The organism is Microbacterium aquimaris, assembly GCF_039531285.1.
GTDB classification, from domain to species: domain Bacteria; phylum Actinomycetota; class Actinomycetes; order Actinomycetales; family Microbacteriaceae; genus Microbacterium; species Microbacterium aquimaris.
The window spans coordinates 1,367,574-1,598,259 of sequence record NZ_BAAAPT010000001.1 but is presented as its reverse complement, the minus strand read 5'-3'; the positions used below and the strand labels follow the sequence as shown (position 1 = coordinate 1,598,259).

The following is a 230,686-nucleotide window of genomic DNA, read 5'->3' as shown; positions in this document are numbered from 1 at the left end:
GGCGGATCTGCGGGGTGAGTCCGAGCGAGGCGGCCTCGCCGACGCCGGCTTCGAAGGCGGCGAGGGCGGCACGATCGTCCTCGGGCGAGGCGTTGGAGAGATGGCTGAAGATCCCGACGACCCGAAGTCTGCCGATCCGTTCGAGGCGAGCTGCTTCGGCGAACACGACGCGGTAGTCCGCGGGGGCCAGGCCGTTGCGGGCCAGGCCCGTCTCGAGCTTCAGGTGCACGGCGGTGGGCCGACCGGCCGCGGCCGCATCCGCCGCCGCGACGAGCTGATCCATGCTCGAGACACCGATCTCGACTCCGGCCGAAGCCGCCTCGGCGAAGGACGCGCCGGGGGCGTGCAGCCAGGCCAACAGTGGCGCATCGACTCCGGCGCGCCGCAGCGCGAGGGCCTCGTCGATGTCGGCGACCGCGAGCCGCGACGCACCACCCTCGAGCGCGGCCGCCGCCACGCGCGGGGCGCCGTGACCGTACCCGTCGGCCTTGACGACCGCGATCACGGGGACACCGGTCAGGGCGCGCAGATGCCGGACGTTCTCGGTGATCGCGTCGAGGTCGATGGTGGCCTCGCGCATGTCGCCGTGGTGGATGCCTCTCACGGGATCTCCTCTCCGGAGGGTGGTGGCGCCGCGCCGTCGGCGACGACGTAGGCGATGGCGAATCCGGCGTCGTGCGACATCGTCAGATGCAGGGTCGCGATGCCCCGCGCGGCCACGACGTCGGCGGTCGTGCCGGACAGGGCGAACCAGGGCCGGCCGGACACTTCACTGGCGACCTCGATGTCGGTCCAGTGCACGCCGTCCGAGCCGCCCAGGGCCTTGATCAGGGCCTCCTTCGCGGCATACCGCGCCGCGAGCGAGCGGGGCTTGAGTTGCCGTTCAGCCGGCGAGAACAGACGCTCGAGCAACCGGGGGGTGCGGTCGATGGTGCGTTCGAAGCGCGCGATGTCGACCAGGTCGACGCCGATTCCGACGATCATCCCGCTCCCCTCCGTCGTCCGCCGTGGCGTCCGACGACGCCCCGCCAGCCTATCGCGGCGGCTCCGGAGGGTCGGGAGCCGCCGACCGGCGCGACGAGTCTCCGGAGCCGCCGGTGAACATCACAGGAAGATCGGACGCGCCGTGCCGGGAACCGGCCTTACCGCGCTCGTTCCCGCCCAGATCTCCTGCGTTGTGCACCGGCTTCGGAGACGGCATGCCGACCGGCTGCGGCGCGTGGCGCGAACGGTCGGTCACCGCGCGTTGCGCGCGCTCACTCCACCGTGACGGACTTGGCGAGGTTGCGGGGCTGGTCGACGTCGAGCCCCTTCGCCGTGGACAGTCCCATGGCGAAGATGTGCAGCGGGACCACCGACAGCAGCGGCTCGAACAGCGGGCCCGCGAGCGGGATGCGCAACACCTCGTCGGCCTTGGGCAACACCGCCGCGTCGCCTTCCTCGGCGACGGCGATCACGCGCGCGCCGCGGGCACGGATCTCCTCGATGTTCGAGACGACCTTGGCGTGCAGCAACGCCGAGTGCCGGGGCGAGGGGACGAGCACGAACACCGGCTGCCCGGGTTCGATGAGCGCGATCGGGCCGTGCTTGAGCTCACCGGCGGCGAAACCCTCGGCGTGGATGTAGGCCAGCTCCTTGAGCTTGAGCGCCCCCTCGAGCGCGATCGGGTAGCCGACGTGGCGGCCGAGGAACAGCACCGACCGGGTGTCGGCCATCCAGTACGCGAACTGTTCGATGCGCTCCTGTTCGGTCTCCAAGATGCGGCGGATCTTGCCGGGCACGGCTTCGAACTCCTCGATCTGGGCGGCGACCTCGTCGGGGGCGATCGCGCCCCGCACCTGACCGATGTGCAGGGCCAGCAGGTACAGCGCGGTGATCTGGGCGACGAACGCCTTCGTCGAGGCGACCGCGACCTCGGGGCCCGCGTGGGTGTAGACGATCGCGTCGGACTCGCGCGGGATCGTCGCGCCCTGGGTGTTGCAGATCGACAGGGTCTTCGCGCCGCGCTCACGGGCGTACTTGACGGCCATGAGGGTGTCCATGGTCTCGCCGGACTGGCTGATCGAGACGACGAGGGTGTCCGGGCCGATGACCGGGTCGCGGTACCGGAATTCGTGTGCGAGCTCGACGTCCACCGGTACCCGCGCCCACTGCTCGACGGCGTACTTGGCGACCATGCCCGCATACGCCGCGGTGCCGCAGGCCACCACGATGACCCGCGAGATGTCGCGGAAGAGGTCATCGAGGCCCTCGAGCTCGGGAATCGCCACCGCGCCGTCCCGGATCCGACCGCGCAGCGTGTTCGCGACGGCTTCGGGCTCCTCCGAGACCTCTTTGGCCATGAACGAAGACCACCCGCCCTTGTCGGCGGCGTCCGCGTCCCACGTCACCTCGAACGGTTCGACCTCGACCGGTGCGCCGAAGAAGTCGGTGACCTCGACGCCGGCGGGGGTGATCGCGACGATCTGGTCCTGTCCGATCGCGAGGGCGTTCCGGGTGTGTTCGACGAACGCCGCGACGTCGGAGCCGAGGAAGTTCTCGCCCTCGCCGAGCCCGATCACCAGCGGCGAGTTGCGTCGTGCGCCGACGACGAGGCCCGGATGGTCCTGGTGCATCGCCAGGAGCGTGAACGCTCCCTCGAGTCGCGCGACGACGGCCCGGAAGGCGGCGACGAGGTCTCCGCCGTTGCCCGCGTACTCCCGGCCGAGCAGGACCGCCGCCACCTCGGTGTCGGTCTCGCTCGTGAACGGGTGCCCATCGAGCTCGGCGCGCAGCTCCCCGAAATTCTCGATGATGCCGTTGTGGATGACGGCGAGCTTGTCGTCATCGGCGAGGTGGGGATGCGCGTTCGCGTCGGTGGGGCCGCCGTGGGTCGCCCAGCGGGTGTGGCCGATGCCGGTGGTCCCGTCGGTCATCGGGTGCCCGACCAGGTCGTCGCGCAGCACCTGCAGCTTTCCGGCGCGCTTACGCATGTCGAGCGATCCGTCACCGTCGATCACGGCGATGCCGGCCGAATCGTAGCCGCGGTACTCGAGGCGCGACAGCCCTGCCAGAAGAATGGCCTGGCTCTGCCGAGGTCCGACGTATCCGACGATTCCACACATGGCGTCAATCGTAATCGGCCGCATCTGATCGACCGGTGTGCGGCGCGATCTGCTCCGCCCGCGCGGCGGTCAGAGCTTGCGGAGGAGGACGCTGGAGACGGCGTGGTCGGCGGCCTTCTTCAGCACCAGGCTCGCCCGGTGGCGGGTGGGGAGGACGTTCTCGACGAGGTTGGGGAGGTTGATGTCGCGCCAATAGCCGAGGGCGCGCGGGACGGCCTCTTCGTCGGGGATCTGCGCGAACCGGTTGAAGAACGAGTTCGGGTTGCTGAAGGCCGCCTGCCGCAGCGCGAGGAAGCGGTTGACGAACCACTGCTCGATGTCGCCGGGGTCGGCGTCGACGTAGATGGAGAAGTCGAACAGGTCGCTGACGGCGACGTCGTTGGGCGCCGGCGGTGGCTGCAGCACGTTGAGCCCCTCGACGATGACCACGTCGGGGCGGCGGACGGTGACGTGCGCGTCCGGGACGATGTCGTAGCGCATGTGCGAGTAGAACGGCGCCCGCACCTCATCGGCGCCCGATTTGACCTCCGTGAGGAAGCTCACCAGCGCCCGCCGGTCGTAGGACTCGGGAAAGCCCTTGCGGTCCATGAGCCCGCGCCGCTCGAGCTCGGCGTTGGGATAGAGGAAGCCGTCGGTGGTCACCAGTTCCACCCGGGGAGTGCCCGGCCACCGACTCATGAGCTCGCGCAGCAGACGGGCGATGGTCGACTTGCCGACGGCCACGGAACCGGCGACACCGACGACGAACGGGGTCGTGGTGTCCTCCTCGCCGAGGAACGCACTGGTGTGGGCGCCCAGCGCCTTGGTGGAGCTGGCGTAGAGCGAGAGCAACCGGCTCAGCGGCAGGTAGACCTGCTCGACCTCGTCGAGGCTGAGTCGGTCGCCGAGTCCGCGGATCTGCACGACCTCGGTCTCGCTCAGCGGCTGCGCGAGCCCGCCGGCCATGCGCGCCCAGTCCGCGCGTTCGATCTCGCTGTAGAGCGAGAGCGCCGGAGCCTGAGGTGTCACCTGGTCGTCGATCGACATCCGCCCCATCGTAACGGCCCGCGCGACACGCCCCGGGAACCGCACCACCCGACCGGGTACTACGCTTGCGGCGTGCGCCTGGGAGTCCTCGACATCGGTTCGAACACCGTCCATCTGCTCGTGGCGGATGTGAGCCCGGGCGGCCGACCACTCGCGACCACCTCCAAACGCACGGTGCTGCGCCTCATGCGCTATCTCGACGCCGACGGCGCGATCAGCCCCGAGGGCGTCGACGCGCTCGTGACGGCGGTCCGTGAGGCGCGGAAGGTCGCCGCGGCCGAGAACGTCGCCGAGCTGCTGGCCACCGCGACCTCCGCGGTGCGGGAGGCGGCCAACGGACCCGCCGTGATCGAGGCGATCGAAGAGGCGCTCGACCAGCCGCTGCAGGTCCTCGGCGGCGAGACCGAGGCACGCTACACGTTCTTGGCGGTGCGTCGTTGGTTCGGGTGGTCGGCCGGGCAGATCCTGCTGTTCGACATCGGGGGCGGTTCGCTCGAGCTCGCCGCAGGTGCCGACGAGCTTCCGGATGCCGCCGCATCCGTCCCCCTGGGTGCCGGGCGCATGACGCTGCGGTACATGCCCGACGATCCTCCCGGCGAAGACGCCGTGGACAAGCTCCGCAAACACGCCAAGAAGAAGCTCGAGCCGCTCGTCGACACGTTCACCGCCCTCCCCCGCCCCGACCATGTCGTCGGGTCGTCGAAGGCGATCCGGTCGTTGGCCAAGCTCGCCGGGTATCCGATGGCGGGATGGTCGGGCACCGAACGCATGGTGCTCCCGCGGCAGTCGCTCAAGGCCTGGATCCCGCGGTTGGCGCGCATCCCCGCCGACGCGCGACAGGAACTGCCCGGGATCACGGCCGACCGCACCCTGCAGATCGTCGCGGCCGCGGTGGTGCTCCACCAGGCCATGAAGATCATGGATGTGGACGAGCTCGAGGTGTCGCCGTGGGCCCTGCGCGAGGGCGTGCTGCTGCGCTACATCGAGTCGTTGTCGTGGAGCGCCCCCGCGGTGTGAGCCGCGCTCAGGCGGGACCGGCGATCAGGGTGACCGTCGCCGAGAGCGCCTGACCGGAGGCGGTCGTCCACGAGATCGTGACGCTGTCGCCCGGGTCGTACGCGGTGAGGGCGTCGGTCAGGTCCGCGGTGTCGGTCACGACGAGGCCGTCGACGGCGGTGATGGTGTCTCCGGCGGTCAGGCCCGCGTCGGCGGCGGGGGTCCCGTCGATCACGCCGGCGATCGTCGCCCCGGATGCGGTCGCCCGTGTGCGGGAGGCCCCGGGTCCGACGCCGGCGGTCGAGGTGGAGGAGGCGGTGGTCACCCCGAGGAAGGCCCCGTAGCCCACGGTGACGCCGTCGGATTCGTCCCCCGCCAGGATCTGCTCGACGATCGCGAGCGCGTCGTCGATCGGCACGGCGTACCCGATGGTCGTGACGCCACCGACCGACGCGGCGGTGGTCATCCCGATGACCTCGCCCTCCGCGTCGAGCAGGGCCCCGCCGGAGTCGCCGGAGACCACATCGGCGAGCACCTCGATCATCCCGTAGAGGGTCGCGCCCGTGGTCGCGGCCGTGGACGAGGTCGTCACCGATGCCTCGAGCGCCGTGATCTCCCCGTCCGCGGCCATCAGCACACCGCCACCCTCGGCGTTTCCGACCGCGGTGACGGCGTCGCCGACCATCTCGTCGTCGTCGTCGATCTGCGCGACCTCCAGGCCGATGGCCCCCTCGAGCCGCAGGAGTGCGACGTCGGAGTCCTCCGAGGTCCCGACGAGGGTCGCGGCGTACGTCTCGCCGGTGGTGGCGATCGTGACGGATATCTCGGTGGCGCCGTCGATCACATGGTTGTTGGTGAGGATGAGGCCGTCCTCGGTCAACACGATCCCGCTGCCGGCGGCGGCGGACTCGCTGTAGCCGAGCACCGTCTCGATGATGACGACGCCCGTCGATTCGTCGTCGTCGGCCTCGGTCGCCGGCTCGACGATCGATGCGGTGTTCGCCTCGGCCGATGACGCGCGCGGGTCGCCGTCCCGGTCGGGCGGCACCAGGAGGGTCGGGGTGACGGCGGACTGCGCGGTCACCTCCTCGGCCCACGGCGCGGCGACGGCGACGCCGCCGACGGCCACCGTGGCAGCGAGCGCGGAGGCCGCGAGGCCGGCGCACACCGCCGCCGCGGGGCGCCGATACCACGGGCGCGGTGCGGCGGTGTCAGCGGGAACGGGGGTGCTCTTGTCCATGTCTCCTGTCCTCTCGAACGGTCGACACCAGAACACCAACCTCGCTCATGCGAAACCTCTCCGCCGGTTCAGGACCGGCTATGAGGACCGCTCACCCCGCCGTCGGGCGGCGTCGCGACCGCGTCACGAACAGCACTCCCGTGCCGAGCAACAGCAGCGCCGGCCATGCGACCCACCACGCGACCGTGCCGCCGGTGGTCGGCAGCGGCGGCACCTCGTCGAAGGTGTTGGTCACGACGATCTCGACGTCGCCTCGCGGCAGGGTCACGGTCGTCGAGGTTCCGGGCTGCTCGATGCCGTCCACCGTCATGGTGGTGGCGTCGGCCCCGCCGGTGTCGGTCTCGGTGACGGTGCACTCGGCGCCCGTGGGGAGGTCCTCGACGACCGCGGTGAGCTCGTCCGGACCACCGATCGGGAACGAGTCGTCGAAGACGACGAGCCCGGGATCGGGATGCGAGTCGTCGAAGACGACGAGCCCGGGATCGGGATGCGAGTCGTCGACGAGGACGCAGACGACATCGACCGGGAACGCCCCGTCCGCACCGTCGGCGTCGGTGCCGTCGACGACCTTCCGGATCGTCAGGTCGCTCGTGGCGAAGGCGTTGACCATGACGATCAGAGCCTCGCTGTCGGCCGCATCCGCAAGCGGGTCCAGGACCACGCTCGTGTCGGCTGTCGCCCCCGCGACCTCGCCGTCCTCGACGACGACCGCGACGGTGAGCGGAGCACTGCCGGTCTCGGTCTCGGTCACCGTGCAGTCGGCCCCCTCGGGAAGCCCGGTCCAGGTGACCGTCTGCCCGTCGACGATCGTCTGCGTCATGTCTTCGGCGGCGCTCACCGGCCCGCCGTCGTACGTGCAGGACAGCTCGACCTCGAACGGGCCCCGGTCCACGGGGTTTCCCGCGCCGTCGACGGCGAAGCTCACCACGAACTTGCGCACCGAGACCTGACCGAGGCGGAAGGTGTTGCGCACCTCGAGTCCCGGCTGCGGCTGGTCGTCCACGCTCAGGATCGTGGGATCGGTCCGGACGGTGAAGGTGTACCCGTCCTCCGCGTCGGAGACGAGCAGGACGCCGTCGGCGTCGTAGATGCCGGTCTCGGTCGCGCCCCCGTCGCCTCGCTCCGCGAGCGTGCACTCACTCCCGGTCGGCAGGTTCTCCCACACGGCGCTGGGCGATCCCTGATCGACGATGCGAATGCCGGCGCCGGGGATGTCGACCCGTTCCCCGTCGCGCACGCACGAGAGGGTGAGGGCGAATTGTCCGGTGCCGTAGACCGGCACGCCGTCGCCCTCGAAGGTCTTGGTGACCTCGAGCGACCCGGTCAGGTACCAGTTGGTGACGGTGATCTCCGCGGCGGCGTCGTCGGCGGCGGGCACCGTGACGACGCCGACCCGGTCGTCACCTGCGTTCGGGGTGACCACAACGGCGTCTGCCCCTTCCAGCGCCTGCTCGGAGACGGTGCACTCGGACCCGGCGACCAGCGGCGCATACCGGACCGTCCAGTCGTCGGCGGCGCTGAGCTCGGCCTGCGTGTCGAGCACGGAGTACCCGTCATACGCGCAGACGACGTCGACCGTGAACCGCTGCCCGGTGCCGTACTGCTCCGCCCCCGCCCCGGCGAGCTCCTTGGTGATCTCCAGCGCACCGGGCTCGTAGCTGTTGGTGAACGACACCATCACCACGGTGTCGGTCGTCCCCGCGGCGTAGGGCTCGACGGTCAGTTCCGCCTCGGCGCCGTCGACCTGGTCACCGGTGTCGCCGTCGACGATCACGCGGCTCCAGGTGGCATCCGCGCCCCGGTCGTCGGTCTCGGTCACCGTGCACGCCGCACCCACGGGCAGCCCGGTGAACTCCTCCGCCTCGCCCGAGGCGAGCGAGAACGTCGCGTCGAGGACCGTCGAGCCGAGGAACGTGCACTCCGCGTCGAAGCTGTACTCGACCTCGTCGTAGGCGTACGGATCTCCCGGGGCGGGATCGTCTCCGATGACGACGTCCTTTCGGACCGCGAATCCGCCTTCGAGGTAGGTGTTGACCGCCGAGATCGTCGCCTGCGCCGGGTCCGAGGTCTCGGCCGGGTTGACGACACCGTCGCCGAACGAGAACCGGAGCGCCTCCACCTCACCCGAGGTCTGCGGATCCGATCCGGCCGGGTCGTAGGTCACCGCGGCCCCCTGGGACGACGGGTCGCCGGCGTTCTCGGTCAAGGTGCACTCCGCGTAGAGCGGCAGGGTCACGACCCCCCATTGGCCGGTGCCGTCGTTGTACGACGACGGGGTGCCGTCGGCGGCGATGCGCACCTGGCTCATGTCCGCCCCGTCCGGACCGACGAGCGGTACGTCCTCCCCTCCTGACGTGCACGCGAGGGTGAACACGTACCCGTCCGGGAAGGTCACCCCCCAGTCCGGGTCGGCGTCTTCGACGGTCTTGACGAACGCGAGCTGGCCGGACGCGAGGGCGACGCCGACCTTGCGGGGCTCCACCACGCGACTCTGTACGGTGCCGCCGTCGTAGACGCCGGCCGAACCCGCCGCGAGGCTGTTCCACGCGATCGGGTCCTCGCCGGTGGCGGGGTTCGCGGTCGCCTCGGAGTACCACGGCGTCTGCGTCTGGAAGGTGAGGTTCACCGTCTCGTTCGGCAGGAGCGCATCCCCCTCGCCGAAGGTTCCGACGATCTTCAGAGCGACGACCTCGGAGAGCTCGTCGGGGGTGAGGTCGTCGGTGTACGGCTGCCACAGGTCGCTGTCGCGCGCGGCCACCTCGGCAGCGCAGTCCGCGTTCTCCGGCGCGATGACGCCGGTCAGCGACTCGATCTCCGCGGCGTTGCAGGCCTCGTTCGGAATCTCGGTGGCGAACCACATCTGCCTCGTCGCGTTGCGCTCGGCGAAGTTGCTCGTGAGGTTGCCGAGGTAGACCGGGCTCCAACGGGAGTCGCGCTCCCCCGACAGAATGACGCCCGTGTCGCCGACGTGCGGGAGGACGTCGATGCTGGCGATGGTGGTGACGGGCACGTTGCCGGCGTTGGTGAAGTCCAGACGCCATTCCTCGATGCCGCCGGGTCGCGTGATGGGCACGCAGGGCGTGGCGTAGAAATCCGCGCCCGCGTTGGGGCCCGCGCAGAACGCGTCGGGATCGGCGACGCCCACCGCGATCACGCCGAGGTCGTCGACGTTCGCCTCGCCCGGGGAGGCACCTTCGACGCCGGCGCCCACTCCCCTGACGGCTTTCGACGTCGCGATCGGTCCGACCGCCTGCGGCTCGGCGATCGTGTTCGACGAGCACGTCTCCACGCCCTCCGTGGCGTCCTGCCACGCTGCCTGCACGGTGTACTCGCACGTGTCGAACCAGCGGTCGGAGGACACCGAGGCGATGTTGTCGACGTCCGTGCCGGGATCGATCGTCACCGGTTCCTGCCGGAACATCAGCGCGGCCGTGACGACGAGCTCCGCACCGGGCTCCAGCACGAAGTCATCCGGGAAGGTGAAGGTGATCACTCCGGTGCGGGTGTCGAGCGCGCCGCTGAAGGGGTCGATCGGGTCGCCGTCGACCGTCCCGGTATAGATGGGGGTGTCGTCGTCGTACTCGCGCGGCATCTCGACGAGCATCGCTCCGGCGTTGTCGGTCTGCACCTGGTCGACGAGGGTGAACCCCTCGATGGGCCAGTCGCCGGTGTTCACGACCGTGATGGCGTACGGAATCTGCTCACCCGGGTAGAAGGTGTCCTGGTTGGTCGTGGCGTTCTCGCGTCCGTGCACCTTCGTCACCGACACGCCGTTCTCCACGTGCGTGAGGGTCGTGGTGTCTTCCGCGGAGTCCGTGGCGGTCCAGAGCCCGCCGGAGGGCCCCTGCTGCCAAGATCCGGTGGCGTCGACGACGACCGTGTCGGTGAAGACCCCCGCGACGGCTTCGCCGGGTGCCGGGTCGAGGCCGGGCCGGGTCGACGGGACGGTAGTGTCATCGGCGCCGGCGATGCCGTAGACGAGGACCTCGCGCCGGTCGACGGAGAACTCGACATCGACGAGCGGGTTGGACGGACGCTCCCAGTTGATGCCGTCGAGCCGGCGCACGGTGTAGCGGATTCCCTGCACCTCGGTGAGGTCGACACCGGTGACGCTGTCCTCGAGCTGGGCGGCGGTGACGACTCCGCCGTCGGCCGCGGTCAGCCAGACGCCTTCGGTCCAGCAGGCATCGAGGTCCGCCGACCCGCCGCACGTCTGCACCAGGTCGTCGGCACCGTCGACGGCGTACGCGACGCCGGTCAGGAGGTCGACGCGAACCTGCTCGACGGGTTGCGGCAGGGTGAGGCTGTCGAAGCCGGCGAAGGCGAACGCGTTCCAAAAGGTCGGGGTGTCGTCGGTGAGTGTCAGTTCCGTGGTGCGCACCGTCCCGGTCGGCTGGCCGGTCAGGCGCACGGTGTAGCCCTCGCGGGACTCCAGCTCGGTCCGGGAGGCAGGGGTGATGTTCTTCGCCGACTCGACGCCGTAGGTCGGTTCGGAGATGGTCAGGTCGTCCTGCGCGGCGGCCGTGGCCTCCTCGGTCACCGGGCCGCTCGCGTCGGCACCGGGACGGGTCTGGTCGACGACGGCGTGGTTCACCACGGGCGTGCCGCCCGTCGTCGCGAGCGGCTGCCCGGTCGTCCGATTCGTGGCCCGCAGCTGGTACTCCAGCCGCATGCGCGCGTGGGCGCCCGGCTCGATCATGCTCGTGTAGGTGCCGTCGGCGGCGACCTCGCCGGTGTGGAAGACCGAGATCCCGACCACGTCTCGGAGGTCTTCCGGAGCGAGCGCCTCGGCTTCGGCGATGGTGTACTCGGCGCTGCCGCCCCCGTCGAAGAAGACGGTGACGACCGAGGCGGAGTGGTCAGAACCCACCGGGAAGGTGAGGTCCGCGATCCGGTACAGATCGAACTCGTCGGTGATCGTCTCGGCGATGTCGGGATCGGGGTCGGTGATGGTCATCGTGGCGACCTTGGTCACCGAATCGTTGTTGCCCTGGATGAGGGCGGTCACGCCGGGGTACTCTCCGTCGGGCGTGCCGGCCTGCGGGAGCCCGACGGTGGTGACGTCGGGGCTGTCGCGCCACGGGTTGTCGAGGTTCGGATCCCAATCGACGAAACGCTTGGTGAGGCGCACGTCCATCACCTGATCGACGATCGTGATGTCGTCGGAGTCGGTCGAGCGGTAGGTCTCATCGCCCTCGACGCCGACCGCCTCGACCGTGTTCACGACCAGGCCGGGTGTGCCGGTGTTGTAGGAGTAATCATGGTTGGTTCCGAGGACCGGCTGGGTGGGTGTCGAGCGCAGGTAGTCGCGCAGGCCGAAACGCAGGGTGAGGTCGCGGTCCTGCCCGGCCGTCGCGGCGACGCCCGAGCCGACGGCCGGGTCGGTCGAGGGATTGGTGATCGCCGAGGCCCGATCGGGGCTCTCGGCGTACACCGCCCGCAGGCCCACCGTATCGGCCCGCTCCGCCTCGGTCAGCGAGTACCCCGGGTATCCGCCGATCGACGGGTTCGCGGCGGTGAAGCCGTCTCCGAGCGTCACCCAGTCGCCCGCGGCGGTGAGCCGCTCGAAGTACACCTGGTCGAACGGGATGCCCGGGTCGGTGTCGGCGGTGATGGCCGCGATCCCGGTGAGGTCGAACGCGTCGAACACCGAGTCCTCGATCGGCAGCCCCTGCGCGCCCGAGGGGTCGGTGAGGGTCATCGTGTCCATCGGGATGCCGCGTGTGCCCCACGACAGGGTCACATCGGTCGAGGTACCCGAGAGGGCGGTGACCTGATCGGGCGACCAGTTCTTGTCGACGAGGTCCGGTCCGTCGCCGTCGATCGGCAGCAGCTCGATGTCGTCGAGGTCGTCGTCGGTGACCACGCCCTGCCCGGTGTCGGGGTTCTCCACCTGGGACTGCGCGTCGTTGACGAGGGTCCCGGTGACGTCGTTGCCCGAGGCAGGCCCGGATCCGTCGCGCAGCTCGTCGCGCAGGCCGACCTGCATGTAGGTGAGCACCGTGAACCCGGGCTCCAGGACCGCGCCGGGTTCAGAGGGCTCGAAGGTGTATCGGACGCCGGAGATGTCGTCGCGCATGTCGGCGGGGACGCTGTAGCTCCACGTCTCGCCGGGCGGAATCGACATGCCCGGGAATGCGACCCACTCCTCGGCGTCGGCATCCCAGTACTCGACGGTCATCGTGGCGTTCTGCGGCACGTCGACCGGTCCGACGGCGATGAGGTCGAAGCGGTTCCAGAACGCCGACGGTGTGCCTGACGGGTCCACCGGGTCCTGAATCACCAGATACTCCGACCCCACCGACGAGTCGGGGCGCACGCTCCCCTCGATCTGCACCGTCGAGGAGGCGCCGGGGCGCGAGTAGACATCGTCCTGGACGATCTCCTTGTCGACCTCGGTCCACACCCGGACCGGTCGACGGGTGAGGTCGGCCTCGGCGTCGGCGACCGCGTCTTCGCCGTTCGGGTCGACGACGGTGGTGTCGACCGTGTTCGTCGTGATGACGTCGTCGTCGCCGGTGACCGGATCGGCGGTGACCGCATACGGCACAGTCGCGTAGGCGGACGAGCGGATGTCGCCGGTGTAGGTGATCTCGAACCCGACGACCTGCGACGGGTCCGCGGCGGCCGGGAGGCTGTCGACCTGGTCGCCGGTCAGGGTCTCGGTGGTGCCGTCGGCGTAGGTGTACGTGATCTCGGCCGAGGTGGCGTCGCGGGGCCACTCGAGGTCGTCGGTGAATCCGCCGAAGACGATGCCCTGAGCGGCGAAGTCCGGCTGGCCCGCGGTCGGGTCGGTGATCGTCATGGACTCCACCGGCGGACCGGTGTTGTCCACGCGCACCGTCGCCGTGGTCGACTCCCCACCGATGAGCACGTTCTTGTCGTACCCCTTGGTCACCTCCACGCTCGGCGGCGTGCTGGTGACCGTGGCGGTGGCATCGGCGGTGTCGGTGGCGGAGCGGTCCTCGACGGCGACGTCGGCTTCGACGACGTTGGTGATCCGCACCGTCTCGTCCGGCTCGAGGTCGTCGACGAGGGCGTTCGTCTCGGTCGTGACACCGATCGACGCGTGGTCGGAGACCTCGGTCGCGGGGGGAAGCTGATCGCCGCCGGAGTCGGTGAAGGTGAAGGAGATGGCGGTGACGGTGTCGGGGTCCACACCCGCGGCGGCGGGGATCTCGTCGGTGGGCGCCGGGTACGGTCCCGCCGTGTGGGCGCCGGTGTCGTCGGTCCAGCTGACGGTGAACTGGTCGGCACCCGCGGGCTGCACGATCGGACCGAACCCCGTGATGTCGAGGTAGTCCATGTTCGAGGTGCCCGGGCCCGGCTCGGTGATCGTGATCGAGTCCACCGGTCGGTTCGAGGTGTTCCCGCCACCGACGGCGAACTCCACCGGCAGCCCCGCCACGGCGGGGACGGTGTCGGTGGGGTCGACGGACTTCGTCGCGGTCGCCGCGAGTTCCTCGGGCACCTCCACACGGATGCCGGCCGCGCCATCGGCCTCGAGGTCCCCGGAGACGAGTGTGGCGGTGTTGACGATCTCGTCGAGGTTCTGCGCCTGCTGCCACGTGATGTCGTCGGGGACCCGTGCGTTGACGGTGATGGTCACCGTCGACGGAAGCAGGCCCTCTCCGGCGATTCCAGGCTGGGTCTGGGTGAAGACGATGTCGACCAGACCGGCGGCGATATCGCTGTGGTCTCGTGAGATGCCGCCGGGCGAGACCGTCACGCTCTCCAGTTCCAGTGGCGCGGGAACCGGGTCGGTCAGCTGCGCGCCCAGGCAGATTCCGAGGCTCAGCGATGAGCACTCGAGGTCGATCTCGTACGTGACGGGGTCCCCGGGCGCCAGTGTGGGCGTGGTTCCCGCGGCGCCGGCGACCGTCTTGTCGACACCGATCGTGTTCTGCCCGTCGGTGTCGGTGTCGGCGTGGGCGGGGAGCGGCGCGATGGTCACTGCGAGCAGGAACGCCAGCACGGCGGCGAGCCACCCGTGGCGCCGGCCGAGCCACCGGGGTCGGTGGCTCGTCGATGCGGACATGCGGTGTGCAGGCGTTCGGCGCGACACGTACTCTCCCCCGGCGTCAGTCGGACGCATTCAGCGTACGCACAGGCCCCCGCATCCACCACCCCAAACCGACCATCCACACGGTCAGCACCCGGATCACTCCAGAGGTGGCCCGACGAAAGCACCCGATCACGACGAAACCACCCCTTCCTGCCGCCCATTCGGGATGGGTTCGGCAGAAAGGGGTGGTTTCGTCTGTGCCGCCGGGGCCGAGGCCCCGGCGGGGGGTCAGACCTCCGCGCGACGGCGGAACGCGCCGACCACGATCAGCCCGAGGCCGATCAGGGCGATACCGCCGAAGAGCAGTCCCAGCGGGGCGTCACCACCGGTGCGCGGGAGGGACCCGAGCGTCGGGGTGGCCGGCTCCGGCGCGGCGGGCAGCTCGATCACACCGGCGTCCCACGTCGGGTCGATGCCCTCGGTGGCGCTGACGACCGCGTACGGGTAGTCGGACGTCAGGGCGGTGTTGCCCTCGCCGAGCGTGATCGTGGCGGTCAGGCCCGTGGTCACGTCGGCGTCGGAGTCGCCTGCGACGTCGTCGCCCGAGAGGGACGAGGTGAACTCGTACGTCTCCTGCTGCGCGTCGGTCAGCTCGAACTGCACCGTGTAGTCGCCGGCCCGCAGGTCGTCGAACAGGTACAGCCCGTTCTCATCGGTGGTCGTGTAGTCCACCAGCATGCCGTCGCCGTCGAACAGGCGCACGATCACGCCGTCGAGGGTGTGCTCACTGTCGTCCTGCACGCCGTCCTTGTCGCTGTCGATCCACACGACGTCACCGACCGCGTAGGTGCGGTGGATGAAACCGAAGTCGAGCGTCGCGTCACGGGCGTCGTTGTCGACCAGGTCACCGCTGACGGCGACCCACTCGCTCGAGTCGAGCGCGGCGTCGCCACCGGCATTCACGAGCGTCGGGCGCAGTTCGGTCAGGGCCTCGATGGTCGAGGCGTCGTCCTGATCGATCGTGACGGTGTAGCTCTCGCCGTCGGCCAGCGCGGGCAGGCGGGTGAACTCGTAGAACCCGTTCTCGTCGGTGTACACCGGCTCCACCGCTTCGCCGTCGATGTCGGTGACGGCTTCGCCGTCAGGCCCGGTCAGCACCAGCTTGACGCCGGCGATCGGGGTCTCGGCGTCGGAGGTGCCCTGCACACCGTCGCCGTCTTCGTCGAGCCACACGTAGTCACCCACCGACACCTGCTTGCGGATGACGCCGGCGTCCCACGTCGGGTCGACACCCTCGGTCGCCTCGAATGCCTGGTCGGCGTAGTCGAGGTCGAGCTCGGTGTTGTCCTCGCCGAGCACGATGACACCGGTGGTGCCCGTCTCGACGGCCGCGTCGGAATCGGCGCCGAGTGCGCCGGCCGCGGTGTCGGCCGTGGTGAAGGTGTAGAGGTGCTGCTGCTCCTCGGTGAGGGTGAACCGCACGCGGTACTCCCCCGGCGCGAGGACGTCGAACAGGTAGCGACCGTCCGCGTCGGTGACGACCGGGTCGACACCGTCGAGCGGCTCGCCGTCGGCGTCGAGCAGGGTGACGGTGACGCCTTCCAACGGCAGCTCGGTGTCGCCCTGCACACCGTCGCGGTTCTCGTCGATCCACACCACGTCGCCGATCGCGTAGGTGCGCGGCATGAACCCGAAGTCCAGCGTCGGGTCGATCGCACCGTCCTCGACCAGGTCGCCGCTCTCGGCACTCCAGTCGTTGGAGTCGCGGGTCGGGTCGTCCCCTTCGCCGGCGGGCGTCGGGCGCAGTTCGGACAGCGCCTCGACGGTCGAGGGGTCGTCGCGGTCGATCGTGACGGTGTAGGACTCGCCCTCCGGCAGCGCCGGCAGGTTGTCGAACAGGTACAGGCCGTCCTCGTCGGTGGTCTGCGGCCCGACGGTCTCACCGTCGAGGTCGGTCACGGGCTGGCCGTCCGGCCCGGTGATCACCAGCACGACACCGGGGAGGGGCTTCTCGTCGGGCGAGGACCCTTGGATCCCGTCGCCGTCGATGTCGAGCCACACGTAGTCGCTGACGGCGACCTTCTTGCGGACGACGCCGGCGTCCCACGTCGGGTCGATGCCCTCGGTGGCGGTGAACGCCTGGTCGGTGTACGAGGAGGTCAGTTCGGTGTTGTCGGCATCCAGTGAGATCACGCCGGTCACGCCGGTCGCGACCGCCGCATCGGAGTCGGCGCCGGCGGCCCCGGCATCGACGTCGGCTGCGGTGAAGCCGTAGATGAGCGACTGCTCCTCGGTGAGGGTGAACTGCACGCGGTACTCGCCGGCGACCAGCTCGTCGAAGACGTAGCGACCCTCCGCGTCGGTGACGACCGGGTCCACGCCGTCGAGCGGCTCGCCGTCCGCGTCGAGCAGGGCGACGGTGACGCCTTCCAGCGGCAGCTCGGTGTCGCCCTGCACACCGTCGCGGTTCTCGTCGATCCACACCACATCACCGATCGCGTAGGTGAGGTCGACGAACCCGAAGTCGAGCGTCGGGTCACGGTCGCCGGGCTCGGTGAGCTCGGTCGACTCGGCGATCCAGTCGCTGGAGTCGGCGGCGGTGTCCTCGCCCGCTCCCGGCGTGGTGGGCATGAGGCCCTCGAGCGCGGCGATCGTCCCGGCATCGTCCCGGTCGATGGAGACCGTGTAGGACTGACCGGTCTCCAGGATCGGCAGGTCGGTGAACTCGTAGAAGCCGTTCTCATCGGTCACGGTGGTGAGGGGCTCGCCCGCACCGTCGACGACGGGCTCGCCGTCCGGACCGGTGATGGTGAGGGTCACACCCTCGATCGGCTCCTCGTCGGCGGAGGTGCCCTGCACCCCGTCGCCGTCGGCGTCGTACCAGACGTAGTCCCCCACCGACACGACGGTCGGGACATCGGAGGGCTCGTTGTAGAACCGCACGGTCTCGACCGCGCCGTCCGCTTCCACGGTGATACGCACCGGCTCGTCGTCGCGCAGGTATCCGAAGGGTGCGCGCATCTCGACGAGGGTGTACGTGCCGGGCTCGGGAACGGTCACGGCCTTGTCGCCGCCGTCTTCACCGGGCACCATGAGGCGTCCGTCGACGACGTAGGCGTCATCGATCACCGCGGCACCGTCGGCGTCGAGGATCTCGAACCGCGCGTCGCGGTCGGTGATCGCGACGGTCTGGTCGTCGGTGTCGATCTTCAGGATGCTGAGCGGGTATGCGTTGGTCGGGGTGATGGTGGCGCTGGTGCCGCCGATCTCGTTGATGATCCCCACGTCCTCGGTGAAGGAGTCGACCGACACCTTCACGTACAGGTCGATCGCGTCGCTGGTGTTCAGCACCGTGCCGTCGCGGTTCGCGATGGTGACGACGTCGCGACCGTCGACCTCGCTCTGGGTGGCGACGAGGTTCCCCGGGAGCGTGAAGCTGTCCCCGGCGGTGACGGTTGCGCTGTCCACGTCGTCGGCTTCGACGAATCCGTCGAAGCTGACCTCGGCGGGCAGCACGTCCAGGATCTCGGCGATCGACACACCGGCGGTGCCGTACGAGCCGTGCGGGATGACGCGGATGCGGTAGATGAAGCTGTCCACGGCCAGCTGGCCGTCGTCCACGCCGACGCGGAGGTTCTGCGTCCACGTGTCGGTGTCGGCGTTGTAGACCGTCTTGGCCACTTCGAGCTCGTCGCCGTAGCTGGTGGCCTCGATGACCTGCTCCGAGGTGTAGACGAGCCCGTTGGATGCACCGATCAGCTGGGCGTTGTTGGTGATCTCCAGCGACTGCTTGCCGACGACCGGCTTCGTGGTCAGCGGGATGTACACCTCCAGCTTGCGGTCATCGGCCAGGCCGGCCGCCGAGATGGCAGCGGCGAAGGCGTCCGTGAAGGCGAATTCGAGCGCGCCGTCGTCATCTCGCGTGAGGTTCCAGAACGTCGCGTCCAGCGTCGTGGAGCCGATCGTGTTGACGGCGCCGTTGTTGTAGATGACCTCGATGTCCGCCTCGATCGCGTCCAGATCGCTCAGGTCGAACACGTTCGTGTCGGCGAAGTCGACGATGCGGCTCTCGGCGGCGATCGCCTGACCCTGCGCGACGGTGAAGATGTACGGGATGGTGATGGTCTCACCGGGTGCGACCGTCAGGTCGTCGTCACCGGTGCGCTTGGTGAACACGTCATCGGACGTACGGGGGTCCGACGGGTCGCCGAGATCGACGAAGGTCGTGTTCGCGCGGTTGGTGTGCGTGCGTGTCTGTGTGTCATCGGACCAGATGAACTGCGCGGTGTTGCGCACGGTGTAGGAGGTGAGCCCCTCGGAGTCGGTGCTCGGATTGGTGCCCTGCAGGTCCACGATGCGGGCCCGAACGGAGAGGTTGTAGTACGTGCCGGTGTCCTTGCCGACGTTGACGTAGAGGATCTGGCCGTCCACGACGTACTCGCCGACGTGAGCGTCGCCGGCGATGGCGGTCGCCAGGTCTCCGGACAGGCCCGTGGCCTCGGTGAACACGACCGGCGTGCCGTCGCTGGTGGCTGCGGTGAAGAAGTCGGCCTCACCGGTGAGCCACTCGGCCTGGTTCGGCAGGGTGTCCTTGACCACGACGTTGCTCGTGAGCCCGAACCGTTCGCCGGCGAAATCGGCGAATCGGGTCAGGTCGGTGCGGATCGTGTAGGTCACGTCCTGCGGCGCGGCGAGGTCTGCGCCGGTGTCGGTCGGGTCGACCGGGGTGAACGGCTTGACCTGGGTGACATCGACATCCTTGCGGAACGCGGCGCTGCGGTTCGGCTGCGCCGGTGCGGCGACGGATTTCTGAACCGTGGTCGACGCGGCGGAGGTGGCTCCGGTGTCGGAGTAGGTCACGGTGTTGGTGAAGGTGGTCTTGTAGGTTCCCCCGTCGAGCTCGACGGCGTCGTAGCCCTCCTGCAGGGTGTCGCGGATGCTCGCGAGCGCGGCGGCGTCGGCGATGCGTGCCGTGTAGGTCAGGCGCAGTTCGGAGTTCGCGGGCAGGTCGACGACGGCCGAGAAACCTGCGGCGGTGACGTCGGGGCTGATCGCGAAGGGGGTGGTGGTCTTGTTGAGCCCGTTGTCGTCCCACGTGGTCAGCTCGGCGGCGAACGAACCGGCCTCGATGGCCAGGCGCGGGTCGATGGCGTCGCTGATGGTGAGGCCGTCGACGGCCTCGGTGGTGTCGATGGAGACGGTGTAGGGGATGTCGCTCTGCAGCGCCGCGTCGCTGATGGCGACCGTCCCGTCGGAGACCGAGACGAGTCCGTTGAGGTTGTGCGCACCCACGCTCTTGTCGCGCGCGTCGACGACGTCCTCGAATTCGTCACCGGGCTGCTTGACGATGACGGTGAGATCGGTCGTTTCGGCGTCGACGGTCCAGGTCAGCTGTTCGATGCTGGAGGTCTGCACCTCGTCGAGCCGGAACGTCAGGCCCCACAGCCCCTGGTTGATGCTGGGGTCGCGCGGGTCGTCGACGGTCAGCTGGAGGCTGCCGTCCGGGAGGCGTGTGATCGAATCGAGCACCGTGTTCCCGGCCGGGATGACCAGGGCCGAGTCCGGGATCGTCACGCCGTCGGGGACACCGATGACGATCTGCTGCCCGTCGGTGAGCTTGGTGCTGTCGTACTGGATGTTGAGGGTGTAGTCGACACCGGTGGTGACGACGGTGTTCTCGCCGTACTGGTCGGTTCCCCCCGGGTTCAGCGTGACCTTGATCGCGCCGGCCTCGGCCGCCGTGGCGGGGATGACCCCGGTCATGGCGAGCAGCGCGGCCAACAGCGCTGCGATGACGGACATGAAGGTGGCGCGGCGCGTCCGGTCGCGTGACACGGCCCTTCGCTGCTCGGACCTCGATGACTGCATGACGTGGATTCCCCTCGGGTGTGATGGCGTCCGACATCGCACGGAGGCGGGATTCGCAGCGCGTGCCAGATGGTGGGACGCTCGAAACTTAACTACATAAAGTCCTTATAAGCCAATGCAAATGACCGATTCATGCGTGTATCGCGGGATAAATCGCCCACCACTCGGGCGCTCTTGCGATACAGACTGCTCAATGATTTATCTTCGGTAGATCTTGCGATTACCCTGCGGGTCGGGGACCTCTCCGTCGAGCCGGGGGTTCGCGGCCCCGATAGTCTGGCCAGGCAACGTCGGGAGGGGAGCCGGACTTTGTGGGACTCGATCGAGGGCTCGGGGCGCGAAGCGACCCGGGCCCGTGTGTTACGCGCCGCGTACGAGGTGTTCGCCGAGGTGGGGCTGGATCGCGCCACCGTCGAGGTCATCTGTGCGCGTGCCAGCTTCAGCCGAGGTGCGTTCTATTCGAACTTCCGGTCCAAGGATGAGCTGTTCCTCGACCTGATCGACCATGTGTCGGGCGCACAGATGAACAAGGCCGAGGTACTGCTCCGGCACTGGCGGGCGACCGCGTCGGAGCCTGCCCTGGCTGCCACCGCGGAGGGGAGCCTCGCCGAGGTGATCCGGCGGATCGCCGTCGATGCGACCCAGGACCGGACCGGGGTGATGCTCATGGCGGAGGTCCGCATCCGCGCGATGCGCGACCCCGAGACCGCCGAAGCGTACCGCGCCCTGCGCACAAGGATGCTCGGCCAGGTCGCCGAGATCATCGCCGTCTCGGTAGACGTCCCCGGTGACGGCGCACGCGTGACGGTTGCCGAGCTCGCACGGATGGCGATGGAGGCGTGGGAGGCCGCCGCCGCGGAAGCGGTGATCGCCGGGCTCGATGAAGCCGGCATCGCGCGGGCTGTGAGTGACCGTGTCGAGGCGGTCGCGCGTCTGACCCTCGACGCGTGGCCCTCGCCGCCTGCCCGAGGGCACGGGTCCGTGCGGACCCCGCTGCCGACCGCAGCAGGTCGCTGAGGTCGCGGTGCCGCCCGGGGGTCAGAGCGCCAGGCGGGTGGCGACCACCGAGGCGAGCGCGTCGGCGTGGGCGCGGGCGTCGTCTTCGGACGCCGCCTCGACCATGACCCGCACCAAGGCCTCGGTGCCGGATGCGCGCAGGAGCACGCGTCCGGAATCCCCGAGCACGCGCTCGGCGTCCACGACGGCCTGTGAGACCACCGGGTCGCCCACACGCGAGCGATCCACGTCGGTCACGTTGACCAGGACCTGCGGGTACACCGTCATGATCGACGCCAGTTCGGCGAGCGACTTGCCTTGGCGCGCCATCTCGGCGGCCAGGTGCAGTCCGGTCAGCAGCCCGTCGCCGGTCGTGGCGAACTCGCTCATGATCACGTGACCGGACTGCTCCCCACCGAGGGAGTATCCACCCTCGTTCATGCGCTCGAGCACGTAGCGGTCGCCGACCGCGGTCTGCTCGACGCGGATACCGTGCTCGGTCATGGCCCGATGCAGACCCAGGTTGCTCATGACGGTCGCCACCAGCGTGTCGTTCGCGAGATGACCGCGGTCCTTCATCGCCACCGCGAGGATCGCCATGATCTGGTCGCCGTCGACGACGGCTCCGTTCGCATCCACGGCCAGGCAGCGGTCGGCATCGCCGTCGTGCGCGATGCCGAGGTCGGCTCCGAGTCGGACGACCTCCGCCTGGAGAGCACCGAGGTGGGTGGATCCGACGCCCTCGTTGATGTTGAGTCCGTCGGGATCGGCGCCGATCACCGTGACCGTCGCCCCCGCATCGGCGAAGGTCTCGGGCGAGACCCCCGAGGCGGCGCCGTGAGCGCAGTCGAGCACGACGTGGAGCCCGTCGAGGCGGTTCGGCAGCGAACCGAGCAGGTGGACGACGTAGCGGTCTTCGGCATCGGCGAAACGTCTGATGCGGCCGACCGCGCCGCCGGTGGGTTGGAGTTTGGGTGCGTCGATCGCCGCTTCGATGCGTTGCTCGACCACGTCCGGGAGCTTGACGCCCCCACGCGCGAAGATCTTGATGCCGTTGTCGGGCGCGGGATTGTGCGAGGCGGAGACCATCACGCCGAATGCGGCATCGATGTCGGCGATGAGGAACGCCGTGGCGGGCGTGGGCAGCACACCGGCATCGAACACGTCGACGCCCGATGAGGCCAGGCCTGCCGACACGGCGGCGGTCAGAAACTCCCCCGACACACGCGGGTCTCGAGCGACCACGGCGGTGAGTCGCTTACCGGCGGCGCGACGCGCATCCGCCGTACGACCCTGGCCCAGGACGACGGCGGTCGCCTGGGCCAGGGAGAGAGCGAGATCGGCGGTGAGGGAGCCGTTGGCCAGCCCCCGCACCCCGTCCGTACCGAAGATCGGCATGGAGGACGGTTGCTCGATCAGCGCTTCGAGTACTGCGGCGCCTTGCGGGCCTTCTTGAGTCCGGCCTTCTTGCGCTCCTTGACGCGGGCGTCACGGGAGAGGAAGCCGGCCTTCTTCAGCGCCGGGCGGTTGTTCTCGAGGTCGATCTCGTTCAGCGCACGGGCGATGCCGAGGCGGAGCGCACCGGCCTGGCCCGAGGGGCCGCCACCGTGGATGCGGGCGATGACGTCGTAGCCGCCCTCGAGCCCGAGCAGGGTGAACGGGTCGGTGATCAGCTGCTGGTGCAGCTTGTTCGGGAAGTAGTCCTCGAACGACCGACCGTTGATGGTGATCGTGCCCGAGCCGGGGATCAGTCGCACGCGCGCGATGGCCTGCTTGCGACGACCGACGGCGGCGCCGGGGACCGAGAGCACGGGGCGCTCGGCGGCGGCCTCGGTCTCGTCGGCCGGGGTCTCGGTCGAGAAGTTGGAAAGGTCTGCGGAGTCCTGGATGTTCGCCACGAGTGTGTCCTTGTCTGAGGCGGCGCTTACTGGGCGACCTGGTCGAGCGTGTACGTCTGGGGCTGCTGAGCGGCGTGCGGGTGCTCGGCACCGGCGTAGACCTTCAGCTTCGACAGCTGCTGGCGTCCCAGGCTGTTCTTGGGGAGCATTCCGCGCACGGCCTTCTCGACGGCGCGGACGGGGTTCTTCTCGAGGAGCTCCGCGTAGGAGACCGACTTCAGACCACCCGGGTAGCCCGAGTGGCGGTAGGCCATCTTCTTCTGGAGCTTCTGACCGGTGAGGGCCACCTTGTCCGCATTGACGATGACGACGAAGTCGCCCATGTCCATGTGCGGCGCGAAGGTCGGCTTGTGCTTGCCGCGGAGAAGGGCGGCGGCGTGCGAGGCGAGGCGGCCGAGAACGACGTCGGTGGCGTCGATGACCAGCCACTCGCGCTGGGCTTCGCCAGCCTTGGGGGTGTACGTGCGCGTCACAGTGGTGCTGCTTTCTTGATCGAACGGAGAGGTTCGTGAATCCCGCTCCGGTGGTCGTTCCGAGGCGTACGCCGCGGGGAACAGGCCGGGTGGAGGGCTCACGTTCGTGGTACCGCACCAGCAGGGCGCAGGCACCAAAGAGCAAGAATACGCCACACGGACGCGATCGGCAACACCGGACCCTCGGTCGAGGTCGGCAGGGTTGCGGTTGGGCGCAACCCTGCCGCCATCGACCCCCGATGACCGGGCGACTCGGCGCGCCTTACGGCGCCCCCGAGCCGCTGTTCCCCGTCAACAGCGATGGGGTGTCGTCAGAAGTTGCAACCTTCCCCAGCAGCAATCCGACGTTGTCATTCAACGCCGCCGCCGGAGGGTTCTCAAGACGGGTTCCGCAAGGCGTCCGCAAGATTGCGGCATGACTCACACCAACAGGAAGATGACACCGCTCCCATTGAACCCGACGTGCGCGACGACGGCGCCGGTGAGTCGCCCGCCGGCCGCGACCAGTGCCCCACAGCCCACACCGACGACGAGGGACGCGACCACGACGGGCCAGCCGGATGTCACACCGAGGGGTCCGACGTGCACGAAGACGAACAACGCCGTGCTCACCGCGATGGCGGCGAGCCGTGCCGGCCAGGATCCGCCGCCGACCTGGGCGAGAGCCCGCTGCACGAGACCGCGGAAGAAGACCTCTTCCACGATCGGAGACACGAGGACGTACCCCAGGATGAGGACGGCCAGAGCCAATGCCGCCTGCGCGGCGTCGGCGTCGAGTACCGATCCTCCGAGGCCGCCCCCGGTCGGTGCGACGACTTCCACGAGTCCGCGCATCATCACGGCGAGCGAGAAGCCGAGCAGCACGTCGAACCCGCACGCCTCGAGACGGGCGCGACGATCGACCGGAACGCGGGTGCCACCGGTCAGCCGGTGTGCGGCGAAGGCGGCGAGGAGCATCGGCAGGTTGATGAGCACGATGTCCACGAGCGAGGCGGTCCATGCGGGAACGCCCCCCAGCGCGAGTCGCCACGAGGGCGCGAGACCGATCATCAGGACCGTGGCGAGCAAGCCCGCCGTCGCGACGACGAGTGCGGCCACCGGCCGCCGGTACGGGAACGACGCAGGCCCCGGGGGTGAACCCGGGGCCTGCGTCATGAAACTGTGGTGTCGCTCGAGAACAGCGTCAGCTGTTCTGCGAAGCGCGGCGGCGAGCAGCCGCGGCGGTGACGGCGATGCCGCCGAGTCCGACGGCTCCGACGCCGAGCCAGATGGCCCCCATCGGAACGTCGCCACCGGTGGCCGGCAGCTCACCGGAGCCGCCGTCGCTGGTCACCGAGATCGAGGTCGAGGCGATGACGTTGCCGTCGGTGTCGGTCAGCACCACGTCGTAGGTGCCGGCGCCCCCCGCGGTGAAGTTCGCGGAGGCCGACCCGCTGACGACATCCTTGGTGACCGAGTAGACGGTGTCACCCGACGCGGCGTACGCGATCGAGGTGAGCGTGGCGCCGCTCGGGCCGGTGATGGTGAACACGACCTGGTCGTATGCGCCGAGACCGGTGAAGGTGATGACCGTCGACTCACCCGGCGCGAGGACCGGGTCGGAGACGGCGCCGCCCGAAGGCGTGTAGGCGGTGGCGGCGGTCGAACCACCGAGGACGAGCGCGCCGGCGATAGCGAGCGCGGCGAAAGACTTCTTGAACACGGGACTCCCAACAGTTCCGAGTAGCGGCAATATTCTCGAGAGCAATCGGACAGCGCCCACCCTGTGGTGGAAGTGACCTGTGTGACTGCTGTGTGTACGAGAGGCTACCCCCCTCACGTCCTCCAAGGCTAGAGCCTCGGGCGGCGCGGACAAAACCCGCGACGTAAACGTCGTGTAAACGCTCGCCCCACGAGATCGCCGACCGCGGGGCGGACTTCAGCTCAGGGCGGTGCCCACCGCCGCGAGAGCGACCCAGACGGCGTTGAAGGTGATGTGGGTCAACACGGCACCCCAGATGCGCCCGGTGAGGATCACGAGCGCACCGCAGACCAGCCCCAGCACGCCGATCGAGACCACCTGGTCGACCGCGAGGTCGCCGACCAGACCGTGCACCAGGACGAACAGTCCGCTCGAGAACAGCACCGCCGCCACCCCCGCGATCACGGCACCACACGGGCGCCGCAGCACGGTGTACAGCGCGACGAGGATCACTCCGCGGAAGAACAGCTCCTCCACCGTCGGAGCGACCAGCACCGGGGCCAGCACGTCGGTGAACAGCCAGCCATCCGGCAGCTGCCCTCCGATCCGGGTGAACTGCGGGAACGCCGAGGCTCCTCCGGCCGACTCCAGCCACCCCTGCACCATCCGCAGCATCGCTCCGAGCGTCACGCCGAAAAGCAGATCGACCGGGCGCAAGCGCATCAGCCCGATCGGGCGCGAACGGGTGAAGGCGAACACGACCGGCGCGAGCATCCCGAGCCACAGCACCCCCGACGCGACCGCGGGTGCCGCCGCGCTCGGCCAGAGCACCGTGACGGCGGTCGCCCCGAGCACGCCGACACCGAGCCCGGCGAGCGCTGCCGCCAGGGTCCACTCGCGCCATCGCCGGACGCTGCGACCCCCCAGACGCCAGTCGGTGCGGCGGGCGCGTCGCCGCGAGCGGTCGCGGCGAGCGGAAGCGCCCTCAGGAGCCGGGATGGACTCGAGGAACTCGGTGGAGGACGCGGCGGCGTCGCTAGAGTGGGCGGACACGCGAACACGCTACCGGGGCCGCCCGAACCCCCTGCACGCGAGGAGTCCACGGTTGGTCGAGCTCATCACCGTCTGCACCGGCAACATCTGCCGTTCGCCCCTCGCCGCGCAGCTGTTGCAGACGCGTCTGGGCGACCTGGACCCACGCGTGACCAGCGCCGGCACCCGCGGCCTACGTTCAGCCCGCATGACCCGGGAGTCGGCCTACCTCGCGCAGCACCTCGGCGTGCCCGCGGAGGTCTCCTCGGCCCATCGCTCGCGCTTCCTCCAGGAGAGTGACCTCGCGACCCCCGATCTGATCATCGCGATGACCCGGGAGCATCGGCGCGACATCGCCGAGCTGGCCCCGGCGCGACTGCGACACACCTTCACCGTGCGCGAATTCGCGCGCCTGGCCGCCACGACCTCGGATGCCGATCTGGTGTCGTCGGCGGCGGCCGCCGGGCCCGACGGCGGCGCGCGGCTCCGAGCCGCCGCCGAGGTCCTCGCCGCACGCCGCGGTCTCACCCCTCCGCCTGCCGACCCGGACGACGATGACGTCGTCGACCCGTTCCGCCAGGAGTGGAGCGTGTACCAGCGCTCAGCCGCCCAGCTCGTGCCCGCGCTCGACGAGGTGGTCCGGGTCGTCCGACTCGTCGCCGCACCCCGCTGAGTCCCGGCGACGGCACACGCCCGAGGACCTCGCACGCCGCGTCATCGTCTGTAACAAGTGCTGTGGCAGGATTGGCGCCAGTATGGAGCTCACCGACTACATCCGCATCCTGCGCAAGAACTGGCTGATCATCGTGATCGCGACGCTTGTGGGCGTCGGCAGCGCCGCCGCGTACTCCTTGACCCGCGTTCCGCAGTACGAGGCCTCCAGCACCGTCTTCGTGTCGACACAGGCAGGCTCGACCGTCTCGGAGCTGCAGCAGGGATCGAACTTCACCCAATCGCGCATGACGACCTACGCGGAGCTGGTGACCAAACCGATCGTCACCAACCCGGTCATCGCCGAGCTCGGCCTCGGGGTCACCTCCGACGCCCTGTCGACGAAGGTCTCCGCCTCCAACCCGCTGAACACCCAGCTCGTCACGATCACCGTGACCGACCCCGACCCGGTGCAGGCGGCGAACGTCGCCAACGCTCTCGGGGCGAGTCTGTCCTCGGCCGTCGAGGCCATCGAGAACACCACCGGTGCCGAGACGAGCCCGGTGCGCCTCACCCGTGTCGAGGACGCGATCCCACCCTTGAGCCCATCGAGCCCCAATGTGCCGTTGAACCTCGCGCTGGGCGCCCTGGTGGGGTTGGCGATCGGGGTGGGCGTGGCGGTGCTGCGGTCGGTCGTCGACACCCGCATCCGGACCCCGCGTGACATCGAGCTCGTGACCGACACCCCCCTCATCGGCGCGATCGCCTTCGACCCGAAGGCCAAGGAACGCCCCCTCATCGTGCACGCGGATCCCCTGAGCCCCCGCGCCGAATCATTCCGCACGATGCGCACGAACCTCCAGTTCCTCGACATGGAGGGTCGGTCGAGCTTCGTCGTGACCTCCAGCGTGCCCAGTGAGGGCAAGTCGACCACGACGATCAACCTGGCCATCGCGCTCGCGGACGCCGGGAAGCGCGTCGCCCTTCTGGACACCGACCTGCGCAAGCCCAAGGTCGCCGAGTACCTCGGGATCGAGGGCGGCGCGGGTCTGACGGACGTGCTCATCGGACGCGCCCGCGTGGGCGATGTCATGCTCCCGTGGGGGCACCGCAGCCTCTATGTGCTCCCGGCGGGGAAGATCCCCCCGAACCCGAGCGAGTTGCTCGGGTCGAAGCAGATGGAGACGCTGCTGAGCGTGCTCGAGCGCGACTTCGATGTCGTGCTGTGCGACGCGCCGCCACTGTTGCCGGTGACCGACGGGGCGATCTTGGCCAAGTCGACCTCCGGTGCGATCGTCGTCATCGCCGCGGGCCGGACCAACCGTCACCAGCTCACCGGGGCGATCGACGCCCTCGACACCGTCGGTGCGAAGATCGCCGGTGTCGCCCTGACGATGGTTCCCACCCGCGGCCCCGACTCCTACTACGCCTACGGGGCGGGCTACGGCTACGGCTACGGCTACCGCGAGGAGCCCCAGAAGAAGCGCGGGGCGCGCCGCACGAGCGCCCCCGCCCCCGTCGAGCCCGAGACCGAGGCGGCACCGATGGACGAGAGCTTCTTCGGTCTCGCCGGCCCCGACTCCGCGACCGACGAGGCGCCCGCGACGGAGACGCCCTCGCGTCGTCGTTCGACGGCGACCGCCGAGACCCCACCGGTCCCCGCCACCCGCGCCGAAGCGGCCGGCGCACCCCCGGAGCAGGCTCCGGAGGGTGACTCCGCCTGGCGCCCGACCACACCGTAATCATCGATGGCCGGGGGAAGAACGGGCACGCCGACGGCGGCCCAGTGGGGCGCTGTCGCGCTCGTCGTCGTGCTCGCGATCGCGGTCGGTGCAGTCGCCTATCTGGCGTACGACCGCGCGAACCCCACCGTCGACGGCCAGAGCGCCGCGCCGGTACCGACCTTCTCGCTCGGCGTGGAGACCTCTTCTCCCACGCCGAACGTGACCGCCCCGGAGGTCGACACCCTCGCGCGGGCGGATGAGCGGTTCCTCTCGGTCGGCGCCGCCGCCTGGTGGCGGGCCACGGCGGGCGCATGCGGGGGCGCCGAGCCCCTGGTGGAGCGCTCGGACGACGCCGGTCAGACGTGGGTGGACGTGACCGGCCGCTATCGCGACATCGCCGCGGTCGCCTCGCTCGACGCGTTCGCCGACTCGGAGGCCGAGATGGTGGTCGGCGTCGGCGAGGACTGCGGGACACAGGGATGGCGGACCTTCACCCAGGGGGCCTTCTGGGAGCCCTACGACGACCTGGTCCTGTCGGCCGCGCGGTACATCTCCCCCACCGACCCTGCGGTCGTGGAGCAGCCCGCCGGACCGATCGACGCACCGTGCGCCGACGCGCGCGGACTGCGCGCCTCGGGCGAGACCGTCGCGCTGGTGTGTGACGCGCAGGCATGGGTCCTCGACTCCGCAGGCACGAGTTGGACACCCTTCTCCGACGCCGGCGTCGGAGCGGTCGCGATCGACGGCGCCGATGTCGTGGTCGCCGGCGCCGCACCCGACTGCGAGGGTGTCGCTCTCACGCGCTACGCCGACGCCGATCCGGAGCGGTCGACCCCCGCGGGTTGCGCGCCCGCGGCCGACCCCACCGGGGCACTGGCGATCACGCCCAGCGCGGACGGGATCGTCCTGTGGTCCGGCGACACGCTCACGACCGTCACCGGGTGAGGCCCCCGCGCGCGGTGTTCGCTTCGGGTCAGGGCATCGACTCGTGCAACTCCCGGGCCCGGAGAGTGCGGTAGGTGGTCACCGGATGCGTGGCGAGCACGATCTTGCCCCGCGAGTGGAGTCTCTCGAGATCTTGATACGCCTCGATGATGTCCTCGAGGGGGTACAGGCCCGACACGAGCAGGCGGAAGCCACCGATTCCGGCCAGCTGCGTGACCTGTCGGAGCCGTTCGGTGCCGTGCGCGACCGCCTCGGGGTCCTCGCGCAGCAGCGCCAGCTCGATGTCGCGGCGGTCCTCGCTCGAACGGTACTTCTCCTCCGGGACCCCCAACGCCTCCGCCACGTTCTCGGTGTCCTTGCCGAAGTTGTCGATGTAGGCGGTGACCCGCGCACCGCGCGCGGCCTTCTCGATACGTTCGACGATGCCCGGCCCGTATTCGACCGGCGTGATCCCGATCTGACGGAGGTAGTCGAAGTTCCGCGCGCCGCACGTGCCGATGACCCGGGCGCCGCGCCGCGCGGCCAGCTGCACCTGGATGCTGCCCACGCCGCCGGCGGCCGCGGTCACCACGACGGTGTCGTCGGGTCCGATGCGGAGGTCTTCGAGCACCTCCAGGGCGGTGGCCCCGGCCAGGTAGAGTCCGCCCGCGGTCTCCCAGTCGACGCCGGCGGGCTTCGGGACGACGTGGGTGACGGGCACGTTCAGGTGGCTCGCATGCGCGCCGGTGCGCACGTGCCCGATGACGTCGGCGCCGACACGGATCGACGACACGTGCGCGCCGGTGGCGATGACGATGCCGGCGAAGTCGCTGCCGGAACCGCGGGGCCACGGGTCCTCTGCCCAGGTCTCCTCCCGACCGTTGCGCAGAAACGCCTCCATGTGGTTGATGCCGGCGGCGATCACTTCGACGCTCACCTCGTCCGGCCCCGGCGGGGGGAGCGGGAACGAGTGCTTGGCGAGCACCTCGGCGTCTCCGTCGTGGGTGTAGCGGTAGGCGTGGGCGGTTGGGGACTTCTTCGTCTTCATGGCGACCTCCGGAAGGGTATTCCTGGCGAGACCCTCCCCCGGATGCACCCGTATGATGGTCGGACGCAAGGGGAGTACTCCCGTCTGCGGTGGATGCGTCATGACGGACGCGACGGTGTGTCCCGCATCCATCGGGTCCGCAGGACCGGAAGAGACCTTGGCCCGTCAGCCATCGTCCCCCCTTGGAGAATGTGATGCCCGTCACCCCCCTGGTCTGGATCCTCACCCTCGCGGTGACCGTTGCGTTCTTCGTGTACGAGTTCTTCGCCCACGTGCGTCGTCCGCACGAGCCGTCCCTCGGCGAGGCGGCGCGTTGGTCGGCGTTCTACATCGGTCTGGCGCTGCTGTTCGGCGTCGGTCTGGGCGCGGTGGCCGGTTGGACCTACGGCGGGGAGTATTTCGCCGGCTACCTCACCGAGAAGGCTCTGTCGGTGGACAACCTGTTCGTCTTCCTGCTGCTGATGACCGGCTTCGCCGTGCCGAAGATCTATCAGCAGAAGGTCTTGATGATCGGCATCGTGATCGCACTGGTACTGCGCGGCGCGTTCATCGCGATCGGTGCGGGGCTGATCGCGAACTTCTCGTGGGTGTTCTACATGTTCGGGGCGCTGCTCCTGGTGCTCGCGTACCGCCAGGCGTTCACGAGCGGCGACCACGACCCCGCCCACGGACGCTTCATGACCTTCGTCCGTCGGCACCTGCCGGTCAGCGACGACTACGACGGGGATCGCCTCACGACGGTCAAGGCGGGCCGCCGCTTGTTCACCCCGATGTTCCTGACGATCGTGGCGATCGGGTTCATCGACCTGATCTTCGCCGTGGACTCCATCCCGGCCGTGTACGGCCTGACCGAGCAGGCCTACATCGTGTTCACGGCGAATGCGTTCGCGCTCATGGGACTGCGGCAGCTGTATTTCCTCATCGGTGGGCTTCTGGAGCGCCTGGTCTACCTCGCCCAGGGACTCGCGGTGATCCTGGGCTTCATCGGGGTCAAGCTCGTGCTCCATGCACTGCACGTGAACGAGGTGCCCTTCGTCAACGGCGGCGAGAACGTCGCGTGGGCCCCGGAGATCCCGATCTGGTTCTCGTTGCTGTTCATCGCGACGACCATCACCGTGGCGACGGTGGCGAGCCTGATGAAGACCCGTTCGGCCCGTGGCGCGGGGGTTCCCCCCGAGTGACCGAGCCGTTCCCGCCGCACACGCGGTCAGTCGTGCACGACGCGCAGGCGCGCGCGGTCGGTGGGCAACCACACGGCGCGGACCATCTCGAACCCGTCGATCGCGTCGTACGGCGACGCCGGCCGCTCGGAGGAGTCCGGGCGGTAGCCGAGGGGGATGTCATCGACGTACTGCCCGTCACGCGGGCCCCCGACGAGCACATAGATCACGGCGCCTCCACCGCCACGGCGTCCACGGCGCGAGACATCCGGGTGAGGAAGGAGACCACGGCCTCGGCTTCGGAGGCGCTCATCCCCTCGACCGCGTCGTACATCCGCTCATGCATCGCCCCCAGGGTGGCCCTGACCTCCTCCTCGGTCAAGGGGGTCGCGCGCACGAAGATGCTGCGCCGGTCGTCCGGGTTGGCGATGCGGGTGATGTGGCCGGACTTCTCCAGCCTGTCCAGCAGGGCCGTCATGGATGCGGTCGAGACGCCGAGGTAGGCGGCCAGCTCCACGGGCCGGACGAGGGCCTCGCCTCGACGGATGAGGTAGCGCAGCACGAGGAGTTCGTTCTCCCCCATTGCCATGGACTCCCGGGTACGCCGCCGCATCGCCATCTCCGCGGCGCGGTAGAGCCGGAGCGCCTCGAGGACCGCGCGCGACCTCGAACGGGTGTCGGTGAGGTCGGCCTCGTACCAATACCCGGCGAAGTCGACGGCCACGGTTGCCGGCTCAGGCGGGCGCGGCCGGTCAGCGGCGGCATTCCGCCGAGTAGATGGTGCCGTCTTCACCGCGTCCTCCTGTCCGTCCGACCGATGGGCCTTGCCTTTCGTGGAAGATAACTAGACAAGCTAGTAAAAATACGTAAGAGTTACTTGCATCGTAATCCACAAGAGCGTGAAGGGGAATCTGATGGGGCGCTTGTACTACGCGAACGACGTCGAGCCGATCGAGTTGCCTGATCGACTTCTGGCGCATGTGAAGGTGGTCGTCGGAACGAAGCTGCGACGAGGCGAGAGCTTCACGCTCTCGTGGAAACACGGGAAGGACCAGCAGCCGGGCCGCACGACCCTCTGGCTGCAGCCGGCCATCCCGATGCGCTTCGTCTTCGAGTCGGCCGAGCCGGAGAAGCTCGACCAGACGACGCTCAAACACATGGCCGAGATGGCGAACTCGTCGGCCGGACTGACCGTCGACATCGACGCGGAGATCCCCGAAGCGACCGTGACGCCCGCGCCGGCTCGCATGCGGCCCGCAGCGCGCCGCGCGCCGGTGCGTGCTCGGTCGACGGTCGCCGCCTGATCGTCGACCGGACGACGGAGCGCCCGCCCCCAGCGCGGAGCGCTCCCTTACGGGCCGGCGCGGCAGAGTCCCCCACTCCCCGCGCCGGCCGCCCTCCGCGGACGTACGAAGGCGGCCCCGCGCCCCATCAGGGCTGCGGGGCCGCCTGACGCGGACCTCAGCTGCAGCAGGTCCCGCCGCCGATGTCCGTCGAGCAGACACCGGTGGCGGGGAGATCCAGCTGTACGGCCGTCGCCGCCCGCATGTCTCCATCGAGCCACGCGGCGACCGATCGAACCTGTTCGTACCCTGTAGCCAGCAGGAAGGTCGGAGCACGACCGTAGGACTTCATCCCGACGATGAAGAAGCCCTTGTCCGGGTGGGTCAGCTCGTCGAATCCATGCGGCTCGACCGTGCCGCACGAGTGCAGGTTCGGGTCGATCAGCGGCGCGAGTCGGCGGGGAGCCTCGACGACCTCGTCGAGATCGAGACGGATCTCGCGGAGCATGTCGAGATCGGGCCGGAAACCGGTCGCGTTGACGACCAGCTCGCTGTCATGGGTGGCCGGCTCGCCGCGCCGCGTGCCGACGAGACGAACACCCTCATCGCATTCGTCGACACCGGAGATCTCGAACGAGTCGACCTTGGTCACGCGCCCCTGGGCGACGAGCCGCTCCAGCTTCGATCCGAGCGCGGCCCGGTGCGCGAGCTCGTCATCGTCGGACGAGGTCACCCGTGCGGCGGAGGCGTTGCGGATCAGCCAGCTGACACGGGTACCGGGTGCGTCGACGGCGAGGTCGGCGAGTGCGAGCAGGGTGTTGGCGGCGGAGTGGCCGGCGCCGACGACGGTCGTGTGACGACCGGCGAACAGGGCACGGTCGGCACCGAGGACATCGGGCAGAGCGTGCAGCACACGGTCTGCGCCCCCGGATCCGAGCGGCGGAAGACCGGAGGAGGCCAACGGGTTCGGGGAGGTGTACGTTCCGGACGCGTCGATCACCGCGCGGGCGGAGATCTCCCGCACCTGCCCGTCGCGTTCGGTCAGGCGCAGGACGAACGGGGTGTCGTCGCGGCCGGCGCTCCGGGTGCGGTCCATGCCGCGACGGGACACAGCGGTGACCGTGACCCCGAAACGGATGCGACCGGCCATCTCCGGGGTCTGTGCGAGCGGCTCGAGGTACGACGCGACCAGGTCCGCCCCGGTGGGCACGCGGCCCGGCGCCGGCGCTTCCCACCCTGCGGCGTCGAGGAGCCGCTCGGCCGCGGGGTCGATCAGATAGCGCCACGGCGAGAACAGGCGCGTGTGCCCCCAACGACGGATCGCGGCACCGACGTCGTCCCCGGCCTCGAGGACCTCGAAGGGGATGCCCCGCTCGGCCAGATGCGCGGCGGCGGCAAGGCCCACGGGGCCCGCACCGATGACGGCGACCGGCAGAGCGGTGAGCGCGTCGCTGACGGCGACGCGAGGGGTCAGGTCGAGCAGGGTCACGAGAACCTCCGGCTATATCGAGATCGATCGATATAGTGTCCCGCGCCATATCGAGATTTGTCAATATCTACTACCATCGATGCATGGCCACCGCGCTCCCGCTCCTGAACGCCGAGCCTGACGCAGCCGCCTGCGGGCGCCCCGTGCCGGCCGAGGCGTTGTCCGACACACGGGCGGCCGAGCTCGCGACGGCGCTCAAAGCCCTCGCCGACCCGACGCGCCTCCGGCTGATGTCCATCGTCGCGGCGTCCCCCGACGGCGAAGCGTGCGCGTGCGATCTCACCGAACCGGTCGGCCTGTCACAACCGACGGTGTCGCATCATCTCAAGGTGCTCACCGCCGCCGGGTTCCTCACCCGCACCAAGCGGGGCACGTGGGCGTATTTCCGCGTCACCCCGGGTGCGGTGGACCGCATCGCCGCACTCCTCCCCCGTTGACCGACACGGGACACGCCGCAACCTGAAAGATCGGGTGCGATGTCGTATTGATGCTCGGCCCCGATCTCGCTACATTGGCGATTGCCCGAACCTCGCGCTTTGGGTGGTGGTCCCCTCGGCGACGTCGCCACCTCCCCCTCCCCCGTTGCAACGCCGCCGAGGGGGCCACCTCTCGCGTTCCCCTTCAGCGGGGCGCGGGATCTCGCCATGACCGTCATCGGGTCCGAGGATCACTCGCGAAGCACCGAACCCCCTGTGAACGCACGAAGGGGCCCCTCGCCTACCCGATGACGAGGAGCCCGGAATCCGTGGTGTTCGCGTACCTTCCCCAAGGTCGCCGCCACGTCCTCCCGCAGGCGGCAGATCGTCGCGGTCATCCGAGCACTGGGAGGAATCCGGATGGACCGACGACGTCCCGAACTGCCGTGTGGATCGCCCTGCATGTTCGATCATCCTCCGACGCCGCCTCCGCGAAGAGGCCCTTGACGGATGCGGTCGAACCCGGTAATGCGCACGTCGGATAGGCGTACGTCTATCTGACGTAGGCTGGGCACGTGTTGCCCTCCCCCACCGATGCTCCCGGCGCAGGCGGGTCCTGGCTCGACCGCGGTTCCGCCGAGGACCTCGCCCGCACGCTGCGTGCGGTCGCCGATCCCACGCGCCTGCAGGTGCTGAGCGTGATCTTGTCGTCGGAGGATGGACGGGCGACGGTGTCGCACCTGACGGAAGCCCTCGGTCTGACCCAGCCCACGGTGACCCACCACGTGCGGATCCTCGTGGAGGACGGCATGCTCCGACGCGAGCGGGAGGGCAAGTTCATCTGGCTCTCGATCGAGCCGGCGCGCCGCGCCGCCGTGGCGGACGTGCTGCGATGACAGGACCCACCCACCGCATCGGTCGCCCTCTCGACGCGGACTCGGCGCGCACGCGCGCGCAACAGGCTGCCGTGCTCGGGGAATCCGCCGCACTCCGCGTGCTGAGCGCCCTGGCGGCGGGTGTTCCGGCGCGGGAGCTGCCGGAGGTCCTGTTCGTGTCGCCGGAACGCGCCGAGGCGGCGTTGCTGGCGCTGGCATCGGTGGATCTGATCCACCCCGACGGGACCGACGGGTACGCCCTGAACGGTGAGACGTGGGTGCGGTTCGGACGTCTCCTGGTCGAGCCGCCCCGCCGCAGGCCCGCCGAGGACACCGCGTCGCGCCGCCCCGCCGCCCTGCCGGTGGCGATCGAGAGCGTCGCCCGCAACCTGTCCTACCGGTTCAGCTCGACGTTCAGCCCGGCGACCGTCTCCCGGTACGTCGCGGAGAGCTATCTGCTGCTCAGCGAACGGGCGCGCGTGCGCACGCACCTGGCGGCCCTCACCGCACGGTATGCCGCGGACCGCCTCGACGCGCTCGCCTCCGCCCAGGGCCTGGTGCTGCGCGACACTCCGGAAGTGCTCTTCGTGTGCGTGCAGAACGCCGGCCGATCCCAACTGGCGGCCGCTTTCCTCCGGCATCTCGCCGGCGACCGCGTGCACGTGCGCACGGCGGGATCGGCACCGGCGACCCAGGTGCATCCACGCATCATCGCCGCTCTCGACGAGGTGGGGGTGCCCGTCAGCGACGAGTACCCGAAACCGTTGACGGACGAGGTCGTGCAGGCAGCCGACTACGTCGTGACGATGGGATGCGGGGACGCGTGCCCGGTGTATCCGGGGCGCCGGTACAGCGACTGGGACCTGCCGGACCCGCTCGATCTCGACGACGACGGGATGCGGCAGGTGCGGGACGAGATCCGCGCCCGCATCGACGCACTCCTGACCGAGCTCGGCCTCGACCGCTAGATCGGCGTGGCGCTCACAGCGCGATACGGTATCCGACGCCGCGCACGGTCTCGATCGTGGCCGACCCGCGGGACGCGGCCGCCTCGAGCCGACGTCGCACGCCCGCCACGCCGACCCGCACGGTCGCGAACGGGTCCGCGGTGCCCCCGGCGTGGGCCTGCGCGAGCTCTCCGAGGGGAGCAACACGGGGATGGCACCGCACCAGGTCCCACAGCAGATCGAACTCGCGCGGCGTGACCTCGACCGTTCGCCCCGCCAGCTCGACACGGTGGCGACCCGCATCGACGGTGAGATCACCGATGCGGACGGCGGCGAGCGGGTCGGCGGCGATCGGCAACGCGCTGAGTTCGCGCGCCAGTCGCTCCGGCGACAACGGGAGCGACACCACGCCACGGACGCCGGCATCGAGGGCCGGCGCCGCCAGCGAGGGAGCCGCCCCGACCGGCATCCCCAACAGCACTCCGGCACCGCCGGTGGCGACGGCCACCTCGAGGGTGCCGACGAAGTCGTCGCAGGCGAAGTCGGCGGCGACCACCAGGATCGCGTGTCGGTCGTGGACCAGGTCGGTCAGCGCCGGGAGGATCTCGTCGCGGGTGTGGACGGCGATCCCGGCGCGGCGATACTCGGCCGGGGTGCCGCGCACCAGGCGCGGCCCCCGACCCAGCACGACGACCTTGGCCGCCCCCGCGATGGGGTCGTCTCCCGCTCGCGACGACGGTGGCGCGAGGAGGGTCATCCGAATCGCCCGCTGATGTAGTCCTCGGTGCGCTGATCCCGCGGGTTCTCGAAGATCTGCGAGGTCTGCCCGTACTCCACCAGCACGCCGGTGCGATCGCCCGAGGTCTCGTCCGCCAGGGCGGTGAAGAACGCGGTGCGATCGGCCACGCGCGCCGCCTGCTGCATGTTGTGCGTCACGATGACGATGGTGTAGTCGTCGCGCAGCTCGCGCATGAGGTCTTCGATGCGCATGGTGGCGATCGGGTCCAGCGCCGAGCACGGTTCGTCCATCAGGATCACGTCGGGTTCGACGGCGATGGTGCGCGCGATGCACAGGCGCTGCTGCTGCCCGCCGGACAGGCCGAAGGCGGACTGCTTGAGCTTGTCCTTGACCTCGCCCCACAGCGCCGCACGGGTCAGCGCCTCCTCGACGAGGTCGTCCATCGAGTCGACCTTCATGCCGGTGACCCGCGGGCCGTAGGCGATGTTGTCGTAGATCGACTTGGGGAAGGGGTTCGGCTTTTGGAAGACCATGCCGATGCGGCGTCGGACCTCGATCGGATCCACACCCTTGGCGTAGATGTCCTGGTCGAGGAACATGACCTTGCCCTCGACGCGGGCACCCTCGACCAGATCGTTCATGCGGTTCAGCGACCGCAGCAGGGTCGACTTGCCGCATCCGGACGGGCCGATCAGTGCCGTGATCTCGTTCTTGCCGAAGTCGAGGTCCACCCCCGTGACGGCCCGGAACTCGCCGTAGTAGATGTCGACGTCCTGGGCGCTGATGAGCGTGCTGGGCTTGTCGGGCAGGGGGGTCAGACCACCGGCGGCATGGAAGTGCGGGTGCGGCTGGTCCTGGGTCGTGGAAGTGTCGCTCACGGTTACCACCGTTTCTGGTACTTGTTGCGGATGAAGATGGCCAGGGCGTTCATGAGGAGGAGCACACCGAGCAGCAGCACGCTGGTCGCGGCGGCGAGCTGGTGGAAGCCCTCCTGCGGGCGCCCGGTCCAGTTGAAGATCTGGATCGGGAGGGTCGTGTACCCGCTCATGAGGCCGTTCGGGTCGAAGGTGATGTAGACGAGCGCTCCGAGCACGAGCAACGGCGCGGCCTCGCCGAGCGCCCGCGACAGGGCGAGGATCGAACCGGTCGCGATGCTGGGCACGGAGGCCGGGAGAACCTGCCGCCACACCGTCTGCCACCGCGTCGCCCCCAGCGCGAGCGAGCCGTCGCGGATCTCGCCCGGCACGGCACGGAGACCTTCCCGGGTGGAGATGATGATCACCGGCAGGATCAGCAGCGACAGCGCGAGGGCTCCGCCGATGACGATGTTCTTGTTCGACACCTGCAGCAGCGCGAGGAACCCGAGGGCCAGCAGACCGTAGATGATCGAGGGCACCGCGGCGAGGTTCTGCACGTTGAGCTCGATGAGCCGGTTGAACCAGTTCTTGGTGTCGGCGAACTCCTCCATGTGGATGGCTGCGGCGATGCCGAGGGGGAGGGTCATCACAGCGGTGGTGGCGATGACCCACAGCGATCCGAGGATCGCCGGGCGCGCGCCCGCCTCGTCGGGGTCGGCGGCCGGGTAGTTCGTGAACAGCGTCGGGGTGAGCTTGGTCCACCCGTCGAGGAGGATCGTCACGAGCAGGGTCGCCAGCACCGCGAAGGCGATGAGCAGTGACAGCCACAGGGCGATGTAGAACAGGAGCGGACCGGGTTTGCGCTCACCGCTGCGCCCGCTGGTGTTCAGCTTGTCGGTGATGCGCACCTCACGGGTGCGGTCCTTCGTCGCGAGGGACATCAGTAGGCCTCCCGGAAGCGGCGGACGAGTCGGATGCTGATGAAGTTGATCAGCAGGGTGATGAGGAACAGCAGCAGGCCGACGGCGAAGAGGGTGTTGTACTCCAGGCTTCCCACACGCGAGTCGCCGAGGGCGGCGTTGGCGATGAAGCCGGTCATGGTCTGCCCCTGTTCGAGGGGGTTGGTCACGATCTGCGCCTGGTTGCCGGCGGCGATCGCGACGATCATCGTCTCGCCCACGGCTCGCGAGACGCCGAGCACGACGGCGGCGACGATGCCCGACAGGGCCGCGGGGAAGACCACGCGCAACGAGGTCTGCATGCGGTTGGCACCCAGGGCGGCGCTTCCCTGGCGCATCGCGGTGGGAACGGCCGACATGGCGTCTTCGGAGATCGACGCGATGGTCGGGATGATCATGACGCCCATCACGAGCCCGGCGGCGAGGACGCTGAACGCACCCGTCGGCAGGTTCAGCCAGTCCTTCAGCACCACGTTCTGCACGAACTGCAGGGCGAAGAACCCGTAGACGACGGTGGGGACGCCGGCGAGGATCTCCAGCAGCGGCTTGAGGACCTTCCGCGCGCGTGGGCTGGCGTACTCGGCGAGCATGATGGCCGCACCGAGGCCGAACGGCACCGCGACGACCAGTGCGATGACGGTGGTCCACAGCGTGGCCGTGACCAGCGGCAGCACCCCGAAGGAGGCGTCGGCGAAACGCGGCGCCCAGCGGGTTCCGAACAGGAAGTCCCACACGGGGACTTCGAGGAAGAAGCTGATCGAGGGCACGAGCAGCGCGATCAGGATGCCGATGGTGGTGACGATCGTCAGACCGGCCGCGAGGCGCAGCACGGCCCGGATGATCGCCTCGCCGGGCCGCGCGCGTCCGGCGAAGGCGGGCAGGACCCGGGGGTCCGAGCCGATGCTCGAACCCCCGGGCTTGTCGGTGACTGTTGTCATCGAAGTGATCTCTCAGACGAAGCCGCCAGGCTCAGCCGAGGGAAGCGAGCTCCTCCTGCGCGACGGTGATCTGGTCATCCGTCAGCGGGACGAACAGGGCCAGGTCGGCGACCTCGAGCGAGCTCGCGACGTAGAAGTCGACGAACGACTTCACGGCCTCGTTGTCGGTGTAGGAGGCGTTGTTGACGTAGATGAACAGCGGGCGCCCGAGCGGGGTGTAGGTACCGTCCTGCACGGTCTCCACCGAGGGGTACACGCCGTCGACGGAGGCGGCGATGATGACGCCCTCGTTCTCTTCGACGTAGGACAGGCCGAGGAAGCCGATGCCACCCTCGTCGCCGGCGACACCCTGGATGGTGATGTTGTCGTCTTCGGACGGGCTGTAGTCGGTGCGGATCGCGCCGCTTTCACCGTTGATCGCCTCGGTGAAGTAGTCGAAGGTTCCCGAGTCGGTGCCGGCGCCGAACAGCGCGAGCGGCACGTCGGGGAAGCTCGGGTCGACGTCGGCCCAGCTGGTGACGACGCCCTCGGACTCCGGCGCCCAGATGGTCTGCAGCTGCTCGACGGTCAGGTCGGTCGCCCAGTCGTTCTCGGGGTTGAGGATGACCGAGAGGCCGTCGTTGGCGGCGATGATCTCGGTGTACTCGACGCCGTTGGCGGCGCATTCCTCGGCTTCTTCGTCCTTGATCGGACGCGAGGCGTTGGAGATGTCGGTCTCGTCGGCGCAGAACGCCTTGAATCCGCCACCGGTGCCCGAGGTGGCGACCGAGACGTTCACGCTCGGCTCCTCGTCGCGGTACAGGTCGGCGGCGGCTTCGGTGAGCGGCGCGACGGTCGACGAGCCATCGGTGGTGACCGAGCCCGACAGTCCGCCGTCGGCCGATGTCGTGGTGCCGGTCTCCTGGCCTCCACATGCGCTCAGGGAGAGAGCGGCCATGGTCAGTGTCGCGAGAGCGGCGCTTGCTGTGGTCTTCTTCACGGTGATGTTTCCTCCGGCCGGGGTGGGCCTCTCGGCGGTCGACTGTCAGGGACAACAGTCAGATAGAAGCTCATCTATCCGAAACAGATAGAAGCCCTTCTATGTGAACGCGAGGTGAACGTGGCTCCTCGGGGAAACGAAGAACGCCCCCGCCGGATCGGCGGGGGCGTGGCGTGATCGGTCGGTGACCGCTTACTGCGGGTTCCGGGTGTCGTAGATGGTGCGGGTCACGCGTGCGCGGTACCCGTCACGCAGCGTCTCGCGCACCGTCACGACACCGAGCGCGGCGACCGCGGCGATCACCACGGCGGCTTCCCAAGCGAATTCCATCTCCGTACACCTTCCTTCGAATCGGTTGGTCACAGCATACCCGTCCAACCTGAGCAGATCGTCAGCAGAAGATGGTCATCCACTGGGCACGATGCTCACCGTGCACGCGGAGATCAGCGGGGACACCTCCCCTGTGGGAAGGTGAGGAAGAACCGCGCACCCCCGCCCCGGATCGCCCGGAGAGCAGGACGGAGACCTCCCGATGGACATCGACCGCGTCGACCCCGACCTCCGTGCCACGACGCGGCGGATGCCCCGATTCCGTCTCGAGAACGCGCTGTTCCGCCGGGCGGTCGTCGGGGCGACCCGCCTTGCCCCGGGGGCGCGCGTGTCCGGAGTCGAGCGCCGCACCGCGCGCGCCGGCGGGGTGCGACTGCGGGTGTACGTCCCGGAGCGCGCGTCCGGTGCGGCGTTGCTGTGGATCCACGGTGGCGGGTTGGTGATGGGCTCCCCGCGGATGGACGACCGGCTGTGCGGCGAGACCGCGGCGCGAACCGGCGCGATCGTGGTGTCGGTGGATTACCGTGTGGCGCCGAAGCATCCGTTCCCCGCCGCGCTGGAGGACGTCGCGGCGGGTTTCGCCTGGCTGGTCGCGCACGCCGCCGGGTACGCCGTCGATCCCTCTCGCATCGCCGTGGGCGGCCAGAGCGCGGGCGGTGGACTCGCCGCCGCGCTGGTCCAGCGTCTCCACGACGAAGGCACGCCGGTGGCGGCACAGTGGCTGTGGTGCCCGATGCTCGACGACCGCACGGCCGCCGATCGTTTCCGCGACGCCGAGGACCACTTCGTGTGGAACAACCGGTCGAACCTCGTCGGGTGGCGCGCGTATCTGGGCGACGCGTTCGCCGTGGCCGAGGTGCCCCGATACGCCGTTCCCGCACGCCGCGGGGATCTGTCCGGCCTCCCTCCGGCATGGGTCTACACCTCCGCCATCGAGCTGTTCCACGACGAGGACGTCGCCTACGCCGAGCGGATGCGGCACGACGGCGTGGAGGTGACCCTCGACGTCGTCGAGGGCGCACCGCACGGCTTCGAGTCGTGGGCCCCCGACAGTGACCTGGCGAGGTCGCTCATCGACCGCGCGATCGCGTGGCTGGACGCCCGGCTCACACCGGCGCCGACGCCCCGGTGACGCCACCGCGGCCGCTCGGGGTGGCCGCGGTGCGAGGACGGATCGTCAGGAGCATCCGGACTGCTCGGTGCACACCGCCTCCGCGGCACGTGAGCCGCGACCGACGCCGGTGAGCGTCCACGCGAGGCTCCACCCCGCGGCCCCGAGCGCGAGGAGCGTCCAGGTGGCCATCGCGAACGGAAAGGAAAACCCCGGCCGATTCGATTCGACCACCGCCATGACGATCGCACCGATTCCGCCCAACAGCGCCCCGACACCGCCGATCGCCGTGGCGGATGCCGCGGCCCGCTGCGCCGCGAACCAGGCGAGGTCGCACTCCATGGTCAGCCGCGTGCGCACCCCCACGGCGCTGTTGGGGCGCAGGCGGTCTCGGCGACTGGCCCAGGCCACCCACAGCATGACCAGCCCCGCCGGTACGAGCACGATCCCGGTGATCAGCAGCATGCGTCATCCATCCCCCCGAATGTCCAACGTGCTGACCATATCGGCCTGGACGCCGATCGACCAAGCGCGCGGGCCCTGACATGAGAACGCTCTCACCCCACGGGACCGCTCGCGCTCACGCAGACAGGCACTCGTCGAGCACGCGAACCACCGCCTCGACGTCGTGGGCGGCCCGCCCGAGGAACAGCCCGTCCGCCGCGCCGCGGAGCGCCGGGAGCATCCCGGGCCGCGCACTTCCGCCGTAGATCACGCGGGCCAGGTCCGGATCGATCCGGGTGCGCAGACGCGTGCAGACGTGCCGAACATGTGTGATCGACGCCGGGCGGGCCGCCCCGATCGCCCAGACCGGCTCATAGGCGACCACCATCGGCGGACCCGGCGCGGTCGTGCCGACGATGGCATCCAGCTGCCGAAGACACTCCTCGGCAGCGACCTCCGGATCCCCGGGCGCGGCTTCGCCCACACAGACGACCGGCACGAGCCCGTTGCGCCGCGCGGCGTCGTACTTGCGTGCGATCAGCGCATCGTCTTCGCCGAAGAGGGTGCGGCGTTCGGCGTGTGCGATCTCGACGAACTCACACCCGACTTCACGAAGCTCCACACCGCTGACTTCTCCGGTGAAAGCTCCGCTGTCCTCCGCGGCGAGGTCCTGGGCCCCGAGAGCCACCGACGTGTGTGCCAGCAGTCGACGTGATTCCGTGAGCGAGGGGAACGTCGGAAGCACGAAGAGGGTCGTCGAACCTTCTGTGAGCGCCGGATGCCCGGTGACTGCGTCGCGCAACCGCTCGACCCAACGAAGGGTTCGCCCATGGTCGAGATACATCTTCAGACCCACGCCCAGCACCTGGGGCGCGAGCATCCGACTCATCGCGCTCCGGCCTTGCTGCGGACGGTGGGGAACGTCCCCGTCGGAGCGACCAGACCGCCGGTCATGTCCCGCGGGCGGCGGACTTTCGCGCGCGGGCGGTTCACGTAGTACGTCACGACCATCACCACGAGGAGCATCAGACCCCAGACGAGGTTCTTGGCGTATGGCGAGAACCCGAAAGCGGTCATCGAAGTCGACAAGGTCTGCAGGAGCACGAGCGCGAAACCGAGGCTGACGATCCGCCCTTTGCCGCCGAACGGATTGAACCCCGCGAGGACGACCGCGAGGATCGTCTGAAGCAGATAGGACTCTCCGAAACCGACCCGCATCGAGTTCGCCCGCGCGATGATCACGATCGCGGCGAGCCCGACGATGATGCCGATCAGCATGTAGGTGAAGATGATCGTCCGTTCCGTCCGCGCACCGGAGAACCTCAGCGCGACGTCGTTCTCGCCGAAGAGGTAGATCCGCCGCCCGAAGCGCGTCTTGGTCAGCGTGAGCCCGACGGCGACGAAGACCACGATGAGCATCACGAACACCAGCGGCGCCGGACCGATCGCGAGCGCGGCGATGTCGGAGAATCCCCCCACGAGGATCCCCACACTGTTTCCCGTGGTGATGGCCATGCCGATCCCGGTGAAGAGGATCATCGTTCCCAGCGTGGCCAGGATCGGCGGGACCGACAGCTTTGCGATGATCAGCCCGTTCAGCAAACCGGTCAACAACCCGGTCACCAGCGCGACGACGACGCCGAGCACGAACAGCATCCCCGAGTTGTCCTCGGTGACCGGGATGATCTGGCCGCTCATCGCGAGGGAAGCCATCACACCCGCCAACCCGGCCGCTGCGACGATCGACAGGTCGATGCCGCCGGTGAGCATCGCCAAGCCCATGGCGATCGCCAGGAGGCCGAACTCGCTCACCTGGATCGACATCGATTGCACGCCGGCGAGCGAGAACACGCGCTGGCCGAGGAGCATGTACAGCGCGAAGGTCACGACGATGGTCGTGATCGCCAATACCGTGAAGTCCTTGTCGCGGGCGAGGAAGGTGGTGAACCTGTTCATGGGGGTGCCCTTCAGTTCGACGAGAAGACCAGGGCGCGTCGGTTCGCCTGGCGTTGCCGGAAGTAGATGAACCCGAGGATCGCGACGAGGACCGCACCGAAGAAGAGGTCCTGGAACGACGAGTCGAGCCCGAGATGGATGAGCGTGTTCTGCAGGAGCTGCCAGATCATGACGCCGAGGACGGTGCCGAGGATCGTCCCCTCCCCACCGGTGAGCTTCGCCCCGCCGATCACGACCGCCGCGATGACCGCGAGCTCCGTTCCGATCAACGCCGCCGGGTTGATGTAGGCCAGGCCGCTGAAGTACACGATGCCGGCCAGCCCGGACAGCGCACCGACGTACATGTAGATGAACAGCTGTGTCTTGAGGATGCTCATCCCCACCCGCGAGGCCGACTCGGCGTTGCTGCCGAGCGCATAGACCGATCGCCCGATACGGGTCCGGTACAACAGGAACCAGGTGAGTACCCCGACCCCGATCACCAGGGGGAGGAAGATCGACAGACCGGCCTGTCCGGACTCGCCGCCCACGGTGAACAAACGCGCCGACCCGAAGTCGAGGATCGACTGGGGTACGCCGGAGCGGGTGAAGGTCTCCATGCCCAGGAGGAGCGCCATGGCGCCGTGGAAGACACTCGCCGTGCCGAGGGTGACGATCAGTGTCGGAAGGTTGTGGAGGTGGATCAGGAGGGCGTTGATCGAGCCGAGGCCGCACCCGATGGCGACGGCGACCACGATGATGAACAGGATGTCATCGACCCCGGCCGCCTTGGAGATCAAGACCGCGGAGTATCCGGCGACGATGCCGATCGCGGCGAAGGAGACGTCGATGCCCCCGGAGATGAACACGATCAGCACTCCGAAGGCGAAGATCGTCAGGGCAGCGCCCGAGCGGATGAGATCGAAGAGCGTGGAGATGCTGAAAAAGCTCGCACTCTGGGTGGCCACGAGGATGATGTAGCCCACGATGATGAGCGAGAGCATCTTCTCCATCGTCGTCATCTTGCGGTGGATAACCGCGGCGAACGGCGAACGGGTCATCGCGCCACCTCCTGCTGCTCGGACTGATCCTGGTCGTCGGGATTGGAGATGATCTCGTCGAGGCGATCCCGGAATCCCTCCGCGCGGATCTCCTCCTCCTGGAAGGTGCGCAGGATGCGGCCGTCGTGCATCACGAGGATCCGGTTGCAGTTGGCCACGACCTCTTCCGCTTCATCGGAGATCATGATCACCGCCATGTCCTCTCGGGCGAGCCGGTGGATCTGGTCGTAGATCTCGGACTTGGATCCGATGTCGATGCCCACCGTGGGGCTGTCGAGGATGAACACCTTCGGATCGCGGAAGAGCCACTTGCCGATGACGACCTTCTGCTGGTTTCCGCCGGAGAGGTTCGACACCCGGGTGGCGATGTCCCGGTTGTTCACCTTCATCTCGTCGACGACCCGTTGGGCCAGAGCTTTCTCCTTGGCCGGCGACAGCGTGCGCACCGACGTCAGGATTCGTTCGAGCATGGTCGCCGTGGCATTCACCGCCACGGACTGCTTGCCGAAGAGCCCCTGCTCGTGGCGGTCTTCCGGGACGAGCGCGATCCCGTGTCGCATCGCGTCCCAGGGAGCGCGGATGGTCACCGGCTCGCCGTCGACGACGATGGAGCCGCCGGTGTGATCATTCAGTCCGAACAACGACAGCGCCATCTCGGTGCGGCCCGAACCGAGCAGCCCGATGACACCGAGGATGTCGCCGCGGCGCACGTCGAAGGTGACGTCGGTGTAGTGCCCCTCGCGTGCGAGTTCCTTGACTTCGAGGACGGGACGGTCGTCGTCCTGGGTGCGGTGGTACCGCTCATAGGTCACGTCGCGACCGGTCATGTGGCGACTCAGGGAGACCTCGTCCAGGTCGGCCGCCGCGAAGTCGCCGACCTTGATCCCGTCTCGGAAGACGCTGATGTTGTCGGCGATGGAGAAGACCTCGTCGAGTTTGTGGCTGATGAACACGATCGACAGTCCCCGTCGTTTGAGGTCGAGGACGATCTCGAGCAGTCGTGAGACCTCGCGATGGGTCAGTGCCGTGGTCGGTTCGTCCATGAACAACAGGCGCGCGTCCATACTCAGTGCCCGACAGATCGCGACCAGCTGACGATTGGCCATCGACAGCGAGCCCACCGGAGCATCCAACGGCAGGTCCAGCCCGATCCGCTCCAACTGCTCCTTCGCGATGGCACGCATCCGCTTGCGGCTGATGATCGGCGAGCGATCCTGCATCATGTGGTTGACGGCGATGTTCTCCGCCACCGAGAGATGGGGGAACAGCGACAGATCCTGGTAGATGACCTGGATCCCCGCGGCGACCGCGTCGCTCGGATGGTGCCAGTGCGCGGGTTCACCGTTGAAGGCGATCTCGCCGGCGTCGGCCTGATAGACGCCGGCGACGATCTTGGTGAAGGTCGACTTACCCGACCCGTTCTCGCCGGCCAGGCAGTGGATCTCTCCGGGTGCGATGTCGAGGTCGACACCACGGAGCGCTTGGATTCCGCCGAAGGAGATCTCGAGGCCACGTGCTGACAGCAGCGGCGACGATGCGGCGGGGTTCGTCTCGGGCAACGCGACTCCTTTGTGCGGTTTCCGAGCGGGCGGCGCACGGGGTGCGCCGCCCGCGGGGGATCAGAACGGGTAGTCGCCGTCGGCGAAGTCACCCGGGTAGTACTGCTGGATGTCGTTGCCGATGATGAGCTGACCGTCGACCACGACCTCTTCGTATCCGGGCCAACCGAGGTCGGTCCCCGTGGTGACGTCCTCACCCTTGAGCATCCGGAGGGCGACGTCGTTGAGGGCCCATCCCCACCCGGCGGGGTCCCATCCCTGGCCGGCGAACATGTAGCCCTCTTCGAGGTCGGGACCGGCCACGGACGGCAGGGTCAAGGCGACGACCTGGACGTCCTGGCGCCCCTTGTCGCGCAGCGCACTGGCCATTCCCGAGCCACCGGACGGGGTGGTCGCCAAGTACCCGCCCAGATCGGGATACGCGCTGAGGATCTCTTCGGCGAGGTCACGGCTGACCTGGTCGTCGTTCTCGTTCTCGTACGGCGTCGGCGAGACGTTGACCATGTCGGGGCAGTTCTCGGCGATGTACTCGTTGGCCGCCGCGAGCCACTCCATGTGCGACTCACTGGTGAGCAGGCCCACGCTCGTGGCGTACTCCCCTTCGCAGTTCATCGCCTCGGTGAGCTGCTGACCGAACCCGGCACCGAACTCGGCGTTGTAGAAAGCCTCCACGTCGTAGTCGATGGAGTCGGTGCCCACGAGCTGCGTGGCCTCGGTGACCCCGACGATGATGCCCGCTTCGCGTGCGCGTTCGAGCACCGGGGCGATTCCCAGCACGTCGTTGGGGACGACGATGATGGCGTCGACCTGCTGGGCGATGAGGTCCTCGACGATCTGGACCTGCTGAGCGGGGTCGCCCGAGTCCGGGCCGGTCTGGTAGGCCTCGACCTCGTCCGAATACTCGTCGTTGAACATGTCGACGCCTTCGGACATCCGCTGGAACCAGGTGATCCCCTCGACCTTCGAGACGGTGACGATACGGTACTTGCCGTCGTCGTCACCGGATCCGGCGTCGCCACCGTCGCCGGCGCCGACGGTGGTGCATCCTGCGGCGGCGAGCGCCGCGATGCCGATCGTTGCAGCGGCGACCGAGCGCCGGGTGTGCTTGATTTTCATGCGCGTTCTCCCTTGAACTTGCGACAGGACATCGCTTGTCGTCTCTCACGCTTCCAGGTGCCCTCCGACCCCGTAATTGGGGCTTTCCCTATCGGCGGGTAGGGACTCCCCCACCCGCCGAGCGGGCGTCAGGCCAGGAGCGTGTAAGGGTTCTCCAGGGCGGCGGCGAACGCCGCGAGCCACCGGGCACCCAGCACGCCGTCGATCGGACGGTGATCGAACGACGCCGTCACCTTCATCACGCGGGCGGGCACGATGCCGCCGTCCTCGACCACGGGCGTCTCGACGACGGCCCCGACGGCGAGGATGCCGACCTGCGGCGGGTTGATGATCGCGGAGAACTCCTCGACACCGAACATGCCGAGGTTGGACACCGTGAACGACCCTCCCTCGAGGTCCTCCTGTCGGAGGCGTCCCTCGTCGGCACGTGCGACGTAGTCCCGCACACGTTTGGAGACCTCCGTCAGTCGTAGCCGATCGACGTCGCGGACGACGGGGGTCACCAGGCCCTTCTCGCTGCCGATGGCCACGGAGACATCGATCGAGGAAAGAGGTCTGACCGCATCGGGGAGCCACATGACGTTCGCCTCGGGGACCGACACGAACGCCTCCGCGATCGCCTTGACGATGAAGTCGTTGACCGACACACGTGTGGTCGACGCGGCGTTGATGGTCTCGCGCAGGTCGAGCAGGGCGTCCATGCGCACGCTTCGGGACAGGTAGAAGTGCGGGGACTGCTGCTTACTCGCCGTCAGCGCGCTCGCGATGGCGCGTCGCATGCGGGTGTGGGGGATGTCGCCCTCCTCCGCCGGCGCGGCCTCGGTCACGGGTGCCGACGCCGGGGTCGGTGCAGCCGGCGGTGGCGTCGGCGGGGGCGGGGTCGCCGGGGCGGCCAGGAGCTTCTCGAGATCACGCTTGACGACACGGCCGTGCGGACCGCTACCGGGCACGCTCTCCAGCGACACGCCCGCTTCGTGGGCCAACCGGCGCACCAGGGGCGAGGCGAACAGGCGTCGCCCTTCTTCCGCGGGGCTCGGCCCGACCGCACTCGACGCCGGGGCCGCGGCCGGTTCGCCGGCGGGTGCGGTGTCGGGGGAGCGGTCGGGCGCCGGCGCGGGGTCGGGGTCGGGGTCGGATCCCGTGTCCTCGTCCTCCCCCAGTCCGAGGCTCCTCAGCAGCGCTTCTCCCGCGTCGTCGCCCTCCCCCGCCGCCAGGACGACGGCGATGGGGTTTCCCACCACGACCGATTCGCCGGGTTCGGCGAGCAGCCGCCATACGGTTCCGGCGGCGTCCGCGACGATGTCGACGTTGGCCTTCTCGGTCTCCACGACCGCGACGGCGTCGCCCTCACCGATGCTCGCACCGCTCGAGACGGACCATTCGACGAGCACCGCCTCCTCGGAATCGGCCGAGACACCGGGCATCCGCAGCGCACTGGCCATCAGTCGGCCCCTTCCGTGTCGAAGGCGAGTCTGGTCAGACCCGCCGCGACGTCGTCCGCGTTCGCGAGAGCCGCCTCTTCGAGGACCTTGCTGATACTCGGCGACGACTCACTTCCGGAGACGCGTGCGACGGGGGCGTCCAGCCAATCGAAGTACCGGCGCTGGATCTCATCGGCCAAGAGCGCCCCGTAGGAGGTCTGGCGGGATCCCTGCTCGACGATCATCACCCGGTTCGTCTTCGTGATGCTCTGCTCGATGGTCGCCCAGTCGACACTGGCCATGTCGAGCCACCGAAGGTCGATGACCTCCGCGTCGACGCCGCTCATCTCCGCCGCCTCCACACTCGGCGCGACCATCGACAGGTAGGTCAGCACCGTCACGGCCTCGCCCGTTCGGCGCACGGCGGCGGATCCGACGGGCAGCAGGTAGTCCAGATCGCCCTCGGGAACCTCGCCCTCGGCGCGGTAGAGGTCGGCGTCGTGCTCGAGCACCGCGACCGGATCCTCGCACTGCAGAGCCGCGTTCATGGCCCCGACGTAGTCGTGGGGGGTCGAAGGCGCCACGATGCGCCACCCGGCGGAAGAGGCCATCACCCCGGCGGGGTCCATCGAGTGCTGGGATCCGTAGCCGGTGCGGGTGCCCACTTTGATGCGCATCACCAACGGCATGCTGTGATGGCCGCCGAACATGTGGCGCGCCTTGCCGATCTGATTGAACAGCTGATCGGCGGCGACCCACACGAAGTCGGCGTACATGAGCTCGATCACCGGACGATAGCGCCCGTCGAGCGCCATACCGCCGGCCAGACCGCTGAAGGCCGCCTCGCTGATGGGCGTTCCCAGCACGCGGTCGGGATAGGCCTCTTTCAAACCCTTCGTCGCTCCACGCGGTCCTCCGCTGAGCTTGTGGACGTCCTCACCGAGGACGACGATGCGCTCATCCTCGGCCATGCGCCGCGACATCACCTCGGCGACGGCGTCGACGAACCGCACGGAGGTCTTGGCGCCGGTGACCTGATCGGCTTCGAGGTAGCGCGCCCCGTCCAGTTCCGACAGGTCGCCCCGGATACCCTCATCGATCGCCCCGGGATCCGGCCACAGGTCGAGCCGGAAGCGTTGCTGACCCTTGCGGTCCGGGTCGGGTTCGAGCAGGTCGTCGCAGACCGAGGACATGATCGCCTTGCACCGTGCACGCAGGTCGGCGATCTCGTCCGCGCCGGCGATGCCGCGCCGGATCAGGTGTCCGCCGATGGCCTCGAGCGGGTCGCGACCACGCCAGGATGCCTCTTCGTCGCGGTCGCGATAGCCGAACGCGCTGCCCGGGAAGGGGCCGTTCTGGTGGAAGTAACGATAGACGTCGGCCTCGATCATCGTCGGGCCCTTGCCCGCACGCATGTGCGCGAGCGCCTCTTCCATGGCCAGGTGCACCGCGAGGGGGTCCATACCGTCCACACGCCAGCTCGGGATGTTGAACCCGAGTGCACGGGCCGACAGGCGCGGTTCGCCCGTCGCCTCCTCGACGGTGGTCGAGACCGCGTACTGGTTGTTCTCGACGAAGAAGCACACCGGCAACGACCAGGCCGACGCGAGGTTCAGGCTCTCCAGCACCGAACCGATGTTCATCGCGCCGTCACCGAAGTAGGTCACCGAGACGGCGTCCGTGCCGGCGTGCCGGTCCGACCACGCGAAGCCCGCCGCGAACGGGACGGCTCCACCGACGATGGCGTTCGTGCCCATCGCCCCGATCTCTTTCCACTGCAGGTGCATCGACCCGCCCCGGCCACCGCAGTAGCCGGCGGCGAGTCCGCAGATCTCCGACAGGCTGCGCGAGAGCACCTCTCGAACGGTGTCGGAGAACCCCGCCGTCATGTCGAACCCGTCGGGTTGCACGGCGGTGAGTGCCTTGGCGAGGAACTGGTGGTGCCCACGGTGGGAGCCGTTGATCTGGTCGGCGACCGTCAGCGGAAGGATCGATCCCACCGCCCCGCCCTCCTGCCCGATGCTGGAGTGTGCCGGGCCGTTGATGAGCTTTTGCCCCGCCAGGTCGAGCACGCTCTCCTCGAACGCGCGGATCAGGTGGAGCTGCGTGGCCATCGTGGTCAGCACGGCCGGGTCTGCGGCGTCCCAGTCCTTCGTGGTGGTGCGAAGTTCCACCCACGGGGAAGCGGGAGCAAGCTTCTTCTTCGTCGTCATCTAGGTCATCCTCGATCTCTGAGTCGGCATCCGCGGCGATGCAACCCTCGTCCTGATGCTAGGGACGGCATGACACCGGCGGTATGCGGGCTTTCCCGCCGTCGCGGTAGGGATGACCCCACCGACGCTCGCCCCGGTCACCCGAGGAGAGACTGGAAGCGGCGATACTGATCGAGGGAGACGCTGCGAGATCGGCCGCGCTCCTCCAACGGCGACAGCCTCACGTCGTGCCCGGCCACGGTGACCATCGCGCCGTGCCGACCGCGCACGAGCGCATCCGCGGCGGCATACCCCAGCTGCGCGGCCAGCACTCGGTCGGCCGCGGTGGGTGCGGCCCCGCGCTGAACCGGCGCGAGGCCGCTGACGAGCGGTTCGACGCCCGTGTGCGATTCGATGATCTGGCGGAGCCGGCGACCGGCTCCGCCCTCCGGCGACGATTCGGCGGCGAGAGCGAAGCCCTCGGCGACCACGACCAGGTGGCCACGTCGGGCGGTGATCCGGAGCCGCTCCCGGATCTGCTCGCTGGTCTGCGGCCATTCCGGGATCAGCACGACGTCGGCGGCCGCCGCCAGACCCGCGTGCAAGGCGATCCAGCCGGCATCGCGCCCGATGACTTCGGCGACCACACACCGTTGCTGGGCGTCTCCGACGGCGCGGAGCCGGCTCATCGCCTCCGCCCCCACGCCGACCACCGTGTCGAAACCGAGCGCCTGCTCCGTGCACCCGAGTGCATTCTCGACCGACGTCGGAACCGCGAGCACCGGGACGCCGGCCCGTGAGAGCGATTCGGCCACGGCCATGGTCTGCTCCCCACCCACCATCAGCAGCCCGTCGAGGTTCGACATGCGCACGCCCGCCACGACGGCATCGAGATCCGGCGGCGCGACAGCGTCGTCGTGGGGGGACGCCCCGAGGACGGTCCCCGGAGCCGCTGCCGCCCCGCGGACCGCGCGCCAGCCGAGCTCGATGGTCTGCACGTCGAGCACACCACGCCAACCGTCCACGAAACCGACGAAGTCGGCCTCGTGCGCTTGCGCTCCCCGAAGGACGGCAGCCCGGATCACGCCGTTGAGTCCGGGGTAGTCATCGCCGCCCGCGAGAACGCCGAATCGGCGTCGTGCGGTGCCCACGACGACGACGCTAGCCTGCCGGGCCATCCACCCCCATACGGGATTCCCCCGATGCCGCGTAGGGAATACACCCGCTGTCGGCGGAATCCGGCGACGGTGGCGCGCATACCCGCGAGGTGTACACTCCGGACCAGTCGTCGCACTCCGATGACGGTCGAGGAGGACCGCTCATGTCACAGGAATTCGCGTACGTAGAGACCGCCCCCGAGGTCTTGACACCCTCCGGGCACCTTCGTGCGATCACCGAGTCAGCCGCCGAGCTGGCGGGCCAGTTCGAACTCCAGCCGCTGCTGGAGCGCATCCTCAGAAGCGCCACGCGATTGCTGGGGTGCCATTCCGGATCGATCAGCCTGGTCGACGAGGTCGCGGGCACGTACACCAAACGCGTCGACGTCGGCGTCGGCTGCTCCGAAGGGCAGACCTTCTCCCTCGACCAGGGCGTGACGGGAGAGATCGTGCGCACGCGCAGCGCCGTGGTGCTGCACTCCTACTCGGCCATCAGCGCCGGACACATCTCCGCCGACGACCCGCGCTGGAGCTGCGCCGTCCTCGGCGTGCCCATCCGATGGGGCGACCGCATCATCGGCAGCTGCGTCATCTTCGGCGACGAGCCGGATCGGCTGTTCACCACGACCGACGCCGAACTGGCGGAGCTGTTCGCCAGCCACGCCGCGATCGCGCTGGCCAACGCTGAGATGCACACGCGACTGTCCAAGCGCGACCGCGAGATCGCCGTCGCGCACGAACGCGAGGGCGTGGTGCGCGACGTGCACTCCACCGTCGGTCACGCCCTGCGGTCGATGGTCATCGACCTGCACCAGGCCAACGAGCTCCTCTCCCCCTCGCACCCGGCGCGCGAGCACATCGACGAGGCCCGGCAACGCGCCGAGGCCGCCCTCATGGAAGCCCGACGCACGGCCGCCGGCATCGGACCGACCGCCCTCGAGAGTGGGACGCTGGAGCAGGCGCTGTCCGACGAGCTGGATTGGGTGTCATCGGTCGCGCCGCTGCAGACGGCACTGTCGGTGTCGGGCTCGCCCCGCGAGGTGTCGGCCGAAGTCTCCCACCAACTGCTGCGGATCGCGCAGGAAGCCCTGACGAACGTGGTCAACCACGCACGCGCCGCGACGGTGCGGGTGGGGCTCCTCTACAGCTCGCACTCGGTCACGCTCCTCGTCGAAGACGACGGTCGCGGGTTCGTCCCGTCCTCCCACGGGTACACCGGCCCCCGCTCCCCCGCGGGCGGACTCGGACTGCACGGCATCTCCTCCCGGGTGACCCACCTCGGCGGTGAGTTCGACATCGAATCGATCGAGGGATGGGGCACGAAAGTCCGCGTGGTGCTCCCCGAGATGCCGGACACGATCGCGACGCCCACGACTGCCCCGTGGAAGGTTCTGATCTCCAGCACCCAACCCCTCGTCTCCGCGGGCTTGGTCCGGGTGCTGCAGCTGCACGAGCCGTCGATGCAGATCGTCACCGAGGGTCACGACTCGGACGACCTGCTCGCGAGCATCGACCAGGTGGCCCCCGACGTGGTCGTCGTCGATCTCGACACCCATGAGCGCGCGCTCCCGCAGATCGCAGAGCGTCTGAAGTCCGTCAACAGCCGGGCCTCGATCGTCGCCTACATGGAGTCGCCCAACGTCGACCAGATCCGCCTCACGCGCGATGTGGGGGTGCGCGGATACCTCACCAAGCGTTCCTCCCCCGACGCCATCGCCCGGAGCATCGTCGCGGCAGGCGAAGGCGTCGCGATGATCGATGCGGGGTTGTACGAGCACCTGCTCGACAACGGTGGCAGTGCCACATCGCCCGGCGAGCGCCTCACCGCCCGTGAGGTCGAAGTCAGAGGTCTCGTGGCCAAGGGGATGGCCGACAAGCAGATCGCCACCGAGCTGGGGATCTCGGTCAAGACCGTCGAGAAGCACGTCGGGTCACTGCTGCGCAAGTGCGGGGCGCACAATCGCACCATGCTCGCCGGGATGGGCGAGACCGCTCCGACCTTCTGAGCACCCTACGTGATTCCCCTACTCCCGAGGGGGGACACCCCTCATGGCCGCTCTTCCGCGCCCCGAATAGCGTGAGAGCAACCTGATGGGAGCGAATACATGGGCGTGGTTTCTCTCGAGAAGATCCTCGGAACGGCATTCACCGAGCGGTACGGCGTGCCGGCGGTGAACATCTTCAACGACCTCACGATGGAGGGCGTCCTCGCCGGCGCCGTCGAGGCACGATCGCCGGTCATCGTACAGACCTCGGTCAAGACGGTACGGAGCATCGGCGCGCCGGTCCTCGCCTCGATGTGGCGGTCGATGACCGACGGGATCGAGGTCCCGGTGTGCCTTCACCTGGACCACTGCCCCGATCGCGAGGTCGTCACGGAGTGCCTGCGCAACGGCTGGAACTCGGTGCTGTTCGATGCGTCCGAGATGCCGGTCGCCGAGAATCTGCGGCAGACGATCGAGGTGGTCGCGGAAGCTCGCGAGTATGGGGCGCATGTCGAGGGGGAGATCGAGTCGATCACCGGCGTCGAGGACGGGCACGGTTCCGACGAGGAGGCTGCGCGACAGGCCCTCGATGTGTGCCTCGATTTCATCGACCGCTCAGGCGTCGACGTGTTCGCACCGTCGATCGGAAACGCCCACGGCTCGTACAAGGCTGCGCCGGTGCTGGACTATCAGCGGGTGGAGGACATCGTCACGGCCCGGTCCATCCCGATCGCGCTGCACGGCGGCAGCGGCTTGAGCCTGGAGCAATTCCACGCACTCATCGCCCGGGGGTGCGCCAAGGTGAACATCTCCACGGCACTGAAGGAGACGTACATGAAGTCGTCTCTGCAGTTCCTCGAAGGCGCACGCGAGCGCGACAAGTGGGATCCGCCTTCGCTGTTCTCCGCCACCCGCGAGGAGGTCGTCGATCTGGTCGTCGGGCTCGCCGAGGACTTCGGTTCCGCGGGGAAGGCGGCCTGAGGTGCCTGCACTCATCTTCGACTGCGACGGAGTCCTGGCCGACACCGAACGCGACGGACACCTCCCCGCCTTCAACGCCACCTTCGCGCACTTCGGGGTACCCCTGGAGTGGGATGTCCCCACGTACGCCGAGAAGGTGAAGATCGGCGGCGGCAAGGAGCGCATGAGGTCGGTGCTCACCCCGGCGTTCGTGGCCGCCGCGGGGCTTCCCTCCGAGGAGCCCGCGCAGTCGACGATGCTCGCCGACTGGCATCGTGAGAAGACCACACGGTACACGCGCCTGATCGACAGCGGTGCTGTACCGGCCCGCCCCGGCGTCGCACGGCTCGTCCGCGAAGCCCATGACGCGGGGTGGAAGCTCGCGGTCGCCTCGACATCGGCGCAGCCCTCGGTGGAAGCGGTGCTCCGGCACGCCGTCGGCGACGAGATGGCCCAGATGTTCCGTGTCTTCGCGGGGGACGTCGTTCCGCGCAAGAAGCCCTCGCCTGACATCTACCAGCTGGCCGTGCGCGAACTCGCCGTCGCAGAGGACGACGCCGTGGTCGTCGAAGACAGCGGCATCGGGTTGCGCGCGGCCCGCGCAGCAGGGCTCCGGACCATCGTCACCATCAGCGGCTTCACCGCGGGGGACGACTTCTCCGGCGCGTCACTCGTCGTCGACTCACTCGGCTCCGACAGCACCCCGACGCATGTGATCGACGATCCTCTCGGCGTCTTCGACGGCGATCGCGTCGACCTGCACACCCTCGACCGTGTCTTGACCCACCCCACCCACCCCTGAGCGCCGGCGGCTCCGACACCCGAGCCACCGGCACCCGACCTTTCAACGAAGGAGTTGAATCCACAATGACAACACTGCTCAACGACCCGAAGGACTTCCCCCGGCAACTGGCCGAGGGATTCGTCGAGGCGAACCCGCAGTACGTGCGCGCGGTCTTCGGCGGCGTGGTCCGCGCGACGCGATCGCGTGCCGGGAAGGTCGCCGTGATCTCCGGCGGTGGCACGGGGCACTACCCCGCATTCACCGGTTGGGTGGGTCAGGGCCTCTTGGACGGCGTGGTGACCGGGAACATCTTCTCGTCCCCGAGTGCATCCCAAGCGGTCAGCGTCGCACGTGCAGCCGATCAGGGCGGGGGCGTGTTCATCGCGCACCTGAACTATGCCGGCGACGTCCTCCACTTCGGCCAGGCGGCCGAACGTCTCCGCGCGGAAGACGTCGAGGTCGCCACCGCGGTCGTCACCGATGACGTCGCGTCGGCGCCGGCGGCCACGCCGCACATGCGTCGCGGGATCGCGGGCGGCCTGCCCGTGCTGAAGATGACCAGCGCGGCGGCCGAAGCGGGACTGTCCCTCGACGAGGTGGTCGAGGTGTTCCATCACGCGAACAAGCGCGTGATGACCTTCGGGGTCGCCTTCTCGGGGTGCACCCTGCCGGGCGCAGACCACCCGCTGTTCGAGGTCCCGAAGGGACAGATCGGCGTGGGGCTGGGCGTGCACGGCGAGCCGGGTATCTACGAGACCGAGCTCGGCACAGCGGATGACGTCGCCGAACTCCTGGTCGATCGGCTCCTGCAGGAGCGCCCCACCGACGGCTCCCGGGTGGTCGCGATGCTCAACGGGCTGGGCTCGGCGAAGTACGAGGAGCTGTTCGTCACCTACACCGCCGTGGCCAATCGACTGCGCGAGGCCGGTGTCGAGATCGCTGAAGGCGAAGTGGGCGAGTTCATGACCTCCCTGGACATGGGAGGGGTCTCCCTCACGCTGGTCTGGCTCGATGAGACCTTGGAGCCGTATTACTTCGCCGAATGCGACACCCCCGCGTACAAGCGACGCACGCCGATGGCCGAGCCGCTCCCGAGCGATGTGGTGTTCAACACCGAGGCGGAGCAGCTGGTGGTCACCCGTGTCGCAAGTGAGGAGTCACGCGTGACGGCGGGAATCGTCACCGAGGGGCTGACCTTGATCAGCGAAGCGATCGAAAAGAACGCGACCGCTCTGGGTGATCTCGATGCGATCGCCGGCGACGGTGACCACGGCATCGGCATGACGCGCGGTTCCGCTGCGGCCGCCAAAGCCGCGCGCGAACTGTTCGAGCAGGGAGCGGGCGCCCAGACCGTGCTGGTCGGTGCGGGCGACCGCTGGTCGGAGAACGCCGGCGGCGCGTCCGGCGCGCTGTGGGGTGCCGCACTGACCGCGGCCGGCAACGTGCTCGGCGACACCGCACGGGTCGACCGCGACCGTCAGGCCCAGGCTCTCGCTGCGCTCGTCGAGGCGATCAAGCGCCTCGGCGGCGGAAGCGTCGGCGACAAGACGATGCTCGACGCGATGGTCCCGTTCGCCGACGCGTTCGCCGCGGCCGTCGCCGACGGCGCATCCACCGCCGAGGCATGGACGACGGCGGGCGACGTCGCGGAAGCCGCCGCCACCGCCACGGCCGACCTGTCGCCGCGCCTGGGTCGCGCACGGGTGCTGTCGGATCGCTCCGTCGGCCACCCCGACCCCGGCGCCGTGTCTTTCGCCTTGGCGGCGAAGACCATGGCCGGCGTCGTGCAGGCATCCCGTACCGAACAGACCGTCTGAGCTTTCGCTCGCAAGGAGGAAGACACCATGGCAATCCCCGGAATCCGCGGCATGGAGCACATCGGCTTCACCGTCCCCGACATCGATGAAGCGTGCGATTTCTTCATCGACGTGCTCGGCGCAGAAGAGCTGTTCGTCGCCGCCACCGACTTCCGAAACGACGACACCGATTGGATGACCGAGCACCTGCGGGTGCATCCGCGTTCGGTCATCAAGGAGTTCCGCTATCTGCGCCTCGGCAACGGCAGCAACCTGGAGATCTTCCAGTACGACGCGCCGGACCAGGCCGCGACACCGCCGAAGAACAGTGACATCGGCGGACACCACCTCGCCTTCTATGTCGACGACATCGACGAGGCGATCGCCTACCTGCGCGAGCAGGGTGTCGAAGTCCTCGGGGAACCGACCAGCTACACCGAGGGCCCCAACCTGGGCCTGACCTGGTGCTACTTCATGGCCCCGTGGGGGATGCAGCTCGAGGTGGTCTCGGCCCCGAACGGCACCGTCGTGGACGATCAGGCGAAGGCGGCCGGGACGACACGACTGTTCCACCCGGCGAAAGTCGACGAGACCAAGCAGTGATCGGCCTGCCCGAACCGTTCGACGCGTGAGAGCGTCGGCATGGCGCTGATCGCGCGAGTCGTGCCCGGTGGGCACCTGACGGTCGTTCCCCGTGAACGTCCCGTCCCGGTGCCCACCGGGCACGATCTCGTGGTGCGGGTCGATGCGATGGGTGTCAATCCTGTCGATCTCAAGCGCGCGGCGGCGGAACCGGCAGGCGTCGTACCGGGGTTCGATGCGACCGGGCAGGTCGTGGGCCGGGGTCCGCACGCGGGCGCGTTCGATCTGGGCGACCGCGTGTTCTACGCCGGCACCCTCGACCGTGACGGCGCCGCTCAATCTCACCACCTCGTCGATGAGCGCCTTTGCGCGCGCGCACCACGAGACTGGGCGGCCGTGGACACCGCGGGGCTACCCTTGACGATGATCACGGCGTGGGAAGCATTGCACGACCAGCTCCGGTGGGAATCATCCACGCGCGGCACGCTGCTGATGGTCGGCGGTGCGGGAGGCGTCGGCACGGCTGTGATCCAGCTCGCGCGCGCGACACTCCCCCACGTGCGGGTGATCGCGACCGCCGCACGACCCGAGTCGTCCGCGTGGGCCCAACGCTTCGGTGCACACGACATCGTCGACCATGCGTCTGCGCTGGCCCCGCAGGTACGCCGCATCGCCCCGAAAGGCGTGGACGCCGTCATCTCGGCGGCCTCCCGCGGACGCGTCGACGACCTCGCCGCATGCCTCGCGCCGTTCGGCCACATCGTCGGCGTCGATCGGGGCCCCATCGACGTGACACCGCTGAAGCCCTTGAGCGCGACGTGGCACTGGGTCTTCATGTTCACCAAGGCGGTCCCGGACTGGAACGGCCCCGGCACCCCTCACGCCGAGATCCTCGCCCAGGTCGCCGCACTCGCGGAAACCGGTGCGTTGCGTTCACCCACGCGGCACGTCTACCCGCGCCTGTCGGCGGAGACCCTCGCGGCCGCACTCACCCGAGTCGGCGCCGGCCACGGGGTCGGGAAGACCGTCATCCGTAGGTCGTGACCGGCGCGGTCGCCTGGACGAACTCCGCCGCGCGGTCGGCGATCGACTGCGCATCCAGACCGCATCCCACGATGACGTCGCGATACGGACCGCTCGAGATGAAACGGTGCGGTGCGCCCATGACCTGCAGCGGCACGGGACACCGCTCCGCGAGCAGTTCGGCGACCGCGCCACCCAACCCCCCACGCACATAGTGCTCCTCGACGGTGACGACCCGCCGGGTGCGGCGCGCCGCCTCGACGACGAGGTCATGGTCGAGAGGTTCCAACATGGACAGCGCGAGATGCTCCACGCCGATGCCCCGCTTCTGCAAGGCATCGACGGCGTCGATCACCTCGGCGGTGATGTGCCCGGAGCTGATCACGGTGAGGTCCTCGCCCCGCGAGAGCGTCCGCCCGCGCCCCCACCGGAAGCTGCCCGCCTCATAGAGATCGGGGACGCTCCCGGCACCCAACCGCAGATAGACCGGGCCCTCGTGGGCGATCATCGCCGCTACCGCATCCTCGATCTCCCCGCAATCGGCGGGTGTGATGACCGCGATACCAGGGATCAGGCGCGCGAGCGCGCAGTCTTCCAGGGAGTGGTGGGTCGGTCCGAGCGGCGAATAGCTCAGTCCCGCGTTGCGGCCGACGATCTTCACGTTCTGCCGCATGTATCCGATGTCGTTTCGGAACATCTCGAAGTTCCTCGCGGTGACGAACGGCGCGATCGCGCAGAGCACCGGAATCCTGCCGGCGGTCGCGAGGCCGGCGGCGAGGCCCGTCGCGGCCTGCTCCATGATCCCGACTTCGATGTACCGGTCGGGGAACTCATCCCTCATGCCCCCCAACCCGGAACTCAGACCGGAGTCGACCGAGATCGCCACGACATCGCCGTTCTCCTGCGCGACGCGATGGACGGCGGCTCCGAAGGCCTTGCGCGGGTCACGGCCGGTCATGCGACACGCTCGCGTCCGAGCGAGACGAGGCGTCGGTCGAGTTCGATGAACGCCTCCCCCAGCTCCTCCCGGCTCGGTGTCCAATAGTGCGATCCCACCGTGCCCGCCAGCCGGCCCAGGCCCTCACCCTTGACGGTGTGCGCGACGACGGCGGTCGGGGCGGAGGTCTCGACGCGGGCGCGACCGAGCGCGTCGAGGATCTGTCGATGGTCGTGGCCGTCGATCTCCTGCACCGTCCATCCGAATGCCCGCATCTTCTCGGCGATGGGTTCCATCCCCATGATCCGCTCGGCCTCTCCGCTGATCTGGAGTCCGTTCACGTCGATGATCGCCGTGAGGTTGCCGAGGCGATGATGCGCGGCCATCGCGAACGCTTCCCAGTTCGACCCTTCGGCCAGCTCACCGTCGCCGAGCAGGACGAATGTACGCCAGGACTCGACCGATGTCCGGGCAGCCATCGCCATCCCCGCGGCGATGGCGGTGCCGTGTCCGAGTGCCCCGGTGTTCGCTTCGACCCCCGGCAGCTTCTTCATGTCGGGATGGCCCGGCAAGACGGTTCCGAACGCCCCGTACGTGTCGAGCACCTCGGCTGGGAAGTAGTCGAACAGGGCCAGGACCGCGTACTGGGCGAGCGCCTTGTGACCGGCAGACAGGAGGAAACGATCCCGACCGGCCCACCCCGGATTGGCCGGGTCGTGACGAAGCACCCTCGCATACAGCGCCGTGACGATGTCGATGCACGAGTATGCGCCGCCGAGATGTCCGGAGCCGCCGGCGTCGAGCATCCGCAGCACGTTCCGACGCGCGCGCGTCGCGAGGATCCGCAGCTCGATGTCCTCCGCGGTGCTCACGTCGATCGTGTTCACGCCGATGCCGACCGTCGTTCGAACGCCGTGATGGCCGCGACCTTCGGACCGCTCCGACTCTCGGGATCGAACTCGCACTCGAGGTACCGCGCCAACAGGGCCTTGGCGACTTCCAGACCCAACGTCTGCGCGCCCATGGAGATCAGGTTCGCGTTGTTGCTGAGCTGGGCGCGTTCCGCGGAGTACACGTCAGAAACGAGCGCACAGTACGCACCGGGTACCTTGTTGGCCGCGATCGAGACGCCGATACCGGTTCCGCACAGAAGCACCCCGCGGTCGTAGTCGCCCGAGGCGACAGCGGTGGCCACGTCGGTGGCGACGTGTGCGTAGACGGGGTCCGTCGCGCCGAGGTCGGCGGCGGTGTGACCGCGTGCCTCGGCGACGGCCATGAGGGCTTCCTTGAGGTCTGTCGCGTTCGGATCCGAACCGAAGGCGATGCGCATCGTGCCAGGCATGGGGCTCCCTCTCTGTCGCCTCATCGCGACCCGTTGTGTTCCCCTCAGTCAAGCGACGGACGCGAGGGACGACCATTGGAGGATTCCCGTATCGAGGTGGGGAATGCCCCTACCCTCCGGGGCGTCGCCTGAGGGTCAGGCGGGCGCGACGGTGCGCGGCAGGTCGAGCGTGAACCTCGTGTGCCCGCCGCCGCTGTCGAGGTGCACGTGGCCACCGTGCGCGGCGGCGGTCGCGGCGACGACGGTGAGTCCGAGGCCGAATCCCTGCACCGCACGGGAGATCGCCGACGGTGTGCGGTAGAACCGGTCGTACACCCGCGGCTGCTCCTCGGGGGCGATGTCGGGACCGAGGTTCTCGACCGACAGCCGCACCCGCTCGTCGTCGGCCGAGAGCGCGACGGCGATCGGCGTGCCGGGGTCGCTGAACTTGAGGGCGTTCAGGAGCAGTTCGCGCACGGCCTGACTCAGCCGGGCGCCGTCGACCGTGGCCAGCGCCTGGTCGGGCACGCTCACCACGATGCGGGTCGCGGTGTCCGCGACCTTCTCGGTCACGGCGCCGATCGCGCGGTCGACGAGCGCCGCGACATCCACCGGCGCCGGGTGCAGCGGCGTGTCCGACTCGGCGGCGGCGAGCATCTCTCGGATGCGATCCATGAGATCCGCACTGCGCCGGCGCACCACATCGAGGTACTGGCGTTGCTTCACCGCGGTGTCGTCGGTCTCCTCCTCCAGCAGGTCGAGGAATCCGAGGATGCCCGTCATCGGAGTCCTCAGTTCGTGGGAGACCGTTTCGAGGAACTGCTCGCGCAGTTCCGCCGCGTGGGCCAGTTCGGTGACGTCGTAGACGACGAGCACGGTGCCCAACAGCTCCCCGTCGTCACGCCGCACGCGTCGCGCGGAGGCGACGACCGCGACCTGGCGGCCCGGCGGCCCGAGCCACGCGATGCCGTCGTCGAGTTCTTCGCCGCGCAGCGCACGCTCGACGATCTGTTCGTCTCCCGGAACCGGGGTGGCACGGTCGGGTCCGAGGATCGCGTCGCCGACATAGGGCGGCTCGGTCATGTCGATGCCGCCGAGCTCGGCGAGGCGGACGGCATGCGCGTTCGCGCCGGCCAACCGCCCGTCGGCGTCGAAGTGGATGATGCCCGCGTTGACGGTGTTCAGCACGTCCGCCAGGAGGATCTCTCCGTCGCGGGAGGCACGCAACGCCTCCTGCGTGGCGGCGGCGCTGCGTCGGAGACGCTGGGAGGCGAGCATCGCCACGAGGCCGATCCCGACGCTGAGCACCGGCAATCCCAGCAGGTTGAACCATTGCAACGCCGTCGACGGCTGCTCCTGGTCGAGCAGGTAGGGAAACGATGTGATGAACGCCGATCCGAGTACCGCGCCGAAGATGGCGTACCAGGCGAACCCGTAGGCGAGCCACAGGATGGGGAACAGCGCCAACCCACCGACCCACCCGAAGGTCGTGGCGAGGTCGTTGCGGAGGAACGCGATCGCGAGCATGTCGATGGCGGGGATGACGGCGAGCCAACCGGCCGGCGCGTGTTCCCACGGCAGCGCGAGCGCGCCCACGGTCGCGAACGCGACAAGCGCGAACCCCCATCCCACGAGGGCGGGCGCGAACAGCTCCGGCGTCGACAGCGCGATCGCGGCGACGAGATAGAGCACCCCGAGCACGAAAGGCAGCTGAGCGCGGATGGCCGTCCGGACGCGCCAGCGGACGTCACGTTCCTGGTGCGCCCGCGTCATATCGACAACTCTGTCGTGAAAACCCGCACGTGGACAGTATCTGCCGTACGACGCGCGGAACATCGGTGAACAACACAGGAGATCGCCACGGCTCGGTCGGTATCCGCCCCGCAGGTAGCCGGCGGGCGGAGATTGTCCTGTTGTGTCGACGGAGCCAGACGCATCACACCGCCGGGGGCGCCGCGCTACCGGATGCGGTTGCGCAGCGCCTGTTCGTTCTCCTCCCGGTCCACGAGCACGGCGCGGGCGAGGTCGCGGGCGTCGGAGACGTTCCACAGCAGCACGCCGATCGGCGCTCCCGCCTCGTCGCGGTAGTACACGACGGCCCGTCCGTCGTCGAGGTCGACCGTCAGCGGATCGCACGAGGCGTCGACGGTGCCGATTGCTTCCCACCGGGTGCCGAAAACCTGCGAGTAGAAGTACGGCGTGTGCCGGTACGTGACCTCCTCCCCCGCCATGGCGCGCCCCGCCGCTTCACCCATCTCGGTGGCGTTGTCGACGTGCTCGACCCGGCTGCGCCCGAGGATCGGGTCGGGATAGGCGGCGATGTCGCCGGCTGCCCAGATCGCGTCGTCGCTGGTGGCGAGGTGGTCGTCGACGAGCACGCCGTCGTCGACGGCGAGCTCGGCCTCGGCCGCCAGACCGACCACGGGGTCGGCGCCGAGTCCGATCACGACGGCTTCACCGGCGCGCACCCGGCCGTCGTCGAGCACGGCGTGGAGGGTGTTCCCCTCGGCACGGATCTCCTCGACCCGCCGACCGGGCACGAGTCGTACCCCGCCCTCGACGAACAGCGCCTGGTGGCGCTCGGCGAGCGCGGGCGGGAACTGCGCGGCCCCCAGTGTCTCGTCGGGGAAGACCAGTTCGGTATCGACCCCGTTGTGTGCCAGCGCGGCGGCGATCTCGGTACCGATGTAGCCGCCGCCGACGACGATGATGCGCCCGCCTCCGGCGGCCAGTTCCCTCAGCCGCCGGTAGTCCTGCGCCGAACGGAACGCCACGATGCGGTCGTCCTGTTCGGGGGCGGGGATGGTGCGGGGTGTGGAGCCGGTCGCCAGCAGGAGTCGGCGGTAGCCGACCGTCTCCCCGTCGGATGTCTGCACCGTCCGGCCGAATCGGTCGATGCGGGTGACGAGGGTGTTCAGGCACAGGTCGGCCCCGGTGTCGGCGGCGGTGTTCAGCGGCACCTGCTCTTCGGTGAAGTCGGGGTCGGTCCACAGTTTCTTCGACAGCGCCGGCCGCGTGTACGGCGGGTCGGAGTCGGCGCTGAGGATGCCGATGGTGCCGGTGGTGTCGCGCTCGCGGATGCCGCGGGCGGCGGCGTCGGCGACCATTCCACCGCCGACGATGAGGTAGTCGAAGGTGGGGATGTCCTCAGTCATGGGCGGGCCTGCTCAGATCGTCGCGACCGAGCCGGAGTCGACCCGGTAGTTCGAACCGTTCACGAACGACGCGTGTGTGGAGCACAGGAAGGCGATGACCGCAGCGACCTCGGCCGGCTCACCGCGGCGCTTGAGCTCCATGTAGGGCCGCTCCTCGTCGAGGAACGACGTGATGGCCTCGTCGAAGGACGTGCCGAGTTCGGCGGAACGCTTCTGCATCATCGCGTCGGTCATGGGGGTGTGGATGAACGCGGGCGAGACCGCGTTCACGAGCAGTCCTTCGCGCGCGTAGGAGCGCGACAGCCCCTTCGCCAGCGCGAGGATCCCGGCCTTCGCCGCGCAGTAGGGCAGCTCGTCGTCGTAGGGCTGCACGGCGTCTTCCGAGGCGAGGAGGATCAGGCGCCCCCACCCGCCGGTGCGCAGGTCGGGAAGGAATTCGCGCACGAGCCGCACCGGTCCGTGCAAGTCGACGTCGATGGTCTTCACCCACCCCTCGTCGTCGATCTCGTGGAACAGCCCCTGCGCCCCGGTGATGCCGGCGGACTGCACGAGGATGTCGATGGCACCGACCGCGGCGGAGGTCTTGCGGTGCAGTTCGGCGAGGTCGACGGTGTCGGTGATGTCGGCGGCGAAGGCGAACAGCGCACCGTCGGGGGCCTCGAGGGCCGCGGCCGCCTCATCGAGGGCGTCCTGGTCCTTGTCGCTGATGACGACGGTGGCGCCTTCGGCGAGCAGGAGTCGCGCGGTCTCCCACCCGATGCCGGAGTCGCCCCCGGTGATGAGCGCCTTCTTGCCGGTGATTCCGAGATCCATGACAGGTCCCTTCAGTGGTGGTGTGCGGATGGTGCGGCAGGTTCGGGGAGCACGGCGCGCTCCCCGAACCTCGGGACACGGCGGCCGGTCGCGCCGGTGCGTACGCGCAGGATCGAACCGCTGGCCGGCGTGGTCCGCAGGTCGTCTTCGGTGAGGTTCTCCCGCGCGGTGCCCACCAGGAGCAGGTCGCGGTCCGGTCCGACGAAGGCGACGGAAGTGATGTTCGGCGCGGGCATGGGTACCGACGCGAGCACCTGTCCCTCGGGCGACCAGCAGAGCACCTCGCCGCCGCCGTACACGCCGTTCCAGAAGCGCCCTTCGGTATCCAGGGCGAGGCCGTCGGATGCGTGCCCGACGAGGAAGGGCTCGAGTTCTCCGAGCGGTTCTGCCCCGTCGCGGTACGGTGCGCGGTAGACGGTCGATGTCGCGGTGTCGGTGACGTACATGGTGCGGCCGTCGCTTGACCACTCGAACCCGTTCGCCACGCCGAATCCGCCGCGCACGAGGGTGAGGGCGCCGTCGGCGTCGACGGTGTAGAGGGCCGCGTCGGGGTCGCCGCGGGTGAGGTCCATCGCCCCCACGACGAACCTTCCGTACGGATCGACTTTGCCCTCGTTGAAACGGATGCCGCTGTGGGCATGTGCCACGTGCGCGAGGTCTCTGCGGATGCCGCCACGCTGGTCGAGGAGCACCACTCGGTCTTTGAGGGCCGCGACGTATCCGCCGTCCACGGCGGGCTGGACGGCGGACACGGGGGCCGGGAGGTCGACGACGATGTCGTCGGATCCGTCGGGCGCACCCTCCAGCCGACCGCGATGCAGCGTCCCGGCGGTGATGTCGACCCACACCACCTCGGCGGTGCGCTCATCCCAGAAGATGCTCTCGACCAGCACCGACCTCGTGTCGCGGAACACGTCGACGTCGCTGCGGATCTCAGCGATCACCGAGCACCTCCTCGGGGACGAGCCGCTCCATCGTGAGGGCGGCGTTGACGAGGGCGAGATGGCTGAGGGCCTGCGGCAGATTGCCCCAGAACGCGCCGTCGTGCTCGGAGATCATCTCGGCGAAGATCCCGACGTCGTTGCCGCGGGCGACCAGGTCATCCATCGCGGCGACGGCTTCGTCGTGGCGCCCGACGCACGCGAGGGCACCCGCGCGCCAGAACGCGCACGCCACGAAGGTGTGTTCCTCCCGGTCCATGCCGGTGTAGCGATAAAGCAGCGGACCGGCCCCGAGTTCGGCGGTCAGCCGGTCGATGGTCTGGGACATCCGCGTCCCCCGGTCGAATCCGCTCTCGGCGTGCAGCAGCACCGACGCGTCGAGGTCGGTGGTGCCCGGATGCATCACGTAGGCGCCCGCCTGTTCCGACCAGCCGTGCTCGTGCACCCAGGCCTCGACCCGCGTCATCTCGTCGCGCCAGCGCTCGACCGGCCCGGGGATGACACCGAGCTCTCCCAGGTGCACGGCGTCGCGGAGGGCCTGCCAGCACCCCATCTTGGAGGATGTGTAGTGCTGCACCTCGGCGAGCTCCCACATGCCCGAGTCGGGGTTGCGCCACAGGTCGCACGTGCGGTCTGCCATGTCGGCCAGGAGCCTCCCGGTCTCGGTGTCCAGCACGTTGCCCGCGTCGACGTAGGTGCGGCAGATCGAGAACAGATCGCCGTAGACACCGAGTTGCAGTTGGTCGTTGGCGGGGTTGCCGGCCACGACGGGTCCGATGCCGCGCCAACCGTCGACGTCGAACTCGCGCGTGCCGTCGATGGTGCCGCCGCCCAGGTCGTACATGACGTGGAGGTCCGGGCCCTGTTCGCGGATGGTGCGCACCAGCCACGAGATCGACGCGTGCGTCTCCTCCCGCAGTCCGAAACGAACCAGGGCACGCGCGGTGTAGGCCAGGTCGCGCACCCACGCGAGACGGTACTCCCAGTTCTTCCCGCCGCGCGGGTTCTCGGGGAGGGAGGTGGTCGCCGCCGCCGCGATGGCTCCGGTCGGCGAATAGACGAGCAGCTTCAACGCCAGGGCGCTGCGTTGCACGTGCGGGGCCCACGGTCCGTCGTAGCCGAACTCCCGCGACCACAGCCGCCATTGGTCGACGGTGCGCTCGATGCCCCGCTGCACGTTCGCGGGGACCGGGAAGTGCAACGGCTCGCCGTCGGTGGCCGAGATGACGATCAGATGGCGTGAGCCTTCGTCCGTGTCGAAGCGACCCGAGATCGCGGGGCGCCCGTCGACGTCGTCGGCGCCGGACTCGCCGTGATGCTCGCCGTCCACGGCGAGGGAGGTGGCTCCGACGCGCAGGATGCGACGCTCGTGCACCCGTTCGAGCCAGGGGCCGGCGGTCTGCAGGCGCGTGCCGGGGGTCACCGCCCAGGCGAACTCGACGGCGCCGGAGAGCCCCTCCACGCGCCGCGCGAGCTCGGCCCAGGGCAGGCGCCCGGCGACCCCGGTGACCATCGCGTCGGTGACCCGCGCACGGCCGGAGGCGGTCTCGTAGGTGGTGGTCAGCACGTTGGTGTCGGCCACGTAGCGTCGGGTGACGGTGTAGGGCTCGACCGGTTCGAGGTCGATGCATCCCCCGGTCGCGTCGTCGAGGAGACGCGCGAACACCGGCGTGGAGTCGAGGTTGGGCAACGGCATCCAGTCGACGCGGCCGTTGCGGCCGATCAGCGCGACGGTACGTCCGTCGCCGATAGGCGCGTAGGTGCGCAAGTCGGCGCCCGCTGCGGGGGCGGGGCGCGCCGAGGAGGTGTCGTGCATGGCACCACGGTAGGTACCCCGCCGGGATGCGGCCCGAGGGTTGCGCGCTCGCCCGCCGGGAGCTACACGCCGCGTGCGTCGGGCCGGGGGCGGACGCACGCGGCGGAAGTTAGCAACGAAGCGCCTGTCCTGCAAGCCCGTGTCCGCAGGCCCCCGGCGGGCTTAGCGTCGCATCCGTCCGTTCCTCACGAAAGGGAGGTCCCCCATGGCCGATTCCACCCCCACGAAGAACAAGCGTCGCCCCGCGCGCGGCGGCTCGGGCGCCGGCCTGACCGACGAGCAGAACGCCGAGAGCGGCTTCACCGCGTCGAAGCAGCTCAGCGAGAGCATGCAGAAGGTGATGGTCGACCTGATCGAGCTGTCGCTGCAGGGCAAGCAGGCGCACTGGAACGTCGTCGGCAAGAACTTCCGCGACACCCACCTGCAGTTGGACGAGATCATCGACGCCGCGCGCGAGTTCACCGACACGATCGCCGAGCGCATGCGCGCCCTCCACGCGCTCCCCGACGGCCGCAGCGACGTCATCGCCGAGACCACGACCCTGCCGGAGTTCCCGCAGGGCGAGATCGACACCGCCGAGGTCGTCGACCTCATGACCGAGCGACTCGAGGCCGTCACCGGCACGGTGCGCGAGGTCCACGACGGCATCGACGAGGAGGACCCCACGAGCGCGGACCTGCTCCACGAGGTGCTCGTGCGCCTGGAGCAGCTGGCGTGGATGGTCAGCGCCGAAAACCGCGTGCCGGCCAAGCGCTGACCACGCATACGTCTTCCCACCCGCATCCGCACATCCCACGAGGAGGAAACGCGATGACGAGCATGTACACGATGCAAGACCCCACGACCCAGTTCCCCCGGCCGCCGTTCCCGCCGCAGCAGCAGGACGCCCCGGGCACGATCCACACGATGGATCCTGCTCCCGACCACGGTGAAGCCAGCTACATCGGCACCGGGCGACTTCCCGGCCGGAAGGCGCTGGTGACCGGCGCGGACTCCGGCATCGGTCGCGCCGTGGCGATCGCCTACGCCCGGGAGGGTGCCGACGTCGCCCTCAGCTATCTCCCGCAGGAGCAGGAGCAGGCCGAGGAGGTCGCCTCGCTCATCGAGGCGGAGGGACGCACGGCGGTGCTGGTGCCCGGCGATCTGCAGGACGAGCAGACCGACATCGACGTCGTCGCGAAGACGGTCGAGGAACTCGGCGGCATCGACATCCTCGTGATCAACGCCGGCGCGATGCCGACCGTGGACAGCATCGACGAGTTCGAGACGCACACGCTCGATCACGTCATGAAGGCCAACATCTACCCGCTGTTCTGGTTGACCAAGGCCGCCTCGCCGCACCTGCCCCCCGGTGCCGCGGTGATCACCACCTCGAGCGAGCAGGGCTTCACGCCCTCGCCGTCGCTGGCCGAGTACGCCGTGTCGAAGGCGGGGATCGCCAACTGGACGCGCGCCCTCGCCCAGCAGCTCATCGGTCGCGGCATCCGCGTGAACGGTGTCGCTCCCGGCCCGATCTGGACCCCGCTGCAGCCGGCGTACGTGCCGAACGAGAAGATCGAGCACTTCGGCGAGCAGACGCCGATGGGTCGGGCCGGACAGCCGGTCGAGCTGGCCCCCGCGTTCGTGTTCCTCGCCTCCCAGGAGTCGAGCTACGTGGTCGGCGAGACGATCGCCGTGACCGGCGGAGTGCCCATCCACTGACCCTTCGGCGCCTCAGGAGGGGGCGGTCAGCCGATCGCCGCGAAGAACTGTCGCATCGTCTCGTCGGGCCGGTCACGTTGCGGGGAGTGGCCGGCCCCGGCGACGACCGACATCGAGACCATCGGGTTGGCGCACACCTCGTCGGCGAGCGCTCCGGTGAAGATCGACCAGACGTCGGGATCCGCGCCGATCACGTGCGTGGGTACCGCGAGGTCTCGCGCGAAGGTCGAGACGTCCCATCCCGGGTTCTGCTCGGCGGTCTGCTCGACCGCCCACCGGCTCACCTGTCGGGTCGACAGGGCTTTCAGTTCGACGTCGTTCTCGTGCCAGTGCGGGTTCCGTGCCCGCACGGCCGCCGCGTCGCCGGCGGCGAACGCCTCCTCTTGGCCGGCTCGCACGGTCGCGCGTTGCTCGTCGGTCAGGCGGAGACCGGGGTCGACCAGTACCAGACGGCGGGCCCAATCCGGGTGGCGAGAAGCCGCGAGCGTCACAGCGGCACCCCCGAGCGAGTGCCCGAGCACGAGGTCCCACGGCCCACCGCCGCGTGGTCTGGTGGCGGCGACATCGACGCCGTACGCCTCGAGCGTGTAGTCGAGCGCGCGGGGTGCGGTGCCGTGACCGCGCAGGTCCACGGCCGTCGCGCACCATCCGGCCTCGGCGAGCGCGACGCCGAACCGCCACATGAGGGCGCCGTTGGATCCGAGTCCGTGCACCAGAAGGGCGTGCCGGGTGGCGTCGGGGGGACCCCATTCGTGTCGGGGCAGGCGCACGATCGACGTCATGGGAGCCATCGTACGGTCCGGTCCGCGGATGGCTTCAGCCGAGCCGAACCGCGTAAAGAATCCCCCGCCCCTGCATCTCTCTTGTGTCCGCCTGCGGAACACATCACCACACCCCCACCCCGAGAGGACCACCATGCCCGGGACCATCGAGTTCCTGACGTTCACCGCCACCGCGTCGACGGCGCTGGCCGACACGGCCCTGATCCTGGCCGTCCCCGCGCTGGTCGCGATGATCGCGTTGCTGGCCACCAACCGTGCCGACCTGCTGTTGTTGCCGTTGGGCGTCGTGATCGTGAGCATGCTGATGGCGGCCGTGGGCATCGCCGCCGGGCACTGGTACCCGTTGGCGATCATCGCCGCAGGCACCGGTGTCGCGATCTTCGCCGGCCAGTTCCTCGCCGCGGCACGATCGGCTCTGACCGAGCGCCGAGCCGGCTGAGGGTCCAGGGCTCTCGCAGCACGCATGCGATAGCGTTTTCGGGCACCGCCCGCGCCGGGGCGGCGATCCTGCGAGTTCGCCGTACGCGCGTAATGCCCGCGGGCGTCTGTGCATCACTCCATCGTCCGCACCGTGCGGGCGACGACGACTGGGGGCGGGATGTTGGAGGATGCGTCGAGGGTCTCGGACCTCGATCTGGTGGCTGCCACCCGCGACGGTGACCGCGGCGCGTTCGCCCAGTTGTGGCAACGCCACCAGCAGGCCGCCCTGACGGTGGCCGCGTCGATGCAGTCCGGGTTCGACGCGGACGATCTGGTGTCGGAGTCCTTCGCCCTGGTCTACCGCAGCATCATGCGCGGCGGCGGGCCGACGACGGGGTTCCGGGCCTACCTGTTCACGACGGTGCGCAATACGGCCGCCGCGTGGGGACGTGGTCAGCGCGAGTTCGCGGACGATCAACTCGACGAGGTCGTCGACCCGCGCACCGAATGGGATGAGACCGACGCGGCGCTGGACCGCTCCACCACGATGCAGGCGTTCCGCAGCCTCCCGACCCGCTGGCAGGAGGTGCTCTGGTACACCGAGATCGAGAAGTTGAAGCCGGCGGCGGTGGCGGCGTTGGTGGGGATGAAGGCGAACGCGGTCTCGCAGCTGGCCTTCCGCGCCCGCGAGGGTCTGCGCGACGCATGGATCCAGGCGCATCTGCGCACGTTGTCGGCCGATTCGGAGTGCCGGTGGACGGTCGAACGTCTCGGTGCCTATACCCGCGCGACGGCGGGCAAACGCGACACGATGCGCATCGACGCGCACCTCAGCACGTGCGCGCAGTGCATCATCGTGGCCGAGGAGGCCCGGCATGTCGGCTCACGCCTGGCGATCGTGGTGCTGCCGCTGATTCTGGGTTCGACGGCCACAGGCGGCTATCTGGCGTCGTTGCAGGGGTTGCCCGCATCGGCGCCGCTGGCGATGTCGGCGACCGGTTTCGAGGGCGTCCCGGTGGTTCCGGATCCGAGTGGTGCGGCCGGCGGCGCGGCGGCCTCCGCGGGCGGCTCCGCCGGAGGAGGCGGCGCTGCCGCATCGGGCGCCGCTGCGGCAGCGGGTGCGGCGGGCGCCGGGGGCGTCCTCGCCTCGGCGCCGGTGATGATCGTCGCGGCCGTGGCCGCCGCGGTGGTGGGCGTGGGCGGGATCGCCGCGGCCACCACGTCGATGTGGATGCCCGGGGCCGCAACCTCGGAGGAGGTCGTGATCGCGACGACCACCGAGGAGGAGACCGACACGACGGTCTCGGACCCGAGCCCGTCTGCGACTCCCGCGTGGCCCACACCGAGCCCGTCACCGTCCGCGACAGCCGAGAGCTCCGCGCCCGTGTCCTCCTCCGATGCCGGTTCGACGACGGATGCGGCGCCACAGCCGGCACCGCAACCGGCGCGACCGGCCGCTCCCTCTCCGGGAGCCGAGCCCGCCCCCACCCCGACGTCGGAGCCGGCGCCCACGCCCACGCCCACGCCCACGCCGGAGCCGACCCCGACGTCCGAACCGACACCGACACCCGAACCGACACCGACACCGACACCCGAACCCATCCCGACACCCGAACCCACCCCGACACAGACGCCCGAACCCAACCCGATACCGACCGCCATTCCGACACCCGAGCCGGAGCCCGACCCGGTCGCGTACACGCCGCTTCACATCGCCTCGTCGAAGGTGTATTTCCCATCGGGGTCGACCGCCCTTCACCTCGACCTCGTCGTGCACGGCGCGCCGGGCCAAGCGGTCGCGCTGGTCGTGGACGGCGTGACGCGCAGCACCGCGACGGTCGACGATCAGGGCGCCGGCATCCTGGTGTTCCGCCCGACCGTGCTGGATCTCCTTCGGAATGCGACCGTCGTCGTCGACTATCCCGGTGACGACAGCGGTGCCAACGCGACCTCGACGCGGTTGAGTGCTCTCCTCATCGGGTGATCTCGAACTTTTTCCACACATCCGCGTAACGGATCCGGCCCGACCGCATCTCTTCAGGTGGGAGGGGCAGAAATGCCCCGGGGGAATCGCGTCGCAGGTCCGGTCTGTTCGGGCCTGCGACGCGTGTTTCACCCGCCGTCTGTCATAAAGACGCCCTCCGATGCAAGGGCCTCTGGATTCGGCACCGACACGGCAGGGTGGTGACGTGCCTTCCGTTGCGACATCCCCTCTCGCCCCTCGCTACAGCCGCCCCGCCGGCGACATCGTCGCCGCCCGGCGCGCGTCGGGCATCGCGTGGGCCCGGGTCGAAGACGGCTTCCACGTCGCCAACCGCGACGGCGTCTTCCTCGGGTACCTGGACCGCGAAGCCGACGGCACGTGGCTCGTGTTCGACGGCCGGTCGACCCGCGTGGGCCGTGGAGCGGGCCTGCGTGAGGCGATGGATGTGCTGATCATCCACCACCAGCGTGCCGAGCAGGCCGCCTGAGGGCGCGCTCAGAAGATCATCGCGGCCGGGTCCCGCCACGGCAGCCGGGCATCGAAGACGACGTCATCGCCGGATTGGGTGACCGTGGCGTCGAGACTGCTCGTTCCGATGCCGGGCCGCTGCGCGTCGGGATCGGACAACGTTCCGCGTGAGATCGCACGGACGCGAAGCCTCCCGTCGGCGGCGACCGTGAGCCGGACGAGGGCAGCGCGCGCGCCGGAGTGCTTCACGGCGTTCACGAGCGCCTCGTTGACGACGTCGACGACCTGATCGGCCGTCGCGGCGTCGGTGAGCGCGACGGCGGCCCGGTCGGAGGTTCGCACGCTGATCTCCATGATCGCGCCCCAGGCTCCCAGGATCCGCTCGATCGGTCCGGCGCCGGGTTCGGTCTCACGCAGCACGATCCCGGTCTCCTCCTCCGCGGCCTGGCACGCCTGCTCGTCGAGGAGTCGATCGAAGATGTCGTCGGTGAGCCGCCGGAAATCGGCGACGTGCCTTTCGGTCGCCTGCCCCTCGTCGACGTGGGCGGCGAAGACGACACATCGTCCCTGGACGCCGCCATGGAGCAGGTCGACCGCGGCGCGGAGGGGGTCGATCGCTCGTGAGGTCTCTTCCCCGGCTTCGCGCGCGACCTGCGGGAGCAGCTCCTCGGAGCGGCGCGCGACCTCTCGTGCCTCCTGTATGGCGTCGATGCACAGCGCCAGGGCGACGACCATCCCCGGGACGAGGATCATCCCGGTCAGTCCGAGGACTCCGATTCCGGGGACGAGGGCATAGGTCATCGCGCAGGCGGCGACGCCGGCGATGAGCCATACGGCGATGTAGAGCGGCGCGCGATGCCGGGCGCCCCTCGGGGGGATCACACGGCGCACGACGGCCCCGGCGGCCAGATCGATCGCAGCGATCCCGACGGCCCCCACGAGGACGACGTGGGCGCCGCCCGCGGCGAACGAGAACGGCACGGTTCCTGCGACGTAGAGCAGGGCCACGACCAGCCGGGGTGTGGCGACGAGCCGTTCGGAGAGCGATCGGTGCGGGCGGCTGGGCCGATCGCGTCCCTCCGGTGTGGACACCTCCTCGGCGACATCGTCCGCGCGTCGCTCGATGAGGTGGCTCTCGGCCCGCACCTGGTCGGCGTAGGCGCGGACGGCGTCGAAGTCGAGGTCACCGGCCAGCAACTGCTCGCGGGCGTCCCGTAGCCGGTGCGCGGTGTCGGCGAGCAGCGCCCGAGTCGACTCGGATTGCGCCCGCGCGCGGGCGAGGCGCGTGCGCATGGTCGCCAGGGCGTTCTCGAGCCGTTCCGTGGTGACCCGTCGCTGCGCGTATTGGGTGTGGGTGACCGCGACGAGGGAGAACAGCAAGAGCGCCCAGGTGATGTTCGTGGCGATACGCGGCCCGAAGTCACCCTCGCTGCTCGTTGCCCACAGGAGGTGCCCGAGCAGGTCGTTCAGCGGGGTCCGGAGGCATGAGGCCACGACGAGGGCGACGAGCACCGTCGACGCGCGCGCAACGCGGCCGGGCAGGCGTCGTTCGGCGAACGCGGCCGGGGCCACCAGGATCGCGAGGACGACCCAACTGATCGCGGCGACGACGACGGCCTTCGCGTACCCCTCGAAGGCGCCGTGACTGAAGGTCGGGACGCTGATGAACGTCGCGAGGACGAACGACAGCCCCGTGCTCCACGTGTTGTAGAACGCCCCACCCGAGACGGCATCCCACCAGATCGCGGATCCGCGGACGACGACGTTCCGGGCACGCCGAACCGCCTTCTCGACGCCGACACGGGCGCGCGCGAAGACAGGCTCGGGGTGGGGCATTCGGGTGACCTTCCCAGCGGTTCGGCCCCAGAATAGCGAATGTCTCCTCGGCTGACTCTCTGTGTCGGACTCGCTGTGTCGGTGGCGCGTGTCAGCGGCGAGCGCGCATGTCGTGGCGGACCCGTGCGATCACGGTCGCCGCGACGATCAGCACGACGGCGACGATCGCCGCGATCCCGGTCTCGGGCGAGTACGGCTCGTCGGTGAAGCGGGCGACGGCGACCCAGGCGACCCCCCAGCTGAGTGATGCGGCCGGGGCGAGTCGTCCGCCGCCCCAGAACGCCAGGGCGATGCCGATGGCGGCCGCGGCAGCGAGGACGATCGACGACCACACCGCCGGAGCGATGCCGAATCCTTCGAAGCCGGTGGCGTAGAGGATCGCGGTGGCGTTGGCGACGGTCGCGATGATCACCCATCCGAGGTACAGGCCGATGGCACCGTCGGCGACGATGGTCTCGACGATGTTCTTCGGTGCGGTGTGGCGGAGGATGACGAAGATGCGGCACAGGACGAACAACAGCACGGCGATCACCGGCAGGCTCAGCCACAGCAGGTCGGCTTGGACCACGCCGATCCACACGGCGTTGAGGATCAGCGATGCGGCGACCCACCATCCGATCCGCTCCTGCCGCGCGTCATGACGTTGCGCGGGGAGCACCTGCCAGATGGCGTACGCGAGCATGCCGGTGTAGATGACGCTCCAGATGCGGAACGCGCCGGTGCCGGGTGCGACGAGCGTCGAGTCGGAGTCGAGGAACCCGCCCGCGGCTTCCTGGATGGGGGTTCCGAAGAACGCGCCCGACCCGATGAAGGCGGCGACGATGGCGAGCACGGAGCTCACCAGGATGATCACCTGCCGGGTGAGCGCTTGCGTACGGGTGCTGTGGTCACTGCGGGTCTTCGTCGGCGAGGACACGGATACCTCCAGGGGATGCGGCACGGGACACGCCACCGGTGTGTGGGTGTTCGTGAGTGTGTTCCGACGCTAGACCCCGCATGGATGCACCCTCGAGGGGGTTGCGGTCCGCAGCCTCGAGCGACATCATCGCCCCCGGGCGGCGGGAAAATCGTCACGAGAGCTGTCGCCCGCCGACCTCCGGTCCTTCCTCATCGTGTTCGTCCGATCGGGACCGACGGGCACGTCGCTCGAGAAGCAATCGCACGCCGGTGCCGACTCCGGCGGCGGCTGCGGTGACGATCAGCACGTCGATGAGCGGCTGCACGTACTGCGCCCCGAGGCCGACGGCTGCCAGGAGCACGCTGACGGTGAGCCCCGCAAGGGGCACGATCAGCAGGTCGGCGTTGTCGAGGGCGAGCAGCACCGCCAACACGATGGCGGAAGGAACGGCGATGAGCATCGCCACGTCGGCGATGGAGCGTGAGACCGTGGCCGCGAAGGTCAGTGTCTCAATGGAGTCGGGCATGATCCTCCTCATGGTCGTCGCGTGAGAAGAAGCAACCGAAGCAGCGGGCTCTCGTACTTCACCTCAATGGTGCTCGGGTACGGCGTCGCTCTCGCGTGTCCGTCCCGCTCCTGCGCGATTCGGCAGTCTCCGCGCGCGTATTGAATCGTGTGAGCGACTCGGCCGCGCTCCGGGGGGGGTCATTCCGGTTCGCGTCGGAGAAGCTCCCGGATCTCGTCCGGAAGGAAGCTCGGGCGTGCCGGCGGGTCCGGGCGGCGCCCGCCTCCGGAGAGCATCGCCAGGACTTCTTCGACGGTGTCGACGGGGGCGCGGAAGGTTCCGTAGTCGTAGGAGAATCCCCGAGCGTCCCGGGCTGTCAGGCGCACCTCGACGTGGTCGTGGGGCATGTGATCGCGTGTGAGATCACGGTCGGACGGGTGGGCGAGCGCGGTCATGCGCGGACCTCCATGAGCTGTGACGGACATCGTCGGGGACGTCGCCCCGTCTGACAGATGCGCGTCGCATCCGTTCCTTACGCCGACGGGGATTCACCGCGGGGAGGAGAAGAGCAGCTGCTGGGGTGTCCTGGCCCGCTCCTCCCCACGGGGCCGGGCGCCACAGCGCGCGGCCACGATCGGGTGGCGTCGTCTCGGCGCTGAAGCCCCCACTTGCAGCTCCGTACAGACGCCGGCCCGTCGGATCCGGGTCAGAGGCTGCACGTCGGGACGGGAATCGACGGGCGGCTTCGTCGTCCGGTGGGATCACGATCGCACGCGGGCTCGTCCGAAGGCGCCGGCGACGCCGAAGAATCGTCCGCGGCATCACCCGCGGGTGATTCGAGTCGTTGCCCCCTCTTGGATCGACGGCGCCGACCGGCCAGAGTAGGACGCAGGGCGGGGACGGACCCGTCACGATCTGGGGAGGATCCATGCGCAAGCGCACGTCACCGTCGACACTGGCGGCGGTCGCCGCCTCGGCGGCCTTGGTGCTGACCGGATGTACGGGCGGGGCCGATGACGACGCGGCGACACCGGTGGCGGAGGCCACGCCGACACCGGATGCGGTGGAGACCCCCGAGGTGGTCGCGGTGTCGCTGGAGGAGTGCGTGGTGGGCACGTGGCTGATCCCGGAGGCGGAGTTGGTGCGGTTCTACGGCACCCTCTCCGGCCAGATCGATGAGGTGGAGATCGCCCCGTACGGCACCGTCGAGCTGACCCTCGCCGATGACGGCGCCTCCTCCTACGACTCCGACTACGGGTTCGACCTGCTCATCGAGGCCGGTTCGACCTCGATGGAACCGCGCGTGGTGGTGACGGGCACGATCAGTGGCGCGTGGAGTGTCTCCGATGACGATCGCATTCTGTTGGAGACCGACGACAGCTCTCTGGTGGTCGATGTGACCGTGGACGGGCAGCCCATGGACCTCGGTGACATGACGAATCAGTTCCTCGAGCACACCCCGCTGGACAGCTCGGCGGGTGCGGTGACCTGCACCGAGGACACGATGGTGGTCCCCTACGAGACCACCGGCGACCCGATCGACCTCACCTGGGAGCGCATCTCCGGCTAGAGGATCACCGGTGACAGATCGCCGGCCTCAGCGTGCGTCACCGTCCGCCGCGGAACTCCACGGCGCGCGGCTGACCCGTTCGTGGCCTCGCGCGACCGCTTCGAATTCCGCCGCCGCCGTGTCACTGACCGGATCCTGAAGCGCCGCCTCGATCACGGTGGGGTGGGCGGTGATGTGGCGCACTCCGAGTTCGGCGAGGTCGGCGATCACCTCGGGGGTGCGCACACTGGCCACCAGCAGATCGGTGCCGGTTCCGCGCAGCGCGCCCACCATGCGCGCCATGATCACCGACGCGTCCTCCCCCGCGTCGCTCAACCGGCCGTAATAGGGCGCGATGTAGCGGGCTCCGATCGCCGCGGCCGAGACCGCCTGCGCGACGCTGTACACCGCGGTCATCAGCACCGGGGTGTCCCGTCGACGCAGCGCCGCGGCGACCCGGAACCCGATCGAGGTCGCCGGGACCTTCACGATCACCTCCGGTCCGAGCTCCGCGATCTCCGCCGCCCGGTCGAGCATCTGCTCCTGCGTGGCACCGGTGGTCTGGAAGAAGACCTCTCCGGCTCCCGCCGCCGCGAACGCGCGGTACAGCTCGGGGACGGGCGGCGCCTCGTCACGGACGAGGATCGTCGGGTTCGTGGTGACGCCGGCGATCAGTCCGTCACGCAGAAGTCCGGTGACGGGTTCGAGGGCGGCGCTGTCGGCGTAGAACTTCACGGTTCCTTCGTTTCGGTCGAGACGGGTCGGGTCGTGGGCGGTCAGCGGGTCAAGCCCGGTGTCCGGGCCAGCTGGATGTAGCGGTCGAACGCGGCGCGAGGGGAGGGCGCCGCGGGCTCGGTCGTCGTGGACACCGCGGGCGTCCATGCGTCGCGGACGGTGGCCACCGCCGCGCCCCGCAGGACCGCCGCCGCTTGCACGCATGCCCCACGTGCCGTCGCCTCGACGACGTCCTTGGTGAGGACCGGCTTCTGGAGGATGTCGGCGAGCATCTGCCGGTACGCGGGGGACTTCGCGCCGCCGCCGACGACGCTCACCTCACCGTCCGCGGCGGCGCCTGCGGCCCGAATAGCTTCGTGACCGGCGGCGAGGCCGAACAAGACGCCTTCGAACGCGGCTCGCGCGATGTCTTCGCGCGTGGTGTCGGTGGTGAGACCTCCCAACGTTCCCGTCGCATCCGGTCGGTTCGGCGTGCGCTCACCATCCAGATAGGCCACGAGCACAGGTCGGTCTTCTCGCGGCGGGGCGGCCAGCGCCAACTCGGAGAGCTCGGAGAGCGTCACATTCAGCCAGCGGGCCGTGGCGTCGGTGACCTTGGTGGAGTTGAGCGTGCAGATCAGCGGCAGGTAGCCGCCCGCGGCGTCGGCGACGCCGTTGACGGCGCCGGACGGGTCGAACACCGGGTTGCGCGAGGTGGTGATGACCACCCCCGAGGTGCCGAGGCTGTAGAGGACGTCGCCTTCCTTCAGGCCGACACCGAGCGCCCCGGCGTGCTGGTCGCCCGCACCGGCGGCGATGACGACATCGTGGCCGAGCCCGAGCTGTTCTGCGGCGCCGGTCGAAATCGTTCCGGCGACCTCGTCGGGCCCGAGCACCGTCGGCAGCATCGACTCCCACTCGAGGTCGGCGCGGACGAACTCGTCGAGGAGGTCGGTCCGCCACCGTCCCTCGCGTGCGGAGTAGTACCCCGTTCCGGAAGCCTCTGAACGATCCGTCACCGCCCGGTCGGCGAGGCGGAAGGTGAGGAAGTCGTGCGGGAGGAGGACGTGACGCGCCCGGTCGAGCACGTCGGGTTCGTGCTCGGCGACCCACATCAGCTTGCTGATCGTGAAGGCGGCGGTCGGGACCGAACCGATCGCGTCGACCCACGCGCGCTCTCCGCGGGCGGCGACGGCGCGTTGGGCCTGTGGCGCGGATTCGGTGTCGTTCCAGAGCTTCGCGGCACGCAGCACCCGCCCGTGCTCGTCGAGGAGGACGAGCCCGTGGCATTGGGCGGCGATGCTGATCGCGGCGATCTCGGTCGCGTCGATGCCGGCGTCGGTGACGGCTGCGAGCAGGGCCTCTCGCAGCGCACTCCACCACCGTTCGGGGTCTTGCTCGCTACGCGGCGGGGTGGTGGGCGGGTGTGCCGCCCGCCCTGTTCCCCGCAGCCGCCCGGTGTCGGCGTCACGGAGTTCGACGGTGCAAGACTGCGTGGAACTGTCCACGCCCGCGACGATGCTCATGCGCCCATCCTGAGGGGTCAGGCCGACGCGGGCGCGTCGATGCCGGTGAGCGGGTCCGGGAGGTCGGTGATCTGCCCGACCGCCCCGGCGGGATGGGTCTCGAGCACCTGGTCCCAGCCGTACCCGCGACGACGCATGAGGATGTTGGCCAGCGCATCGCCCCACACCGAGGTGACGAGGGTGCTACCCATCGCGATGACACCGCCCGGGTCACCTTCGCCTTCGGTGATGAGGGTGACCGTCACGTCGGCGAGGCGCCCGAGGGTGGACTCCGGTTCCGCGGTCAGGGCCACGACCGAGACGGAGCGGCGTTGCGCGCGCGTCGAGAAGTCGTTGATCTCTGCCGATTCCCCGCCCCGCGAGATCGAGATGAGCACGTCCCCCGCCGCGAGTGCCCCCATGGTGCCGTGCAGGGCATCCATCGGGTGGATGAAGGTCGAGGGCGTGCCGCACACGGCGAGCAGGTGCGCCATGCGGCGGGCGGTGGCTCCGGAGGTGCCGGATCCGGTGACGAACACTTTTCCGGTGCAGGACTGCAGGAGGTCGACGACCTCGATGAAGGAGTCGTCGAGCTGGTCGGCGACGGCGAGCACGGCCGCACCTTCGTTGCGCACGACGGCGCGGGCAGCTTCCAGGGTGGCTTCGTGGGACACGGGGGTCCTTCCTTTCAGGCGGCGTCCCACGCCGCGTGGCGCAGGGATGCGGGAGTGAGGGTGTGGGGGTCGAGGACCGTCCCGTCGGAGACGCCGTTGCTCATCACGACGACGTCGTCGGAGACCTCGCAGATCTCTTCCTCTTCACTGGAGACGACGATGACCGTCAGGCCCTCCTCATGGGCGAGGCGCCGCACCATCTGGTGGATGTCGGCCTTGACCCCGAGATCTACACCCTTGGTGGGTTCGTCCAGCAGCAGCACCTTGGGCTGCTGGGCGAGGGCGCGCGCCAAGATGACCTTCTGCTGGTTGCCGCCGGAAAGGCGCTCGACCGGGCCGGTGCGGTCGCCTTTCACCTTGAGCTGATCCATGTAGCCGGCGGCGATGGCGCTCAGGCGCCCCCGGTCGAGCCGACCCCAACGGTATGCACGGTGCAGCACCGGCAGCATCGCGTTGGTCGCGGAATCCAGCTGCGGCACGATGCCGTCGATCTTGCGCTCCTCGGTGACGTAGACGACGCCGGTCTTCATCGCCTCAGAGGGTCCGCGCGGCGCATAGGGCTTGCCGAAAACGGTCACGCGGCCCGATCTGATCCCGTCGAGTCCGACCAACGCGCGCAGCAATTCGGTGCGCCCGGATCCGACGAGTCCGTAGATCCCGAGCACGCGCCCCTCGTGCGCGCGGAGGGTGACGTCGGAGATGTCGGAGGTGGCGAGGCGTTCGACCGAGACGGTGACCGGACGGGTGTGCTCCGGTGCGACCCGCGGCGTTCGAGTCGCGCGATCGGCCAGGTCCACGGCTTCCTCGCCGGCGATGGCGGTGACGATCTCTTGGCGGGAGACCTCGCCGACGTTCGCGTCGATGCGCACCTCGCCGTCCACGAGCGCGACCACGCGGGAAGCGACGGCGTAGAGCTCTTCGAGCTTGTGGTCGACGAGGATGATGCCGATGCCGCGGTTCGACAGCGAGCGCACGATTTCCAGGAACCGGTCCACCTGCGCTCCTTCGAGACTCGTGGTGGGCTCGTCCAGGAGCAGGAAGCGGGCGTTGCGGTGGGTCGCGATCGCGATCTCCAGCAACTGTCGTGTGGCCACCGGGTAGGTCCCGACCTTCGCGTCGGGGTCGACGTTCAGTCCGAACTCCTCGGCGAGCGCTCGGGTGCGTTCGCGCATCTCGTCCTTGCTGAGCATCCCCGCCCGAGTGCGCTCGTGACCGAGGAACACGTTCTGAGCGACTGTGAGGTTCGGCAGCAGCGACAGTTCCTGGTAGACCGTGGCGATCCCTGCCTGGAGAGCGTCGATCGGTGACCCGAGGGGTGTGGGTTCTCCGTCGAGGAGGACGGAGCCGGAGACCGGCTTGATCGCCCCCGAGATCACCCGCATGAGGGTGGACTTGCCCGCCCCGTTGTGCCCGACCAGGCCGATGACCTCGCCGGGCCGGACGGCGATGGACACGCCCTTCAGCACCGTCACGCCTGTGTAGCTCATGACGACGTCTCGAACCTCGAGGCCGGAACCGGCCGCGGTGTCCATTGCGGCGCCGGTGGCCGCGTCCATCGCCGCCATGTCAGCCGACCTCGCCCGGTGCGGGGGTCTCGCCGGTGACGAACAACTTCAGCGGAAGGAGGATCTCTTCGGCCGGCGTCGCGCCGTCGACCCACTCACGGACCTGGTCGACGACCTGGGCACCGTAGGACTCGGGCTCCTGGGCGACGCATCCCTTGTACTGGCCCTCGACGGGCTCTTCCGAGGCGCAGAAACCGTAGAGGGAGACGTCGGGGTGACCGTCGAGCCCCTGCAGGGCGCCGTAGGTGCCGGGGCCGGTGCTGGCGAAGATGACGTTGATGTCGGGGTTTCCGCTGAGCATCTCGGTCGTGGCGGCGAGGCTGTCGTCGGGCTTGACGTTGCCGTCGACGGTGGCGACGATCTCGGCGTTGGGGTTGCTGGAGATCACCGACTCGAACCCGCCGTCGCGCTCGACGGTGGGCACCTCGTCGGGTTCGGTGACGAATCCGATGGTCAGCTCGGCGTCGTCACCGAAGTCGGCGAGCACCTGCTCGGCCATCTGCTCACCACCGGCGGCGTTGTCGGCGCCGAGGTACTGCACGATCGACGCGCCCTGCGCCTCGAGGGCTTCCGGCGAGACGGTGACGTTCACGGTGAACACCGGCACGCCGGCATCGTTGGCCGCCTTGACGATCGCCGCGGCCGGCTCGGACTTGACCGCGTTGAGCGCGAGGGCGCACGGCTCCTTCTGGAGCATGGTCTGCACCTGCGACAGCTGCTGGGCGTCGTCGTCGTTGGCGATCTGCACCTCGACGTCGAAGCCCTGCGCGGCGCCCTGGTCTTCGAAGCCCTGCTTCATGGCGACGTAGTAGGGGTTGGTGAGGTTCGGCAGCGCCACCGCGAGGTAGGGGTTCTCCTCGTCGCACGCAGCCGGGCGCGGGATCGTGCCGTCGTCGCTCGCGGCGTCGCCACCGGTTCCGGTGTCGATCGCCCCGCTGCAGCCGGCGAGCAGCAGGGCGAAGCCTGCCGCCGCCGCGGTGAGTGTGATGCGTCGTCGCATGGTTGCTCCTTGGTGTGATGTGTGGTGAGCCTCGTATGGGGAGGGGTGGGGCGGCTCAGGCCCACCCAGGGGGTCAGCTGCCGGTGCGTGTCGGTTCTGCCGTCGCACCGACGGCGTCGGGGGTTCCCGCTGCGGCACGTGGTGCAGCGGGACGATCGGGGTGGTCACCGCGGGGTCCGCGCAGTCTGCCGAGAAGACTGCTGAGGGAGAGTTGACGGCGGTGGGTGTCGATGATGACGCCACCGAGGATGATGACGCCGATCACGAGCGGCTGCCAGTAGCTCTGCACGCCGAGCACGTTCATCCCGTTGGAGACCGTGGCGATCAGGAGCGCTCCGAGGAGGGCGCCGCTGATCGAACCGATGCCTCCGAACAAGCTCACGCCTCCGACCACCGCGGCGGCGATGGAGTAGAAGAGCTCGTTGCCGGAGCCGGCGCTGGGGTAGCCGACCATGAGGCGGCTGGTGACGATGAGTCCGCCCATTGCCGCGGACAGCCCGCTCAGGGCGTAGGCGAGCACGATGACACGGCCGCTGTTGACACCGGCGAGGCGGCTGGTCTCGGCGTTGCCGCCGACGGCGTAGATGTGCACGCCGGTGGAGGTGAAGCGCAGCACGAAGCCGAAGATGGCCGCGGCGATGATCACGAGCACGACTGGCATGGGGATCCCGAAGAGCGATCCGCGACCGATGATCGCGAAGAACTGGTCGGCGACGTTGACCGAGCTGGCTCCCGTGAGGATGAGCGGGATGCTCGCCGCCACACCGAAGGTCGCGAACGTGACGATGAACGGCGGGAGTTTGAGGTAGTAGACGAGCGCGCCGTTGATCGAGCCGACCAGGAGACCGACGGCTATGGCGAGGAGGACCGCGATCCACCAGGGCATGCCGGCCTGCATCGTCAACGCGGCGATCATCCCGGTGAGCGCGACGTTCGAGCCGGTGGACAGATCGATTCCCCCGGTGAGCAGGACGAAGGTCTGCCCCAGGGCGAGGAACGCGATCACGGCCCCGTTCAGCAAGAGCACTTGCGCGTTGTCGAGGGTGCGGAAGTTCGGCGAGAGCAGGCTGAATGCCAGCACCACCAACACCAAGACCGCTGCGATCCCCACCTCGTTCGGTATGCGTCGACGCATCCTTCTCTGCCTCCTTGCAACCGGGTCTTCAGTCATCGTGAGCCTCGCTCATATGAGCGCCGGTGCCGCCCATATGTGCAATACTAGAGTTGCGACAGCGAGAGCGCAAACGTCTCGCATCAGAGGGGGACGAACATGGCACGGGACAAGCCCGGAGCATCGGAGGACCTGACGGTCCAGGAGCGCAGTCAGTTGCTCGCGGTGGCACGGCGCTTCTACCTGGAGGACCGCAGCAAGGTCGAGATCGCCAACGAGTTCGGGATCTCACGGTTCAAGGTCGCCCGCATGCTGGAGATGTCCCGCGCACGCGGACTCGTCACGATCACCCTGAACGACGACGGCGCCGTCGACTCGGATCTGTCGGACCAGCTCGCCTCCCACCTCGGATTGTCGGAGGTGGTCGTGGTGCATTCGGACGGCGATCCCGAGCGTGTGCGTCGGCAGGTCGCTTCCGCGGGTGCGGAGCATCTGAGCGCCACGCTGCGCGATGGCGAGGTCCTCGGTCTGGCGTGGGGGCGGACGTTGAGCGCGCTGACGACGGAACTTCCGCGCCTGCCCCGTATGTCGATCGTGCAGTTGACCGGGGCGGCCGGATCGGACCTCGGCCAGTCACCGGTCGAGTTGGTGCGGTTGATGGCTCAGAACTCGGGCGGTTCTGCGCACCCGATCTTCGCCCCGCTGGTGGTCTCCAGCGCCGACACGGCGCGTTCGTTGCGCGAGCAGCCGGAGATCGCACGGGCGATGGATCTGTTCGCCGATGTCACCACCGCGCTGGTCTCGGTGGGCTCGTGGGAGCCGCCCGATTCTCAGCTGTACGAGTTCCTCCCACCCCAGGAGCGCGAGGAATTGCACGAGCGCGGCGTCGTCGCCGAGGTCTCGGCGACTCTGCTCGCCGATGACGGTTCACAATTGGCGGAGGACTTCGCCGAACGCACGATCGCGATCAGCTCTGGCCAGTTGCGTGCGATCCCCCGTGTGCTGGCCGTCGCCGCGGGCGAGCAGAAGACCAACGCGGTCGTCGCCGTCGCGCGGGCGGGCCTCATCAGCGGTCTGGTCACCGATCATGCGCTGGCCGAGAAAGCACTCGCCGGCCCGCCGGTCGACCGGGCCGGGCGCGCATGAGCGTTCGGGTCGCGGGGTCGCTCTGGTCGGTGCCCACGGCGGAGTTGGGCGTGGAAGCGGACCGGCTGGCGGCCGCGGGCCTTTCGGTCTGGCACTGGGATCGTGCGGATGGCTCGCTGGGGCCGTCGGGAGGGTTCTCACCGGAGACCGCGAGGGAGCTCACCCGGCGCACGGGCCTGACGGCAGAAGCGCATCTGATGCTTGCGGACCCGCTGCCGGAGATCGAGGAATGGGCGACGTTCTGCGACGTGATCGTGGTGCACGCGGAGAGCCCGGTGTGGCGGGAGGCGCACGATCGCATCCGCGAGCGGGGCGTTCGCCCCGGGCTCGCGATCTCCCCCGATGACGAGGTACCGCCCGAGCTCGAAGCGGATGTCGCTGTCCTCGTGATGACCGTCTCGCCCGGCAAGGCCGGGAGCGGCTTTCTCGAGCATCGTCTCCCGGTGCTCAGCACGCTCGAGGCGCACCCGCTCCGCGGGGTGGACGGCAGCGTGGACGGCGAGCGCGGGATGCGCGCCCGACGTCACGGCGCGAACTGGCTGGTGAGCGGCACCGCGCTGACCAGCGCTACCGACCCCGGTCAGTGGCTCGGCACGCTCCGCACCTGAGACCTCTAGAGACATCCCGGAGGCCACTCAGTGCGGCCGACCCGGCGGGTCAGCCTGCGGTCGCAACGCCTGCGATCGCCCTTCACCACCAACCCCGAGGAATCACGTGGGTCAGATCGGTCAGAACGGCGCGCGCACGTCGTCGACACCCGCCCGACCCCGATCGGGCGGTGGGTCGGGGATGAACATCACCCGTGGTGGTGGGTCGTCGGTGTACTCGAGTCCGGAGGGTGCGGTGAACTGCAATCGTCCACCCGGATGCTGCACCACGGTCCATCCGGCGGCGTGTTTCAGGGTGTGGTGTCTCTTGCAGAACGCCCCGAGATTCTCGACATCGGTCTTCCCGCCGAGGGCATAGTCCTCCCGGTGATCCCAGTCGCACTCCCTCGCGGGTCTCCGGCACCCGGGGAATCGGCATCTCACGTCCCGGGCCATCAGGTACCGTTTCTGCGCCGCGGTCGCGTGCCGTCGATCGACTGCGAGAACCGCCCCGCCGATCGGGTCGAGGAACACCCGGTCGAACCCGGGGGCGTTCCCAGCGAGGATTCTCGCCGTCTCGGCATCCACCGCGCACTTGCCGTCCAGTTCCGCACCCCCGGTGGTTGTTCCCGCGAGGCTGGTGGCTGGAACGGTGACCTGGACGTGCGCCCGGATCGCCCCCAACCCACCCTCGACAACACCGCCGGCCCCATCAACCGACGGCGTGGAGGTGAGCATCATGTCCAGCAGCAAGTCGGTGCGGATCTGATCGAGGGTCCGCTCGTCGAACCACACCTCACCATCGACACCGCCACCCACCGCGTCAGCACCCCCACCGCCGCCCACGCCGGCGGGCCCTACGCCCGCGGGCCCCGCGTCGGCCTCCGCGACCGCGGGCCCGCCGCCACCCTCCACGGCCTCGCGCCGCGCGGCCCGATCGGCGGCCTTGATCGCCTTCGCCTGCCGCGTAAGCCGGTCGTAGACGCCGTGGATCTCGACGGAGGGCCCGATCGCGCCGAGCATCGACATGCCGTCGCGCAGGTCTTCGACCCACACCCGCCTGCCATGCACGGCTTCGTCGTGTCGTTCCTGCATACTCCGCGGATTCAGCGCCTCGGCGACCTGCTCGGCATACGACCGCAACCGGTTTGGCGACGTCGTCTCCGCGTAGTCGAGCACGTCTTGCTCGAACGCCACCCGCGCGTGCTCGTCATCGAGATCAGCCCCGGCCTCGACGATCACCCGAACGTGTGTCCGTGACACCCGCCCCTCGTGCCATGCCGCCCACGTGGCCGGGAACTGCGTGACCGTCCTGTGCGCCTCGAACAGGTGCGTCTGCATCGTCCGGTCACTCGTCCGCGCGTCGACGGCGAACTCCGCCGCCATCGAACGCAACGGCATCTCGCGCTCTCGTGTAGAGGCATCACGCAAGCGGCCCGTCTGCTCCTCGGCGAGCGCGAACGCGTCCGCGTGGGTCCGTGCGAGATCGGCTTCTGCCGCCGCGATCACCTGACGAAGCCGGCGGGCCTCAGCGACGAGTTCGCGCGCGCGGAAGGCATCCGCCTCACGCTGCTCTTGGTCACCCATCGCGCCCCGATTCGTCCGTTCGATCTCCTCCGAGACTAGGGAGGGCCACCGACATTCCGCCCTCGAAAACTGCCGATCGCAGGAGAAATCGAGAAGTTTCTCTCGAGCCTGCCCTTTGCCGTCGAGACACCCCATTCCTGCACCGCGCACGCGCCCGACCTTGCAGTCGTCCTGCGGGCGCGGATATCCGCGTCGTTGCTCTCGACGCCACGCCGGCGACGATCGCCTCCGCCGCGTGGCACCCCGCTGCTGTTCGAGGGCAACGACTTCGCGCAGACCGACATCGCGTCCGCGCTCTGAACGTCGGGGCCCTTCACCTGCGCTTCGCACCGCGTTACGGTGGTGACTCGGTCGACGACCGCCAGCCACATCATGACATCGACGAAGCGCATCTTCCCCCTCGCCCATAGCCAAACACGCCCGGGCGCGATCGGCGCACTGATCGGCGCCCTTCTCTGCACCATCAGCGCCGTGCACTTCTCGATGATGGGCTTCGCCTCTATGGCCGGGCGGAGCGCGGATGAGCCCACTGCCGCCACCGCGGTCGCCTTTCTCGTCGCGGGCCTCTCCCTCACTCTCATCAGCGCCCTCGCCATCGAGAAGAGGACGAAGGAGATCCAACGCGCCCGGTCCGATCGATCAGACGCCCCTGCCCGATGACGCGCACGGCCTCGACCACGACCATGTGCGTTCTGGGCGTCGGGTGGCTGCTGCTCGGCGCATGGAGCTTGTCCACCCGAGACAGCCTCGTCGGAGTCGGATTCTGCGCCCTCGGAATCACATGCTTCGGCGTCGGCTTCACACGTCGCCGACGTCGCGACGAGCGCTGACGATCCGCCGGCGCGGGACGCCTCCGCGTCAGAACGACTCGAGAACGTCGTTCGCGATGGCCAGAGCGGAGTCGCCTCCGAGCAAACTGCTCGAGACGGTGACGGTCGCGTCCCCGTTCCACGCGGTGACGACCAGAACAGTGCCGTTGTCGTTGATGGTGGCGGAGGCGTCGTCTGACCCGGTGTCGATGACGTCTCCGACGGGGTCCGCCGGGGCGGCCAGACCGGAGAGGACCAACACGTTCACGTCCTCGGCGGAGGCGCCCTCGACGAAGGCGTTCATCGGACAGTAGTCCGCCATGTCGTGGTCGACGAGGCTGAGCCACGTGGGGCCGTGCGGGATGGCATCGGTTCCGATCAGACGCACGTCTTGTCCGAGTGCGGCGCCGGTGGTCGTGGCGATCGCCTCGCAGTCCACCGCAACGGGCGGGGTGATGGCTTCGTCGGCGAGGTTCCATGCCGCCGCGCGGGAAGACACGAGGCCGGCGAGCGCCTCGTTGGCGGCTTCGTCATAACCCTCGACGATGACCCAGTTGGTCCCCGCTTCGACCATCGTGGCGAAGCGGGCCGGTGGCCCGTAGCCGGCGTCGACGACACTGTCCGGCACGACCGCCCGGTTGAGCACGGTGACGCTGTAAGGCAGGGTCCGCGAGTCCTCCCAGGTGCAGGATGTGCCGCCGAGCAACGGCACCGCGCCCAGGTAGGTCGGTTCGGCCGCGGCGACCGTGGCCTCACCCAGCACCGTCGCGACATCTTCGGCGGCGAGCAGGTCATCGCACGTGACCGTGTCGAACGCGTCAGGCGTGGGGGTCGGCGTGGCGGTCGGGGTGACCTCGGCGACCGGGGTGGCCGTGGGCGCGGGCTCCGCCTCCGGAGCGCACCCGACAAGCGTGGTCGCGATCAGCCCGACCAGTGCGATGTTTCGATACGTAGCCAACACCCCCGGCCATCCACTCTAAGGCGCACAAGGCCCGTCGAACGCCCGCAAGCGAGTTCCGAATCCCCGCCTGAGCGGCGGAGATCGGGCCCGCGACCCGGTAATTCGGGTCCCACCACGCGGCGGGCCTGGCGTAATTCGAGGGAAACGACGCACGGTCCGACCCGAAACATTCACCGCGCAATCTCGTCGCAAGCGATACAGCCCCATGCACAGGGCATGACAAGTCCCGAGCGCGACAGCGAGAGGCCTCCAGTGACGACTAGAGCAGACCACCCCGACCTCCTTGAGGTTGACGGCCTGGCGGTTCGCTATGGCGACAGCGCGCGACGCGCTGTGAACGACGTGACGTTCGCCGTGCGCGCCGGGGAGAGGGTCGCCATCGTTGGAGAGTCCGGAAGCGGCAAAACGACGCTCGCTCTTGCGCTGGCTGGCTTTCTCGTCGACCCCTCGGCAGACATCAGCGCCCGTTCGATCAGGTTCGACGGGCACACCCTCACACGCCGGGTGTCAGTCGGGGTCCCCCGGAAAACGTCGGGCCTCACGATGGTGTTCCAGGACGCGATGACATCGCTGGACCCGGTATGGACGATCGGGAGCCAGTTCCATGCAGTCATGCGCAACGCGCCCAGTCGAGTCCCAAAGAACGAGCGGCGAACTCGTATCGACTATTGGCTCGACCGTGTCGGGCTGAGAGACCACGACCGAGTGCTGGGCGCCAAACCCTATGAGTTGTCCGGCGGCATGAGGCAACGTGCCATGCTCGCCCTCGCCCTCTGCGGGCGGCCGCGCATGCTCATCGCAGACGAGCCGACGAGCGCGCTCGATGCATCGCTCGCGCGCGACGTGATGGACCTGATGGTGGAGCTGACAGAAGAGTCGCGCACCGCGCTGCTCATCGTCACGCATGACATCGAGCTGTGTCAGCAATACGCCGACCGGGTGCTCGTGATGCTCGAGGGAAACATGGTCGATGACATCCCAGTGAACGAACTCGGGTATGGGAATCGACACCCGTACACCGAAGGCCTGCTCCGCTGCACCCCGACTCTCGGAAGTGCCAACCTCGACTTCCTACCCACAATCGCAGCTGCGGAGCGGGCCACATGGTGATCGATGGGAGGGCGACGCTCCGCACTGATGGGGTTGTTCGAAGCTTCGGACACGGTAGCCGCTCTCATCGGGCAGTTGATGACGTCAACCTCACGGTCACGAATCAGACTCGACTAGGCATCGTCGGTGAGTCTGGCTCCGGGAAGTCGACCCTCGGCCTCATGCTCGTCGGTCTCGAGCGGCCGACATCTGGCGCCGTGATCTACAACGGCCAAGACGTTCAGAGCCTTGTGAAGTATCGCGCGCGGCGCATGCTATTCCGCCGCGAGGTCCAGATGATCACACAGGACACATCGTCTTCCTTCGATCCGTTGCGAACTCTGCGCGATGCGGTGAGTCGGCCCGCCCAACAACTCGCGGGGCTGGATCGCTCGTCAACGCGCGATCGCGTTGACGAGACAGTCGCGATGCTCGGCCTCGACCCGTCGTTGGCGGACCGCTACCCCCAGGAGGTCTCAGGCGGGCAGCGGCAACGCTTCGCCATTGCGCGCGCGCTCGTCGTGCGACCGCGGTTCATCGTGTGCGACGAAGTGGTATCCGCACTGGACGTTTCGGTGCAGGGGCAGGTGCTGAATCAACTCAAGGAGTACTGCACCACGCACAACACTGGCCTCGCTTTCATCTCCCATGGCCTGCCTGCAACAGCATTCATCTCCAACGAACTGCTCGTAATGCACCAGGGGAAGGTGGTCGAGACCGGGCCGACACAACGTGTGATCGAGGCCCCGGAGCACCCATACACGGCTCGCCTCCTGGCCGCGTACCGGCAAGGCAACAGGACACCCGAGCAGGAAGTGGGTACGTGATGGTGACGCTTGCATCGACGAGTCTTGCCGCAGAGTCTTCGCGCTCCATGTGGGGCGCAGTAGTGGGGTTCTTTCGCTCGCAGCGTTGGTGGATTCTTCGGCTGGTCGCCCTGCCGTTTCAGCTGCTGACCTTCGCCGTCGTCGTGTTCTTTCTTGTGCGACTGATCCCCGGCGATCCCGTTCTCACCGTGACGGGAAACCAAGCGACGGATGAGGTTTACGCACGGGTTCAGGAACAGATGGGACTGTCCGGAACAATCTGGGATCAACTCGTGGCCTACGTCAGCTCCCTCGCGCGTCTCGATCTTGGGGTGTCGTTGCTGACGCAACGGGCTCTCGCCGACGAGTTTTCTGCGCGGCTCCCGGCCACTCTTGAGCTCGCCGCACTGGGCCTGGTCGTGGCAGTGGTCCTTGTCCTGATCGCCTCGTACTTCACCGTGTTCCGACCCGTTCGGGTTCTCGCGCCAATGGTGAAGGCGTACTCCCGCGCCGCGGGCGCAATTCCAGACTTCGCTGTCGGAGTCCTTGCGATTTTTCTCTTCTACGCGACGTTGCAATGGGCGCCCGCTCCCCTCGGACGCCTTGATCCGTTCATCTCCTCACCCCCGCAAGTCACAGGATTCCCGCTCCTGGATGTCGTGCTCTCGGGAGACGCCGAGGCGACCGGATCTATGCTCGCGCACCTCGCCCTTCCGATCGCGGTTCTGGTGATCGCCCACTCTGCGGTGTTGCTCCGCATCCTGGTCGCGCAGCTCGATGCCGAACTGGTTCGACCCGCGACGCTGTTCCGTGTCTCCACGGGCGCCTCACCCGGCGCAGTCGTCGCGAGCGTTTATCGACGGGCCCTCCCGCCCGTCGTCACGATGGTGGGAACCACATTCGGCTACCTGGTCGGGGGCGCCGTGATCGTCGAATCCCTCTTCTCGTTCGGCGGCATGGGTCAGTATCTGACTGAGGCCTTGGCTGGCGCCGACCTCACAGCGATGCAAGGGTTCCTGGTCGTCATCGCCGCGGTGTCGCTCGTGGTCTTCCTCCTGGTCGACATCATCAATATGCTCCTCGACCCGAGGCGCCGACCTGGAACGACGGAAGTGTCATGATGGCGACGCTCACTGATTCTGCATCAACAAAGCGGCGGAGAAAGCCACACGGCATCCGGTGGGTGCGGCTCGTGCCCCTGGGACTTCTGGCCGTACTCGCCATCATCGGCCCAAGCATCACGCCCTACGACGCGGAACGTGTGGCAGGTCCGACCTCGCAGCCGCCGAGCGCAGCCCATTGGTTCGGGACGGACTCAACCGGCCTAGATGTCTTCTCTCAGCTGGTGGCGGCGACGCAGCTCAATGTCTTCATCGCCACCGCGGTTGTCTTGGTCTCCACGGTGGTCGGCATCGCAGTAGGTGTCCTAGTGGGCATGAACGAGTCCGGCGCTGGCGCCGGAGGGGGTATCGCACGTGGCGCCGGGCGGGTCTTTGACTTTGTCCAGGCAATTCCCTCCGTGATTGTTGGCCTTGTACTTGTGTCATTCTTCGGCCCATCGGTCACGACTATCGTCTTCGCCCTCGGTGTGATCCTCGCGCCGATTCAAGCTCGACTTGTCCGGACAGAGGTGCTCCGCGTCAGAGGCGAGGCCTACATCAATGCGGCGCGAATGTCCGGAACGGACGAGCTGACTCTCACATTCCGGCACGTTCTGCCCAATTCCAGCGGACCAGCAGTATCCAACATGTCCGTCTTGTTCGGCGTGAGCGTCATCCTTACCGCAGCATTGGGATTTCTCGGAGCGGGCCTCCCGCCGCCCACTCCCGAGTGGGGGGCCATGATCTCTCGCGGCGCGACGGATGCCGCTGTGGGCAGATGGTGGTCGGGCACCTTCCCCGCGATCGCCCTCGTTGCCTGCGTTGCCGCTGTCGCGCTCGCGTTCACGGCTTTCCCGGCACGCGGATCGTCGCGCCGCTGATCCGACTCCCGACGCCACCTGAAGTTCCTCGCAGCACCTCCACCCCCTACCGATTGGAACCCGATGTCCCCGAGAGTGGCCTTTCCACAGAACTCCCGTAGAGCGCAGGTACCTGCAGCTCTTGCCCTTGTAGCAGCACTCACGCTCGCCTCCTGCAGTTCGGGTGGCAGCTCCGACACCGCTGAGCCCTCGTCGGACAATGAGGGAACGATCGTCGAAGCGGTTCCCTCGCTTCCCACGTCGTTCGCCTACGACGACGGCGACTTCACCTACGCGGGGTTCGAGTACCAAATCAACACCAATGCGCAACTGATTCAGAACCCCTATGTCGTGAATGACGAAGGTGACCTCCAGCAGGACTACTTCACCTTCGAAGGCGAACTGGCGGAGGGGTACGACGTGAGTGACGACGGCCTTGTCTACACCTTCTATCTCCGCGAGGGAGTCCTGAGCCAGGCCGGCAACGAGCTCACCGCAGATGACGTGCTTTGGTCGTACGAACGCAAGTGGAACACGGCGAGCGTCGCTCCCCTGCTGTCGGCCCCAGCCATCGTCGACCCTGCGCGCCAGTTCGAGAAGATCGACGACTACACCGTGCAGATCACCGTCGACCGGGCGGGTGACGGTTTCACGCTTCTCGCACTTCTGGCCAACGTGAGCGCCGACATCTACGACAGCGAGCTGCTCATGGCGCATGAGACTGCGGACGATCCCTATGCCGTGGCCTGGTCCGCGGAGAACGGCAACTACGGATTCGGCGCCTACATGCTCGAGAGCATCACTCCTGGTGAGGAGCTCGTGCTCGTCGCGAACCCGAACTATTACGCTGGCGAGCCTGAAGTCAAGCAGGTGATTCAGCGGGTTGTCGATGATGCTGGCACCCGGGCCAACCTGGTTGGGAACGGCGACGTCGACATCGCCGTTCAGCTGCGGCCGGCGGACCTCGTCGACCTGGAAGAGACCGACGCGGCACAGACGTTCCTCGCCGACTCAATCAACTACACCTCGGCGATCCTGAACACGACTGCAGCGCCGTTCGACGACGTGGCCGTGCGGACTGCGTTCCGGTACGCCATGCCCTACGAGGAGATCATCGAGCAGGTTTATCTCGGTCGGGCCGAGCCGATGACCGGCTTCATCAATCCGAACTACCCGGGCGGAACACTCGAGGGTATCGAAGAAGGTTCCTACCAGCCGGAGCGGGCTCTCGAAGTACTGGAGGACGCCGGGTACACCGCACCGGTCCCCGTCTCCATCCTCGTCTCTGAAGGCGTGCCGGATGCACAGGAAGTAGCGGTACAGATCCAGACATACGCGGGCGATGCCGGCTTTGATGTCACGATCGATGCCGTCCCGGTAGCCACGGCGAACGAGCAGTATTACGGCCGCAACTTCGACGCCTACATCCAGCGCGACCAGGCGATCAGCCAGTCGCCGCCATACGAGCTTCTTCTCTCGTACACCGCAGGGAGTCCGTTGAACAATTCCGGGTGGGAGAGCCAGGAGTACTACGACGCGGTCGCTGTCGGCGTCGAAGCTGGGGACGCACTGTCGGATGCGGCAGGAGTTGAGTGGAACGCCGCACAACAGATCTGGCAGGCCGCATCACCTAAGATCCCCATCGCCTTCATTGAGCCCTCCCCCGCCTTCAGCTTCGCGATCGAGGGATATGCGAACCGCTCTGAGGCTGCGATCGACTTCGCCAACATCACCTTCGCTCAGTAGATCAATCAGCGTCCAGGCGTGGGCGAGGCCGCGCGCTTCGCCCACGCCGAAGGACGCCTCGAACGCAAGAAAGCGAGTACCAAATGTTCCACCTCGGATGGTTTGTCGGTTCCGGATACGGGATTCAGTCGTGGAAAGGCACCTGGTCCGGTGTCGGCGAGAAGGAGTGGATGAAGCCTGATCTGTATATCGACATGGCGAAGTCGCTCGAACGTGCTGGCTTCGACTACATGATGTTCGAAGACGGACTTCTGGTACCGGACACCTACGGCGGGTCAATGCGCACCTACCTGAAGGGTCCGCTCGAGGCCCCACGCAACGACCCCACCGCGCTGATCGGGATCCTCGGACACCACACATCGCGCATCGGTCTGATCCCGACCATGTCGACCTCGTTCTATCCGCCGTTCATGGCGGCACGGATGATCGCGACACTCGATCACCTCTGCGACGGTCGCGCCGGGGCAAACCTCGTGACGTCAAGCAACCACGGCGCAGCCAAGAACTTCGGCATGGAAATGCACTACGAGCACGACATGCGCTACCGAATGGCTGGTGAGTGGATCGATCTGGTGACGCAACTCCTTGAGTCGTGGGACGAGGACGCGCTCGTTTACGACAAGAGTGAAGGGATCTTTGCCGACCACACCAAGGTCCATCACATCGACTTCGAAGGCGAGTTCTTCAAGTCCCGCGGCCCCTTGAACACGCCGCCCGGGCCGCAGCGCACCCCCGTGATCTGTCAGGCGGGAGGATCGCCCGCCGGGCGCGACTTCGCCGCGGCACACGCCGACACGATCGTCTGTGTGCCACTGGGCCTCGAGGCGATGAAGGAATACCGGGCGGACATCTCGCGGCGAATGATCGCCCACGGGCGCGACCCTCACGACTGCAAGGTCCTCTATCTGGTCAATCCCGTGCTGGCGGACACCCAGGGCGCCGCCGAGGAGCTCTACGAGATGAAGTGGGCACAGCGACAGTCGGACGCCTTCCTTGAGCAGGCACTCAGCACGATGTCGTACTTCTCTGGCATCGACTTCTCGCAGTTCGACCTCGACGAGCCGATGCCTGACCTCACCGGGAAGGTCAACGGGCACCAGAGTTCGATGGCAAGATACGCGAAGGACGGCGCCAACAAGACCCTTCGTGAGCTGGCTCTCGGTCAGGATGTCGTGGAGTCGATCAAGCTGGTAGGCACCCCCGAGTCCGTCGCGGAGACGATGGGGGAAGCGATGGATTTCGTCGGGGGCGACGGATTCCTGATGGCGAATGACATCGATCGGCGTAGCGTCGCCTCGATCGCCGATGGCCTTGTGCCTGCTCTGCGCAAGCGCGGCCTCGTGCGCGGAGAGTACGAGCACGAGCACTTCAAAGACAACCTGAAGGCGTTTTGACCCTGTCGAGCCGGAAGATGATCGACCCCGGGTCGGCGCGTCGCGTCGGCCCGGGGCTCCTCACTTTCCTCGCGGCGATATCCGTCCTCGGCCCACTCTCGATGAGCATCCTCCTGGCGGGGCTGCCGCAGATGGCCGACACTCTGGCGACCACAGAAGGAGGTACTCAGGCGTCGCTCTCGGCGTGCGTGGTCGGCCTCGCGGTCGGTCAGCTCTTCGCGGGCCCCCTCAGCGACACGGTGGGCCGGCGGCTTCCCCTGGTGGCGGGGCTGGGCGTCTGGACTCTCGCGACATTCGCCTGTGCCGTAGCTCCGAACATCGAAACGATGATCGCTTTTCGAGCAGTTCAGGGCTTGACTGGAGGCATCGGCATGGCTCTTGGGCGCGCGGTGATCCGCGACCTGACCGAGGGTGAGGAACTGATCCGTCAGTATGCGCGGCTCGGCGCAGCATCCGGTGTGGCGCCGATCTTGTCCCCCCTACTGGGCTCCCTCGTCATGCTGTTCGCGCCTTGGCAGGGCGTTTTCGTCTTCCTTGGCGCGATCGGTGTGGCTCTCACGGCATACGCGGCGTTCGGGTACCGCGAGTCCTTGCCGGAAAGTCGACGCCGAACGCCTCGACCTCGCGAATTGGTTGCGGACTATCGGGACATGCTGCGCGATCCGCGCTTCGTATGGCCGTGCCTGGTCGTCGCGTTCTCCTATGCGGCGATGTTCTCGTACGTTCTGTCGTCCTCTTTCATTTACAGCTCGGCGTACGGACTCACCGGCATCCTGTTCAGCATCCTGTTCGGCATCAACGGCGCAGGATTCGCGATCGCCAGCAACATGGGGGGGCGACTCGCGCTCCGATTCGGCGTACGGAGAGTGGTACTCTCTGCCTTCCCTGTCGCCGCGGCCGCGTGCGCCATGATGGCGGTCCTGTGGTGGGCCGGGGTCCGCGAATGGCCAGCGCTCGCAGCGTGCCTGTTCGTGATGGTCGCTGCACTCGGGGTGACCATGCCGCTTGGGGTCGCGTGGGCAATGCGCTCGCAACCGGATCGAGCGGGAGCCGCATCCGGCGTGCTGGGTGTGACGCAGTTCGCGATAGGTGGAATCGTCGGTCCGCTCGTGAGTATCGTGAACGCTCCGGGGCCGCTCGGTCTTGCGCTCGTCGCTGCGAGCTCGATTGCTGTCGCATCGGTCAGCGCGCTGGGAATGGCCCGCCGGCACTGAAGACAGCTTGTTGCCGCGGCTCCTGGGCGAGGAGGCGTCGGCTCTGGCACCTATGCAGGTAGCCAGCCTGGCCCGCGCGCGGCGTACGTGGCGTGCGAGATACACACGCGGTCGCTGCGGTAGTAGGTATACGACAGTTCGCGCGGGGCACCCTCGCGGTCGCGAACCACCATTTCGCTCAAGAGCACGGGGGCACCGGCCTCGATCCCGAGTATCCGAGCAGTCCGCGCTTCGCATCGAATGGCTTCGAACGTGCTGTGGCTCGAGCCGAACTCGACGCCGTAGAGCTGGTGAAATGCCTCTTCATACGGAGGAGACTTCGCCCGATCGAACTTCTTCAGACGCCGTTCGATTTCGGTCACGTTGCCGGTGATGTAGCCGACGCGAAGCGAGAGGGGCTCGTCGTCGACGGCGAAGCGTGACTCAGAGAGCACCCCCCATGTGTCCTCGGTGTCGAGCTTCGCCTTCAATATCGGCGTCAACCGAACGGGCTCATTGCGGGTTTGCTCGATCACCAAGCGACCGTCACCCGCCCCGAGCGTCATCCCATGGGGCACGACCTGCCCACCTTCCACACGAACGAACTCATGGGAGAGCCGCGTGCCGTTCTTCGGGCGACGGATGACGACGCCCTCGTCCGCGAGTTGTTGGAGTGCTTTGCGGACGGCGTTCCTACTCGCTCCGAGTGTCTGGGTGAGCGCCGACTCAGAGATCGCTTCCGAAGGACCCAGTGAACCCGACCGCAGCAGTGTCCGGATCATCTCGTACGCGCGACGGGCCGATGTCGCGGCGTGGTCGGCCGAGTTGTCGAGGTGGATGTCGTAGTACAGCCGTCGTTGCCTATCGTCGTGCACGCGCCGCAGCTCTGAGATCTGGGCATTTCCATGTGTGTTGCTCACGACGACCTCCGGGAAAGGATTCACGAACTGCCGTCGCCGTTGACGCGGGGAACCCGGCGGACGGTGAATACCGCCGAGTAGCGTGCAGGCTATCCCCTTGGGCCAGCAAGAAAGGCGACTTGTCACGCAGATTTCACAACGTGAGACACAGTGGGAGCCAGTGGGCTCTCCGCCGCCTGGCGCATTCACGCCCCGCACAGTCGCAACGTCCGATTCGCGCGGTTCCCAACCGCTCGCAGGTGGCGTAATGGCGGCGTGATATGGCAGGCCCCCTGAACGAAATATTCCGCACGCAGGATAGCGGTGGAAGTTCGCGACGATTGGGAAGTGCAAAATGTTTCATCTTGGTTGGTTCATGGGGTTCCAAATGCAATCGTGGAACTCGACGTGGGCGGGGAACGACGGGGCAACCAACTGGATGAAACCAGAACTCTTCGTCGACGCCGCCAAGTCGATGGAGAGAGGTGGCTTGGACTGCATCGTCATGGAGGACGCGCTCTTCGTCCAGGACGTCTACAAGGGCAGTCAAGAATTCACGCTTACCAATGGGTTCATGTCCCCGAAGCACGATCCGATGCCATACGTGCCGGTAATCGCAGAGCACACCCGTCACATCGGATTGGTGCCGACGGTAACGACCTCGTTCTACCCGCCATTCCTTGCCGCGCGACTACTCTCGACGCTCGATCATGTCACCGACGGTCGAGTGGGGGCGAACCTGGTGATGTCGCACAACGATCGGACCGCACAGAACTTTGGGCTCGACGCACAGCGTGAGCACGATCACCGCTACGAGATGGGCGATGAGTGGGTCGATCTTGTGAAGCGGCTGTGGGCGTCGTGGGAGGCGGATGCGTTGGTGCTCGACGAATCGCGGCACGTGTATGCGGATCACACCAAGGTGCATCCGATCAATTTCGAGGGCGAGTTCTATCGCTCTCGCGGGCCGCTGAACACAGCTCCTTCCCCGCAGGGATACCCCGTGCTGTGTCAGGCCGGCGGGTCTGCGCGGGGTCGTGACTTTGCAGCACGCAATGTGGATCTGCTGCTGAGCAACGTGCAGGGTGTCGAAGCGATGAAAGAGTATCGCGACGACGTTCGGCGCCGGATGGTTTCGTTCGGGCGCAACCCCGACGACGTGAAGATCGTTTTCCTCGTATCACCTGTGATCGGCGAGACCGACGATGATGCACAGGTCAAGTGGGAGCGCATGAAGGCGGCGAAGGAAGCGAACCTCGAGGCGAATCTGGCGTTCTTGTCGTACTACTCCGGGGTGGACTATGGCACGTTCGACCTCGACGCCCCCGTGCCGTCCTTCTTCACGAACGCGAGTCGTAGCACAATCGATCACAACCGCGACAAGAGTGCTGGCATGACGCTGCGCGAGTTCGCCTCCGAGCCGGTACGTTCGACTGTTGAGTTGGTGGGGAGCCCCGACTCCATCGCGAGTCAGATGGGCGACGTTATGGAAGAGGTCGGCGGTGACGGCTTCCTCATCAGCCTTCCCGTGACGCGCAGAAACGTCGCCGAGGTGACCGATGGCCTTGCCCCAGCCCTCCGGAAGAAGGGCCTGATGCGCGACGGGTACAGCCACTCGTTGTTCCGCGATACTTTGCTGGAGTTCTGAGCACGTCGCGAGACCGACCATGGCTCATACGCTTCGGGCTGAGCCCAACCGACCTGAACGCCCCGAAGAACAGGGGCCTCACTCCCATACCCCGTCGGCGAGGAACCGTTCCACGGCGAGCGCCGCGGCGCCGTCGAGCGCACTGACGGTGACCGTCGCTTCCCCATCCCAGGCCGTGACGACCACGCGCGTGCCGTTGTCGAAACTGACGGCTGAGACGTCGTCGGCCCCGGTGTCGAGCGCATCGCCCTGGACATCCGAAGGATCGTGTTGCCGGCTCACCCGAAAGGGGCCACCGACCGTGCGGAGGGCACGAGGAATATGGTTACCTCATGCCCACCACAAGCCCCGCGGTCGACGCGCTGCGGTCTGCACGGGTCGCCTTCCGGCTCATGCCGGATACCGATGCTCACGGCGAGGAACCGACCGAGCGGACGCAGGGGCTGATCAAACCGTTCCGGTCGCTGGCGTGCGCTGAGGTGTTCCGGGAGGAGCGCCCACCCGTGTTCGTCGTCCTGTCACCTGAGCGCACGATATCTCGGCGAAAGGTCGCCGACGCCGTCGAGGGGACCGTCACGTCGATCAAGTCTCGCGAGCCCCGCGATGTCGCGACGCGCTTGGGGACCAAGCGCCCCCGGGGCGCGCCCTCGCGGGTCATCGTGGATGCCGCCCTGGCCCGGATGTCACGACACCTCATGTTTCCCAGTGGCGCCGAGGGCCAAACGGTCGTCCTCACCGCCGCGGGGCTCATCGATGGCTTCGAAGCGCATGTGTGGGATGTGAGCGACGTTCCTGTGTGGGAACGCGTGGAACCCTACTTCGCTGTCACCGCCGATGGGCTTCGATCCCTCGAACCCGGCAAGGACACTTTCCACATCTCTCCCCTCGAACTCTTCTTTCCCGAGGTGGGCCAGATCATCAGTATCAGCGCCACAGAGGAGTACATGGAGTGTTTCGACCGTGCGGTTCTGGCGGCCAAGAAATACCATCAGAAGCCGTCGGATGCCGAATACGCCTCCGCGCACTTCGCCTTCCTCAAGGAGCACTAGATGTACTGACCGGGGTGAGCGTGGCTGCCCTTACTCCCACACCCCGTCGGCGAGGAACCGTTCCATCCGCGCCGTCCACGGTGCGAGGTCCATCCCCTGCGCCTGCACCCACGCGTCGTCGTAATACGTGTGCGCGTAGCGCGCTCCGCCGTCGCAGATGAGGGTGACCACCGACCCGGTTTCCCCCGCCTCGAGCATGCGGGCGATCAGCTGGAACGCTCCGACGAGGTTCGTGCCGGTCGATCCACCCGCCCAGTGCTGGGTCTTCTGCCGCAGCAGCCGGATCGCGGCGATCGAGGCGGCGTCGGGCACCTGCAGCATCTCGTCGATCACGCTCGGCACGAACGAGGGTTCCACCCGCGGGCGTCCGATCCCCTCGATGCGCGACCGCTCCCCCGTCACCACCGACCGGTCACCGAGCCGCCAGGCGTCGTAGAACACCGACCCCTCCGGGTCGACGACGGCGACGCGGGTGTCGTGGCACCGGTAGCGCACGTAGCGTCCGAAGGTCGCGGAGGTTCCCCCGGTTCCGGCGCTGACGACGATCCAGGTGGGGATCGGATGCCGCTCGAGCGACATCTGGCTGAACACGCTCTCGGCGATGTTGTTGTTGCCCCGCCAATCGGTGGCACGCTCGGCGTAGGCGAACTGGTTCAGGTAGTGCCCGCAGCAGCCTTCGGCGATGCGCTCGGCTTCGGCGTAGACCTCCATGGGTTCGTCGACGTAGTGGCATTCGCCGCCGTAGAACTCGATGAGTTCGATCTTCTCCTGGCTGGTCGTGCGGGGCACGACGGTGACGAACCGCAACCCGAGCATGCGCGCGAAGTACGCCTCCGACACGGCGGTCGACCCGCTGGATGCTTCCACGAGAACGGTCTCGGGCCCGACTTCCCCGTTGACGAGCCCGTAGAGGATCAGCGACCGCGCGAGCCGGTGCTTGAGCGACCCGGTGGGGTGGACCGATTCGTCTTTGAGGTAGAGGTCGATCCCCCACTCGGCCGGTAGTGGGAAGACATGCAGGTGGGTGTCGGAGGTGCGGTTCGCGTCGGCCTCCAGCAGATGGATGGCCCGGACGACCCACTCGCTCCGCTCGCTCACGTCACGACGGTATCGCGAACCCCCGTCCGACACCCCCATCGGTTCCGTCGGATCGTCCGCGCCTGGCACCGACTCCACCCATCTGATCCACCTGTACCGCACGCTTGGTCTCGGTGCGCGCCCGAACAGACGAGGCGGTCTCCTCCGCACCGTTCGCCTCGGCCGAAACCGTCGAGCGCGTCAGCTCCGGGCGACGCCAGGAACCCCGAAGACCTCGGACGCGGAGTCGGAGAAGGGTGGCAGGGCGCGCGCGAGTGCGGGCGCCGCGATGAGTGCGACGAATCCGGAGACGAGCTTGTCCGTTTCCGAGGTGATGAGGTTCGCGGTCAGCATGGCCGCCGTCGGACTGTAGCCGCCCGCCACCAGCCCTTCAGCCATGCGCTGGGCCTCGCCATGGAGGGAGAAGCCGCCGTAGACCGCGATCATCAACGCGACGGCGACGACACTGCAGCACAGGGCTACCACCGACGTGAGGAAGAGCATACGAAGTGGGGAACGTGCCAAACCGAACGTACGGGCGCCGTACCCCCAGATGAGCGCCCCCGTCGCGTTCACGAACGTGAACCAGAGGCTGTCGGGGACGCCGTCCACCAGAGCGAAGGCACCGTGCGTCAGAACGGCGACGGCAACGCCCGCCCAGGGACCGACGACCATCGCGGTGATCGCCGTTCCGATCATGTCGAGGTAGATCGGCAGCGGCAGAGCGATGACGAGCCCGGAACCGGTGAGGTTCACGATGACACCGACGACGATGACGAACAGGCCCGCTCTCACGGTGTCGCGTGTCGAATACGCCTTCTCGGCGAAAGGCGCCGGCTGCGACGAGGGGACTTCGTCGGCCGGACGGGAAGGGCCTCTCGGGGCACCACCCTCCGCCGGCGGCCGGTTGGGTGAGGTGGGTGCGCTGTAGCGGGCTCGGATGCACGCCTCGCGCCACGCGTCCACAGCATCCGCGTCTTCACCGAGCACGGCGGCGATATCGGCCACCAGACTCGGATTCATGCGACGCCGGCCGGGTCGAAAAGCGTCGTAGATCGTCGAACGGCCGACGAAGGCGGCAGCCGGGGGATCGCCGCGCTCCTCACGGAGCGAGCGCACGCGCTCGGCGATCTGGGAATAGCTGATGTCGCCGCTTTCCAGGCGCAGGCGCTGAAGATCGGAGACGAGGTCGTCGAGGGAGTTCTGATTCGGGGTGGAACTCTCAGGGCGCATGGCTTCCTTCCCAGATGCGACACGCGCAGGCGTGGTCGAATCCTACCGACGCTCGCGCGCCCAGCCAGGACAGATGCCGCCACGCGGTCGGATGGGTCGGCGCGCACCGGCCCATCCGACCGTCGAGCTCAGTGCTCCGCTACTCCGGCGCTGCACTGCATGGCCGGGTCGACCACCGAGGTGAACTCGATGCGGTCGACGAGCACCGTCGAGTCGAGGACGCCGTCGCCCTGGTCGAAGATCGACAGGTAGAGCGAGGTGTTGCCGCTGAGCACCGGGGTGGAGGCGCGAAGCATCTCCGTCGCTCCTCCGTAGAGACCCTCCGCGTTCTCCGCGTTGATCGTGTACGGGCCGGCCGCGTTGATGGTCACCGGGTTCCCCAGCTCATCGAACGCGAAGTTGCGTGGCGCCGAGACGTCATACCCGTCGATCTCCCACGTCGTCTTTCCGAACTCGGCGACGAACGCGTCGTTGTAGCGCGATCCCACATAGTCCGGGTACTCATCCGAGTAGAAGCGGAAGTCGAGCCCGGCGAGGCAGTTCGTCCCTTCGGGGATCGCGAGGTCGATCCGCAGAGTCGTGGCGTCGAAGACGGCGCCCGAGCGCGGCGAGGGCACCCCGCTCCAGCTTCCCGCCGGAGCTCCGGTGATTTCGGACAACGAGCCGGTCGACATGGCGAAGTAGTCTTCACCCTCGGTCGGGAACCCTCCGATCGGCTGAGACAACACCGCGAAGGCGTCAGGTGCGGGAGGCCCTTCGACGAAGTACGCGGCGGTGGCGTCCGCGCCGACGATCTCGATGGCGTCGAGGACATCCGGCGCCGGGGTGAGTTGGTCGCCGCCGTAGTCGGTGTCGCTCTCGCCGGGATCGGGGGCGGGTGCGCCGGGATTGACGAAGTTCTTCAGGTCGAACGCCCCCTTCCACAGCGTCCACTTCTTCGACTTCTCCAGAAGCGTGGCCTCGACGACGGTGACATCGATGATCGGCACCGTCACGAGGACCTTCACCGCGAACGCACCGACGATGGCCAGTTCCGCCTCGGCGGTGAAGAAGGGATCGCCCACGGTTGCAGAGCCGTTCGCGTCGATCGCGGCCTTCAGCGACAGTTCCAGCTGAGGACCGGCGAGGTCCCACAGTTTCGCCGTGAAGGACAACGTCGGACCCGCGGTGGCACTCGCGGATGCCGAGAGGCCCGAGTCTTCGGTGAAGTGTGGTGGTGTCACCGTCGTCTGGGGCGAGGGATCGACAAGCTGTGCTGAACCGTCCTTGAAGGCGAACCCGAGCTCCTGCGTGCGGGTGTAGGAGGTCTCGACGACGATCTTCGCCGTTCCCGCGATCGACATCGACGCCTCGAGGGTGATGCCGATCTCGGAGGTGATGACGACCGGTACCGGACCGACCGCGAAGGAGATCGGTGCGAACTCTCGGGTGAAGCTCTTCTCCTTCGACCATTCGTACTTCTTCGACACCGTGGCAGAGGCGGTCGCTTCCGCCGACGCGCTCGATTCGAGAACGTTCTTGAATTCGTTCAGGTGCGGGTAGGGCAGCGGGGGCTTCGGCGGCCACGCGGAGCCTTCGGTCCACCGGACTTCGATGTCGATGGTCACCTTGAGTGCGAGCTTGAGTTGGGCTCGTGCCTGCACGGTGATCTGCTTGCCCGAGGTGAATTCCGCTTCGACGACGTGTGCGATCGAGGCCGGCTCGAACGTCGCCGCGGGCACGGTCGCACGCATGGCCTGGACGAACTGGAGCCCGCGGACAGCATTCGAGGCCAGCGCCATCGGGTTGAGAGAGACCTGCAACGGTGATGACAGCAGCGCGACCGCCGCCGAGGTTCCGGCGCCCACCGCTTCGGCATCCGGGGTCGTGTTCTCGTCGTCTGCGATGGGGCTGTCATCGAGTGCGTCGAGGGGTCCGTCGGTGATGTCGACCTGTTCGGCCGGCACAGTCGCCCATGACGCGGTGACGGGATCTCCCCCATCCGTCGCTTCTCCATCGACGATCTCGACGGTTTCGCTCTCTTCCCTGACCGTCGGCTCTCCGCCCCCGACAGGGAGCGCCTCGTCGACATCCGCCTGCAGGAAGACGTCGGTGAGGGTGGCAGTGGACAGTCGAACCACCCACAGTCCGTCGATGACGTCGACCGACTCGACGCGCCCGAGTACACCGGCCGGTGTCGCATCCGACACGTCTGCGACGACGATGTCACCGGGAACCAGTGCAGGGTCGGTCAGGAACGAGAGCAGGTCCGCCTCATAGGCGGCGATGTCCGTGGTGTCGAGCACGACGGTGTCGTCGGTGATGACCACGTCGTCTGCGGTGGGCACCGTCACGGTGCCGTTCCAATCGACACTCGTTCGGGATCCGCCGCGGGCCACGAGCGTGAAGGAGATCTCATAGTCTCCGCTCTCCGGGAGGGAGAGGGTGTACGCCCAGCGGCCATCGACGAACGCCGGCGCGCTGCCGAACGGCGCGCCGTCGACGGTCACTTCGACACGCTGCGGCACGTCGCCGGGCGTGCTCCAGGTTCCGGCGAAGTCGACGGTCCACGTGTCGGTCGCGTCAGCCGACGTGGTGCTCGGTGAGTCGAGGGTGATCTTCGCATCGGTCGGGTTCGTCGTGGGGGCGCCGAGCACGTACCCGAGCGGTGTCACGTCAGCGGCGATGTCGGACCCGTGGGCGTAGGCGCTGCCGACGGGGTCGAGCAAGACCAGCTGCGGCGCGGCCCCGGCACTCCCGTCGACGATCACACCGTTCGCCCGTCCGCCGGCGGACCGCCCCAGATCGAGCACTCCGAGCGCGTCGGCCTGCATACCGGAGACGAGAGCCAGGACCTTTTCGGCACCGGCGGGTGCGTCGATCTCGAGGTCGGAGGCCTCACCGGTGGACACCTCGACCCCACGCGTGTCGGGCTCGGCCTGGGGCACGAAAGCACCCTCTCCCTGCAGTGCGGCCGGGTTGTCGAGAGGTTCGACGACATAGCCGAGCACCGACACCGAGAAGCCCGTGAGTGCGCCGGATACGATGTCGAGGGGCAGCATGCCGAACTCGTCAGGGATGACCGAGGTGGTCACCGTGGTGACGCCGTCGCGGAGCTGCAGGGTCTGGCCGGCGAAGTCGATGCGGCTGGGAGCGGTCGCGGTGGTCTGCAGCGTGACGAATGCTGCGCGCACACCGGCTTCGGGGACTCCCCCGATGCCGAGCACTCCGACCTCCGTGGATGCTCCCGCGCCGAGTCCGTCGTCGGGCAGTCCCAGGCCCGACGCGGTGTCTGCACGGAGCACCGGCTCCGACAGCGCATGAACGCTGCCGGGCGCGTCGATCGGAGCGGAGAACGTGGCGATCCGCTCCACGCGGATCGATGCGTCGCGGTCGGCGATGATCTCGAACGACCCGTCGACGATCGGTGCGAGCACGGTCGTCGACGCGGACTCTTCCGCGCCCACGCGCAGGGCGGCGCTGCCGGCGACACGGATCGCGGTGGGTGCGGGCGCACGCGTGATGGAAAGGCGGACGAGCGCGGAGTGGGCGTTTGCTTCGCCGTCGGACAGGGGCACCTGGGTGGCCTGCCCCTGCGCGAGGTCGAGTCCGATGCCGAGGGCCGGTTCGAGCAGGGGCGCTGAAGCGGTGGCACGGGCGGGAGCGCCCGCACCGTCGGCCGGGTAGTCGGCGGTCGCGGCGGCGTTCGCGGCCGGGGCGACGAGCAAGGATGTCGCGAGCGTGAAGACCGTGGCCGCGGCGATCAGGGGGATTCTCATGCGTCGACCCGCTTCCGAACGATCAGGGTGAGGATCGCCCCGGCGGCGAGCGCGAGGGCACCTGCTCCGACGAGCCACCATGCGGGGACCCCTCCGGTGTCGGCGACGACGCCGGAAGGACCGCCCGCCGTCGCGGGTGCGGGCTCGGGTGTCGGCTCCAACGTCACCGTGGGCGACGGTTCGGGTGTGGTGGGCGTCGATCCCCCGTCAGCCGCGAGACGCGTGGTCGCGACAGCGGCTGACAGAGTCGCGCCGCTCGCATCGAAGTAGGTGGCGATGACGCGGAGGTCCGTTCCGGCGGCGCCGGTGATCACGATGGTGGCAGGCAGGTCGGCGGCTGCCAGAGTCGTTGCGCTCCCGAAGGGGGTGGCTGTCAGCTCTGCTTCTTCATCACCGATGGCGACGGTGACATCGAGCGGGGCGAGCGTGTCGTTCTCGATGTCGAGGGCGATGCTCATCGCGTCGGGCTCCGAGACGATTTCCACGGCGACCGCGCCGGTTTCGGCAGCGACCGCAGCGTTTCCGGCGCTCATCGACAGCAGCGCCACGAGCGCCGCCCCGACGACGCCCCACACCCAAGGCCGCCCGCTCCTTTTCGCGCCGCCGGCCGGCGACAGCTGTCTCGTGACCCTCACGACGTGCTCCCCCATCAGGGGCACTCCACGCACCAGCGTCTTTCACTGATACAGCGACTCCCGCGGTCGCGTGGCCCCGTCAGGACACTAGGGCTTCACAGCCGGCTCTCATGTCGCTCTCATGTACAAAAGGGCCGTTCGCCGGCACTCCGGACGATTCCGAACGGGAGGAAGAGACTCGCCGGCTCAGAACGGCGCGTTGAGTTCAGCGACTCGATTGGGATCCGGTGGTGGCGGGTCGGGCATGAACACCACCCGCGGTGGCGGGTCGTCGGTGTGGCGGAGCCCGGAGGGTGCCGTGAAGTGCAGCCTTCCGCCGGGTTCTTGGACGACCGTCCACCCGGCGGCTTGTTTCATCGTGTGGTGTCGTTTGCAGAACGCCCCGACGTTGTCGACATTGGTCTTTCCCCCGAGGGCATAGTCCTCCCGGTGGTCCCAGTCGCAGTCTCGCGCGGGTCGCCGGCACCCGGGGAAGCGGCACCGGATGTCCCGCGCCACCAGATACCGCTTCTGTGCGGGGGTCACGAACCGGCGGTCCACCGCGAGCACCGCCCCGGTGATCGGGTCGAGGAACACCCGGTCGAAGCCGGGGGCGTTACCTGTGAGGATTCTCGCGGTCTCCGGGTCGACCGCGCACTTCCCATCCAGTTCCGCACCCCCGGTGGTCGTTCCCGCGAGAGTCGTCGCCGGCACGGACACCTGCACGTGCGCACGGATCGCCCCGAGCCCACCCTCGATGACATCCCCGCTCGCGTCGATCGACGGTGTCGAGGTGAGCATCATGTCCAGCAGCAGATCGGTGCGGATCTGGTCGAGGGTGCGCTCGTCGAACCACACCGCCGCGTCGGCCAGGTCGTCGTGGTCGGCGTCCTGGCGCTCCCCCGCACCGTCCGCGCGTCCGTCATCGGGAGGACCGAAGCCCGCGCCCGATCCCGTGGAGTCACGCTCAGCTTCCTCGCGCTCACCACATGTGGCCGCCTCAGGTTCGATCTCCCGTTCCGCGGCCTCGCGCCGCGCAACGCGGTCGGCGGCTTTGACTGCCTTCCCCTGCCGAGTGAGCCGGTCATACACCCCGTGCACCTCCACGGAGGGCCCGATGGCGCCGAGCATCGACATGCCGTCACTGAGGTCTTCCACCCATACCCGTCGACTCTGCACGGCCTCATCGTGGCGTTCCTGGATTGTCGCCGGGTTGTGCTTCTCGGCCACCTGTTCGGCGTAAGACCGCAACCGCGCCGCAGACGTCGCCTCCGCGTAGGCGAGCACGTCGTGCTCATACGCGGCACGCGCCTCGTCATCGGGCAAACCCGTGCCACCGTCGACGATCACCCGCACGTGCGCACGAGACAACCGCCCGTCCCGCCACGCCTCCCACGTCGCCGCGTACTGCGTCACCGTGCGGTGCGCTTCGAACAGCTGCGTCTGCAGCGTGCGGTCGTTCACCCTGGCGTCGACGGCGAGCTCCGCGGCCATCGACCGCAACGGCATCTCCCGCTCCCGGGTCGACGCGTCGCGGAGCCGATCGGTCTGCTCCTGCGCCAGCTCATACGCGTCGGCACGCGTGCGCTCGAGCTCGGCCAACGCGTACGCCGCGAGAGCCCGGAACCGACGCGCCTCGTCGACGAGCTCGCGCGTGCGGAGGGCATCCGCCTCCCGCTGCTCGTCGCCGCTCATGACACCCCCGGTTCGATCTTTGATCTACCCCGAGACTACGAGGGGCCACCGACATTCCACCCCCGAAAAACGCAGGTCCAGAGGAGAATCACGAAGAATTTCTCGAGACCGTGCTTTCCCGCCGAGACCCCCCGTTTTGCACGCACCGCAGACCCCCAAAAGGGCCCACAATCCGCAACGAGCGCGCCCAGACCCCTCCCCGCACCCCAGACGCCACCCCCTACTTCACCCGACGCTCGAGGTGCACGGTCACGGTGTCCCCGACGTCCTTACCGAGTTTGCGACGCACGGCAGCGTTCAGCGAGACCATGTGCCCGCCGGTGCCGGTGCCGGTGCCGGTGCCGGTGCCGGTGCCGGTGCCGGTGACCATCATCCCGATGTCTTTGAGTGGAACATCGTCGACGGTGAGGTCGACCCGCACGGAGCGGCCGGTGCCGAAGAATTCGGCGGATCCGGGCATCTCGACGCATGCCCACACCTCTCCTTTGACGGTGACGCCGATGGGCGCGGTGAAGGTGTGGTCGAGGGTGATGGGGTCGAACGGCATGGGTTCTCCTTGATCGTGGGTCGTTCTGTCGGTAGGTGAGACTGTTCGGGCCGGGCAGAATCGTCGCATGGCGCAGAATTTCTTCGACGCCCCCGCGGCAGAGCCCGCAGTGCGAGACGCCGAATCCGACCGCGAACGGTTCGATCGGGCGGTGTCTCCGCTTCGCCCGGGCTTGCATGCCCACTGCTACCGGATGCTGGGGTCGGTGCACGACGCCGATGACGCTCTGCAAGAGGCTCTTCTGCGTGCGTGGGCGGCGTATGACCGGTTCGAGGGGCGCAGCTCGCTTCGCACGTGGCTGTACACGGTGGCGACGCGCACGTGTCTGGATGCGGCAAAGGCGCGGGGGAAGCGTGCGCTCCCGATCGATCTGGGCCCGGCGAGCACCGAGCCGGCAGCCGAGGCGGTTCCGAACACGGAGATCGCATGGCTGACGCCGTATCCCGATCCGGCCGAGTCGGCGCAGCGCGCCGAGCAGGTCGAGCTTGCCTTCGTCGCGGCGTTGCAGCTGTTGAGCGGCAATGAGCGGGCTGCGCTTCTGCTGGTCGATGTGCTCGGTTTCTCCGCTTCCGATGCGTCTTCCGCCATGGGGACTACCCCGACGTCGATCCATTCGGCGCTGGCGCGCGGCCGACGAACGGTGGCTGCGCGCCACCTCTCCCCCGGCCACCGCGCGGACCCTCGCCCTTCACCATCGGAGCTCGCGCTCGCGCATCGGTTCGCCGAGGCACTTGCTACCTCCGACCTGCAGGCCTTCGTCGATCTTCTCGCTCCCGATGTGACGTGGCAGATGCCGCCGCTGGCGGAGTGGCACGCCGGCGCGGACGCGGTCGCGGCTTTCGCGCATGCTGTGCCGATGACGCTGTGCCCCAGCTGGCGAACCCGTGTCGTCTCCGCCAACGGGCAGGCCGCGGTCGCCTTCTACGTCGGCGAGCATCGCGACGCCCCGCATCACGCCTGGTCGCTGACCGTCCTCGACATCACCGACAACACGATCTCGTCCATCTCGTCGTTCCTAGACCCCACCCTCTTCCCCCGCTTCGCCCTCCCGGAAGTCGAGTAACCACCGCCCCCCGGAGGTTGAGTAGCCGCCGCCCCCTCCCCCGGAGGTTGAGTAGCCGCCGCAGGCGGCGTACCGAAACCCCGCAACCCGCCCCTCCCAAGCCCCCACCCCAACGCCAACGCGCCCCACCCCAGAACGCCCCGTATCCCCCAAAGAGGGGACAGACAGCAATGCGACGATCAGGTTACGTTCAGACTCCACTGCCGCTACGAGTCGTGGATGCACGCATGCATCCCCCTATGATGATCGAGTTGCCGCTTGATGAGAGAGATCTCATGCGGGGGGCACTTCGTTCTTGTTGGGGAGATCAGAAGTGAAAGGCAATCGTGTCGACCATTGAACGCGACACGACAACGACGTCGAAGAATGCAGCACCAATGAGCGCGCCGACCAGCGCGCAACCAGCCATACCTACGCCGAAGCAGTCCCGGTGGCGCCAGCGCTACGCTCGCCGGTTGCTGGTCACCGACTTCTTCGTTCTCGTGTGGGTTGTCTTCGGAGCCCAGATCGTCTGGTTCGGCACGGGCAATGTCGATCTCGCGATCCATGACGATGCGCGGATCAGCGCGATCTCCTACTGGCTGTTCTCCGCGGGCCTTGTCGTGTTGTGGATGTGGGCGCTGAGCCTCATCGACTCCCGCAGTGATCGTGTGGTCGGCACCGGTACCACCGAGTACGTCCGCGTGGCGAGTGCGAGCATCACCCTCTTCGGCTTCATCGCGATCGGCGCGTTCCTCCTGAAAGTCGAGGTCGCACGCGGATACCTCTTGATCAGCCTCCCCCTGGGGATCCTGGTTCTGGTGTTCGCCAGATGGATGTGGCGGCAGTGGTTGATCGCACACCGTTCGATGAACGAGTACTCCGCCCGTGTGCTCCTCGTGGGCTCCCCGGACTCCGTCACCCAGATCGCGCGCGAATTGGATCGCACGCCCTCAGCGGGGTACCGCGTCGTCGGCGCCTGCACCACGTCCAATGGGCAATCGCTCACCGTGCGCGGGTCTGAACTCCCGATCCTGGGCGGCCTCGACGATGTCGACTTCGCCATCGCGCAGACAGGCGCGGATACCGTGGCCGTCACCAGCACGGACGAGCTTCCCCCGGACAAGGTCAAGCAGATCTCGTGGCGACTCGAAGCCGGCAAGCAGCACCTTGTGCTTGCACCGAGCATCGTCGACATCGCGGGCCCTCGTCTCCACACCCGGCCCGTCGCGGGACTTCCGCTCATCCATGTGGAGACCCCGCGATTCAGCAGGGGCCAGCTCTTCCTGAAGCGGATGGTCGACCTGGTCGCGAGCGTTCTTGGCGTGATCATCCTCAGCCCGCTTCTCGCGTTCCTCGCGATCACGGTTCGGCTCTCGAGCGAGGGCCCGGTGTTCTTCCGCCAGACCCGGATCGGCCTGCGCGGAAAAGAGTTCACCATGATCAAGTTCCGATCCATGGTGGTGAACGCGGAAGAGCTCCTGGAGAAGCTGGCGCAGCAGGAACGCGACGCGGGCAACGAGGTGCTCTTCAAGATGCAGAACGACCCGCGCGTGACGCCGATCGGTCGAGTCATGCGCAAGTTCAGCCTCGATGAGCTTCCCCAACTGTTCAATGTCATCGGGGGGTCGATGTCACTGGTCGGCCCGCGGCCCCCGTTGCCTTCCGAGGTCGCGCAGTATGCCGACCACGTGCATCGCCGCTTCATCGTGAAGCCGGGCATCACGGGCTTGTGGCAGGTCAGTGGGCGTTCGACCCTCTCGTGGGAGGACTCCGTTCGCCTCGACCTCTCCTATGTCGAGAACTGGTCTCTGATAGCTGACATGGTTGTCATCGCAAGAACAGCGCGAGCCGTACTGCGACCAGGCACAACATCAGCTTGACACGTGATTCGAATGCGCAGCTGCACGCCAGGTTCGGTACCGTTCGACGGTACACCTCGCTCGCCCTGCTACGAACGAGCCGCCCAATGATCAGAAAATCCGGTCCAGAGCTTTCCGACTGCCTCAAACCTACGTTACAGAGATGGGTTCTCGACGAATGACCAACCCGCCCACCCATGTACGTCGGTTCCCTCACATGAGGGTGCTCGATGGTACACCCGAGATAGACGGCGCCCCACTCATCACGGGGTCCATGAATGCGGTGCTCGACGATCTGCAGTCAACGCTACCGAGCTTGAGCCGTCCGAACCTGCTAGTTACTGCAAACGTAGATCAGGTGCTCCTACTCAACTCCCTCCCAGCTTGGCGACGGGTGTTCTCAGCGGCGGATGTGCGCACGGCGGACGGCATGCCCATAGTTGTTCTAGCGCGCCTACTGGGCTCGAAAAATCTCCATCGGATCACCGGAGCCGATCTTCTCATCGAGGTATGCCGTCGCGCTGCCTCCGGATCATGCCGAGTCGCCCTCGTAGGGGGAACTGATGAAGTCCGCGACGCAGCCCTCCGCGTATTGCGGGACCGGTTCGAAGGAATCCAGGTAGAGGGCTTCGAATTACCGATTCTCCGAACCCCTTCCGACCCGTCGAGCCTTCCCACCGTATTCGCGCTCCGTGCTTATGCGCCCGACTTTGCGTTCCTCTGTCTCGGCGCGCCAAAGCAAGAGCTCTGGTACGACCATTGGAAACCACAACTACCTGCGGCGATCTTCGTTGGTTCAGGGGCGTCAATGGACTTTGTGGCTGGGAGCGCGAGACGCGCACCGCGCTGGCTCCAACGCATCGGGCTCGAGTGGATGTTTCGCCTCACGCAGGAACCAAAGAGGCTAGCCCACCGCTACCTCATCCGGGGGCCGCGATTCATAGTCGTCGTCTTTCGATCCCTGGTGGCAGCCGGACTCCACACCCGGAGATCAAAATCAACGCAGGGCAGGACCAGTTAGAAAGATGTCAGCATCGATGACCCCCTCCTTCTGTCGACTAAGCTACCTCGTGGGAGGACTCCGAATCTCGGTAGGGCAGCTATCGACAACACCGGGGCCTCGCACTCACATACTCGGATTCACCCGGGCGCTTGATGCGTTTTCCGTTAAGCACGTCACGATAGTCGCTTCCGAGCTACCTGGACTAGGTCGGTTTGCACGACTACCTGAAGGCGTGGCGGCGAGATCCTCCAGGGTCAAGGTCTTAATTGGCGACCTCGTGCGAATCGCGGCCGCGCTTTGGTGTGGCATCAATGTACTCGTACGCGAGTGGCCGGAAAGAAGGACCACGACAATCGTTTATGAACGCATGGGAGTGTTTCAATCCCTCGCCAGCTTTCACCCCGCCAAGAAACGGGCTGTCCGGGTCGTCGAGTCGCAGTCCCTTCTAGCGAACGAGACCGCGCGCGATCGCCAGGCAATTGTTCTTGAACGGCTCGCAGCGTGGCTCGAACGACGATCTTTCGAGAAAGCCGACCTGATTGTCGCGGTGAGCCCTGGCGTGAGGGATGACATTCTCAAGTTTGCTCGAGTGCAACGCGAAAAAGTTCTTGTCTTGCCCAATGCAACGTCACAGGAACTGGCACGGAGGCCGATTCCCCCCCTGGGCAAGACGACAATTGGGTTCGTTGGAGCAGTGGTGCCATGGCACCGATTGGACCGATTGCTCGAGGCCGTACAAGCCTGTGGCGATCCTGGCGTGGACGTCGAAATCGTCGGCGACGGACCAGCCGTGGAGCCATTGCGGCGGCTGACCGAAGAACTAGGCATGACCGAACGAGTTGCATTCACCGGCCGCCTCTCACACGCCGAAGCCCTAGAAAGGGTGGCATCGTGGTCCGTCGGCTACGCTGGCCACGAGAAGACCTGGGCCACATCGATGTATCATTCGCCACTGAAGTTGTACGAGTACGCAGCGCTTGGCCTCCAGATCCTATGCACTCGCGCCCCCGATGCTCTAACGCTCAAGAGAGACGGAGTATCCGTGCATGACTTTGAGGCTTCGGACACCGACTCACTCGGAGAAGCGCTGCAGCGATCCATCGAATGCGCACGACTCGACTCAGACGAAGCGCGCGCGAGCAGGCGACGGATCGTGGACGCTAGGCATACCTGGGAAGCTCGCGTCCAAGAATTCCTGCTCGCGATTGACGCTCGTACGTCCTTGCTCGATGGCGACATCGAAACACGATGACGCTCGATAGCGCTGACGTACCCGGTTGAGCAGCACAGCTATGACGGAAACGAGGCAGCAGCCAGGCTTGAGAGCAAGCGTCGACTCGGTCGTATCGCCGCCCCCGAGGTTGGCGGGATTCGCCATGTGTTTTGTAGTCGCGCTCACGGCGCTGGAGTTTCAGGCGCCGACACCGTTTGCTCGGCTTTGGACCGTGATCTGCGTAGCAGTCGGACTCTCCGCCACCATCATGTTGGCGCTCATCGCGCGGCGCGCCGCGTTGCCAGCGATTCGCATCGGGACGGTGGATTGGCTGTTCCTTCTATTCAGTGCCATCGCCCTGATAAGCACAACCTGGTCGGTGACGCCAGAGTCTTCATTAACACAGTCTTTGGTGGGATTGCTCTTGTGGCTAGCCTTGCTCGGCGCACGCCGCATCCCCACGCTTGCACTACTCCGGGCCCTCGTCGGGACAGCTGCGCTCGTCGCCGCCATCTCATTCGCTGTGGCGTTAGCTATACCAAGCGTGGGCTTCCAACCGAACCCGTCAGCCGGACTTCCCGAATTGCGTGGCATCTTTGCACACCAGTTGCGACTCGGACTTTTCCAGGGAACAGTCGTTGGCGTGATCGTCATCGCCGCAATCAACGGTGAGTACATGGCCATTATGGGCAGAACACGCCTCACGCGGGCGATCACTCTGCTGTTGATTGGCAGTTGCGCAGTCGCTCCAATATCGCGTCTGTACTCCGTAACCGTCTTCATCGCCCTCGCCCTTACAGTCTTGCTCCTCGGGAGCACTCGATGGCGCCTGCTCGCAGCGTTCGGGTTTGTCGCCGGCACGATCACGCTCGCAGTGTATTGGGACCGCCTAGTTGGGCAACTCGACTCCGTAGAGGGTGGCGCAACGTTGTCCGGTAGGACCAATACGTGGGAGCGAACGGCGCGACTCGCGGCACAAGCCGATTACGGCGGCTACGGGTACTCCACGTTTGATAGTCCGATCTTCGATGGGGCCTTCACCGTCAACTACCGGCCATTGCACGCTCACAACTCTTTCCTGCAGAGCTACTTCGAGCTCGGTCTCATCGGTCTGACGATCGTCGTGGGGATCGTCGTGGCGATGCTCGCCGGCGCAGCGAAGGTCAGGAAGAGCCTAGGTCGAATCCCCTACTCGGCGTTTCTCGTCATTGTCGTGGCTTTGGCAAGCCTGACAGGTCACTCAATAACTGGTACTCCCACCACAGCCTTCTGGCTCGCGTTTGTGTTGTATTGCACCGAAACCAGCGAGGCAGCGCGGACTCGAAAAATCAACCGCGGTGATGTCAGAAATCGGGGCCCTTACCTACCACTCGCGCCACAACGTTCCGCCGCCGCACGATACAGAGAGACGAGCAGATGAAGTTGTCATCAACCTTCCCGGAGTACACAAGTTTCTCACCAAGCATCTCTATACGGCGCGTTTCTCTGGGGGACAAGCCTGCAATTCATCGCTTCTACGACACCTCGCCCGTAAGCCCAAGCGGGAGATTTGTTACATACACGGAGTTCGTCGAGGACACTCGGCTCCCTCAACCCGGAGATATTGCGTTTGTCGTCGTAGTTGACCTCGGCACGGGCCTCGAGGTTTACCGATCGAGCACCATCGCATGGGACACCCAGGTTGGCGCCCATCCGCAGTGGGGAGCCACCGATCACGACCTCTTCTTCAACCGTATGAGCACCGCCGACTGGGAGCCGTACGGTGTCCGCGTCGACATCATCAACGAAGTCGAGGCCCGGCTGGATGGAACCATTTACATGGTTTCGCGGGATGGAAGACACGCTGTTTCGCCCAACCTGGTACGTCTACAGGGCATTCAGGCCGGGTACGGAGTGATTACACCATACGACCGCTCACGCGGTGGTGCACGCTTCCCCAAAGACGACGGTGTGTTTCTGGTCGACTTGCAGACGGGTCGACGCCGTCTTGCGGTAAGCCTCTATGACATTGCCACGGCGTTCCCCCTCCATTTCGAGAACTTGTCGAACAACGATGGAGAACTGTACGGCTTTCACACAAAGTGGTCCCCTGATGGACTGCGAATAATGTTCCTCGTGCGTTGGCGCGATCGGTCCACACGAGGCAATCGAAGTCGGAACTGGATCGTCACAATGAACGCTGACGGCTCAAACTTGCAGATTGCATTGACGCCAGACTTGTGGCGAGGGGGACACCACCCGAACTGGTGCCCTGATAGCACTCACATCGTAATGAACCTTGTCGACCGTCGTGGAAATCGTGTCTCACAGAAATTCTTCAGCGCGATAAATCGACTATCCCGTAAATTCGGACTTGGAGACATGTTTAATGCGGCACGGCTCCGCTTCATGACGTTCCGCCATGATGGCAGCGATTTACGAGTTGTCGCCCCGTCGCACCTAGGGTCTGGTCATCCGACTTGGCATGACGGCCTCCAGTCCATACTCACTGACGCCTATCCCCATGAGCCTGTGACTGCTCGAGACGGAACTGTGCCAATCAGACTCATCTCCGTCGAAGACGACACCTCTGAGGAACTCATCAGAATGAACTGTACCCCGCGCTACCCCGGGCCAAACAACGAGTGGCGTGTCGATCCTCACCCAGCTTGGGTAGCCACAGGTGGGCAGTTTGTGATGAACGGTTCGCCGCACGGCAAACGCGGCGTCTACCTTGCCGATCTAACTTCGCACCCCGAGCACGGACCGCGCCTCAGGTCGGCGTAGCTAGAGCGGCAAAGCTATTCAGCCCCGCCGCTCTACATTGATGCTTCGCCGGCACACCACTCTGATCATCGTGGATCGACCTCGCGATCCCAACGGCGGGCAGCAAGTCCCAGAGATGCCAGGCTCAGCAAGTAAGCGATCACCCAGACGGTCGCGGTTATCGCGGCGGTGAGAAGCAGCTCCCTCGTCAATAGCCCAGCGACCGTCGTCGCCAAAACGATTGCGAATAGGCGAAAAGAGTTCAAGATGAGCAGCAACCGTTCCCGTTTGATCATGATCATGATCGGCATCGTCGGTACTAAGACCAGGTACATTGACAATGGAGCCGCTAGTACTGCGATCAACGTTCCGGCTGTCTCCCACTCAGGACCAAGAACCGGCACCGCGAGCAACGGTCCCAGCACGATTAACGTTGCGCAGACAATTGCCGCTAGCGCGCATAGTCGCAGAGATGTCGAGCGCACAAACGATTCGAGGACACCGCTTCTCGCTCGAATAATGGCCGATCCGCGCGCAGCTACGATCTGGCTCAGGCCCTGGCCCACCAATGACGTCGGTGTTCCGGCAATTCGTTGAGCCATTCCGAGCTGAGCTGAGCCAAGCGGGCCAAAAATCACAGAGACTGTGAGCATCAGGCCTTGCAAAGCGCTCGCTGTTACAACACCGGCAAGAATGGCGGGGAAGGCTCTCTCCACTCCAAATGAATCGTCGTCAATTGCTGGCCGATCTTCGTACCATGCCGGAGGACGCGGTCGATACGTTAGAAGGATAGCAACAGCCCTACCGAGCACCACCGCCCCTGCCAACGCCACTGCACTAGGGAGCCAGAGCGCCGCGGTGAGCTGGAGGATCGCGGCTAGAAGGCCGGCTAGTGCGTTGCGCCAGGCGAGGGGGCCTAGTTCCCCCAGCCGGAGCATCACCGCGTTATCGATCGCGATCCAGGCATACCCGAGCAGCAGCAAACCGGCACCCACAAGCAGGTCTGCCCCGACCGAATGGGTCAGCCAGAGCCCGAAGCCGGTCATCATCGCCGCGACAGCGAGGCCGCTGCTCACAAGGTAAGCCAGCCGTGTCCTCGATCGAACGAGTCCTAACGAACGGGTCGCCGGGGTGATCATCTCCAATCGCATTGTTGCGATTGGCTGAGCGATCAAGGCCACAGCGGTCGCAATCTGAAATATGCCGACATCGAACACCGGAATCGTCCTGCTGTACACCGGCACGACGGAGAGCATGGCCGCCTGCCCAACCAGTTGGCCCGTCACCAAGCGAATGGCGCGCTTACGATCCTCACGCACGTTCAGCTGAGTCCTCCCCGTCGCGCCCTGAGCGGAGCTTTGCTCCCTACCGGTCACCGGTCTGGCAGACCACGGAAGGCGATACGCTTCATGATAGCGACGAGCGATACAGCGCTCGAACGCGGACTAGAGCAAGGTGGGGCGAGTGATCTTCGTTGCGGTGACGGGGCAGAGAGACAATGTCGGAGACTCGCTACTACGGCGGCCGATGCTAGCCGCGACAGCCGTCGGCCTACCACGCCATGTGCTGGTTGGTCGCGACGCAATGGACTACTCGACGAACCTGGGCCTCAGTTCGAAGGATGTTGTCTATACGAGTCGAGGTCGATGGATCAGCGCCCTTGCCCTCTCCGCGCTCCGGCGCCGGTCCGCACTGATTCTGAATAGCGGCGAGGTCGTCGTCGACGCCAAATTTCTGGCTGACCGTCTGCTTACGCTACCGATCATCGCCCTCATCCGCGCAAGGAAGGGGCAGGTCATTCAGACCGGCATCGGTATACGCAATCCCTCGAGGCGCGGCCCTGTTGTGCTCCGCTGGTTCGCTCGGGCATTCACTCTCATGACATGGCGGGACTCCCAGTCTCTCGCGACCGCGCAGGCTGGCGAATTGGCTCCTGACTGGGCCCTGATGGAAGGCTCTGACCTGGAAACGCTTAGTGCGCGATTCCGGTTGGGTGACAGTGAGCCGAGGCTCGTTGCCGTCTCGATACGAGGGGATCACGCTCCTCCCACCGAAGCCTGGCTGACCCAATTTCGGCAAGCGCTTCGCTCGCTCAACGCGGAAGCTGTAGTGGTCAGTCAGGTACGCCGAGACAACGACCGTGCCGCGTGGTTGGCGAGGGCGCTCGAGTGTGAGCTTGTCGACTGGCCGGACGATATCTCCCATCATCGCCAAGAGAGTCGGGTACGCGCCGTCTACCGTCGTTGCGCGTGGGCTGCATCAGACAGACTCCATGTGCTCATCGCTGCGTACACCGAAGGATGCGTGCCCCTCAACTCCGTACCAGACTCTGGGGGCAAGGTCGCGCGCACGCTTGCCGCGTTCGGGACATCCACTCGAAACGCAGAAGCGGCTGAGCAGCAGCTCGACGATGACCGCGCGACGCTGATCTCTCGTTTGGCAGAAGCACGCGAACGTTTGGAGGAAATCACCGCCGAGATCCGCAGCGGAACTCCTGCGGCTTGAACAAACTAGGTGCGACTCATCGGCGCGCCGTTCTCAGGTATTCGTCCCCGTCAGGGGCCGCGGAGCAGGCGTGCCGCGGACCGTCGCCGAGCTCGCAAGCCCTACTTCACGCTCCCCTGCGTCAGCCCGCCGATGAGCCACTTCTGCAGGAACAACGCCAGCAGGTAGATCGGGATCAGCCCGGCGAGGCTGGCGGCGGCCATCTGGCCGAACATCACCTCACGGCCGCCCTGCATCAGGGCGATGCCGACCGGGAGGGTCTGGGAGTCGACGCTCTGGGTGAGAAGCAGCGGGATGAGGAAGTCGTTGTAGACGAGGATGAACACGATGATCGCCACGGCCACGATGCCGGGGGCGGTCAGCGGCAGGATCACCGACCACAGCGTGCGCAGGGGTCCGCATCCGTCGAGGGAGGCGGCCTCGTCGATCTCGGCCGGGATGGCACGGAAGAAGCTGTCGAGCAGCCAGACCGCGACCGGGGTGAGCATGAGCCCCTCGATGAGGCCGAGGCCCACGACGGAGTCCATGAGGCCGGCGGTGCGGACCAGGATGAACAGCGGAATCACCGCGACGATCGGCGGGGCGATGTACGCCGAGACGATCAGGCCCAGGGTCTGCGAGCCTCCGGCGCGGAGGCGGGCGATCGCGTAGTTCGCGGGGATCGCGACCAGTAGCGAGACGATCACGGCGATCGTGGCCGCCCCGATCGAGTTGCGCAGGTAGGTGAGGATCGGCCAGTTCTGAAACGCCGACACCCAGTTCTCGAACGCCAGCCGCGACGGCAAGATGCGGGTGGAGAGGATGTCATCCGGGCTCTTGAACGACATCCCCACCATGTAGAGGATCGGGCCGAGCGCGAGGACGATCGCCACGACGATCACGACCCATTTGATCGTGGTCACCAACGGCGACGGGCGGCCCGGGCGCGAGATGCTGCCCGTGCGCACCTTCGGGGCCTTGCGGGAGCGCGGCACCACGACGGCACGGGTATCGAGCGGGGCGTCGGTCTCGAGGCGGCGCGTCTCGGCGCTGCGGAGTGTGAGCGACATGGGGATCAACCTTCCCGGTGGAGGCGCTGCCGCACGGCGTTGAGCGGCACGATGACGAGGGTGACGAGCACGAGGAACGCGATGGTCTGCGCGGCGGCGGCCCCCACGTCGAAGGTCTGCAACGCCGTGCGATAGATCTCGTAACTGCTGACGGTGGTATCGAACCCGGGCCCGCCGCCGGTCATGATGAAGACCAGGTCGAACACCTTGAACGACACCACGAGCTTCAGCAGCAGCACGGTCACCAGGCTCGGGAGCACGAGCGGGAACGTGATGCGCCAGAACGTCTGCCACACCCCCGCTCCGTCGACCTGCGAGGCCTCGTAAACCTCGCCCGGCAGCGTCTGCAGCGCCGCGAAGACCAGCAGCACGCAGAACGGCGTCCACTGCCATGCATCGACCACGATCAGCGAGATCATCGCCATCGGGCTCGACCCGAGGAACGCGATCGGATCGGCCCCGGGCGAGGCCATCTGCACCACGTTGTTCAGCAGCCCGCCGGTGGGGGCGAGCATGAGCTTCCAGATCACGCCGGCCATCACCGGCGGGGTCATCAGCGGCAGCAACAGCAGCACGCGGATGATGCGGCCGCCTTTGACGGCGGCATCGAGCGACAACGCCACCACCAGCCCCGCGACGAGGGCAAGGAGGGCGGAGGGGATCGCGAAGATCAGCGACCGGCCGAGGGACGGGAGGGTGACCCCGTCCCCCGGCACGGTCGTGAAGTTGTCGAATCCGACCCAGTCGGTGAACGGCTGACCCAGGCTCGACTCTGAGAAGGCCGCCGCGACGATGTAGGCGAGGGGGTAGATCGCCACGATCAGGATCGCGATGACGGCCGGGGCCAGCAGGGCGCGGCCCGTCCGTCGAGTACGACGCTTCTCACGCCCGGGGGCGGCGGTGAGCACAGCGGCTGTCTTGGTCATGATGTTCTCCTCGACGAGGTCGGATTCGTCCCGGTCAGTCGGCGAGCGACTGCCAGGTCTCCCAGGTCTGATCCATCGCCTCCTGCGCGGTCAGGCTGCCCTGCAGCATGAGCGCCAGGTTGTCGTTGAGCGACTGGATCATCTCGGGCGCCTCGGGCGAGGTCGGCCACGACTGGGCGTTCGGCAGCACCTCGGCGGCGACAGCCGACACCTCGGGCGCGAACTCCTTGTAGGCCTCACTGTCGAGGGTGGAGGTGCGGATCGGGTCGACACCCGAACCGGTCGTGGTGATGAGCTGCTCGTTCATCTCCTTCGACGACGCGAACGCGACGAACTGCTTCGCCAGGTCCTCATCGCTCGCGTTCGGGCTGATACCCATCGCCCAACCGGCGTTGAGCGCACCCGACACCGACCCCTCGGGACCGGTCGGAAGCGGCGCGACGCCCCAGCCGTCGACGATCTGCGACTGCTCCGGATCCTGTGCGAACACGCCCAGGTCGGTCCAGAACTCGATCATGCCCACCGTGCCCGACAGGAACTGCGGCAGCGCCTGCTCGAACCCGATCTCCAGCGGCGTGGGAAGGGCGTATGGAGACGCGTCGAGCATCGCCTGCGCCGCATCCACCGCATACTCGGTGTTCAGCTGCGGCATCTGCGGGTCGATCGGGTCGGGCGACATCGTCGCGAGCCGGTTGAAGAACGTCGAACCGATGTTGAACGCGTTCTTCGCGCCCAGGATCGCCGACCCGTACACCCCGTCGCCGCTCTCGGCCTCGGTGATGGTCTTGGCGACCTCGACGTATTCGTCCCACGTCGTGGGAACCTCGACACCGTTCCGTTCGAAGATCTCGGTGTTGTAGAACAACACGTGCGTGTCACCGTCGATCGGCAGACCGTACGTGGCGCCCTCGTACTGCGTGTAGGGCTCGAAGATCGCGCCGATGAAATCGCCCGCGTCGATCTCGTCGTCGGACTCGACCCACTCGGTGATATCGGCGAGCGCGCCGGCCTCGGCGAGCGCCCCGACCGAGGTGTACCAGTACTGGATGACGTCGTAGTTGTTGGTGCCCGACTGCGCGTCGAGGACCGCCTTGGTCTGGATCTGGTCGTAGGGCACGACCTCGACCTCGACACCGACACCGGTGGCGGCCTCGAACTCTTCCTCGAGGATGTTGCCGGCGCCCTCCTGCGGAGCGGCGATCAGCACCTGCAGGGTCTGGTCACCACCATCGGACGAGCCGGAGCCGCTGTCACCGGAGCATCCGGCGAGCACGAGACCGACGGCGGCGACCGAGGCGAACGCGGCTGTGGGGCGGATCATGCGGATTGAGGAGCGTCGTTGCACACTCATGGTGTTTCCTTTCGGGTGGGGGATTTCAGTTCTCGGGTGCTTCGGGGGAAGCGTCGGGGGTCCAGGGGCGGTCGACCTTGTCGCCGTCGACCCAGGGGGTTTTCACGAACACGGCACGGAAGGTCTCGTCGAACGGGTTTCGGACGAAGTGCTCCTCCCCCGGCTCGGCGCGCAGCACTTCTCCGGCCGAGACGACCACGCGGGTGGTGCGGTCGAGCCAGATCTCGGCTTTGCCTTCGACCACGACGAACGACTCGGTGTGCTTCTCGTGCAGGTGGTTGTCGAACGCGTCACCGGGGCGCAGCACGACGGTGCCGAAGGCGGCGTCGTCGCTTCGCTGCAGGTAGGCGGGGCCCCAGTCGCCGAAACGGAGTTCGGCCTCGGCGGGGCGCAGCACATCCGCACTCATCCGAGCACCTTCTCGGCGCTCGCCTCACGGAACAGCTCGTACGCGTCAGCCGGGTCGACGTCGTCGTGCACGACCGCGCGTACGGCCCGCATCATCGCCGCGGGAGCGGCGCTCTGGAAGATGTTGCGACCCATGTCGACACCGGCCGCCCCCGCACGCACGGCGTTGCTGGCCATGGTGAGGGCATCCCGCTCGGGAAGCTTCTTGCCACCGGCCATGATCACCGGCACGGGGCAGCCGGCCACGACGTCTTCGAAGCCCTCGTCGCAGTAGTAGGTCTTCACCAGCTGCGCGCCGAGCTCGGCGATGATGCGGGTCGCCAGCCCCAGGTATCGGGCGTCGCGGGTGAGCTCCTTACCCACCGCCGTGACACCGAGCACCGGAATGCCCGCGTCGTACCCGGCGTCGACCAAGGTGGTCAGGTTGCGGATGCTGCGGCTCTCGTTCTCGCCACCGACGAACACCTGCACCGCGACCGCGTCGGCGTTGATGCGGACCGCATCGTGCATCGCCATGGCGGTGTACTCATCCGACAGTTCCTTCAACACCGACGGGCCGCCCGAGGCGCGGAGCACAAGACCCGACTGGGTCGCCGGGGAGATCGACGTGCGCAGCGAACCGCGGGTGCACATGAGCGCGTCTGCCTCTTCGGCCAGCGGGGCGATGTTCAGGTCGATGCGTTCGAGACCCGACGTGGGGCCCTGGAAATAGCCGTGGTCGAACGCGAGCATCACCGTGCGACCGGTGGCCGGGTTGAGGATGCGGGCAAGGCGGTTCTGCATGCCCCAGTCGAGGTTGCTCGCACCGCGGATGTTGTGCCCGAACGGGGTGGCCGGGGTGTCGGGGTGGAACTGCTTCGCGGACGCGTTGCCGTCGAGATCTGCCATGGGGGTCTCCTTCGGGGGTGGGGCTTGGGGGGTCAGGCGTGGGGTGCGGGGATGCGGCGGGCCTGCATCGGCTCGCGCGCGGCACCCGGCGGGGTGAACAGGGGGTCGAGATCGCCGCCCGAGATCGACAGCACGTCACGGTAGACGCGGTGCCAGCGCTCGACGATCGCGGGATACGCGGCGCGCTCGGTCGGGTCGGGGTGCACGATGCGGTCGGGCTCGCCCATCGGCGGCAGCGACGCCCCGACACCCTGCGCGGCCAGGCGCGCGGCGCCGTAGGAGGTCGCCTCCGGCGCCGGGGTGACGGCGGTGTCAAGCCCGGTGACGCCGGCGATGATGCGCGGCCACAGGGTGCCGGCGCTCGATCCACCGGTGAAGGTCACGGCACCGTTCGCGGTCGCGCCACCGCCGGTGAGCTCGGTGAGGATGTCGAGGTGGGCCGCGGCGACGATCGCGGCGGACTCCTCGATGGCCCGGATGAACGCGCCCCGGGAGCTGGCGGCCGGGTTGTTGATGTCGAACCCGAGGAACGACGGCACGGCCTGATGCCACGCATCCGCCTGCATCACGTTCGCGAGCGTCGCGACCACACCGTTCGCGCCCGCCGGGGCGATGCTCGCCCACTCCTCCATGACGGCGAACGCCGACGTGCCACCCTCGGTGGCGGCGACCGCCGCATCCGGGCACATCGCGTCGCGGAACCACCGCATCGCCAGACCCGACAAGAATCCGATGCCCTCGACCATCCACGCGTTCGGGTCGACGTGACACAGGGTCCGCAGGCGCCGTTCCGGGTCGACGAGGGGCGCGTCGGTGACCGCCGTGGTCTGCCAGAACGTGCCCGCGACGATCGTCGGGGTGCCCGGGCGGGCGGCGATGCCGTGCAGAGCGAGCTGCGTGTCGGCGCCGCCGGTGACCACCGGGGTGCCCGGGGCGAGCCCCGTCGCGGCGGCGGCCTCGATCGTGACGACCCCGACGGTCTGACCCGGCTCGACGACCTCGGGGAGGATCGCCCGGTCGATGCCGACCGCCTCGGCCAGGTGCGCCGACCACGTGCGGGCCTTCAGGTCGAACAGGGCCGAGCTCGACCCGCACGTCGGCTCGGTCACGAACCGGCCCGTCAGCCGCGTGGTCACCCAGTCGCTCAGCATGCCCAGGTGCCGAGCACGGGCGAGCAGGTCGGGCTCGTGCCGGGCGATCCAACGCAGACGCGACGGGGCCGTGATCGACACCCAATCCCCCGCCGTCGCGTAGATCTCGGCCGCCAGGCCCTCGCGCACGAGGTCGTCGGCTTCGGCGCGGGCACGGCCGTCGGTGTTCGGGCACGCCCACAGCTCGCGGCCGTCGGCGTCGTAGAGCACGAAGCCCTCGCGCATGCTCGATGCAGCCACCGCCGCCACCTCGCGGCCGTTCAGCTGCGCGACCACGTCGGAGACGGCACCGGCGATCGCCGTCCACCCGCCGTCGGTGTCGAACACCGTGCCGCCCGGGTGGCCGGGCACCGGCGCGTGCGTCCACTCGCGGGCACCGTGGGCGACCAGGCGCCCCTCAATGTCGAAGGCGAGCGCCCGCGCCGAGCCGGTACCGGCGTCGATGGCGAGGAAGACCGGGGAGGTGCTCATCGTTCCCACCGCAGGTCGGCCCCGTCGCGGAACGCCTGGATCTCGGCGGCGAGCATATCGGCGCCGCGCGCGAGGGTCTCGTGGGTGGCCCCCGCCAGGTGCGGGGTGAGGATGACATTCGGCTGCGCAACCAGCTCGCGCCACGGGCCGTCCGGTTCGTTCACATCGAGCGCGACACCCGACAGGTGTCCGCGTGTGAGCGCATCCAGCATCGCCTGCTCGTCGACGAGAGACTCGCGAGCGGTGTTGATGAGGAACGACCCGGCCGGCATCGTCGCGATCTGCGCCGCACCGATCATGTGGCGGTTCTCGGCCGTGGCACGCGCGTGGACGCTGACGACGTCGCTACCGGCGAGCAGCGCGTCGAGTTCGGAGACGATCGTGGTGTCGGTGACGGTGGACGGGTCGACGAACGGGTCGTACGCGATGACGGTGGCACCGAGGGCGTGGGCCCGGGCGGCGACGAGACGGGCGACGTTGCCGTAGCCGATCAGGCCCAGGCGTGTGCCGGCGATCTCGCGGCCGAACCAGCGCGCCCCTTCGAAGGTCGACTCCGCCAGCGGCAGGCCCTGGGCGACACGGTCATCAACATCCCGAAGGGACGCCGGCACGTTGCGCACCAGAGAGATGAGGAAGCCGATCGTCAGGTCGGCGACCGCCTCGGCGTTCTTCCCCGGCGTCGTCGTCACCCGCACGTTGCGCGCCTTCGCCGCCGCCACATCGACGTTCACCGGGCCGCCGCGCGCGCATCCGAGCAACTTCAGTTCGGGGAGCGCCTCGATCACCTCCGCCGTCACCGGAGCGGCGTGGAAGGCGACCACATCGTACCCGGCGGCGAGCTTGGCGACCTCGGCCGGGTCGCCCTCGAACTCACGGATCGCGCCGGTCGGCCAGGTGGCGTCGGCAAGGGTGAGGGTCGCGGCATCCGCCTTCAGACCCCGTGCGGTGAACGCCGAGGTGAAGACGTCGGCCGACATGTAGCTGTCACCGATCACGAGAATGCGGGGGTCGGTCATGAAGATCTCCGAGGTCGAGGGGTGGAACGGGGGTCGGTTTGAGGTATTCGGGGCGGTTTTCGGGGTCGGCGAGGACGCGACGGGCCGAGGTGGGGGCGACTCGGGTTCGCGGGGCCGGGGGCCGGGATGGTTCAGGTGGGGGTTGTCCGGGGTGGGGGCTATCGGGGGGTATCGGGGGTGGAGAGAGGGCGGAGTCAGGCGGGGGCGGTCGCCGGTCTGACGCGGTCGGGGTCGTCCGACGTGCGGCGGCCGGTGGGATAACGCCCGGAGGCACGCTCCGACGAGATGCCGTCGGCCTCGAAGCCGGTGTCGACGCTCACCCGCAGCCGGTCGGTGCGCACCGAGGCCCGGGAGAAGTCGATCGGCTCGCCGTCGGGACCGTAGGCGACCGCTTCGACAACCACGATCGGGTGGCCGGCTTCGACCTCCAGGAGGGTCGCGAGGGTACGGTCGGCGGTCGCGGCCTCGATGGTGCGATGCATCCGGGAGATGCGCACCCCGGCGACCCGGGTGATCGTGCCGTACAGACTCGCCTGCGGGTCGCGCAGGTCGGGTAGGACGCCGGCGAAACGGCGGGGCATGTAGTTGATGACGTGCACCGCCGTGCGGGAACCGACGGCACGCACCCGCTCGAGTACGAAACCGTACCCGTCGGCCGAATCACGGCCGAGGGCCGCCGCCGCCCAAGAGGGCAGCGGTTCGACGCCGCCCCGCAGGATCTGCGAGGTCAGGGCGCTGCGGCCATCCTGGCTGTACTCCCCCAGCAGGCTCGGCGCCGATGGGAGGGTCCACGCCGACGGGCCCTCGGTCTGCTCGACGAATGCGCCTTTGCCCTGTTGACGCGAGATGATGCCCGCGATCTCCAGGCGAGACAGTGCCTCACGCACCGACGTGCGAGAAGCCGAGAAGTGCGTGCACAGCTCGTTCTCGCTCGGCAGCTTGTCACCGGGAACCCACGTGCCGTCGGCGACCCGCGACTCCAGCACCCGCATGATCTGAAACCAGATCGGGGCCGTGGAATCACGGTCGAGCTGAGGCAGCGACAACATCTTGCAAACCTGTCTCTTCGATGAGCGGTGGATCGGGCTTCTGGCCCTGACCACCCGGCGACCTCGCCCGGTGGATGTACCCATCCTGTCGGGGAACATGTATCCCCTGTAGAGACAAGTGCGTATTTTCTGGGTGCGGAATTCTCGGCCGACGGTTTTTACGGCACGATCTGGGTTTCTTGTGACTCTTCGGCGGGGAGGGTGCGACAGCGGCGGTGACGCGCGTGCGGGGTGGGCCAACTCATCCCAGACAAGTTGACGGGACAGGCGACGCGCAGAGGCGTCACCAACTCCTCCTCACCGCGCATCGGCGGGGCACTGACCCCCACTCCGCGCGCAGATGGCGTGGCGATCAGGACCTGTGCAGATATCTGCCATCGTCACGTATGGTTATCTGCATGAGGACGACGCTGAACCTTTCCGATGCTCTCGCACGGGCGGCGAAGGAACGCGCGTCTGCCGAAGGGCGCAGCTTCACGAGTTTCCTCGAGGAAGCCCTGCGCGAGCACCTCGCGCGCGAACCCTCACATGGCACGACCGGCCCGTTGCCGACATACTCGCCCCGAACTCCCGGCACCCTGGTCGACCTCGACGACACCGATGCCGTGTGGGACGCACTGGACGCGGGCGCATGACGCTCGTCGTTCCCGACGTCAACATCCTGATCCACGCGTTCCGCACCGATACGGCCGGACACGAGACCTACGCCACCTGGCTGCGAACCACCCTGCGCGACGGCCGGCTCGGCATCTCCGACACGATCGCCACCGGCTTCGTGCGCATCGCCACCCACCCGCGCATCTTCGCCGAACCGACACCGACCCTGGCGGCACTCGAGTTCATCGACGCGATCGCCGCCCGGCCGCGCGCGAGCTGGCTGCACCAGGGCGCCGAACCCTGGCAGCATCTCGGACAGATAGCTCGCGACGACAGTGGCGTGCGGGGCAACCTCGTGCCCGACGCCCACATCGCGGCGCTCTGCCTCAGCAATGGCGCACATCTTGCCACTCGCGACCGCGGATTCGCCCGGTTCCCCGGCCTGCGGTTCTTCGATCCGGCCGCGTAGGGTCTCGACGTGGGCCGGGTGGAGACGCGATCACGGGACGAGGTCGCCACTTCTCCGCATCGAACCTGTGTACTACTTTTCTTTCCCCAGATTCCCCTGATAAGGGGACAAATGTCGCACCCCTTCTCTACTCTTGGAGTAGTCGGAGATCACGGGGGCGGCGATGGAGAACGAGCGACAGCGGGAAGCAGACGCGGCTCGCACGCGCGAGCTGGTCGCCGCGATCGCCGAGTTCGACGCCGCCGAGGCTCGTATCCAGGCCGAGCGGGCGCGGCTCTACGCCGAAGCGTTCGACCTCACCCAACAGCAGACCGCCCGCCTGCGTGACGCGACCACCCGCGAGCGGGAGATGCCGTTGCGGGCGATGGCGGCCGAACTCGCCGTCGCCAAACGCGTCAGCGACCGCACGATGCAGACCCACCTGTTCGACGCGCACCGCACCGTCAACGACTTCGCCGCCACCTGGCAGGCATGGCGCGACGGGCGGGTATCGCGCGCGCACGTCGGTGTGATCGTCGACAACGGTCTCGACCTCACCGACACCGACACCCGCGCCGCATACGAACACGAAGCACTCGCCTACGCCGAAACCACCTCAGCCTCGCGGCTCCGACCCTTCGCGGAGCAGGCCGCCGAAAAGCACAACCCGAAGAGCATGCAGGAACGCCACGATGTGGCCGTGCTGCAGCGGCGGGTGTGGGTCGAAGACCTGCGCGATGGCATGTCGATGCTCGGCGCGATCGGCCCCGCCGTCGAGATCCATGGGGTGTACGACCGGTTGACCCGACAGGGGAAGGCCATCAAGCACGCCGACCGGGCCGCGCGACGCGACGCCGCGGAACGCGACGCCGCGGAACGCGACGCCCAGCGGGAGGGCACGGGACTGCCGTCCGGTGGCGGTGGCGGTGGCGGTGGCGGTGACGGTGACGGAGGAGGTCTGCCGGCCGGCGAGCGTGGCGAGGTGGCGCACGAGGTCAGCCGGCGGGACGGCCAGGACAGCCTGGAGGCACCGACCGACGCGGGCGCAAGCTTCGGCATGAACGCGGCGGGCGACGATCCCGGCAGCGTCGGCGCCGGGTCGGATCTGTGGTTCGACCAGCGGAGCCTGGATCAGATCCGCACCGACCTCCTCTTCGACATGATGCTCACCTCCACCCCCTCCGTCGACACCACCGGCGGTGTGGTTGAGGGTGGGTTGGGTGCGATTCGGGCGCATGTGCAGGTGACCGTGCCGGCCACGACGCTCGCGGGAACGACGACCGGGGGTGCGGAACTCGACGGCAAGTGCGCGGTCGATCCGGAGACGGCGAAGATCCTCGCCGGAAACGCCCCCGGGTTCGACCGAGTGTTCCTCGACCCGATCGGCGGGGCCGTTCTCGCGGTGGATCGGCGGCACGCGTCCGCGGCGCAGAAACGGTATTTGATGGCGCGGGATGTGCGGTGCCGATTCCCCGGATGCCGGAGACCCGCCCGGGACTGCGAATGGGATCACCGGGAGGACTACGCCCTCGGCGGCAAAACCGACATCGAGAACCTCGGGGCGTTCTGCAAGAGGCATCACACCCTGAAACACGCCGCCGGATGGACCGTGATCCAACACCCCGGCGGGAGGTTGCAGTTCACCGCACCCTCCGGGCTGGAATACACCGACGGCCCACCGCCCCGCGTGATGTTCACCCCCGACCTGCCACCGGGCGGCGCGCCCGAAGCGCACGAACGCGCGCGTGCGCCCTTCTGACCACCCCGCGGGTTCGTCGGAGGAGCACGTGTGCGCCGCGCGCCCCCGACTCGACGAACTGGGAGACTGGCCGCATGACCGAGACATTCGAGGCGCTGCTGGAGACCGGAGCCTGCGCCGACGTGTCGGGATGGGACTTCTCTTGGCTCGACGGCCGCGCGAGCGAACAGCGGCCGCCCTGGGGCTACGCCCGGCAACTCGCCGATCGACTCTCCCGAGCCTCGGCCTCGCTCGACGTGCAGACCGGCGGCGGCGAGGTCCTCGCCGAAGCCGCCACCTTCCCCGCGACGGCGGTCGCGACCGAATCCTGGCCTCCGAACGTCGCGAAGGCCACCCGGTTGCTGCACCCGCGCGGCATCGTCGTCGTGGCCGACCCGGACGAACCTCCCCTGCCGTTCGCCGACGAAGCATTCGACCTGGTCACCAGCAGGCACCCCGCCACGATCTGGTGGGACGAGATCACCCGTGTGCTCCGACCCGGCGGCACCTACTTCGCCCAGCATGTCGGCCCGGCGAGCGCATTCGAGCTGATCGAGTTCTTCCTCGGCCCCCAACCCGACGCGCGGCGAGCACGCCACCCTGATGACGAAGCAGCCGCCGCCGAGGCTGCCGGCCTCGAGATCGTCGACATGCGAACCGCGCGCCTCCGCATCGAGATCCACGACGTCGCCGCCGTCGTCTACCTGCTGCGGAAAGTGATCTGGTGGGTCCCCGGATTCTCCGTCGAAACCTCACGCGAACGACTGCGAGACCTCCACGACCGCATCCAGACCGACGGTCCGTTCATCGCACACTCCACCCGCCACCTCATCGAAGCCCGGCGCCCGCCCGCGTAGCAACACGCCGGAGCGATACTCAGGTCGCGGCGTCGCCGGAGTCGCCCACCGGCCGGCCCCTGCGGCGCCACCACCGCCACACCGCCACACCGAGCAGGCCGATGCAGGCGCCGGCGGTGTTCGCGATGATGTCCAGCTCGCTCGGGGTGCGGCGATCCAGCAGCACCCCCTGCACGCTCTCGATCCCGAGGGTGAGGACGATCGCGATCGGCAGCACCAGCGCACGATCGCGCAGGATGAGGGTCAACAGCACCCCCAGCGGCACGAACAGCAGGATGTTCGCGCCGAACTCGATCCGGGCGTAGGTGAGCACCGGAATGATGCGGGTGATCACGTTGATCAGCGGCCCGGCGCCGCTGTCGACGGGGGAGGGCCAGAACGCGATGAGGGTGAGAGTGAACAGGTAGCCGGCGAGGACCCGCCCGGCGACACGGCGCACGTGCGGCCGCGGCGTCGGAGTCGGCGGACCCGCCGCGGCGTCGGCAGCTGGCGTGTTCGGCGACTGTGGCGGGCGGGTCGGCAGCGGCGGGCGCGGCGGCACCACGATCCGCTCCGTGGCGGGGCGATCGCGCGGCGACGGGGGCATCGTCCTATCGTGCCTCCTCGGCGTGCCGACGGCGTTGCCCGTCGACGTCGATGACGTTTCGGGATGCTCGGCAGACACCGCACAGGCACCCGGTCGCCGGTGTTCGCGATATCGTTCACCTCCCCTTCCCGCGCGTTCACACAACGCCCCTAGCGTCGGTCGAGCCGGACCGATCGAGCGAGTCGCGCCGATCACGCCGGGATCATCACAACAGGGAGACGACGTGGGTGTCGAAAGCACGTGGATGAGACGCGGGGTGGCGCTGAGCGTCGCCACCGCACTGGGGATCACCGGCGCCATCGCCGGGACGACCGCGGCCAGCGCCGCACCCACCGGGGCGGTGAGCGCACTGCCCCTCGTCGCCACCCAATCGGCGTTGCACGCCACCGGGACCACCACCGGGCAAGTCGCCCAGCTGCTCTCCCCCGAACTGGACGAACGGATCGGCGCATACGGGCGGCATGCCCTCCCCGGCACCGGAACCCCGATCCTCGCCCCCGACGAGCAAACGGCCACCCTCGAACGCCTGACCCCCGCCGGCGCCGTGCCCGGCGAGCTCTGCGACGACGACCTCGCCGACTGCGAAGCCCGTCCGACCTGGTCGGCCACCTCGGGCGCACTCGCAGCCGGCGACGCCACGGCTCGCACCACCGCGACTCCCACGAGTCTGCGCGCCGAATCGTCCGTCACCGACGTCACCGTGCACCTCGACGACCTCCTCGAGGGCCTGACGGACATCACCGGCATCGACCAGGCCGCGAGCATCGGGCTGGCCTCCGCCGACGTGACCACCGCCGGCGCACCCGTGCTGACGCTCGATGACATCGAGTTGCTCGGCGACCCCGTCGACCTCATGGCCGAGATGCCGCAGACGACGCGCGTCGCCGCGTTCGAGCAGACCGACCCGGCCCTCGTGCTCGGGTCGCTCGTCGGCGCCGAAGACGGCGTCGCATACGCCGGCTACGTCACCGACGCACTCCTCGCCGGCGAGGTGACCGTCACCGCCGAACGACCCGCCGTGGTCGACGGCGCCGGCGCCGCGCTCCGCCTGACCGTCGAGATCCACTGGGACGTCGACATCGACAGCGTGATCGGCACCATCGACGCGAGCATCGACGGAACGTTGCTGGTCGCCGATCTCGGCGCCTACGTGCTCGACGCCGACGCCGCACCGGCCGCGCTCCTGCAGACCGTCTCCACCGCCGTCGACGTGCAGCACGTCGAGGTTCCCGCATCCGGTGAGATCACCGGCGGAGCGTTCGCCGAGCTGTTCAACGCCGAGCTCGAGAACACCGACATCGGTGGCGACGACCGCATCGCCTGGGCAGAATTCGGCACCCCCGACACCGACCCCGGCGAGAACGGCGTCTTCGTCGAGGAAGACGAACCCCGTGAGGGTCTGAGCTTCACCCGCATGCAGGTCTCCCACGTCCTCGACGACACCGGGGCGACCGCAACGGTCAGCGGCGACGACCTCGCCATCGGCGCCGCGGTCGTCGCCGAAGACGACATCGCCGGCGCGGTCTTCGGACTCGATGACATCGTCACCCTCGACGCGATCACCGCGACCGCAACCGCCCCGCGCTCCTTCGAGGCGGGCACCGGCACCTCGCTCGACCTGCAGAACCTGCGCGTGCTCGGCGAGACCGTCACCTTCCCCGGTGACGGCTCCCCGGCCGTGGTGACGGTCGACACCGAGATCACCGACATGGATGCCGCCGTCGCCGCGCTGTTCGGTGAGGAGATCTTCGCGCAAGCACCCGGCTTGGAGGGAAACCTCACAGGTTCGGCGACCACGACCGTCACCGCAACGGTCACCCCGGTGGAAACGGTCACCGGAGGAACCGCGGCAGCCCACTTGGAGGTCGTGCTGAGCGCCGATTCCGAGTTCTCCGCCACGGCGAGCGGGCAGGCCACGATGTACCTCGAGAGCATGGACTTCACCGCGGCCGGCGAGTTCGCCCGCCTCGAGGTCGGCGCCGTCAGCGCCGGACGCGACGGCAGCCTCGTCGAACCGGTCGTGCCCGAGGAGCCGGGCGAAGCACCCGACACGACCTGGGCGATCCCGACCGAGGCGCCCAGCCGCATCCTGCTCAGCCTCACCGAAACCCCGGCGACGTCGATGGGCGTCACCTGGCGCACCGATGCGGCGATCGATGCCGGCTCGGTCGAGGTGCGGGAGATCGGCGGCGACACCCGGAGCGTCCCCGCCACGACGGGCGAGCCGGTCGGCTTCCCGTCCTGGGAATACTCCTCGCGCTCGCACTCGGCGGTCGTGGACGACCTCTCCCCCGCAACGACCTACGAGTACCGCGTGGGTACCGGCGAGCACGTGAGCGACTGGTTCTCCTTCACCACCGCAGCCGAGTCGGGCGATTTCACCTTCATCGGGTTCGGTGACGCCCAGAACGACCTCACCGAAGGGTTCACCCCGGTCGCCCAGATGGCGTTCGCCGACGTGCCCGACGCAGCCTTCGCGTTGCACCCGGGTGACATGATCAACAACTCCGACCGCGACGTGCAGTGGGCCGAATGGTTCCGGACGCAAGAGCCGTTCACGGCGACGATCCCGACGATCACCACCCCCGGCAATCACGAGTACTCCGGCGACCAGCCCCTGACGCAGTACCACGAGCACGTCACCCAGCCCCTCAACGGCCCGGTCGCCACCGCGGAAGACGCCTACACGCGGGCGTTCGAAGAGGAGATCGCCGAGCACCTCGCCGAGTCGACGTTCTCCATCGACCACCAGGGGGTGCGGATCATCTCGCTCGATGACAACCCGGGGTCGGGCGTGACCGAGTTCATTCCGGATGAGGTCCCGGCGTGCGAGCTCGAACGGTGCGAATCGGCGATCGAGATCTTCCTGCGCATGCAGGGCGAATGGCTCGGCGACGTGCTCGACGAGAATCCGCACCCGTGGTCGATCGTCACCTTCCACCAGCCCGTCTTCTCGACCTCCGAAGGTCGAGACAACGCCCTCGTGCGCAACGCGTGGCTGCCGATCCTCGAAGAGCACGACGTCGACCTGGTGCTGACCGGACACGACCACAGCTACGGGCGCGGCCATCTCATCGAGAACGAGACCGACCTCGACGGCGTGCAGACCGGCCCGGTCTACGCGGTGTCGGTGTCGGGACCGAAGATGTACACGCTGAGCGATCCCGACGACAACATCTGGACCCAGAACGGCGCCCGTCAGGTGACCCGCGCCGGCAACACCCAGGGCTACCAGGTGATCGAGGTGACCGAGCAGGCCATCCACTACCGCGCGATCGTCGCCGTCAAGCAGGACGGCTCCACCGTCGACGCCGAGGTGGGGGAGGTGTTCGACGAGTTCACCATCACGAAGTACGCCGACGGCACCAAGTGGGTCACCGAAGCAGGCGTCGAGATCCCCGCCGGCGCGAGTGACGGCGGCTCCGGCGACGGGGGCCCGGGCGACGGCGGTTCCGGCGACGGGGGCTCGGGCGAGACGGCGGCGACGCTGACCCTCTCCTCCGGCATGGTCGCCGCGGGCGGCACGCTCTCCCTGGCGGGCGGCGGTTTCGAGCCGGGGGCAGAGCTCCGCATCGAACTTCACTCGACTCCGCGGGTTCTCGCGACGGTCACGGCGGATGCGACGGGGGCGTTCGAGGCCACCGTGACGATCCCCGCCTCGACCGAGACGGGCACACACACCGTGCGGGTCTTCGCGGGCGACGACGAGCTCGCCTCGGCCGAGATCGAGGTCACGACCGCCGCCGCGCTGGCCACAACCGGCGGCACGGTCTGGACGATCGGTCTGGTCCTCGCGGGGGCGCTGATCACCGCGGGCCTGGCCCTGGCGGTGCGCGTGCGCCGGGTCCGCCACGCGGACTGAGTCCCACGCCCGACCGCACGAGACGGCATCGGCCTTCGGGTCGGTGCCGTCTCTCGTGTGCGGAGCGCGCCGCCTCCCCCTGGGTGCGGGGGCGGATGTCGCCCGGCTACGCCCATCCGGCGCGGCACCCACCCGGCGCGGCACCCACCCGGCGCGGGCACCCGACCCGGCCCCGCCCGACCCCAGCCCGGCGCCCGAACCGGTGCGACCCGGCCCTCGTGCTGATTGCCTCGCCCCGGGGGAGGAACGAGTCGTGCCGAGACACGGCAAGGCCCGCGGTGCGCTGTGCACCGCGGGCCTTGTCGGACGAACGTCAGCGGTTGAGGATCTCGTCGACCTCGGCCGACAGGTCGGCCATCGCCTGCTCGGGGTCGCCGCCGTCGGCCCACAGTGCGGCGAGACGCTCGATGATCAGCTGCTGGATCTCGGTGTAGGACGCCCCCATGGGTCGGGTGCGACCGTAGGAGAGCTGCTCGGTCGCCACCTCGTACGCCGGGTTCGCCGCGAACGTCTCCTGCAGCAGCTCGGTGTCCTGCGACGACTCACGCACCGCGACATACCCGGTCGCAGCCGAGGTGTACGCCGCCTGCTCGGTGTCGGTCGCCCAGCGGGCGAATTCGAACGCCGCCGCCTTCTCCTCGTCGGTGCCGGTGTCGGCCACGTACAGGTTCGAACCACCCACCGAGACACCCCGGTTGTCGTCCTCACCCGCCGGGAACAGCGCCACAGTGAGGTCGATGCCGGCCTCGCCGGCCATCCCCTGCAGGGTCTGGATGGCGCCGGAGCTCGTGAGGGTCACCGCGGTGGTGGGGGCCGTCACCGAGGCGATGAACTCCTGCAGCTCGGTCGGACCGGTGTGGCGCACCGCACCGGCGTCGATGAGGTCGCCGAGCCATGCGGCGGTCGCGACCGCGCCCGGGTCATCGAGGTTCGAACTGTCGAAGTCCTCCGACAACACCGCGGCGTCGCCGTAGCTGTACATGAGTGCTTCGAGCACCCACAGGTCGTAGTTCGGCAGCACCATCGCCGGCTCACCGGTGTCGGCACTGATCGTGCGGAGGATCTCGTCCATCTCGGCGAGTGTCTCGGGGCCCTCGGCGTCGAAGCCGTAGTCCTCCAGCAGGGCGCCGTTGACGTACATCACCGGCACGCTGCGCATGTAGGGGAGGGCGTACATGTCGCCGTCGATGTACAGGTTGCCGGTCGCACCGATCTGGAAGTCCTCGTCGTCGATGCCGTTCGCCTCGAGGTAGGGGGTCAGGTTCAGAGCGACCCCGCCCTCCTGGAAGCCCTTGGTCATGCCGACCTCGTCGACGAAGACGTTCGGCATCGTGTCGGCCAGCTGCGCGGCGTACACCTTCTGCTCCGTCTCGAAGTAGTCGCCCTGGTAGGTGACGTTCACGCGGATACCGAGCTCTTCGCCGCGGGTTTCGTTGAACATCTCCGCCATCTCGGCGTTGACGTCCTCCACCGCAGCACTCCAGAACTCCAGCTCGACGACCTCTTCGCCGGGCTCGTAGACGTAGGTGGCGGGATCGGCCGAAGCGCTGCCGGCGCATCCGGTGAGGGCGACGCCCGCGGCGGCGACGAACGCGACGGGACTGAGCACGCGGAGAGCGCGCGTGGTGCGGATGGTCATGTCAGAGGGACCTTTCGATAGTCGGGCACAGGGTGGAGAAGGGGACAGGACAGGACAGGACAGGACAGGACAGGACAGGACAGGACAGGACAGGACAGGGGGGTCACTTCACGCCGGTGTAGGTGAAGGCGTTCATGATGTGGCGGCGGGTCAGGAAGAAGACCACGATCGCCGGGATGATCAGCAGCACGTTGCCGGCCATCGCGATGTTCGGCGCGAACTCGTCCACCCGCACCAGACGGTCCACCGCCAGCGGCAGCGTGCGCACCGCCTCGGTGGTGGTCCACACCAGCGGGAAGAAGTAGTTGTTCCACGTGCCCACGAAGGTCAGCAGCGCGACCGTCGCGATCGTCGGCCGCGCCATCGGCAGCATGATCGTCCACAGGATGCGCAACTCACCGGCGTTGTCCAGGCGAGCCGCCTCGAGGATCGCATCGGGCACCTGCATGAAGCGCTGACGCAGCATGAACAACCCGAACCCACTGGCCAGGAACGGCAGCACCAACGACGCGTGCGTGTTCAACAGCCCCGCTTCGGCGTACATCACGAACACCGGCAGGAAGATCAGCTGACCGGGGATCAGCATCGTCGCCAGCACGATCCCGAACAGGGTCGCCCGACCCGGGAACTCGTGCCGGGCGAAGGCGTACGCGGCCGGGACGATCAACACGATCTGCCCGATCACCGTGGCCCCGGTGACGATCACCGAGTTCACCGCGAAGTGGGTGAAGTCCACCCGACGGAACGCCTCGACGAAGTTGTCGAACGAGAACTGCGCCGGCCACAGCGTCGGAGGCAGCGACGACGCCTCCGCGGCCGTCTGGAACGACGTCGACAGCATCCACAGGAACGGCCCCAGGAAGATCAGCAACACCACGGCCCCGCCGAGCACCCGCCCGACGACGGCGAGCGCGCGCACCGCCACACGCGGGACCGCGGCGGTCGCCCCGGTGGGACGGGCGGGAGTGAGGACAAGCGGTTCACGGACCACGGCGGTCATCGGTAGTGCACCTTTCGCTGCAGAACACGGAAGTACACGGCCGTGATCGCCCCCACGATGACCATCAGCACGGTCGCCATGGCCGCGGCGTAGCCGACCCGGTAATAGTTGAAGCCCTCGCGATAGATGCTGAAGATCAGCGTGTTCGTCGCACCCTGTGGACCGCCCTGGGTCATCACATTGATGCTGTCGAAAGCCTGGAACGACGCGATGATGTTGATCAGCACCAAGAAGAACAACGTCGGCGAGATCATCGGCACCGTGATCCGCGTGAACCGCGACCACCGGCTCGCGCGGTCGAGCGCCGCCGCCTCGTCGAGATACGGCGGGATCGCGCGCATGGCGGCGAGGATGATCAGCGCGTTCAGCCCCGCCGACTTCCACACCGACACCAAAGCCACCGACACCAAGGCCACCGACGGATCGGTCAACCAGCCCACCGCATCCACACCGAACAGCGACAGCGCCCAGTTGAGCAGGCCGTCATCGGCGCGCATGAGCCACACGAACACCAACGAGACCGACACCAGTGAGATCACCGTCGGCACGAACACGACCGATTCGAGGAAGCGGTTCACCCACGACAGACGCCGCAGGTACAGCGCGAGGGCGAAACCCACCGCCAGGGTGAGGGTCACATCCATCACCATGTAGAGGATCGTGTTGCCGAGGATGCGGCCGAAATCGGGGTCGGTGAACATCTCCACGAAGTTGCCGAAGCCGACGAAGGTCATCGGGCCGCGCATGTTCCAGTCGAAGAACGACAGCACCAGGTTGTACCCGAGCGGGTACAGGTAGAACACCGCCAGCAGGAGGACCACCGGCGCGACCAGCAGGTACGGAAGAGCGCGGTGCGGCACCCGCGTGCGTCGGGAACTCACGCCGGAATCCCCACCGGGGCCGGGCTCGCGGCGACGGCCCCGGAGGTGCCGTCCTGCGCGGCGCCGATACGGGCCTGTGACGCGTCGAACCAGTGCAGCCGCGCGTCGGGGACGTGCACCGCGACCGGACCGCGGGCCAGCGGACGGTGGCCGTCGAAGCCGCGGACCGACACCGGCTCCCCCGAGTCCAACCGCACCCGGTCGACCGTCTCGGCCCCGAGGTATTCGCTGGCCACCGACGTGCCCGCCAGCCGCAGCCAGCCGGGCGCGGTGGCCTCGCCCCACGGCGCGACGCGGGCGTGCTCGGGACGGAACCCGGCGAAGTGGGCGTCGGGAGCGGCCGCGGGGCCGAGCTGGTCGGCGGCGATCACGTTCATCGGGGGGCTGCCGATGAACCGCGCGGCGAAGGTGTTGGCCGGGCGGGTGTACAGCTCGAGCGGGGAGGCGTCCTGCATGATGCGGCCCTGGTCCATCAGCACGATGCGACTGCCCATGCTCATCGCCTCGACCTGGTCGTGCGTGACGTAGATGAACGTCGCACCCAGGCGGGCGTGCAGGTCGACCAGTTCGGCGCGCATGTGCTGACGCAGCCGGGCGTCGAGGTTCGACAGGGGCTCGTCCATGAGGAAGACGGCGGGCTTTCGCACCATGGCCCGCGCCAGTGCGACGCGCTGCCGCTCGCCACCGGAGAGCTGATCGGGCGACTTGCGCAGGTGATCGGTCAGCCCGACCGTCTCGGCGATCTCCTCGACCAGTTCCCGCCGTTCCGCCTTCGCGACGCCGGTGTTCTTCAGCCCGTACTCGATGTTCCGCTCGACGTTCATCGTCGGATAGATGGCGTAGTTCTGGAACACCATCGCGACCCCGCGCTCACCGGGCGGCAGAGACGTCACGTCGCGGCCGCCGATGCCGATCCGGCCGCCGGTGGGCTGCTCGAGCCCGGCGATCATCCGCAGCGTCGTCGACTTGCCGCAGCCGGACGGGCCCACGAGCACCGTGAAGCTGCCCTCGTCGACGGTCAGGTCGATCGGTTCGATGACGGTGCGCTCTCCGAACGTCTTCACGACGGACTGCAGGTCGACACGGCTCATGAGGTGGCCTCCACAGGCATATCGGGACGGTTGGTCATCAGCCCGTCGACACCGAGGGCGAGGATGCGCGCGGCCTCGTGCTCGTCGTCGACGGTCCAGGCGTTCACCCGCAGCCCCGCCGCGTGTGCCCGCACAACGAACGCCTCATCGACGAGGCGATGGTGGGGGTGCAGCACGCGCGCGCCGCAGCGACGCGCATAGTCGACGACGTCGACGAAGCGTTCGACGAAGGCGATCGCGGTGAACGCGTCGGGGTGGTCGGCGGCGAACGCGGCGACGGCGCCGTGATTGATCGAAGAGACGAGGGTGCGCGGCATCCAGCCGGCGTCTCGGATCGAGGCCGCGACCAGGTCGTTCACCCGCGCCGCATCGGCGCCGAACGACTTGGTCTCCACGTTCAGGTCGAGGTCGTGCTCGACCATGAACGCGACCGCCTCGGCGAATTCGAGGATGCCGACCGCCTCCGCCGCGAACGCACCCGGGTGGGTGCGGTCGAAGCGGAACCGGCGCAGGTCGGCGAGGGTCATCTCCGACACCGCGCCGGTGCCGTCGGAGGTGCGGTCGATCGTCGCGTCGTGGATCACCACCAGCCGCTCGTCGGCGGTCAGGTGGACGTCGAGTTCGATCGTGCGGGCACCCTGCGCGACGGCCAGCTCGAACGCCGCGCGCGTGTTCTCCGGCGCCGCTTTGCTGGCCCCACGGTGCGCCATCAGACCCCGGATCATGCGCGCACCTCCGCGGTCTGACCCGCGGTCCCGCGGAGCCGAAGCAGGCCCGGGTCGCTCACGGTGACCGCATCCACACCGGCGGCGAGGGCGCGGACGACCTGGTCGCGCTCGGAAACCGGCCACCACGGGGCGGCGAAGGTCCAGGCGTGCACCCCGACCCCCGCTTCGGACGCGGCGGCCGTCGACGGGCCCGTCACGACGCCGGCCATCGGATGCAGCGATACCGCCCCCACCTGGGCGGCGTACCGCGGGCCCTCGTGCAGCGCCGCGAGATGGCGCAGCCCCAAGCGGAGCCCCACGGCGTTTCCGCCGATCGCGACGACCGACGCATGGTCGAGCGAGGTGAGCAACACATCCCCGGTGACCAGGCGCGCCGAGACGAGGGTCGCCACCGCGGCGGCGATCAGCGACGACTGCTCGCCGAGATCGGTCAGGCCGCCGGCGACCAGCTCGACCCGCAGACCGAGGCGCGCCGCATCCGTCAGCAACACCTCCAGGACGGTGTCGCCGGCGAGCACGGTGCGCTCGTCGCGGATCGACAGGTCGCACGAGACGCCGTCCGCACCCAGGCCGGCGGCATCGGCGAGGGCGACCTCGGCCGACAGCCGCAGGTACAGCGCCGGGTTCGGCGCGGGTGTGGGGGGCATGGATTTCCTTCGGGTCGGTTCGACGCTCAGGCGGGGCGGCCGGGGCGACGTTCACCGAACCTGGTCGCCGTCGGGGCATGGACGGTGACCAGCCCGTGTCCGGAGGCGAAGCGCGCGTGAACTCTTCGACGCTCCGCGCCTGGAAAACGTGGACGGCCGCGGGGCCGCGGTCTTCCACCCCACCTTCCGGGTGGAAGACTGGAGCGGTGCCCCCCACCCCCGAGGGCCGCCCCTCCCCGCCGCGGCTCGCCGACATCGCCGCGCGCGCGGGCGTGTCCAAGTCCCTCGCGTCGCTGGCGCTGCGCGGCGAGGCCGGCGTGAGCGAGGAGGCACGGCGGCGAGTGCTGGACGCGGCCCGAGCCCTCGGGCGTCACGTCACCCCGCACGCGCTTCGCATGCTCGGCGGCACCGAGATGATCGGTGTGCTGGTGACCGACCTGCGCAATCCGTTCCACGTCGACGTCGTCCTCGGCATCGAGAAGGAGGCCGACCGCGCCTCCGTGCACGTGGTCAACGGCGCACGGGACCTCGACCGGATGCGCGCGCAACTGCGCGAGTTCGACACCCTGGGGGTGGCCGGGATCGTGGTCGTCAGCAGCTGGCTCCCCGGCGAAGACGTCGCCGCCGCCGGCAGCCGCCGCCCCGTCGTGGTCATCGGATCCACGGTCAACCACACCCCCGGGACCGACACCGTCCGCGGCGACATGCGCATCGGCATCCGCGAGACGGTGGAACACCTCGTCGCCTCCGGCCACCGCCGCATCGGGTTCGTCGCGGAATCGGAACGCTCCTCCTCCCGCGTGCGGCACGCCGCCTTCCTCGAGCAGACCTCGCGCTTCCTCAACGACACCGCCACCGGGGCGCTGCACATCGACGACCTCACCGCCGACCCCCGACAGCTTGCGCAGCTCACACGCGACCGCGGCGTCACCGCCTACATCGCCGCGAACGACATCACCGCGATCGCGCTCATGGGCGTCGCCGAACGCGCGCGTCTCCGCGTGCCCGACGACCTCGCGATCGCCGGATACGACAACACCACCAGCAGCCGACTCGTCAGCCCCGCACTGACCACCGTCGACCAGCCGTGGGAGCGCATGGGCGAGCGGGCGTTCCAGTTGATCCGCGAGCGCACCCTCGGGCGCACCTCCGACCGGGAGGAGATCGTCACACCCCATCTCGTGGCGCGCGGATCCACGGCGCCCCGACTTCAGGGGTGAGGGCGCCGGGCTGAAAGCGCCGGGCTGAGGGCGCCGGACTGAGGGCGCCCATGGTGGTCACCCCCGGACCGAGAGCACGCCCGCGGGGTCGTCGGTGCAGATCGCGTCGGCGCCGGCATCCGCCAGGTCCCGGGCGCGGGCGACGTCGTTGACCGTCCAGACATACGCGCGCAGACCGGCCGCGTGGATGCGGTCGATCTCGGGGGCACCCAGACTGTCCTCCCAGATCGACAGGCCCTCGGCGCCGATGCGCTCGGCGAACGCGAGCGCCGGCTCGAAACCGGCCTTACCGAGCTGCTCGACGAGCACAGTGAACCAGGCCTCCACCCGGTCGGCGGGATGCCCGGCCTCCACCGCGTGGCGACGCATCACCTCCGGGTCACCGACCCCGAGGGTCAGCGGATACAGCCGGGACTGCGGTGCCCGCTCGCGCATCTCGACCAGGGCCGGCCAGTGGAACGACGAGACGATCCAGGCGAGGTCCGGGAAGCCCGTGACGACCTCCACCACCGCCGGCACCGCCACGGGCGCCTTGATCTCGATGTTCACCTCGACACGCCCCTCGGCGAGCGCGAGCACCTCGGCGAGGGTCGGGACACCCTCACCGGCACCCGCATCCAGGGCTGCCAGCTGCGCGACGGTGAAACCGTCGACCGGGCCGTGCCCGTCGGTCGTGCGATCGACCGTGTCATCGTGCACCACCACCGGGACGCCGTCGGCGCTGAGCGCCACGTCCAGCTCGATGCCGTCGGCGCCGTGCGCGATGGCGGCGGCGAACGCCGCGAGGGTGTTTTCGGGCCGTTCGATCGAGGCACCGCGGTGTGCGGCGACCGCGAATCGCGCCGTCGCGAGGCTCTCGGCTTCTGATCGATCGATCGCCGTCATGACATCTCCCGTCGTTCGAAGCGACGCGATGCGCGGCGCCCGGGCCACCACGCTCGAGAGTGACCCTGCCGGGACGGCGACGATACGGTGGCCGTCCGGTGAACGGCGGTCGACGAACGGGAAGCCCGGTGCTCCGCGACTACGCCGCCGGGAGGTGGCGGGCACCCCACGTGAGCTCGCGGCGTTCCCCCGGCTCGAGCCAGATCAGGTCGATGCCGGAGTTCAGAGCGTTCGGCGGCGCCGACATCGGCTCCAGTGCCACGGCCCGACCGACACCGCTCTCGCCGGGGAAGTCGTCGGGTGTGAACACCTGCAACCAACGGAACTCCGGATCAGCCCAAACCTGCGTCGCCGACCCGTCGGGAGCCTCCAGGCGCGCGATCTCGCCCGGCTCATCCCGGTTCGCGAGCATCCCGTACGCGACGTTCAGGTCGGCCCCGGCGAGAGAACGCCCCTGCCGCAGGTCGAACTCGCCCGGCGTGACCTCCCGCTCTGCGACGGGATTCAGCCGCTCATCGAGTTCGAGCCTCACCCCGGCATCGACGTGGAGGGTCAGGTCGTCGGTCGGTACCTCGCCGACCCGGAAGTACGGGTGCGCACCGACCGCCCATGGGGCCGGTGCATCCGACCGGTTGCGGACGCCGTGGGTCACCGAGAAGCCGTCGTCCTCGAGCGCATAGGTCACCGACGTCTCCAACAGGAACGGCCACCCGTGCTGCGGGTGGATCGTCGCCCCCAGACTCAAGACCTCGTCGCTGCGGTGTCGCAGCGTGTAGGCGGTGTTGCGGAGGAGCCCGTGGATGGCGCCGCCGCGGGCCACATCGGTCACATCGAGCTGCTGGGTCTTCCCGTCGAGCTGCCAGCGGGCATCCGCGACCCGGTTCGGCCACGGCGACAGGACGATGCCGCACCCGTGAGAGGGCAACGCATCGGTGCCGACGGTCTCGGTAATGCGGACGCCGCGCACCCTCACCTCGCGCAGCACGGCGGCCAATGCGCTGGCTTCGACCCGCACCGTGCCGTCATCGAGCACGAACTGTTCACCCAGGATCTCTGTCACGCCGACCAGCCTAGAAGCTCCCGGGCGACGCCGATCACGCTCCGCCCGCATCCGCAACCCCTCGCGCCGGGCGGCCGCCACGGACTTGAGTGGACATCGAAGCCACGACGAGAAGGAGGCCGCCATGAGCACGGACGAGTCGAACCACCCCCACGACGACCACAGCGCCGCCCCCGGCACCCACGAGGGCTCGCGCGGAGCCGGATCGGAGTCACCCGAGGAGGGCGAGGCGGCCATGGAGGCCGCCGAAGAAGCCACGATCGACGACAAGGACTGACCCGCCCGCGCCCCGCACCGCACCGAACACCTCCGCTCCGCAGTCGGAAGCTGCGGGTCCCACATCCGCGAACCCGCGATTCGTGACCGCGGATACGAGTGACGCCGCAGGTCGTGACGAACCTCCGCGCTCCACAGCCGACAGCTGCGGGTCCCACGCGCATGCACCCGCGGTCGTGAACTGCGGGTCCGTCATCCGCGAACCCGCGGTTCGTGACTGCGGAACGGAAGTGCGTTGCAGATCGTGACTGCGGAGCGAGGGGGACGGGGGGTCCCGGGCGCGATCAGCGGTGGAGGTGGGCGCGCTGGCCTTCGCGGTCGAAGACCATGATGAGCTCGGCGGCGGCGTCGATCGCCGCCATGGCGTGCGGGGTCATCGTGGAGAATTCCGCCGCCTCGCCCTGAGCCACCTCGATCCTCCGCTCCCCCAGCTGGAGGAGTACACGCCCCTCGAGCACGAGGAACCAGTCGTAGCCGGGATGCACGCGGGGTGCGGGCAGATCGGCTTCGGGTTCCAGCCGCAGTTTCATCGCCATGGTGCGCCCGTCGACACGGTTCAGCGCCCACGTCGTACGCCCACCCGAGCGATGCTGGGTGGGACGGATCACGACATCGTCATCGTCGTCGGCGTGGAACAGCGCATCCAGACTCACCTGGAGCGCCTCGGCCAGCGGTACCAGAACATCCAGGCTCAGGCTCCGCTTGCCGGTCTCCATCCGGCTGATCGTCGACGCGCTCAGATTGCTGCGCTCGGCGATCTCGTCGAGGGAGTAGCCGAGGGTGGTCCGGATGCTGCGCAACCGAACGCGCGCGAGCTGTTCGACATCGGAGGTCGCCATGGGTCCATCATGATCAGATCTTGCGAATTATGCAAGTGCGCATCCTGTTACCGCCAGACCTGCTTACGCTGTCCGCATGGGCCACCACGACGACACGAGCCACACGCACGACACGAGCCACACGCACGACCATCAGCACGGGCCGACGCTGAGCAGACGCGTCGACGTCGCCGTCATCGGCGGATCGGCCGCGGGCCTCGCGGCGGCCCTGCAACTCACCCGCCAACGTCGCTCGGTGATCGTCGTCGACGACGCGACACCCCGCAACGCCCCCGCCGAGCACATGCACGGCTACCTCGGACGCGAGGGCACCCCGCCCGACGACCTGCGCGCGATCGGGCGAGAAGAGGTTCGCTCGTACGGTGGCGAGGTGCTGACCGGCCGGGTCCTCGATGTGCACCGCGAGGGTGACCGGTTCCGAGTCGACCTCACCGGTGGCAGCTCCCTGCTCGCGCGGCGCGTGCTGGTCGCCTCCGGCATCACCGACGAGTTGCCCGCCGTCGAGGGCCTGCGTGAACGGTGGGGGCACGAGGTCATCCACTGCCCGTTCTGCCACGGGTGGGAGGTGCGCGACCAGCGGGTCGTGCAGATCGTCACCACACCGATGGGGCTGCATCCGACACCGCTGCTGCGTCACCTCACCGACCGGCTCACCGTCGTGCTCCACGACGCCGCGGGAGTCGACGCCGATGCGCTGCGAGCGCTCGGCGCATCCGGCGTGCCCGTCGTCGAGGCGACCGTACAGCGCATCGTCGACGCCGACGGCGCCCTCGGCATCGACCTCGACGACGGCACCCGGCTTCCCGCCGACGCCGTGCTGGTCGGGTCGCGTTTCCATGCCCGCGTCGACATGCTCACCGGTCTGGGGTTGACGGCCACCGCCCACCCGAGCGGCCTGGGTGAGACCCTCGCCGCCGACGCGACCGGAGCCACCGCGGTCGAGGGTGTCTACGCGGCCGGCAACGTCGTGGACCCCAGCATGCAAGTGCTCCAGGCCGCGGCGAACGGCAGCATGGTCGGCGCACACATCGCCTTCAGCCTCGGCAACGAAGACCTCGCCGCCGGCACCCGCCCGTCGGCCGGCGAAGACGACTGGGATGCCCGCTACACCGAAGAGCGCATGTGGAGCGGGAACCCCAACGGATCCCTCGTGGCCGAAGCGACCGGGCTCACACCCGGCCGTGCCCTCGACGTCGGCACCGGCGAAGGCGCCGACGCGCTGTGGCTCGCCGAGCACGGCTGGACCGTCACGGCATCCGATGTGTCCTCGGCGGCGTTGCGTCGCGTGGACGACGAGGCCGAGCGTCGCGGGCTGACGGTGCGGACGCTGCACTCCGACGCCAACAGCATCCGCCCATACGGGGATGAGCGCTTCGACCTCGTCTCGCTGCAGTACGGGTCGTTCCCCCGCACACCGGAGGGTCGGGGCCTGCACAGCCTGCTCGACGCGGTCGCCCCCGGCGGGACGCTGCTCGTGGTCGCACACGACCTCGCCTGGACGCGGGAGAAGATCGATCCGGCCGAGACCACTCGCGCGTTCGACCCCGAGGCGTACGTCGGTGTCGCCGAGGTCGCGACCGCGCTGGATGCCGAGGGCGGATGGCGGGTCGAGGTGCACGAGACGCGACCGCGCCCGGCGGGAGCGGTCAGTCACAACCACGTCGAAGACGTGGTGCTGCGCGCGGTGCGGGTGGCGTAAACCCGTCACCCGCAGAGGCGCGCGGTCGGGGGGTGCACCACCCGACCGCGTGCCTCACCTCCTCGAGCGCCTTACTCGATCGCGCTGCGCCGCCGCCGAAGCAGCAGTCCCGCGACGATCAAGAACAGCGCCGCGCCGATCACCAGGCCACTCACGGCGCCGGCACCGGTGAGGGCGAGGTCGGGCACCTCACCGATCTCGTTCTCCAGCGACACCTCGACCGCCGTCCCGGGATCGCCGGTGATCATGACGACCGCCACGGCGCTGCCGGAATCAGTCGAGACCGTGACATCGTCGGACTCCGCCGCCCACGTCGCCGCATCCCAGCGGACACCCGACGGAAGCGCCGCGTCGTGCTCTTCGACGGTCACCTCGACCCCGATCGGCAGGTCATCGATCGCCACCGATTCACCGGCGCGGATCTCGACGTCGCGGCTCTGAGAGTCACCGAACAGGTCCGTCCACGACAGGGTCACCGGGAACGTCACGTTCGACGCCGCATCGGCACCGTCACCGGTCACCGACTTCGTGAGCGTGAGCGTGCCCAGCGAGGCGAGGACGGTGTTCTCGAGGTCGACCTCCGCGACCGTCGCCGCGCCGATCGTCACCACGGCCGAACCTGAGCCGTCGGTCACCACATCACCCGACCAGGTCGGTGTCGCCCAGGTGAAGCGCGCGCTGTCCTGCGGGGCCTGTTCCACCAGGGTCACTTCCGTGCCGTGGGGCAGCGCCTGCGGGAACTCGACGACCGTCCCGTCGACGGGAACCTCGAACGAGGTCGTGTGCTCGTCGCCGTTCTGGAACCAGGTGGCGACGACGGCCACCGCGTCCGGAACGTCAGGGTCGGTCAACGGCACACCGGTCACGCTCTTCGCGACCGAGAACGTACCGGGAGCCCACGTGGCCTCGTTGACCACGCTCACCAAGGTCACCTCCCCCTGCTGGTCGGAGACGACCACCGTCGCGGAGCCGTCACCGCCATCGGTCACCTCGTCACCGGAGATGACGACATCACCCCACACGACGGTGTCGATCGCCGGCGCCTGACCCTCGGTGAGGGTGATCACGGTCCCTGCGGGAAGGTCCACCCCCAGCGGTGTCGGGTCGACGGCGTTGATCGACACCTCCCGTGTCTGAAGGTCGCCGGACGCGTCGGTCCAGGTCGCCGTCACCGGGAACTCGGTCGACGGGTCGACCTCACCCTCCGCTTCTCCGGCGATGCCCTTGAGGATGCTGATCCCGGCGGTGGAAGTGGCTGCGTGGTTCTCGAGGGTCACGGTCGCGTCATCATCACGCCCCACCGTGACTACGGCGGATTCCCCCTCGACACGGACACCGTCACCGGACCACACCGGGGCACCCCACGCGATGGAGGCCCCATCCTCGAGAGGTGCCTCGGCCAGGGTCACCTCCGTGCCGATCAGCAGGTCCTCCCCGAGCGGGACGGGCGTGCCGTCGGTGGGGACGGTCAGCGTCGCCGAGCCGGGCGAGCCTTCTTCACTCCACGACGCCTCGACGGTGACCGAGTCGGGAACCGCGTCGTTCGCGGCCTGCTCCCCGGTGATCGACTTGACCACGGAGAACGTGCCGACGGTGCGCTCCACGGTGTTGGTCACCGTCACGACAGCCGGGTCGGTGGCATGTGCCGCGGTGATCTCCACGCTCTCGGGCGAGACGACCGGTGCGGCCCAGGTGAAACGGTCGTCATCGGTCGGACGCACCTCCGTGACCGTCACCACCGAACCGATCGGGAGGTCTTCGAGGGTCTTCTCTTCGCCGGCCTTGAGGTCGAACGTGCGGTCGTCCTGCTCGGGCACCGTGTCGCCGAGGGCACTGGTGTCGATCGATACGGTCATCTCGTACTCGCGGTCAGGGTCGACCTCCGACGCCGCGGCACCGGTGAGCTCCTTCACGACGTGCATCGATCCGAGGAGGGCCTCGTTCTCAAGGGTGACCGCGACGTTCGCACCCGGGGTGATCTCCGCGGTCGCCACCGTGCCGTCATCGCTCACCGACACACCGGGCGCACTCGCGAACGACGGCGTACCGAAGGTGACCCCCGGGATCTCGGGGAACGTCGGCTCGGTCAGCTCGACCGTCCACCCGGTGCCGCGGGCGTTGAATCCGCTCACCGGGTCACCGTTCACCGGCACCGACAGGTCGTATTCGGCCTGGGTGGTGCCGGTCGGATCGATTTCGGCCACGTGCACGGTGAACGTCGCATCATCCGGCACGAACGCCGCACCCGGGGTGTCAGCGAGGACCTTCTCGATCGAGACCGACCCGCGGGTGACGCCCTGCCCGGTGCCGCCCGCCGAGTTCTCCTGGCTGATGCTGTTGCGGAACGCGATGCCCGAGCCGACCACGTCGTTGTCGTACACCGTTCCCGGCGCGTCCATCCCGCCGCTGGTGGTGCAGGTCGTGTACTCGAGCACGTACTGGTACTCACGGCTGAATCCATCGCTCTCACCGCCGTCCGGAGTGGGCAGGTCGGTCGCGGCGATGTCGAACGTGATCTCGTCGCCCTCGACGGCCACCTCGGTGACATCGGTGAGGTCCACGGTCGCCAGGCCACCGCCGGAGATCTGGTCGATCGCACGCACCGACAGGTCGAGGCGCGAGGCCAGCCCCTCGGAGGACTCTCCGGCGGCGCACACGGTCTGTGTCTCCGACAGCGTGTCGGACAGGGTCAGCTCACCGACGATGCCCTCGATGCGCTCGCCGGGGATGCGGATGCTCCAGTCGAGGGTCGTCTGCGGCATGTACTCGACACCGTCGATGGTCACCACCGCGGTGTTGATCGACCCGGACTTTCCCTGCGAGCGTCCCGGGACCTTCGCCTCGGCCCCGGCGGTCTCGCCGTCCACCTCGACGGTGTTCGCGTAGACCGTGCCGCCGTCGGGGAGTTCCTCGGAGGTGACGCACGTCTCATAGGTCACGATGTAGCGGTGGTCGCCACCCTCGAACGCGAACCCCGGATCGTCGATGTCGAATCGGACCTCGAACGCCTGCTCCGACGACGAGAGCGTCGTGGCCTCCAGGAGCGAGGTGATGTTCCGCTGATCCTCGGAACTGGGCCCGTACCGTTCCACGACCCGGATGCCGCTGATCGTGTCGGTGCACAGTTCGTGTCCCTCGCCGAGGGTGTCGGAGAGGGTGAAGCCGCTGTCACCGTCCAGCTGCTCACCGGGGATGCTGACCGTCCACGCGATCACGGCGTTGCGGTCGTCGCCGCCGCGTACCGAGCCCGACTTCGAGAGGTCGGTGAGCCACGGGCGGTTGGTCACCGTGCCGATGCCGACGCCCGCGTCGCCCCACCCTTCGACCTGGGCCTCGTTGACGTAGGTGGTTCCCTCCGGGTCGATCCGCTCGCCGGGGGTGCACGTCTCGTAGGTCACGCGGTAGATGACGTCGTCGCGGAAGCCCTCGGCCGGTGCGGTGAGGACGATATCGAACTCGGTCGCACCCGGCGCCGGAGCCGTCGTCACAAGATCGGTCACGTCGACGACCGCGCTGCCCCGCACCGTCTGCACGGTCAGCTCCGTGGGATCGCACAGCTCGTGGCCCTCACCGAGGGCGTCGTGCACGGTGACGCTACTCTGGCCGGCCATGTTGGCCCCGGGGATGTCGATGGTCCATGTCATGGACCAGTTGTTGGCGTTCATGACACCCGACTTCGACACCTCACCGGGCAAATCGATCCCGTCGTCGATGCCGCCTTCTCCCGGCAGGTCGACGACGGTCGGCGTGCCGTTGAGGTCGAAGGTGACCGTCTCGGCGGTCGTGGCCTGCACGACGCTGAGTTCGAACTCCCACTCGCCCTTGACTTCTTCCGGCCGTTCCAGGACCGCGTCGGAGAGCGTACATGTGGCCACCGCCGTGTCAGGGTCGGTGAGGCAGCTCCCCCACTCTGTCCCGTCGCCACCGAGCAGCGCGAACGGCACGGGCTCGGCGAACGCGAACACATCCGGCAGACCGATCGTGAAGACGTCTCCCGGCTGCGGGTTCGCCGTCGAAGCATCCCAGGTCCCCGAGACTTCGATCGTGTCCCCGACCGTCAGTTGGGCGTCGTCGGGGTGGATTGAGACGTCGCCCACGACGATATCCGGGTTGACCCCCGCCGCCGACGCTGCGACCGGGAACGCCACGAGCGTGACGAGAGCCATGGCGAACGCGGCCAGGACGGCGAGCGCCCCTCGCCCCCACGATCGGACTGGACTGACAGAAATTGACACGGAACTCCCCCAAAGTCGGCACGGAGGACGGCGATGTCGGCGCACGCCGAACACCTCTGCCGCCATGTCATGACGACAGAGAACACCCTCCCCAGGTGCGGATGTGTATGCCGGCGGAGCGCGTCATCACGGTTCGATCATCGTCGTTCGACCACCGTCGGGGTTCGGGTTCCGGCGGCGGGCGCACTTCGCCACCAGTGACGGTAGGAAACCGCGAAGCGAAGGGGCGGCTCGCCGCGGAATCTGACGATTTCCGTGCGGTTATTGACACTCGGTGGCGCTCCGCCGGGGGTGCCGTCCGGCGCGCGTCGGGCGAAAGGGGCGCCGCAGTCGTGACAGAGTAGAAACCTCTGTCTGGTAGGACGGAGTGTCTGTCTTCTCTGCGGGCTTCTCTTATGGGGGTTTCATGCGTCTTTCGGTGATCGGGTGCGGGTACCTGGGTGCGGTGCATGCCGCGGCGATGGCCTCGATCGGCCACGAGGTGGTCGGGATCGATGTCGATGAGCGGAAGATCGCGTCGTTGTCGAAGGGTGATGCGCCGTTCTTCGAGCCGGGGTTGCAGGAGATCCTCACCGAGGGGATCGCGTCGGGACGGCTGTCGTTCACGACCGACATGTCCGCCGCAAAGGGGGCGAAGGTCCACTTCATCGGCGTCGGCACCCCGCAGCAGGCCGGTGGATACGCCGCCGACCTGACCTACGTCAACGCCGCCGTCGACGGGCTCCTGCCCTACCTCTCCGAAGGTGACCTGGTCGCAGGGAAGTCGACCGTGCCGGTGGGCACCGCCGCGAACCTCGCACCGCGTGTCGCCGAGACCGGGGCGACGCTGGTGTGGAACCCGGAGTTCCTCCGCGAGGGGTGGGCCGTGCAAGACACCGTCGACCCCGACCGGCTCGTCGCCGGTGTCCCCTCCCAGGACGGTCACCCCACCGTCGAGGGGGAACGTTGCGCCGACGTGCTCCGCGAGGTCTACCACACCGCCGTGGCCAAAGACACGCCGTTCATCGTCACCGACTACGCCACCGCCGAGCTAGTCAAGGTCTCCGCCAACGCGTTCCTGGCCACGAAGATCAGCTTCATCAACGCCATGGCCGAGATCGCCGAAGTCACCGGCGCCGACGTCACCACCCTCGCCGACGCGATCGGCCACGACGCCCGCATCGGACGGAAGTTCCTCGGCGCCGGCATCGGCTTCGGCGGCGGCTGCCTCCCCAAAGACATCCGCGCGTTCAGTGCCCGCGCCGAAGAACTCGGCAAGGGCGAATCGGTCGCGTTCCTCCGCGAAATCGACGCGATCAACCTCCGCCGCCGCGACCGCGCCGTCGACCTGACCGTCACCGCCCTGGGCGGCACCGCCTACGACAAGAACATCACCGTCCTCGGCGCCGCTTTCAAACCCCACTCCGACGACATCCGCGACTCCCCCGCCCTCGACGTCGCCGTGCGCCTGCACGGCCTCGGCGCGAACGTCACCGTCACCGACCCCGCCGCGATCGAGAACGCCCGCCGCATCCACCCCCAGCTCACCTACGTCGAAGACCGCGACCAAGCCCTCACCGGCGCCGACGCCGTCATCGTCGTCACCGAATGGGACGAATGGCGCCGCGAACTCGACCCCGCCCACGCCGCCACCCTCGTGACCGGCAAGATCGTCGTCGACGGCCGCAACTGCCTCGACGCCACCGCCTGGCGAAACGCCGGCTTCACCTACCACGGCATGGGCCGCCCCTGACCGGACCCACCCGAACACACCCGCGGGGATCATCCCGACACACCGTCAGGCGCTCGCCGCGCCGCGGAATGTCGGAGACGATCCCCGCTCGTGTGGGCGCCGAGCCGACTACCCCCGCACGCGGCGACGCGTCGCCATCGCGACGCCGACGGCCATCAGCCCCAGCGCGGCGACCACGACACCGAGCGCCGGACTCTGCCCCGTGGCGGCAAGCGCCGCAGACGCACCGGGGTCCGGCGTACCGGATGCCGTGGCGGGGGCCTCGGGAACGGGTGCGACATACTCGACGGTGTCCACATCGAACGTGGTCTCCGTGATGACCGTCTCGAATGCGATCGCGGTCGTGCCACTCACGGCGAGCGAGGCGACGAGCGGGGAGCCGGTGAGGTCGGCCGCACCGGTCACATAGGACACGCTGCACACCGTGGTCGCTCCCGGCGCGAGCGTCGATGTGTCGCGATCGCAGCCCTCCACCTGGAACGGCACCCCATCCCCCACGACGACCGTCAGGTCGACCAGCGTCACGGTGCCGGTGTTGCCGATCTCCACCGATGCGCGCACGGGATCCCCGGGCTCACGCGGCGCATCCGAGACCACCTCGACGGCCAGCGCCAGGGCGGGCACGGCCACGATCGTGACCGTCGTCGAGGCGGGCGCGGAGAGCTCGGATCCGCGCGGCGCGACAGCCGACCCGACGGCGTCGGCCCGGACGACACCGGCGTCGACCTGTTCCTGCGAGAGCACATGCTCGATGTCGCAGGTCGCGGATCGGCCGGGGGCGAGGGACGACGGCGAGCAGGTGACGCCATCGACCGCCGCAGCGGTCACCGTGACGTTCCCGACGTTCGTGAGCGTCCACGGCACGACCACGACGTCACCGGCGGCGGCGAGGAGCGGGTCGAGCTCGGGGGCGATCAGGGCCACCTCGGGTGCGTGATCGAGCAGCACCGTCGCGGTGGCCTCGTTCGACGTGATCTCGACGTCGCCGGGTGCACGCGCCGTCACGGTGCGCGCCGACGTGAGGGAGCCGGCGTCGATGTCCTCCTGCGTCAGGGAGGCGTCGACCGTGCAGGTGACGCTTCCCCCGGGGGCGATCGACCCGTCGCTGCAGGCGATATCGCCGAGTCGCACCGACCGGAGCGTCTGGTCGCCGGTGTTCGTCGCCGTCCAGCTCAGCGTGACGGTCTCTCCCGCCGACGGCACGGCTGCCGCGAACGATCCACCCGAGAGGGTGAGCCCGGGGGCGACGAGGAGCGCGCGTTCCCCGCGTGCCGGGTCGGCCAAGACCTCTGTGGAGCCTGGTCCGGTGGCCGAGCCGGACGCAGTCGTCGCGACCACACCGGCGTCCAGCTGAGCCTGGGTGAGCGTCTCGTGCGTCGTACAGGTGATCGCCTCGCCGGGGGCGAGCGCGTCGGCGCTGCAGGTGGCGTCACCGCCTCGCACATCCACGAGGGTCACGTTGCCGGTGTTCGTCAGCGTCCAGTCGAATGCGACGGTCTCGCCGAGTGCCTTCTCGACCGGTTCGGCGACGACGGGAGTGACCGTCAGGGAAGGATCCTGTGCCAGCGGGCGCTGCGCGGCGACGGATGCCGACGCGACCGGTCCGTAGGCGGAGGTGTCGGCGTGCGCCGAGGTCGACACGGGTACGAACCCCGCATCGAGGTCGGCCTGGGTGACGATGTGCGATGTCGAGCAGAACACGAGGCTTCCGGGGCCGTACTCCCCCGCAGGACACTCCCCCCCGGCGGCCAGACGTGCCGCAGTGATCGAGACGCCGCCGTTGACGTCGATCGTCCAGCCTTGGGTCACCGTGTCCCCGGCGGATACCCGCACCGGGTCCATCCCGTCTGCCCGCAGGATGATGCCCGGCACGGTCTCGACCCGGTGGGAAGAGGTTCCCGCCGTGACGGGGGTCGCTGAGAACGACGGCTCATGCACGATGTATGCGAGGGTGAAGTCGCGCGCATCCAGCTCGGTCTGCTCGATCTCGAGGTCGAAGGTGCAATCGAGGGATGTTCCTCCGTTCGAGGGGGAGCATGTCGCCGGGGTGTTCCGCTGGTGACCGGCGGCCTCCACGACCACCCACGCGGTGGTGGCGCCGTCGAAGACGACGTTCACCCCGTCGACGCGGAACGTCAGCGGGTACGTCCACGAAGCCACCTGCGCGGCCGGATGTTCGGTGACGCCGACGGTGCGGACGACGCGCTCGATCTCGATGTCCGCCGCATCGGAGGAGGTGACGGTGTTGCCGTCGGGGTCGATCCCGACGACCGTCGCGGTCAACCGCACCGAGGCGACCGACGAGGTCGCGTCGGGCGTATACGTCGTCGTGCAAGAAAGGGACCGGACGGGCTCGATCATCCTGTCCGCGCACGCCGTCACGTCCCATACCCCCTCGTCGGCGACGGCCTGCGCGATACTGACCATCTGTGGTGTGGTGGCACCGGTGGACCGGATCGTGATGATCACCGTCGCCGTCTGGTCCCAGGCGACACTCTCGGGCGCGTCCACCATGGCCTCGAGCGCGGGGAATCCCCCGACTGCCACCCCTCCCGCATCGGAGTCATCGCCGGAGGTGTCCCCGCCGGGCAGACCGATGGTCGCCGAGCCGTCGTCATCACCGGCGTCGCTTCCCGAGCCGGGGTCGGCCGGGGAGTCTCCCTCGCCGTCCGCGGTGCTCGGCGCAGAACCTCCGCCGGGTGGCGCGGCCACAGACGCCGGGGTGTCCGCCCACGCAGGCGAGGCACCGAGCAGACCCGCGAGGAGTCCGGCGACGATGGTGATTCCGACAAGGGCCTTTCGTGGGCGCGCGGGAAGACGGCGCTGCTGCATGGAGGTACTCCCGATGACAGCGAGCTCGCGGTTATCCCCAAATTCGACGCAATGCTCGAACGTGACCCCCGGCCGGGTGGTCGGAGGCGTTCTCTGTATAGTGGCCGCAGATGACGCGTCTGTAAACACCGTCTGACGTGAGCGCTCTCATACGTGCGGGAAGTGACACCCCCGACGTGCGCGACGTACCGGTCGCAGGCGTCAGGACCGGTCCTCGGTCTCCGATCCGTCGGGGGAGACCTCGTCGGCGACCGCCGCCTCGTCGGCGACCGCCGCTTCGTCGGCCTCCACCACCTCTTCGGTCTCACTCGGTTGCCCCTGCTGCTCGGCCGCGGCCTGCTCGGCGGTGGGCGCGTCAGTCGAACCCGAGCTGGTCTCGCTCGAACTCGAGGCGGCGGCGAGGCCGTCGGGGCGGATGAGCTCACGCACCTCGGCCATGAAGCTCGTCATCTGCTGCTGCTGCCAGCGCAACTGACGGGTGCGGTCCTCGGCATCGCGCAACACGTCGTTGCTGTGCCCGGTGACGGTGTCGACGATCTTCTGGGCCTTCTCACGTGCCCGGTCGATCGTCTGCTGGGCCTTGACCCGCGCATCCGCCTCGATCTGCTGCGCCTGAGCGCGCATGAGCCGCTCGTAGTCCTCGGCCTTGTTCGAGATGCGCTGGGCGTGCTCGAGGGACGCCGCGACCTGGGCGTTGGCATCGGAGGTGATGCGCTCGGCGTGGGAGACCGCCTGATTGTGGAGCACGAGGAATTCCTGCTGGGCGTCATCCTGACGGCGGGTGAGGGTCTCTTCGAACTCCAGCACGCGCGCGTTCATCTCGCGCACGGCCGCTTCGGCCTCGGCGCGCATGTCGGTGGTCTCCCGAGTGACCATCGCGCGAAGCGCTGCGGCGCCCTTCTCCGCCTCGGACCGAATGGTCTCCGCCTCACGCTCGGCCTGCAGCACCTTCTCGGTGGCGTGCGCGGCTTCGCGTTCGATGCGCGCTTCGTGCGCCGTGTACTCGGTGTCGATGCGCAACCGGTTCTGGTCGGAATCGTGCTGTGCCTTCTCGACGATCGTCGCGGCGTCCTTCTTCGCTTCGGCCCGCACGCTCTCGGCCTGTTCGCGCGCGGCCTCGAGCAGACGCTCCGCCTGCGACGCGGCGTTGCGGATCAGCAAGCTCGCCTGCTCTTCGGCCACGCGCAGCACCGCCTCGAACTGCTCACGGTCGTTCGCGACGCCCTCTTCGATCGGGGTGCCGGCAAGCTCGGCGGTGAGCGCGGTCACCTTGGTCTCAGCCTCGCCCAGCTGTGCCGTGGCGGCGGCGAGGTCGGCCTCGAGCTGGGCCCTTGTCTCCTGCTGCTCGGTGCGCAGCGCGTCGAGGGCGGCGGCGTTCTCGGCGACGAGCTTTTCGATCTCGGCCTGCTGCTCGGCGCGCATCTGATCGAGCGAGTCACGACGGGACTGCTCGGTGGCGGCGAGCTCGTTCTGGTAGCGGTCCACCCGCGCCGACAGCTCGGCGATCGCGTCATCGACCTCGCGGCGCTCGTAGCCGCGGAACGCGACGGTGAAGGAGTTACCCCCCTCGGGCCCACCTCCGCCTCCGGAGGGCTGGGCGGAGAGGAGTTCGTCGAATGCGTCGGTGCGGGCGTCGTCGGACATGCGGGACCTTCCAGCGAGGGTGGGGGCGTCGGCCGCCGGGCCGACCCCTCCACTCTGCCCCATCGACCTCGGACGCCGCCGATGAGATTCCTATGAGAACTCTCCGCCACCGACCGCCGGTCCGCGACGGACAGCGCAGTTTTAGTTTCTTAGGTAAATCCTAAGCTTTACCTATGAGAAACATAAGAGAGGGGTGCTGAAACATCCGACCCCTAGCGTGGCCGACGCACCGACCTGCTCCATCGTGCTCCACCGAAGGTGCTTCCCCCATTGGATTCGCAGGAAGAGGACCGCCGTGAAGGCTCCCGGCTCTGCGCGCTGGCGCGCGCTCGCCACTGTTCCCGTCGTCGCAGCACTGCTGCTCCCGACCGCTCCCGCGGTCGCGGCCACACCGGCCGAGGGGGTGATCACCTCCGTCGACCCGGTCGCCACCGCCCTCGATGTCGGCAGCCTCCCCGATCCGCTCGACTATGGCCCGTACACGCCGAGCACCATCCAGGAGACCAAGCTCGGCACGGTCGAGCTCCAGGAGCCCAACTCCAGCGGCGAGGCCCCCGAGCCCGGCTCCGCGCAGGCCGCGGAGACCATCGAGATCCGCGGTGCCCTGTACGCGCCGTCGGACCGCACCGAGCCGTCGCCGCTGATCGTGCTCGTGCACGGCAACCACAGTTCGTGCGACTCGGGCCAGGACCGGACGACCCTGTCGTGTGAGGAGTTCAAGCGCAACGAGGCCGGCTACGCCTACCTCGGCGAAAACCTCGCCAGCTGGGGCTACACCGTCTTCTCGGTCTCACAGGACCAGATGATGATGCGCCAGGACGGCTGGGCCGGAAAGGGCATGCACCAGCGTCGTCTGCTGATCGCCGCGACCCTCGACGCCCTCAGCGCCGCGAACGAGCCGGGCGGTCTGCCCGTCGACGAGCACACCACCATCGGCGCGACCCTCGCCGGCGCGCTCGACATGGAGCGGATCGGCCTCATGGGTCACTCCCGCGGCGGTGACGCCGTGACGAGCTTCATCGACTACAACCGCACCCGCACCGACGGCCCGCGCTACCCCCTGCGCGGTGTCATCTCCCTGGCCCCCGTCGACTACGAGCGCAAGGCGCCCTACGGCACGCCGTACATGACGATCCTCCCGTGGTGCGACGGCGACGTGTCGAACCTGCAGGGCGCGCGGATGTTCGAGCGCAGCCAGTACATTAACGGCGACAACCCGTTCCCCTCGATCCAGGTCTCCCACCTGGGTGCGAACCACAACTGGTACAACACCGTCTGGTTCGCCGACGGTCAGGACGGCACGACCGGCGGCGACGCCGCCTGTGGCGACAGCCGCCCTTCGCGCGACGACCGGGTCTCGGAGAACAACCTGCGCCTGAGCGGTGCCGCCTCGTACGACCCCGCGTCGTACGTCATCGACAACACCGACACCTTCAACCCCGAGGTCAACACCAAGATCTCCGCCGACCCCGACCTCATGGGCGCGCAGGAGAAGCTCGGCCAGGCGACCATGGCCGCGTTCTTCCGCCGCTACGTCGGCGGTGAAGGTGCCTTCGAGCCGTACATGACCGGTGCCCTGTCCACGACCGACTCCCACCTGCAGATCCCCGCCTCGGCCTGCCCCGACATCACACCGGGCGACCTGGCGATCGACTGCTCCGAGCGTGTGTCGACGACGTACTTCGCCCCGGCCGACGAGCGCATCGACGTCATCCGCCCCGAGATCGAGAACCCGCTCACCCTCAACGCCCTGGGCGGAGCCCTCACCGGCACCGGATTCGCCAACCCGTACCTCGCCGACGGCGGCGTGCAGCCGCAGCCGACCCCGGAGGCCGGGATCGACTGGTGCAACCCGGAGCCCGACCAGTTCGCGCCCGGCGTGCTCGGAATCGACGGCAACCCGGTGGCCGCGAAGGCCTGCCCGCTTCCGAACGCCGACGCGGTCGGCGGTCAGAACGGCACCCGCGAGAACTCGCCGATCAACCACTCCTACGGCCGTCAGCTCGCGCTGGCCTGGGAAGAGGGCCAGCAGGCCACGCTCACGGCGCAGATCCCGGACGCGTCGAAAGACGTCTCCGGCATGACCGCGCTCGCGCTGAACGCCGATGTCAACTTCTTCGATCTGCGCAACCCCGGTGCGGTCTCGCGCGAAGAGGACGACCCGAAGACCGACGTCATGTGGGACCCCGCCGCGTCGACCCAGGACTTCGAGATCGTCCTGACCGACACCACCGGCGCGTCGGCATCGGTCGCGGCCGGCGACCCGCGCTGGGGCAACGCCCTGCACATGTCCACCGGCGACCAGACCCGCTACACGCACATCGTGCTCGAGCAGATCCGGGTGCCGCTGACCGCGTTCGACGGCGTCGACGTGTCGTCGCTGGCCGCACTCGAGCTTCGCTTCGGCGGCGAGGGCATGCCGTCGTCGGGTTCGATCCAGGTCGCCGACGTGCGCTTCCAGGAAGCCGCCACCGACGCACCGCTCATCCTGTCCGACGGCACCACGCCGAACGCGGGGGCCGGCTACGGCGCTCCCACCTCGGGCCCCGACCCGGCGCTGTTCCTCACCGAGACCGACATCACGCCGGGCGAGCTGTCCCTGCCCGACACGGTGGCCGACACCGCCGCGAACGTGACGTGGGTCGTGGACGACGACGGGGCGCAGTGCCCGGAGGCGAGCTTCACGAGCATCCAGGACGCCGTCGACCACGCCTCACCGTGGGACACCATCGTGGTGTGCGAAGGAACGTACGAGGAGTCGTCGATCCCGGTCGACAGCGCCCGGGTTCCGGTCGCCGAAGGCTCGATGAACGGTCTCACGATCGCCAAGCCGCTGAAGATCAAGGGCGCCGGCGCCGACAAGGTGACGATCATGCCCGACCAGGGCTTGTCGACCCTCGCCGGCTCGACCCCGTTCCTGCGCGACGGCGGCGGCAACGTGATCACGATCTCGCGGCAGTCGCTCGGATCGACCGACACCAACGAGCTGTTCGTCGACATCTCGGGTGTGACGGTCAGCTCGGGCATGGTCCCCGCCGAGGCCGGCATCGCGTTCTTGAACACCGCAGGTCGCGTGTCGGAGAGCATCGTCGGACCGGTGACCGCCGGTGACGGCCCGCACGGGTGGGGCATCGTCAAGACCAACCATCTGCAGGGCGCCGGGGAAGGCACCGTCGAGACCGAGGTCACCGTCAGCGACAGTGTCGTGACCGGCTACGCGGCCGGCGGCATCCTGTTCGACGGCGGCCGCGGCGCCGACGGCGACCCGGCCAACGACCTCGATGCCGGCATCCGCCAGCTCGGCTACGTCAGCGGGACGGTCGTCTCCGGCTCGGGTGTCGGCGACGGCGTCGGGGTGGTCTACACCCACGGCTTCGGCGGGTTCATCGACGACAGCCGCGTGTTCGCGAACGCCGGCGGCAACGTGCTCCTCATCGAGGCGCCGGAGGTCGCGGTGGGGACGGTCGTCGAGACCGCAGAAGGCGGCGACGCACCGACCGGTGTCGGAACCGTCGTCGACGAAGCGCCGACCGGTGCGATCATCGACCCGGGCGTGGGCCTCGAGCTCGATCCGGGTGAGGAGATCTCCCCGCTGGTGCGCGCGATCGACGACTTCGCGGTCGGCTCGGTCACGCTGCACGCCGACGGTGAGCCGGTCGCGACGACCACCACCTCGCCGTACGCCTTCACGTGGGCGCCGACCGAGGACCAGGCCGGAACCGACGTGGAGCTGACCGCCGTGGTCACCGACGCATCGGGCCAGTCGACCACCTCGGCCGCGTGTGTCGTGTCGGTCACCGGCGACGACTCCGGAGACGGCGGAGACGGCGGCGACGGTGGTGACGGCGGAGACTCGGGCGACGGCGGTGACAGCGGTGACGGCGGAGACTCCACCGCGACGGTGTCGCTGTCCGCCTCGTCGGTCGAAGCCGGGGGCACGGTGACCGTGTCCGGCGCGGGCTTCGCCCCGGGGGACAGCCTGCGGGTGGAACTGCACTCCACACCGCAGGTGCTCACGAGCGTCGAAGCCGGCACGTCCGGCGCGTTCCGCACCACCGTCACGATCCCGGCGTCGACCGACCCGGGTGAGCACACCATCCGCATCTACTCCGGAGACACCGAGCTGGCTTCGGCCGACCTGGAGGTCACCGCCACCGGCGACCTCGCCGTCACCGGTGGGACTTTGTGGACCGCCGGCATCGTGCTCGGCGTGATGCTGGTGATGGTCGGCGTCGCGATGCTCGTCATCCGCCGCCGCAACGCGATGGGCTGATCGGTCCTTCACACGGAGGGCCCGGGCATCCGCCCGGGCCCTCCGTCGTGCGCACGGCGGCGACTACGGTGGAATCGCACCCGTTCCCCACCGTCCAGGAGTCTCGTCATGAACCGTCCGCTCGGAGTCACCCTCGTCGCGATCGTCGCCTGGCTGATCGGCTTCTTCCAGATCATCGGCGCGATCTTCGGCATCCTCGGCGGGCTGCTGATCACCCCGTCGGCACTGCTGGCCTGGATCAGCCTCGCCGTGGGCATCATCACGCTCCTCGTCGGCGTCGGACTCTGGCGCGGCAACAACACCGCACGCACCGTGGCCACGATCGTGTTCGTCATCAACATCGCCCTCGAGATCATCGGGATCTTCAACGGCGAGGGCCTGTTCGCGGCGATCTTCGGATCGGTCCTGCCGGTCATCGGTCTGCTACTGCTCTACACGGACTCGGCGAGCCGGTACTTCCGCGCGTAACCGCTACGCCATCGCGCGCGACCCCCGCACGACATCGCCGACGGCCTCGAGCGCCTCGGCCGTGATCATCGGGTGCGTCAACGCGAGGTCGTAGACACTTGTGGCCGCGTGGTCGCGGCGGAAGGCCGGGTCGGCGAGCATCGGAGCCCGGCGGGCGACGACCGGATCGGCGAAGGCCTCCGCCGGCAGATCTCCGAGCGGCGCGAGGAGTTCGGATGCGTTGCGTGCCACGTGCGCTCGCGTCGGCAACGCCGCCGCGGCCTCACGCGCACGCGGAGCCTGGCGGGCAGCCAAGAGGTGTTCGTCACCGACCTCACCGGTCTCTGGAAGGCCCAGCCGCTCATATTGCGACGACGGCGCATCCGCCACCCGGAGCTGCTCGACCAGGAGCGTCGCCATCCGCCGTTCGAGTTCCGCGTCGACGAGCGGCGTGCGCTGATCGGGGTCGGTGTGCAGATCGAACAGCAGGGTGCCGAAGTCAGCAGGGTTCGCCCCCGCCCGCGCGGGCGTCCGGAGCACCGGTACCCCCTTGGTGAAGGTGAAAGGCGAGACCAGCTCTGCGTCGCGCAGCTCGTCCGGGGTGAACCGGGACGCCATGTGGGTCGGCATCAGGGTGTGCTCGAACAACGGTTCGTTCTCCTCCGTGGCGCAGGCGCGCATGTAGACGTACCGGCCATCGGTGATGCTCACATGACCGCCGAACGAGCCGAACAGCCCCGCCTCACGTGCAGGCGCCGTCGCCGCCAGGGTCGGCCCGATCGGCACGCCCTGCATGTCGACCGGCCGCTCGATGCCGAAGTACTCCAGCAGCGTCGGACCGAAATCCACCGTCTGCACGAGGTGCTCGACGCTCTCGCCACTCCTTCCCGTGCGCGGGTCCCACAGGAACAGCGGGGTGTGGATGTTCTCGTCGTACCAAGGCTGCACGTTCTTGCCCCACCACCCGCGCTCCCCCAGGAGAAGCCCGTGGTCGGTGCACACGATCAGCAGGGTGTCCTCCCACAACCCGAGCTCGTCGAACGTATCCAGCACCCGCCCGAGGGAGGTGTCGCACATCGTCAGCAGCGCGCGGTACTCGTCACGCGCCTGCTCGACCACCGCGGGCTCCTCGGCGACGCGGGCGTAGTCCGGCCAATCGAACTCGGCGTCGGCGTCGGCGTCGCCGTCGCCGTCGGGGCGATACCACTGGCGGTGGCGGGGATAGCTCACGAACGGCTCGTGCGGGTCGAAGCACTCGATCTGCAGGAACCAGGAGTCCTCGGCGGCGTTGGTGTGGATGAACTCCAACCCGGCCGAGACGGTCTGGGTCTGCGGATGCAGATCCTCCGTCGGATAGTAGGTGCGGTTGATCCGGTCCTGCCGAACCGTCTTGCCGGCGCGGCGGCTGACCTTCTGCGGCATCTCGGGGTCGCGGACGTGCCCCTTCCACGGGTCGCCTTCCTGACCACGGAACAACTCGTAGGTGTCGTAGCGGTTGTGGTAGGTCGCGCCGCCGTCCTCCCAATAGTGCTGGTGATCGGTGACGAGGTGCGCATACACCCCCGACTCGCTCAGCAGCTGCGGCGTCGAATCGTCGAACGGCTCGAGCGGACCCCACGAGCGGTGCAGGAAGTTGTACCGACCGGTGTGGATCTCCCGCCGGGCCGGCATGCAGGGCATGCTGCCGGCGTAGCAGTTCTCGAACCGCACGGTGCGCTCGGCGAGGCGCGTGAAATTCGGCGCGTGGATCCCCTCCGCCCCGTACGGCGGCAGGAACCGCCGGTTCAGCGTGTCGAACATGAGCATCACGGCTCGGGTCACGGGGTCTCCTCCTTCGGGACGAACCCCCATCATCCCAACTCGACGGGCGGGTCGCCGGCCGTGACGGTGCCGCGCGAGATCGACGCCCGGCGAAACCCCCTTGCCGTCTCGGATCTATGCGCTTAGACTCCTGGAGAACATCGCAATCTATGCGCATAGATCCAGAGCTGGGTCAGCCGCGATTCAAGGAGGAACACGTGAAGTTCAAGACTGCTCTCGGAGGGGTCGCGGTGATCGCGGCCACCTCTCTGGTCCTCGCCGGCTGCGGACGAGCCGAGGACACCGCAGCGGGTCCGTCCGAGGCCGTCTCCCTCGACGGCGCTCCCGCCGAAGGGACCATCACCGTGTGGGCGATGGGCGCCGAAGGCGAAGCCCTTCCCGGTTTCGTCGAGGCGTTCGAAGAAGCCAACCCCGACGCGACCGTCGAGGTCACCGCGATCCCGTGGGATGCAGCCCACAACAAGTTCCAGACCGCGATCGCGGGAGGCACCACGCCGGATGTCGCGATGATGGGGTCGACGTGGATGGCCGACTTCGGCGACGCCTTCGCCACCGTCCCCGACGAGATCGACACCTCGGATTTCTTCCCGGGCGCGTTGAGCACCACCGAGTTCGACGAGCGGGCAGCGGGAGTGCCCTGGTACGTCGACACCCGCGTGCTGTACTACCGCACCGACCTGGCAGCCGACGCCGGTTGGGACGCGGCCCCCACGACGTGGGACGACCTCAAGCAGATGGCCTCCGACCTGCAGACCGAGGCCGGCACCGACTGGGGTATCCGCCTCCCCGCAGGAAACGACGCGTTCCAGGGCTCCATGTGGATGCCGTGGTCCGCCGGCGCCGAGCTGACCGACGGGGACGCGTGGACCCTCGACACCCCCGAGATGGCAGAGGGCCTGGAGTACTACCAGAGCTTCTTCGATGAGGGACTCGCCGACCCCGACGCGGACTTCTCGTCGGGGGCGACCGAGTCGGAGTTCGTCGCCGGCATCTCGCCGATGGTCGTCGAAGGCCCGTTCCTGCGCGGTTCACTCGAACTCGCCGCCGGCGAGGAGTTCACCGACCAGTACGCGACCGCGGTCCTGCCCGCCGCCGAGGAATCGGTCTCCTTCAGCGGCGGCGCGAACCTCGTCGTCTTCGAGGGGAGCGACAACGCCGAGTCGGCATGGAAGCTCGTCGACTGGTTGAGCCAGCCCGAAACGCAGGTGGCCTTCTACGAGGCGACCGGAGATCTCCCCGCCGCACAATCGGCATGGCAGGACCCGGCCCTCGCCGACGACGCCAGCCTCGAAACGTTCGGCACGCAGCTGGAGACGGCCAAGGCTCCCCCGGTGACCACCAGCTGGGTGCAGGTGGCCGCGAAGGGCGACCAGGCCCTCGAGCAGCTGCGTCGCGGCGACGGCGAGGTCGCCGACGTGCTCGCCACCCTCCAGGCCGACGCCGACGCCATCGGCCTGGAGTGACCTGACCGATGTCGACCCAGACACCGCTCGCTCCCGGGGCCCGCACGGGCTCCGGGAGCCCGGGGACGCCCCGCAAGGGTGGCCTCCACGACCGACAGCGCAGGCGCCAGGCGCTCGTCGCGTGGGGGTTCGCGTTGCCGTTCGTCGCCGTCTTCGCCGTCTTCATGCTCTTCCCGATCGTCGGGTCGTTCGCGATGTCGTTCACCGACTTCACCTCGCGCGACATCCAGAGTCCCTTCGCGGTCAACGTCGTCTGGCTCGAGCAATACCTCACGTTGTTCCAGGACCCCCGCTTCCTCACATCGATGCGTGTGACGGCGGTGTTCGTCCTCGTCGGCATCCCGTTGACGATGGTCGTCGCCCTCGCCCTCGCCCTCGCCCTCAACAGCGGTCGGGGCCGGATCGTGTCGTTCTTCCGCGTCGGCTACTACGCCCCGGTCGTGACGAGCATCGTCGCCGTCGCCGTCGTGTGGCGGTACATCCTGTTGCCGGACGGACTCCTCAACTCCGCGCTCGCGCTCATCGGCATCGACGGCCCGAACTGGCTCAACGACACCACGTGGGCGTTGCCCTCGCTGATCGTCATGGCCGTGTGGCGGAACGTCGGCACGCTCATGATCATCTTCCTCGCGGGCCTGCAGGCCGTACCCGAAGACGTCAACGAAGCAGCGACCATGGACGGCGCATCCGCCTGGCGACGTCTCGTCTCCGTCACCCTCCCGCTGTTGCGACCCACCCTCCTGCTGGGCGCCGTGCTCATCTCCGTCGGCTACCTGCAGTTCTTCGAGGAAGCGTTCGTCATGACCCGCGGCGGCCCCCTGGACTCGACGCTCTCGGTCGCCTATTACACCTACCAGCAGTTCGGATTCGGCGAATACGGCCTCGCCTCGGCTGCCAGCTACGTGCTCTTCCTCGCGATCGCGCTGCTGAGCCTGCTGCAGTTCCGACTGCTCCGATCGAAGGACTGAACCGATGACGACCACCGTCCTCGACCGTCCCGTGGATGCCGGCGCAGCCGCATCCCCCGTTCCGACCCGCCGTCGCCGGCGGCACGGAACCGGCGCACGCGCGCTCACCTACACCGTGCTCGGCATCGGCCTCATCCTGTGGCTCATCCCGTTCGTCTGGATGCTGCTCGGTTCCCTGAAGACGCAGGGGGAGATCCTCCAGCGTCCTCCCACGTGGCTACCTCAGAACCCCACCCTGGAGAACTTCGCCGCCTGGTTCGGCCCGTTGGATTTCTGGCAGTTCTTCGCCAACAGCGCGATCGTCGCCGTCGCCACCGTGCTCGGCAACCTCGTGTTCTGTTCGATGGTCGGATACGCCCTGGCGAAGATGGAGTTCCCCGGCAAGCGAGTGCTCTTCCTGCTCGTGATGCTCACGCTCATGGTGCCGGGCGTCGTGACCTTCGTGCCGCTGTTCGTGATGGTGTCCTCCCTCGGACTGGTCAACACCTACCCGGCGTTGATCCTCCCGTTCGTCACCGCACCGGTGGGTGTGTTCCTCATGCGGCAGTTCATGCTCGGCATCCCGGAACCGCTGCTGGAGGCGGCTCGCCTGGACGGCGCGGGGGAATGGCGCATCTTCACCCGCATCGTCATGCCGTTGTGCGGACCGCCCCTGGCCACCCTGGGGATCCTGACCTTCCTGTCGTCGTGGAACAACTTCCTGTGGCCGCTCGTGGCCGCACAGACCGAGGAGATGTACACGCTTCCGGTCGCCCTGTCGCTGTACTCGACCGGGCAGAACGCCACCAACTACGGCCTGCTGCTGGCCGGGTCGGTGCTCGTGATCACCCCGATCATCGTGCTGTTCGTGTTCCTGCAGCGCTGGTTCATCCGAGGGGTCGCCACCACCGGTCTGAAGTGACCCGCTCACCCCGCGCATACCCTACTCGACGCAACACCCCATCTGGAGTCCTACCGATGCAGCCCACCCTCTCGACCGCGCCCGACGGCACCCGGTTCCGCGACCTCAACGGCAACGGGGTGATGGACCCGTACGAGAACCCCCGGCTCACCCCGGAGCAGCGCACCGCCGACCTGCTGAGCCGGTTGTCGCTCGAGGAGAAGGCGGGACTGATGTTCCAGACCGTGATCGAACTCGGTGACGACGGCGCCCTCCTGGAGACGCCGGGGGCCATCTCGAAGTCGCCGACCTCGACGGTGATCCGCGACAAGCGGATGAACCACTTCAACGTCCATCACATCCCCACCGCACGCGCCGGCGCCCGGTGGAACAACAACCTGCAGCGGCTGGCAGAGCAGACGCCGCACGGGATTCCGGTGACCATCAGCACCGACCCGCGGCACGCGTTCGTCGAGAACACCGGCGTCGCCTTCTCGGCCGGACCGTTCTCGCAATGGCCCGAGCCCCTGGGGCTGGCGGCGCTCGATGACCTCGAGGCGATCCGGTCGTTCGCCGACATCGCCCGCCAGGAGTACTGCGCGGTCGGAATCCGTGCGGCCCTGCACCCCCAGATCGACCTCCCCACCGAGCCGCGGTGGGCGCGCCAGGCGCAGACGTTCGGATACGACGCCGACCGGGTCTCGCAGATCGTCGCCGCCTACCTCGACGGATTCCAGGGCTCGTCCCTCGGTCCCCACTCCGTCGCCTGCACGACCAAGCACTTCCCCGGCGCCGGACCCCAGCGCGACGGCGAGGACTCGCATTTCCCGTACGGCCGAGAGCAGGACTATCCCGGCGGCATGTTCGACTATCACCTCGCCCCGTTCCGCGAGGCGATACGGCGGGGAACGGCCGGAATGATGCCGTACTACGGGATGCCGGTCGGGGTGGAGCGCAACGGTCGCCCCCTCGACGAGGTCGGATTCGCCTACAACCGGCAGATCGTCACCGATATGTTGCGCGAGGAACTCGGCTACGACGGGGTCGTGGTCACCGATTGGGAGCTCGTCAACGACAACCACGTCGGTGACCAGGTCCTGCCCGCACGCGCGTGGGGGGTCGAGCACCTCGACGCCCCCGGACGGATGCGGATGCTCCTCGATGCCGGCATCGACCAGTTCGGTGGCGAGGAATGCGTCGACCTCCTCCTGGACCTCGTGCGCTCGGGCGCTGTTCGGGAAGAACGCCTCGACTCCTCCGTGCGACGCCTCCTGCTGGTGAAGTTCCGGCTCGGGCTGTTCGACGACCCGTACGTCGATGAGGACCTCGCCGAGCAGATCGTCGGCAACGCCGAATTCCGGGCGGCCGGGACGAGGGCCCAGGCGGAGTCTGTGACGGTACTCAGCGACCGTGACCGAAGGCTTCCGCTGTTCGCCGAAACCGACACCCGCATCTATGCCGAGGGCATCGGAGACACCGCGCTCGCGGCATACGGTCGGCGCGTCGAGCACCCGGAAGAGGCCGACGTCGCCGTGGTGCGCATCGGCGCGCCCTTCGAACCCCGGGACGACCTGTTCCTCGAGAAGTGGTTCCACCAGGGTTCGCTGGAATTCCCCCCGGGACTGGCCGTGCGGCTGGGCCGCATCGCCGAGCACGCACCGCTGGTGATCGTGGTGAACCTCGACCGGCCGGCTGTCCTGACCCCGCTGCTGCCGATCGCGTCCGCCCTCGTCGCCGAATACGGCAGCTCGGACGACGCCGTACTCGCCGCCCTGGCGGGCCGGATCCCCCCGCGAGGGCTTCTCCCGGTGCAGATCCCCCGGTCGATGGAAGCCGTCCGCGCCTCGGCGACGGATGTCCCGGACGGAACCGCCGACCCGCTCTTCCCCCGGGGTTTCGGGCTGCGGTCGTCGCCGGTGGCCTCGGAGCCGGTCGGGACACCTCAGTAGGATCTCCCACGAGAGCGAGGAGCACATGGCCATCAGCCGTCCGACGGTCTACGACGTCGCCGAGCGCGCCGGCGTCTCGATCGCGACGGTCTCCTTCGCCTTCCGACGGCCCGACAAAGTACGCGCCGAGACCCGCGAGGTCGTTCTGAAAGCCGCCCATGAGATCGGCTACGTCCCCAGCGGTTCCGCACGAAACCTCGCGCGCGGACGCACCGGGGTGCTCGGGTTGCACCTGTTCGACCTGCTCCTCGACGTGGCCCCCGGAACGCAGGCGGCCGAGGAGGGCGTGACCGACCTGTCGGCGCTCGACCTGGGCGCGCCGCTCGTGGAATGGGACGCTGCCGAGGACGCCCGCGCGAGCGAGCCGAAGGTGTTCCCCCTCTACGTCGACGAGGTCCAGCGGGGGTTCGTGCTGGAGTGTCGGCGCAACACCACCGGAGTGCTGCTGCGGCGCGGGGGCACCGGCTCGAACGAGATCGCCGAGACGGCCGGTCAGGTCGACGGTCTCGCCGTCCTTCCCGGGCACGCCGGGTTCGCGCCGGCCGAGGCGCTCAACGCATCCGTGCCGGTCGTCATGGTCTCAAGCGGCGGCGGGCCGGGGCACCATGTGCTCGCCGACAACGCCGGCGGCGTGCGCTCTCTGGTCGACCACCTCGTCACGGTGCACGCGGCACGCAGCCTCGGGTGGGTGGGGGCCGCCGACGGCTGGGATCCGCGTCGACGCCGCGACGCCTTCGACGACGCCGTCAGCACGTACGAGGGTGTGCGCGGCGAAGTCGTGGATCCCGTCGATGTGGGGCTCGACCCCGTCTTCACCACGCTCCTCGAGCGCGCCGAGGCCGGCACCCTTCCCGATGCGCTCGTGTGCGCCACCGACCAGACCGCCCTGGCCGCCATCGACGTGTTGCGCGAGCGCGGGATCGAGGCTCCCCGTGACATCCTCATCGCCGGATTCGACGGCATCCAGGCGACGCGGACGTGCTCACCGACGCTGACGACCGTGCGGCAGCCGATGGAGCTGATGGGGCGACTGGCCGCGCACCTCCTGCTCACCGATCCCGGCGACGGCTCCGTCGCCCCGCGGACGGTGACCGTCGCGGTGGCGCTCCAACTCGGCGCCAGCTGCGGCTGCGGCTGATCCGATCCTCGGACGCGACGCGACGGGCATCGCCCCGCCGCGGTGCGGACCCCGTGACGTCGGCATCCGCTCAGTCTCGCGGCCGACGGCACGACCGGTAGCGCGCAATCTCGCGCGAGTCCGCCGGCAAGGGGCGCTTTCGCGCCGGAATCAGCCAAACCAGCGAGAGAATGCGTTCCACGTTTGGCGTTCCACGTCGCGAAACATGAAATTAATTCCTTGACAACATCCGGCATACGCGGCCAACCTATGGTCATGAACATGGAACGCCATGCCACGTCGTATCAGTCTCAGGGACTGGTCCGTGCACTGCGCATCCTCCGCACCCTCGGCACAACCGATCGTGCGATGGGACTCGCCGACCTCTCCCTCGCCCTCGAGCTCCCCAAGTCGACCCTCGTACGACTGCTCGCCGTCCTGGAGGAACAGGAGTTCGTCTACCGCACGGGCAACCCGCCGAAGTACACCGTCGGCCACGCCGTCCTGGAGATCTCCGAGACCTACCGTCGCCAGGCCGACACCGCCGAAGTGGCCGCACCCCACCTGCGGGAACTGGCCGCCATCACCGGCCTGACCGCCAACATCGGAGTGCTCGAAGGCCGCTGGGTGCTCCACGTGTGCGTGGAAGAGCCCGACCGCCCCCTGCGGTTCCGCTCCAGCGCCGGCTCGCTCGACCACACCTACTGCACGGGCCTGGGCAAGCTGCTCCTCTCGCGCATCCCCGCCGACCGTGTCGACGACCACCTCCCCGCCGAACCGCTCCCCTCGTTCACGCCGCACACGCTCACCACGCGCGCAGACCTCGAGGCCGAGTTCGACCGCATCCGCGAGCGCGGTTACAGCCTCGACGACCAGGAACGCGACCTCGGCGTCATCTGCCTGGCCGTTCCGGTGCCCAGCGACACCGACGTCAATGTCGCCGTCAGCGTCTCCGGACCGGCCGGCGAACTGTCCCCCGAGCGCCGCGAACAGCTCCTCCCGGTGCTGCAGCGCGTCGCCGAAGACCTGGCCGCCAACGGCCGATTCCTGCCCTCGCTGCGCGCGAACGGCGGCCTCCAGCAACGAACGGAAGGCGCCTCATGATCGTCGACGTCCACACCCACAACCTGCTGCCCGAGCACTGGGGCGACGAGCACCGCAAGAACTGGGAACCCGCCTACGGCAAGCCGTATCCGCACATCACCCCCGCCCAGTACGACGAGGCGATGCAGGAGGCCGGCGTCGACGTCGGGATCGTGTTCGGGCTCGCCGCCACGCGCGCCGGGGTGCACACCCCCAACAGCTTCGTCGCCGAATACTGCGCGCAGCTGACCACCCCGACGATCGCCTTCACCGCCCTCGACCCCCTCGACACCGACTGGCGGGAACAGCTCGAAGAGGCCATCGCGCTCGGCTTCAAAGGGGTCAAGCTCTACCCGGTGCTGTCGTTGTTCGATCCGCTCTCGGAGGACTTCGACCCCTTCTACCGTATGTGCGTGCAGCACGGACTGGTGATCCTCTGGCACATGGGCGCCACCCCCAGCCCGCAGGGTCGGCTCTCGATCAGCCAGCCGCTGATCATCGAAGAAGTGGCCCGCCGCCACCCCGACCTCACCCAGATCATGGCCCACATGGGCCACCCGTGGCAGCGCGACTCGATGGTCGTGCTCCGCAAGCACGCCCGCGTGTTCGCCGACGTCTCCGCCGCCTGGTCACGCCCCATGGACGGTTTCATGGCGCTCGTCGCCGCCCAGGAGTGGGGCGTGACCGACAAGCTCCTGTTCGGAAGCGACTTCCCGCTCTGGCGCCCGTCCGTCGCGATCGACGGACTGCGCCGCATCGCCGGATTCCGCGCCGGCGACCTGCCCCACGTGCTCGACGAGACCGTCGAGGGCATCATCCACCGCGACGCACTCAGCCTCCTGGGTCTGGACGACCCCCGCCCGAGCCGCTGACCACCGCCTCCACTTCCGCACACGAGCATCACCGCACCACCGAAGGAGAACCACCCGTGGCAACCGCGACCGAGGACCTACTCACCCAGGCCCGCACCTTTATCCCCGGCGGGGTGAACTCGGCGACCCGGAGCATCGGCTCCCCCACCGGCTTCCGGACCGCCAAAGGCTCACGCCTGGTCGATTTCGACGGACGGGAGTACGTCGACTACCACGCCGCGTTCGGGGCGATCCTCCTCGGCCACTCCGACGACCGCGTCAACGAAGCCGTCACCCGTTCGCTCGGAGACCTCGACCTGGTCGGCCTGGGGGTCACCGAGCTCGAGATCGAGGTCGCGCGCCTGACCGCCGAACTCATCCCGTCCGTCGAGATGTCGATCACGACCATGAGCGGAACCGAAGCCACCATGCAGGCGGTGCGCCTGTCGCGCGCGGTCACCGGCCGCAAGTACCTGCTGAAGTTCCAGGGATGCTTCCACGGTTGGCACGACGCCGTCGCCCGGAACGTGGCCTCCTCCGCCGAGAAGGCCTACACCCGCGACCCGCTCTCGGCGGGCATCCTCGATGACGCCCTCGACTCGACTCTCGTGGCCGAGTTCAACGACCTCGACTCGGTCAAGGAGCTGTTCGCGGCCTACCCCGACCAGATCGCCGCGGTCATCCTCGAGCCCGTCCCCCACAACGTCGGCGCCCTCCTGCCCGACCAGGCCTTCCTGGAGGGGCTGCGGGAACTGACCACCGCCGAGGGCAGCCTGCTCATCTTCGACGAGGTCATCACCGGCTTCCGTCACGCCCCCGGCGGATACCAGGAGCTGTGCGGGATCACCCCCGACCTCACCAGCTACGGCAAGGCCATGGGCAACGGCTTCCCCGTCGCCGGCATGGGCGGCCGCGCCGACCTCATGTCCCGGTTCAGCTCCGCCGGCGGCGACGTCGTGCTCGCCGGCACCTTCAACGGCAATCCGGTCTCGATGGCCGCGGCGATCGAGACCATGAGCGTCATCACCGACCCCGACGTCGGGTTCCACGCGCACACCGCCCGACTCGGGCAGCGCATGCGCGACGGGCTCACCGAGATCACCGAGCGCCGCGGCATCACCGCCACCGTGACCGGTCTCGGCTCGGTGTTCATCTGTTACTTCATGGACGGCGAGATCAAGGGCTACCGCGACCTGCTGCGCAACGACGACACCGCTTACGCGACCTTCCACCGCCGGATGACCGACGCCGGATTCGTGATGTACCCGATGACCCTCAAGCGCAACCACGTCTCGGGCGCGCACACCGACGACGACATCGACCGCACCCTCGAGGCGGCCGACACCGTGCTGGCGGGAATGCAGCGAGACGGACTGTTCGCATGAGCCGGCGCGTTCTCGTCGTCGGCGCCGGCGTGATGGGGCACCGTCACGCGGCCGCCGTACGCGCCGCGGGTGACCGCGTGGCCCTCGCGGTCGACGCGGACCTCACCCGCGCCCGCGCCCTCGACGAGAACGCGCTCGCCTACGGATCCCTCGCCGGCGCCCTCGCGTCCCCCGAGACCGTCGACGCGGCGATCATCGCCACTCCCTCGTTCCAGCATCTCGACCAGCTGGTGACGCTCGCTGCAGCGGGCATCCCGACCCTCGTCGAAAAGCCTCACCGCATCCCGGGGCAGGACCCGGCCGGATTGCTCACCGCCGTCTCCGGCGGTGCCGAGGTGTTCGTGGGGATGTCCACGCGCCACTGGCCCGGCTACGTCGAGCTGACCCGGGCGATCGGCGCCGGCGAACTCGGCGAGATCGTCGGCTACACCGACCGCATGGCCTTCGCCCTGCCGGAGGGTGCGCTTCCGGCGTGGTATTTCGACCGTTCCGTCAGCGGCGGCGGGGTCCTCGTGACCAACGGGGTGCACGCCCTGGACCGCGCCCGCGCACTGCTCGGTCCGCTGGAAAAGGTTACCGCGACGATGCGCCCCGTCCTCCCCGGCCACGACACGGAAGACCACGCCCGTGTGCGGTTCCGGGCCGGAACGGCCACCGGTTCGATCGAGTTGCTGTGGGCTGCCTACGAGCCGGTGGCCACGGGGCTCACCGTCACCGGGACCCGCGGAGCGGGACACATCGCGATGGACGGTTCGTGGCGCATCTCGACCCGCGACGCCACTCGCACCGGCGACGCGATCGACATCGACACGGTCCCCTTCGCCGCGCAGTGGCAGGCATTCCGCACCGGCGCGGCCGGATTCTCCATCGACGACCTCGAACCCACCCTCACCCTCATCGAATCGCTCTACCGGGAGGCATCCGATGGCTGAACTGAGCATGATGGTCTACCCCTGGGACCTTCAGGCCGACACCCCCGAACGTGTCGTCGACCAGGTCGCCGAGCGCGGTGTCACGCGCCTGCAGATCGCCACCGCATACCACTCCGCCGAGGTGCTCGCCCCGCGTCGCACCGTCCGGGTCGCCACCGTCGCCGAAGCCAACCGTGCGCATCTGCCGTTGCCCGCCGACGCTTTCAGCGGTCTGCGCGTGCCGCCCTCATCGATCGCGCAGACCGATCCCGACCTCTATCCCCGCTTCAAGCGCGCCGCCGATGCGGCCGGCGTCGCCGTCGACGGCTGGGCGATCGCGTTCCACAACACCGACCTGGCCACCGCGCACCCCGAAGCGGCCATCGAGAACTGCTTCGGCGACCCGTTCACCCACGGACTGTGCCCTTCCAGCCCGGCCGCGCGCACCTACGCGATCGAGCTGCTCGACGCCGTCAGCGCGACGAACCTGTTCGAGCGGGTGTTGGTCGAAAGCCTGTCGTACCTGCTCGTCGGCCACGGCCACCCCCACGAGCTGTGGGGTGCGCGCCTGGATGCGACCACGCGATACCTGCTGTCGCTGTGCTTCTGCGCGTCGTGCCTGGCGCGCGCCGGCGACGCCGGCATCGACGGTGAGCGCCTGCGGGCCCAGGTCGGCGCCGAACTGCACCGCACCTGGAACCTCGAACACCCCGCCGGCCGTGACGAGGACACCGCCGCCGCGCTCGCGTCGCTGCTGCTGGTGTGGCCCGAGCTGGCCGCCTACACGCGGATGCGTATGGACACGGTCACCGAGCTGGTCGTCGACGCCGCCGCCGCCGTGCGTCGGCACGGTTCCGCACTCGATGTCAGCGCCGCCGTGTGGGGCCGGCCGGCCCCCACGAACTGGCTCGAGGGTGTCGACATCGCGGCGACCCTGGCCCACTCCGACGGGTTCGTGCTGGAGAGCTACTTCCCCACCGCCGGCGAGGTGGCCGCCGAGATCGACCACACCCTCGCTGTGCAGGCCCTGAGCGGCACCACGAGCACCCCCGTGACCGTCGCCCTCACCGTGTGGCCGAGCTTCTCCCCGACCCGCGCGGACTTCCTCGCCAAGGTCGACGCGGTCCTCGCCTGCGGCATCGATCGACTGGCCCTGTACAACTACGGCACCGCGACCGCCCCCTCCTTCGAGTGGGTCCGCGCCGCCGCCGAACGGATGGGGACGCTGCGATGACCGCTGTGGCCGACCTCGACACCCCGGTCCTCGTGATCGACAGGTCCCGCATGGACGCGAACATCCAAGCGATGGCCGCGCGTATGAGCGCCGCCGGGATCGCGCTGCGACCTCACTTCAAGACCTCGAAGATGATCGAGGTCGCCCGCCGCCAGCACGAGGCCGGCGCGGTCGGGTTCACCTGCGCGACGCTGAACGAGGTCGACGCGCTGCTGGGGGCCGGGTACACCGACCTGTTCTGGGCGCACGCCCCCGCCACCCCGGCCAAACGGCACCGCATCGTCGAGGCCAACCGGCGCGGACGCGTCATCGTCGGCCTCGACTCGGTCGACCTGGTGCGTGCACTCTCCGTCGAGGCCGCCGCCGCCGGGATCACCGTGCCGGTACGGGTCGAGATCGACACCGGTCTGCGCCGCACGGGCGTGACCGCCGAGCAGGCGCTCGAGCTCGCCCGCGCCGTCACCGCCCTCCCCGGGGTCACCCTCGACGGCGTCTACATGCACGAGGGCCAACTCGCGTCGCTGCCGGGGGACCGCGGCGACCTGCGCCACGCGGGCGCCGAGGCGGCCGCCTCCCTGGTCGCGGCCGCCGAACTCATCCGCGCCGAGGGGATCGCGGTTCCCGCCGTCTCGGTGGGATCCACCCCGGGGTGGGACTCGGCCCCGTTCGTCGAGGGGGTCACCGAAGCCCGCCCCGGCACCTACGTCTTCTTCGACGCCAACCAGTGGCGCCTGGGTTCGGCTCCCCTCGACGCCTGCGCCCTGCACCTGCACACCACGGTCATCAGCACCGTCCGCGACGGGGAAGCCGCCATCGACGCGGGCATCAAGGCCCTCAGCTCCGACGGCTCCAACCGCGACCGTAGCTTCGGGCTCGTCGTCGACGACGAGGGAACCCCACTGGAAGACCTCGAGTTCGTGCGGGCCTACGAGGAGCACGGCGTGCTCGACGGCCCCGCGGCCGACACGATGCGCGTCGGCGAGCGCCTGCGCATCCTCCCCAATCACGCGTGCGGCGTCGTCAACATGTGGAGCCGCATCGCGATCGTCGACGACACCGATGTCGTCGATATGTGGACCCCGGTGGCTCGGCATTGAGCGCGAACTACATGCCGAACCACCGGTCGCCCCAGCACCACCCCTCCAACAGAAAGAGGTCTCGTACCATGCGAAAGAGTAACCGACCCTGGGTCGCCGCGGTCTCCGCGGTCGCCGCGGGTTCACTCCTGCTCGGTGGCTGCGCCGCCGGCTCCGACGGTGACGGTGACAGCACGGCCGACGTCGCCGACGAACTCGTCGTCGCCCTCGCCGGCGACATCGATAACTTCGACCCCCACACGAACCAGCTGATCATCTACGAATACGCGATCCGCGAGCTCGTGTTCAGCAGCCTCGTCGACTACGACGTGGACCTGAACCTGCAGGGCGATCTGGCCAGCGAGTTCGAGGCGAACGAAGACGCGACCGTCTTCACCTTCACCCTCGACCCCGATGCGGTCTTCCACGACGGCACCCCGGTCGACGCCGCGGCCGTCATCGAATCGCTCGAGCGCGCCGCCGACGGCACCGACTCCATCTGGTCGGGACGCCTGGCCGATGTGCAGTCGTACGACGCGCCCGACGACCAGACCGTCGTGATCACCCTGAACTCGCCCAACGCGGCGTTCCTGGCGGGGATCACCTCGATCGCCATCGTCGCCCCCAGCGGCTTCGACGACGCCTCCAGCACCCCCGTGGGCTCGGGCCCGTACGAGTTCGTCAGTTGGAGCGCCAACGACGAGATCGTGCTGGAGCGCTTCGACGACTACTTCGGCGACGCCGCGGCGACCGAGTCGATCGTCTACAAGCCGGTCTCCGACCAGCAGGTCGCGCTGAACAGCCTGTACAGCGGCGACATCGACATCGTCAGCTCGGTCACCTCGGCCACGGCCGAGCAGGTCGACACCGACCGTGCGCAGATCGTCGAGCCGACGGCCACCAACAGCCTCTCGCTCATCGAGTTCAACGCCTCCGGGACGCTCGGCGACGAGCAGGTCCGACAGGCCCTGGCGACCGCGCTCGACAAGGAGTCGATCCGCGACATCGCCTACGGCGGCGACGGATCCATCCAGTGGAGCCCGATCCCGGAGTCCAGCTGGGCCTACGCCGAGCAGGACGGCTACGCCTACGACCTCGACGCGGCCGCGGCCATGCTCGAGGAAGCCGGCGCGAGCGACCTGAGCTTCACCCTGGAGATCCCCAGCGGCTTCCCCGAGGCCGAGCAGATCGCCCGCGTGTGGCAGGCGTCCCTGGCCGAGATCGGTGTGACGCTCACCCCGAACGTCACCGAGCTGTCGGTGTGGCTGGACGCGTACGTCTCGCGTGACTACGACGCGACCTGGAACGTGTTCAACGTGGGCGCCGACCCGAACTCGTTCTTCGACATCATCATGAACCCGCACCTGACCGACGACTACGTCAGCCCCGAGGTCGCAGACCTCGCCGCGGACGCGCTCGCCGTCTCGGACGAGTCGGCACGCGCGGACATCTACGGCCAGCTGCAGGAGATCCTCGTCGAGGAGCTGCCCATCATGGCCGTGCAGTTCACGCCGATCTACTCCGTCGCCGCGACCGGTGTCGACGGCTACGCGGTCAACCCGCTGGGTTGGCCGATGCTGACCGGCGTCACGGTCGCCGAGTGATCCAGGGAGGGTGCGGAAGATGAATCTGGCGCGACGTGCGCTCCTCGAGGCGGGCAAGCTCCTCGTGGTGCTGTGGCTCGTATCGGTGCTTGTCTTCCTCGCCCTCCGGCTCACGCCCGGGGACCCGGCAGTGCTGCTGCTGGGTCCCCAGGCGGGGCGTCCCGACGCCGCCGAGACCCTCGCGCAACTGCGCATCGAGATGGGGCTGGATCAGCCCTGGATCGTGCAGTACGGAATCTGGCTCGGCGCGATGCTCACCGGCGATTTCGGGGAATCCGCCCGCAGCGGCGTGAGCGTGACGACCCTCATCGTCGACGCCCTCCCCCCGACGCTGTGGTTGATCGCCCTCGCCGTCGTCATCTCGGTGCCGGTGTCGATCCTCGCCGGAACCTGGGCGGCCTACCGCGGACGCGGATGGTTCCCCAACATGGTGCGTTTCACCTCCACGATGGGCGTGGCCATCCCCGCCGTCTGGCTGGGGCTGGTGCTCATCATCGTCTTCGCCGTCAACCTCTCCTGGTTCCCGTCCGGCGGCTATGTCGCCCCGACCGAGGATCCTGTCGGATTCCTCCGCCACATGGTGCTGCCGGTGGCGACCCTGAGCGTGTTCCTCAGCGGCATCCTCACCCGATTCGTCTTCGCCGAAGCGACCGACGTGTTCCGACAGGACTACATGCGCACGGCCTTGGCCATGGGGCTCCCCACCCGCCGACGAGTGTTCGCCTACGCCGCACGCAACGCCGTGCTCCCGATGATCACGATCGTCGGCGTGCAGATCGGCGCATTGATCGGCGGCGCCGTGCTGGTGGAGGCCGTCTTCGGCCTCGGCGGGCTCGGCCAGCTTCTTCTGAGCAGCGTGCTCAACCGCGACTATCTCGTCGTGCAGAGCGCCGTGCTGCTGACCACCGTGGCGGTGCTGCTGATCGGCTACGTCGCCGACATCGTCTACCGTCTCGTCGACCCGAGGATCGCCCGATGAGCGCCACCACCGACCTGCGCCCGCCCCACCTGCTGGCCCGCCTGGGCACCGCGCGTGTGTTCATGCTGATCGTCGCCGCCGTCGCGGTGCTGATGATCGCCTTCCCCGGATTGTTCACCCCCTACGACCCGGCCGCCGTCGATCCGAGTGCCATCCTGGAGCCGCCGAGCTGGGCCCACCCGCTGGGCACCGACGAGGCCGGCGCGGACATCTGGGCGCGGCTGGTGTACGCCACCCGCCTCGAAGCCCTCATCGCCGGCGGAAGCGTGCTCCTGGCCCTGGTCATCGGCATCCCCACCGGGCTGATCGCGGGAACCTCCCGCCGCGTGGTGGATTGGGCGCTGTCGAGCACCGCCTCGGCCACCCTCGCTTTCCCCCTCATCCTGTTCGCGATCCTCATGGTCGCCAGCTTCGGATCGAGCCCGGGTAGCCTCACCCTGATCATCGGCTTCCTGTTCTTCCCCCGGGTCTTCCTCCTGCTGCGCGCTCAGACCAAGGCGCTACGCGAGCGGGAATTCATCACCGCCGCCCACGTGGTCGGCGTCCGCGGCACCCGCATGCTCGGCCGACACATCCTCCCCAACGCCGCCGGCCCGCTGGCCACCCTCGTGCCGCAGCTGATGGCCGAGGCGGTGCTCATCGAGGCCGGGCTGAGCTACCTGGGCCTCGGCGTGCCCCTGCCCGAGGCGACGTGGGGCACCATCCTGGAGAACTCCAAGGCCTACTACGTCACCGCGCCGTACTATGCGATCTCCGCGGGCCTCGCCATCACCCTCGCCGCAGCGGCGCTGATGTTCGCCGGCGAGCTGGTCGCCGAATCGAGCAACCCGATGCGTCGACGGAGGACCGCATGAGCGCCACCGTGCTCGCCGGGGCGACCGTGGTCGACGGCACCGGCGCCCCCGCCCGCCCCGCCGACATCACCGTCGCCGACGGACGCATCGTCGCCATCGACGCTCCGGGTACAGCTGACGCGACGGTCCGCGAGCAGCTGGACGGCCTCGTCCTCACCCCCGGCTTCGTCGATCTGCACGCCCATTCCGACCTCACCCGCTTCGCCTACCCCACCGGCGACACCCGGGTGCTGCAGGGCATCACCACCGAGGTCGTCGGCAACTGCGGACTCAGCCCCGCCCCCACCTCCGGCGACGGCTTCCGTGACGCGATCGCGACGATCGATGTCGTCCCCGACGTGCCGATCACGTGGGAGAGCGCCGCGGAGTACCTCGATGCCCTCGATGGCATCGAGGCCGCCTGGAACGTCGCCCCACTGCTCGGCCACGGCTCGGTGCGTCGCCGCGTCATGGGCGACGCACCCGGCGCGGCGACCGCCGCCGAACGCGCCGCGATGTCACACCTGGTCGCCGACGCGCTCGACGCCGGATACTGGGGCCTCAGCTACGGCCTGATGTACGCGCCGGGCGAGATGAGCGACGCCGACGAACTCCACGCGCTCGCGGCGACGGTCGCCGAACGCGACGCCCTTCTGGGTGTGCACATGCGCGCGTACGACAGCGAGGGCCTCGTCGACGCCGTCGACGACATGCTCCGGCTCGCTGCAGACAGCCGGGTGCGACTGCAGATCTCCCACCTGCGCTCGATCATCGACCCCGACGGTTCCGCGCTCGACGGCGCCCTCGCACGCATCCGAGCCAGCGCCTCCGATGTGGCCGCCGACGCCTACCCCTACCTGGCCGGGCACACCACCCTGCTCCAGCTTCTACCGCCGGCGTTGCGCGCCCGCGGCACCGCCGAGATCCTCACCGAAGTCCGTGGCGCCCCGGACGCCCTCGCCGAGCAGCTGCGGAGCACGGTGCAGTTCCCCCCGGACGCGGTCACCATCGTCCGCGCCGGAGAGGGTGCAGCACCCGAACTGGGCCGCACCCTCGCGCAGCTGCAGGCCGACGACCCGCACGGACGTGATTGGGCGCGCATCGTGGTCGACGTGATCGACCGCCACGACGCCGCCGTCGACGCGATCCTGGTCGGCACCCGCCCGGTCGATGCCGCACGCGTGCTCGCCGAGCCGTATGTCTCGGTCGCGTCCGACGGTGTCGCCCTGGCGCTGGACCACACCGTCAACCTGCCCCACCCGCGCTCGATCGGCACCTTCCCCCACGCGATGCGCGACCTGCTCGACGCCGGCATGCCGCTGGAGCAGACGGTGCACAAAATGACCGCCCAGCCCGCCGACCGGCTCGGGCTGACCTCGCGCGGGCGGATCCGGGTCGGCGCCCCCGCCGATCTGGTCGCCCTCGACCCGTCGACGGTCGGCGACCGTGCCGACTACACGCGCCCGCTCACGGCCCCCAGCGGCATCGAACGGGTGTGGGTCGCGGGGCACTGCGTGGCCGCCGACGGTCACGTGACCGGACGCCTTCCCGGCGTGCTTCTGAGGAGGACACGATGACCCGACCAGACCTCCTGACCATCGACGACCTCGTCGTGGACTATGGCCGCACCGACAAGAACGCCGTCGACGGTGTCAGCCTCACCGTCGGTGCAGGCGAGACCCTGGGTCTGGTCGGCGAATCGGGATCGGGCAAGTCCTCGATCGCGCGCGCCGCGCTGGGTCTGACCCCGTACCGCGGGTCGGTCCGCTTCCAGGGCCAGGAACTGCAGTCCGCGAACGCCGCCCAGTGGCACGCCACCCGTGGCCGACTGCAGATGATCTTCCAGGACCCTTACTCCACGCTCGACCCGCGCATCCGCATCGGCGACCAGATCGCCGAACCGTTCATCGTGCACAAGGCCGCGCCGCGCGCCGAGCTCGGCGCGAAGGTCGCCTCGCTGCTCGAGCGGGTCGGTCTCGACCCGGCGATGGCGCGTCGCTACCCGCATGAATTCTCCGGCGGGCAGCGCCAGCGCATCGCGATCGCCCGCGCCATCGCCCTGCACCCGACCCTCATTGTGTGCGACGAACCGACCAGCGCGCTCGATGTGTCGGTGCAGGCGCAGGTCCTCGCGTTGCTGGAGGAGCTGCAGCGCGAACAAGGCATCGCCTACCTGTTCATCGCCCACAACCTGGGCGTGGTGCGACGCATCTCGCACCGGGTGGCGGTGATGTACCTGGGGAGGATCATCGAGACCGGTCCCACCGACGAGGTCTTCCGCAACCCGCAACACCCGTACACCCGTGCGCTCCTGGACGCCGTGCTCGAACCCGATCCCGCCGAGCGCCACCGCACCCACCTCGCCCCTTCGGACCTGACCAGTCCGATCGACCTCACCTCCGGCTTGGAGGAGGAATCATGAGCCTGCTGTCGATCGAGAAACTTCGCATCACCTTCGCCGGCGCCGCCACCCCGTCGGTCGACGATGTGTCCATCCAGGTCGAACCCGGCCAGCGCGTGGGCATCATCGGCGAGTCCGGGTCCGGCAAGTCCATCACCGCGATGAGCGTGCTGCGACTGAACGACGAACGCATCATGCAGTACGGCGAGCACTCGCGCGTCGTCTTCGACGGGCAGGACATGCTCACCGCCGACGCGGGGATGCTCCGCCGCACCCGCGGGGCGGCGATCTCGATGATCTTCCAGGACCCCATGTCGGTGCTCAACCCGGTCTTCCGGGTCGGACGCCAGGTGCTCGACGTGTTGCGGACCCACTCCACCTTCACCGCCGCACAGGCGCGCGAGGTGGTGCTGCGCAGCTTCGACGAAGTCGGCATTCGCGACGCCGAACGTGTCTTCGACCAGTATCCGCACGAGCTCAGCGGGGGCATGCGCCAGCGCGTCATGATCGCGATGGCCATCGCCGCCCGCCCGCGCCTCCTCATCGCCGACGAAGCCACCAGCGCGCTGGATGTCACGGTGCAGGCAGCGGTGCTCGACACGCTGGACCGACTGGCCGAGGAACGCGGAATGGCCGTGCTCATGATCACCCACGACATGGGTGTCGTGGCGCGCTTCTGCGACGCCGTCACCGTCATGTATCGCGGCGCCGTCGTCGAGCACGGACCCACCGCGCAGATCCTCACCGACCCGGCCCACGAGTACACGCGCCGGTTGTTGTCGGCCGTGCCGCGCCTGCACGGCTGACCCCCACTCTCACCCTCCCCCGCAACAAGCACCACGAAGGAGCACCACCATGATCGATTCCGTCTCGACCACCGACGCCCCGCCGCCCGCCGGCCCCTACTCCCAGGGACTCGCCGTCGGCGGCCTCGTCTTCCTCTCGGGCCAGGGCCCCTTCGACGAGAACGGCAACCGTGTCGGCGAGACCTTCGCCGAGCAGGTGCGACGCACGTTCGAGAACCTCGAGACCGTCGCCCAAGCCGCCGGCACCAGTCTCACGAACGCGGTGCGATACGGCGTTTACCTGAAGTCGCTGGACGACTTCGCCGAGTTCAACGCGATCGCCGCCGAGTACCTCACCGCACCGCTGCCGGCCCGCACCACCATCGAAGCGGCCCTGCGCGGATTCGACATCGAGATCGACGCGATCGTCGCCCTGCCGGCCGACGCATGAGACTGGCCGTCATCGACGGTCGGGCGACCCTCCTCACCACGGAGGGTCGCCTCGACGTCGAATCCGCCAGCGACGGGCGCTTCCCCGCCGAGGTGACAGGTCTGTTCGACCGGTGGTCGGAATTCCGCGCGTGGGCGGCCGACTATCGGCCCGCGCCGGCCACGGACGCACTCCCCGCCCCGGACACGCTCGGCCCGGTCTCCCCCAGGCCGGCGCAGATCCTCGCGGTCGGTCTGAACTACGTCGACCACGCCGCCGAGTCCGGCTTCGCCGTGCCCGAGGCGCCCATCGTGTTCACCAAGTTCGCCTCCTCGATCACCGGACCGTTCGGGCCGCTGACCCTCACCGGCGACAGCGTGGACTGGGAGGTCGAGATGGTGGCCGTCATCGGGATCGGCGGACGCGACATCGCCGCCGCCGACGCGTTCGACCACATCGCCGGCTTCACCGTCGGGCAGGACTACTCCGACCGCGACGTGCAGTTCCTCGGCGCGCCGGCCCAGTTCTCGCTGGGTAAGTCCTTCCCCGGCTTCGCCCCGGTGGGTCCGGTGCTGGTCTCCCCGGACGAGATGCCCGCCCCTGAACAGACCGTCCTGGAGTGCACCGTCGACGGTGAGCTCATGCAGTCCGCACCGCTGAGCGACCTGATCTTCTCCGTCCCCGACCTCATCGCCCGCCTCTCGGCGGTGGTGACCCTCATGCCCGGCGACCTCATCTTCACCGGCACGCCTCCCGGTGTCGGGTTCGGGATGACCCCGAGACGCTATCTGCGTCGCGGAGAGGTGGTCCGCGCGTCGATCTCCGGGATCGGCGCCATCGAGCAGGTGTGCGTCTGATCTCCCCCTGAAGACGCCACCTCCGGCCGGCCCCGCGGACCCCCCGCCGCGGGGCCGGTTTCCCTTCCGGGCCGGGCGCACGAACTCGGCAGCGACGCTCCGACCACACGGAAGGGTCAGCCCGCGAAGACCTCCTTCAGCCCGCCTTCGCGCCACGCGGCGGCCCGCGCGAACACGGGGATCCGCCCGCGCACCGAGACGTCGACGGTGCCGACCGCGCCACCGGTGACCTCTTCCCCGGTCCACACGTCCACCCAGGCACCGGCGGGCAGATACACCTCGACGCTCGTGACCCCCGGCTCGAGCACCGGCGCCACGAGGAGGTCGTCGCCGAAGTACCACTGCAGCGGGTGCTCCCACACGGCCGGGTCGTCGGGATGCTCGAACGAGAGCGGTCGCATGAGGGGACGCGAGCTGCCCACGGCCTCCCGCGCGGCGGCGGCGATGTAGGGCACGAGACGCTCGCGCAGGTGGACGAGTTCGCGCACCTGCGAGAGCACCTCGGCGTCGCCGGTGCGTTCGGCGATGTTCCACGGTGTGCGGTCGTTGGAGGGGGTGCGATGGTGGTTGAACTCGGAGTGGTACTGCATGATCGGCACGAACACGCTCGCGGCCATCGCGCGCACGTACAGTTCCGCGTCGGGGGTGGGGCCTGAGAACCCGGCGATGTCCCAGCCCCAGTAGACGATGCCGCAGGATGCGGCAGAAAGCCCCGCGAACATCGACCAGCGGAACGCCTCCCAGGTGGAGTTCTCGTCCCCGGCCCAGAACGCGCCGTGTGCGGGCGAACCGGTGAACCCGGCGCGACTGAAGGTGACCGGTGCCTTCCCGGCCGACTCCAGCAGGCGACCGTACGCCGCCGCGTAGGCGACCGGGAAGCGGTTGTTGGCCACATCACCCCGACTGCCGTCGAGGGCGACGACATCCCGCCCCCACGCGTGCTCACCGCCGTCGGTCTTGAAGCCGTCGATCCCGATCTCCTCGACGAGGTACCGTCGCTTCTCGGTCCACCAACGGGCCGCCCGATCGTCGGCGAGATCGGGCATGAGCGCGAGTGGGAACCACCAGCCGCGGTTGCGGTAGGGACGCAGGGAGCCGTCGGGGGCCTCCTCGCGCAACAGCACGTCCTCCGCGATCGCGGCGCGCGCATCGGCCGCTGCCTGACCCGACGGATGCGGACGCATCTTCATCAGCGGGATCTGCCACAGGTGCACCCGCACGTCGTCGTGGTGCAACGCGTCGACCATGCCCTTCGGGTCGGGCCAGGCCCCGGTCTCGGGGAAGGTGAAGTCCGCGAGTCGGTGGGGGCGTGCGTCGTCGTGGACGTCGTACTCGGCGTCGCGGAACGCCGTGAACGTGCTCTCGTCGCTCCACGCTTCGATTACGACGTTGCCGACCGGGATGTCGTGCTCCCGGTGCAGACGCATCTGACGTTCGACCTCGGCCTGCGTGTTCCACTCGTTCCCGCTGGCCCACAGACGGAACACCCAGTCGGGCAGCTCCACCGGTCGCCCGGTCTCGGAGACGAACGCCTCGAGGACCTCCTGGGGCCGCCCCGAGTACAGCGCGAGGTCGAGGACGCCCTCGGCACCGGTGGGCGCGTCCACCTCCGCCTCGACGACCAGCAGGTCGTCGTCGGTCGCTCCGATGTCGAACCACACCCGTCGCGACGTGCGGACGTGGAAACCCCAGCCCGCACCGCCGATGACGTGTGCGAACGGCATCGGCAGGTAGGTGCGACGATGCGCGCCTTGGCTTTTGTACTGCTCGAAGACGACCGAGTCCAGACGCGACCCGCGATGGTCGGATGCGTCGAAGCGCTCCCCGAACCCGGTGACGTGTTCGCCCGGGGCGAGCGGAAGCGCGAACCGGACACGATGCAGGCGTTCGCCGTCGTCGAGCACCTCCACCGAGCCGCCGACCACCTTCCCGCCGTCGACGTTCACGGCCGCTTCGCCGGCGGCCCGCCACTGCGCGCTGCGACACGAGAACCAGCGGGTGTGTTCGACCCCACCCTGCTCACGTCGACCGACGAACCGGTAGCGGATCACCGCGCCCGCCGGTGGCGCCGGGATGCGCGTCTCCCACCCCCCGGCACGGCGGGCATCCCGCGCGGCGGCCGAAGCGAGGTGCCCGCCGTCGGCGGCCTGGCCGCGAGAGGACCGCGCCACCGGTTCGAGGGGCACCGTCCGTGTCTGCCCGTCACGGTCGATCTCGAGATCGACGCGCGTGACGCCCGGGGAGGTGCGCACGCCCAGACGCAGGGGCTCGCCGGCGACCGGGACCACCGGGGAGCGCTGCTCGGTGTCGTCGGAATAGGGGTGTCCGGAGCCGCTCGGGCGGTGACGGATCATGCGCGCTGTGTTCCTTCGTTGTCGGTGGTTCGGTGGTCGTCGGTCGGTTCCTCGAGATCGCCCGGGACACCGAGCTCCGCGGCGAGGCGGAGGACCATGGCGTGGCTCCACAGCAGGGGGGACGCCACCGGCCCCCAGCGGTCGAGCCACTCCTGTCGGCGGTCGGGGGCGAGCAGGTGCCCGTCGACCTGTTCGGGGAGGACGCCGTCGGCGTCCGCGGCCGCGACGGCCCAGTCCAGCAGGGCGCGGGCGCGTCGCCGGTCTCCCTGCGCGGCGCGGGCCAGTCCGAGGAAGCACGACAGCAACGGCCACCGACCGCCGCCGAAGAACGTGTCCGCCGCGAACCGGTACACCCCGTCCTCCACACACAGGTCGCGCTCGAGGGCGTCGAGGGTGACCCGGGCGAGCGCGTCGTCGGCGGGGATCACGCGAAGCGGTGCCACGAGAGAGCTCAGGCTCCCATCGAGCGCGTCGTCGCCGACCCACTTGATCAGGTGCCCGTCGGCGACACCGTCGGTGGTGATGACCTCCGCGACCTCCTCGGCGGTGCGCCGAGCCGACTCGCGCCGGTCGGCGCCGACGAGGTCGCTGTCGGCCGCGGCGGACAGGCCCGCGGCGATGCAACCGAGCGTCGACACGTGGACGTGCTCGTCGTGCTCTTCCCACCAGTCGTAGCAGGGGCGGTGCCAGGAGCTGGCGAGGTAGTCCACCGTCAGCTCGGCACCGCGCCGCCACCGCGTGGCGTCGAGGCCGTGCCGTCGGGCGTGCTCGGCGGCGGCCCACATCCAGGTGCCGTACCCGTCGAGCTGGAAATCCCACCAGTCGTCCCGACCGAGCCGACCGTCGAAGGTGAACCTCGCCGGCAGCATCTGCGCATCGGGGAGGGGGTCCCCCGCGGCCTCGGCGGCCACGACCGCGCGGATGCGCTCCTCGTACCGGACGATGACCGTCTGGCACCAGTCGAAGAACGCCGTCGCCGACGCGACCTCGCCCGCCGCCGACGCGCCGTCGGCGATGAAGGCGCCGTCGCGCAGCCAGCAGTAGCCGCGATAGGCGGAGAACGACGGACTGGCCGGGTAGGCGCCGTTCGCTTCCTGCAGAGAGGTGATGAGCCGCCGCGAGGTGCGCAGCACCTGACGCAGATCGGCGCGGGATGTGGTGGTCATGGTTCCTGTCCGGTCGGAGAGAATCCGGGGCGCACACATGTGCGCCCCGGATCCGCGGGCGGTGATCAGCCGAGCAGCGGGTTCACGCGCTCTTCCGCGTCGGAAAGAGCCTGCTCGACGGACTTGCGTCCGGCGGCCGCCTCAGCCAGCTCCTCGCTGATGATGTCCTGCATCTCGGCCTGACCGTCACCGATCGAGGGGGCCAGGGCCACCTCTTCGAGCGAGTCGAAGACGGCCTGTCGGTTCTGCGGCGGCGTCTGCTCCAGGTAGGCGCTGAGCTCGTCCTCGTCGGCGATCGGGGGAAGCTCCCACCCGGCGTCGAGGCGCACGTCGACGGCGGTCTGCGAACTGGTGAGGAACTCCGCGAACGCCGTCGCCTGCTCGAGGTGCTCTGTGCCCGCCGAGACGCCCACCGCGTTGGAGAACATCGCGCTGGCATGCTGGACGTCACCGGGCTCGACCGCGATGTCCCACGCGAACCCGGCGTCGGCGAGCGCGCCGAACATCCAGATTCCGGTGTGCCACATCGCGAGCTTGCCGTCGACGAACAACCCGCTGTCGAAGTCGGGCGTTCCCGCGCCCTGCTCGGCGGTGGGCATGGTCACGCCGCTCTTTCCGACGAGCCATTCGGCGGCGGCGATGCCTTCGGGCGAGTTGAAAGCGACGGCGGTGCCGTCGGCGTTCAGGAAATCACCGCCGGCCTGGGCGAGCGTCTTGTAGAACTCGTGGTAGCTGATCGGCTGGTAGTCGCCCCAGACACCGGCATCGGCGTCCGTGAGTGCATCGGCGGCCGCGGCCTCGTCGGCCCAGGTCCATTCGCTCGTGGGGTAGTCGAGACCGGCGGCGTCGAACAGGTCGGCGTTGTAGAACAGGACGACGTTGGAGAACGAGCTCGGCAGGGCGTACTGGGTGCCGTCGGTGGCGTACGCCTCGGCGAGCGAGGCCTGGTAGGCGCTCGTGTCGACCCCTTCCAGCGCCGCGAGCACACCGCTCTGCTGATAGGACGCGTAGTTGGCGTACTCGATGTCGAACACGTCCGACGCGGTGCCGCCGGCCAGGTCGGTCTGCAGTGCCGTGAAGTAGTCGGAATAGGGGAGGGTGGTGACCTCGACGGTGACACCGGGGTTCTCCGCTTCGAAGGCCTCGACGATCGTCGCGAGGTTGTCTTCGTTGCCGCCCGCCGAGATGAAGTTCGTGTAGGTGATGGTCACCTCGCCGCTGTCGGTCGAGCCACCTCCCTCGCCGCCGGAGCAACCTGCGAGGACGAGTGCCGAAGCGGCGAGGACGCCGGCTCCGGCGAGGGATGCTGTGTGCTTCATTGCGAATATCTCCTTCGATTTCGGGTGTGGGTGAGGGGTCATTTCAAGCCGCTGCTGGCGACGCCCTGAATCACGTACTTCTGCGCGAACAGGTAGATGGCGAGCATCGGGAGGATGCTGACGACCGAACCGGCCATCATCACGTCCCATTGGGTCGTGTACTGGCCCTGCAACCCCGCGAGGGCGAGGGGCAGGGTCTGCAGGTTCTCCGAACGGAGGATGATCAGCGGCCACAAGAACGCGTTCCAGCTGCTCATGAACGAGAAGACCGCGAGGGTCGCCAGGGCGGGGCCGACCAGCGGCAACACGACGCGCGCGAAGATCCGGAAGTGCCCGGCCCCGTCGATCGTGGCGGCCTCGTCGAGTTCGCGGGGGACGGAGTTCATCGCCTGACGGAGCAGGAAGACCCCGAACGCGCTGGCCACGCCCGGCAACAGCACCCCCAGGTAGGTGTCGACCAGCCCGAAGTCGCGCATCTGCACGAACAGCGGCACGATCAGCACCTGGATCGGGATCATCATCGTCGCCAGGTACAGCGCGAACACGAACCCGCGACCGGGGAACGGCAGTCGACTGAACGCGTAGGCGGCCAGGGCGCTGGTGGTCAACTGCAGCAGCATCGTCGCGACCGCCAAGCCGAGGGAATTGGCGATGACCCGGGCGAAGGGGGTGTTCTCGAACAGTTCGGCGTACGCCGCGAACGACGGGTCGTCCGGGATCAGCTGCGGCGTCGCATCCAACCCGGCACCGGGCGACAGCGACGTCGAAAGGGTCCAGAGGAAGGGGAAGAACATCGCGAGGGCGCCGAGGATCAGCACGATCGTGAGCACCGCGCGTTTGGTGCGCTCAGGCATAGGTCACCCACCTCTTCTGACCGATGATCTGCACGACGGTCACCGCCAGCACGAGCAGGAACAGCATCCACGACAGGGCGGAGGCCTCTCCGGCGGCGCCGTAGCGGAAGGTCAGGTCGTAGATCTCGAGCACGACGACGGTGCTGGCCCCGGCCGGTCCGCCGCCGGTCATCGCATAGACCTGGTCGAACACCTGGAACCCGTTGATCAACGAGATGACCGCGACGAAGAACGTCGACGGCGACAGCAGGGGCATCGTGATGTTGAACAGGCGCCGCCAGGGGCCGGCGCCGTCCACCGTCGCGGCCTCGTAGAGTTCCTGCGGGATCGCCTGGAGTCCTGCGAGCAGGATGATCATCACGAAGCCGAGGTCCTTCCACGCCGACGCGATGATGATCGACGGCATCGCCCACGCGGGATCGGTCCACCACCCGGGGCCGTCGATCCCGAACCAGGCGAGCACGGTGTTGACCACCCCCACCGACGGGTTCAGCAACCAGCGCCACACCAACGCGACGACGATCCAGCTGGTCACCACCGGCAGGAAGTACACGCCGCGCAACAGGTTGCGCCCGCGGATCCGCTGGTTCAGTGCGAGCGCGAGGGCGAGACCGCCGATGTAGACGATCGGCAGGTATCCGACGATGTAGTACAGGGTGTTGAGGAACGCCCGCTGGGTCTCGGGATCCTGGATCAGGTGGGCGTAGTTCGCGACACCGACCCACTCCATGGGGGCGAGCAGGTTCCATTCGTGCAAGCTCGTCCACAGCGCACCGACCATCGGGTACAGCGTGAACATCGCCAGCGGCACGGCGCTGGGCAGCAGGAAGGCGAGGACGGTCAGCGTGTAGCGCACCCGTCGTCGGCCGCGTCCGACGCGTCGGGGCGGCGCGGTCACGGGCGTCGCAGGGTCGATGTGCGACACGGCGGCCGGCTGGGTGAGGGTCATGTGGACGCTCCGTCGTCGGCGCGGTGTGCCAGCGTCAACCGTTCGCGAACGAGGCGACCCTGGTCACCCGATCGACCGTGCGCGTCGTAGGGCGAGGACAGCACGAGCGCCGCGGCGCCCTGCGCCCACCGGTCGTCCTGCCAGGTTTCGACGGCGACCTGGATCGAGCGCTTGCGGGGGACGAGCGCGGCGCGCAGCGCGGGCTCGAACCCGAACGACCAGTGGTTCCACGCATCGACGCCCTCACCGAGGACGATGACCATCTCGGGATCGAGCACATTGACGACCCCGGCGATCGCACGCCCCAACAGGTGACCGGCGGTGGAGTACAACTGCTGTGCGGCCGGCTCCCCCTCCTCGGCGAGCACGCGGAGGGCCGTCGTGCCCCCCTGACGCCCGATCAGCCCCTGATCGCGCGCCTGGGCGAGCAGCGCATCCTGCCCGATGAGGGCTTCGAGGCAACCGCGGGCGCCGCACTGGCAGAGCGGACCGTTCTCCTCGACCGGGATGTGACCGAGGTCGCCCGCTCCCCCGGCGTGCCCGCGGAGAAGACCACCTTCCGAGAGCAGGCCCGCTCCGACACCGGTTCCGATCGTCACGACCAGGACGTCGTCGTGGCCGCGGGCCTGCCCGTAGAGCGCTTCGGCCATCGTCAGGGCGTTCACGTTGTTCTCGACGAGGACGGGGAGGTCCAGTTCACGACGGAGCATCTCCCCCAGCGGCACCCGCGCCCACCCGAGCTGGGTCGAGTCGACCGTGCCGACGTGCTGTTCGTCGACGCTTCCGGGCACACCGACGCCGACGCCGAGGAGGGGCGTGTCGTCGCCGCCGGCGATGAAGGCGCGCAGGAGGGCCGCCAGGCGGGCCACGGCGGTGTCGGCGGCGGCGTCGAACGGCTCGGTCGCCGCCCGCACCACGGTGCCGTCGATGCCGGACTCGACCATCGCGACGTGGTCGGCGACGACTTTCACCCCGACGGCACGCCCCGAGTCGCTGACCAGTCCGAGCAGCCGTGCCGGACGCCCACCCTGCGAGGGCCGGTACTCCTGTTCCTCCAGCAGACCGTCGGCGATGAGCTGCCGGGAGTGCTGGGTGATCAGCGCCGGGGAGACCCCGAGTTCGCGCGCCAGGTCGGCACGAGAGGTCGCGCCGTGTGCACCGATGTGCGCGAGGACGGCGGATCGCGTGACATCGGTGCGTGCGCTCGACTGTGGCAAGACAACCCCTTTGTTCAGGTCTTAATTAACGCCTGAAGAAAGAGTGCCAGAGAGACTCGGTGACGTCAAGCGCCGATGACATCACGCCGGGACGGAGTCGATGGCGACGGCACCGACTCCCCGCACCGCTTCGGTCACCACGCCGTGGTCGTGCTCGGGATGGCCCCCTGGTGACCGCCACTCACGCGTGCGGGTCGGTGGCGTTCAGCCGCGCGACGACCTCGGAATAGTCGCCGCGGGTCTCGGCGTGACGGAGGAACTTCACTCGCTCGACCTGCACCTCGGTGACATCCGGCTCGGCCGCGAGGATCGACATCACCTCGTCGACGAAGTGATCCAGCGGCATCGCGATGCGACTGTGCCGCTGGCCCGGCATGAGATCGGTGGCGACCGCGGGTGGCTCGAGTTCGACGACCCGCACCGAGGTATCGGCCAGCTGCAGGCGGAGGGACTCGCTGAGCATGTGGATCGCCGCCTTCGAGGCGTTGTAGCTCGGAGTCGACCGCAGGGGCACGAAGGCCAGACCCGAAGAGACGGTCACGATCGTCGCGTCCGCACGGGTGCGCAGGTGCTCGATGACCGCGCCGATCAGGCGGATGGGACCGAGCACGTTGGTGGTGACGATCTGCTCGGCCGAGGAGAGGAAACTCTCCGGGTGCGTCCAGTCCTCGACGCGCATGATCCCCGCCATCGCGATGACGACGTTCAGGTCCGGGTGCCGCGCGATCACCTGGGCGGAGGCCGCGACGATCGAGGCCGGATCCGCCATGTCGATCTCGACGGTGTCGATGCCGGGATGGGCGGCCGCGATCTCGTCGAGCAGCTGCCGCCGTCGCCCGCCGACGATGACGGTGTTCCCCGCCTCGTGGAAGCGCTCGGCGAGCGCGCGCCCGATGCCGCTGGTCGCGCCGGGGATGAAGATGGTGTTTCCGCTCATTCGCATGACCCGAGTCTTCGCCCGTCGACCAAGCCGTGGCCAGAGAGCATCGATCGGGGGATCGCCGATCCCTGGATACCCGCACGGGCAGGGGTGAGGATGGATACATGGATCGGGATGCGCTCGCGAGCTTCCTCCGTCGACGGCGAGAGAACCTGCAGCCGAGTGATGTCGGCCTCGGGGCGGGCGTACGTCGCCGCGCGCCGGGCCTTCGGCGTGAAGAGGTCGCGCAGCTGGCAACCATGTCCACTGACTACTACACGCGCCTCGAGCAACGTCGCGGCCCGCAGCCGAGCACGCAGGTGCTCACCGCGCTCGCCCGGGCGCTGCGCCTCACCCCAGATGAACGCGACTACCTCTTCCGCATCACCGGGCACTCCGCGCCCGACCGGCACACCGCATCCACCCTCGTCTCACCCGCGCTGCGGCGGGTGTTCGACCGCCTCGACGACACCCCGGCACTGATCATCTCGACCCTGGGCGAGACGCTCGAGCAGAACGCCCTCGCCGTGACGCTCTTCGGCGACGACATCGGCCGACGCGGCTGGGAACGCTACGAGGCGTATCGATGGTTCGTCGGCGATGCGGGTTCCCGCGCGCACTACCCCGCGAGCCATCACCCGCAGCAGAGCCGCGCCCTGGTCTCGGGCCTGCGCGCCGCAGTCGGCGAAATGGGCTCGACGTCCATCGCCGGGGAGCTCGCCACCGTGCTCGTCGCGCGCAGCGATGAGTTCCGGATCCTGTGGGAACAGCAGGTGGTGGCACGCCGCTTCGCCGATCACAAGACCGTGCTCCACCCCGAGGTCGGTGCGATCGACGTCGACTGCCAGGCACTGTTCACCGAAGACCGCTCGCAGGCGCTGCTGGTGCTCACGCCGCGGGCGGGCAGCGACGCGGCGGAGAAGATCCGCCTGCTCGCAGTCGTCGGCACCCAGACGTTCGGCAGCTGAGACCGACTCGGGCACCCGCCCGACGGACATCCCGCACGCGATTCGCGGCGAAGCCCGGGTCCGTGCCCGAGACCGGGCTGCACGCACCGCGGTCTCGGGCACCGAGCCGGGTCTCGGCGTCGGTGGCCGCGCAGGGATCAGTAGGAGGCGAAGACCTCGTACTCGAGGCCGGCCGGCGCATCCCACACGTCGACGGAGAAGCGTGCCGAGCCGCCGGCGGGCAGGCGATCGACGTAGCCGTACTCCGCCGCGACGATGTCCCCGGAAGAATCGCGGCCGACCACGGCGACCTCGACGAACTCGTGGTCCTCGACGAACTCGCTGGTGACGTTTCCGCTGACCGTCACATACCATTCGTCTTCGACCACCTCAAGGCCATCGAAGGTGACGAATCCGGTCTCGGCCGCAGCCGAATACACGGCCTCACTCGGCTCGGGACCGATCACATCGAGGTGGTCGATCTGTTCGCTGCCGATGTCCAGGAACGAACCGACCAGCGCCGTCTGGCCACTCAGCAACACCTCCCAGTGGGAGTCGGAGTCGAGAATGGTGCCGTCGGCGCCCACCGCCTCGATGGTGAACGTGGCATCGGGGAAGATGTAATCGGCGTTGGGGTTCTCGATCACGACGGCGTACCAGTACCAGTCGTCGCCCTCGTAGATCCCCGCCGCAGTCTGCACGACCGACAGCGGCTGCACGTCACCGACGGCGTCATCCTGCGTGGCCTCGTCGACGGTCTCCTCGGTGACCGAGGGATCCTGGCCCACCGGACGCGCACCGGTGGTGTCGTACGTGGCGCATCCGGCCAGCCCGAAAGCCGCAAGCGTCATGGCCAGCAGCGGAGCAGCAAACGTCTTCTTCATCCTGATCTCATCCCCAGTCCGGATCGGTGGTACCACCGTAGCGAGACCTCTGTCCGCGCCGCTGACCTCAAGCGGAATCCGCCCCGCGGTGAGCCCGGATGACCGAGGTGTGCGTCAGCCGAGGAGGCGTTCGATGGTGGTGATCACGCCGTGCTCGGTGTTCGCCGGTGCGCGGTGGCGCGCCCGCGCAGCCACGTCGGGGTGGGCGTTGGCCATCGCGAAGGACATGTCGGCGGCGTCCATCATCTCGAGGTCGTTCAGGTAGTCGCCGAAGACGGCGGTGTGCGCGGCGGTCACCCCGAGACTCTCCTGCAGTCGACCGAGCGCGACACCCTTGTTCACACCCTGGTTCATGACGTCGGTCCAGTGGTGCCCGGACACCACGACCTGATGGGTCTCGCGCAGGTCGTCGAGCCGCGCGGCCAGATCGGCCGCCTCGACGAAGTCGTACACCGCGATCTTGACCACCTGGTCATCGACCGCCGCGAGATCCTCGACGAGCTCGAGTTTGGCATAGTACCGGTCCGCCTCGGTGCGGAACGCCTCGTCGGGGCGCTCGATGTAGGCGGACCGCTTGCCGCACAGTACGACCCCGAAGTCCCGCTCGGCCGCGAGCGCGCGCAGACGATCAAGCAGCGAAGCCACGAACACCGGATCGAGCGCGTCGGAGGAGACCTCCACTCCGGCGCTGACCACGTGCGCGCCGTTCTCGGCGATGAAGACGAGTTCGTCGCGGTGAGCCGAGAAGGCCTCCTGCAGGGTCGCAAGCTGACGGCCACTGGCCGGCGCGAAGTGGATGCCGCGCTCACGCAGTCGCTCCAGCAACGGCCACAGGGTGTCGGGGATGCGGCCCTCCCCATCCAGCAGGGTGCCGTCCATGTCGACGGCGATGAGGCGCAGATCCGCAGCGGGGAAGGTCATAGGCTTCCAGCCTGGCACAGCCGGCATCGCCCACCCGCACGGGGGCGCGCATCCCACCGGCGCGGGGGCGCGCACCAGCCCCCGACGTCGCGGGCGCCGCGCTACGGTAGGGGCGTGACTGCTCCCATCGACCCGACCGGTACTCCCGCGTGGGCTGCGCTCGACGCCCACCGCGCTTCGTTCGACCCCGATCTGCGTGGCTGGTTCGCCGCGGACGGCGACCGCGTCGACAAACTCAGCTTCACCCTCGCCGACCTGCACGTCGACCTGTCGAAGAACCTCGTCACCGACGAGATCCTCGCCTCGCTCGTGGAGCTGGCCGAGCAGACCGGCGTCGCCGAACGCTACGCGGCCATGCGCGTCGGCGAGCACATCAACACCACCGAGGATCGCGCCGTGCTGCACACGGCGCTGCGTCGCCCGGCGGGCGCCGAGCCCGCCCTCGTCGTCGACGGCCAAGACATCGACGCGGACGTGCAGGAAGTGCTCTCGCGCATGTCGGCGTTCGCCGATCGGGTGCGCGGTGGTGAGTGGAAGGGCGTGACCGGCAAGAAGGTCACGCATGTCGTCAACATCGGTATCGGCGGCTCCGACCTCGGTCCGGTCATGATCTCCGCGGCCCTCGAGCCATATGCCGACGCCGGCATCCAGGCCCGGTTCGTGTCGAACATCGACCCGACCGACATCGCGCAGAAGACGAAGGACCTCGACCCCGAGACGACCCTGTTCATCGTCGCGTCGAAGACCTTCACGACACTCGAGACCCTTACCAACGCCCGCCTCGCCCGCGACTGGCTGTGGGCCGGGCTCGAGGCATCCGGCGCGATCGACGGATCGGATGCCGCGAAGACCGACGCGGTCGCCCACCACTTCGTCGCCGTCTCGACCGCTCTGGCCAAGGTCGCCGAGTTCGGCATCGACACCGACAACGCCTTCGGCTTCTGGGACTGGGTCGGCGGCCGGTACTCGGTCGACTCGGCCATCGGGCTGTCGCTGATGATCGAGTTCGGGCCGGAGGTCTTCCGCGAGCTCCTCGCCGGGTTCCACGCCGTCGATGAGCACGTCGGGTCGACACCGCTCGCCCAGAACGTGCCCGTGCTGATGGGCTTGTTGAACATCTGGTACGTCAATTTCCTCGGCGCCCAGTCACACGCCGTCCTCCCCTACGCCCAGCAGCTGAGCCGGTTCGCGGCGTACCTGCAACAGCTCACGATGGAATCCAACGGCAAATCGGTGCGCTGGGACGGCTCCCCCGTGACCACCGATACCGGTGAGGTGTTCTGGGGCGAGCCCGGCACGAACGGCCAGCACGCGTTCTACCAGCTCATCCATCAAGGCACCCGCCTCATCCCGGCGGATTTCATCGCGTTCGCGAACCCGGCCTACCCGCTCGAGGACGGCGGCCGCGACGTGCACGGCCTGTTCCTGTCGAACTTCCTCGCCCAGACCAAGGCTCTCGCATTCGGCAAGACGGCCGAGGAGGTCGAGGCCGAGGGCACCACGGGGCCGCTGGTGGCCGCCCGCACCTTCGCCGGCAACCGTCCGACCACCTCGATCTTCGCCCCCGCGCTGACGCCGCGGGTGCTGGGCGAGCTGGTGGCCCTCTACGAGCACATCACCTTCACGCAGGGGGTCATCTGGGGCATCAACTCGTTCGACCAGTGGGGTGTCGAACTCGGAAAGCAGCTCGCCCTGCAGATCGCCCCGGCCATCGAGGGCGACACCGGCGCGATCGCCGCGCAAGACGCCTCCACCCGCGCCCTGCTGGACTACTACCGCACCCACCGCGCCTAGCCTCCGCGCGCCACGCACCCCGCGCGCCGCGACGCCGAGACAGCCCTTTGCGCCGAGCCGCCCCTTCCCCGACGTGGGAAAAGGGGCGGCTCGGCGCAAAAGGGAGGGCTCGATCAAGCTCCCGGGCGCGAGGGGCGCGGGATCGGGGCGGGGATGCGCGGGGGCGGGTCAGCGGGTGCCGGCGGGTAGCGTCGCGCGCGAGCGCAGGGGCAACGAGCGGGCGGTCTGCGCCCAGCGGCGGACCTCCTCGACGTCCCGGCGCATCTGCTGGATGAGCGCGACCAGGCTCTCGAAACGGCGCTGGGGCCGGATGCGCTCGCGCAGGTGCACGACGATCGTCTTGCCGTACAGATCACCGTCGAAATCGAGCAGGAACGGCTCCAGCAGACGGACGCCGTCTGCGTCGTAGAACGTCGGACGGCGCCCGACGGAGGCGGCCGCGATGTGGCGGGTGTTGCCGACATACACGTCGGCGGCCCACACGCCGTCCTCGATGCGGTCGCCGTCGGCGAGCGCGAGGTTGGCCGTGGGGAAACCGAGTTCGCGTCCGCGTCGATCGCCGTGGATGACCGTGCCGATGACGGCCGGGGCACCTCCGACGGAGTGGACCATCGCGGTCTCGGCGGGATCGGACGCCAGACGCACCTCTTCGGGGGTCATGCTCGTCCCCCGTCGATCTCGCGGAGCCCGTGGAAGCGACGCTCGTGGTAGATCAGGGGGGCGACCTCGTCGTCGATGTTCATGCTGTGTACGCGCATCACGACCACCGAGTGGTCACCGGCCGGGACGCAGCTGTAGACGTCGCAGTCGAACCACATCGCGGCGCCGTCGACCAGCACCGCCCCCTCGGCGGTCACCGTCGTGGCGAGCCCCTCGAATCGGTCGCGGCTGCGTGAAGCGAGCTGCATGCACGCATCGGACTGATGCGAACCGAGCACGCTCACCCCGATCCGCTCGGCGCGATGCAACACCGGCCAGGTCGTCGAGGACTCCTGCACCGAGAACATGACCATGGGCGGGCTGTACGACGCACCGGCCGAGAACGACGAGGCGACCATTCCGACGCGGCGCCCGTCGACGATCGCGCACAGGGCGACGACACCGGTCGGGAAGCGTCCCATGGCACCGCGGACATGGTCAGGATCGTGCGTGGGCACATCCAGAACGCGGGTGCTCTCAGAGATGGCGGGGGACAACAAGGTCATGACGGACTCCCTTTCGACGACGTCGCTCGGATGGTGAGCACGGGTCGATGGGCGGCACGCAACGAGTGCGATCCGTCTCCAGACCCGATGCCTGCCCCCGGGGTCTTGTGTCCCGAGAGGGTCCACAGCGGCTTACGCTGCATGATCAGTGTGCGGGATCGGCGTTGCCCACCGGTCACGCGGATGTAAACGGCAGATTGCGCCGTGTCCCTCGCCCGGAGCGCGCCTTCGATACACGCACGAAACACGTCGGTGGCAGAATCGAAGATGCAGCGTAAGCCGTTGCGGGCGCTCCGGGCCAAAAGAACCTGGATGCGTGTGGAGGTCTCGTGCGCTCCGCAGCCCCGCGCTACGTGGAGTCACGACATCATCCTCTCCCAGTCAATCGGTACGGATGTGAGTCACAGATGTCGTTGAAAGTCATGGTGGTCGTCGGCAACCCGAAGCCGGCCTCCCGCACACGCAAGGTCGCGGAGCTTCTCGTCTCCCACCTGCTCAGCCCCGGTTCGTACGAGCTCGACGTGCTCGACCTCGCCGACCACGTCGATCAGATCTTCGCGTGGCCGTCCGAGACCATGTCGGCGCTGAACGCCCAGGTCGCCCAGAGCGACCTCGTCGTGTTCGCCTCCCCCACCTACAAGGCGACCTACACCGGTCTGCTGAAGGCGTTCCTCGATCGATACCCCGCCAACGGGCTCGCCGGAGTGACTGCCATCCCGGTGCACACCGGCGCCGATTCCACCCACGCCATGGGCCCGACCTTCACCCTCGCACCGCTCCTGGTCGAGCTGGGCGCGACGGTGCCCGGCCGAGGCTTCTACCTGCCGCTCAGCCAAATGGACAAGCTTGACGAGGTCGTCGCCGACGCGGCCGCGGAGTATCGCGCCAACCTCACCCGACTCGCCACCGTCGCCGCCGCGACATCCGACACCCAGGCCCCCGCCTGAACGATGGCCGCCGCACAAGGAGGAACCCCCATGCCCGACACCACTCCGCCCCCCGCCATCGACGCACGCCGCTTCCGCGACACCCTCGGCCACTACGCCTCCGGGATCACCATCGTCTCCGGCATCGAAGACGATGCCCCCGTCGGCTTCACCTGCCAGTCGTTCTATTCGGTCTCGGTCGACCCGCCACTGGTGTCCTTCAGCGTCATGAAGACCTCCACGACGTACCCGCGGATCGCGGCGGACGGCAAGTTCGCCGTCAACGTCCTCGCCCACGACCAGCCGGCCGTCTCGAACCAGTTCGCCCGCAAAGGCACCGACAAGTGGGCCGGGATCGATTGGAGTCCCGCCGCGTCAGGCAACCCGATCATCGCCGACACCCTCATGTGGGTGGACTGTGAGATCTGGGCCGAGCACGAAGCCGGCGACCACCTCATCGTGATCGGCAAGGTCGTCGAGATGAGCCCGGCCGAATGGCACGAGCGCGACACCGAACCACTCGTGTACTTCAAGGGCGCCTACCGTCACCTGCAGGCGGTGGAACAGCTCGCCGGCTGAACCCGCCATATGGCGGGTTCGCTACGTCGGATCCGCCTCGCCCGGCGGGTGACATCGTCGCGGCGGTGAGCGCACGATGGATCCAGGCCGCGTCGTCGTGGCCGTTGTCGGAACGAAGGAGTTCTCATGACCGTAGCCATCCCCCGCCCACCGTTCGACGCCGAGCTCGAACCGGCCCTCGACGCGGTTGCGCAGATGCTTCCGACCCTCACGCCGGAGGTGATCCCGGCAGTGCGGGCCAGTACGGCCCAGATGCTGTCCCAGGGCCTCGACGAACAGATCGCCGCCGCCGGCGCGACCGTTCGCGACGTCACCATTCCGGGCTACGAGGGCGGCGAGATCACCGCCACCGTCATCGCCCGCGCCGACCACGCCGGTCGCGGACCCGGCATCGTCCACCTCCACGGCGGCGGCATGGTCATGGGCGACCAGATGACCGGCGTCGATGCTCTGCTGTCCGCCGTCGTCCGCCACGACGCCGTCTTGGTCAGCGTCGACTACCGCCTCGCGCCCGAATTCCCCGACCCCTACCCGGTCGAAGACAGCTATGCAGGGCTGGTGTGGACCTCAGAGCACGCCGACGAGCTGGGAATCGACCCCGAGCGTCTGCTCATCGGCGGGACGAGTGCCGGCGGCGGCCTCGCCGCAGGCACCTCGCTCCTCGCTCGAGACCGGCAGGGCCCGCCCCTCGCCGGACAGCTCCTCATCTGCCCGATGCTCGACGACCGTGACGCGACCGTGTCGACGAAGCAGATCGACGGCGTCGGCGTGTGGAACCGGGAATCGAACGTCACCGGATGGAGCGCACTGCTCGGCGACCGAAGAGGCGGCGGCGACGTCTCGATCTACGCCGCGCCCGCCCGCGCGACCGACCTGTCGGGGCTTCCGACGACCTACATCGACTGCGGCTCCGCCGAAGTCTTCCGCGACGAGGACGTCGCCTACGCCACCGCCCTGTGGGCTGCGGGCGTCCAGGCCGAACTGCACGTGTGGGCCGGAGGTTTCCACGGCTTCGACACGATGGTCCCGCAGGCCGGCGTCTCGCAGGCCGCGATCGCCGCCCGCGAGAGCTGGATCGACCGCGTCCTCGGCGCGTGACCGCCCGACGCCGGGCCGTGCCCTCCCCGCGGCTCGGCGTCACCGGTCGATAGACTGTGCGCGCACCATGAGGGAGTGAGACCGTGCAGGAACTGGTGGGACGGCTGACCGCCCTCGACGCCGAGGCGAGCGAGTCGCTGAAGGTCATCTCCTACTTCGACGCCCTGGTCGCCCGCGGCGTCGGACCCGACGCGCTCCTGCGCGCGGCCGCCGCTCTCAGCGGCGCCGTGGTCGGAAGCTCCACCCCCGTCCGCACCCGCCGGGTGCAACCCACGGGCAGGCCCGCCGACGAGGAGCCCGACGCCCCACGGTTGACCCGACAGGTGCATCCCGATGGGCACGTGTGGATCGAGCGCCGCGACCCGCACGCGAACGACGCCATGATCCTCGAACGCCTCGCCCTGGCGCTCGAGATCACCGCCGCCCGCCGAGGCAACGACGCGCTCGACGCGGTCGAACAGTCGATCGACGAGCACACGGCGCCGGCCGAACGGCGGGCGGCGACCGCACGCCTGCGCCTCGCGCCCGGCGACGAGGTCTGCGTCGTCGCGACCCTCCCCGACGCCCCGCCGCCGGTCGTCGGCCCGTCCGCGCTGGTGGTCACCGAATGGGGTCCGGCCCGCGCCGTCATCACCCGCACGGCTCCATCGCCCCCGGCCGATGCCGACAGCGCCGCATCCACGCCCACCCGCATCGGCGTCGGCACCCGCGTCGCCCCGGAAGACCTCCCGGATTCGTGGCGGTCGGCCGTGCTCGCGCTGCGGATGACATCCCCCGAGCTCCCCTTCGTGGACGTCGACGAGGTGGGTGCCATCATGCTGCTGGCCGAAGCCGCCGACGAGCGTTCCGCGGACCACCCCGACGTGGTCGCCCTCGCAGGCCTCGACCCGCGCCACCGCGTCATCCTCGACGCGTACGGACGGATGGGAAGTGTCCGGCAGGCGGCCGCCCTGGCCGGGGTCCACCACTCGACCGCGCAGGATCGGCTGACGCAGCTGGTCGACCTGCTGGGATACGACGTCCGGCATCCCCTCGGTCTGGCCCGGTACACGGTCGCCCGGATCCTGCTGACCCTGTCGCACCCCGGGTTCTGACGGCCTGCCACGGGTTCACACAGCTCAGCGAAGCCGCTGCGGACCGGATCCGCCCTCGACGCCCTGGCTCGCCTGATGCACCGTCCACGCTGCGCGAGGCGGAACAGCACGCGCATACGATGGGCGAGATGACCGACAGCCCCGAGCGCGCCCGCCTGCTCGGGCTGACGACCGATCTGATCCTCCGCGAGGGTGTGGTCGACATGAGCCTCAGCGCGATCGCGCGAGGCATCGGATCGAACAACCGCATGGTGCTGTACTACTTCGGCTCGAAACAGGATCTCCTCGACGAAGCGTCGCGCGCGGCATTCGACCGCTTTCCGCGCCTGCGTGACATGTTCACCCGTCTCGCCGCGGACGGCCCGCTCGAAGATCGCCTCCTCGAGGTGTGGGAAGACCTCTCCGCACCGGAGAACCACGCATTCCTGCGCCTGTTCTTCCAGCAGTTCGGCACCGTGATGCGCGACCAGGACGGGTGGAGCGCCTTCACCGACCGCATTGCGCACGAGTGGATCGACGCCACCGCCGAGGTGCTGCGCCGCGAAGGGTTCGACGCGCTCGGTGCCCGCACCGCGGCGATGCAGCTGGTCGGACTGTGGCGGGGCCTGCAGTTCCTCACCTTGACCGGGGTCGACCCTGAAGAGTTGCGCGCAGCCAACCGTGCGACCGTGCAGGCGGTCCTGACCCGGCGGTGACATCGCTGAAACATTCCACCCCTACAGTGTGAACCGTTCAGTTCACTGGCCTGCGGGAGTCGTCGAATGCCTGGAAGCTCGGCATGTTCCAGAGCACGGGCCCGATGGGCATGTGGCCGTTCCCGAAGAACCGCTCGAGGGGACGACCTCGAGCGTGAGCATCGGGTGGCGATGGCTCGGCGCCGCGAACGCGCCGGCGTCGACTCCCTCAACCCGAAATCCCCGCTACGCGGGCGCCTGCTCGGAACCGGGCCGCGCCCTGCCGACACCCGCCCCGGTGCGGCGTGCCACAACGAAGGAGCACTCTCATGACCGATGCACCTACCCTCCACTTCGGCGTTTTCGAGGTGGCCGCTCCGCAGGTGGGAGGCACCTTCAGCTGGGCGCATCCGCGCAGCCGCAGCGCGGACTTCCTCGACCCGCAGCACTGGATCCACATCGCCCGTGTGCTCGAAGACTCCGGCTTCGACTTCCTGTTCTTCGCCGGCGGCTACGGCTACCCGCTCGTCGACGGTGATCTGCCCGAGATCGCCGCGACCAAGGGCATCAACTTCTCCGCGATCGACCCGGACTACCTGATCCCGGTGCTCGCCCAGCACACCGACACCCTCGGCTTCGTCGTCACCCTCTCCACCGGCCTCGAGCATCCCGCCCAACTCGCCCGCCGGCTGGCGTCCTTGGACCACCTCACCTCCGGCCGCGTGGGCTGGAACATCGTCACCGGCGCATCGCAGAACGCCGTCGCCGACGTGTTCGGACAGGACGCGATCGTCCCCCACGACACCCGCTACGCCATGGCCGCCGAGTATGTGGAGCTGGCCGCACGGCTGTGGGAACACGGATGGGACGACGACGCCCGGGTCGTCGACCGAGAGAGCGGGGTCTACGCCCGGCGGGACGGCGTGCGTCCGGTCGTCTTCGAGGGCGAGCATTACCGTTCCCGCGGCTATTTCGGGGCCCCGCCGTCGCCGCAGCGCACCCCCGTGCTGTTCCAGGCCGGCACCTCCCCCGCCGGACGCGCGTTCGCCGCCCGCAACTCCGAGTGCGTCTTCGTCCAGGCCACCACGCCCGCCCGCACCGCCGCCGCCGTCGCCGACATCCGGGCCCTGGCCGCCGAGCGGGGCCGTGATCCTCGGGGCATGAAGCTCATGGCCGGTCTGACCGTCTTCGTCGGCGAGACCGAGGAGGAGGCCCGGCGATACGAGGCAGAGTTCGACGCGATGCAGACCGACGAGATCGTCGCGTCCCTCTACGCGGGGAACACCGGCATCGACCTCCTCGCCCTCGATCCCGACAAGACGCTGCACCAGGTGCTCGGGCAGGGCTCGGTGGGCGAAATGGGCACGAGCAACATCGACCGGTTCCTCGGCGAGAACGCCCCCACGGTGCGCGAGATCCTCGACCAGCTGAAAGGCCGAGGCACCCGAGGGTTCCGTCTGGTGGGGGACGGTACGCAGGTCGCCGACGGCATCGAACGTCTCGCCGCCGAGACCGACCTCGACGGGTTCCTCATCGAGCCGGTCTTCGAACCCGCCGACCTGGAGGACTTCGGCCGACTCGTCATGCCGATCCTGCGCGAGCGCGGGCGCCTGCGCGAGGGCGCCCCGGGCAACACCCTCCGCGCGCGCCTGACCGAGCAGCCCGGCAACGACCGCCTCGGCGACGCGCATCCCGTCCTGGCCGCCGACTGACGCCCATCCCTGCGCCTTCCCGCTCCCGGCCGGGGGCTTCGTCCGACACCCCGGCGCATGCCGCCCGGTCTCGGACGCGCATCCGGGTCTGGGCGCGGGCTTCAGCCGGCGAAGACTCGGTCCAGGCGGTAGAGCGCCGGGTGGGCGGCGACCCGGTCGGGATGCGCGCCGTAAAGTGGGCCTGCGAACGCGAAGGAGGCGGCAAGTGGTGCGCACGTTGAGCAGGCGCGGGCTCGCCTCGGCAGCCGGGCTGGCCCTGTTCGCCGGCATCGTCGACGGATACGGGTTCACGGCACTCGGCGGCTTCTTCGTCTCCTTCATGACGGGCAACACCACGCGGGCCGGGGTCGAAGCCGTCCAAGGCCATCTGCCCGCCGCGCTGTTCGCCCTGGGACTGATCGTGTCCTTCGTCATCGGCGCCGCGATCGGTTCGGCGATATCGAGCGCGCGGGCGCATCCCGAAGCACGCGTACTGGGCCTCGTGCTGGCAGGTCTGGTCGTCGCGGCCGCCGCGTCGTCCTTCGGCGCCGCACACGTGATGGGTTGCGCCCTGGCCCTGTCCATGGGCGCGACCAACACCGTGTTCAGCCGCGGCGGCGACATCTCGTTCGGGGTGACCTACATGACCGGCGCGCTCGTCAAGCTCGCCCAGGCACTGGTCGCGGCGACCCGCGGAGGAAGTCGCACGGCCTGGGCTCGCCACGCCGTGCTGTGGTCCTCGATCGCCCTCGGCGCCGTGCTCGGCTCGATCGCCGCGACCACGCTGGGCTCACCCGCACTGTGGGGCTTGGCCCTCGTCATCACGACGGCCATCGTCGTCCTCTTCGTCCGGCGACGCCGCGACGGCCAGGAGCCGGTCGGACCGGCCGGTGCGTCCACCTGACGACGCGGAACGCGCCTTCCCCCGCGTGGGGACGGGGGCCGTGCCCGAGACGTACGTGCGCGCGGCACGGTCTCGGACACGACCCCCGGTCCGGATGGCGTGGTCAGCCTCGCAGGCTGCGGCGGCGCACGGCGACGAAGGTCGCCGCCGCACCCGCGGCGAGCAGGGCGACACCGGCGAGGATGAACCCGGCGGGCACGGTCGAACCGGTCGCGGCGAGGTCACCCGACTCTGCTGCCGGAGCACCGGCGACATCGTCGGCCGTCACGGTGAGGTCCGCCCGTGCCGTCGCTCCGGATTCGGCGACGATCACGATCTCGTGCGCACCGGGCTCCGTGCCCGCCGGGATCGTGACCGTCGCGGCCAGGTCACCGGCGGCGTCCGCAGAGACGGTGTCGAGGAGGACCGGGTCGGAGTGCAGCTCGATCCGCACCTGCTCACCCGCCTCGAGACCGGACGCCGTCAGCGCGAGCTCGCCCCCCGCGACCACCGTCGAGGCGGACAACATCAGCGACGGCGCGGCCGGCTCACTAGGGTCCGTGGTCTCCGTCGGCTCCGGCGTGGGGGTCGGCGTCGGCTCGGGATCGACCGGCACCTCGACTTCCCGGCCGAGGGAGAACCGGTCGATCACCCACGGCTCGACCTCGGGGGTGCGCACGTCGTACGCGTACGAGACGAGCTCGTTCGCGCCGGTGTCGAGCATGGCGAAGACCGCGAGGTCGTTCGACTGGACGAACGGCTGGGGCTCACCACCCTCGGTGAAGAACGGCGCCACGTTCGGCACCACCGGCTCGAGACCGCCGGGATTGCCCACCGACAGGTAGTTCGAGGCGTCCCAGGGCTCCGGCGGCAGCGGGCGGGTGCGTCCGCTCAGCTCGTGGTACGCACCGTACGTGTTGCCCGTGTTGCTGGTCTCGATGTAGTTGACGCCGTTCTCCGACGCGAACCGGTTCCACAGGTGCGAGTGGCCGTTGTGGACGAGGTCGACGCCGGCCTCTTCGAGAAGCGGGGTGAGATCGTTCAGCAGCATGTTGTTCTCCGGCTCGTACTCGTACCGGATGCCGACGACCTCCCCTTCGTCGTTCGTCTCCTCGATGCGGGTCGGCTGCGCGAAGTGCGGCATGACGTTGTCGCCGAGGCCCTGAGGGCCCTCGTGGAGCATCACCACCCGGAACCGTGCATCTTGGAACTCGTCCGAGGCGAGCTCCGCCTCGAGCCACTCGTACTGCTCGCTGCCCTGCTCGAGCGATTCGAAGACGAACTCGCCGTATCCCTGGTCCAGGGGCGAATCGAGGTTCGCCGCGGCTTCCTGGTAGCGGGTGTTCGAGGTGCGCGCGGCAGGATCGGCCTGTGCTCCGGTGCCTCGCCAGATGCGCGTGGAGTAGAGCGAGACCAGGCGGATGTCACCGAAGGTGACCGCATAGTAGGTCTCCCCTCCGGGCGAGTCCTCAGGCAGGGTGAACATCTCCTCGTAGGTGGTGGTGCTGAAGGAGTTGTCCTCGATCCACTGGGCCTCGATGTCGGCGTCCCCGGTCGGATTGACCTCCGCCGCCACGAGCTCGTATTCGGCCTGCGCGACCTCGACCGGCACGGGCGCACCGAACGACGACCCGATCGTGGTCTTGCCGTCGATGCGTCCCTGGACCTCGTGGTTTCCGACGGCCGGGAACAGCACGGCGTTCTGCACGATCTCCCCACCGACGTACTCCTGCACGCCGTTGTTGTCGACCCGGCCGCCGTTGCCCTGCAGCGCCGCGAAGAAGGCACTGCCGCGTGTGTCGTCGAACCATTCCGATGCACGATCGGGGTGGTTCACCAGATCGCCGGCGAGGAAGACGGCGTCGATGTCGCCGATCGTCTCGGCCGCCATCTGAAGGTTCGCCGGGGTGTTGGCCATCGCCTGGTGGTCGCTGGTGATGAGGACCCGGAGGTCGTCGCCGGCCTGCGGGGACGGTGCGAGGGAGAAGGTGCCGGATACGACGGTACCGTCGCCGTCGGTGGACACGACGCGGTAGTCGACCCGCTCACCCGCGGAGAGTCCGTCGACCATCGCCTCGTGACGCCAGACCTCGCGGGCCGAGATGCCGTCTTCGGCCGCGGGGAGGATCTCTTCGGGTAGACGTGAGCCGGAGTCCTCCGCGAGTCGGGAGAACATGGCGGACGAGGCGGGGAAGACCGCCACATCGGGGAAGGCGGTGCCGTTCGCCGCGGCTCGCGCCTCCTCCGTCGTCAGCGCCGCGACACCCTGGCCGACGAGTGCCACGTTCATGTCGCCCTCGTACTCGGTCGTCCATACGACATGCACACCGTCGACGGTGGGCAGTTGCAGGAAGGGATCGCTCAGCAGAGCGAGGTCGCCCGACGGGTCGGTCGCGGGCACCGCGACGTCGGCGTAGGCCGCGGGGGCCAACGGGAGGGCGAGCGAGGTGCAGAGCAGGGCGCCCAGGGCGGCCGTTGCGGCGCGCGAGCGGCGTCTGTTCATGGGGAGGGAATCCTTCCGATCGGGCGCGCGCGATCGAGGCGCTCATCGCGCGACGCAGGTGGGGGATTCCGACGCTATTGAGGCCGGGACGCCACGCCGCGAACCGCCTGGGACAGGCCGGTGAACGACAGGTGTCCTACCCGTTTCGCGCGGAGCGCCGAGGTTCTGACACAGCCGGGTCGGCGGGGATCAGCCGGCGAGGAAGGCCCGCGCGGCGGCGCGGAACTCGCGCGAACCGGGCGCGTTGAAGTGGTGGCGGTCGGGGATCTCGACGAATCGTCCGTCGGGGCACGCTTCGGCGAGCGCCTTCGACCCCTCGAGGATCGCATCGCGCGATCCGGTCGCGATCAGGACCGGTTGGGTGGGGGCGGTCGCCGGGTCGGGGTCTGCGGCACCGGAGGCCCGCAACCCCTCGGCGATCGCCAGAAGCGCTTCGAGGTCGTTTCCCCCGACCCGCTCGATGAGGCGGATGTACTGCTGGGTCTGCCCATCGGTCACCTCCGTCCCATCCCGCACGTACGCCCGCGCCTGATCGAGATCGAGTCGACGGAGCGGGACACCGTCGGGGACACCGCCGAGGACGACCCGATCGATGCGGTCCTGAAGGCGCCGTGCGACCTCCCACCCGACGCGCGCGCCGAGGGAATACCCGACGTAGGCGACGGTGTCGACGAGGTAGGTCTCGAGCACCGTCTCGACATCGCGCGCGAGGGCGGTCATCTCGTACTCGCGGGCGTCGTGGGGCTTGTCGCTGGCCCCATGGCCGCGCTGGTCCAGCGCGAGGACGCGGAAGCCGTCCCGGGTGAGGTCGCGCACCCACCCCGTGTTGACCCAGTTGTCGCGCGTGTTCGACGCGAACCCGTGCACGAGCACGACCGTCGGCCGCGCGGGGTCACCCCACGAGTACGTCGCCAGGCGGAAGCCGTCCTCCGACATCACGAACGTCGGATCGGGCACATCGGTCAGAGCAGTCGGTGCGGACACGCCATCCATTCTCGCCCGCTCCGACGCCGGGGGCCCCAGACGCCGGCGGGACAAGCGACAGATCCCGCCGGCTACACCCGGACTCCCCCCAGCGAGGCCCGGTGCGTGGTCTGGTGAGACGAGTGTCGCACCCGAACCGGATGCGCGCCTCCGGGGGAACCCCTAAGCCTCGTCGCGGCGGTTCCGGGGTCGGGGCGCACCACCGGCTCACGCCGGGGGGAGGAAGAGGGTGCCGTGCACGACGCTGCCACGGAAGGTCCGGAAGGCGACGATCCCCCAGGCCGCGACGAGGACGGCGAAGCCGACCACGGCCGTCATCCCCACGGCCGTGAGCCCCGTGGCCACGGCGAGCGCGCTCAGCCCGGTCACACACGTGCCGACCGGGAAGGTGAAGGACCACCACGTGAGGCTGAAGGGCAGGCCGTCCCGCGCGGTGCGGAGGGTGATCGCGAGCGCGACCGCGGCCCACAGGCCCGCGAATCCGATCACCGGGATCCCGTAGATCAGCCCGGCCGCGTGGAGGGCGGCGGCGGTGGGCTCGTCGACGGCTGTCGGCGCGACGCGGGCGAGGAGGTTCGCGGCGGTCACGGACTGCCCGAGCGGACCGAGCACGATCCACAGCGTCGGGACCATGCCCGGTGCGCCGACCTTCTGCTGCGCCAAGCGGGACCACAGCAGGGTGATGATGACCAGTGACGGCATCAGCGCGACCCCGAACAGCGCGTAGCACAGCCACAGCATCGTTTCGCGGGGCTGCCCGGCGGGCAGGAACGGGACCAATGCCGCTCCGGTCGCCGCCGAGACCATCGGCGGGACGATCGGCATGAGCCAGCCGCCGAAGACACTGTCGGGCTGGATCTGGTGCCGAAGAAATGTGAGGTAAGGCACGACGACGGCGCTGACGAGCCCGAGCACCGTGCCGACGACCCACAACGCGCCGCCGATCACCACGGCGGTCCGCTCCCCGAGCAACGGGGCGCCGAGCAACACGGTGCCCGCACCGACGGTGAGCACGGCCATCGGAGGTGCCCCGTAGAAGTGCGCCATCACCGGGTGGCGCACGTGGCCGCGCGCGGTCTCCGGATGAAGGGCCGCGTGTGCGACGGTGGCGACGGTCAGCGCCACGAGTAGCCCGGCGGCGATCAGCCAGACCGCCGTCGCCGGGACACGGAGCCAGGACACCTCGACGGGGAGGGTGACCGCGGCGTTCGCGACGATACCGGTGCCCATGATCGATGCGTACCAGTTCGGCGTGAGGTGGGCGAGGGCGTCACGTCGTCTGGGGAGGGCGCGCAGCAGGCGGCGAGGGGCGGGCACGGTCGTGGGGGTGGTGTGGAGGACTGTCACCTCGTCATCGTCACGCCGGGCGGGCACCCTTCGGTAGACGCGGATACCTGTGGGGGCACAATGGGATGTTGTGACCCCCGCCTCGCTCGACACCGACACCCTCCGCCTCCTGGCCGCCATCGACGAACACGGGAGTGTGGGTGCGGGCGCGCTCGCGTGCGGCTGGTCGCAGCAGGCGGCATCCGCACGCATCCGTCGAGCAGAGCGCACCGTGGAACGCGATCTGCTCGTCCGCCGCGCGTCCGGATCGATCCTCACCGCGGACGCCGTCCTCATCGTCGAATGGGCACGGCCGCTCTTGGACGCCGAGGCGGTGTTCCGGGTGTCTCTGGATGCGCTCACCCGCACCGACGCGGCCGTCGCGACGATCGCCGCCAGCCAGACCGTCTCAGAGGCGTATCTCCCGGCGTGGTTGACCGCCGCGCGCGCGACACTGCCGGCCACGCACTGGCGTCTCGTCTCGGACAACAGCGAAGGGGTCCTCGACCGGGTGCGCAGCGGAGAAGCCGAGGTCGGCGTGATCGAGTCCCCGCACCCACCCGGCGGGGTGAACGCGTCTGCGATCGGCACCGACCGTCTGGCAATGGTGTGCAACCCCGACCATCCTTGGGCGACCTCGGGCCGCACCGTGTCGGTCGAGGAAGTGGCCACCGAGCCGCTCGCCGTGCGCGAGCCCGGTTCCGGCACCCGCGCCACGCTCGAACACGCCCTCGCGCGCCACGGGCACGAAGCGACCCGCCCCGCCGCCGAACTGTCTTCGACCGGCGCCCTGCGCGCCGCACTCCGCGCGGGCATCGCTCCGGGAGTGGTGAGCCCGACCCTCATCGCCGACGATCTCGCCGGGGGTCTGCTCCGAGAGGTGGCGACCACCCTCGAGCTCACCCGCCCCCTGACGGCGGTATGGCGCGGCCTCCTCTCCCCGCACGCCCGACGATTCCTCACTCTCGCCGCGTCAGACGCGCACAACCGGCCCGTTACCGATTCGTAACCTGGCCTGAGGCCTGTCATAGCAACCACATAGCGGTGGGCCGTTGTCTTGGTACTCCCGACACCATCCGTCAGGAGAGAAGACCATGGACCTGCTCAGCATCATCGCCCTCGACCTCGTCGCGATCGCCGTTTTGGCGTTCGCCGTCTACTACCCCCGACACCGTCGCCGCGACCTCGCCATCGCGTTCGTCGGCGTCAACGTCGGCGTCCTGGCCGTGTCGATGGTCCTCGCCGACACCACCGTCAGCGCCGGGTTGGGCCTGGGCCTGTTCGGCGTACTCTCGATCATCCGGCTGCGTTCGAGGGAGATCGAACAGAGCGAAATCGCCTACTACCTCGCGGCCCTCGCGCTCGGATTGATTTCGGGGCTGTCCGGATCGGCGACGTCGACCGCCATCGGCTTGTCGATGCTCATCGTCGGCGCGATCGCCGTCGTCGACAGCCCCGCCGTGCTGCGTCGGTCGCGCGAGCAGACCCTCGTCCTCGACCGGGCCTACCCCGATGAGGACGATGCCCGCGACGCGGTCGAGGAGACCCTCGGCACGCCGGTACAGCGCGTGACCGTGCGCAATCTCGACCTCGTCTCGGACACCACGACCGTGAACGTGCGATACACCCTCCCCCGCCGCGGCGCGTCGTCCAGACGCCGCACCACTCGCGGCACGGCGGCGCCAGCCGGCGACGCAGACCGCGACAGCGCCCCCGACACCGTCTCCCACACCTGGCAGGTGACCCGATGAACACCCTGGCCCCCCTCGACCGGCTCCCCGCCATCGGCCTCGACGAGCTCAACGCACAGGCCGAACTGCAGACCCGGGTCGACCGCAAGTACATCCTCCCCACCCGCGAACTGCCGGCCGTGTTGCAGGCACTCCCCCGGGGCAGCGAGGTTCTGGCGATCGACGGCGAGAGTTCCCTCCGGTACGCATCGCAATATTTCGACACCCCCGGACTGGACAGCTACTTCGGCGCCGTACGCAAGCGTCGCCGCCGGTTCAAGGTGCGAGCGCGCACCTACGTCGACTCGGGCGGATCGTTCCTCGAGGTCAAGACGCGGGGCGCCCGGTCGGCCACCGTCAAGGAGCGGGTGCCGGTCACCGGCGACGAACTCGACGGCGACGCCGTGGCCTACGCCACCGACCTGCTCGTCGACGCCGGCATCCCGGACGCCGCACACCTGGCCGAAACGCTGCAGCCGACACTGGTCACCCGGTACCGTCGCGCCACTGTGCTGATGCCGGCCGCCGCCGGGGGCGACGCCTCCCGCGCGACCATCGACACCGAGCTGACGTGGATCGCCGCGGAGGGCACCGTCCTCCAGCTGCCGACCTCGGTGATCGTGGAGACGAAGTCCGGCCAACGAGCCGGAGCACTCGACCGGGCACTTTGGCGCCAGGGCCACCGCCCCGCCCGGATCTCGAAGTACGGCACGGGGATGGCCGCCCTCCATCCCGCACTCCCGTCGAACCCGTGGCACCGCGTGCTCACCAGACACTTCGTGCACGCGACCGTCAGCGACGGCCACCACCCCACCCCCGACACCCGACCCCTGGCCGCCTGACCTTCGCGGCCGACCGCCCACCCACGAAGTGGCACCCCGAAAGGACACTGACATGACCATCCGCACCCGCCGCCCCCGCCGTCTCTGGCTGGCCGCCGCCCCCGCCCTCGCGCTGACCCTCGTCGTCGCCGGCTGCACCGCGACCGAGGTCGCCTCCTCCTCCGCATCCGACGACACCGTTTCGGCCGTCACCGAGGAGTCGGACGACACCGTCGTGACCGTCGCGAACATCGACACCGCCGACGTGACCGCCGCCGACGTGCTCGCGGGCAACCAGGACACCCACGACAAAGACGACGACGACGAGTACGACCTCGACGAGGCGACCACCGTCACGTTCTCCGGCTCCGCTGCCACCATCAGCGGCGAAGGCGCGGTCGACGAAGGCGACACCGTCCTCGTCTCCGAACCCGGCACGTACGTGCTCTCCGGTGAGTACACCGGACAGGTGGTCGTCTCCTCCGACGCGGACGGGCAGGTCCGGCTCGTGCTCGACGGCGTCGACATCGCCACCGACGCGGGCGCCGCCATCGACGTCCAGGCCGCCGACGAGGCGCTCATCATCCTCGCCGAGGGCTCGGACAACTCGCTCAGCGACGCCTCGTCCTACGCGGACGACGCCGACGCCAATGCGGCGCTCTACAGTTCCGCCGACCTCACCGTCACCGGAACCGGGTCGCTGACCGTGACGGGCAACGGAAACGACGGCATCGCCTCCAGCGACGGATTGGTGATCCAGTCCGGCACCATCACCGTCGACGCCGTCGACGACGGCATCCGCGGCAAGGACTACCTCGTCATCCGCGACGGCGATATCTCCGTCACCGCAGGCGGCGACGGCCTGAAGGCCGACAACGAGGAGGAGGCCGAGCGCGGCTACGTCCTCATCGAGGGCGGCTCGACCACCGTCGACGCCGGCGACGACGGCATCGACGCGTTCACCGACGTGGTCACGACCGGCGGCACGGTCTCGATCGTCTCCGGCGGCGGCTCGACCGGCGCGGTCGCCGACAGCGGAGCAAAGGGCATCGTCGCGGGCGTCGTCGCCGTCCTCGAAGGCGGCACGATCGACATCGACGCCTCCGACGACGGGGTGCACGCCGACGCATACCTCCACCTGGCGGGTGCCGACCTCACGGTCGCCTCGGGCGATGACGGGGTCCACGCCGAGCAGGAGCTCCAGGTCTCGGACGGCACCGTGACGGTCACGACCTCTTACGAGGGGCTCGAGGCCGAGATCATCACGATCAGCGGCGGCACGAGCGACATCGTGGCCAGCGAAGACGGCGTCAACGCCGCCGTCCCCGGCGGCGGCGCATCCGAACCCGAGTCCGGCGACCTCAGCGCCCAGTTCATCGTCACCGGCGGCACTCTCGTGGTCGACGGCGGCGGTGCGGGCACCGCGAACGACGGCGCCGGGGACGGCATCGACATCAACGGCGACTGGACCCAGACCGGCGGTACCGTGATCACCTCCGGCCCGTACGGCGGCGGTGACGGCGCGGTGGACGCCGACGGGACGGTCTCGATCGACGGTGGCGTGCTCATCGCGCTCGGCGGCCTCACCACCGACCTGGACATGTCGGCGCAGTCGGCCGTGCAGTTCTCCACCACCGGCATCGCCGACGGCACCGCCCTCACCGTCGTCGACGCCTCCGGAAGCGAGGTCGGCACCTTCACGGCGGACGGCTCGACCAGCATCACCGTCTCCACGCCGAGCGTGACCTCGGGATCGCAGTACTCGCTCATCGCCGACGGCTCCACCGTCGCGACGGCGAGCGCCGGCGAACTCACCGTCACGCAGGGTGCCGGCGGCGGGGGCGGCACCGGTGGTCCCGGCGGAGGCGCCCCGCGCCCCTGACCGTCACCTCCCGCGGGGCCCGCTGCACTCCGGTGCATGCGGGCCCCGCGACATGTCCGGCTGCGCGGACACGGCATGCTGGAAGGGTGAACGCCTCCCCCGCCTCCCCGCTCCCGGTGATCCTCGACGTCGACACCGGCATCGACGACGCACTGGCCCTCCTGCTCGCCGCCACGCACCCCTCACTCGCGGTGAAGGCGGTGACATGCGCCGCAGGGAATGTCTCGCTCGCGCAGGTCGTCGAGAACACCCTCGGGGTGCTCGATGTCGCAGGACGCGACGACATCCCCGTCGCCGCCGGTGCGGAAGGCCCGCTCGTCGGACGCCCCCGCGACGCCAGTCACGTCCACGGCGCGAACGGACTCGCCGACATCACCCTCCCCGCCCACGGCGGCACCCCCGTCGACGAACACGCGGTCGAGCTGTTGCGGCGCACCCTCGACGAGGCCGTCGAGCCCGTGACGATCATCGCGCTGGCGCCGCTGACGAACATCGCCCTCCTGCTGCGCATGTACCCGGCGGTGCGCCCGAAGATCGCCCGCATCGTCTTCATGGGCGGCGCGATCGGCACCGGCAACGTCACGGCGGTCGCGGAATTCAACGTGTGGCATGACCCGGAGGCTGCTGCGGTCGTGCTCGACAGCGGCGTGCCCACGCTCATGTACGGGCTGGAACCGTTCTACGCCGCCACGTGCGACGACACCGCGATCCGCGCGCTCACCTCGTCCGCACAGCCCGCGGCCCGCCTCGCCGGCCGGCTGCTGGCGTACCTGACCGCCGGCCGCGGCGAGGAGGGTCGCGTGCGCGCCGGCGACGCGCCACTCGGCGACGCGGGCACGGTGTGCGCGGTGATCGACCCGGGGGCGCTGACCGTCGTGGCCGCGAACGTCGGCGTGGCGCTCGCCCCGGGGAACACCCGAGGGCAGACGATCGTGGACATGCGCCACACTTCTCCCGGAGCACCCGGAACCCCCGTGTCGACCGGCGTCGTCACCGCCGTCGACACCGCCCGCTACCGCGACCTGTTCGTCGGGGCATTGTCGTGAGCGGCACCGTCGTCGTCGTCGGCTCCCTCAACCTCGACACGGTGCTCGAGGTCGAACGCATACCCTCCCCGGGCGAGACGGTGCACAGCCGCTCCGGCACGTTCATGCCCGGCGGCAAGGGCGGCAATCAGGCGGCCGCGGCCGCGGCCGCCGGCGCCCCGACCCGGATGGTCGCCGCGGTCGGCGCGGACGGCGATCGGTACCTGCGCCACCTCTCGGCCGCCGGTGTCGACACCTCCGCGGTGGCGCGACTCGCCGATGTTCCCACGGGCGCCGCGACCGTCATCGTGGATGACACCGGCGAGAACGTGATCGTCGTCACCGAGGGCGCCAACGGCCGGGTGCGGGCGGAACAGGTCGAGACGGAGGCGTGGGGTCCCGACGACGTCGTGCTGGTGCAGTTCGAAACCCCCGCCGCCGTCGTCCGCGCCGCAGCCGCCCGCGCCGCGGCCACCGGGGCGACCCTTGTGGTCAATCCCTCGCCCTGGCACGACGACCTCGGCGATGTGCTCGAGCAGGCCGACGTCGTGATCGTCAACGAGCACGAGCGGCGCCAGCTCGGAGGACGGGTCGCGCAGGACCGCATCTGCACCACCCGCGGCGGCGACGGGGCCCGATGGGCCGGTGAATCGGCGACGCCCGAACCGATCACGCCGTTGGACACCGCCGGCGCCGGAGACGCGTTCGCCGGCACCCTCGCCGCCGCGCTCGTGGCCGGGGCGGGCCGCGGGGACGCGTTGCAACGCGCGGTCGACGCGGCCACGGCCGTGTGTCTACGTCGCGGCGCCCAGCAGTGGCTCACCTCCTGACAGGCGAAAGAGAGCGTCACACAACGAGCGCATAAGAAAGACACAACCTTGTCATAGGCGTGAAACGTCCCACCCCTAGCGTGAGATCCACCGGGCCGGAGCGCTCCTCGAGCCGGACGGCGTGGCGCGCACCCGCACGTCACCGCACCATCCCGACAGCCTCAAGGAGTGTGCCCCGCGTGCGCAAACCCGTCCTGCTCGCCGCTGCGTGCACGGCGATGCTCGTCGCCCCGACGATCATCGCCGTACCCGCCGTCGCAGCCGTGGAAGAACCCGTCTCGCCGATCGTCCGCCCCACCGTCATCGGCGACATGCCGACGCAGTACCCGTACCAACCCGAGCTGCGGGTGTTCCCCGACGACCCCGATGACGCGTCGATCGCCCGCGGCGTCATGCCCTATGACGAAATCGCCCCGACCCTGAACACCTACATGGCGCTCGGCGACAGGGTCTCCACCCAGATCATCGGGCAGTCCGAGATGGGCAAGGACATCTACCTGGTCACCGTTACGGCTCCGGAATCAGCGGAAGAGACCGCCCAGCAGACGCTGTGGCGACACACGGTGAAGTACGACCCCGCATCCGCCGCGACCGACGATGCCTTGCAAGCCGGGTACAAGATCCCGCTGTGGTTCAACGCGAACATCCACGGCAACGAATGGGAGGGCACCGATGCGACGCTCAACTACATCGAAGAGCTCGCCACCAGCACCGACCCCGAGATCATCGACCTCCTCGACACCCACCGGCTCTACTTCACGGTGACGAACAACCCCGACGGTCGCGCGCTCGGCCAGCGCGCCACCGCGAACGGCTACGACGCCAACCGTGACGCCATCACCGGAGCGACCGTCGAGGCCGCGATCATCCGCGACCTCTCCGCGGTGCTGCAGCCCACCTACTTCATCGATCTCCACGGCTACACCGGCATCCTCCAGATCGAGCCCTGCGGGCCGCCGCACGGAGAGAACTACGAGTACGACCTGTTCCTCCCGCACGCCTATGCCACGGCGCTCGAGATCGAAGAGCGCGTCGTCGACGCCGCGATCGAGGGCAATCCGCTCTCCGCCGACGGCGGAATCCGCATCCCCTACCGCGACATCCGCTCGGGCTGGGATGACTGGCCGCCCATCTTCATGCCGCAGTATGTGGCGTACCAGGGCGCCATCACCAACACCGTCGAACTTCCGCTGGGCCGCAGCGGCGACCAGCCCGCCCGCGCTGCGGTGAACATCGAGGTCGCCGAGCTGGTCATCGACACCGTCTCGGACTACGTCCAGGATCACGGTGACGCCCTGCTGGCCAACCAGATCGAGATCTTCGAGCGCGGCCTGACCGGCGCACCGAGCGTCGAGATCCCGGCCGACATCGCACCCGAAGACCTCCCCGCCGACGTCCCGACAGAGTGGACGGAGATCTGGGACGACACGGACGTCTATGTCGCCGACTACCCTCGCGCCTACGTCCTCCCGCAAGGCCAGGGCCAGCGTTCGGACTCCGACGCGCAGACGCTCGTTCAGCAGCTCCTGGTGCACGGCATCGAGGTGGACCGCCTCACGGCCCCCCTCACCGTCGATGACGTCACCTACGCTGCCGGGTCCTACTACGTCGATATGCACCAGCCGGTGCGCGGCCTCGCCAACGTCCTCCTCGCCGACGGCACCGACATCAGCGAGCGGGTGCCGAGCATGTACGACGTGTCGGCGTGGAGCCTGTCCCTGCTCTGGGGCGCCGACGTAGACGCGATCGGGACGACCGGAGACGCGGCACCGACCACAGCGGTCGAGCCCGTTGTCGAGGCCCCTCTGACGGGGTCCGTCGACCTGTCGGCGTCCTATCTCGCATTCGACGCTGCGGGCGTCGCGGACTACCAAGCCGTCAACCAGCTGCTCGGTGAGGGGATCGCCCTGTCGCAACTGCCCGACGGGACGGTGCTGCTGCGTCGCTCCGACGCGGCCGACGTCGCGGCGTCGGCGATCGCCGAGATCTACGGTGTCGACTTCCGCGCCGACGACGGCCTTGCCCTTCGCGACGGGGATGCGATCGCCCTCAGTGCGGTCCGAGTGGCCTACGTCGACAACCACGAAGACCGCGATGCGCTGACCAAGCTCGGCTTCACAGATCTGATGCCCGTCTCACGGGCGAGCCTCACCTCCGGCGAAGCCTCCCTGAACAACGTCGACCTCCTGTGGGTCGGCGGCAACTTGAGCTTCAACTCGTCCCAGGAGAGCGGGCGAGCTGCTGTGCAGGCGTATCTCGACACCGGAAAGCCGGTCATCGGCCACGGCTCATCCGCGGCGTCTTTCGCGACCGATTTCGGGCTCGTGGATCTGTCCACCTCGACCGGAACACGCCGTTCCAACGGCATCGTCTCCGTGGAGACGACACCCGGGGGCATCCTGTCCGCCCATCCTGTCGACACGGCGTTCGCGTATCCGGCCGCATGGTTCACTGAACTCGGCGACGGCATGACGGTCGAGCGCACCTACGCGGCCGATCCGCTCGTCGCCGGCCACTGGTCCGACTCGACCGGCGGCTCGCAGGCAGATGCGGCCGGCCACGCCTCGGAAGTCTCGACGATCACCGCTGCGGGCAACCGCGTGTTCCTGTTCGGCACTTCGCCTACCTTCCGCAACCATCCGGTCGGAGCCTTCAGCGACATCGCACGAGCGGTGTTCTGGGCGACGTCTTCGGAGAGCACCCTCCCACCGCCGTTCACCGCCGAGGACCTCACCCCGGAGGCCCGCGGCGAGGTCGACGCGCCGGAAGAGATCACCGTCGGCGATGACGCGGTCATCGAAGTCGGCTCGGGCATGGACGGTACACGCGTGAGCGCGTTCCTGTTCCCCGCCACTGCAGACCCCGGCACCGCCACACTGCGGGTGGCCGCCGTCGCCGGCGAGAGCGCCTCGCTCGGCGACGCGCTCGTCGAGGGAACAGCGTTCACCGTCACGGTTCCGGCGGACGTGACACCCGATGCGTACCGCCTCGCGGTGTTCGATGATGCAGACTCCCTCCTCGGATGGGACGAGGTGCAGGTGCTCGCCGCTCCGACCCCGACGCCGACCCCGACGCCCGAACCGACGACGTCGGTCGAGCCCACCCCGACCGCCACGGCCGAGCCCACCGGGGCACTGCCGGCCACGGGCGGCGGGGACAGCGGCGGCCTCTGGGTAGGTGCCCTGGCGATGATCCTCGCAGGAGCCGCGGCCACGGCCATCGCCCGCGCTCGGATGCGTACCCGCGAGTGAAGGTGGGGGGAGGGCGGCGCATCCGCCGCCCTCCCCCCACGCTGCACCGTCGGGCCGCCGATCAGCCGCGGTCGATGTCGAGGTCGAGGTCACCGGCCCAGTCGACGCCGCGCTCCGACGTACTCTCTGCGGCGATGATCGGGGTCGACGGGTAGAGCACGTGTGCGCGCAACCGCTCGGCGGCATCGTCGAAGTCGGGTTCCTCCCCCATCCACTCGACCGGCACGGAGATCACGTCGTTGCCGGCGCCGATGACCAGGTCTGCCGTGGCCACATTCCCCTCGGTCGTGCAGATCGGCACGGTCACCACCTCGGTACGTCGCTCGTTGCTCAGCGCCACCGAGAGAGCCACCATCGCCTCGGCGACGTCGTCGGCGGTCAGGATGTTCTGTCCGGCGTAGGTGACACTTCTCATGATTCGACTCTGACCCATCACCCCGATTTCCGGCGACCGGTTGCACGCATCCCCGTGATGCATTAGCGGCACCCTCCCGCGCCCGCGTCCGACGCACCGGAGCGCCGCATAACGGCCCGCTAGACCGTGTCGCGCGCGGCGCCTTCGCCCGAGATCTCGGCGGCGGCCCCGTCGATCAACTCGAACAGGCGCCTCGTCGCCGCACGGGCGGCGACACCGAGTTCCTGCGGGAGCGCCGCGCCGGTTCCGCCGTCCACCGAAACGACGGGGCGGTCGACGTTCCAGGCCTCCGCGGTATCGCCGCGGTCGCACACCAGGATGCCGTCGACGTTGCGGGACACCAGCGCCTCGATCCCGCCCCCTCCCCGCTCGCGCACCACCACGAGCACCGCACCGCGTTCGTCCGCCACATCGGCCACCGCTTCGGCGATCGAACTGCACGACGCGTCGGTGAAACGCTCGACGATGAGGCCCACCGTGGGGAGCGCGCGACCCTGACGGAGGGCGCTCGCGGCACGATTCATCCGGTAGCCGGTCTCGACGATCGCCTCGCGGATGCGCTGGTCCATCTCCGGCGAGGTCTGCTGTTTGCCGTTCAGGATCCGCGAGATGGACATCCTGCTCATGCCGACGATGTCGGCGATGTCCTGCAGGGTCGCCTTTCGGCTCTGACCGGCCATATCGCGATCTTAGCCTCAGTCCAGAAATTTCGGCGCGACCGCGCCTCCCGGACCTCGACGCGGACGCTCAGACTTCGCCGACACGCACGAGCATCTTGCCCGTGTTGACCCCCCGCATCATGTCGAGGAACGCGTGGACCGCGCGGTCGATGCCCTCGTAGACGGTCTCGTCGTAGGCGATGCGTCCCTCCGCGAACCACGCGGTCATCTTTTCCTGGAACTCCGGTGCGAGGTGCAACCACGACCCCAGCGTGAAGCCTTGCAAAGTCAGGCCCCGCGTGATGATGTTCGACATGTTGCCGGGCCCGGGAACCGACTCGGTGGAGTTGTACACCGAAATCGCGCCGCACAGCGCCGCCCGTCCGCCGTCGTTGAACTCCGCGAGAGCGGCTTCCAGGTGGTCGCCACCGACATTGTCGAAGAAGACGTCGACACCCTCTGGCGCGGCGGCCGCCAGCTGGCCACGCACGTCGCCGCTCTTGTAGTCGAAGGCCGCGTCGTACCCGTACTTGTCCGTCAGCAACGCGACCTTCTCGGCCGACCCGGCCGAACCGATCACGCGTCCGGCTCCGAGTAGCTTTGCGATCTGCCCGACCGCGGTGCCGACCGCTCCGGCGGCACCCGACACGAAGACGGTGTCCCCCTCCTTCATCCCCGCGATCGCGGTGAGGCCGACGTATGCGGTCAGGCCCGTCATCCCGAGGATGTGCAGACGCAACGACAGGGGCAGTCCCGGGATCTCCGGGACGACACGGAAGGTGGCAGCCTCATCCTGCACGGTGTCCGTCCACCCGTGCTGGTGCAGCACGACCGCCCCCACCGGCATCTCGTCGACGGTCGACTCCACGACGCGACCGATCGCCCCACCCGCGATCGTGTCACCGATGCCGTAGGGCGCGACGTAGCTGCGCGCATCGCTCATACGACCGCGCATGTAGGGGTCGACCGACACGAACGCGTTCCGCACGCGCACCTGGCCGGGGGCGAGATCCGGATGGACGACCTCGACGGTCTCGAAGTCGTCGTGCGTCGGCCATCCGGTCGGACGGGCGGCCAGTCGGATCTGCGTGCTGCGGAACTCTGCCATGCGGGTACCTCCTCCTCGGATGCGTGGATCACGCACATCCGAACTTTTTGCAACGAGCGTTTCACAATATAGTGGACCGACCGTTTCAAAAAATCGACTCGACACCGGGCAGAGGGGCACACGCATGGGAAGACCGGCCACGTTCGACCGCGACACCGCCGTCCGCGCCGCGCGCGAGGTGTTCTGGCGGCAAGGCTTCGAGGGGGTCGCCATCCCCGACCTCGAACACGCGACGGGACTGGGGCGGTCCAGTCTCTACCACGCGTTCGGCTCCAAACGCGGTCTCTTCGACGCCGCCGTGCAGAGCTACCTCGACGAGATCGTGCGTCCGCGCCTGCGTCCGCTCCTACACGACCCGGTGCCCTCCGGCGCACTGGCCGATTACCTCGCCGGCCTCGCGCAGGTCTTCGCACGCGCCGACACCCCCGCCGCCGCGAACGGATGCCTGCTCATCAACACCGCCGGCTCCCCGCTCGCGCACGACGCCGATGTCGCGGAGGTCATCACCGCGTACCGGGCCGAACTGCGCCACGCCATCGACCGTGGCATCCGCGCACGTCGCCCCCACGACGACCACGCCGAACGCGAGCGGACCTCCGCGACCGTGACCGGGCTCGTCGTCGGGGCCTACGCGCTCGCCCGGATCTCCCCCGAGGAGGCGGTGCGCCTGATCAGCACCGCCCGCAGTCTCGTCGTGTGACCGCCCGCTCACCGGACGACCGTCGACGCGACCTCCCCGACACCGGCCCGCCGCAGAGTCGAAACACGCGGTCGCTAGCATCGCCCCGAGCGGACGCAGGGGTAACGGGGACCGCTCGACCCGTCACTCGACCTCGGGAGATCACCGATGCACGCTCGTCGCACACGACGCTCACGCCGCCGTTCACGCGCTCTCACACCCTGGTATCGGCAGGAGGTGGGAGGTCTCCCGGTCTGGGCGATGCTCGTCCTCACCGCCGTCGCCGCGATCCTCATCGCGTACACGATGATGAACCTGCCCGGATAGCGGCGCTGTTTGCCCCCCGTTCACCCGAGACGCGCACAGTGTCGGGGTCGGAAGGACCCCCATGACGCACATCGTCGCCGTCGGCGGCAGCGACGCCGGAATCTCCGCCGCGCTCCGCGCCCGCGAGCTCGATCCGAACGTCGACGTCACCGTCGTCGTCGCCGATCAGTACCCGAACTACTCGATCTGCGGCATCCCGTACTACTTCTCCGGCGACGTGCGGCCGTGGCAGGCCCTCGCCCACCGCACCCACGCCGATCTCGAGGCCACCGGGATGCACCTGCGTCTGAACACCCTCGCGACGGGGATCGATCTCGCCGCACGTCGCCTCACGGTGACCGACCATGACGGTCCGACCACGATCGACTACGACGAGTTGGTCGTCGGGACCGGGGCGCGGCCCTCGTTCGCGGGGATCGCCGGTATGGACCGGCTCGGTCCCGAAGACGGTGTGCACGTGATCCACTCCATGGGCGACACCTTCGCCCTCGACGCCGACCTGGAGCGCCGCTCCCCCGACTCGGCGATCATCGTCGGCGCCGGCTACGTCGGCCTCGAAATGGCGGAGGGTTTCCGTGGCCGCGGCATGCACGTCACACAGCTGCAGCGCGGACCGGAGGTCCTCTCGACGCTCGACCCCGAACTGGCCGCCACCGTCCACGACGAACTCGTCGCCCACGGCGTCGAGGTGCACACGGGTACCGCGGTGCGCGGCGTCGAGAAGACCGGCACGGGGCTGACGGTGCATGCCGACCGAGACGGCGAGAAGGTCACGCACACCGCCGAGCTCGTGCTCGTCGTGGTCGGGGTGCGCCCTCACACCGCGCTCTTGGAGTCCGCCGGCGCCCGGCTCGGCGCCGGCGGCGCGGTCGTCGTCGACGAACACATGCGCACCGGCCTCCCCCATGTCTTCGCCGCCGGCGACGGCGTGGTCACCCACCATCGCCTCCTCGGCACGACCTACCTGCCCCTGGGGACGACCGCGCACAAGCAGGGCCGCGTCGCCGGCGAGAACGCCGTCGGCGGCGCCGCCCGCTTCGCCGGGTCGGTCGGGACCCAGGTGGTCAAGGTCTTCGACGTCGTCGCCGCCCGAACCGGTCTCCGGCAGCACGAGGCGGAGTCGGCCGGCTTCCACCCCGCCACCACATCATCGGCCGCAGACGATCACAAGCGTTACTACCCCGGCGCGCAACAGATCCGCTTCCGCATCACCGGCGACACCGAGACCGGCCGCCTCCTCGGCGCCCAGCTCACCGGACGCCTGGGCACCGAGACCGCCAAACGCGTCGACACCTACGCCACCGCGCTCTACGCCGGACTCACCGTCGACCAGGTCGCCGAACTCGACCTGTCCTACACCCCGCCGCTCGGCTCGCCATGGGATGCCGTGCAGGCTGCCACCCAGGCGTGGTCGCGCGAACACGCCACCCGCCCTCTGGAGGTCACCCGATGAGCGCCGAGCGCCCCGTCGTCCTGTTCATCTGCACTCACAACGCCGGGCGCTCCCAGCTGGGTGCCCATCTGCTCGACCACCTCGCCGGCGACCGCTACGACGCGACCTCCGCAGGAGTGGCACCCGCCGAGGGCATCAGCCCCGAGGTCGCCGAGGCCCTCGGTGAGCTCGGTATCGACACCTCCGCCGCGAGCCCGCGTCCGGTCACGGCCGAGCTGCTGGCCGAAGCCCATGTCGTCGTGACGATGAAGCCGGGCCTGGACCTTCCGGGCGCGGTCGCCGGAGAGCTGGTCCAGTGGCAGTTCCCCAACCCGGAATCGTGGGGCCTGGAGGGCGTGCGCGAGCTTCGCGACCACATCCGCGCGGCCGTCGAGGACCGCTTCGTCTGACCCGACGCGCCGCGAGGCGGTCACCCCGACAACGGCCCGCGGGTGTGCTCGAAGATGAGGCTCGTACTCGTCGCCGCCACGATCGGCTGGGTCGACAGATGGTCGGTGACGAAGTCCCGCAGGTCGTGGCGGGCGCGGCCACGGTAGTGGATGACGAAGTCCTCCGCACCCGCGAGGTAGAAGAACTGCGCCACATCCGGGTGCTGCTCGAGCTGTTCGGCGAACGCGGTCAGCTGTGCGCGGGCCCCCGGTCGGATGCGCACCGACACCAGCGCCTCGGTGTCGTACCCGAGTGCCGCGGGATCGACGTCCACGGTGAATCGGCGGATGACGCCGGAGGACACCAAGCGTGACACGCGCGCGTGCACCGTGGAGGCCGCGAGGCCGACCGCGGTGGCCAGCCGACTGAGCGGTGCGCGTGCGTCTCGCCGCAGCTCGTCGAGCAGTCGCACGTCCGTGCCATCCAGCGATGATCTGTTCGGCTTTTCGGTCATGATCCGAAGATAACTCGGCTGTTGCGCTCTTTTGAGGTGAATTCTTCGTCGGTGCTTGTCCTTCCGCCGCGGCCTCTGTGAACGTGGCGCCCACACGATCACGTCGGAAGGAAATGCGCATGATCATCGGGGTGCCCACCGAGGTGAAAGACAGCGAGCTGCGAGTCGGGATGACCCCCGTCGGCGTGCGTGAGCTCCATGACCGCGGCCACACTGTTCTGGTCCAGTCAGGGGCCGGGGTCGGCTCCGGTTTCCCCGACGAGGACTACACCACCGCCGGGGCGCGCATCGTCGACTCCGCCGATGCGACCTGGGGCGAAGCCGACCTCGTGGTCAAGGTCAAGGAGCCGGTCGCGTCCGAGTACGCGCGGCTACGGTCGGATCTGACCCTGTTCGCGTACCTGCATCTGGCGGCCGTGCCCGACCTGACCCGCGCCCTTCTCGACGTGGGGACCTCCGCGATCGCCTACGAGACCGTCCAGTTACCCGACCGTTCCCTCCCCCTGCTGGCGCCGATGAGCGAAATCGCCGGACGCCTGTCGGTACAGGCGGGTGTG

The 230,686-nt window shown here is 68.9% G+C and carries 195 protein-coding genes (2 of these 195 only partly in view); 92 read left to right on the top strand and 103 right to left on the bottom strand.

Annotated elements, in window-relative coordinates; translation table 11 throughout:
- The 4 genes from alr to coaA all read right to left on the bottom strand — a co-directional run.
- A protein-coding gene (gene alr / locus ABD204_RS07345) for an alanine racemase (protein WP_194424282.1) crosses the window boundary here: on the bottom strand, positions 1 to 580 show its 5' portion. The gene continues 518 nt to the left of window position 1, outside the view; 580 of the gene's 1,098 nt are visible here — the first part of the coding sequence; its start codon is at positions 578 to 580; its stop codon lies beyond the left edge, outside the window.
- 20 nt (positions 581 to 600) lie between these two features.
- Positions 601 to 984 carry a holo-ACP synthase gene (locus ABD204_RS07340; RefSeq protein ID WP_194423980.1) on the bottom strand — a complete coding sequence of 128 codons (384 nt, stop codon included), beginning with the start codon at positions 982 to 984 and terminating at the stop codon, positions 601 to 603.
- A gap of 272 nt (positions 985 to 1,256) precedes the next feature.
- The gene (gene glmS / locus ABD204_RS07335; RefSeq protein WP_194423979.1) at positions 1,257 to 3,104 is read right to left on the bottom strand and encodes a glutamine--fructose-6-phosphate transaminase (isomerizing); all 1,848 of its coding nucleotides are present in this window, start codon (positions 3,102 to 3,104) and stop codon (positions 1,257 to 1,259) included.
- 69 nt (positions 3,105 to 3,173) lie between these two features.
- Entirely contained in the window at positions 3,174 to 4,139 is a 966-nt protein-coding gene (coaA, locus tag ABD204_RS07330) for a type I pantothenate kinase (RefSeq protein ID WP_409263989.1), read from the bottom strand.
- 63 nt (positions 4,140 to 4,202) lie between these two features.
- Here coaA and ABD204_RS07325 point away from each other — a divergent pair, with 63 nt between their 5' ends.
- A complete protein-coding gene (locus ABD204_RS07325; RefSeq protein WP_194423977.1) occupies positions 4,203 to 5,147 on the top strand; it encodes a Ppx/GppA phosphatase family protein in 945 nt (314 codons plus the stop codon).
- 7 nt (positions 5,148 to 5,154) lie between these two features.
- Here the strand turns inward: ABD204_RS07325 and ABD204_RS07320 are convergent, their stop codons facing one another.
- The 3 genes from ABD204_RS07320 to ABD204_RS07310 all read right to left on the bottom strand — a co-directional run bounded on the left by ABD204_RS07320 (position 5,155) and on the right by ABD204_RS07310 (position 20,206).
- The gene (locus tag ABD204_RS07320; protein ID WP_194423976.1) at positions 5,155 to 6,366 is read right to left on the bottom strand and encodes a S1C family serine protease; all 1,212 of its coding nucleotides are present in this window, start codon (positions 6,364 to 6,366) and stop codon (positions 5,155 to 5,157) included.
- 91 nt (positions 6,367 to 6,457) lie between these two features.
- On the bottom strand, positions 6,458 to 14,404 hold the full coding sequence (locus tag ABD204_RS07315; protein WP_194423975.1) for a DUF5979 domain-containing protein: 7,947 nt from the start codon (positions 14,402 to 14,404) through the stop codon (positions 6,458 to 6,460).
- A gap of 255 nt (positions 14,405 to 14,659) precedes the next feature.
- Positions 14,660 to 20,206 carry an SdrD B-like domain-containing protein gene (locus tag ABD204_RS07310; RefSeq protein ID WP_194423974.1) on the bottom strand — a complete coding sequence of 1,849 codons (5,547 nt, stop codon included), beginning with the start codon at positions 20,204 to 20,206 and terminating at the stop codon, positions 14,660 to 14,662.
- 390 nt (positions 20,207 to 20,596) lie between these two features.
- Here ABD204_RS07310 and ABD204_RS07305 point away from each other — a divergent pair, with 390 nt between their 5' ends.
- Entirely contained in the window at positions 20,597 to 21,256 is a 660-nt protein-coding gene (locus ABD204_RS07305; RefSeq protein WP_206697158.1) for a TetR/AcrR family transcriptional regulator, read from the top strand.
- Positions 21,257 to 21,277: 21 nt separating this feature from the next.
- Here the strand turns inward: ABD204_RS07305 and glmM are convergent, their stop codons facing one another.
- The 6 genes from glmM to ABD204_RS07275 form a co-directional block, all read right to left on the bottom strand.
- The gene (glmM, locus tag ABD204_RS07300; RefSeq protein ID WP_194423972.1) at positions 21,278 to 22,633 is read right to left on the bottom strand and encodes a phosphoglucosamine mutase; all 1,356 of its coding nucleotides are present in this window, start codon (positions 22,631 to 22,633) and stop codon (positions 21,278 to 21,280) included.
- Between the two features lie 17 nt (positions 22,634 to 22,650).
- A complete protein-coding gene (rpsI, locus tag ABD204_RS07295) occupies positions 22,651 to 23,133 on the bottom strand; it encodes a 30S ribosomal protein S9 (RefSeq protein ID WP_194423971.1) in 483 nt (160 codons plus the stop codon).
- A gap of 26 nt (positions 23,134 to 23,159) precedes the next feature.
- Positions 23,160 to 23,606: a 50S ribosomal protein L13 gene (rplM, locus tag ABD204_RS07290; RefSeq protein WP_194423970.1), complete on the bottom strand. Its 447-nt coding sequence runs from the start codon at positions 23,604 to 23,606 to the stop codon at positions 23,160 to 23,162.
- Positions 23,607 to 24,026: 420 nt separating this feature from the next.
- On the bottom strand, positions 24,027 to 24,704 hold the full coding sequence (locus ABD204_RS07285; RefSeq protein WP_194423969.1) for a CPBP family intramembrane glutamic endopeptidase: 678 nt from the start codon (positions 24,702 to 24,704) through the stop codon (positions 24,027 to 24,029).
- Between the two features lie 85 nt (positions 24,705 to 24,789).
- Complete coding sequence (locus ABD204_RS07280) at positions 24,790 to 25,308, bottom strand: LPXTG cell wall anchor domain-containing protein (protein WP_194423968.1); 519 nt, start codon at positions 25,306 to 25,308, stop codon at positions 24,790 to 24,792.
- A gap of 216 nt (positions 25,309 to 25,524) precedes the next feature.
- Entirely contained in the window at positions 25,525 to 26,340 is an 816-nt protein-coding gene (locus ABD204_RS07275; protein WP_322597542.1) for a CPBP family intramembrane glutamic endopeptidase, read from the bottom strand.
- Positions 26,341 to 26,392: 52 nt separating this feature from the next.
- Here ABD204_RS07275 and ABD204_RS07270 point away from each other — a divergent pair, with 52 nt between their 5' ends.
- The 3 genes from ABD204_RS07270 to ABD204_RS07260 all read left to right on the top strand — a co-directional run bounded on the left by ABD204_RS07270 (position 26,393) and on the right by ABD204_RS07260 (position 29,639).
- Complete coding sequence (locus ABD204_RS07270; protein ID WP_194423967.1) at positions 26,393 to 26,992, top strand: arsenate reductase/protein-tyrosine-phosphatase family protein; 600 nt, start codon at positions 26,393 to 26,395, stop codon at positions 26,990 to 26,992.
- Positions 26,993 to 27,074: 82 nt separating this feature from the next.
- Positions 27,075 to 28,712 carry a tyrosine-protein kinase domain-containing protein gene (locus tag ABD204_RS07265; protein ID WP_194423966.1) on the top strand — a complete coding sequence of 546 codons (1,638 nt, stop codon included), beginning with the start codon at positions 27,075 to 27,077 and terminating at the stop codon, positions 28,710 to 28,712.
- Positions 28,713 to 28,718: 6 nt separating this feature from the next.
- Complete coding sequence (locus ABD204_RS07260; protein ID WP_194423965.1) at positions 28,719 to 29,639, top strand: hypothetical protein; 921 nt, start codon at positions 28,719 to 28,721, stop codon at positions 29,637 to 29,639.
- 28 nt (positions 29,640 to 29,667) lie between these two features.
- Here ABD204_RS07260 and ABD204_RS07255 read toward each other — a convergent pair whose 3' ends face one another.
- Positions 29,668 to 30,666 carry an NADP-dependent oxidoreductase gene (locus ABD204_RS07255; protein ID WP_194423964.1) on the bottom strand — a complete coding sequence of 333 codons (999 nt, stop codon included), beginning with the start codon at positions 30,664 to 30,666 and terminating at the stop codon, positions 29,668 to 29,670.
- Between the two features lie 194 nt (positions 30,667 to 30,860).
- Between ABD204_RS07255 and ABD204_RS07250 the strand changes: the two genes are divergently transcribed.
- The gene (locus ABD204_RS07250) at positions 30,861 to 31,847 is read left to right on the top strand and encodes a TerC family protein (RefSeq protein ID WP_194423963.1); all 987 of its coding nucleotides are present in this window, start codon (positions 30,861 to 30,863) and stop codon (positions 31,845 to 31,847) included.
- A 26-nt stretch (positions 31,848 to 31,873) separates the two neighbouring features.
- Here ABD204_RS07250 and ABD204_RS07245 read toward each other — a convergent pair whose 3' ends face one another.
- Positions 31,874 to 32,056: a hypothetical protein gene (locus ABD204_RS07245; RefSeq protein ID WP_194423962.1), complete on the bottom strand. Its 183-nt coding sequence runs from the start codon at positions 32,054 to 32,056 to the stop codon at positions 31,874 to 31,876.
- The gene (locus tag ABD204_RS07240) at positions 32,053 to 32,550 is read right to left on the bottom strand and encodes a MarR family winged helix-turn-helix transcriptional regulator (RefSeq protein ID WP_322597541.1); all 498 of its coding nucleotides are present in this window, start codon (positions 32,548 to 32,550) and stop codon (positions 32,053 to 32,055) included. Before ABD204_RS07240 ends, ABD204_RS07245 begins: the two co-directional genes overlap by 4 nt.
- A 190-nt stretch (positions 32,551 to 32,740) precedes the next feature.
- Between ABD204_RS07240 and ABD204_RS07235 the strand changes: the two genes are divergently transcribed.
- Complete coding sequence (locus ABD204_RS07235) at positions 32,741 to 33,130, top strand: DUF7882 family protein (protein WP_241747789.1); 390 nt, start codon at positions 32,741 to 32,743, stop codon at positions 33,128 to 33,130.
- Positions 33,131 to 33,287: 157 nt separating this feature from the next.
- Here ABD204_RS07235 and ABD204_RS07230 read toward each other — a convergent pair whose 3' ends face one another.
- The gene (locus tag ABD204_RS07230) at positions 33,288 to 34,598 is read right to left on the bottom strand and encodes an FAD-dependent oxidoreductase (protein WP_194423961.1); all 1,311 of its coding nucleotides are present in this window, start codon (positions 34,596 to 34,598) and stop codon (positions 33,288 to 33,290) included.
- A gap of 83 nt (positions 34,599 to 34,681) precedes the next feature.
- Between ABD204_RS07230 and ABD204_RS07225 the strand changes: the two genes are divergently transcribed.
- The 3 genes from ABD204_RS07225 to ABD204_RS07215 all read left to right on the top strand — a co-directional run bounded on the left by ABD204_RS07225 (position 34,682) and on the right by ABD204_RS07215 (position 36,857).
- A complete protein-coding gene (locus ABD204_RS07225; RefSeq protein ID WP_194423960.1) occupies positions 34,682 to 35,035 on the top strand; it encodes an ArsR/SmtB family transcription factor in 354 nt (117 codons plus the stop codon).
- Positions 35,036 to 35,589: 554 nt separating this feature from the next.
- On the top strand, positions 35,590 to 35,910 hold the full coding sequence (locus ABD204_RS07220; protein ID WP_194423959.1) for an ArsR/SmtB family transcription factor: 321 nt from the start codon (positions 35,590 to 35,592) through the stop codon (positions 35,908 to 35,910).
- Entirely contained in the window at positions 35,907 to 36,857 is a 951-nt protein-coding gene (locus ABD204_RS07215; protein ID WP_206697157.1) for an arsenate reductase ArsC, read from the top strand. Before ABD204_RS07220 ends, ABD204_RS07215 begins: the two co-directional genes overlap by 4 nt.
- A gap of 13 nt (positions 36,858 to 36,870) precedes the next feature.
- Here ABD204_RS07215 and ABD204_RS07210 read toward each other — a convergent pair whose 3' ends face one another.
- The 6 genes from ABD204_RS07210 to ABD204_RS07185 all read right to left on the bottom strand — a co-directional run bounded on the left by ABD204_RS07210 (position 36,871) and on the right by ABD204_RS07185 (position 41,638).
- Entirely contained in the window at positions 36,871 to 37,593 is a 723-nt protein-coding gene (locus ABD204_RS07210) for a winged helix-turn-helix domain-containing protein (protein ID WP_194423958.1), read from the bottom strand.
- Positions 37,590 to 38,384 (bottom strand): phosphate ABC transporter ATP-binding protein PstB, encoded by a 795-nt coding sequence (gene pstB / locus ABD204_RS07205; RefSeq protein ID WP_206697330.1) that lies wholly within the window; start codon positions 38,382 to 38,384, stop codon positions 37,590 to 37,592. Before pstB ends, ABD204_RS07210 begins: the two co-directional genes overlap by 4 nt.
- 71 nt (positions 38,385 to 38,455) lie before the next feature.
- The gene (gene pstA, locus ABD204_RS07200; RefSeq protein ID WP_194423956.1) at positions 38,456 to 39,373 is read right to left on the bottom strand and encodes a phosphate ABC transporter permease PstA; all 918 of its coding nucleotides are present in this window, start codon (positions 39,371 to 39,373) and stop codon (positions 38,456 to 38,458) included.
- Positions 39,373 to 40,329, bottom strand: a complete 957-nt coding sequence (gene pstC, locus ABD204_RS07195) for a phosphate ABC transporter permease subunit PstC (protein WP_194423955.1) — start codon at positions 40,327 to 40,329, stop codon at positions 39,373 to 39,375. The genes pstA and pstC overlap by 1 nt, the downstream gene beginning before the upstream one ends.
- A gap of 31 nt (positions 40,330 to 40,360) precedes the next feature.
- On the bottom strand, positions 40,361 to 41,308 hold the full coding sequence (locus ABD204_RS07190) for a PstS family phosphate ABC transporter substrate-binding protein (protein WP_322597540.1): 948 nt from the start codon (positions 41,306 to 41,308) through the stop codon (positions 40,361 to 40,363).
- A 192-nt stretch (positions 41,309 to 41,500) separates the two neighbouring features.
- On the bottom strand, positions 41,501 to 41,638 hold the full coding sequence (locus ABD204_RS07185) for a hypothetical protein (RefSeq protein WP_194423954.1): 138 nt from the start codon (positions 41,636 to 41,638) through the stop codon (positions 41,501 to 41,503).
- Between the two features lie 202 nt (positions 41,639 to 41,840).
- On the opposite strand from ABD204_RS07185, the gene ABD204_RS07180 reads away from it, so the two are divergent.
- Positions 41,841 to 42,770: an alpha/beta hydrolase gene (locus ABD204_RS07180; RefSeq protein ID WP_194423953.1), complete on the top strand. Its 930-nt coding sequence runs from the start codon at positions 41,841 to 41,843 to the stop codon at positions 42,768 to 42,770.
- A gap of 45 nt (positions 42,771 to 42,815) precedes the next feature.
- Here the strand turns inward: ABD204_RS07180 and ABD204_RS07175 are convergent, their stop codons facing one another.
- From ABD204_RS07175 to ABD204_RS07135, 9 genes are all read right to left on the bottom strand, one after another.
- Positions 42,816 to 43,214 (bottom strand): SdpI family protein, encoded by a 399-nt coding sequence (locus ABD204_RS07175; RefSeq protein ID WP_194423952.1) that lies wholly within the window; start codon positions 43,212 to 43,214, stop codon positions 42,816 to 42,818.
- A 115-nt stretch (positions 43,215 to 43,329) separates the two neighbouring features.
- Positions 43,330 to 44,073, bottom strand: coding sequence for a triose-phosphate isomerase family protein (locus ABD204_RS07170; protein ID WP_194424277.1), 744 nt, complete (start codon positions 44,071 to 44,073; stop codon positions 43,330 to 43,332).
- Positions 44,074 to 44,078: 5 nt separating this feature from the next.
- Positions 44,079 to 45,149 (bottom strand): ABC transporter permease, encoded by a 1,071-nt coding sequence (locus tag ABD204_RS07165; protein WP_194423951.1) that lies wholly within the window; start codon positions 45,147 to 45,149, stop codon positions 44,079 to 44,081.
- 11 nt (positions 45,150 to 45,160) lie between these two features.
- A complete protein-coding gene (locus ABD204_RS07160) occupies positions 45,161 to 46,189 on the bottom strand; it encodes an ABC transporter permease (protein ID WP_194423950.1) in 1,029 nt (342 codons plus the stop codon).
- Positions 46,186 to 47,748, bottom strand: a complete 1,563-nt coding sequence (locus tag ABD204_RS07155; RefSeq protein ID WP_206697156.1) for a sugar ABC transporter ATP-binding protein — start codon at positions 47,746 to 47,748, stop codon at positions 46,186 to 46,188. The genes ABD204_RS07160 and ABD204_RS07155 overlap by 4 nt, the downstream gene beginning before the upstream one ends.
- Positions 47,749 to 47,808: 60 nt before the next feature.
- Complete coding sequence (locus ABD204_RS07150) at positions 47,809 to 48,864, bottom strand: substrate-binding domain-containing protein (protein WP_194423949.1); 1,056 nt, start codon at positions 48,862 to 48,864, stop codon at positions 47,809 to 47,811.
- Positions 48,865 to 48,992: 128 nt separating this feature from the next.
- The gene (locus tag ABD204_RS07145) at positions 48,993 to 50,306 is read right to left on the bottom strand and encodes a dihydrolipoamide acetyltransferase family protein (protein ID WP_194423948.1); all 1,314 of its coding nucleotides are present in this window, start codon (positions 50,304 to 50,306) and stop codon (positions 48,993 to 48,995) included.
- On the bottom strand, positions 50,306 to 52,498 hold the full coding sequence (locus ABD204_RS07140; protein ID WP_194423947.1) for an alpha-ketoacid dehydrogenase subunit alpha/beta: 2,193 nt from the start codon (positions 52,496 to 52,498) through the stop codon (positions 50,306 to 50,308). Before ABD204_RS07140 ends, ABD204_RS07145 begins: the two co-directional genes overlap by 1 nt.
- A 137-nt stretch (positions 52,499 to 52,635) precedes the next feature.
- Positions 52,636 to 53,628, bottom strand: a complete 993-nt coding sequence (locus ABD204_RS07135) for a 6-phosphofructokinase (RefSeq protein WP_322597539.1) — start codon at positions 53,626 to 53,628, stop codon at positions 52,636 to 52,638.
- 170 nt (positions 53,629 to 53,798) lie between these two features.
- On the opposite strand from ABD204_RS07135, the gene ABD204_RS07130 reads away from it, so the two are divergent.
- The 6 genes from ABD204_RS07130 to ABD204_RS07105 all read left to right on the top strand — a co-directional run bounded on the left by ABD204_RS07130 (position 53,799) and on the right by ABD204_RS07105 (position 60,785).
- Positions 53,799 to 55,640 (top strand): hybrid sensor histidine kinase/response regulator transcription factor, encoded by a 1,842-nt coding sequence (locus ABD204_RS07130; protein ID WP_194423945.1) that lies wholly within the window; start codon positions 53,799 to 53,801, stop codon positions 55,638 to 55,640.
- A 99-nt stretch (positions 55,641 to 55,739) separates the two neighbouring features.
- Positions 55,740 to 56,600, top strand: a complete 861-nt coding sequence (locus tag ABD204_RS07125; protein ID WP_194423944.1) for a class II fructose-bisphosphate aldolase — start codon at positions 55,740 to 55,742, stop codon at positions 56,598 to 56,600.
- 1 nt (position 56,601) lies between these two features.
- Positions 56,602 to 57,381 (top strand): HAD-IA family hydrolase, encoded by a 780-nt coding sequence (locus ABD204_RS07120; RefSeq protein ID WP_194423943.1) that lies wholly within the window; start codon positions 56,602 to 56,604, stop codon positions 57,379 to 57,381.
- A gap of 65 nt (positions 57,382 to 57,446) precedes the next feature.
- Positions 57,447 to 59,180, top strand: coding sequence for a dihydroxyacetone kinase family protein (locus tag ABD204_RS07115; RefSeq protein ID WP_344098392.1), 1,734 nt, complete (start codon positions 57,447 to 57,449; stop codon positions 59,178 to 59,180).
- A 27-nt stretch (positions 59,181 to 59,207) separates the two neighbouring features.
- Entirely contained in the window at positions 59,208 to 59,762 is a 555-nt protein-coding gene (locus ABD204_RS07110; protein WP_194423941.1) for a VOC family protein, read from the top strand.
- 39 nt (positions 59,763 to 59,801) lie between these two features.
- Positions 59,802 to 60,785, top strand: a complete 984-nt coding sequence (locus ABD204_RS07105; protein ID WP_194423940.1) for a zinc-binding dehydrogenase — start codon at positions 59,802 to 59,804, stop codon at positions 60,783 to 60,785.
- On the opposite strand, the gene ABD204_RS07100 is transcribed toward ABD204_RS07105, so the two are convergent.
- The 8 genes from ABD204_RS07100 to ABD204_RS07065 form a co-directional block, all read right to left on the bottom strand.
- Positions 60,769 to 61,722 (bottom strand): transketolase family protein, encoded by a 954-nt coding sequence (locus ABD204_RS07100; RefSeq protein ID WP_194423939.1) that lies wholly within the window; start codon positions 61,720 to 61,722, stop codon positions 60,769 to 60,771. The two genes, ABD204_RS07105 and ABD204_RS07100, sit on opposite strands and share 17 nt — an antisense overlap.
- Positions 61,719 to 62,588: a transketolase gene (locus ABD204_RS07095; RefSeq protein ID WP_322597538.1), complete on the bottom strand. Its 870-nt coding sequence runs from the start codon at positions 62,586 to 62,588 to the stop codon at positions 61,719 to 61,721. The genes ABD204_RS07100 and ABD204_RS07095 overlap by 4 nt, the downstream gene beginning before the upstream one ends.
- Positions 62,585 to 63,043, bottom strand: a complete 459-nt coding sequence (locus ABD204_RS07090) for an RpiB/LacA/LacB family sugar-phosphate isomerase (protein WP_206697155.1) — start codon at positions 63,041 to 63,043, stop codon at positions 62,585 to 62,587. Before ABD204_RS07090 ends, ABD204_RS07095 begins: the two co-directional genes overlap by 4 nt.
- 135 nt (positions 63,044 to 63,178) lie before the next feature.
- Complete coding sequence (locus ABD204_RS07085; RefSeq protein WP_194423938.1) at positions 63,179 to 64,795, bottom strand: sensor histidine kinase; 1,617 nt, start codon at positions 64,793 to 64,795, stop codon at positions 63,179 to 63,181.
- Between the two features lie 185 nt (positions 64,796 to 64,980).
- The gene (locus tag ABD204_RS07080) at positions 64,981 to 66,177 is read right to left on the bottom strand and encodes an NAD(P)/FAD-dependent oxidoreductase (RefSeq protein ID WP_206697154.1); all 1,197 of its coding nucleotides are present in this window, start codon (positions 66,175 to 66,177) and stop codon (positions 64,981 to 64,983) included.
- A gap of 12 nt (positions 66,178 to 66,189) precedes the next feature.
- Complete coding sequence (locus ABD204_RS07075; protein ID WP_194423937.1) at positions 66,190 to 66,990, bottom strand: SDR family NAD(P)-dependent oxidoreductase; 801 nt, start codon at positions 66,988 to 66,990, stop codon at positions 66,190 to 66,192.
- Positions 66,991 to 67,001: 11 nt separating this feature from the next.
- Positions 67,002 to 67,934 (bottom strand): SMP-30/gluconolactonase/LRE family protein, encoded by a 933-nt coding sequence (locus tag ABD204_RS07070; RefSeq protein WP_322597537.1) that lies wholly within the window; start codon positions 67,932 to 67,934, stop codon positions 67,002 to 67,004.
- Entirely contained in the window at positions 67,924 to 69,747 is a 1,824-nt protein-coding gene (locus tag ABD204_RS07065; protein WP_194423936.1) for a glycoside hydrolase family 15 protein, read from the bottom strand. Before ABD204_RS07065 ends, ABD204_RS07070 begins: the two co-directional genes overlap by 11 nt.
- A 205-nt stretch (positions 69,748 to 69,952) precedes the next feature.
- Here ABD204_RS07065 and ABD204_RS07060 point away from each other — a divergent pair, with 205 nt between their 5' ends.
- Complete coding sequence (locus tag ABD204_RS07060) at positions 69,953 to 70,504, top strand: Dps family protein (protein ID WP_194423935.1); 552 nt, start codon at positions 69,953 to 69,955, stop codon at positions 70,502 to 70,504.
- Positions 70,505 to 70,557: 53 nt separating this feature from the next.
- Positions 70,558 to 71,448: an SDR family oxidoreductase gene (locus ABD204_RS07055; protein ID WP_277816630.1), complete on the top strand. Its 891-nt coding sequence runs from the start codon at positions 70,558 to 70,560 to the stop codon at positions 71,446 to 71,448.
- Between the two features lie 26 nt (positions 71,449 to 71,474).
- Here ABD204_RS07055 and ABD204_RS07050 read toward each other — a convergent pair whose 3' ends face one another.
- A complete protein-coding gene (locus ABD204_RS07050) occupies positions 71,475 to 72,230 on the bottom strand; it encodes an alpha/beta fold hydrolase (protein WP_194423934.1) in 756 nt (251 codons plus the stop codon).
- A 133-nt stretch (positions 72,231 to 72,363) separates the two neighbouring features.
- On the opposite strand from ABD204_RS07050, the gene ABD204_RS07045 reads away from it, so the two are divergent.
- The 3 genes from ABD204_RS07045 (at position 72,364) to ABD204_RS07035 (ending at position 75,121) form a co-directional block, all read left to right on the top strand.
- Positions 72,364 to 72,669, top strand: coding sequence for a hypothetical protein (locus ABD204_RS07045; RefSeq protein WP_194423933.1), 306 nt, complete (start codon positions 72,364 to 72,366; stop codon positions 72,667 to 72,669).
- A gap of 198 nt (positions 72,670 to 72,867) precedes the next feature.
- Positions 72,868 to 74,634, top strand: coding sequence for a sigma-70 family RNA polymerase sigma factor (locus tag ABD204_RS07040; RefSeq protein WP_322597536.1), 1,767 nt, complete (start codon positions 72,868 to 72,870; stop codon positions 74,632 to 74,634).
- A 205-nt stretch (positions 74,635 to 74,839) separates the two neighbouring features.
- Positions 74,840 to 75,121: a hypothetical protein gene (locus ABD204_RS07035; protein ID WP_194423931.1), complete on the top strand. Its 282-nt coding sequence runs from the start codon at positions 74,840 to 74,842 to the stop codon at positions 75,119 to 75,121.
- 8 nt (positions 75,122 to 75,129) lie between these two features.
- Here ABD204_RS07035 and ABD204_RS07030 read toward each other — a convergent pair whose 3' ends face one another.
- From ABD204_RS07030 to ABD204_RS07015, 4 genes are all read right to left on the bottom strand, one after another.
- The gene (locus ABD204_RS07030) at positions 75,130 to 76,938 is read right to left on the bottom strand and encodes a sensor histidine kinase (protein ID WP_194423930.1); all 1,809 of its coding nucleotides are present in this window, start codon (positions 76,936 to 76,938) and stop codon (positions 75,130 to 75,132) included.
- A gap of 91 nt (positions 76,939 to 77,029) precedes the next feature.
- Positions 77,030 to 77,854 (bottom strand): TspO/MBR family protein, encoded by an 825-nt coding sequence (locus tag ABD204_RS07025; RefSeq protein WP_322597535.1) that lies wholly within the window; start codon positions 77,852 to 77,854, stop codon positions 77,030 to 77,032.
- Positions 77,855 to 78,008: 154 nt separating this feature from the next.
- The gene (locus ABD204_RS07020; RefSeq protein ID WP_194423929.1) at positions 78,009 to 78,362 is read right to left on the bottom strand and encodes a hypothetical protein; all 354 of its coding nucleotides are present in this window, start codon (positions 78,360 to 78,362) and stop codon (positions 78,009 to 78,011) included.
- 179 nt (positions 78,363 to 78,541) lie between these two features.
- Complete coding sequence (locus tag ABD204_RS07015) at positions 78,542 to 78,796, bottom strand: hypothetical protein (protein ID WP_194423928.1); 255 nt, start codon at positions 78,794 to 78,796, stop codon at positions 78,542 to 78,544.
- A 473-nt stretch (positions 78,797 to 79,269) separates the two neighbouring features.
- On the opposite strand from ABD204_RS07015, the gene ABD204_RS07010 reads away from it, so the two are divergent.
- Positions 79,270 to 79,911, top strand: a complete 642-nt coding sequence (locus ABD204_RS07010; protein ID WP_194423927.1) for a hypothetical protein — start codon at positions 79,270 to 79,272, stop codon at positions 79,909 to 79,911.
- Between the two features lie 27 nt (positions 79,912 to 79,938).
- Here the strand turns inward: ABD204_RS07010 and ABD204_RS07005 are convergent, their stop codons facing one another.
- The 6 genes from ABD204_RS07005 to ABD204_RS06980 form a co-directional block, all read right to left on the bottom strand.
- Entirely contained in the window at positions 79,939 to 80,625 is a 687-nt protein-coding gene (locus ABD204_RS07005) for a transaldolase family protein (RefSeq protein WP_194423926.1), read from the bottom strand.
- 41 nt (positions 80,626 to 80,666) lie between these two features.
- Complete coding sequence (gene xylB / locus ABD204_RS07000; RefSeq protein ID WP_194423925.1) at positions 80,667 to 82,130, bottom strand: xylulokinase; 1,464 nt, start codon at positions 82,128 to 82,130, stop codon at positions 80,667 to 80,669.
- Between the two features lie 17 nt (positions 82,131 to 82,147).
- The gene (locus tag ABD204_RS06995; RefSeq protein WP_194423924.1) at positions 82,148 to 82,783 is read right to left on the bottom strand and encodes an SIS domain-containing protein; all 636 of its coding nucleotides are present in this window, start codon (positions 82,781 to 82,783) and stop codon (positions 82,148 to 82,150) included.
- Between the two features lie 14 nt (positions 82,784 to 82,797).
- Positions 82,798 to 84,348 (bottom strand): sugar ABC transporter ATP-binding protein, encoded by a 1,551-nt coding sequence (locus tag ABD204_RS06990; RefSeq protein ID WP_194423923.1) that lies wholly within the window; start codon positions 84,346 to 84,348, stop codon positions 82,798 to 82,800.
- Position 84,349: 1 nt separating this feature from the next.
- Entirely contained in the window at positions 84,350 to 85,348 is a 999-nt protein-coding gene (locus ABD204_RS06985) for a substrate-binding domain-containing protein (RefSeq protein WP_194423922.1), read from the bottom strand.
- Positions 85,349 to 85,421: 73 nt separating this feature from the next.
- Positions 85,422 to 86,483, bottom strand: a complete 1,062-nt coding sequence (locus ABD204_RS06980) for an ABC transporter permease (RefSeq protein WP_194423921.1) — start codon at positions 86,481 to 86,483, stop codon at positions 85,422 to 85,424.
- Positions 86,484 to 86,618: 135 nt separating this feature from the next.
- Here ABD204_RS06980 and ABD204_RS06975 point away from each other — a divergent pair, with 135 nt between their 5' ends.
- A complete protein-coding gene (locus ABD204_RS06975; protein ID WP_194423920.1) occupies positions 86,619 to 87,605 on the top strand; it encodes a sugar-binding transcriptional regulator in 987 nt (328 codons plus the stop codon).
- Positions 87,602 to 88,213, top strand: a complete 612-nt coding sequence (locus ABD204_RS06970) for a beta/alpha barrel domain-containing protein (RefSeq protein ID WP_194423919.1) — start codon at positions 87,602 to 87,604, stop codon at positions 88,211 to 88,213. The genes ABD204_RS06975 and ABD204_RS06970 overlap by 4 nt, the downstream gene beginning before the upstream one ends.
- A 120-nt stretch (positions 88,214 to 88,333) precedes the next feature.
- Here ABD204_RS06970 and ABD204_RS06965 read toward each other — a convergent pair whose 3' ends face one another.
- Complete coding sequence (locus tag ABD204_RS06965) at positions 88,334 to 89,779, bottom strand: HNH endonuclease signature motif containing protein (protein WP_194423918.1); 1,446 nt, start codon at positions 89,777 to 89,779, stop codon at positions 88,334 to 88,336.
- Between the two features lie 35 nt (positions 89,780 to 89,814).
- A complete protein-coding gene (locus ABD204_RS06960) occupies positions 89,815 to 90,375 on the bottom strand; it encodes a hypothetical protein (RefSeq protein WP_194423917.1) in 561 nt (186 codons plus the stop codon).
- 60 nt (positions 90,376 to 90,435) lie between these two features.
- Between ABD204_RS06960 and ABD204_RS06955 the strand changes: the two genes are divergently transcribed.
- Positions 90,436 to 90,609: a hypothetical protein gene (locus tag ABD204_RS06955; RefSeq protein ID WP_322597534.1), complete on the top strand. Its 174-nt coding sequence runs from the start codon at positions 90,436 to 90,438 to the stop codon at positions 90,607 to 90,609.
- 28 nt (positions 90,610 to 90,637) lie between these two features.
- Here ABD204_RS06955 and ABD204_RS06950 read toward each other — a convergent pair whose 3' ends face one another.
- Positions 90,638 to 91,546: a hypothetical protein gene (locus ABD204_RS06950; protein ID WP_194423916.1), complete on the bottom strand. Its 909-nt coding sequence runs from the start codon at positions 91,544 to 91,546 to the stop codon at positions 90,638 to 90,640.
- Positions 91,547 to 91,765: 219 nt separating this feature from the next.
- Between ABD204_RS06950 and ABD204_RS06945 the strand changes: the two genes are divergently transcribed.
- The 7 genes from ABD204_RS06945 to ABD204_RS06915 all read left to right on the top strand — a co-directional run bounded on the left by ABD204_RS06945 (position 91,766) and on the right by ABD204_RS06915 (position 99,758).
- On the top strand, positions 91,766 to 92,659 hold the full coding sequence (locus ABD204_RS06945; protein ID WP_194423915.1) for an ABC transporter ATP-binding protein: 894 nt from the start codon (positions 91,766 to 91,768) through the stop codon (positions 92,657 to 92,659).
- Positions 92,653 to 93,465, top strand: a complete 813-nt coding sequence (locus ABD204_RS06940; protein ID WP_194423914.1) for an ABC transporter ATP-binding protein — start codon at positions 92,653 to 92,655, stop codon at positions 93,463 to 93,465. Before ABD204_RS06945 ends, ABD204_RS06940 begins: the two co-directional genes overlap by 7 nt.
- Before the next feature lie 47 nt (positions 93,466 to 93,512).
- Complete coding sequence (locus ABD204_RS06935; protein ID WP_194423913.1) at positions 93,513 to 94,565, top strand: ABC transporter permease; 1,053 nt, start codon at positions 93,513 to 93,515, stop codon at positions 94,563 to 94,565.
- The gene (locus tag ABD204_RS06930; protein WP_206697153.1) at positions 94,562 to 95,425 is read left to right on the top strand and encodes an ABC transporter permease; all 864 of its coding nucleotides are present in this window, start codon (positions 94,562 to 94,564) and stop codon (positions 95,423 to 95,425) included. The genes ABD204_RS06935 and ABD204_RS06930 overlap by 4 nt, the downstream gene beginning before the upstream one ends.
- A 63-nt stretch (positions 95,426 to 95,488) precedes the next feature.
- Entirely contained in the window at positions 95,489 to 97,150 is a 1,662-nt protein-coding gene (locus tag ABD204_RS06925; RefSeq protein WP_194423912.1) for an ABC transporter substrate-binding protein, read from the top strand.
- Positions 97,151 to 97,233: 83 nt separating this feature from the next.
- The gene (locus tag ABD204_RS06920; protein WP_194423911.1) at positions 97,234 to 98,544 is read left to right on the top strand and encodes an NtaA/DmoA family FMN-dependent monooxygenase; all 1,311 of its coding nucleotides are present in this window, start codon (positions 97,234 to 97,236) and stop codon (positions 98,542 to 98,544) included.
- Positions 98,541 to 99,758: a multidrug effflux MFS transporter gene (locus ABD204_RS06915; RefSeq protein WP_194423910.1), complete on the top strand. Its 1,218-nt coding sequence runs from the start codon at positions 98,541 to 98,543 to the stop codon at positions 99,756 to 99,758. The genes ABD204_RS06920 and ABD204_RS06915 overlap by 4 nt, the downstream gene beginning before the upstream one ends.
- A 50-nt stretch (positions 99,759 to 99,808) precedes the next feature.
- Here the strand turns inward: ABD204_RS06915 and ABD204_RS06910 are convergent, their stop codons facing one another.
- Entirely contained in the window at positions 99,809 to 100,783 is a 975-nt protein-coding gene (locus tag ABD204_RS06910) for a GntR family transcriptional regulator (RefSeq protein ID WP_194423909.1), read from the bottom strand.
- A gap of 208 nt (positions 100,784 to 100,991) precedes the next feature.
- Here ABD204_RS06910 and ABD204_RS06905 point away from each other — a divergent pair, with 208 nt between their 5' ends.
- The gene (locus tag ABD204_RS06905; protein WP_194423908.1) at positions 100,992 to 102,284 is read left to right on the top strand and encodes an NtaA/DmoA family FMN-dependent monooxygenase; all 1,293 of its coding nucleotides are present in this window, start codon (positions 100,992 to 100,994) and stop codon (positions 102,282 to 102,284) included.
- Positions 102,285 to 102,362: 78 nt separating this feature from the next.
- On the opposite strand, the gene ABD204_RS06900 is transcribed toward ABD204_RS06905, so the two are convergent.
- Positions 102,363 to 102,566 carry a hypothetical protein gene (locus tag ABD204_RS06900; RefSeq protein WP_194423907.1) on the bottom strand — a complete coding sequence of 68 codons (204 nt, stop codon included), beginning with the start codon at positions 102,564 to 102,566 and terminating at the stop codon, positions 102,363 to 102,365.
- 50 nt (positions 102,567 to 102,616) lie between these two features.
- On the opposite strand from ABD204_RS06900, the gene ABD204_RS06895 reads away from it, so the two are divergent.
- Positions 102,617 to 103,333: a hypothetical protein gene (locus ABD204_RS06895; RefSeq protein WP_194423906.1), complete on the top strand. Its 717-nt coding sequence runs from the start codon at positions 102,617 to 102,619 to the stop codon at positions 103,331 to 103,333.
- Between the two features lie 30 nt (positions 103,334 to 103,363).
- Here ABD204_RS06895 and ABD204_RS06890 read toward each other — a convergent pair whose 3' ends face one another.
- The 6 genes from ABD204_RS06890 to ABD204_RS06865 form a co-directional block, all read right to left on the bottom strand.
- On the bottom strand, positions 103,364 to 104,470 hold the full coding sequence (locus ABD204_RS06890; RefSeq protein ID WP_194424268.1) for a PLP-dependent cysteine synthase family protein: 1,107 nt from the start codon (positions 104,468 to 104,470) through the stop codon (positions 103,364 to 103,366).
- A gap of 141 nt (positions 104,471 to 104,611) precedes the next feature.
- Complete coding sequence (locus ABD204_RS06885; protein WP_194423905.1) at positions 104,612 to 105,643, bottom strand: helix-turn-helix domain-containing protein; 1,032 nt, start codon at positions 105,641 to 105,643, stop codon at positions 104,612 to 104,614.
- A 128-nt stretch (positions 105,644 to 105,771) separates the two neighbouring features.
- A complete protein-coding gene (locus ABD204_RS06880; protein ID WP_194423904.1) occupies positions 105,772 to 109,401 on the bottom strand; it encodes a choice-of-anchor L domain-containing protein in 3,630 nt (1,209 codons plus the stop codon).
- Positions 109,398 to 110,036 (bottom strand): hypothetical protein, encoded by a 639-nt coding sequence (locus ABD204_RS06875; RefSeq protein ID WP_194423903.1) that lies wholly within the window; start codon positions 110,034 to 110,036, stop codon positions 109,398 to 109,400. The genes ABD204_RS06880 and ABD204_RS06875 overlap by 4 nt, the downstream gene beginning before the upstream one ends.
- 186 nt (positions 110,037 to 110,222) lie before the next feature.
- Positions 110,223 to 111,710, bottom strand: coding sequence for an HNH endonuclease signature motif containing protein (locus ABD204_RS06870; RefSeq protein WP_194423902.1), 1,488 nt, complete (start codon positions 111,708 to 111,710; stop codon positions 110,223 to 110,225).
- A gap of 220 nt (positions 111,711 to 111,930) precedes the next feature.
- A complete protein-coding gene (locus ABD204_RS06865; RefSeq protein WP_194423901.1) occupies positions 111,931 to 112,257 on the bottom strand; it encodes a DUF1905 domain-containing protein in 327 nt (108 codons plus the stop codon).
- Positions 112,258 to 112,324: 67 nt separating this feature from the next.
- Here ABD204_RS06865 and ABD204_RS06860 point away from each other — a divergent pair, with 67 nt between their 5' ends.
- The 6 genes from ABD204_RS06860 to ABD204_RS06840 all read left to right on the top strand — a co-directional run bounded on the left by ABD204_RS06860 (position 112,325) and on the right by ABD204_RS06840 (position 120,143).
- A complete protein-coding gene (locus ABD204_RS06860) occupies positions 112,325 to 113,320 on the top strand; it encodes an RNA polymerase subunit sigma-70 (protein WP_194423900.1) in 996 nt (331 codons plus the stop codon).
- 377 nt (positions 113,321 to 113,697) lie between these two features.
- Positions 113,698 to 115,182, top strand: coding sequence for a sugar transferase (locus ABD204_RS06855; RefSeq protein ID WP_194423899.1), 1,485 nt, complete (start codon positions 113,698 to 113,700; stop codon positions 115,180 to 115,182).
- Positions 115,183 to 115,324: 142 nt separating this feature from the next.
- On the top strand, positions 115,325 to 116,182 hold the full coding sequence (locus tag ABD204_RS14085) for a WecB/TagA/CpsF family glycosyltransferase (RefSeq protein WP_409263978.1): 858 nt from the start codon (positions 115,325 to 115,327) through the stop codon (positions 116,180 to 116,182).
- Positions 116,183 to 116,396: 214 nt separating this feature from the next.
- The gene (locus ABD204_RS06850) at positions 116,397 to 117,416 is read left to right on the top strand and encodes a glycosyltransferase (RefSeq protein WP_409263977.1); all 1,020 of its coding nucleotides are present in this window, start codon (positions 116,397 to 116,399) and stop codon (positions 117,414 to 117,416) included.
- A gap of 40 nt (positions 117,417 to 117,456) precedes the next feature.
- Positions 117,457 to 118,797, top strand: a complete 1,341-nt coding sequence (locus ABD204_RS06845; RefSeq protein ID WP_194423896.1) for an O-antigen ligase family protein — start codon at positions 117,457 to 117,459, stop codon at positions 118,795 to 118,797.
- A complete protein-coding gene (locus tag ABD204_RS06840) occupies positions 118,794 to 120,143 on the top strand; it encodes a TolB-like translocation protein (RefSeq protein WP_194423895.1) in 1,350 nt (449 codons plus the stop codon). The genes ABD204_RS06845 and ABD204_RS06840 overlap by 4 nt, the downstream gene beginning before the upstream one ends.
- A gap of 65 nt (positions 120,144 to 120,208) precedes the next feature.
- On the opposite strand, the gene ABD204_RS06835 is transcribed toward ABD204_RS06840, so the two are convergent.
- Positions 120,209 to 121,441: a lipopolysaccharide biosynthesis protein gene (locus tag ABD204_RS06835; protein ID WP_194423894.1), complete on the bottom strand. Its 1,233-nt coding sequence runs from the start codon at positions 121,439 to 121,441 to the stop codon at positions 120,209 to 120,211.
- Positions 121,442 to 121,586: 145 nt separating this feature from the next.
- Between ABD204_RS06835 and ABD204_RS06830 the strand changes: the two genes are divergently transcribed.
- Complete coding sequence (locus tag ABD204_RS06830; protein WP_194423893.1) at positions 121,587 to 122,627, top strand: hypothetical protein; 1,041 nt, start codon at positions 121,587 to 121,589, stop codon at positions 122,625 to 122,627.
- Positions 122,628 to 122,728: 101 nt separating this feature from the next.
- Here ABD204_RS06830 and ABD204_RS06825 read toward each other — a convergent pair whose 3' ends face one another.
- From ABD204_RS06825 to ABD204_RS06790, 8 genes are all read right to left on the bottom strand, one after another.
- Positions 122,729 to 123,676, bottom strand: a complete 948-nt coding sequence (locus ABD204_RS06825; RefSeq protein WP_194423892.1) for a carbohydrate ABC transporter permease — start codon at positions 123,674 to 123,676, stop codon at positions 122,729 to 122,731.
- 5 nt (positions 123,677 to 123,681) lie between these two features.
- Positions 123,682 to 124,602, bottom strand: a complete 921-nt coding sequence (locus ABD204_RS06820; RefSeq protein ID WP_194423891.1) for a carbohydrate ABC transporter permease — start codon at positions 124,600 to 124,602, stop codon at positions 123,682 to 123,684.
- Positions 124,603 to 124,636: 34 nt separating this feature from the next.
- A complete protein-coding gene (locus tag ABD204_RS06815) occupies positions 124,637 to 125,923 on the bottom strand; it encodes an ABC transporter substrate-binding protein (RefSeq protein WP_194423890.1) in 1,287 nt (428 codons plus the stop codon).
- Between the two features lie 55 nt (positions 125,924 to 125,978).
- Complete coding sequence (locus tag ABD204_RS06810; RefSeq protein ID WP_194423889.1) at positions 125,979 to 126,362, bottom strand: cupin domain-containing protein; 384 nt, start codon at positions 126,360 to 126,362, stop codon at positions 125,979 to 125,981.
- Positions 126,359 to 127,249, bottom strand: coding sequence for a 3-hydroxy-5-phosphonooxypentane-2,4-dione thiolase (gene lsrF / locus ABD204_RS06805; RefSeq protein ID WP_194423888.1), 891 nt, complete (start codon positions 127,247 to 127,249; stop codon positions 126,359 to 126,361). Before lsrF ends, ABD204_RS06810 begins: the two co-directional genes overlap by 4 nt.
- 32 nt (positions 127,250 to 127,281) lie before the next feature.
- Entirely contained in the window at positions 127,282 to 128,871 is a 1,590-nt protein-coding gene (locus tag ABD204_RS06800; RefSeq protein ID WP_194423887.1) for an FGGY family carbohydrate kinase, read from the bottom strand.
- Entirely contained in the window at positions 128,868 to 129,887 is a 1,020-nt protein-coding gene (locus tag ABD204_RS06795; RefSeq protein WP_194423886.1) for an NAD(P)-dependent oxidoreductase, read from the bottom strand. Before ABD204_RS06795 ends, ABD204_RS06800 begins: the two co-directional genes overlap by 4 nt.
- Positions 129,888 to 130,081: 194 nt before the next feature.
- Complete coding sequence (locus ABD204_RS06790) at positions 130,082 to 130,936, bottom strand: GntR family transcriptional regulator (RefSeq protein ID WP_194423885.1); 855 nt, start codon at positions 130,934 to 130,936, stop codon at positions 130,082 to 130,084.
- Positions 130,937 to 131,334: 398 nt separating this feature from the next.
- Between ABD204_RS06790 and ABD204_RS06785 the strand changes: the two genes are divergently transcribed.
- From ABD204_RS06785 to ABD204_RS06770, 4 genes are all read left to right on the top strand, one after another.
- The gene (locus tag ABD204_RS06785) at positions 131,335 to 131,571 is read left to right on the top strand and encodes a ribbon-helix-helix domain-containing protein (protein WP_194423884.1); all 237 of its coding nucleotides are present in this window, start codon (positions 131,335 to 131,337) and stop codon (positions 131,569 to 131,571) included.
- Complete coding sequence (locus ABD204_RS06780; RefSeq protein ID WP_194423883.1) at positions 131,568 to 132,002, top strand: TA system VapC family ribonuclease toxin; 435 nt, start codon at positions 131,568 to 131,570, stop codon at positions 132,000 to 132,002. Before ABD204_RS06785 ends, ABD204_RS06780 begins: the two co-directional genes overlap by 4 nt.
- A 163-nt stretch (positions 132,003 to 132,165) precedes the next feature.
- A complete protein-coding gene (locus ABD204_RS06775; RefSeq protein ID WP_194423882.1) occupies positions 132,166 to 133,740 on the top strand; it encodes an HNH endonuclease signature motif containing protein in 1,575 nt (524 codons plus the stop codon).
- Between the two features lie 74 nt (positions 133,741 to 133,814).
- Positions 133,815 to 134,576 (top strand): class I SAM-dependent methyltransferase, encoded by a 762-nt coding sequence (locus ABD204_RS06770; RefSeq protein WP_194423881.1) that lies wholly within the window; start codon positions 133,815 to 133,817, stop codon positions 134,574 to 134,576.
- Positions 134,577 to 134,595: 19 nt separating this feature from the next.
- Here ABD204_RS06770 and ABD204_RS06765 read toward each other — a convergent pair whose 3' ends face one another.
- Positions 134,596 to 135,162, bottom strand: a complete 567-nt coding sequence (locus tag ABD204_RS06765) for a VanZ family protein (RefSeq protein WP_206697150.1) — start codon at positions 135,160 to 135,162, stop codon at positions 134,596 to 134,598.
- 256 nt (positions 135,163 to 135,418) lie between these two features.
- On the opposite strand from ABD204_RS06765, the gene ABD204_RS06760 reads away from it, so the two are divergent.
- Positions 135,419 to 139,024 carry a purple acid phosphatase family protein gene (locus tag ABD204_RS06760; RefSeq protein ID WP_194423880.1) on the top strand — a complete coding sequence of 1,202 codons (3,606 nt, stop codon included), beginning with the start codon at positions 135,419 to 135,421 and terminating at the stop codon, positions 139,022 to 139,024.
- 313 nt (positions 139,025 to 139,337) lie between these two features.
- Here the strand turns inward: ABD204_RS06760 and ABD204_RS06755 are convergent, their stop codons facing one another.
- The 6 genes from ABD204_RS06755 to ABD204_RS06730 all read right to left on the bottom strand — a co-directional run bounded on the left by ABD204_RS06755 (position 139,338) and on the right by ABD204_RS06730 (position 145,010).
- Positions 139,338 to 140,663 (bottom strand): extracellular solute-binding protein, encoded by a 1,326-nt coding sequence (locus ABD204_RS06755; protein ID WP_194423879.1) that lies wholly within the window; start codon positions 140,661 to 140,663, stop codon positions 139,338 to 139,340.
- Positions 140,664 to 140,766: 103 nt separating this feature from the next.
- Complete coding sequence (locus tag ABD204_RS06750) at positions 140,767 to 141,663, bottom strand: carbohydrate ABC transporter permease (RefSeq protein ID WP_194423878.1); 897 nt, start codon at positions 141,661 to 141,663, stop codon at positions 140,767 to 140,769.
- On the bottom strand, positions 141,660 to 142,544 hold the full coding sequence (locus ABD204_RS06745; protein WP_194423877.1) for a carbohydrate ABC transporter permease: 885 nt from the start codon (positions 142,542 to 142,544) through the stop codon (positions 141,660 to 141,662). The genes ABD204_RS06750 and ABD204_RS06745 overlap by 4 nt, the downstream gene beginning before the upstream one ends.
- Positions 142,541 to 143,635, bottom strand: coding sequence for an ABC transporter ATP-binding protein (locus tag ABD204_RS06740; RefSeq protein ID WP_194423876.1), 1,095 nt, complete (start codon positions 143,633 to 143,635; stop codon positions 142,541 to 142,543). The genes ABD204_RS06745 and ABD204_RS06740 overlap by 4 nt, the downstream gene beginning before the upstream one ends.
- A complete protein-coding gene (locus tag ABD204_RS06735) occupies positions 143,632 to 144,360 on the bottom strand; it encodes a glycerophosphodiester phosphodiesterase (RefSeq protein WP_194423875.1) in 729 nt (242 codons plus the stop codon). The genes ABD204_RS06740 and ABD204_RS06735 overlap by 4 nt, the downstream gene beginning before the upstream one ends.
- A complete protein-coding gene (locus tag ABD204_RS06730) occupies positions 144,357 to 145,010 on the bottom strand; it encodes a glycerophosphodiester phosphodiesterase (protein ID WP_194423874.1) in 654 nt (217 codons plus the stop codon). Before ABD204_RS06730 ends, ABD204_RS06735 begins: the two co-directional genes overlap by 4 nt.
- 206 nt (positions 145,011 to 145,216) lie before the next feature.
- Between ABD204_RS06730 and ABD204_RS06725 the strand changes: the two genes are divergently transcribed.
- Positions 145,217 to 146,230 carry a LacI family DNA-binding transcriptional regulator gene (locus tag ABD204_RS06725; RefSeq protein WP_194423873.1) on the top strand — a complete coding sequence of 338 codons (1,014 nt, stop codon included), beginning with the start codon at positions 145,217 to 145,219 and terminating at the stop codon, positions 146,228 to 146,230.
- Between the two features lie 57 nt (positions 146,231 to 146,287).
- Here ABD204_RS06725 and ABD204_RS06720 read toward each other — a convergent pair whose 3' ends face one another.
- Together ABD204_RS06720 and ABD204_RS06715 are read right to left on the bottom strand one after the other, a co-directional pair.
- On the bottom strand, positions 146,288 to 147,115 hold the full coding sequence (locus tag ABD204_RS06720; RefSeq protein ID WP_194423872.1) for a glycerophosphodiester phosphodiesterase: 828 nt from the start codon (positions 147,113 to 147,115) through the stop codon (positions 146,288 to 146,290).
- A 139-nt stretch (positions 147,116 to 147,254) separates the two neighbouring features.
- Positions 147,255 to 148,175 (bottom strand): aldose 1-epimerase family protein, encoded by a 921-nt coding sequence (locus tag ABD204_RS06715; RefSeq protein ID WP_194423871.1) that lies wholly within the window; start codon positions 148,173 to 148,175, stop codon positions 147,255 to 147,257.
- 124 nt (positions 148,176 to 148,299) lie between these two features.
- Between ABD204_RS06715 and ABD204_RS06710 the strand changes: the two genes are divergently transcribed.
- Entirely contained in the window at positions 148,300 to 148,452 is a 153-nt protein-coding gene (locus ABD204_RS06710; RefSeq protein WP_194423870.1) for a hypothetical protein, read from the top strand.
- Between the two features lie 283 nt (positions 148,453 to 148,735).
- On the opposite strand, the gene ABD204_RS06705 is transcribed toward ABD204_RS06710, so the two are convergent.
- Positions 148,736 to 149,290 carry a helix-turn-helix transcriptional regulator gene (locus tag ABD204_RS06705; RefSeq protein ID WP_194423869.1) on the bottom strand — a complete coding sequence of 185 codons (555 nt, stop codon included), beginning with the start codon at positions 149,288 to 149,290 and terminating at the stop codon, positions 148,736 to 148,738.
- Between the two features lie 76 nt (positions 149,291 to 149,366).
- On the opposite strand from ABD204_RS06705, the gene ABD204_RS06700 reads away from it, so the two are divergent.
- Entirely contained in the window at positions 149,367 to 150,989 is a 1,623-nt protein-coding gene (locus tag ABD204_RS06700; RefSeq protein ID WP_194423868.1) for a bifunctional NAD(P)/FAD-dependent oxidoreductase/class I SAM-dependent methyltransferase, read from the top strand.
- Between the two features lie 71 nt (positions 150,990 to 151,060).
- On the opposite strand, the gene ABD204_RS06695 is transcribed toward ABD204_RS06700, so the two are convergent.
- Positions 151,061 to 155,155 carry a DUF5979 domain-containing protein gene (locus tag ABD204_RS06695; RefSeq protein WP_194423867.1) on the bottom strand — a complete coding sequence of 1,365 codons (4,095 nt, stop codon included), beginning with the start codon at positions 155,153 to 155,155 and terminating at the stop codon, positions 151,061 to 151,063.
- A gap of 475 nt (positions 155,156 to 155,630) precedes the next feature.
- On the opposite strand from ABD204_RS06695, the gene ABD204_RS06690 reads away from it, so the two are divergent.
- On the top strand, positions 155,631 to 156,956 hold the full coding sequence (locus ABD204_RS06690) for a UDP-glucose dehydrogenase family protein (RefSeq protein ID WP_194423866.1): 1,326 nt from the start codon (positions 155,631 to 155,633) through the stop codon (positions 156,954 to 156,956).
- A 108-nt stretch (positions 156,957 to 157,064) separates the two neighbouring features.
- Here the strand turns inward: ABD204_RS06690 and ABD204_RS06685 are convergent, their stop codons facing one another.
- Entirely contained in the window at positions 157,065 to 159,788 is a 2,724-nt protein-coding gene (locus ABD204_RS06685) for a DUF7507 domain-containing protein (protein ID WP_194423865.1), read from the bottom strand.
- Between the two features lie 201 nt (positions 159,789 to 159,989).
- Positions 159,990 to 161,432: a coiled-coil domain-containing protein gene (locus ABD204_RS06680; RefSeq protein WP_194423864.1), complete on the bottom strand. Its 1,443-nt coding sequence runs from the start codon at positions 161,430 to 161,432 to the stop codon at positions 159,990 to 159,992.
- A 295-nt stretch (positions 161,433 to 161,727) separates the two neighbouring features.
- Here ABD204_RS06680 and ABD204_RS06675 point away from each other — a divergent pair, with 295 nt between their 5' ends.
- Together ABD204_RS06675 and ABD204_RS06670 are read left to right on the top strand one after the other, a co-directional pair.
- Positions 161,728 to 165,705 (top strand): Ig-like domain-containing protein, encoded by a 3,978-nt coding sequence (locus ABD204_RS06675; protein WP_206697149.1) that lies wholly within the window; start codon positions 161,728 to 161,730, stop codon positions 165,703 to 165,705.
- Positions 165,706 to 165,813: 108 nt separating this feature from the next.
- Positions 165,814 to 166,173, top strand: a complete 360-nt coding sequence (locus tag ABD204_RS06670; RefSeq protein ID WP_194423863.1) for a hypothetical protein — start codon at positions 165,814 to 165,816, stop codon at positions 166,171 to 166,173.
- A 3-nt stretch (positions 166,174 to 166,176) separates the two neighbouring features.
- Here the strand turns inward: ABD204_RS06670 and ABD204_RS06665 are convergent, their stop codons facing one another.
- The gene (locus tag ABD204_RS06665) at positions 166,177 to 167,973 is read right to left on the bottom strand and encodes a sulfatase family protein (protein WP_206697148.1); all 1,797 of its coding nucleotides are present in this window, start codon (positions 167,971 to 167,973) and stop codon (positions 166,177 to 166,179) included.
- A gap of 197 nt (positions 167,974 to 168,170) precedes the next feature.
- On the opposite strand from ABD204_RS06665, the gene ABD204_RS06660 reads away from it, so the two are divergent.
- From ABD204_RS06660 to ABD204_RS06570, 19 genes are all read left to right on the top strand, one after another.
- Positions 168,171 to 169,436, top strand: a complete 1,266-nt coding sequence (locus ABD204_RS06660) for an extracellular solute-binding protein (RefSeq protein ID WP_322597531.1) — start codon at positions 168,171 to 168,173, stop codon at positions 169,434 to 169,436.
- 8 nt (positions 169,437 to 169,444) lie between these two features.
- Positions 169,445 to 170,404, top strand: coding sequence for a carbohydrate ABC transporter permease (locus ABD204_RS06655; RefSeq protein ID WP_194423861.1), 960 nt, complete (start codon positions 169,445 to 169,447; stop codon positions 170,402 to 170,404).
- A 4-nt stretch (positions 170,405 to 170,408) separates the two neighbouring features.
- On the top strand, positions 170,409 to 171,305 hold the full coding sequence (locus ABD204_RS06650) for a carbohydrate ABC transporter permease (protein ID WP_194423860.1): 897 nt from the start codon (positions 170,409 to 170,411) through the stop codon (positions 171,303 to 171,305).
- A 56-nt stretch (positions 171,306 to 171,361) separates the two neighbouring features.
- Positions 171,362 to 173,233: a glycoside hydrolase family 3 protein gene (locus ABD204_RS06645; RefSeq protein ID WP_194423859.1), complete on the top strand. Its 1,872-nt coding sequence runs from the start codon at positions 171,362 to 171,364 to the stop codon at positions 173,231 to 173,233.
- Positions 173,234 to 173,258: 25 nt separating this feature from the next.
- Positions 173,259 to 174,371: a LacI family DNA-binding transcriptional regulator gene (locus tag ABD204_RS06640; protein ID WP_194423858.1), complete on the top strand. Its 1,113-nt coding sequence runs from the start codon at positions 173,259 to 173,261 to the stop codon at positions 174,369 to 174,371.
- A 261-nt stretch (positions 174,372 to 174,632) separates the two neighbouring features.
- Entirely contained in the window at positions 174,633 to 175,454 is an 822-nt protein-coding gene (locus ABD204_RS06635) for an IclR family transcriptional regulator (protein WP_194423857.1), read from the top strand.
- Entirely contained in the window at positions 175,451 to 176,305 is an 855-nt protein-coding gene (locus ABD204_RS06630) for an amidohydrolase family protein (protein ID WP_194423856.1), read from the top strand. Before ABD204_RS06635 ends, ABD204_RS06630 begins: the two co-directional genes overlap by 4 nt.
- A 56-nt stretch (positions 176,306 to 176,361) precedes the next feature.
- Entirely contained in the window at positions 176,362 to 177,669 is a 1,308-nt protein-coding gene (locus ABD204_RS06625; RefSeq protein ID WP_194423855.1) for an aspartate aminotransferase family protein, read from the top strand.
- Entirely contained in the window at positions 177,666 to 178,601 is a 936-nt protein-coding gene (locus ABD204_RS06620) for a Gfo/Idh/MocA family protein (protein ID WP_194423854.1), read from the top strand. Before ABD204_RS06625 ends, ABD204_RS06620 begins: the two co-directional genes overlap by 4 nt.
- Complete coding sequence (locus tag ABD204_RS06615; protein WP_194423853.1) at positions 178,594 to 179,814, top strand: hypothetical protein; 1,221 nt, start codon at positions 178,594 to 178,596, stop codon at positions 179,812 to 179,814. The genes ABD204_RS06620 and ABD204_RS06615 overlap by 8 nt, the downstream gene beginning before the upstream one ends.
- Positions 179,811 to 180,911: an alanine racemase gene (locus ABD204_RS06610; protein WP_194423852.1), complete on the top strand. Its 1,101-nt coding sequence runs from the start codon at positions 179,811 to 179,813 to the stop codon at positions 180,909 to 180,911. Before ABD204_RS06615 ends, ABD204_RS06610 begins: the two co-directional genes overlap by 4 nt.
- Before the next feature lie 68 nt (positions 180,912 to 180,979).
- On the top strand, positions 180,980 to 182,494 hold the full coding sequence (locus tag ABD204_RS06605) for an ABC transporter substrate-binding protein (protein ID WP_194423851.1): 1,515 nt from the start codon (positions 180,980 to 180,982) through the stop codon (positions 182,492 to 182,494).
- A 19-nt stretch (positions 182,495 to 182,513) separates the two neighbouring features.
- Positions 182,514 to 183,473: an ABC transporter permease gene (locus tag ABD204_RS06600; protein WP_194423850.1), complete on the top strand. Its 960-nt coding sequence runs from the start codon at positions 182,514 to 182,516 to the stop codon at positions 183,471 to 183,473.
- Positions 183,470 to 184,327: an ABC transporter permease gene (locus ABD204_RS06595; RefSeq protein ID WP_194423849.1), complete on the top strand. Its 858-nt coding sequence runs from the start codon at positions 183,470 to 183,472 to the stop codon at positions 184,325 to 184,327. The genes ABD204_RS06600 and ABD204_RS06595 overlap by 4 nt, the downstream gene beginning before the upstream one ends.
- Positions 184,324 to 185,883, top strand: a complete 1,560-nt coding sequence (locus ABD204_RS06590) for an N-acyl-D-amino-acid deacylase family protein (RefSeq protein WP_194423848.1) — start codon at positions 184,324 to 184,326, stop codon at positions 185,881 to 185,883. The genes ABD204_RS06595 and ABD204_RS06590 overlap by 4 nt, the downstream gene beginning before the upstream one ends.
- Positions 185,880 to 186,728 carry an ATP-binding cassette domain-containing protein gene (locus tag ABD204_RS06585; RefSeq protein WP_194423847.1) on the top strand — a complete coding sequence of 283 codons (849 nt, stop codon included), beginning with the start codon at positions 185,880 to 185,882 and terminating at the stop codon, positions 186,726 to 186,728. The genes ABD204_RS06590 and ABD204_RS06585 overlap by 4 nt, the downstream gene beginning before the upstream one ends.
- Complete coding sequence (locus ABD204_RS06580; protein WP_194423846.1) at positions 186,725 to 187,513, top strand: ABC transporter ATP-binding protein; 789 nt, start codon at positions 186,725 to 186,727, stop codon at positions 187,511 to 187,513. Before ABD204_RS06585 ends, ABD204_RS06580 begins: the two co-directional genes overlap by 4 nt.
- A 49-nt stretch (positions 187,514 to 187,562) precedes the next feature.
- Positions 187,563 to 187,943, top strand: coding sequence for a RidA family protein (locus tag ABD204_RS06575; protein WP_194423845.1), 381 nt, complete (start codon positions 187,563 to 187,565; stop codon positions 187,941 to 187,943).
- The gene (locus tag ABD204_RS06570; RefSeq protein ID WP_194423844.1) at positions 187,940 to 188,779 is read left to right on the top strand and encodes a fumarylacetoacetate hydrolase family protein; all 840 of its coding nucleotides are present in this window, start codon (positions 187,940 to 187,942) and stop codon (positions 188,777 to 188,779) included. Before ABD204_RS06575 ends, ABD204_RS06570 begins: the two co-directional genes overlap by 4 nt.
- 116 nt (positions 188,780 to 188,895) lie before the next feature.
- Here the strand turns inward: ABD204_RS06570 and ABD204_RS06565 are convergent, their stop codons facing one another.
- The 7 genes from ABD204_RS06565 to ABD204_RS06535 form a co-directional block, all read right to left on the bottom strand.
- Entirely contained in the window at positions 188,896 to 191,133 is a 2,238-nt protein-coding gene (locus tag ABD204_RS06565; protein ID WP_194423843.1) for a glycoside hydrolase family 31 protein, read from the bottom strand.
- On the bottom strand, positions 191,130 to 192,299 hold the full coding sequence (locus ABD204_RS06560) for a glycoside hydrolase family 15 protein (RefSeq protein WP_194423842.1): 1,170 nt from the start codon (positions 192,297 to 192,299) through the stop codon (positions 191,130 to 191,132). The genes ABD204_RS06565 and ABD204_RS06560 overlap by 4 nt, the downstream gene beginning before the upstream one ends.
- 65 nt (positions 192,300 to 192,364) lie before the next feature.
- Positions 192,365 to 193,618 carry an ABC transporter substrate-binding protein gene (locus tag ABD204_RS06555; protein ID WP_194423841.1) on the bottom strand — a complete coding sequence of 418 codons (1,254 nt, stop codon included), beginning with the start codon at positions 193,616 to 193,618 and terminating at the stop codon, positions 192,365 to 192,367.
- 38 nt (positions 193,619 to 193,656) lie between these two features.
- The gene (locus ABD204_RS06550) at positions 193,657 to 194,472 is read right to left on the bottom strand and encodes a carbohydrate ABC transporter permease (RefSeq protein ID WP_194423840.1); all 816 of its coding nucleotides are present in this window, start codon (positions 194,470 to 194,472) and stop codon (positions 193,657 to 193,659) included.
- Complete coding sequence (locus tag ABD204_RS06545; protein WP_194423839.1) at positions 194,465 to 195,421, bottom strand: carbohydrate ABC transporter permease; 957 nt, start codon at positions 195,419 to 195,421, stop codon at positions 194,465 to 194,467. The genes ABD204_RS06550 and ABD204_RS06545 overlap by 8 nt, the downstream gene beginning before the upstream one ends.
- Positions 195,418 to 196,638 (bottom strand): ROK family transcriptional regulator, encoded by a 1,221-nt coding sequence (locus ABD204_RS06540; protein ID WP_194423838.1) that lies wholly within the window; start codon positions 196,636 to 196,638, stop codon positions 195,418 to 195,420. The genes ABD204_RS06545 and ABD204_RS06540 overlap by 4 nt, the downstream gene beginning before the upstream one ends.
- A gap of 181 nt (positions 196,639 to 196,819) precedes the next feature.
- Entirely contained in the window at positions 196,820 to 197,581 is a 762-nt protein-coding gene (locus ABD204_RS06535) for an SDR family oxidoreductase (protein WP_194423837.1), read from the bottom strand.
- 101 nt (positions 197,582 to 197,682) lie between these two features.
- On the opposite strand from ABD204_RS06535, the gene ABD204_RS06530 reads away from it, so the two are divergent.
- Positions 197,683 to 198,525, top strand: a complete 843-nt coding sequence (locus ABD204_RS06530; protein WP_194423836.1) for a helix-turn-helix transcriptional regulator — start codon at positions 197,683 to 197,685, stop codon at positions 198,523 to 198,525.
- Positions 198,526 to 198,662: 137 nt separating this feature from the next.
- On the opposite strand, the gene ABD204_RS06525 is transcribed toward ABD204_RS06530, so the two are convergent.
- On the bottom strand, positions 198,663 to 199,388 hold the full coding sequence (locus ABD204_RS06525) for a YajG family lipoprotein (RefSeq protein ID WP_194423835.1): 726 nt from the start codon (positions 199,386 to 199,388) through the stop codon (positions 198,663 to 198,665).
- Between the two features lie 114 nt (positions 199,389 to 199,502).
- Positions 199,503 to 200,309, bottom strand: coding sequence for a Cof-type HAD-IIB family hydrolase (locus tag ABD204_RS06520; protein ID WP_194423834.1), 807 nt, complete (start codon positions 200,307 to 200,309; stop codon positions 199,503 to 199,505).
- 114 nt (positions 200,310 to 200,423) lie between these two features.
- On the opposite strand from ABD204_RS06520, the gene pgi reads away from it, so the two are divergent.
- A complete protein-coding gene (gene pgi, locus ABD204_RS06515; protein WP_194423833.1) occupies positions 200,424 to 202,103 on the top strand; it encodes a glucose-6-phosphate isomerase in 1,680 nt (559 codons plus the stop codon).
- Between the two features lie 168 nt (positions 202,104 to 202,271).
- Here the strand turns inward: pgi and ABD204_RS06510 are convergent, their stop codons facing one another.
- Both ABD204_RS06510 and ABD204_RS06505 read right to left on the bottom strand, forming a co-directional pair.
- Entirely contained in the window at positions 202,272 to 202,763 is a 492-nt protein-coding gene (locus tag ABD204_RS06510) for a riboflavin kinase (protein ID WP_194423832.1), read from the bottom strand.
- Positions 202,760 to 203,308 (bottom strand): flavin reductase family protein, encoded by a 549-nt coding sequence (locus ABD204_RS06505; protein WP_194423831.1) that lies wholly within the window; start codon positions 203,306 to 203,308, stop codon positions 202,760 to 202,762. The genes ABD204_RS06510 and ABD204_RS06505 overlap by 4 nt, the downstream gene beginning before the upstream one ends.
- 407 nt (positions 203,309 to 203,715) lie before the next feature.
- Here ABD204_RS06505 and ABD204_RS06500 point away from each other — a divergent pair, with 407 nt between their 5' ends.
- From ABD204_RS06500 to ABD204_RS06470, 7 genes are all read left to right on the top strand, one after another.
- Positions 203,716 to 204,255 carry an NADPH-dependent FMN reductase gene (locus ABD204_RS06500; RefSeq protein ID WP_194423830.1) on the top strand — a complete coding sequence of 180 codons (540 nt, stop codon included), beginning with the start codon at positions 203,716 to 203,718 and terminating at the stop codon, positions 204,253 to 204,255.
- 30 nt (positions 204,256 to 204,285) lie between these two features.
- On the top strand, positions 204,286 to 204,813 hold the full coding sequence (locus tag ABD204_RS06495) for a flavin reductase family protein (protein ID WP_194423829.1): 528 nt from the start codon (positions 204,286 to 204,288) through the stop codon (positions 204,811 to 204,813).
- A 126-nt stretch (positions 204,814 to 204,939) separates the two neighbouring features.
- Complete coding sequence (locus ABD204_RS06490; protein ID WP_194423828.1) at positions 204,940 to 205,911, top strand: alpha/beta hydrolase; 972 nt, start codon at positions 204,940 to 204,942, stop codon at positions 205,909 to 205,911.
- 83 nt (positions 205,912 to 205,994) lie between these two features.
- The gene (locus tag ABD204_RS06485; protein ID WP_194423827.1) at positions 205,995 to 207,005 is read left to right on the top strand and encodes a helix-turn-helix domain-containing protein; all 1,011 of its coding nucleotides are present in this window, start codon (positions 205,995 to 205,997) and stop codon (positions 207,003 to 207,005) included.
- Between the two features lie 128 nt (positions 207,006 to 207,133).
- A complete protein-coding gene (locus ABD204_RS06480; protein WP_194423826.1) occupies positions 207,134 to 207,700 on the top strand; it encodes a TetR/AcrR family transcriptional regulator in 567 nt (188 codons plus the stop codon).
- A gap of 308 nt (positions 207,701 to 208,008) precedes the next feature.
- Entirely contained in the window at positions 208,009 to 209,391 is a 1,383-nt protein-coding gene (locus ABD204_RS06475; protein WP_194423825.1) for an NtaA/DmoA family FMN-dependent monooxygenase, read from the top strand.
- Positions 209,392 to 209,596: 205 nt separating this feature from the next.
- Positions 209,597 to 210,274: a YoaK family protein gene (locus ABD204_RS06470; RefSeq protein ID WP_194423824.1), complete on the top strand. Its 678-nt coding sequence runs from the start codon at positions 209,597 to 209,599 to the stop codon at positions 210,272 to 210,274.
- A 103-nt stretch (positions 210,275 to 210,377) separates the two neighbouring features.
- Here ABD204_RS06470 and ABD204_RS06465 read toward each other — a convergent pair whose 3' ends face one another.
- The 3 genes from ABD204_RS06465 to ABD204_RS06455 form a co-directional block, all read right to left on the bottom strand.
- Positions 210,378 to 212,756 (bottom strand): metallophosphoesterase, encoded by a 2,379-nt coding sequence (locus ABD204_RS06465; protein ID WP_194423823.1) that lies wholly within the window; start codon positions 212,754 to 212,756, stop codon positions 210,378 to 210,380.
- A 189-nt stretch (positions 212,757 to 212,945) separates the two neighbouring features.
- Positions 212,946 to 213,749, bottom strand: coding sequence for an alpha/beta fold hydrolase (locus tag ABD204_RS06460; RefSeq protein ID WP_194423822.1), 804 nt, complete (start codon positions 213,747 to 213,749; stop codon positions 212,946 to 212,948).
- A 198-nt stretch (positions 213,750 to 213,947) separates the two neighbouring features.
- Entirely contained in the window at positions 213,948 to 215,087 is a 1,140-nt protein-coding gene (locus ABD204_RS06455) for a TDT family transporter (RefSeq protein ID WP_322597530.1), read from the bottom strand.
- A 70-nt stretch (positions 215,088 to 215,157) separates the two neighbouring features.
- On the opposite strand from ABD204_RS06455, the gene ABD204_RS06450 reads away from it, so the two are divergent.
- The 7 genes from ABD204_RS06450 to ABD204_RS06420 all read left to right on the top strand — a co-directional run bounded on the left by ABD204_RS06450 (position 215,158) and on the right by ABD204_RS06420 (position 224,605).
- The gene (locus ABD204_RS06450; protein WP_194423820.1) at positions 215,158 to 216,075 is read left to right on the top strand and encodes a LysR family transcriptional regulator; all 918 of its coding nucleotides are present in this window, start codon (positions 215,158 to 215,160) and stop codon (positions 216,073 to 216,075) included.
- Between the two features lie 85 nt (positions 216,076 to 216,160).
- Positions 216,161 to 216,817 (top strand): DUF4956 domain-containing protein, encoded by a 657-nt coding sequence (locus ABD204_RS06445; protein WP_194423819.1) that lies wholly within the window; start codon positions 216,161 to 216,163, stop codon positions 216,815 to 216,817.
- Positions 216,814 to 217,638 carry a polyphosphate polymerase domain-containing protein gene (locus ABD204_RS06440; RefSeq protein WP_194423818.1) on the top strand — a complete coding sequence of 275 codons (825 nt, stop codon included), beginning with the start codon at positions 216,814 to 216,816 and terminating at the stop codon, positions 217,636 to 217,638. The genes ABD204_RS06445 and ABD204_RS06440 overlap by 4 nt, the downstream gene beginning before the upstream one ends.
- A 52-nt stretch (positions 217,639 to 217,690) precedes the next feature.
- Positions 217,691 to 219,499: a carbohydrate-binding domain-containing protein gene (locus ABD204_RS06435; RefSeq protein WP_194423817.1), complete on the top strand. Its 1,809-nt coding sequence runs from the start codon at positions 217,691 to 217,693 to the stop codon at positions 219,497 to 219,499.
- A gap of 86 nt (positions 219,500 to 219,585) precedes the next feature.
- Entirely contained in the window at positions 219,586 to 220,545 is a 960-nt protein-coding gene (locus tag ABD204_RS06430) for a nucleoside hydrolase (protein WP_194423816.1), read from the top strand.
- A complete protein-coding gene (locus tag ABD204_RS06425) occupies positions 220,542 to 221,354 on the top strand; it encodes a PfkB family carbohydrate kinase (RefSeq protein ID WP_194423815.1) in 813 nt (270 codons plus the stop codon). Before ABD204_RS06430 ends, ABD204_RS06425 begins: the two co-directional genes overlap by 4 nt.
- Before the next feature lie 179 nt (positions 221,355 to 221,533).
- Positions 221,534 to 224,605 carry a M14 family zinc carboxypeptidase gene (locus ABD204_RS06420; protein WP_194423814.1) on the top strand — a complete coding sequence of 1,024 codons (3,072 nt, stop codon included), beginning with the start codon at positions 221,534 to 221,536 and terminating at the stop codon, positions 224,603 to 224,605.
- A 61-nt stretch (positions 224,606 to 224,666) separates the two neighbouring features.
- Here the strand turns inward: ABD204_RS06420 and ABD204_RS06415 are convergent, their stop codons facing one another.
- From ABD204_RS06415 to ABD204_RS06405, 3 genes are all read right to left on the bottom strand, one after another.
- Complete coding sequence (locus ABD204_RS06415) at positions 224,667 to 225,020, bottom strand: hypothetical protein (RefSeq protein ID WP_194423813.1); 354 nt, start codon at positions 225,018 to 225,020, stop codon at positions 224,667 to 224,669.
- A 119-nt stretch (positions 225,021 to 225,139) separates the two neighbouring features.
- Positions 225,140 to 225,700, bottom strand: coding sequence for a LacI family DNA-binding transcriptional regulator (locus ABD204_RS06410; protein WP_194423812.1), 561 nt, complete (start codon positions 225,698 to 225,700; stop codon positions 225,140 to 225,142).
- 67 nt (positions 225,701 to 225,767) lie between these two features.
- Positions 225,768 to 226,787: an NADP-dependent oxidoreductase gene (locus tag ABD204_RS06405; protein WP_194423811.1), complete on the bottom strand. Its 1,020-nt coding sequence runs from the start codon at positions 226,785 to 226,787 to the stop codon at positions 225,768 to 225,770.
- Positions 226,788 to 226,911: 124 nt separating this feature from the next.
- Between ABD204_RS06405 and ABD204_RS06400 the strand changes: the two genes are divergently transcribed.
- From ABD204_RS06400 to ABD204_RS06390, 3 genes are all read left to right on the top strand, one after another.
- Positions 226,912 to 227,487 carry a TetR/AcrR family transcriptional regulator gene (locus ABD204_RS06400; RefSeq protein ID WP_194423810.1) on the top strand — a complete coding sequence of 192 codons (576 nt, stop codon included), beginning with the start codon at positions 226,912 to 226,914 and terminating at the stop codon, positions 227,485 to 227,487.
- Between the two features lie 367 nt (positions 227,488 to 227,854).
- Entirely contained in the window at positions 227,855 to 229,246 is a 1,392-nt protein-coding gene (locus ABD204_RS06395) for an FAD-dependent oxidoreductase (RefSeq protein WP_194423809.1), read from the top strand.
- Positions 229,243 to 229,635, top strand: a complete 393-nt coding sequence (locus ABD204_RS06390) for an arsenate-mycothiol transferase ArsC (RefSeq protein ID WP_194423808.1) — start codon at positions 229,243 to 229,245, stop codon at positions 229,633 to 229,635. The genes ABD204_RS06395 and ABD204_RS06390 overlap by 4 nt, the downstream gene beginning before the upstream one ends.
- A 20-nt stretch (positions 229,636 to 229,655) precedes the next feature.
- Here the strand turns inward: ABD204_RS06390 and ABD204_RS06385 are convergent, their stop codons facing one another.
- A complete protein-coding gene (locus ABD204_RS06385) occupies positions 229,656 to 230,129 on the bottom strand; it encodes an Lrp/AsnC family transcriptional regulator (protein ID WP_241747786.1) in 474 nt (157 codons plus the stop codon).
- Between the two features lie 119 nt (positions 230,130 to 230,248).
- Between ABD204_RS06385 and ald the strand changes: the two genes are divergently transcribed.
- Positions 230,249 to 230,686, top strand: the beginning of a protein-coding gene (ald, locus tag ABD204_RS06380; protein ID WP_194423807.1) for an alanine dehydrogenase. 636 nt of this gene lie beyond the right edge of the window; 438 of the gene's 1,074 nt are visible here — the first part of the coding sequence; the start codon lies at positions 230,249 to 230,251; its stop codon lies beyond the right edge, outside the window.

What these genes read in the sequence shown, in the direction of transcription:
- ABD204_RS07340 (WP_194423980.1), bottom strand. Translation starts at nt 984, where the DNA reads ATGATCGTCGGAATCGGCGTCGACCTGGTCGACATCGCGCGCTTCGAA.
- glmS (WP_194423979.1), bottom strand. Translation starts at nt 3,104, where the DNA reads ATGTGTGGAATCGTCGGATACGTCGGACCTCGGCAGAGCCAGGCCATT.
- coaA (WP_409263989.1), bottom strand. Translation starts at nt 4,139, where the DNA reads ATGGGGCGGATGTCGATCGACGACCAGGTGACACCTCAGGCTCCGGCG.
- ABD204_RS07320 (WP_194423976.1), bottom strand. Translation starts at nt 6,366, where the DNA reads ATGGACAAGAGCACCCCCGTTCCCGCTGACACCGCCGCACCGCGCCCG.
- ABD204_RS07315 (WP_194423975.1), bottom strand. Translation starts at nt 14,404, where the DNA reads ATGTCCGCATCGACGAGCCACCGACCCCGGTGGCTCGGCCGGCGCCAC.
- glmM (WP_194423972.1), bottom strand. Translation starts at nt 22,633, where the DNA reads ATGCCGATCTTCGGTACGGACGGGGTGCGGGGGCTGGCCAACGGCTCC.
- ABD204_RS07265 (WP_194423966.1), top strand. Translation starts at nt 27,075, where the DNA reads ATGGAGCTCACCGACTACATCCGCATCCTGCGCAAGAACTGGCTGATC.
- ABD204_RS07260 (WP_194423965.1), top strand. Translation starts at nt 28,719, where the DNA reads ATGGCCGGGGGAAGAACGGGCACGCCGACGGCGGCCCAGTGGGGCGCT.
- ABD204_RS07255 (WP_194423964.1), bottom strand. Translation starts at nt 30,666, where the DNA reads ATGAAGACGAAGAAGTCCCCAACCGCCCACGCCTACCGCTACACCCAC.
- ABD204_RS07250 (WP_194423963.1), top strand. Translation starts at nt 30,861, where the DNA reads ATGCCCGTCACCCCCCTGGTCTGGATCCTCACCCTCGCGGTGACCGTT.
- ABD204_RS07235 (WP_241747789.1), top strand. Translation starts at nt 32,741, where the DNA reads ATGGGGCGCTTGTACTACGCGAACGACGTCGAGCCGATCGAGTTGCCT.
- ABD204_RS07225 (WP_194423960.1), top strand. Translation starts at nt 34,682, where the DNA reads ATGGCCACCGCGCTCCCGCTCCTGAACGCCGAGCCTGACGCAGCCGCC.
- ABD204_RS07215 (WP_206697157.1), top strand. Translation starts at nt 35,907, where the DNA reads ATGACAGGACCCACCCACCGCATCGGTCGCCCTCTCGACGCGGACTCG.
- ABD204_RS07210 (WP_194423958.1), bottom strand. Translation starts at nt 37,593, where the DNA reads ATGACCCTCCTCGCGCCACCGTCGTCGCGAGCGGGAGACGACCCCATC.
- pstA (WP_194423956.1), bottom strand. Translation starts at nt 39,373, where the DNA reads ATGTCCCTCGCGACGAAGGACCGCACCCGTGAGGTGCGCATCACCGAC.
- pstC (WP_194423955.1), bottom strand. Translation starts at nt 40,329, where the DNA reads ATGACAACAGTCACCGACAAGCCCGGGGGTTCGAGCATCGGCTCGGAC.
- ABD204_RS07185 (WP_194423954.1), bottom strand. Translation starts at nt 41,638, where the DNA reads ATGGAATTCGCTTGGGAAGCCGCCGTGGTGATCGCCGCGGTCGCCGCG.
- ABD204_RS07180 (WP_194423953.1), top strand. Translation starts at nt 41,841, where the DNA reads ATGGACATCGACCGCGTCGACCCCGACCTCCGTGCCACGACGCGGCGG.
- ABD204_RS07175 (WP_194423952.1), bottom strand. Translation starts at nt 43,214, where the DNA reads ATGCTGCTGATCACCGGGATCGTGCTCGTACCGGCGGGGCTGGTCATG.
- ABD204_RS07170 (WP_194424277.1), bottom strand. Translation starts at nt 44,073, where the DNA reads ATGCTCGCGCCCCAGGTGCTGGGCGTGGGTCTGAAGATGTATCTCGAC.
- ABD204_RS07165 (WP_194423951.1), bottom strand. Translation starts at nt 45,149, where the DNA reads ATGAACAGGTTCACCACCTTCCTCGCCCGCGACAAGGACTTCACGGTA.
- ABD204_RS07160 (WP_194423950.1), bottom strand. Translation starts at nt 46,189, where the DNA reads ATGACCCGTTCGCCGTTCGCCGCGGTTATCCACCGCAAGATGACGACG.
- ABD204_RS07150 (WP_194423949.1), bottom strand. Translation starts at nt 48,864, where the DNA reads ATGAAAATCAAGCACACCCGGCGCTCGGTCGCCGCTGCAACGATCGGC.
- ABD204_RS07145 (WP_194423948.1), bottom strand. Translation starts at nt 50,306, where the DNA reads ATGGCCAGTGCGCTGCGGATGCCCGGTGTCTCGGCCGATTCCGAGGAG.
- ABD204_RS07140 (WP_194423947.1), bottom strand. Translation starts at nt 52,498, where the DNA reads ATGACGACGAAGAAGAAGCTTGCTCCCGCTTCCCCGTGGGTGGAACTT.
- ABD204_RS07130 (WP_194423945.1), top strand. Translation starts at nt 53,799, where the DNA reads ATGTCACAGGAATTCGCGTACGTAGAGACCGCCCCCGAGGTCTTGACA.
- ABD204_RS07125 (WP_194423944.1), top strand. Translation starts at nt 55,740, where the DNA reads ATGGGCGTGGTTTCTCTCGAGAAGATCCTCGGAACGGCATTCACCGAG.
- ABD204_RS07115 (WP_344098392.1), top strand. Translation starts at nt 57,447, where the DNA reads ATGACAACACTGCTCAACGACCCGAAGGACTTCCCCCGGCAACTGGCC.
- ABD204_RS07110 (WP_194423941.1), top strand. Translation starts at nt 59,208, where the DNA reads ATGGCAATCCCCGGAATCCGCGGCATGGAGCACATCGGCTTCACCGTC.
- ABD204_RS07105 (WP_194423940.1), top strand. Translation starts at nt 59,802, where the DNA reads ATGGCGCTGATCGCGCGAGTCGTGCCCGGTGGGCACCTGACGGTCGTT.
- ABD204_RS07100 (WP_194423939.1), bottom strand. Translation starts at nt 61,722, where the DNA reads ATGACCGGCCGTGACCCGCGCAAGGCCTTCGGAGCCGCCGTCCATCGC.
- ABD204_RS07090 (WP_206697155.1), bottom strand. Translation starts at nt 63,043, where the DNA reads ATGCCTGGCACGATGCGCATCGCCTTCGGTTCGGATCCGAACGCGACA.
- ABD204_RS07085 (WP_194423938.1), bottom strand. Translation starts at nt 64,795, where the DNA reads ATGACGCGGGCGCACCAGGAACGTGACGTCCGCTGGCGCGTCCGGACG.
- ABD204_RS07080 (WP_206697154.1), bottom strand. Translation starts at nt 66,177, where the DNA reads ATGACTGAGGACATCCCCACCTTCGACTACCTCATCGTCGGCGGTGGA.
- ABD204_RS07075 (WP_194423937.1), bottom strand. Translation starts at nt 66,990, where the DNA reads ATGGATCTCGGAATCACCGGCAAGAAGGCGCTCATCACCGGGGGCGAC.
- ABD204_RS07065 (WP_194423936.1), bottom strand. Translation starts at nt 69,747, where the DNA reads ATGCACGACACCTCCTCGGCGCGCCCCGCCCCCGCAGCGGGCGCCGAC.
- ABD204_RS07060 (WP_194423935.1), top strand. Translation starts at nt 69,953, where the DNA reads ATGGCCGATTCCACCCCCACGAAGAACAAGCGTCGCCCCGCGCGCGGC.
- ABD204_RS07055 (WP_277816630.1), top strand. Translation starts at nt 70,558, where the DNA reads ATGACGAGCATGTACACGATGCAAGACCCCACGACCCAGTTCCCCCGG.
- ABD204_RS07050 (WP_194423934.1), bottom strand. Translation starts at nt 72,230, where the DNA reads ATGACGTCGATCGTGCGCCTGCCCCGACACGAATGGGGTCCCCCCGAC.
- ABD204_RS07045 (WP_194423933.1), top strand. Translation starts at nt 72,364, where the DNA reads ATGCCCGGGACCATCGAGTTCCTGACGTTCACCGCCACCGCGTCGACG.
- ABD204_RS07030 (WP_194423930.1), bottom strand. Translation starts at nt 76,938, where the DNA reads ATGCCCCACCCCGAGCCTGTCTTCGCGCGCGCCCGTGTCGGCGTCGAG.
- ABD204_RS07020 (WP_194423929.1), bottom strand. Translation starts at nt 78,362, where the DNA reads ATGCCCGACTCCATTGAGACACTGACCTTCGCGGCCACGGTCTCACGC.
- ABD204_RS07015 (WP_194423928.1), bottom strand. Translation starts at nt 78,796, where the DNA reads ATGACCGCGCTCGCCCACCCGTCCGACCGTGATCTCACACGCGATCAC.
- ABD204_RS07010 (WP_194423927.1), top strand. Translation starts at nt 79,270, where the DNA reads ATGCGCAAGCGCACGTCACCGTCGACACTGGCGGCGGTCGCCGCCTCG.
- xylB (WP_194423925.1), bottom strand. Translation starts at nt 82,130, where the DNA reads ATGAGCATCGTCGCGGGCGTGGACAGTTCCACGCAGTCTTGCACCGTC.
- ABD204_RS06990 (WP_194423923.1), bottom strand. Translation starts at nt 84,348, where the DNA reads ATGGCGGCGATGGACGCGGCCACCGGCGCCGCAATGGACACCGCGGCC.
- ABD204_RS06985 (WP_194423922.1), bottom strand. Translation starts at nt 85,348, where the DNA reads ATGCGACGACGCATCACACTCACCGCGGCGGCGGCAGGCTTCGCCCTG.
- ABD204_RS06980 (WP_194423921.1), bottom strand. Translation starts at nt 86,483, where the DNA reads ATGCGTCGACGCATACCGAACGAGGTGGGGATCGCAGCGGTCTTGGTG.
- ABD204_RS06975 (WP_194423920.1), top strand. Translation starts at nt 86,619, where the DNA reads ATGGCACGGGACAAGCCCGGAGCATCGGAGGACCTGACGGTCCAGGAG.
- ABD204_RS06970 (WP_194423919.1), top strand. Translation starts at nt 87,602, where the DNA reads ATGAGCGTTCGGGTCGCGGGGTCGCTCTGGTCGGTGCCCACGGCGGAG.
- ABD204_RS06965 (WP_194423918.1), bottom strand. Translation starts at nt 89,779, where the DNA reads ATGGGTGACCAAGAGCAGCGTGAGGCGGATGCCTTCCGCGCGCGCGAA.
- ABD204_RS06960 (WP_194423917.1), bottom strand. Translation starts at nt 90,375, where the DNA reads ATGGCGAGGGCGCTGATGAGAGTGAGGGAGAGGCCCGCGACGAGAAAG.
- ABD204_RS06955 (WP_322597534.1), top strand. Translation starts at nt 90,436, where the DNA reads ATGACGCGCACGGCCTCGACCACGACCATGTGCGTTCTGGGCGTCGGG.
- ABD204_RS06945 (WP_194423915.1), top strand. Translation starts at nt 91,766, where the DNA reads ATGACAAGTCCCGAGCGCGACAGCGAGAGGCCTCCAGTGACGACTAGA.
- ABD204_RS06940 (WP_194423914.1), top strand. Translation starts at nt 92,653, where the DNA reads ATGGTGATCGATGGGAGGGCGACGCTCCGCACTGATGGGGTTGTTCGA.
- ABD204_RS06935 (WP_194423913.1), top strand. Translation starts at nt 93,513, where the DNA reads ATGTGGGGCGCAGTAGTGGGGTTCTTTCGCTCGCAGCGTTGGTGGATT.
- ABD204_RS06930 (WP_206697153.1), top strand. Translation starts at nt 94,562, where the DNA reads ATGATGGCGACGCTCACTGATTCTGCATCAACAAAGCGGCGGAGAAAG.
- ABD204_RS06925 (WP_194423912.1), top strand. Translation starts at nt 95,489, where the DNA reads ATGTCCCCGAGAGTGGCCTTTCCACAGAACTCCCGTAGAGCGCAGGTA.
- ABD204_RS06920 (WP_194423911.1), top strand. Translation starts at nt 97,234, where the DNA reads ATGTTCCACCTCGGATGGTTTGTCGGTTCCGGATACGGGATTCAGTCG.
- ABD204_RS06905 (WP_194423908.1), top strand. Translation starts at nt 100,992, where the DNA reads ATGTTTCATCTTGGTTGGTTCATGGGGTTCCAAATGCAATCGTGGAAC.
- ABD204_RS06895 (WP_194423906.1), top strand. Translation starts at nt 102,617, where the DNA reads ATGCCCACCACAAGCCCCGCGGTCGACGCGCTGCGGTCTGCACGGGTC.
- ABD204_RS06890 (WP_194424268.1), bottom strand. Translation starts at nt 104,470, where the DNA reads ATGGGGGTGTCGGACGGGGGTTCGCGATACCGTCGTGACGTGAGCGAG.
- ABD204_RS06885 (WP_194423905.1), bottom strand. Translation starts at nt 105,643, where the DNA reads ATGCGCCCTGAGAGTTCCACCCCGAATCAGAACTCCCTCGACGACCTC.
- ABD204_RS06880 (WP_194423904.1), bottom strand. Translation starts at nt 109,401, where the DNA reads ATGAGAATCCCCCTGATCGCCGCGGCCACGGTCTTCACGCTCGCGACA.
- ABD204_RS06870 (WP_194423902.1), bottom strand. Translation starts at nt 111,710, where the DNA reads ATGAGCGGCGACGAGCAGCGGGAGGCGGATGCCCTCCGCACGCGCGAG.
- ABD204_RS06865 (WP_194423901.1), bottom strand. Translation starts at nt 112,257, where the DNA reads ATGCCGTTCGACCCCATCACCCTCGACCACACCTTCACCGCGCCCATC.
- ABD204_RS06860 (WP_194423900.1), top strand. Translation starts at nt 112,325, where the DNA reads ATGGCGCAGAATTTCTTCGACGCCCCCGCGGCAGAGCCCGCAGTGCGA.
- ABD204_RS06855 (WP_194423899.1), top strand. Translation starts at nt 113,698, where the DNA reads ATGAGCGCGCCGACCAGCGCGCAACCAGCCATACCTACGCCGAAGCAG.
- ABD204_RS14085 (WP_409263978.1), top strand. Translation starts at nt 115,325, where the DNA reads ATGGGTTCTCGACGAATGACCAACCCGCCCACCCATGTACGTCGGTTC.
- ABD204_RS06845 (WP_194423896.1), top strand. Translation starts at nt 117,457, where the DNA reads ATGACGGAAACGAGGCAGCAGCCAGGCTTGAGAGCAAGCGTCGACTCG.
- ABD204_RS06840 (WP_194423895.1), top strand. Translation starts at nt 118,794, where the DNA reads ATGAAGTTGTCATCAACCTTCCCGGAGTACACAAGTTTCTCACCAAGC.
- ABD204_RS06825 (WP_194423892.1), bottom strand. Translation starts at nt 123,676, where the DNA reads ATGTCGCTCACACTCCGCAGCGCCGAGACGCGCCGCCTCGAGACCGAC.
- ABD204_RS06820 (WP_194423891.1), bottom strand. Translation starts at nt 124,602, where the DNA reads ATGACCAAGACAGCCGCTGTGCTCACCGCCGCCCCCGGGCGTGAGAAG.
- ABD204_RS06815 (WP_194423890.1), bottom strand. Translation starts at nt 125,923, where the DNA reads ATGATCCGCCCCACAGCCGCGTTCGCCTCGGTCGCCGCCGTCGGTCTC.
- ABD204_RS06810 (WP_194423889.1), bottom strand. Translation starts at nt 126,362, where the DNA reads ATGAGTGCGGATGTGCTGCGCCCCGCCGAGGCCGAACTCCGTTTCGGC.
- lsrF (WP_194423888.1), bottom strand. Translation starts at nt 127,249, where the DNA reads ATGGCAGATCTCGACGGCAACGCGTCCGCGAAGCAGTTCCACCCCGAC.
- ABD204_RS06800 (WP_194423887.1), bottom strand. Translation starts at nt 128,871, where the DNA reads ATGAGCACCTCCCCGGTCTTCCTCGCCATCGACGCCGGTACCGGCTCG.
- ABD204_RS06795 (WP_194423886.1), bottom strand. Translation starts at nt 129,887, where the DNA reads ATGACCGACCCCCGCATTCTCGTGATCGGTGACAGCTACATGTCGGCC.
- ABD204_RS06790 (WP_194423885.1), bottom strand. Translation starts at nt 130,936, where the DNA reads ATGTTGTCGCTGCCTCAGCTCGACCGTGATTCCACGGCCCCGATCTGG.
- ABD204_RS06785 (WP_194423884.1), top strand. Translation starts at nt 131,335, where the DNA reads ATGAGGACGACGCTGAACCTTTCCGATGCTCTCGCACGGGCGGCGAAG.
- ABD204_RS06780 (WP_194423883.1), top strand. Translation starts at nt 131,568, where the DNA reads ATGACGCTCGTCGTTCCCGACGTCAACATCCTGATCCACGCGTTCCGC.
- ABD204_RS06775 (WP_194423882.1), top strand. Translation starts at nt 132,166, where the DNA reads ATGGAGAACGAGCGACAGCGGGAAGCAGACGCGGCTCGCACGCGCGAG.
- ABD204_RS06770 (WP_194423881.1), top strand. Translation starts at nt 133,815, where the DNA reads ATGACCGAGACATTCGAGGCGCTGCTGGAGACCGGAGCCTGCGCCGAC.
- ABD204_RS06765 (WP_206697150.1), bottom strand. Translation starts at nt 135,162, where the DNA reads ATGCCCCCGTCGCCGCGCGATCGCCCCGCCACGGAGCGGATCGTGGTG.
- ABD204_RS06755 (WP_194423879.1), bottom strand. Translation starts at nt 140,663, where the DNA reads ATGACCATCCGCACCACGCGCGCTCTCCGCGTGCTCAGTCCCGTCGCG.
- ABD204_RS06750 (WP_194423878.1), bottom strand. Translation starts at nt 141,663, where the DNA reads ATGACCGCCGTGGTCCGTGAACCGCTTGTCCTCACTCCCGCCCGTCCC.
- ABD204_RS06740 (WP_194423876.1), bottom strand. Translation starts at nt 143,635, where the DNA reads ATGAGCCGTGTCGACCTGCAGTCCGTCGTGAAGACGTTCGGAGAGCGC.
- ABD204_RS06735 (WP_194423875.1), bottom strand. Translation starts at nt 144,360, where the DNA reads ATGATCCGGGGTCTGATGGCGCACCGTGGGGCCAGCAAAGCGGCGCCG.
- ABD204_RS06730 (WP_194423874.1), bottom strand. Translation starts at nt 145,010, where the DNA reads ATGCCCCCCACACCCGCGCCGAACCCGGCGCTGTACCTGCGGCTGTCG.
- ABD204_RS06720 (WP_194423872.1), bottom strand. Translation starts at nt 147,115, where the DNA reads ATGACGGCGATCGATCGATCAGAAGCCGAGAGCCTCGCGACGGCGCGA.
- ABD204_RS06710 (WP_194423870.1), top strand. Translation starts at nt 148,300, where the DNA reads ATGAGCACGGACGAGTCGAACCACCCCCACGACGACCACAGCGCCGCC.
- ABD204_RS06705 (WP_194423869.1), bottom strand. Translation starts at nt 149,290, where the DNA reads ATGGCGACCTCCGATGTCGAACAGCTCGCGCGCGTTCGGTTGCGCAGC.
- ABD204_RS06700 (WP_194423868.1), top strand. Translation starts at nt 149,367, where the DNA reads ATGGGCCACCACGACGACACGAGCCACACGCACGACACGAGCCACACG.
- ABD204_RS06695 (WP_194423867.1), bottom strand. Translation starts at nt 155,155, where the DNA reads ATGGCTCTCGTCACGCTCGTGGCGTTCCCGGTCGCAGCGTCGGCGGCG.
- ABD204_RS06690 (WP_194423866.1), top strand. Translation starts at nt 155,631, where the DNA reads ATGCGTCTTTCGGTGATCGGGTGCGGGTACCTGGGTGCGGTGCATGCC.
- ABD204_RS06685 (WP_194423865.1), bottom strand. Translation starts at nt 159,788, where the DNA reads ATGCAGCAGCGCCGTCTTCCCGCGCGCCCACGAAAGGCCCTTGTCGGA.
- ABD204_RS06680 (WP_194423864.1), bottom strand. Translation starts at nt 161,432, where the DNA reads ATGTCCGACGACGCCCGCACCGACGCATTCGACGAACTCCTCTCCGCC.
- ABD204_RS06670 (WP_194423863.1), top strand. Translation starts at nt 165,814, where the DNA reads ATGAACCGTCCGCTCGGAGTCACCCTCGTCGCGATCGTCGCCTGGCTG.
- ABD204_RS06655 (WP_194423861.1), top strand. Translation starts at nt 169,445, where the DNA reads ATGTCGACCCAGACACCGCTCGCTCCCGGGGCCCGCACGGGCTCCGGG.
- ABD204_RS06650 (WP_194423860.1), top strand. Translation starts at nt 170,409, where the DNA reads ATGACGACCACCGTCCTCGACCGTCCCGTGGATGCCGGCGCAGCCGCA.
- ABD204_RS06645 (WP_194423859.1), top strand. Translation starts at nt 171,362, where the DNA reads ATGCAGCCCACCCTCTCGACCGCGCCCGACGGCACCCGGTTCCGCGAC.
- ABD204_RS06640 (WP_194423858.1), top strand. Translation starts at nt 173,259, where the DNA reads ATGGCCATCAGCCGTCCGACGGTCTACGACGTCGCCGAGCGCGCCGGC.
- ABD204_RS06635 (WP_194423857.1), top strand. Translation starts at nt 174,633, where the DNA reads ATGGAACGCCATGCCACGTCGTATCAGTCTCAGGGACTGGTCCGTGCA.
- ABD204_RS06630 (WP_194423856.1), top strand. Translation starts at nt 175,451, where the DNA reads ATGATCGTCGACGTCCACACCCACAACCTGCTGCCCGAGCACTGGGGC.
- ABD204_RS06620 (WP_194423854.1), top strand. Translation starts at nt 177,666, where the DNA reads ATGAGCCGGCGCGTTCTCGTCGTCGGCGCCGGCGTGATGGGGCACCGT.
- ABD204_RS06615 (WP_194423853.1), top strand. Translation starts at nt 178,594, where the DNA reads ATGGCTGAACTGAGCATGATGGTCTACCCCTGGGACCTTCAGGCCGAC.
- ABD204_RS06610 (WP_194423852.1), top strand. Translation starts at nt 179,811, where the DNA reads ATGACCGCTGTGGCCGACCTCGACACCCCGGTCCTCGTGATCGACAGG.
- ABD204_RS06605 (WP_194423851.1), top strand. Translation starts at nt 180,980, where the DNA reads ATGCGAAAGAGTAACCGACCCTGGGTCGCCGCGGTCTCCGCGGTCGCC.
- ABD204_RS06600 (WP_194423850.1), top strand. Translation starts at nt 182,514, where the DNA reads ATGAATCTGGCGCGACGTGCGCTCCTCGAGGCGGGCAAGCTCCTCGTG.
- ABD204_RS06595 (WP_194423849.1), top strand. Translation starts at nt 183,470, where the DNA reads ATGAGCGCCACCACCGACCTGCGCCCGCCCCACCTGCTGGCCCGCCTG.
- ABD204_RS06590 (WP_194423848.1), top strand. Translation starts at nt 184,324, where the DNA reads ATGAGCGCCACCGTGCTCGCCGGGGCGACCGTGGTCGACGGCACCGGC.
- ABD204_RS06585 (WP_194423847.1), top strand. Translation starts at nt 185,880, where the DNA reads ATGACCCGACCAGACCTCCTGACCATCGACGACCTCGTCGTGGACTAT.
- ABD204_RS06580 (WP_194423846.1), top strand. Translation starts at nt 186,725, where the DNA reads ATGAGCCTGCTGTCGATCGAGAAACTTCGCATCACCTTCGCCGGCGCC.
- ABD204_RS06575 (WP_194423845.1), top strand. Translation starts at nt 187,563, where the DNA reads ATGATCGATTCCGTCTCGACCACCGACGCCCCGCCGCCCGCCGGCCCC.
- ABD204_RS06570 (WP_194423844.1), top strand. Translation starts at nt 187,940, where the DNA reads ATGAGACTGGCCGTCATCGACGGTCGGGCGACCCTCCTCACCACGGAG.
- ABD204_RS06565 (WP_194423843.1), bottom strand. Translation starts at nt 191,133, where the DNA reads ATGATCCGTCACCGCCCGAGCGGCTCCGGACACCCCTATTCCGACGAC.
- ABD204_RS06560 (WP_194423842.1), bottom strand. Translation starts at nt 192,299, where the DNA reads ATGACCACCACATCCCGCGCCGATCTGCGTCAGGTGCTGCGCACCTCG.
- ABD204_RS06555 (WP_194423841.1), bottom strand. Translation starts at nt 193,618, where the DNA reads ATGAAGCACACAGCATCCCTCGCCGGAGCCGGCGTCCTCGCCGCTTCG.
- ABD204_RS06550 (WP_194423840.1), bottom strand. Translation starts at nt 194,472, where the DNA reads ATGCCTGAGCGCACCAAACGCGCGGTGCTCACGATCGTGCTGATCCTC.
- ABD204_RS06545 (WP_194423839.1), bottom strand. Translation starts at nt 195,421, where the DNA reads ATGACCCTCACCCAGCCGGCCGCCGTGTCGCACATCGACCCTGCGACG.
- ABD204_RS06535 (WP_194423837.1), bottom strand. Translation starts at nt 197,581, where the DNA reads ATGCGAATGAGCGGAAACACCATCTTCATCCCCGGCGCGACCAGCGGC.
- ABD204_RS06530 (WP_194423836.1), top strand. Translation starts at nt 197,683, where the DNA reads ATGGATCGGGATGCGCTCGCGAGCTTCCTCCGTCGACGGCGAGAGAAC.
- ABD204_RS06525 (WP_194423835.1), bottom strand. Translation starts at nt 199,388, where the DNA reads ATGAAGAAGACGTTTGCTGCTCCGCTGCTGGCCATGACGCTTGCGGCT.
- ABD204_RS06520 (WP_194423834.1), bottom strand. Translation starts at nt 200,309, where the DNA reads ATGACCTTCCCCGCTGCGGATCTGCGCCTCATCGCCGTCGACATGGAC.
- ABD204_RS06510 (WP_194423832.1), bottom strand. Translation starts at nt 202,763, where the DNA reads ATGACCCCCGAAGAGGTGCGTCTGGCGTCCGATCCCGCCGAGACCGCG.
- ABD204_RS06505 (WP_194423831.1), bottom strand. Translation starts at nt 203,308, where the DNA reads ATGACCTTGTTGTCCCCCGCCATCTCTGAGAGCACCCGCGTTCTGGAT.
- ABD204_RS06500 (WP_194423830.1), top strand. Translation starts at nt 203,716, where the DNA reads ATGTCGTTGAAAGTCATGGTGGTCGTCGGCAACCCGAAGCCGGCCTCC.
- ABD204_RS06495 (WP_194423829.1), top strand. Translation starts at nt 204,286, where the DNA reads ATGCCCGACACCACTCCGCCCCCCGCCATCGACGCACGCCGCTTCCGC.
- ABD204_RS06490 (WP_194423828.1), top strand. Translation starts at nt 204,940, where the DNA reads ATGACCGTAGCCATCCCCCGCCCACCGTTCGACGCCGAGCTCGAACCG.
- ABD204_RS06480 (WP_194423826.1), top strand. Translation starts at nt 207,134, where the DNA reads ATGACCGACAGCCCCGAGCGCGCCCGCCTGCTCGGGCTGACGACCGAT.
- ABD204_RS06475 (WP_194423825.1), top strand. Translation starts at nt 208,009, where the DNA reads ATGACCGATGCACCTACCCTCCACTTCGGCGTTTTCGAGGTGGCCGCT.
- ABD204_RS06465 (WP_194423823.1), bottom strand. Translation starts at nt 212,756, where the DNA reads ATGAACAGACGCCGCTCGCGCGCCGCAACGGCCGCCCTGGGCGCCCTG.
- ABD204_RS06460 (WP_194423822.1), bottom strand. Translation starts at nt 213,749, where the DNA reads ATGGATGGCGTGTCCGCACCGACTGCTCTGACCGATGTGCCCGATCCG.
- ABD204_RS06445 (WP_194423819.1), top strand. Translation starts at nt 216,161, where the DNA reads ATGGACCTGCTCAGCATCATCGCCCTCGACCTCGTCGCGATCGCCGTT.
- ABD204_RS06440 (WP_194423818.1), top strand. Translation starts at nt 216,814, where the DNA reads ATGAACACCCTGGCCCCCCTCGACCGGCTCCCCGCCATCGGCCTCGAC.
- ABD204_RS06435 (WP_194423817.1), top strand. Translation starts at nt 217,691, where the DNA reads ATGACCATCCGCACCCGCCGCCCCCGCCGTCTCTGGCTGGCCGCCGCC.
- ABD204_RS06415 (WP_194423813.1), bottom strand. Translation starts at nt 225,020, where the DNA reads ATGAGAAGTGTCACCTACGCCGGACAGAACATCCTGACCGCCGACGAC.
- ABD204_RS06410 (WP_194423812.1), bottom strand. Translation starts at nt 225,700, where the DNA reads ATGGCCGGTCAGAGCCGAAAGGCGACCCTGCAGGACATCGCCGACATC.
- ABD204_RS06405 (WP_194423811.1), bottom strand. Translation starts at nt 226,787, where the DNA reads ATGGCAGAGTTCCGCAGCACGCAGATCCGACTGGCCGCCCGTCCGACC.
- ABD204_RS06400 (WP_194423810.1), top strand. Translation starts at nt 226,912, where the DNA reads ATGGGAAGACCGGCCACGTTCGACCGCGACACCGCCGTCCGCGCCGCG.
- ABD204_RS06395 (WP_194423809.1), top strand. Translation starts at nt 227,855, where the DNA reads ATGACGCACATCGTCGCCGTCGGCGGCAGCGACGCCGGAATCTCCGCC.
- ABD204_RS06390 (WP_194423808.1), top strand. Translation starts at nt 229,243, where the DNA reads ATGAGCGCCGAGCGCCCCGTCGTCCTGTTCATCTGCACTCACAACGCC.
- ABD204_RS06385 (WP_241747786.1), bottom strand. Translation starts at nt 230,129, where the DNA reads ATGACCGAAAAGCCGAACAGATCATCGCTGGATGGCACGGACGTGCGA.